This window comes from Pseudooceanicola aestuariicola (assembly GCF_045763785.1).
Classification (GTDB): Bacteria; Pseudomonadota; Alphaproteobacteria; order Rhodobacterales; family Rhodobacteraceae; genus Pseudooceanicola.
On record NZ_JBJGSF010000001.1, the window covers coordinates 343944 to 570441 of the forward strand.

Here is a 226498-nt window from a genome sequence, read left to right on the forward strand (position 1 = left end):
TGACACAGCGACGGATCAGCGCGACTGGCCTTCCCACGTGGATTTGTCTGATAGGCGTCATGGCGTTGCCCGTGCCGGGGATGGCGCAGGGGTTGTTCAACGCAACCCCGGACCCCGAGGTAACGCCATCAGACGACCAGCCCCTCTTTCAGCAGTTCCGCCTAAGCCCGCCCGAAGACGCCGCACCTGATGCGGCTGACAGCGATGATCCGCAGGGCAGCGCGGGCACAGGCACGATCCCATCTGCCGCGACGGCGGACGGCGACGGCGTGATCGCAGAGGTGGTCGATCCCGTCACAAGCGATCCGGAAACCGCGCCCGAAGGGGAACCGGAAGACGCCGCATCGACAGAGAGCGGCGCGGCAGAAGAGACGCCCGAGGCACCTGCCAGTTCGCCGCCCCTTCGCCCACAATCGCGACCCGAGCAGGCCGAGGCGGTGACGGAGGATGCCGCCCCCGCTCCGGCCCCGACGGGGCCGATCTGCGGTGATGCTGTGACTGACGCGGACATCACCCGCAATGCCACCACGCTGCGGGCGAACCCGACGCTGTGTGTGGCGCAAGAGGTGTTCACCGAGCATGGCCGCCGCTGGTCGCTGTTGACCATCACCGATATCTCTCGTCGCCGCGGCCCGCGTTGGGCGGTGCTGCATGACAATGAAGATGCGGCCTTTGACGCGGCCATTTACGCCCTGACCAAATACGGTGGCGCGATGATTGCCATCGACGGGGACGAGGGCCGCAATGTTCAAGGCCAAGACCCGAACCGAAACTTTGGTCTGACCCGCCAGATCGCCGCCCCCTGCGGCGGGATGCAGACGAAACCCGCCCCAACGTTCACCCGCGCGCTGAACCGCATGTTTCTGCGCAGGCCATTGGTCCTGTCGCTGCACTCCAATCACGACGGACACGCCGAAGATGGTATGGATGGGGCGGGCGACATCTCGGCCGCGCGCAGCACCGACACGCGACGCGGGTTCTTGGCGACCAAGCCGGTTGAAGGGCTGTCGGACGCCGACAATGCCATCCTGATCGCCGGGCTGACCCCTTATGAGAACACGCCCGCCGCCCAAGACCTCGTGGCGCACATGGGGCCCTTGGGAATCAACGTGATATACGAACAGGTCACGCCCGAGACCAACGATTGTTCGCTGTCGGCGCATGCGGTCCTGAACAAGATGGGTGACTATTACAACATCGAGGTCGAGCATGGCCGTCTGGACGACCAGAAGATCATGCTGGACGTTTTGATGGAATATCTTGGGGTCGAGGCCACCGAGTAACATTTCCCACGGCGACGTGTTTCCGGTTGATTGGCGAAATCCCGACATCTCTGACATCAGGCGGAACCGACCGCGGCTATGTGCGTTATGCCGTGGACAAGGGAGATGTTTGTAGATGAACAAAGTGAAGCTTATGCCCGTGGCACGCGTCAGCCTGATGATCCGTCGCCCCCGCCGCGAATGTTTCCTTGCCTTCACCGACCCCGAAATGCTGGCGCGCTTCTGGATGCATGAAGCCGGCGACCAGATGGTCGAAGAGGGCGCGATCCTGCACTGGCAGACCCGCCCCGATGCAGACCCGATCACCGTCGAATGCCGTGAATGCCGCCCCGACACGCTGCTGCGTCTGCAGATGTCTAACGGCGTGCGCATCATGGTCACGCTGGACCGCCACGAAGACGGCGGCACGCTGGTGCATTATTGCGAATGCGGCTTTGGGCCTGATGCCCGGGCCGAGGATGTGGCCGAAGCCACCCAAGCCGCCGCGCACATGCTGATGTCTTTGAAAACGCTGCTGGAAACCGGTAAGGATCAGGACACCACTGACCGTCCGGTCATGCCGCACGCGGCGTAAATCAGACCCTGTCGCTTGCGGTCTAAAGGCCGTCGAACACCGCGCCGATGTCATTGGCGCGGTACCGCAGTGGCGCTGATCCCACCAACTGCCAGACCTCGCGGGGCTCCCCGGCCAGTAGCGCGCAGGCCGTTTCCGCATCGCACACCGCTCCGCCGTACAGCCGGTTCGCCAAGTTGATCAAGCCCGTCTGCGCCATCTCAACCGTGCCCGATCCGATGGCGTCTTTGACCAGCAAAACCCTGATCCCCCGCGCAACGGCGTCACGGACGGTGGCGGCCACGCAGGCTTCGGCCCAGACGCCAAAGATCACGACCCATTCCGGGCGTCCCAACAGGTCGTCAAAGCCATCTTCGGCAAAGCAGCTTAGATCGTTCTTCCACAGGATTGTTTCACCCGGCGCAGGCGCGACCTCGGGGCAGAAGGCGATGTCGGGAGTGTCGGGGTCCGAAAATGCGGGCGTGCCTTCGGACTCGGTCGGCTCGAACGGGCGGGGCGGCACCTTGTCGAAATCGCGCCGGAAGCCCGCGTGCAACACGCGCACGCCGCCATGCCGCGCCGCGCCGATGACCTGCGCGGCATTGGCCAGAACATGATCATACCCATCCACCAGATACCGGGGATCGCGGCGGTGTTCTTCCTGCATGTCGATGGGCAACACGGTGGTGCGGGTCAATGGCAGGGTCAGGGGGCTATGCATTGGCGTCTCTGATATCGGCGGGTTGCCTTATCAATGCGCGGAACGGGGGGCGGCGTCGCCTCGTTTTCCGAATCGCATTTCGCTGTTTGCGACGGAATTGCGGTTTTGCCGCGGTGTCCTAACCAAAAGGGCAGCTATCCCATGGAATAGGGTCGGCGGGTGTCAGATCAACGACGATCTGCCCGCTCCGTCGATAACCACGATTTTAGAAACAATGCCCTGTCGGTGGCGGGTCGCTGCCCAAGTTCTGCCCGGATTGGCCACGATTTTCAAAGTCCCAAACACAGCCACCGAAAAAACAGAAAAAGAGAGACGGTTATGGACGCGCTTGAACAACTCACCAACCTGATTGCCGACGAAATCGCAGCGTCTGACGAAGACCTGCGGACTGACCGTGCCCTGCAAGTTGCATCCAGTTTGGTAGAGTTGTGTGGCTACGAAATGGCGCGCACCGGCACCGTGAAATCCTCGACCCGGTTGTTCCTGTTGGCGAACGAAATCGAACGCCTGCGTCGCGCTGAACAGCAGGCCAAAGGGACCGACACGAACGTGGTGCAATTCGCACAGCGCCCCGATCTGCAGTGGGCGACCGCCTAAGTCGTTTCTGCCCGTAAAACCGCCGCATCGCGGCGGTCTTTCCCATAGGTCAGGCTTAGATGCGCCTTTTTGCTGCCCATTTTGCGGGCACATGCTGAAATTTTAGCCCAATAATTACGCAAACTCCGCGCAATGCCGACATTGCACCGGTGTTTCGTTCCCCTGCCGTCCGAAAGTGGATTTGGTGAAGCCGCGTCTGGTTGCAGACGCAGCAAACGCGTGCGGCAGCCCACCTTTCGCCAGTCCGGTAGCCACCGCACGCCAGCAACACTAACGTCGCTGGTCAGTCACGTAAGGTCTGTGGAGAGAGTTTCAATCCGGATCTGCCCTGACGCAGCGTTCCAACAAAGGGACGTACCTATGTCGAAATTTCTCAAAACCATGCTGGGGGCTGCTGCCGGCTCTCTCATGATCGGCTCGGCTGCCATCGCGCAGGACGATACGATCAAGGTCGGTGTGCTGCACTCGTTGTCCGGTACCATGGCCATTTCCGAAACCACGCTGAAGGACACGGTCCTGATGCTGATCGAAGAGCAGAACAAAAAAGGCGGCGTGAACGGCAAGATGCTGGAAGCCGTGGTCGTGGACCCCGCGTCCGACTGGCCGCTGTTTGCTGAAAAAGCCCGCGAACTGCTGACCGTGTCCGAAGTCGACGTGATCTTTGGCTGCTGGACCTCCGTGTCCCGGAAATCCGTGCTGCCCGTCATCGAAGAACTGAACGGCCTGCTCTTCTACCCTGTCCAGTACGAAGGTGAAGAATCGTCTAAGAACGTCTTCTACACCGGTGCCGCACCGAACCAGCAGGCGATCCCGGCCACAGATTACTATCTGGAAGAACTGGGCGTCGAAAAATTCGCGCTGCTGGGCACCGACTATGTCTACCCGCGTACGACCAACAACATTCTTGAGTCCTACCTGAAAGACAAAGGCATCCCCGAAGAAGACATCTTCGTGAACTACACGCCCTTCGGCCACTCTGACTGGTCCAAGATCGTGTCTGACGTTGTCGCACTGGGTGCGGACGGTAAAAAAGTTGGCGTGATCTCCACCATTAACGGTGACGCGAACATCGGCTTCTATAAGGAACTGGCCGCACAGGGCATTTCCGCGGAAGACATCCCCGTCGTGGCCTTCTCGGTCGGTGAAGAAGAACTGTCCGGTCTGGACACCTCGAACCTTGTCGGCCACCTGGCAGCGTGGAACTACTTCCAGTCCGCGGATGCTGACGTGAACGAAGAGTTCATCACCGCATGGAAAGCCTTCGCTGGCGAAGAGCGTGTGACCAATGACCCGATGGAAGCCACCTACATCGGCTTCAACATGTGGGTGAACGCGGTTGAAGAAGCCGGCACCACCGAAGTTGACGCCGTGCGCGAAGCCATGTGGGGCCAGGAATTCCCGAACCTGACGGGCGGCACCGCTGTCATGGGCACCAACCACCACCTGTCCAAGCCGGTTCTGATCGGTGAAATCCTCGAAGACGGTCAGTTCGACATTATCTCCTCGACCGATCCGGTTCCGGGCGATGCATGGACCGACTACCTGCCGGAATCCGCAGTGCTGAAGTCCGATTGGAAAGAGCTGGAGTGCGGCATGTACAACACCGACACCTCCACCTGCGTTCAGCTGGAATCCAACTACTGATCTGAGGGTCCTTGTGACCAAGGGGGCAGGCCGCCTGCCCCCTGATAATGATCCCGGTCGGGGCCCGCATGGCCCCGACCAAGCACCCCAAACTGCCGGTCTTCCCCTATGATCACCCGCCTTCTCATGGCTCTGGCCGTGTCTGTGTCGTTGTCCGCCCTGACGGCCCTTCCCGGTAACGCACAGGACGCTGACGCGCCGATCCAGCAGGTCTTGCAAGACCACGCAGAGATCATCATCAAATCCTCGCGCCGCACCATTCAGCCCGCCATCGACGCTGTCCGCGACAGCGATCTGGACGCAGCGCAGCTGGTGTTGGAAAAATGGGCCGCCCGAGAGATGTACGTGAACGAGGCGACGGGCCTGTTCGTCTATGCCGAAGAAGCGGACGACGACATGTTGCGCATCTTCGATTTCGCCACCGCCGCTGAGGTGGGGGAGGCGCCCGAGGACGATTATGACCAGATCAAACCGAATTCTGGCATCCGCGGTCTGATCAATTCGGCGCTGGTCAAATTCCAGCTGTCCGACCCCGATCCCGCAAACCGCATCGCCGCGCTGACGTCGCTGTCGCGCAACGGCAATGAAAGCCATCTGCCAGTTCTGCGCGCCTCGATCGAGGATGAGCCGGATGCAGACATCAAGGCCCGCAAAGAACGGCTGGAACGACTGCTGACCATTTCTTTCGGTTCCGATACGGAAAACCGCGTCGCCGCCATCGAATATTTTGCCGGTGATCTGGGCGTAGATGCCCGTGCTGCCCTGAACCCGCTGGTCGCAACCACCCGCCGGGCCGCCACCGATGTGCCCGACGACATGAACATCGCGCGCGAACTGCGCGTCGGTCGCGACCTGACCGAGGATGAGGCCTATGCCCTGCTGGTGTCGTCTGACCTTGCGCCCGCACGATTGACCAAGGACGCCCAACGGCAGGCGCTGCAGGCGAACATTCAGGACGCTACCGTCGGCGGCGTACCCGTGGCCGAACTGTCTGACCCCGCCGCCCGCGACCGTGCCTATACCGCGCTGGTCGACGCGGGCCTCGCCCCCGCCGCCGCGACGGATGTCCAAGCGACCGAGGCCGTCGCCGCGCATGTGTTCTATGAGACCTATTCCGAACGCGACGCCGCCATCACCACCGCCGCCGCGGATGCGTTGAAGGCGATCGAACTAAAGGTCGGCGTGAACCAGTTCCTTGATCTGTCGCTGGACGCCTTGTCCTTGGCGTCGATCTACTTCCTCGCCGCCATCGGTCTGGCCATCACCTTTGGTGTGATGGGCGTGATCAACATGGCTCATGGCGAATTTATCATGATGGGCGCCTATACTGGCTACGTCATCCAGCAGATCGTGCCGAACTACACCCTGTCGATCATCCTTGCGATCCCGCTGGCCTTTGCCGTCACCTTCGCCGCCGGCGTCGCGATGGAGCGGCTGGTGATCCGCTGGCTCTACTCCCGCCCGCTGGAAACGCTTTTGGCAACCTTCGGCATTTCCATCGCGCTGCAGCAGTTGGCCAAGAACATCTTCGGCACGCAGGCGCGCCCGTTGACGTCACCCGATTGGCTGAACGGCCAATGGGCCATCAACGATATCGTGGCGATTTCCAACATCCGCGTGGCGATCTTCGTGCTGGCGCTGATCTTCCTCGGCTTCTTCCTGTTCCTGATGAAGAAAACCCGGCTTGGTCTGGAAACCCGCGCGGTGACCCAGAACCCCAAGATGGCCGCGTCGATGGGCATCAACCCCGACCGCGTGAACATGCTGACCTTCGGCCTCGGCTCTGGCATCGCGGGTATCGCGGGCGTGGCGATCGGACTTTACGCGCAGGTGACCTCTGAGCTTGGTCAGCAGTACATCGTGCAGTCTTTCATGACCGTGGTCGTCGGCGGCGTCGGCAACATCTGGGGTACGCTACTTGGCGCGACCATGATCGGCTTCCTGCAAAAGGGGATCGAATGGTTCAACCCGTCCAACACGCTGGCGGCCCAGACCTACATGATCGTCTTCATCATCATCTTCATCCAGTTCCGTCCCCGGGGCATTATCGCCCTCAAGGGTCGCGCGGCAGGAGACTAAACATGATCACCACACCGCCCCCCGCAAACGTGAATGCCGCCCCTCCTTCTGCGCTGGATTGCCTGTGGCCCGAGTTGCGCCGCCTCCGGCAGGAGTATTTGGGGAAAGATGAATTCGAGGACACGCCCATATCTTCTTTGGTCCAGAAATATCCCGGGGGAGGCACGGCAAGTGCCGGGGGCAGCGCCCCCACCACCGAAGGAGGCCGCCCATGAACCGCTCTTTCGTGATGCGCAACCCGTCGATCCTGATCTTCCTCGCCGCGCTCGCTGTCTTTACCGTGGTTGTCACGCTGATGTCCGAAGCCTTCGGGATCGGCGCGATCTCGACCTCGTTCATCAAGACCCTCGGCAAAACGCTGTGCCTCTGCCTTGTGGCCCTCGCGATGGATTTGGTCTGGGGCTATTGCGGGATCCTGTCCTTGGGCCACTTCGCGTTCTTCGGCCTGGGGGGCTACATGATCGGCATGTGGCTGATGTACGCCCGGACCGAGCTGATCGTGGCAGAATCATTGTCGAACGCGGCCATTCCACCGACGGATCAAGAGGTCGTCGATGCTATCGGCACGCAGATCTTCGGCGTCGTCGGGTCGTCCGATTTTCCGACGATCTGGACCTTCGCCTCGTCTCTGCCCATGCAGCTCTTGTTGGTCGTTCTGGTGCCCGGCCTTCTGGCGCTGGTCTTTGGCTGGCTGGCCTTCCGGTCGCGCGTGACGGGCGTTTACCTGTCGATCCTGACGCAGGCGATGACGCTGGCCCTATCGCTGTACCTATTCCAGAACGAAAGCGGGCTGCGCGGCAACAACGGCCTGTCGGGTCTGCAGAACCTGCCTGGGGTCACCGCACCTCAGGCGGTGGTGTCGGTCTGGTTCCTCTGGGCCTCGGCTCTTGCACTGGCATTGGGCTATATCCTGTGCGCCTGGGTCGTGTCGGGTAAGTTCGGATCCGTCGTGCGCGGCATCCGCGATGACGAGGCGCGGGTGCGGTTCCTTGGCTATTCGGTCGAGGGCTACAAGCTGTTCATCTTTACCCTGACGGCGATCATCGCCGCCATCGCAGGCGCGCTTTATTACCCGCAGGCGGGCATCATTAATCCCGGTGAAGTCGCGCCGATCGCGTCGATCTATCTGGCCGTTTGGGTCGCCATTGGCGGACGCGGGCGGCTGTACGGCGCGGTCATTGGCGCGGCTTTCGTGTCGCTGGTCTCGACTTGGTTCACGGGCGGTCAGGTGCCGTCGATCCCGCTGGGGTTCTACACCATCGACTGGGTCGATTGGTGGCTGGTGCTGCTGGGCCTGTCTTTCGTGTTGGTCACGCTGCTGGCGCCCAAGGGGATCGGCGGGCTGTTCGACCTGCTCTCGGGCCGTTTGGCGCCCAACCGTCATGGCGCCGATTACGGGCCTGACAAAGGCAGCCTGCAGGAAGAGGAGGGCCGGGGATGAGCACGCTTTTGGAAGTTTCAGGCGTATCGGTCACCTTCGACGGCTATAAGGCGATCCGCAATCTGTCGTTCCAGATTGGCGAGGCCGAGATGCGCGCCATCATCGGCCCCAACGGCGCGGGCAAGACGACCTTCATGGACATCGTCACCGGCAAGACCCGGCCAGATGAGGGGCGGGTGATCTGGGGCGAGAAATCGGTCAACCTGCTGAAAATGAACGAAGCCAAGATCGCGCAGGCCGGGATCGGGCGTAAATTTCAGCGGCCCACGGTTTTTGAGGACCAGACGGTGCATGCGAACCTGTTGATGTCTTTGCAGAACCCACGGGGATCCTTCCCCTGCCTCTTCTACCGTCCGACGTTCAAGGATCGCGGCAAGGTCGAAGAACTGGCCAGTGAAATCGGCCTGTCGGATGAGCTGCACCGTAAGTCCGGAGAGCTGTCGCATGGTCAAAAGCAATGGCTTGAGATCGGGATGCTACTGGCGCAGGAACCGCGCTTGCTGCTGGTCGACGAACCTGCCGCTGGCATGACGCTGGCCGAGCGGGAGCACACCACCGACCTGCTGAAAGAAGCCGCCAAGACGCGCGCCGTCGTCGTCGTTGAACACGATATGGAGTTTGTGCGGCGGCTGGAATGCAAGGTGACGGTGCTGCACGAAGGATCGGTTCTGGCCGAAGGGTCACTGGACCACGTGACCGCCAATCCGCAGGTCATCGAAGTTTATCTGGGGCGTTAAGAGATGTTGGAAACCAAGGACCTTACGCTGCACTACGGGCAAAGCCAGATCCTGCATGGCATCGACCTGACCGCTCAACAGGGCAAGGTGACCTGTATCATGGGCACCAACGGCGTGGGCAAAACGTCGCTGTTGAAGGCGATTTCGGGCACGCATCCCCGGTCGGGCGGGACGATGATGCTGGACGGCGAAGATTTGGGCCGCATGCCCGCGCATCAGCTGGCGCATAAAGGGATCGGCTATGTCCCGCAGGGGCGGATGATCTTTCCGCTTCTGACGGTCGAGGAGAATATGGAGACGGCTTATGCCTGTCTGCCCAAGTCCGAGCATTACATCCCGGATGAGATTTACGAGCTGTTTCCGATCCTGAAGGACTTCCTGCACCGACGCGGTGGGGACCTGTCGGGCGGTCAGCAACAACAACTCGCCATCGCGCGGGCGATGATCACCAAGCCCAAGTTGCTGCTGTTGGACGAGCCGACGGAAGGCATTCAGCCCAACATCATTCAGCAGATCGGGCGGGTGATCGAATACCTGCGCGACAAGGGTGACATGGCGATCATCCTTGTGGAACAGTATTTTGAGTTCGCCTACGGGTTGGCCGACGCGTTTTACGTTATGCGGCGCGGAGAGGTCACGGCATCCGGGACGAAGGCGGATCTGACCAAGGATCAGTTGATGGCCGAAGTGTCGGTTTGATCGTGGCTGGTGGGTTGAAAATCCACCCTACGATTTCGCGCCGGACCTGTAGGGTGGGTTTTTAACCCACCATTTTAACGAACGCACGACGGCGGGGTGACCCCCGGCCTACGGGGCGCGATGTAGGGCGGGGGACACCCCGCCTCACCCCTTCTGGATCAGAACTCCATCCAGATCGTGATCGGCCCGTCGTTCACTAGCGATACTTTCATGTCCGCCCCGAACTCTCCGGTCTCGACCGGCACGCCATACCCGGCGAGCGCTTTGGCGAAATGCTCGTAAAGTCTCCGTCCGTCTTCCGGTGCGGCGGCTGCCGAAAACCCGGGCCGGTTCCCGCGCGACGTATCGGCCGACAGGGTGAACTGACTGACCACCAGAGCCGAGCCGCCGATGTCCACCACGGACCGGTTCATCTTGCCCGCGTCGTCCTGAAAAATCCGGCACTTCGACACCTTGGCGGCAAGCTGTTCGGCGTTTGCCTCTGTATCGCCCTGCATGGCGCAGACAAGGACCATCAGACCCGCGCCGCACTGGCCGATCACCTCACCATCAACGCGCACCTGCGCTTCGGTCACACGTTGAAGAAGGGCTCTCATCAGCTTCGAATTTCCATAATTTCAGAGAGGTCTGCACGTTCTGTGCGGAAGGAATTGGCGGGGTGTTCCGGGTCTGCGTAACCGAATGTAATTGCGCAAAGGATCAGCCGGTCTTCGGGGATATCCAGCACCTCGCGCACCACGTCCGAGTGGAACGCCACCGCAGCCTGGGGCACTGTGGCCACGCCCAATGCTTGGGCGGCCAAACAGAAGGCCATCAGGAACCCACCGCTGTCCAAGGCCCCGTAAGTGCCCAGTTCCCGACCCGAGGTCAGGATGGCGGTATGCGGCGCGCCGAACAGGTTGAAGTTCTGTAGCGCCTGCCGGGCCGATCCCTGACGGTCGCCTTTTTCGACGCCGACCGCCTCGTACAATTGCCAGCCACAGGTGCGGCGGCGGTCCTTATGGGCGCCGCTGTAGCCCTCGGGGCCGGGAATGTCTGGCGCTTCGGGGCGTACGCCGGCGGCTTTCATCAACGCACTGCGCAATCCTTCGGTCTGTTCGCCCTTGGTCACGATCACCTGCCACGGCTGGGCATTGCACCAAGAGGGCGCGCGGCCCGCGGCGGTGACGATCCGGGCGATCATGTCGTCCGATACCGGCTTGTCCAGAAAGCCACGGCAGGAATGACGCGCGGTCAGCAGCCCCATCAACGTATCGTAATTGCTCATCAATTTATCCGTTCATCGCGTAAAGATAGCCGACGACCCCAGCCACGATCAGGCCAGCCAGCACGGCGAAAGTGATCTTCCAGACCGACCATGGGCGTTCGCCCTGCACCCGGCCCGTGCGGCCGTTGACGACAAACCGATAGGTCTTGCCTCGGAACTTGTAGGCGGCCATCCAGACCGGCAACAGGATGTGTTTGAAGGTCACGTCGCTGACCTGCGTGTTGATCTGATGCACCCGCTGGCGATCACCGCCGATGTCAAAACGCACGTCGCGATCAATGGTGCGGTCCATGATGGCGCGGGCTTCTTCATAACCCTCGGCCAATTCGACCTGATAGCCCTCGGCCAGAAACCCGGCAAGGAATTCGGGGGTATAGGGCTTCAGCTCGGACAGGTCCCACGGCTCCAAAGCGTCGGTGTATTTCTTGGGCAAAGACTTAGAGGCCAGCACCAGCACATCGTCAAAGAACCGCGCCACCCGGCCCGAGGCAGGGCGCCAGCGGATTTTCTGCACTTGCACCTGCGTTGGCTTGCCGTCCCGCATCACCGTTTCGGTGACGTAGTATATCGTGCCGCGTTCGCCGGTGTATGTGGATTTCGTGTCGGCGTCATAGGTCCAATAGGGGACGTAGATGCCATCCAACTTGCGCCCCTTGCGCGCATATTCCTGCAAGCCGTTCGGTGCGAACCAAAGCCGACCCAGCCAATCCGCCATGGCTTTTTGCGCGTCGCGTTCGGTCAGGCCAAAGGGCAGCACCCCCTTGGGTTTGATGTGCCGATGGGTGCCGGTTCCGGTAACCACAGGGGTCGCACAGAACGGACACTCGGCTGCGTGCTGATCCCCGTCGAATTCAACCTGAGCACCGCAGTTCGGACATTGAGAGACCCGGGTCTCCTCGATCTCGGCTTCGGGAAGGCGGGCTTCGATCGCGGCGCGGAAGTCCAACTCTTGGATCGCGCCAGCCCAGGGGCCGGGGTCTGCCAGCGCCTCGGAATGGCCGCAGTGATCGCAGATCAGTTTGCCTTCGTTGGGGGCAAACCGATAATCCGCGCCGCAGTTGGGGCAGGGGAAACGATGATCTTCGCTCATGCTTGGGCTCCGCGCTGTCAGGGTGACCCTAGACGCCTTGCCCGTCGGGAAAAACCCCGATCTGCCTTTGATCAGAGGAAACGGTGCAGCCGCTTCGGCGCCATGATCCGCAGCGCGTTGTCGCGCAGTTTGACATGCCGCCAGATGTGGAACGCCGCATGGCCCGCCACCACCCCCGCCAGCGCGTAGAACTGGTAGATGTGGACGATGCCGATAACCTTATTCGCGGGCGGCAGGCCCAAGGGCGGAGCGAAGGGCAGGAACCCGCCCGCCCGCAATTGCACGGTCGAGGTCAGGCCCAGCAGGAACCCGGTGAAGGCCACGAAGAACAGCCCCCATATCAACGTCAGGTGCATCCCACGATGCACCCGCCGCGCCCATGGCGGCAGTTTAGGCCCCGGTCGGCTGGCCAGCCCGCGGCGTAGCATGTCAGCGGTCCAAAGCAACGAAAGCGTTACGAAGAATAGCGCAAGGTTCGAATGGATCAGAAAAGCCGTTTGCCCGCCCATGGCCAGCGCGACCTCGGGCGTGACGATGACGAACCAGATGATCAGGGGCACCATGGTCCAATGCACCCATTTCAACGCCGTCCGCCGCCGCGGCAGGCGCGCGGACAACCGATCCCTTAGCGAAGGGCGGTTGTCTAATGGCGTGTTCGTGGTGCTGTCCATATCTCAGATACGGGCGAATCCCTTGAATGGTTGCGTTTTAGTGCCGGGGCCGATGTTCGAAGCTGACGATCTGCGCCAAGCTGCGCATCGCCGCACTGGTAAATTGCAGCACATGACAAAACAACCGTACCTCATCCGCCGTCCAATAGCGGCCCGAGACAGAGCCGCTTTTGCCATGGGTCACGACCTGATCCACCTCGATCCGGTCGGGAGCTTTGGTACGGCGCAGCGCGGTCAGGATCGGCTTGCGGCCCGTCAGCGCGCCACTGGGCCGCTGCCAAACCGCGCTGTCGGCCAGAACCTCTGGCGGCAATGCACCGGCCCCCATCAGGGCCAGCGCGATATCCTGAGCGGCTGCATTCTTGGGCGAGTTGCCGCAATCGCCCGAGGTGACGACCTCGGGGCCATCATCGTTCATGCCGGGGGCGGCGGGGGCGGGGGCATCACGGTGAAAAGCTGCGCCAGTTCCATGACGTCCTCGGCCCGCTTCCAACCGTCCTGACCGGCGGTCCAGACCATCGTGTCACGGGTCATGCCGCCTTCGGTCACCATCCGGCCCAGCCGCGCCTTGGAATAGGGGCCGTGCGTCTGCCCGTTCTCGGCAATGTGCCAGACGTGTTCGACCGGCGGGGGCGGTGGTGCGGGCGGGGCAGCCGCGGCAGATGCCGCCTGCGGACGCGCACCCCAAGGCCCGGATTGCGCCATCTGGTTGGCCATCGCCATGCCCATCCCCATACCAAGGCCCGCGCCCATGCCGCCATCGCCGCCGGGGTTGCTGGCGGCCTTGGTCATCGCCTCGGCGGCCGAGAATTGGGTGAACTTGCCCAGATCACCAACGATCCCCATCGAGGTCCGCTTGTCCAAAACCTCTTCCACCGCGGGGGGGAGTGAGATGTTTTCGATGTAAAGCTCGGGCAGGGTCATGCCGTATTCGGCAATCGTCGCGCTGATCTCGGACGCGACCATCTTGCCCAGATCGGCGGTATTCGCGGCCATATCCAGAACCGGGATGCCCGACCCAGCGATCACGCGGGAAAACTCCTGCACGATGATATTACGGACCTGATAGCTGATCTCGTCCATTGTGAATTCGCCATCCGTACCGACGATTTCCGTCAGGAAGCGGCCCGGATCGGTGACGCGGATCGAATAGGTGCCGAAGGCACGAATGCGGACAGGGCCGAATTCGGGATCGCGCGCCATGATCGGGTTCTTCGTCCCCCACTTCAGATCGGTAAAGCGGTTGGTCGAAACGAAGTAGACCTCGGACTTGAACGGAGACTTGAATCCGTGATCCCAGTGCTGGAGCGAGGTCATGATGGGCATGTTGTTGGTTTCCAACATGTAGAGCCCCGGCGTGAAGACATCCGCCAGCTGACCTTCGTGCACGAAAACAGCCGCTTGACCTTCGCGGACCGTCAGCTTGGCGCCGTACTTGATTTCATGGCCCTCACGTTCGAACCGCCAGACCAGCGTATCGCGGGTGTCGTCGGTCCAATGGATGACGTCGATGAATTGTCCGCTCAGGAAATCGAGTATGCCCATGTCAGCACTCCTTCTTTAACTTTCGCCGCCCAGCAACTCGGTCGCCATCTTGGTAAAGATCGGCCGGGCCGTATCGGCGCTCATCCCCGGGCGCAGCCGCGGATCGTAAAGCATTTTCAACAACAGCTCGTCATGGCTGGTCAGCAATGCGAATTCATCGTCGTCGTTAAAGATCGACGGGCGCGCGCGGGGGCTGTCGTTGGCCAGCCCAAGGCCCTGCGCCATTTCTTCATGATAGCAGCTTTTGCGCACCAGATCGGGATGTTCGGCCCGCACCAGCGCAATCGCCTGCCCATAGCCAGAGGCCCCGTCATCGCGCGAAAACGCCACCACAAGACAGTGGATCGCACGCGGCAGGCGCTGGAAAATCCCCAATGAGGTGGCCGAGATATCGGGCATGATTTCCCGCACCCGGCGCACGATCTGATCGTGATCGTCTTCGCCCATCACCAGCACGTTGAAATTGGCGTTGGTGGCTTCGCCGACCCCGACAAAGCTGATGGAATGGCCGGTCAACCGGGCCAGCCGGGCGGTATAGCCGCGGACGGTCGCCGTGTCTGATGTGCGCAGCGATGCGGGAACGGAGTCCCCGAACTCCACCCCAATACGCACCGGGCCGGGCCAGCGTCGCAGCGACGCCTTGGCGCCATTGCTGTTCCGCAACCCTCCGCCGCGCGCGTATTCGTCGTAGAACACGATGCGTTCAAAGTTGTTCGCCAGATCACGGGCAGAATAGGGCGTATCGACCCCGCCGCCATCGACTCGCAGCAGGCCCTGAGCAAGCAGGTCCGACTGAATTTTCGCGTAGTACCGGCGCAAACTGTCGCTCGCTGCCGATGGGGCAGAGGCCGCGGGCTTCGCCGCCGTAACCTCGGCCGGGCGGGACTGCGGTTTCAGCGATGTCTCAGGCTCTGTCATCTGACACGAGGCCAGCGCCGCGCACAGCGCCAGACCCGCGACACCCCGGGCCCACGGCCCCGTCTTTGCCCTGAACCATGCCACCTGAGCTCAGCCCTTCGGAACCGAGGTGGCCATGTTGTCGCCAGACCCGGTTTCGCGGGCCTTGGCGGCGGCCAGCGTATCGCGCAGGTCGGCCTCCATCTTCTTCAGATCTTCTTCGGCGGCGGCGCGCTTGGCCTTGCCTTCGTCGGCGATCTGCAGGCTTTCCTGAATCGTGCCGATCAGGTCGGCGTTGGCCTGTTTGACGGCCTCGATGTCGAATACACCACGCTCCATTTCCTGCCGGATCTTCTTGTTGCTGTCGCGCAGGTTCTTCGCGTTCGAAGTCAGCAATTCGTTCGTTAGATCATTTGCATCGCGCACCGCCGCTGCCGCCTCGGCCGAGCGTTGGATGGTCACCGCCTGCGCCAGCTGGGTTTCCCACAGCGGCACGGTGTTCACGAGAGTCGAGTTGATCTTTGTCACCAGCGACTTGTCATTTTCCTGAACCAACCGGATCGAGGGCAGCGATTGCATCGTCACCTGACGGGTCAGTTTCAGATCGTGCACCCGGCGTTCCAGATCGTCGCGCGCGGCGCGCAGGTCCCGCAGTTCCTGCGCCTTCATCACCTGTTCGCCTTCAGGCGCGGCGTTCACGTCCGCCTCTTTCGCGGGGATGTCGGTATTGTCCAGACGCGCCAGTTTTTCTTCGCCCGCGGCGATGTAGATCGCCAGTTCGTCATAAAACGCCAGCGTCTTTTCATACAGCATGTCGAGAGATTTGATATCTTTCAGCAGCGTATGTTCGTGCGCCAGCAGGTCTTCGGTGATCTTGTCGATCTGGTCCTGCACTTCTTCGAACTTGGCGGTGAACTTGGCAAACGGCGCGGCACGCCCGAGCAGCTTTTCCCAGAAAGAGCGTTCGCGGCGCACGTCCAATTCGCTGACCGAAAAGCCCCGGATCGTCGTGACGATGTTGCGCAGGCTGTCGCCCGCCGGGCCGACATCCTTGTTGCGCACGTCCTGCAGCATGGCCTGCGAAATCGTCTGCAATTCCGCCTGCGCACCGGACCCGAACCGCACGATCGACCCGGTGTCGGTCATGTCGAGCTCGGCAATACGTTTTTCGATCTCTGCGCTCGTCGGCTCATCCGCCTGCGCCATGGGCACCAGCGCATCTGCAGGCGCGGGTTCCGGCAGGATTACGGCAGTGACTTCTTCAACCTCTTTCAGCGTTTCCGCTGCTTTGGTGCGCACAGTTTCAGACATCGATACTCTCCATAACCTGTCGGGGCTTTTCAGGACTATTCCGGGCGAACGCCCTCACGCTGCAATCTTTCGCGCAGCACGTCTATCTCTACATTCATGTCACCTGCGTCATCGGCTAAAAGCTTCTGGGTGCGGGCGGCGAAATTGTCTTCCAGATCGACCAGCAGCGCTTCGTAATCGGCGCGGGCCTGCGGGTTCTGGTTGCGGGCGTAGATGTCGGCGAACTTGATCGTCGCGTCACGGGCACCCTGTAGGTAAATCCCAAGGTATTTGCGCGCGGCGGTCAGGTCGCGGGGGTCGTTTTCGACGGTGCGGAACAGGTCGCGGGCGACGGTCTGGAACCGGTCCACCCGGGCCTCTAACTGACGATCCTGCGCGCGTTTGATCGCATCGGACATGGCGGCCAGATGCGCCTCGGCCGTGTCGACGGCGCGGGCGACGCGGTCGGTCTGGTGCAGATCGACACCTTCCAGCCCTTTGTTTTTCAGCGGATCAAAGCCGAAGGCCATGGAATGCAGTACGGTCCCGAGGGCGGCGAAAATCGCGGCTTCCAGCGGTCCGTGGCCTGCAAAGCCGACCAAGGCCAGACCGACCCCGGCAAGGACCGATCCAAAGATCTTGCGCGGCAGGGCAGGGCGGCGCGCAACCTTGCGGGCCTCGTAAGCCTCTTGTGCCTTGATGCCTTCGCGGGTCAGCCACGCCGACAGGATCAGCGCGCCAAAGGCCACCAGATAGGTCGCCATGACCACGGGTTCCGATCCAAAGGCCTGCCAGATCAAAGGGAATGGGGCAAGAAACAAAAGATTGACGCGGCCCCCGGCACGGGTACGACGCGCGCCACGGAACGAATTACCAGCAGGCGACGCAGCCGACGACCGCGGGTCGTCAGAGGGTGCCTTGCCTTTCGGGCTGAACTCTCCGCCGTATCGCTGTGCCATTCAGACCCCCGACGCCGTCAAAGTTGCGTAAAGGATCAGGGCCACGAACAAGAAAAAGGCCGTCTTCTGTAAACCGTTGCCGGTCATGCCACCCCCGTCACATTGGCGTCCCGGTACATATGGGTTCGGGGATACACCAATGCTATCCCCCTGCCTAGTCTCAGTTCTTTTTCGGGCGACGTCGGGTCAGGCGTGGGCGTGCATCTGTCTCCCACGGGGCATCTTTGGCCTTCGTCGGCTTGGCCCCGGGTTTTCCTGCGGGTTTCCCCCCAGATTTCTGGCCCGGCTTGGCCGCAGTCTTAGTCGAAGTCTTGGGCCCCGGCTTGCCCGGTCCCTTGGGGCGGCGGTCAGGCCGGTCACCGCGCACGGCGCGCGGCCGTTTCGGGGCATCGGCGTCATCTTCCGCCTCCAGCCCCAACTGGTCGCGCAGCACGCGGCGACGCACCTCTTCGACCTCACCGGGTTTCAGCGGGCCCAATTGGAACGGGCCATAAGATACGCGGATCAGGCGGTTCACACTCAGCCCGATGTTTTCCATCGCGCGTCGGATTTCCCGGTTCTTGCCTTCCCGCAGCCCAACGGTCAGCCATGCGTTGGCCCCCTGCTGCCGGTCTAGCGTCACCTGCATGGGCTGAAAGGTTTCGCGGTCCACCACGATCCCGTCCCGCAAAGGCGCAAGGTCGGTATCCGTCGGATTGCCCTTCACCCGCACACGGTAGCGCCGCAACCAGCCGGTCGAGGGAAGTTCCAACTGCCGCTTCAGCCCGCCATCGTTGGTCAGCAGCAGCAACCCTTCAGAGTTCAGATCAAGCCGCCCTACAGACATCACTCGCGGCATATCCTCGAGTAGATCGTCATAGATCGTTGGCCGCCCCTGTTCATCCTTATGGGTCGTCACCAGCCCTGTGGGCTTGTGGTACAGCCACAGCCGTGCAGGTTCCGGCCCGTCCAGCGGCCGGCCATCCACGGCGATCTTGTCCTTGGCGGTCACATTCAGGGCAGGGCTTTCGATGACCTTGCCGTTGACGCTGACACGCCCCTCACCGATCATCTTTTCGGCCTCGCGCCGGGACGCGATGCCCGCACGTGACAGCACTTTGGCGATCCGATCACCGGCCGGCGTTTTGGACGATGAAGAGGCGGGGTTGGTGGGCTTCTGGCTCATAGCTTTCGCCATACAGGCTTTCGCGCGCTTGCGGAAGCGGGGATGGTCGGGCAAAGCAAAGGCATGACCTTTACCTCGCATATGTCCGCGGCCCTAGAAGAGGCCCGCGCCGCCGTCGCCCGGGGCGAAGTGCCGGTGGGCGCGGTGCTGGTCGATGCAGGCGGTCAGGTCGTCGCCCGTGCGGGGAACCGAACGCGCGAATTATCCGATCCCTCTGCCCATGCCGAGATGCTGGTGATTCGCGACGCCTGCGCCGCGGTAGGGTCAGAACGGCTGCCCGGTTACAGCCTGTACGTGACGCTAGAGCCGTGCCCGATGTGCGCTGCCGTCATCGCCAATGCCCGGATCGCGCGGCTGTACTACGGCGCGGCCGATCCGAAATCCGGCGGCGTTGCGCAAGGCCCACGGGTCTTTGCCCATCCGCAATGCCATCACGTTCCCGAAGTTTATGATGGCATAAGCGCGACCGAGGCTGAGGCGCTTTTGAAAGATTTTTTCGCGCAGCGGAGGTAGCTGGGGGCTCTGCCCCCCGTCCTTCGGACGTCCCCCGAGGGTATTTATCAACCAGAAGAAGAAAGGCGTGTCCTATGCTTCTTCTGGTCATCAAATACCTTGGGGGAGGCCGAAGGCCGGGGGCAAAGCCCCCATACGCGGTCGTCGTTTAGAACGTCTGGTCGTAGTCGCCTACGGCAGGTTCCGTGCGGATCACATCGTCAATCTCTTTAAAGATCGCCCGCAACTCGTCTTCGGAGTCGGAGCTTTCGCAGACCACCACAAGGTTCGGCGTGTTGGAGGAGGCGCGGACCAAACCCCAGGACCCATTGTCGAGGATCACGCGGGCGCCGTTGACGGTCACCACCTCTTTGATTGCGCGACCTGCAAAGCTGTCGCCCGCGTCTGCTTTGGCGACCAGCTTTTGCACCAGCCGTTCAAGGATATCGTATTTCTCGGTATCTGCCGCGTAGGGCGACATCGTGGGGGTGGACCACGTTTTGGGCAGGGCTTTGCGCAGGTCCGACATCTTCATGTCGGGGTTACGGTCCATCAGCTTACAGATCTCGACCGCCACGCGCATGCCGTCGTCGTAGCCTCGGCCCACGGGCTCAGCCATGAAGTAGTGGCCGGATTTTTCGAACCCTGCCAGCGCGCCTAGTTCGTGCACGCGACGCTTCATATGGCTGTGCCCGGTCTTCCAGTAATCCGCCTTGACGTCATTGGCCTGAAGCTCTGGGTCCGACGCAAACAAGCCGGTCGATTTTACATCGGCCACGAAGGTTGACCCGGGATACAGCTTGGACAGGTCGCGCGCCATGATGACACCAACCTTGTCGGCAAAGATTTCCTCGCCCTCGTCATCCACCACGCCGCAACGGTCGCCGTCGCCATCAAAGCCAAGCGCCATATCCGCGCCCGAGGCCTTCACGCTGGCCGACATATCGTGCAGCATCTCCATTGCTTCGGGGTTCGGGTTGTAGTTCGGGAAGGTGTAGTCGAGCGTATTGTGGCTATCCACGATCTCGACCCCGATGCGCTTGAAGACCTCGGGCGCAAAGGCCGCCGCGGTGCCGTTGCCACTGGCGCAGACGACCTTGAGCTTGCGGGTCATTTTGAAATCGCCCACCAGATCGTCGATATAGGCGTCCCACACCCCGTCGACGAATTCATACGACCCGCCATCGCGCGCCTGTCCTTCGCCGTTCAGGACGATGTCTCGCAGTTCTGCCATCTCGTCCGGGCCGTGGGTCAGGGGCATGTCGAACCCCATCTTCACCCCGGTCCAGCCGTTGGGATTGTGCGATGCGGTGACCATCGCCACGGCGCAGCCACCCAGATGGAAGGACGAAAAATAAGCCATCGGCGTGATGCACGGTCCGATGTCGCGCACCTTGATGCCCGCCTGCATCAACCCAAGGATCAGCGCGTTTTTGATCGACAGGGAATAGTCGCGATAATCGTTGCCTACTGCGATTTCCGGTTTCAGCCCATGCCGATGCATCTGCGTGCCAAGACCAAGACCAAGCGCCGTCATCCCGGGCAGGTTGATCTGATCGGGATATTGCCAGCGGGCGTCATATTCGCGGAACCCCGTGGGAGTGATCATCGGGTCGCGCAGGAATTCCCAGGTGTTCGGGGTGACGTCGGCAATGGGTTTGGTCAATGTCTTCTCACTTCTTCAAAGGCGGGTCAGACGCGACCCTTCTGAACACTACATAGATCGTTTAGCGCCTTGATCCGCCTTCGTCAGCCGCTGGGTGCAAAAATGATAAAACCCGCGCCGGATTGGCGCGGGTTTTCGGTGGCTGTGCTGAAATCTTGGCGACTGGGCCAAGGTCGCGTCGCTTAGCTCGACACCTGTTCGCGCAGAATCGACGCCGTCAGCGACACCATCAGATAGACGCCCGCAAGGATCAGGAACGCAAGGATCGTGTTTTCGAACTTGCGGGGGTAGGACGGATCTTCGGCCGCGACCGGATTTACCGACGTCGTCAGATAGCGGACCTGCCGGTTCGCCTCCAATTCAGTCTGCTTTTCGTTCTGCAGCGCGGATTGCAGGAACAGGTCCGCCGTCGCCAGATCGGCCTGGGCCATCTGGATGCGTGCGGCTTTTTCGGCCAGCGATGTTTCGCCTGAGGTGGCGTCGGTCATCCGGGCGTTCAGATCGCTCAACACGGTGGTCAGACGGCGGATATCGCCCCGGACGCCGTCAACACGCGCCTCATTGGGGCGGCGGTTGTCCAAAAGCGCCTGCAACTGCAGTTCCTTTTCCTGCAATTGCACCTCGTAGTTCGAGATCTGGGTGCGCAGCGATGCGATATAGCCTTCGGGGTCAAGGAAGTTGTCTTCCTGCAACCGGACCAGTGCCTCTTGGGCGGCGCGGCGTTCTTCCTTGGCGCGCTCAAGGCTTTCTCGGGCGGTGGTCATGCCGTCTTCGCGTTTGCGGCGCGACAGCTCGTCCACACGTTCTTCGGCGTAGTCGATCAGGTGATCGGCGAATTGTGCGGCGATCACCGGGTCCGCGGCGGACACTTCCATCTTGATCACGCCTTCGGTCGGGTCGTAGGCGATTTTGACGAACTTTTTATAGACCTTATAGGCGTCTTCGTTGGACGGATTGTCGGTCATCCGCTGAATCGGGTCGATCCAGTCTTGGGTGAAATGCGCCTTGAACCCCATGTCGTCGTCCAGCCGCAACATGGCGTCCTTGGATTGCAGATAACTCTGCACCGCGATCGCGTCTTGGTTGGTGGCAAACTGTGTGCCCTGCAACAGGCCTCCGATGCCAGAGCCACCGGCGTTGTCGGCCTGAAGGATCAGGAATTCGGCCTTGGACGAATACATCGGCGTCGCGATGACATAGAAATAATAGCCCGCAAGGATCGCCGGGGCGAAAACGAAAAACGACAGCCGCGTGAACAACAGCAACAACCGGCGACGCCGACGGCGCGCGATGTCGCGCTGGATGTTCATGATCTCGCGACCGCGCTGTTCGGCCGGGTTCACCTCGGTCGAGGGGAGGTTGGCCTGATCCAGCGGCACGGTCTTGGGCAAGCTTTCGCCGCGCGGGGCGGGCAATTTGGCATCCCCGGTCGCGCCACCACCCGCGCCGGGAACCACCAATTCCAGCATATTCGTAGGCTTAAAGGGGTCGATCCCCTTGGCACGCAGCTGGCGCACCGCGTCAAAATCGCTGGTCGGGGCCAGCCCGTGTTTCTGGGCGACGCGCCGCGCCATACGTAGCTGACGGCCTGTCAGGCCTTCTTTGCGAATGGCGTCGATGTCGTTCTCGGCGCTTACTTCATCAGACGACGCGATCTGACCTTCACGCGGTGCATCCTCGGGCGCGGCTTCTGGCGGCGTCTGGGGCGCTGCGGGGCGGGCCGCCTGCGCGGCGGCAGGCCGATCCGATTGGGAGTCTTTCAGCGCGGCCAGCGCGGCGGCGCGTCGTTTCGCAACATCCGCCATGGATTTTTCCGCCGGGTTCGGTTGTGGCTGCGCGGGACGCGCGGGCGCCTCGCCTTCTGCCGATGCCTCTGGTGCGGCAGGGCGGGGCACGGGGCGCGGCGTGGGCTTCGCGGCCTGTTCCGGTGCCGCGTCTGGCTGACCAGTTTGCGGCGTCATCTCTTCGTCGGCGCGACGAATGCGGAATTTCCTAGCCTTGGGTTTCGTAGTCATAAAGCTGCTTCGCCTCTTCCAAGGTATCGAACATATGCAATTGGCCACCCATCAATACGGCGGCTTCAGTTGCGAATTTCTGTAGCGTGTCGGCTTGGTGCGACACGATCACCACGGTCGTCGTTGCAAGCCGTTCCCGCAGGATGTCGCCCGCTTTGCGGTTGAACTCCACATCTGTCGAGGTCGGCATCCCTTCGTCGATCAGGTACATGTCAAAGTCCAGCGCCAACATCAGCGAAAACGAAAACCGCGCCCGCATCCCCGACGAATAGGTGCCGATGGGCTGGTCGAAGTATTCGCCCAGACCGCACAGCCAACGGCAGTAGGCTTCGACGTAATCCGGGTCCAGCCCGTAGATCCGCGCGATATAACGCGAGTTTTCCATGGCCGAGTGCTTGTTGGTCACGCCGCCCATGAACCCAAGTGGGAAGGATATGCGGCAGCCCCGGCGGATTTCGCCTTCGTCCGGTTTTTCAAGCCCCGCCATCATGTTGATCAGGGTCGTTTTCCCGGTGCCGTTGGGGGCCAGAATACCCAAAGACCGGCCAAGCTCTACCCGGAAGGAGACCTTTTCAAGGATCACCTTGCGTTGAGAGCCTGTCCAAAAGGACTTGCTGACATTCTCGAACTCGAGCATCGGCTCGCTCCGGATCTGCTCACCCGCAACCTTACAGGATGGTTGCTTAACGGCACTTTGGTTTTTTGGCCAATATGGCGGATTTTCCCCGCTGATGCCAAGTAAAGTCGTCCAAACCAAGGCATTATCACCGCAAACCGAGTCTTTTTAGTCCCGATTGTCGCCTGTCACGCCCTATTGATACGGGCGGAGGGGGCGGTGCCCGCGCCGAAACGACACAGCCCGGGGCATGTCACCCCGGGCTGTGCTGCTGCATCGTGATGGATCAGGCGATCAGACTGGCCGCCACGGACCACGCCAGTCCGGCACAGAGCGCGCCGACCATCGCCAGCCCTACATAGGCCGCAAAGACCCGCGGTTTCACCAGCGCCCAGACAGCGATCGCGGCGGGAATGCAGGTGACACCGCCCGCCACAACAAAGGACATCGCGGCACCGGGGGCCATGCCTTGGGCCAGCAGGCCGTCGACCAGTTGCACGGCGGCATAGCCGTTCAGGTAGGCCGGGGCCCCGACCAGTGCGCCCATCAGGATCGGCATGAAGCCTTCGCCGCCCAGCACGCCTGCAATCCATTCCGCCGGGACATAGGCCAGCATCAGGGATTCAATCAGGTACGCCAGCAACAGCCATTTCAGCAGGAACACCGCGTTGTCCAAGCTCGCACGGCGGAAGGTCTCGCGCCGCTCAGGCTCTGCCCAGAATTTCCAGACCGGCTTGCCCGCAAAGGGTTTCTTGACGCCACAGCAGTCCCCCACCTGAGGTTTCTCGCGCAGCGGATCGGCAAACACGGCAGAGCGTTTCGCGGCCATCGCAACGAACCCGCCCAGCAGGCCGACGGCCACGGCGGCGACCGTTTTGCCGACCGCGAAAGGCAGTCCTAGCGCACCGGCGGTCACGACGAACATCGCCGGGTCCATCAGCGGCGACGCCAGCCAGAAGGCCATGACCGCCGACAGTGGCGTGCCCACCGCCAGAAGCGCGGCGATGAAGGGGATGACCTCGCACGAACAAAAGGGTGACAGCCCGCCAAGCAGCGCGGCCATGAAGATCATGTGCACTTCGTTGCCCTCGAACGCCTTGGCGATCGTCGTCTCCGCGCCCGAGGCTTTCAGGTATCCAATCGCCAGCACCGCGATCAGGATGATGGGGGCGGTATTGGCCAGCGCCCGTGCGGCAAACGTCAACGTCGGGCCGAACTGGTCCATATCGACCAATGCCAGCACGGCTAAGATTACCGCTGAGGCCAGCCAAGCCTTATCGATCTTTTTCCAGATCGAGCCGAACCCGCCCGGCGTTGCCTGTGCCGGAGTGTGGCTTTGCGTGTCAGCCATGGTCGTGTCCTTCCACGTTGTCCCCAGTGGTGTTTTGGCACGCGTCCGCACAGCATTCCTTCAACAGGAAGTCTGCCAGATCGCGCAGCTCGTCATAGGCGACAGCGGCGCAGATGATGCTGCGCCCCTGTTTTTCCTGCCGAACCAGCCCCGCCTGTGCGAGGATTTTCATATGATGTGTCAGGGTCGACCCGGTGACGCCGGTCCGGTTGCCCAAGTCTCCGATGCTCAGCCCCTGCGGGCCGGCTCGAACCAAGGTGCGCAATACCGAAAGACGTTGTTCACTGCCCAAGGCAGCAAAGGTCGAGGCGGCGGTTTCTAGGCGAAGGTCATTGGTTTGAATCGTTTTCATGATTCTAGAAATATCGAAGGGTTTTGGAGCTGGCAAGATATTTCGAAAATTATCGAAGCAATCCGGCTGGTGGCAATCTTGCCCCACCAGCCCTAACTCCCTGAAGATGACCGAACTGCCCGATCAGATACGCGCCTGCCGCCTCTGCGCCGACCGCTTTGCCGCCACGGCGACGCGCCATCCGCCGCGGCCGATCGTCTGGTTCAAACCTGGCGCGCGTATCCTGATCGCCAGTCAGGCCCCGGGCTGGCAGGCCCACGACAAGCGTAAACCGTTCGAGGACCGGTCCGGCGACCGGCTGCGCGATTGGATGGGGTTGGATCGTGACACCTTTTACGACACCGACCGCATTGCCATCATTCCTATGGCCTTTTGTTTTCCGGGCTACGACGCCAAGGGGTCGGACCTGCCGCCGCCGAAAATCTGCGCTGCCACATGGCATGACCGGGTGTTCGACTGGATGCCCGATATGCGTCTGAAACTGGTGATCGGGGCCTATTCGCAACGCTATCACCTAGGCGCCAAGGGTCCGCTGACCGACACGGTGGCGGGGTTTCGCGATCATCTGCCGGACACGATCCCCTTGCCTCATCCGTCGTGGCGCAATACCGCATGGCTGAAACGAAACCCTTGGTTCGAAACCGATCTGTTGCCTGTGCTACGGGCCAAAGTGAAAGAGGCGCTCAGATGACCGAGACCACGCCAATCGACACAGCCCATGCCGCGATGGAGGCCGCCCCGCAGGATGACGCGGCGCGCCTGCGGTTTTATGAACGTCTGGCAGATAGCGAATTGTACCTGATGCTGACCGAAGAGGCGAAGGGCGACAGCGTCAGCCCCGATCTTTTTGAACTGCCCGAAGCAACCTTTGCGCTGGTCTTTGACCGCGAAGACCGCCTGTCGCAATTCGCAGGCCGCCCCGTGCCATATGCCGCAATCTCGGGCCGTGCGATTGCGGCGATGCTTTCGGGGCAGGGGGTTGGTCTGGGCCTGAACCTTGATGTCGCGCCTTCGGCCATCCTGATCCCGCCGCAGGCCGTCGACTGGCTGGCGCAAACCCTTCTGGCCGCCCCGGACGAGGTCGAAGAGCGGATCGCCGAATTCACCCGCCCCGGACAACTGCCCGAGGCGCTTTTGACCGCGCTGGATACGAAACTCGCCATGACCGCCGGTCTGGCCCGACAGGCCTACCTGATCGGCACCACGTCAGATAGCGGCACTAAGGGGCACCTGCTGGCCTTTGTCGATGCCAAGGACGACGCCCGCGCGCCCTTGGCCAAAGCGGTGGGCGAGGCGCTGACCTTCTCGGGCCTCGACGCTGGCGTTCTGGATGTGGGATTTTTCGATGCGCATGATCCGGCGGCAGCGGCACTTGCGCGGCATGGCCTGCGGTTCGACCTGCCAGAGCCGCCGCAGCCGCGAAAGGTCGAACATATCGCACCGGGGTCGGACCCGGACAAGCCGCCGAAATTGCGATAGGATTGGTGGGTCACAGACCCACCCTACGTAGGGTGGGTTTTCAACCCACCTGTTCCGCCACGATCACAGCGCCCAAAACAACGGGATACAGGCCGACACCAGCAACCCCATGCTCAGGTTCAACGGTATCCCGATCTTCATGAAATCGGTAAACCTGTACCCGCCCGGCCCGTAGACCATCATGTTCGTCTGATATCCGATCGGCGTTGCGAAACTGGCCGAGGCCGCAACCATTACCGCAACCACCAAGGGCCGGGGATCGATGCCGACGACCTGCGCCAAGCCGATGGCAATCGGCGTTACCACGACGGCGACTGCGTTGTTCGACACCAGCTCGGTCAGGACGGATGTCAGCAGGTAGATCGACCAGATCACGAAGAACGGCGGCAGCCCCTGCAGGAAGGGCGCGACGGCGTTCACGATCAGCTCTACCGCGCCCGATTGTTCCAACGCGGCGCCGACGGCGAGCATCGCAAAGATCATGGTCAGCAACCGGCCTTCGACAAAGGAAAATGCCTCTTCCGCGTCGATGCAGCGGGTCAGTAGCACCACCGCCACGGCCAGCACCGTCAGCATAAAGATCGGCGCTACGCCAAGCGCGGCCAGCCCGACGATGGATAGCAGCGCCAAGATCGCGATGGGGGCCTGTTCGCGGCGATAGGCCCGGCCCGTAGGGTGCGATACGTCCACCATTTCCATGTCCGACGACAGGCGGCGGATATCCTCGGGTGCGCCCTCCAGCAAAAGCGTATCGCCCACCCGCACAACGGTTTCGTCCAGCTGACGCCCGATGTTCTGGTTCCGGCGGTGCACGGCCAGCACGTAAACACCATACCGACGACGCAGGCGCATCGATCCCAACTGCCGCCCCACCAGACGACAGCCGGGGGTAATCAGCGCCTCGACCGTCGTGGTTTCGACCGCTGAAATCTGGTCGACCCGCTTCAATTCCTTGTTCCGCTGCAAAGACAGGAGTTCGCTGATCTGAGACCGCAGAACCACGATGTCGCCGACCTGCAGCACCACGTCCTTCAGGTTGCGTCGCAGCGAGATATCGCCGCGCACCACGTCGATCAGCCGCACGCCTTCGCGTTTAAAAAGCTGCACGTCCAGAACCTCGCGGCCGATTAGGTTGGAGTCGGGTGGGATGACAGCTTCGGTGAAGAACTTCATCCGCGACCGGTCCGACAGCATATCGGCCATGGAATCCCGGTCCGGCAGCAACCAGCGGCCCACGATGTAAAGGTAGGTCATACCGAACCCAACGACGATCAGGCCGATGGGCGTGACCTCGAAAATCGTGAACGGGGCCAATCCCTGCGCGCGGGCCACACCATCGACCAGCAGGTTGGTCGAGGTGCCGATCAGGGTCAGCGTGCCGCCCATGATCGCTGCATAGGACAACGGGATCAGTAACCGCGAGGCGTTCAACCCTATCTTGCGGGCCAATTGGACAAAGACCGGGATCATCACGACCACCACCGGCGTATTCGCCACGATGGCCGAGGCGATGATGACAAAGACCATCAAGGCCGCAATCGCCAGTTTCGGCCTGCTGGCATAGCGTTCCGCCAAGGACGTGAAGGCATCCAGCGCGCCCGTGCGCACCAAGGCCCCCATCACCAGAAACATCGCACCGATGGTCCAAGGTGCCGGGTTCGACAGAACCGGCAACGCGGCCTCATAGGGCAAAAGGCCCAACACCAGCAAAAGCGCGACACCGCCGATTGCCACGACTTCGGTCGGGTAGGCTTCGCGCAGGAAAAGCACGAACATCAGGCCCACGACGGACAGCGTCAAAATCGCTTCGGTCGTCTGGGACAGGTTCAGGACATCTAACAAGATCAGGCCTCGCGCGGATCATGACGTGCCGGGGCGCACGCCGGGGACTATCTAGGCAGCCGAGGGCGGCTCGGGCAAGCGGTCACTTTGTCCTCGGGGCGCGCGGGGCTGCACCAGTGTCATGCCTGCCAGAAGAACGACCAAAGCGATCCAGATCAGCGGTGCGGGCCGTTCACCCAGCATCACCATCGACCAGATCACGCCAGAGGTCGTGACAAGGTAACTGACCTGCACGGAAAAGAGCGGCCCCGCACGGCCTACCAGCCAGACATATCCCGCATAGACAAAGGCATGGATCGTGGCCGACAGGATCAGTGCCAGTTCCGGCGCGCCAAACCGGGCAGGCCAGATGAACGCGCCCTCAGCCACCGCCAAGGGGCCGGTCAACGCGGTCGCGATCAGGGAGGCAAGGCAGAGCGTCTGCACCGCATCCATCCCCATCGTGCCGAACCGCGCAACGATATTGCCTTCCAGGGCGTAACAGGCAGGCGCCACCAACGCGACGACCACCCAGATCGCCAGCGCCGGGTCGGGCAAGGAAGCGTCGGGGCCGACGATTAGCAGAACTGCGAAAAGGCCCAGTCCAAGCCCCGCCAGCTTGCGCCATGAAAAGACGTCATTGGCCAGCGCGATGGCCATGGGAAAGCTGAGGATCGGCACCAGCGAAAGCAGGATCGCCAGAATTCCGCCCGGCAGATGCACCGCCGCGCGATAGCTGAAGAGGTCCGGCAGAATGGTCCCGGTCATCGCGATAACGACGGCGATGACCCATTGCGCGGGTCGCGGGCGAAATCTGCGGCGGGCCAAGGTGAGGATAGCGCCCAGCACCACGGCACCAATCGCCGCTTGCCAGAAGATCAGGCCCAGAGGCTGGTAGCCGGTCGACACCGCAATTTTGGTCAATGGTACCGTCAGGCCCCAGCCCAGACCGATCACGATCAGCGCAAAGACCTGTGGCGCAAGGCTCATTCGGCGGGGACGGGAGAGGGCCCGGCCTGAGCCAGACGGCCCCCTTGGCGCACCATTTCCACCCGCGTGGCCAGCCCGGTGCGGTCGTCGGTTTCAACATAGACGCCGGACAGCGTGGCCTCTCCGTTCGCGGGTTGGAAACGGCCCTTGGACATGCCGGTGACAAAGCGGCGCAAAGGCTCTGCCTTGTCCATCCCGATGACGGAATTGTAGTCTCCGCACATGCCCGCATCCGACATATGTGCCGTGCCGCCGGGCAGAATCTGAGCGTCCGCCGTGGCCACATGGGTATGCGTCCCGACAACGAGAGACGCCTTGCCGTCGCACCAGTGCCCCATCGCCATCTTTTCCGACGTCGCTTCGCAATGCACGTCGATGATCGAGGCCTGCACCAGCCCGCCGGGGGGATGCGATTTCAAGACCTGTTCGATGGCCGAAAACGGATCGTCATAGGGACGCGACATGAAAACCTGTCCCAGCACCTGCGCCACCAGCACCTTCCGGCCATTGGTCGCTTCGAAAACCCGGTAGCCTTTTCCGGGGGCAGAGCGGGCAAAATTGATCGGGCGGACGATACGGTTTTCCTGCTCGATAAAGGTCAGCATGTCCTTCTGGTCGAAGGCATGATCGCCAAGGGTCAGGCAATCCACACCGGCCGCCAGCAGCGCCTTGGCGTGATCGGCCGACAGGCCCGCGCCATTGGTTGCGTTTTCGCCGTTCACCACGACGAAATCCAGTTTCCACGCAGCGCGCAGTTTCGGCAGGGTCTCGATCACCGCGCTCCGGCCCGAGCGTCCGACGATATCACCAAGAAATAGTAGCTTCATACCAACTGGGTATGCGGCAGGGACGAAAAGGGCAAGGGGACGGTTGAGAGACCGGCGGTGGTGCCAGACGGGCGTTCGACCTGCGGCGCAAACTTGCCACAGGCGTGGAAAAGTCAGAATGGTGCAAGGGGGCTCTGCCCCCGGCGCGTTCCGCGCCGCCCCCGAGGGTATTTGTCGACCAGAAGAAGATCAGGGCGTGGCGCCGCACGCCTGCGACACGGCGACATGGGCGTAGGGTGGGTTTTCAACCCACCGGTCCTACAGTGGCCAGAAAACGAGGATTGCCGGGATCGATACGGCCACCACGAGGATTTCCAACGGCAGGCCCATGCGCCAGTAGTCCCCAAACCGATATCCGCCAGGGCCAAGGATCAGCGTGTTGTTCTTATGCCCGATCGGGGTCAGGAACGCCGAGGAGGCCGCAACAGCCACCGCCATCAGGAACGGATCTGGCGACACGCCAAGCCCGTTCGCCATCTGGATACCGATTGGCGCGGCGACAATGGCCGTGGCAGTGTTGTTCAGCACGTCGGACAGGGACATGGTCACCACCATCAGCGCCGTCAGGATCGCCCATGCCGGCCAGCCTTCGGTCAGCCAGATCAGCGACTCGGCAATCAGGGTGGTGCCGCCAGAGGATTCCAGTGCCTGACCAAGGGGGATCATCGACCCCAGCAGGACCACAACTGGCCATTCCACATGATCGTAAAGTTCCTGCAGCGGCATGACGCGGATCAGCACATAGGCGATCACAACAAGGCCAAGCGCAATGGCCAGATCGACGATCCCGAGGCTTGCCAGCAGCACCGCGCCGCCGAACAGACCGATGGCGGCCCAGGTCTTTCTATCCTGCGTCACGGCCAGCCCCCGGTCGGCGAGGATCAGGCTGTCCAGCCACTCTGCGACATCAGCGCCCGTATCTTTCTGCACCAACAGCAGAAGAATATCGCCCGGCTGTACCACGGTCTTGCGCACTTGGCTGGTGATGCGGCGACCGTTACGCGAAATGCCCATCAGCACGGCGCGCTGACGCCATGACAGGCCAATGCCCTGCGCGGATTTGCCGTTCAGGCGGCTTTCAGGCTTCACCACCAATTCGATGATATCCAGGCCGTCGCTGTCGGCTTGCAGCAATTCTTCGCGTCGTTCGTCAGAAAACGCCAAGCTGAGGGTCGATCGGAATTCATCCAAGGCCTCCGGCGAGGCCTCTAATACCAGCGCGTCGCCCGGTTGGATGACGTTGTTGCGGGCGTTGCCATAAAGACGTTTGCCGTTGCGGATCAGGCCGATGATGGCGACATCCGCCTTCTCTGCCGTCTCATGCAGTTCGCCAACGCGGCGGCCGATCTGCTTGTTGCCCTCGGGCACGGTCAGTTCGGCGACATAAGGCGCAAGGTCCTTGCCGGGCACCGCCGCATCCTCGCGCGTCGGGATCAGCCGCCAACCGATCAGCGCGACAAAGGCCAGCCCCGCCAGCGCCGCGATCCCCCCGACAGGGGCGAAATCGAACATCTGGAAGCTTTCGCCCAGACTGTCGCGGCGGATCGTGGCGATGATGATGTTGGGGGGCGTGCCGATCAGCGTGGCCATGCCGCCAAGGATCGTGGCAAAAGACAGGGGCATCAACGACAATCCCGGCACGCGGCCAGCCTTGCGCGCGGTCTGAATGTCGACCGGCATCAGAAGAGCCAAAGCCGCGACATTGTTCATGAAGGCCGATAGCACGCCGCCTATGCCGCCCATGATCGCGATATGGGTGCCCAGCCGACGCGAGCTGTCCACCAGCGTCCGCGTGATCAGATAGACCGCGCCCGAGCGGACAAGCCCGGCCGAAACGATCAGCACCAGCGCGACGATCAGGGTCGCCTCGTGACCGAACCCCGTGAAGGCGTCTTCGGGTTCAACCGCACCGAGGACGACGGCTGTCATCAGCGCGCCAAAAGCCACGATGTCATAACGCCAGCGCCCCCACAAAAGCAGGGCAAACACGCCGCCGAAGATGGTGAATAATATTATCTGCTCGATCGTCATGAGCGGAGGATAGTCTTGCCGCGCCAAAGGTCACGCGGAATCGCGCGGCAAGCCTACGGCTTAGCAGTTGAAGCCAATCCAATAGTCTTCGGCAAGCGTGTGCTTTTTGAACCCATAGGGCTGGTCATCGATTTCGAACTCGGCATCGCTGCCGCCCCAGCCTTGTATATTGCCGCCCTCCGTGGCTTTGATGCGCGCGAAGGTGTAGATGATCGAATTCCACGTAAGCGGCAGACCAGTGGCCAGTTTGCGGCCTTCAATCTTGCGCCATGCGAATGTCTTCCACTCCCCATCAAGGGTCTTGTAGCGGATCGACAAATAGACCGGCCCTTTGCCTTCGCAGGCATTGTAGATGCGAGGCTTGATCTTCGCGTCATCCCCGTAGCTGTCCGCACAGGTGATGGCCCGCGTCTGCGTTTCAGCGGTGATGCTGACCTCTCGGAACGGCAGGGGGATCGGCGCGCGGCGGTTTGGGATATATACGTCGCGGTAGGTATCGCCGAACCAATCGCGATGCCGGTCGAATGCAACGTATGAGAAGCTGTCTTCGCGGGTTTTCACCGCTTCGATCGTTTCGCCGGGCTAGATCGTCTTCAGCCGTGATGTTGCATCGATATTGAAAGGCGTGATGAAATTTGCGCTGAACTTGATGGGCAAAGAGCATTCGTTGCGGAAATAGACCGTCTTGACCGATTGGGCCGCGGCGGGAGCTGAAAAAGTCGCCAGCAGTAAGATGGCCGCAAGGATTTTTCGGGCAGATATCAATGTCATAGGTCTTTAGCTTTCCGGTCTCATTTTTCCCAGCGAAAATCTCAGGCCGCCGGAGGTCAACCGCCTGAGGGCATGTTTTGCTATGATGCCCTGCAAAGTTACCCTTGCGTGATCAACAACCGCGCAGCTTCGATGACGTTGTCGACCGCGACAGCGGCCAGAACCATGCCCATGACCCGGCTGACAATCGCCGCCCCGCTTAACCGAATGACCTTCAGGATCGGCGCGGCCAGCAGCATCAGTAACAATGCGACCCCGAGCACCGCCAACATGACCAAGGCTGTGACCGCCTGTTCGGGGATCGAAAAGCGGTTGTTGTCGGTCAACAAAACGATGGCCAGCATCGCGCCGGGCGACGCAATCGATGGCACTGCCAAAGGGAAGATGGCGGGCATACCGTCGCCCCGTTCCTGCACCGCGCCGGACCCGTTCATCGGCTGACCAAAGATCATGGTGAAAGCGAAGGCAAAAAGGATCAGGCCGCCTGCGATCTGAAACGCGGGCAAAGAGATGCCGAGCGCGTCGATCAGAAACTGGCCGAGCACAAGGAAAAACCCTAGCACGAGAGCCGCCACGCCTGCCGCCTGAAAGGCGGTGCGACGCAGCCTGTTTGGCGCCATACCTGCGGTGACAGCGACAAAAACCGGGATGGTGCCAATCGGGTCGATGACGACCCACAGGATCACGAATTGTTCGAAGATGGACATGAGGATCCGAGAAGGCAGAAGGGAACGGGGGATGGGCGGCAGGTCTTATCGCACCCGATACAGGGTCCGCACACTGACGTCCAATGCCTATCCGCTTGCCTGATCCCTGCGCCTTGACTTATAGAGGCGCGGATCAATTCAGCCGTTACTCAAGAGGTCCTCATGGCCGGCCACTCAAAATGGGCGAACATCCAGCACCGCAAGGGGCGTCAGGACGCCGCGCGGTCGAAACTGTTTTCAAAGTTGTCGAAGGAAATCACCGTCGCCGCGAAGATGGGCGACCCTGATCCCGAGAAGAACCCCCGCCTGCGCCTGGCGGTGAAAGAAGCCAAGTCTCAGTCCGTGCCGAAGGACGTGATCGACCGCGCGATCAAGAAATCGCAGGCGGGCGACGGCGAGGATTACGAAGAAATCCGCTATGAGGGCTACGGCCCGAATGGCGTCGCCGTCATCGTCGAGGCGATGACCGACAACCGCAACCGGACTGCGTCGACCGTGCGGTCGACCTTTTCCAAGAACGGCGGCAACCTTGGCGAAACCGGTTCTGTCGGCTTCATGTTCGATCGCAAAGGCGAGGTGACCTACCCGGTCGAGGCCGGCGATGCGGATACGATCATGATGGCCGCGATCGAAGCCGGGGCCGAGGACGTCGAAAGCACCGAGGACGGCCATTACATCTATTGCGCCGATACCGACCTGAACGAAGTGTCCACCGCACTCGAAGCCGAGTTGGGGGAATCCGAATCCACCAAGCTGATCTGGAAGCCGACCACCACGACCGAGATGGATCTGGAAGGCATGCAGAAGCTGATGAAGCTGATCGAGGCGCTGGAAGATGACGACGACATCCAGCGCGTCACGGCGAATTTCGAAGCCTCTGACGAGGTGATGGAGCAGCTTTAATCGGCGGTCTTCATTGGTGAAGTTGAAAAGGGGGCTGTCTGCCCCCTTTTGTCCCTTCGGGCCAATTCACCGCCGAGGAATATTTATCTGACCAAAGAAGCCTTCAGATGGGATCAGCCGTGCAGTTCCGCGTGGAAAAAGTCGGTCAGGGCTTTCCACGATCTGGCGTCGGCCTTGGCAGAATAGCCTGACCCTTTGGAGGGCGTGGCGTCGGGGTTGGTGAACGCATGGCCGGTGCCCCCGAAGGCGAGCATCTGCCAATCGTCGCAATAGTCCGTCAATTCCTGTGCAAGCGCGACCTTCGCGTCCGGCGGGCAAAGGCCATCGTCCCAACCGTCGCAGACCAGCAGGTTGGCTTTCATCTTTTGGATCGGGAAGGACGGCGCGTCATAGACGCCGTGCAGGATAACGCCAGCCGCGAAATCTGCACCGACGCGCGCCAGATCAAGGATCGATTTGCCCCCGAAGCAATAGCCCATCGCACCAAGCTTTTGTCCCTGCGTCTGCGGCAGGCCCCGCAATTCGGTCAGCGCGGCGACCAATCGGCTGGCCAGCAGCGGACGGTCGGATTGCAGGGTTGCCATCAGGGCCGCGGCCTCTTCGCGGTCTTTGGCCAAAGTCCCGTTGGCGTAATAATCGACGCCCAAGGCGACATAGCCCTGCGCGGCCAGCCGATCACAGGTGGCGCGTTCCTTATCCGACAGTCCCGCAAAAGCCGGAGAGACGAGCACGCCGGGAAAGGGGCCATGGCCGTCGGGCAGGGCAAGGTATCCGATGCAGGTCGTGCCATCGGCGTCATAATGGTGATCTTTGCCCTTGGTCATCTTGTCTCTCCCGTGAATTGAGGCGACCTTGGCCGCCAAGTCGGCAGGCGTCAACATCCGCCAGTGCAGCGGGATCAAGGGCAGAGGGCCATCATGCAGGACGGATTCTTCGTCGCTTTCGTCGCGGCCTTCGGGCTGGGGTTGTCGCTGATTCTGGCCATCGGGGCGCAGAACGCCTTTGTGTTGCGGCAGGGGCTGCGGCGCGAACATGTGTTCGCCGTGGTCCTGACCTGCGCGCTGTCGGACGCGATCCTGATCGTTGCGGGCGTGGCGGGGTTTTCCGAATTGTCGGGCCGCTTGCCATGGCTTGGCCCGGCGATGCGCTATGGCGGGGCGGCATTTTTGATTGCTTATGGCGCGCTGGCGCTGCGTAACGCCTGGCGCGGCGGACAGGCCCTGACACGCGAGGGCGGAGAGGGGCGGGGCCTGGCCAAAACCATCGCTATCTGCCTTGCGCTGACTTGGGGCAATCCGCATGTCTACCTGGACACTCTGGCGCTAATGGGCGCTGTTTCATCCGGTTATTCCGACAAGCTGGGGTTCGCGATGGGCGGGGCGATCGCGTCTTTGACGTTCTTCTTCGCGCTGGGCTACGGCGCGCGACTTCTGGCGCCGATTTTTGCACGTCCCGTGGCGTGGCGGTGGTTGGACCTGATCATCGGTCTGGTTATGTGGATGATTGCTGCAAGCCTGCTTTGGTAACGTTTCCACTTGTCGTCGGTCGCGGGACGTGGCAACCAGAATACATGTTACCAGCAGCTAATTCCCGCCCGGTCGAGGGCATCCTCTGGACCTTTGGCGCGGGCGTTCTTTTCGTCGGGGTGAACGTGCTGGTAAAGTACCTCGGACCCGTCGTGCCTGCGGCTGAAATGGCGTTCTTGCGCTATGCCCTTGGCCTGATCCTGCTGGTCCCGGCCATCCGTCAGATCATGCGACTGCGATTGTCACGCCGCCAGTGGTGGCTGTTCGGACTGCGCGGCGCGCTGCATTCCATTGGCGTGTCCCTATGGTTCTTCGCCATGGCAACGATCCCCTTGGCCGATGTGACTGCAATGAATTACCTGTCGCCCATCTACGTGACCATCGGGGCTGCAATTTTCATGGGGGAAAAGCTGGCCGCGCGGCGGATCATCGCCGTGGTCGTCGCCTTGCTGGGTGCGCTGGTGATCCTACGCCCGGGCTTTCGGGAAATCGGCCCCGGTCATATCGCCATGCTTGTGGCGGCGGTTGTCTTTGCCGGGTCGTATCTGCTGGCCAAGCAATTGACCGACGAAACTGATCCGGTCGCCGTGGTGACCATGCTGTCGTTGCTGGTCACGGTGGGTCTGATCCCGCTGGCCGCGCCTGTCTGGGTGACGCCCACGTGGTTTCAGGTCGCGATCCTTTTCGCCACCGCGATTTTCGCGACCGTCGGACATTACCTGATGACGCTTGGGTTCCGCGCCGCGCCTATCACCGTGACCCAGCCGGTCACCTTCCTGCAATTGGTCTGGGCCGTGGCACTAGGAGCGATCCTGTTCCATGAACCGGTCGATCCCTACGTTGTGCTGGGTGGGTTGATGATCATCGGTGCGATCAGTTTTATCACGTGGCGCGAAGCCGTGGCCAAGCGCAAGCAGATCACACCGCCGTTCCCGACGCAGAAAATGCACTGATGCACAAAGCGGGGGTGGCGCTGGCCGTCTGCGCGCCCTAGCTATCGGGCATGAGCGATGATCTTTCCCCCGACCTGTCCTTGGACGCCCGCAAAGGCCTGCCAGAGCATCTGCGCGTGCTGGCCGATCTGTACCCCCGGACCGAATGGCGCGGGCACGGCAACTTCAACGAACTTACCGCGTTCTGGCTGGAACGGCACGGCATGTTCCGGCAGCTGAACGATCTGTTGGTCGAGGGCACGGAAAAGCGGCTGGATGGCGCGAACCCGCGCTATGGCCGCGAGTTGCAGCATTACACCTCGATGTATCTGAACCAGCTGCATGGTCATCACCAGATCGAAGACCACCATTATTTCCCGCAGTTCATCCCGCTGGACAAACGGCTTGAGCAGGGGTTCGAGATCCTCGATCGCGATCATCACGCGCTGGACGGACATATCCATGCCTTGGCCGACAGCACCAACGCCGTGCTGCATAAGATCGCGGCAGGTGAGGATGATGAGGCCGAGGCGCGCGCCCTGCTGGAGGCGCAGAAAGCCTTTCGCAAGTTTCTGCACCGCCATCTTGAAGACGAAGAAGACCTCGTCGTTCCGGTCATCTTGGAATACGGCGCGGCGTTGGAGTGATCCTGCCGCGCCGCTAAGACTACGCGCTCATCGCGGTGGCATCACGCTGCGTCGCGTATTGCATGCCCGGTCGCGCCCCACAGCGCTGCACCCAGTCGGTCAGATTGGGATAGCCCTCGGTCAGCCCGTCGAACCAGAAGAAGGGCGAAGAACATAAGATATCCGCGGCCGAAAATGTATCGCCCAGCAGCCATGGCCTCTTTTGCAGCGCCGCCTCTAGCGTTGCCATCATCGTGTCCACATCCCGGACGCTTTCCGCGATCGCGCCCGCGTCGAGGCCCGAGAATTTGACGATCAGCACCGTCTCGATCACGCCCTGATAATAGGCCAGCCAAGACAGATAGGCCCCGCGCCCCGGCTGGCCGGGCAGGGGTGCCAAGCCCGCATCGGGATATTTGTCCGTCAAATAGGCAAAGATCGCCGCCCTTTCGCGCAGGTGTTCGTCACCATCTACAAGATAAGGCACCTTCTTTTCGGGATGCGGGTTCTGTGGGTCCGGTCCGCCAATGCCATTGGGGCGGGCGATGGTGACATCCTGAATTGTGATCTCATCGACTCCCAACTCGTGAACCAAGGCAACCGCCCCGGTCGAGCGGGTCATCGGGGCGTGATATAGAATGGGCATAAGCCGTCCTTTCGTTTGTGTCCCGGGCAGACTAGCCTGACTCTACTGACAGTTTACGGCAGGATGTTGCATGGCCCGGACCGATCGATTGATGCGCCTGATGGACGTGCTGCGCCGCTTGCCGGCGCCCGTGACAGCAACCCGTCTGGCCGAGGAAACGGGCGTGTCGCCCCGCCAATTGTACAGGGACATCGCAACCCTGCGCGCAGGCGGGGCGCTGATCGACGGTGCGCCGGGTGTGGGCTACACTCTGACCGAAGATCCTGCGCTGCCGCCGCAAAGCTTTGACCGGCTAGAGATCGAGGCGCTGATGCTGGCCATGACCGCCTTGGAAACCATTGCCGATGGTGATTTGACCCGCGCCGGGCGCACCGCCATGGCCCGCATCATCGCCACACTGCCCGACCGACAGGCGCGTCAGGCGATGCATACGGCCCTGCACGCATGGCGACCGCAAAAGGATCGCCCCGAGGTTCGCATCGATATGGAAGTGGTGCGCAACGCCTGTTGGGACGAACACAGCCTGCATATCCGGTACCGCGACCTGTCCGATCAGGTCACGACCCGCGAAATCTGGCCTCTGGCCATTTCTTACGCCGAACATTCGCTGATGTTGCTGGCCCATTGCCGCCTGCGGATGGATTTCCGCGTCTTCAATCTGACGCGGATCGAGTCGCTGGAGCCCGGAGACACATGTTTTCGTCCGCATCGGGTATCGCTGATCCGCGACTATCAGGCGACGTGGACAGGCTAACGCCTAGATCCCTTCGCTCATCCTAGCTTTGCGGGACGACGACAGCTTCATCCCCGGCGAGGTCAGCTTGTCCGACGGCCCGGCCCATGCATAGGCCAGCAGGCAGGGCGTCAGGTCGGCGGTTGTGATGCGGTGTTCGTGATCCGGGCGGTTTAGGATCAGCGACCCCGGCGCATAGACCGCCGCATCATTTTCAGACCACGACCCGGCGACCGAGATATAGCTTTCCTCGATCTCTTTATGGCTATGCTGCGGATATGTCGTGCGCGGCGCAAACAGCACAAACCCAAGGATCAACTGATCCGATACGATAGGCCCGCGCGGCCCCAAGACTTCGCAATAGGCATATTTCTGCGCCAGCGCCCTCGGGATCTTCTCGTAGCCATATTCCCATGTCAGCTGTCCGGCCACGCGGGCCAAAGCCTGCGACAAGCCCAGCATCACGCCACGCTGGCCGATATCCAACGCGCGCCCGAAATGGGCGACCACGGGTTTGGTGTCAGGCTGACGGGGATGGACCTCGGGGTTGTCGGCAAAGGTCCGGCTTAGCAGGTCGCGCACCCGTTTGCGGTGCGACCGGATCGCCTTGGACCCGCCGTCTGATCCGTCGCGATAGACCAGATCGAATTCGCGCAGCAAATATCCCCAATCGGGGCAGTCGCGCAGCCGCAGAGTAGTATCCATCCCATGCCCTTCTCTTGGTCCAAAATACCTTGGGAGGAGCAGGCGGAGCCCCTCGGGGCTCCGCTGGCGGAGGGCGAAGCCCTCAAAACCATAATCGCGCGCGCGGCGGTCGCGCAATTGGATTACGCGTCGATTGAAGACCCGATTGTGGCCCAGACCAGGCCGCCGTCCACGGCAATCGTCTGACCAACGACGTAGTTGCCAGACCGCGCCGCCAGATAGATCGCCGCAGCGCTGATATCTTCGCCATTCCCAATGCGTTTCAGCGGAATGCGCTTGGCCACTTCATCCCCGTGATCGCGCGCGGCGCGGTTCATGTCGGATGCGAAGGCCCCCGGCGCGATGCAGTTCACCAGAATGTTGTCTTCCAGCACCTTCGCGGCGACGCGACGCGTCAGATAGATCAGCCCGGATTTCGATGCGTGATAGGCGTAGGTCTCCCACGGGTTCAGTCGCAGGCCATCAATGGACGCGATATTGATTACCTTGGACGGCTCTTCCGCCGTCGCGTTCTTCTTCAGCATGTCGTGCATTTTCTGCGTCAGGAAGAACGGGGATTTAAGGTTCAAATCCATCGTCTTGTCCCAGCCGGATTCGGAGAATTGAAGGTATTCTTCCCCCCAGGCGGCTCCTGCGTTGTTGATCAGGATGTCGACGTGATCTTCGTGCTGTTTCAGGTCTGCGATAAAGGCGTCGATCCCGTCCAGCGTGGACAGATCGTGGGGCAGGGGAATACACTTGGGCCCCAGCTCCTCGGCCGTGTCGACACAGGCCTGCGCCTTACGCGCAGTGATGTAGACCTTGGCGCAACCGGCCTGAATGAAGGCCTTGGCGAAATGTTTGCCGATGCCGCGCGATCCGCCCGTGACCACGGCGATCTTCCCCTCAAGGGAAAAGAGCGTGCTGATATCCATGATGTTCCTCCCGTTATGCGGAAGCATATTCCGCACGTAGCCCGCGCAGGGTCAAGGCGAAATCCTTGGGCGCAACGATAGCTGCCTTAAAACGCCTGCGCCGCCGCGACGGCCCGTTTCCACGCGGCGTATTTCTGATCGCGCAGGGCCGGGTCCATCTGCGGCTCGAATGTGCGTTCCTTGGCCCATGCGGATGCAAATTCTTCGGGTCCGGGCATGATCCCAGCCTGCCAGCCCGCCAGCCACGCGACGCCTTTTGCTGTCGTTTCCAGCACTTCGGGCCGGTCCACGGGCGCCCCCAGAATATCCGCCAAAAACTGCATCGCCCAGTCGGACGCCGTCATGCCCCCGTCAACACGCAATACCGTCTGGGCCCCTTCGGCCCCCCAGTCGTCGCGCATCGCGTCCAGCAGGTCGCGGGTCTGAAATCCGACCGACTCCAAGGCCGCGCGCGCCAGTTCCGCAGGCCCTGTGCCACGTGTCAGCCCAAAGATCGCGCCGCGGCAGTCGGCGTTCCAATAGGGCGCGCCGAGGCCGGTGAAGGCGGGCACCATGACCACGCCCTGCGCCTCATCCGCCCGATCGGCCAGCGCCTGAGTTTCTCCGGCCTCGCGGATCATTTTCAAACCGTCACGCAGCCATTGCACGACTGCACCCGCGACAAAGATAGACCCTTCCAGCGCATAGGTCGTCTTGCCATCGAACTGATAGGCAATTGTCCCCAGCATCCGGTTGCGGCTGGCGACCAGCCGGTCACCGGTGTTCATCAGCGCGAAACATCCCGTGCCATAGGTCGATTTCATCATACCCGGCGACAGGCAGGCCTGCCCGATTGTCGCCGCCTGCTGATCCCCGGCCACGCCTAGGATGGGGATTTCACGTCCAAACAGATCCGCGCGCGTCATCCCGAAATCTGCATTGCAGTCGCGCACCTCTGGCAGCATCTGCATCGGTACGTCGAACAGATCGCACAGCTCTTGCGACCATGCGCCCTTGGTAATGTCATACAGCATCGTGCGCGCGGCGTTCGTGGCATCGGTTGCATGGACGCGTCCGCCCGTCAGCTTCCAGATCAGGTAACAATCGACCGTGCCGAACAGCAGATCACCCGCCTTCGCCGCATCGCGCGCGCCATCATGCTGGTCCAGCAGCCATTTGACCTTGGTGGCCGAGAAATAGGGATCCAGCAAAAGGCCGGTCTGCGCGGTCACCGTCGGCTCGTGCCCCTGATCTTTCAGCGTGTGACAGATGTCCGAGGTCCGCCGATCCTGCCAGACGATCGCATTGCCCAAGGGCTTGCCTGTGGACCGGTCCCAGATCAGCGTGGTTTCCCGCTGGTTGGTGATCCCGATCCCAGCAATATCTTCAACCCCGATCCCGGCACGTTCCAACACGGCACGCGATGTGCTGGCGACGCTGCCCCAGATATCCAGCGGATCGTGTTCGACCCAGCCCGAGCGGGGGTAATGCTGCGCGAACTCTTCCTGCGCGCTGGCCACGGGTGACAGCTTGTCGTCGAACAGGATCGCCCGGCTGGAAGTGGTGCCCTGATCGATGGCAAGAATATAGCGCATGGTGGTCCTCCCTCCGGCGCAGGAAAGGCAGAGCGGAAGGCAATGTCAATGTGGGCGCCGCACGCAAATGGTGGCCCAATTTGATCCGAGTCAAAGCGCAACCCGCGGCGAATCTATTGACTGGTCCCAGCAACAGGAGGGACCCGCGATGTCTAACACACCCCACGAACTACACGAAGAATTCCCCGAACACGCCGAAGCGATCAGCGTGCTGAAACAGGTCGACAATCACTTTGCCCGCATGGCGGACAAGTATCACGACCTGAACCGCCGCATTCACCGCGCCGAAACGAATGTCGAGCCGATGGAAGACCTTGCGATGATTGAACTGCGCAAGGAACGCGGAGCGCTGAAGGATCAGCTGTATAGCCTATTGAAGACGTCTCAGCCGACCTCGTAAGGCAGGGTCGCCCGTTCATTTACGTCAATGGTCAGCCGCCGCTCTAGCGGCGGCACGGACCGCTGATGGCAATGCTCACGTTCGCAGATCCGGCACGAGATCCCGATGGGTTCAAACGTGTCGGGCCGCGACAAGTCCAGATCGTCGGCATAGACGATGTCGGCGGCGTGGTTGACCTCGCACCCAAGCGCGATCGCAAACCGCCGATCCGGCGCGCCCCATGACCCGCCGGGTTTGCTGACATCCCGGGCGATGGAAATATAACGCACCCCGTCCGGCGTTTCCGCCAACTGGCGCAGGAACCGCCCCGGCGTTTCAAACGCACGATGCACGTTCCACAAGGGGCAGGCCCCGCCAAACCGGGCGAACTGCAACCGCGTCGCGGAATGGCGTTTGGTAATCGTGCCGGCCTGATCCACCCGAACAAAGAAGAACGGGATGCCCTTGGCCCCCGGTCGCTGCAGCGTCGACAGGCGGTGCGCGACCTGTTCGATCGACGCGCCGAACCGCAGGGCCAAAACTTCGACGTCGTGCCGCACTTCGTGCGCGGCCTGCAGAAACGGGCCGTAGGGCATCATGGCTGCCCCGGCAAAGTAATTGGCCAGCCCGATCTTGGCGATGGCGCGGGCGGCATCGGATTGGAATCGCGCCAGATCCAGTGTCGCCTCCAGCAGCTGGTCCTGCCGCAGCAGCGCGACCTGCAACAACAGTTGGAACGTCTGGGTTTCCGCCGCCGCGCGCCGCGACAGGGTCAGCAGGCGCGCATCGGGGTCGTAGCGGCGTAGGATGGCGGTATCGGCGAATTCCACCCGGATGCCCTGATTGCCAAGGGCCGACACAGCGCGCACACGAATGTTCTTTTCGCCCGCATCGGGGGCCGCGAATTTTTCCGCCGCACGGTCCACGGCGTCGATGTAGTTGTCGCAGTAATGGAAGAAATCCCGCACCTCGTCCCAAGGTGACGGCAGAGTGCGCGCGTCTTCACGGCCCAAGGCTTCATCCAGCGACGCCAGCCGTTCATGCGTCTGACGGTAGGCGCGGTGCAGATGCAGGAAGGCGCGGGCCAGCGCGGGGGCGTTCGATGCAGTCAGGCGCAGATCGGCCAGCGGCGGGGCCACGTCTGCCAGGATCGGGTCGGCCATCGCTTCACGCATGTCAGACACCAGCCGTTCGCTGTCGCCCGTGCTCAGCTCGGTCACGTCAAAGCCGAATTCCTGCGCAAGGCTCAGCACCACCGTGGTCGACACCGGGCGGTTGTTGTTCTCCATCTGGTTTAAGTAGGGCAGGGACACGCCCAGCTTGGAGGCGAAGTCCTTTTGCGTCAGGCCAAGACGCTGCCGCGTTTCACGCAGTTTCGCGCCGGCATAGAGTTTCTTGGTGGCCATCACGCGCCTCGGCTTTGCAAGTTTTCAATACCTCACGGGTAACTTTGCAAAGCCTCTGGCGCAAGATTTTACTGACGCAGCTGACGTTCCCGCAGCATCACCAGAAGGATGGCGATCAATCCGGCGATGGTCGTACCCAGCATCACGCCGATCAGGGGCAGTTCATTGCTGTCTTGCGTCAGCACCAAGCCGCCCACCGCCGACAGGGCCGCGCCGCCAAGGATTTGGATCGACCCACCCAGCCCGGCTGCGGTGCCTGCAATATGCGGGCGTACGGACAGCATGCCCGAAGTACCCGACGGAATCGTCAGACCGTTGCCAAGGCCGACCAGGGTCATAAAGCCGAAGAACACGTAAGGTCCGCTGATGCCGTTGGCGGTCAGAAGGAACGACAGGCTTAGCCCGGACACTGTGATCAGGCTGCCGACCAGCACCATCCGGTTCACGCCGATCCGGGTGGCGTAAAGGCCGGTCAGCCAGTTGCCCATGAAATACCCGATCGCAGGCGCGCCGGTGAAATACCCGAACTGTGCTGGCGTCATCTCAAAAACGTTGCTGGCGACGAAAGGCGCGCCGCCCAGAAAGGCGAAGAACGCGCCAGAGGAAAGGGCGGTCGCCATGCAATAGCCCCAGAAGCGGGGCGATTTGAACAGTTCGGGGTATTCGCCGAACTGCCGCGCGATGGACATCTGGCTGGGCGTTCCGGTTTCGCCCAGGTCCAGCCACACGACGATGAAAACGACCAGACCAAAGCCGAACAGAACCCAGAAGGTCGATTGCCAGCCGAAGGTTTGGTCCAGCACCCCACCGATGGCCGGGGCGACCATCGGCACCACGGACATGCCCATGACGACGTATCCAAGCATCGACGCCGCCCGGTCCGCGGTGTGCATGTCGCGCACCACGGCGCGGGACAGCACCATCGCCACCGCTGATGTGGCCTGGAGCGATCTGAACAACAGGAAGGCCACGATGTCGGTCGAATAGATGCAGCCAAGCGTCGCGACGCAAAAGACGCCCATGCCCCACAGGATCACAGGCCGCCGCCCGTATTTGTCAGCTAGAGGTCCGACAAACAGTTGCAGGATGCCATTGGTCGCCAGAAAGACCGCGACCGACAACTGGACGTAGCGATAGGGCGCCTCGAAGTAGGCGGCCATGCTGGGCAGCGACGGCAGGAAGATGTTCATCGCAAGCGCCGTCATCGACGACAGCAAAATCAGCGTCGACAGATGCGGCGGACTGTCGTGTCGCAGGTAGCGGGGGGCTTGATCTATCATGGCCATCGAAATGCGTTACGCGGGCGTGAAGTCAAAGTCCATGCTCGCGTCATGTATTTCACGCAATAATGTCGTTGCGTCAATTTAGTTAGCTGATTTGCAATTAGCTGCGGCATTGCTGCCAACAATTTGCAAATTTGCCAAATCGGGCTTTGGTCCGATCGGCAATGGCCCTATGGTCCGCTCAGATTGGACGGGGCCATTGCGGCCCGTCAAGAGGAGACAGCCCCATGAAGGATATCCTGCAAGAGCTTCAGGACCGCCGCGACGCCGCCCGTATGGGGGGTGGCCAGAAACGGATCGACGCACAGCACGCCAAGGGCAAATTGACCGCCCGCGAACGGATCGAGCTGTTGCTGGATGCCGACAGCTTTGAAGAGTTCGACATGTTCGTTGCGCACCGCTGCACCGACTTCGGCATGGAAGAGCAGCGCCCTTACGGTGATGGCGTGGTCACCGGCTGGGGCACGATCAACGGCCGCATGGTCTATGTCTTCTCGCAGGATTTCACGGTCTTCGGCGGGTCGCTGTCGGAAACCCACGCCCAGAAGATCTGCAAGATCATGGATATGGCGATCCAGAACGGCGCGCCGGTCATCGGTCTGAACGACTCGGGCGGTGCGCGTATTCAGGAAGGCGTCGCGTCGCTGGCGGGTTACGCCGACGTGTTCCAGCGCAACATCATGGCCTCGGGCGTGGTGCCGCAAATCTCCGTCATCATGGGCCCCTGTGCCGGTGGTGCGGTGTACTCGCCCGCGATGACCGACTTCATCTTCATGGTGAAGGACTCCAGCTACATGTTCGTGACCGGCCCCGACGTGGTGAAAACCGTGACGAACGAGGTCGTGACCGCCGAAGAACTGGGCGGCGCATCGACCCACACGAAGAAATCGTCCGTCGCGGATGGCGCGTTTGAAAACGATGTCGAAGCGCTCGCCGAAGTTCGCCGCCTTGTCGACTTCCTGCCGCTGAACAACCGTGAAAAGCCGCCCGTCCGCCCGTTCTTTGACGAACCCGGCCGGATCGAGACGTCGCTGGACACGCTGATCCCCGACAACGCCAACACGCCCTACGACATGAAGGAGCTGATCCTGAAAATCGCGGACGAAGGCGATTTCTACGAGATTCAGGAAGATTACGCCAAAAACATCATCACCGGGTTCGTCCGTCTGGAAGGGCAGACCGTGGGTGTCGTCGCGAACCAGCCGATGGTTCTGGCGGGCTGTCTGGACATTGATTCCAGCCGCAAGGCTGCGCGTTTCGTCCGCTTCTGTGACGCGTTTGAAATTCCGATCCTGACGCTGGTCGACGTGCCCGGCTTCCTGCCCGGTACCGGTCAGGAATACGGCGGCGTGATCAAGCACGGCGCGAAGCTGCTGTTCGCCTATGGCGAAGCAACGGTGCCCAAAGTCACCGTGATCACTCGTAAGGCCTATGGTGGTGCCTATGACGTGATGGCGTCGAAACACCTGCGCGGTGACTTCAACTATGCTTGGCCCACCGCGGAAATCGCCGTGATGGGCGCCAAGGGCGCGGTTGAGATCCTTTATCGTTCTGAACTGGGCGATAAAGACAAGATCGCTGAGCGGACGCAGAACTATGAGGACCGCTTCGCAAACCCCTTCGTGGCTGCGGAGAAGGGCTTTATCGACGAGGTGATCCAGCCCCGGTCGACCCGCAAGCGGGTGGCGCGGGCCTTTGCATCCCTGCGCAACAAGAAGCTGCAGAACCCGTGGAAAAAGCACGACAATATTCCGCTGTAACGGATCAGGCGTACCCTCATGGCTCGTAATTCCTGGCATATGCTGCGTGAAAACGGCGCGGTCGTGCTGACGCGGCAGGTGCCGCCTCAGTTCGATCTGTCGGCCGAGGCGCGGATCAACGTCAGTGGCGGTCTGTCACTGTCTGCGCTGGCGCAGCAGGTGCGTCAGGACACGTGGCGCGCCCTGCGGGCCGTGCGGGGCTTCGCGCCTGCGGTCCGTGTCGAGAGGGATGCCGATACGGTCACGATCACCTCGGGTGGGCGTGTGCCGCGGACGGGAAATATGGCGTGGATCGAACGCAAGGTGCAGGACGTTCTGGACGATCCCGCAAATCGCCGCCGCTGGCTGGCGCATGCAGGACGGCGGTCATGATCGGTGCACGGAATATAGTCGTGGCAATGGGGGCGCTCTGCGCCGCCACGACCGCGGTCTGGGGGCAGGAGGAGCCCCCGGCCGTGCCCTCTGGTTTGGCGTTGTCTTTGTTCGAGGTGCTGGAGGAGACCCAGCCCAACGGATCACTATGGCTGCGCCTGCGGTTCGTCGCGCCTGAATTGGCGGCAACCCCGCGCGAGGCGATCCAGACCGACTTTGACGTGCTGTGCAGCGATTACGCCCTGACCTATCAGCCGTCGGCGCAAACGCCTGCGGAACAGGCGGTCATCTCGATCTCGTCCGAACCGATCGCATTTGGCACCGCGGCCCCCGATGTGCCGCAGTATTTCGAGGCCTATCGTCTGGAAGATGGCGCCTGTATCTGGGAGGCATTCTGATGCCCCTACAATATCTAGCGCCATCGGCACCTTGCCGCCGTCAGGCTGCGTCTTTCCCGTCACAGCGGTCCCGCCCCGAAAGCTGCCAGTATAAAAACGGTAAATTTTGGGTTAAGGTGACTCAAGGCGGTTCCCAAGACCTGCCCTTAAACAGCCGGCGGGCCCCGAAATCCTTTGGGGTGCGCTCGGCCTGCGTAAATAACAGGAGACTTAGATGTCCAAGAGCATCAAACTTACCTTCGCATTTGGCCTCGTCGCTTTCGCAGCAGCCTGTGCTCAGCCCGAGCCGGAATACGTTGAAGTGCAGCCTGCACCCATCTCGTCCGAGCCGGTCTACACCGGTAAGTACAAGTAATACCTCTCGGGGTTGGGCCTTCGGGCCCGCCCCGACCCACATGCTTCACGGCGCAACTCAAGAGGTGCGGCCATGATGAAGCATCGCGGTTTCCCCGGCCGTCTTCGGGGCACTGATTTCCAATTCACCATCCGCCGCGCCAATCCCAAGGGCGCCACGCCGCTGATCCGGCGCGAACGCTATGCCGACCGCAGGGCGCCTGACCGCCGTGCCGACGAAGGGTTTCTGGCAGCGCTTTGGGATCATTTCGGCGATCAGCCGTTCGAGAGGGGCAATCTGGACGCGGGCCGCCTGTCGTGGCTGTTCGGTCGCGAAGTCGTCGCGGTTGAAGACCCCTTTGACCCCGAAAGCTACGACGCGCTGCTACAGATCGATGAAGACGTCGCGCGCCAGAACTTCCCCCAAGTCTTCGAAGGGGGTGTCGAATGGTAAGCGCAACGGCACAACCATCGCGGATGATGGGCAAATTTCTGCCCGCGTGCGCCATGCATGGGCAAAATCCGGCCCAAAAAATCCTGTTTGGCAAAATGACCTTTGACGGCCGTAATTTCGCAGGCAGCATCACCCGTGTTGCCAGACGGACTTATACCCGTCGGGTGATGGGTCACTACCGTTACCCTTCCCTAAATGGGCGGTCTGATGTCCCCAAGGTCAGACCGCCCGCCCTTTTTCCCAAAATGGCGCAGGCCCTTGAGACTCGGCGATTTTTCGCCTGCATCCGAAAATCCTTGGAACAATCCGTGCGCCCGGATGTTAATGTCGCAACACGCATTACAACAGGAGATACGGAACGATGCGCAGAGCAAAGATTATCGCCGTGGCATTCGCTGGCTTTGCAGGCCTTGCAGCTTGTGGTGACACGGTTGGCGAACAGGCACTCGTGGGTGGTGCCGCTGGCATCGGTACCGCAGCAGTCACCAATGGCAACGTCGGCACGGGCGCAGTCATCGGCGCAGCAGCCAACGTCGCGTACTGTCAGTCGAACCCCGGCGCCTGCCGGAGCGTCAACTGATCTGACGAATTCCACCCGTCGGGCATTGCCCGCGGGTCACACAACTTTTGAACCCCGTAGCAGCCATTCTGCCGCGGGGTTTTTGCATGCAAACGCGCCCCGGCATACGCGGGCCAAAGACCGAGGGAAGGACTGAAATGTTCGACAAGATCCTGATCGCCAACCGGGGCGAAATCGCCTGCCGTGTGATCAAAAGCGCGCGCAAGATGGGCATCAAGACGGTGGCCATCTATTCTGACGCCGACAAGAACGCGTTGCATGTGTCCATGGCGGACGAAGCGGTGCACATCGGCCCGCCGCCCGCGAACCAGTCCTACATCGTGATCGACAAGGTCATGGAAGCGATCAAATCCTCGGGCGCGCATGCCGTGCACCCGGGCTATGGCTTCCTGTCGGAAAACGCCAAATTCGCCGAAGCGCTGGAGGCAGCCGGTGTTGCCTTCGTCGGTCCCCCGGTCGGTGCGATCGAGAAGATGGGCGACAAGATCACCTCGAAGAAGATCGCGCAGGACGCTGGCGTATCGACCGTTCCCGGTTACATGGGCTTGATCGAAGACGCGGACGAAGCCGTCAAGATTTCCAAGGAAATCGGCTATCCCGTGATGATCAAAGCCTCCGCCGGTGGTGGTGGTAAAGGTATGCGGATCGCTTGGAACGACGAAGAAGCCCGCGAAGGTTTCCAGTCGTCCAAGAACGAAGCGGCCAACAGCTTTGGCGACGACCGTATCTTCATCGAAAAGTTCGTGACCCAGCCGCGCCACATCGAAATTCAGGTGCTTTGTGACAGTCATGGCAACGGCATCTATCTGGGCGAACGCGAATGTTCGATCCAGCGCCGCAACCAGAAGGTCGTCGAAGAAGCGCCCAGCCCCTTCCTGGATGAAGCCACCCGTAAGGCGATGGGCGAACAGGCCGTCGCGCTGGCACAGGCCGTGGGCTATGCCAGCGCCGGGACGGTCGAATTCATCGTCGATGGCGACAAAAACTTCTACTTCCTTGAGATGAACACCCGTCTTCAGGTGGAACACCCGGTGACCGAACTGATCACTGGCGTCGATCTGGTCGAACAGATGATCCGCGTCGCCAATGGCGAAAAGCTGACCATCACGCAGGATGATGTGACCCTGACCGGTTGGGCCATCGAAAACCGTCTGTACGCCGAAGACCCGTACCGCAACTTTCTGCCGTCGATCGGTCGCCTGACCCGTTACCGCCCCCCGGCGGAAACCGCCGCCTACCAGCCCGGCACCAAGCCCGGTGATGCAGGCGACGTGGTCGTGCGGAACGACACCGGCGTCTACGAGGGCGGCGAGATCTCGATGTACTACGACCCGATGATCGCCAAACTCTGTACTTGGGCCCCGACCCGCGAAGCCGCGATCGAGGCGATGCGCGTCGCGCTCGACAGCTTTGAGGTCGAAGGCATCGGTCACAACCTGCCGTTCCTTGCGGCCGTGATGGACCATCCTAAGTTCGTCAGCGGTGACATGACCACCGCATTCATCGCCGAAGAATACCCCGACGGCTTCGACGGCGTCGAACTGGGCGATGACGACCTGCGCCGCGTCGCGGCCGCCGCCGCCGCCATGAACCGTGTCGCTGAAATCCGTCGCACCCGCGTGTCGGGCCGGATGGACAACCACGAACGCCACGTGGGCGAAGATTGGGTTGTGACCCTACAGGGCCGCGATTTCGACTGCACCATCGACGCCTATCAGGGCGGATCGACGGTCACCTTCTCGGACGGCACGGCAGTGAAGGTCGAAGGTCAGTGGACCCCCGGCGATCAATTGGCCGATATGACGGTCGACGGTGCGCCGTTGGTTCTGAAGGTTGGCAAGATCTCGGGCGGGTTCCGCATCCGCAGCCGTGGTGCCGACATGAAAGTTCACGTGCGCAGCCCGCGCCACGCCGAACTGGCCCGCCTGATGCCCGAGAAAGAGGCGCCCGATACCTCCAAGATGCTGCTGTGCCCGATGCCCGGTCTGGTCGTAAAGATCGACGTGGAAGAAGGGCAGGAAGTGCAGGAAGGTCAGGCGCTGTGCACGATCGAGGCGATGAAGATGGAAAACATCCTGCGTGCCGAGAAGAAGGCCATCGTGTCCAAGATCAACGCAGGCCCTGGCGACAGCCTGGCCGTCGACGAAGTGATCATGGAGTTCGAGTGATCCATGCCGGCCTGCGCCACATCGTCAGATCATCTCCTCGCACGGCACAGGCCGTGCGGGGAGGATCAGGCTGTGGCGCGTGCCGATCAGTTCGGCGCGGTTCCCGGCGACAGGTTGCCCTGCTGGTCGCGGATTTCCTGTTGCCGCAGTTCCGTCTTGTCGATGGAACGTGAGATTTCGCGTACATCCCATGGGAAGGGTTTTCGCAGCTTGATCTGCCCGTCCTTGCCCACCAGCACCAGCATGAAGCCACGGGGCCGGAAGGTTTCGCGCAGCGGGCTGGGATCGTCTGGTTCGGTGTCCAGAAATACGACCACGTCGCGGTCCAGCATTGGTCCCGGCACTTCGCGCAGTGCTTCGACCTGGCGGCGGAAATTGGGATCGTTGGGGCTGTCCGCAAAGACGATCAGCACGCGTTTTTCCCATTTCAGCGCGGTCAGCGTGTCGGGGCGTTCATTGGGGAACAGCCCGTCCGTGGCCTGCGCCGCGGGTTCTGTCTGCTGGGTTTCGGGCGTCGTCCCTGCCGCAGCATCCACCGCGGCCACATCCTGCGCGGCTAATGGGCCGCAGGCCAGAACAATAAGACTTGCCAATAGTTTGCGCATGGATCGGGAACCCTCCGTTCCTACCGATATAGGCACGAACGCGCCGTTCGTCATCTTTTCCCGCCCGAATAAAACACTTGTGACCTTACGCCGCGATTGGCTGGTCACACGCCAACAGCCTGCCAGATGCGCCAATGCCGCATCCCGAGCCGCATGAAAGGACCCCTGACATGACTTCGAAAAAAGACGCCTGGACCGAACTTGCCAGCAAGGAAATGAAAGGTCGCTCTCCGGATGAGCTGAACTGGGACACGCTGGAAGGCATCACGGTCAAGCCGCTTTATACCGAAGAAGACACCGAAGGGCTGGACCACATGGGATCGCTGCCCGGTATGGCGCCTTTCACCCGCGGCCCCAAAGCGACGATGTATGCAGGCCGTCCCTGGACGATCCGTCAGTACGCCGGTTTCTCGACTGCCGAAGAATCCAACGCCTTCTATCGCCGCAACCTGGCCGCTGGTCAGCAGGGCGTGTCGGTCGCTTTCGATCTGGCCACACACCGTGGATACGACAGTGACCACCCCCGTGTGGTCGGTGACGTCGGTAAGGCCGGTGTGGCCATCGATAGTGTCGAGGATATGAAGATCCTGTTTGACGGCATTCCGCTGGATCAGGTCTCGGTCTCCATGACGATGAACGGTGCGGTGATCCCAATCCTCGCCAGCTTTATCGTGACGGGCGAAGAGCAGGGGCACGACAAATCGCTGCTGTCGGGGACGATTCAGAACGACATCCTGAAGGAATTCATGGTGCGGAACACCTATATCTATCCGCCCCAGCCTTCGATGAAGATCATTTCCGACATCATCGAATACACCTCGAACGAGATGCCCAAGTTCAACTCGATCTCGATCTCCGGCTACCACATGCAAGAAGCCGGCGCGAACCTTGTGCAGGAGTTGGCCTACACGCTGGCAGACGGTCGGGAATACGTGAAAGCGGCGATCGAGGCGGGCATGGACGTCGATAAATTCGCGGGCCGCCTGTCGTTCTTCTTTGCCATCGGCATGAATTTCTTCATGGAGATCGCCAAGCTGCGCGCCGCGCGGACCCTGTGGCACCGCGTGATGACCGAGTTCGGGGCGAAAAACGAACGCTCCAAGATGCTGCGGACCCACTGCCAGACCTCGGGCGTGTCGCTTCAAGAGCAGGACCCCTATAACAACGTGATCCGCACGGCCTATGAAGCGATGAGCGCGGTTCTGGGCGGCACCCAGTCGCTGCACACCAACGCGCTGGACGAAGCGATTGCCCTGCCGACCGACTTCTCTGCGCGGATCGCGCGGAACACCCAGCTGATCCTGCAGGAAGAAACGCAGGTGACCAAGGTCGTCGATCCGCTGGCGGGCTCTTACTACATCGAAAGCCTGACGGATGAGCTGATCAACAAAGCTTGGGAGCTGATGCAGGAAGTCGAAGAGATGGGCGGTATGACCAAGGCTGTTGCGTCCGGCATGCCCAAGCTGCGGATCGAAGAATCCGCCGCCCGTCGTCAGGCCATGATCGACCGCGGCGAAGAAGTCATCGTTGGCGTCAACAAGTACCGCAAGGACAAGGAAGACCCGATCGACATTCTGGACGTGGACAACGTCAAGGTCCGCGAATCTCAGGTCGCCCGGCTTGAGAAGATCCGCGCCGAGCGGGATGAAGACGCCTGCACCAAGGCATTGGACGAACTGACCCGTCGCGCGAAAGAGGGCGGCAATCTTCTGGAAGCAGCGGTCGAAGCCGCACGCGCACGCGCCACCGTGGGGGAAATCAGCATGGCTATGGAAAAGGAATTCGGCCGCCACCGCGCCGAAGTGAAAACCCTGGCGGGCGTCTACGGCGCAGCCTACGAGGGCGACGAAGGCTTTGCCGCCATTCAGAAAGACATCGAAGCCTTTGCCGAGGAAGAAGGTCGCCGCCCGCGCCTGCTGGTCGTCAAAATGGGCCAGGACGGCCACGATCGCGGCGCCAAGGTCATCGCCACCGCCTTTGCCGACATCGGGTTCGACGTGGATGTTGGCCCGCTGTTCCAGACGCCGGATGAGGCCGCGCAGGACGCCATCGACAACGACGTGCACGTCGTCGGGATCTCGTCTCAGGCCGCAGGTCACAAGACGCTGGCGCCGCAGCTGATCGAGGCGCTGAAGGAAAAGGACGCGGGCGATATCATCGTGATCTGTGGCGGCGTGATCCCGCAGCAGGATTACGATTTCCTGAAAAAGGCGGGCGTGAAGGCGATCTTTGGGCCGGGGACCAATATCCCGTCGGCGGCGCAGGATATCCTGAAGCTGATCCGCGAAGCCCGCAGTTAAGCGGCGGGTCAGGCCGGGCAGGGGGCTGTCTGCCCCCTCTTGGCCTTTGGCCAATTCACCCCCGAAGGGTATTTATCGACCAGAAGAAGCAGGGGCGCGGCATTGGCTGCGCCTCTTGCCTTTTGCGGACGGGTGCAGAATGTGAAGCTCTAACCGGAGAGCCCCCATGACCACCATCCGCCCAGCCACGCCCCAAGACGCCGCCGCCATCCAAGCGATCTGGCTGCCAATCATCCGCGACACCACCGTCACCTTTTCGTCGCTGGAACGGAGCGTCGAGGATATCGCCGCCTTTATTGCAGACCGACAGGAACGCGGGCGCGAGGTTTTCGTGGCAGAGCAGGGAGGGACGGTCGCGGGGTTCGCCACCTACGACCAGTTTCGCGGCGGCAACGGGTATGTCCATGCGATGGAGCATTCGATCGTGTTGGGCCCCGACGCCCGGGGGCAGGGGATGGGGCGTGCGCTGATGCAGTCGGTGTGTGATCACGCGGCAGCGGCAGGGGCGCATACGATGATGGCAGGCATCAGCGGCGAAAATCCAAGCGCCATGGCTTTCCACGCAGCGATCGGGTTCACCCAGGTCGGACGGATCCCAGAGTCTGGCCGAAAGTTCGGTCGCTGGATTGATTTGGTTCTGATGCAGAAAATCCTCTGACATTGCCGCAGTGCCGCGATAAACTGATCCTATGTCCGTCTGGAGCCGCATATCCGAAGCCGTGTCCGCCCTGCGCCGGGGCGAGGGCCTGTCAGAGGTCTTTGACCGACTGCGCGCGCCGCCCGAACGGTCGGTCGCGTTCACCATCGCGGTGATCGCGCTTGGCGCCAAGATGGCCAAGGCCGATGGGCAAGTCACACGCGACGAGGTGACAGCCTTTCGAGAGGTGTTCCAGATCGCCGAAAAGGACGCGGGCGAGGCGGCGAAGGTCTTTAACCTCGCGCGTCAGGATGTGGCGGGATACGACCTCTATGCCCGCCGGATTGCTGAAATGTTCGGACCAAAGTCCGAGGTGCTATGCGATCTGATGGAAGGCCTGTTCCACATCGCGATGGCCGACGGCGGCTATCACCCGTCAGAGGATGCGTTCCTGAACGACGTCGCCCATATCTTCGGTATGGAGGAGGCGCGGTTCCGCAACCTGCGCGCCCGCTTTGTACCGGATGCAGAGCCGGACCCCTACGCCGTTCTGGGCCTGACGCCTGATGCGGACATGGACGAGGCGCGCGCCGCATGGCGCAGGGCGGTGAAAGAATGCCACCCCGACCGGCTGGCGGCACGCGGCCTGCCGGAAGAGGCGCAGGGCATGGCGGAAAAACGTCTGATAGCCATTAACCGTGCCTGGGAAGAAATTAGTGCCAAGAAGCCAAGCGGCGCGATCGCGCTGTGATGCCTTCGGGCTGGTGCGATAGGGCTGCGTGAAACCCAATGCGGATCGTCAGCTACAATATCGAGTGGTTTGACGCCCTGTTTGACGATGCGGGCAACCTGCTGACCGACGGCGCGTGGTCGGCGCGGCGTGATGTGACGCGGGATCAGCAGGCAACGGCCATCGCAACGATCCTGCATGCGATCGACGCCGATGCTGTGATGGTGATCGAAGCCCCCGACACCAACAGCCGCCGCAACACGGTGCGCGCTTTGCAGACCTTTGCCGAGGAGGCGGGGTTGCGCACGCGGCAGGCGATCATCGGGTTTCCCAACCAGACCCAGCAGGAAATCGCCCTGTTGTACGACCCGGACGTGATCACGGCCGAGCATAAGCCCATGGGCCTTCCCGACGCGCCACATGCGCCGCGCTTTGATACACGGTTCCGCATCGATCTGGATGTGGACGCCACGCAGGACGAGGTCCAGTTTTCGAAACCGCCGTTGGAACTGGCGGTCACGACCGCCTCTGGCACGGTCTTGCGGATGATCGGTGTCCACCTGAAGTCCAAGGCCCCGCATGGCGCAAGCTCGCGCGATGAGGTGATGCGTCTGTCGATTGCCAATCGCCGCAAACAGCTGGCGCAGGCGATCTGGCTGCGGCAACGCGTGATGCAGCACCTGACAGACGGGGAAAGCCTGATCCTGATGGGCGATCTGAACGATGGTCCGGGACTGGACGAATACGAAGACCTTTTTGGCCGATCTTCGGTCGAAATCGTCGCCGGAGAGCCGCCCCACCACCTGTTCGATCCCCACGCCAGAGAGGCGCTGTCGGCGAAACTGGCGGCGGCACCAACGTCGGCCCGGTTCTACATCGCGCCGGAAAAGCGGTACCTGCAGGCGCTCTTAGACTACATCATGATTTCGCCTGACCTGATGACACGCAGCCCCCGCTGGCGCATCTGGCATCCCTTCGACGATCCCGATTGCTGGGCGCAGCCAGAGCTTCGTGATGCGCTGATCACGGCCTCGGACCACTTTCCCGTGGTGCTGGATATCGACCTGTGATCTTCCTATCGGCGCGGCACACCCTATATCATGGCCATGAAACGCATCGCCCTGATCCTTGCCCTGACACTTCCCGCGCCTGCCCTTGCGCAGGATGAAGGACCGTCGCTGATGGAGCGGGGGATCCGCATGTTCTTTGAAGGGCTCGCGCAAGAGATGGAGCCCGCCATGCAGGAGCTGCGGTCACTGGTTGATGAGGCCGGTCCCGCCATGGAGTCGTTCCTGCGGGAAATGGGGCCCGCGCTGAAGGACGTCTTCGAAGAAGTGAAGGATTTCTCGGTCTACGAGCCGCCAGAGGTTCTGCCCAACGGCGATATCATCATGCGCCGGAAAGAACCGCTGGACCCGACCGAGCCAGAGACCAGCGAAGAGCTTGCACCCGGCGAAGAGATCGAGCTGTAGCCTTTACCCGACCATCTTCAGGTCAACGGTCGCGTTCAGCGAACTGGCCAAGGACTTCAGGCGCGACATGGCGACCTCTCCCAACAGGGGCCAGGCGGCTTGGGTCAGGCGCAGTTCCAGAACTTTTTTCTTGGGGTACCAGCGGAATTCGCCTGGGATGGAATCCTGTTCCAGCCAGAGCATCGCGCCGAACCGCATGGCTTTGCCAACGATTTCGGCCTGTAGCTTTTCTTCGTCAGTCAGATAGTCGTACAGGTTCTCAAAGGACGTGCCTTCGCGCTTGTTGCGATAGCGGTGCAGCAAGGCCAGCCCAAGGAATATCCGTTCCTTATGCTTCAACCCGCCAAGGTTCGCGCGGGTGGCGTTGTCGAAGCAGACCTCGGCCCGATAGTCGGGGTGCGCCCGCCACGTCACGTCGTGCAGCAGGCAGGCGGCTTTGATGATGCGTACCCGTTCAGGCTTGGCCGATTTGAAGATCGGCTTGATGAAATTGTACAGCGTGCGCCCGAAACCGGGCAGGCGGGCGTCCTTGGCTTCGGCAAAGCGGCAGGCTTCGATCAGGGGATCGCGGTCGCGCAGCGCCTGAGGCATCTGCTGGTATAGCATGCCTTCGCGGATCCCATAGCTCGACACCGCGATGTCGCGCGGACGGAAACTTCCAACGATGGCGCTAAGAACTTCGGAGGCGAAGGGCACCAGCTCCATCCGTGCGGATGAGATACCGCAACGGCCGCGCAATTCGTCCAGATCGCTTTCACGGATATATTCGGCGGTCGCGCGGATGGACTTGGTCGACATGCGGTATTCGTGCAACACGTGCAGCGGATAATTCTGCCGGTCCATATCGATCCGGGCGATGGCGCGCCATGACCCGCCCACAAGGAACAGGCGGTCCCGCTGATCGCCCATCTGCTCCAGCAAACCTCCGACGACCTCTTTGATATAGGCTTTGCGCCCTTTGCGCCCGCCCTTGATTTCACGTAGCTTCAGCGGCCCGAGGGCCGAGGTCACACGCCGCCCGACCTGACCGCCCTTGATCTCGGCCAGCTCCATCGACGAACCGCCGATATCGCAGACCAGACCGTAGCTGCCGGGCCACCCCAGCAAGACACCTTGCGCTGAGAGGCGGGCCTCTTCGGCGCCGGGGATCACATTGATCTTAAGGCCCGTTTCCCGGAACACTTCGTCCACGAAGGCCTGTCCATCTTCGGCGTCGCGCACGGCAGCGGTGGCGACGGCGGTCAGGGGTGTTGCCTCCATCCCATGCGCCAACAGTTGGAACCGTTTGATCGCCGCCAAGGCACGTGCGCGGCCTTCCGGGTTCAGGTGCCCGGTTTCCGACAGGCCAGCCCCCAAGGCGCACATGATCTTTTCGTTATAGAAATAGGCAGGGCTGCGGGCCGCGCCGTCAAACACCACCATCCGGACCGAGTTCGATCCGACATCCACCACGCCCACGCGGTTCAGATGACGGACAGATGGGTCTGCGAACAACGGGCGCTGAAAAGGCCCCCAATCGTTCACGTCTCCGACGTCGGAGTTTGGTTCCATGATCCACGGCCTGCAACTGCTAGTCCCCCTCTTATTTGCAGCCACGTCGCCCGCCGTCAACCAACAGCACTCAAGCCCCGCAATTGCACCTAAGAAACAACGCCGCGGGCCGAATGTGCTGAGATATCAAAGCGATCAACGATCCGGCGCACACGCGGGGCGCGCCAGATCGTTGCCTGATCGCCACCTGATTGGCGTAGGAAAAATGCGAATATGACTGCATCTAGCGCTTTTTGCCTCGGTCGGTTCTGCTAGTTTGCCCGCCATGACAAAGCAAAGAATCGACAGCCGCGCGATCGGCCTGGAAGTTGGAAACGAAATCGCGAAATGGCTGACCGGTGCGGAAAACCTGCACTATGGGCTGTGGGACGAGTTAGAGGTCAACGCTGGCAACCTTGGCCGCGCGCAATCGGCCTATACGGACAAGCTGTTCGGTTACCTGCCCGAGGGCCAGCTAAGCATTCTCGACATCGGTGGCGGCGCCGGGGAAACCGCGCGCAAACTGCTGGCACTGGGGCATCAAGTACAGATTGTCGTGCCGTCTGCCTATTTGGCTGACCGCTGCCGCGCCAATGCGCCGGGTGCCACGGTGCACCTGTCGACGTTTGAGGAATTCGAGACGCAGGAGACATTTGACCTGTGCCTGTTTTCCGAAAGCTTTCAGTATATCCCCATGGACACTGCGCTGCTCAAGGCACTGGGCATGACCAAGCCCGGCGGGCATGTCCTGATCGCGGATTGCTTCCGGTCGGACGGGATGGTCGTGGCGGACGATATCCGCCCTGCGGGTGGCGGACATAACTTCACGGCGTTTCAGGCTTACGTCGAAACCCTACCGGTCGAGCGTGTGGCCTTCGAAGAGATCACCACCTCTGTCGCGCCTTCCATCGATCTGGAACAGTCGTTTTTCCATGTCTTCGGCAATGCCATAGGGCGCATCGACGACGAACTGTCGACCAAGCGCCCCAAGACCCGTGGCGGCCTGATGATGTTGCTGCGCACTTTCATGGGCAAACGAAAGATGCACCGGCTGAACGAACGTCTGCGTGCCTCGCACCGGACGAGCGAGAATTTCATCCGGGACAACCACTACGTCATCACGAAGCTGAAGAAATCCGCCTGAGCCCCAGGCGCTTAGTCGGCGTCGTGGGTCAGGACGGGCACATCTTTGGCCCCCGCAGACCCGCGGCCCGATAGCGACGGGTTTTCCATGAAGAACCGATGGCAGTTAAAGGCGAATTCGCCTTCTTCGATCTGCGCGCGGTCGAAATGACCATCGGGCTTCATCACCCAGCTTTGCGCCTGATCGGCAAGGTTCGCCGCCATGATCTGGCTGACGATCTGCGCCTTGACCGTGGGGTTCGTGATCTCGACCAGCGTTTCGACCCGGCGGCTTAGGTTGCGGCCCATCCAGTCGGCAGACGACATGAAGACGCGCGCCTTTTTCGACGGCAGACCATGGCCATTGCCGAAACAGACGATCCGGCTGTGCTCCAGATAGCGGCCAACGATCGATTTCACCCGGATGTTTTCCGACAGGCCCTTCACGCCGGGCCGGATGCCGCAGATGCCGCGAATGACCAGATCGATCTTCACACCCGCTTGCGACGCCTTGTAAAGCCCGTCGATGATCTCGGGATCGATCAGGGAATTCATCTTGGCCCAGATTTGTGCCGGACGGCCTGCGCGGGCGTGCTCTGCCTCGGCCTCGAACTGCTCTAGCAGGAAATCCTTCATCCAGTGGGGCGAGATTTTCAGATTCTCAAGGCTTTCCGGCAGGGCATAGCCCGAAAGATAGTTGAACACCTTCGTCGCATCGCGCCCCAGCGACGGGTCACAGGTGAAAAAGCTGAGGTCGGTGTAAATCTTGGCCGTGATCGGGTGGTAGTTGCCGGTTCCATAATGCGTGTAGGTGACCAGCTGATCCCCTTCGCGCCGCACTACGGTGCTGATCTTGGCGTGGGTTTTCCAGTCGACGAAACCATAAACCACATGCGCGCCCGACCGTTCCAGCCGGCGCGACTGACGGATGTTCGCCGCCTCATCGAACCGGGCTTTCAACTCCACCAGTGCCGTCACGGATTTTCCGTCTTCGGCCGCGTCACACAAGGCGGCGACGATGGGGCTGTCCTTAGAGGTCCGATAAAGCGTCTGTTTGATCGCCACCACGTCCGGATCATGCGCCGCCTGTTCCAGAAAGCGCACGACCATGTCGAAGGTTTCATACGGGTGGTGCAGCAGCATGTCCTTCTGCCGGATCGCTGCGAACATGTCGCCGTCATGGTCCTGCACTCGTTCGGGCACGCGCGGCGAAAAGGACGGCCACAGCAGGTCGGGGCGGTCGTCGATCACCAGTTCCTTAAGATCGGAAATCCCGATCAGCCCTTCGACTTCGACAACCTCGTCGCCGGTGACATGCAGCTCTCTCATGATGACCGACCGCAGCAGGGCGGGCGCATTGGCCGAGATTTTCATCCGCACCACTTCGCCACGGCGGCGACGCTTCAGCGCGGTTTCAAATTCGCGCACAAGGTCTTCGGCCTCTTCTTCGACTTCAAGGTCGCTGTCGCGCAACACGCGGAAAGAGCATGATCCTTTCAGCCGATAGCCGGGGAAAAGCCGGTCGATGTTCAGCAGCAGCAGGTCTTCCAACGGCAGGAACCGCACGGTGCCATCGGGGCTGGGCAGGCGCAGGAACCGGTCGATCTGTTGTGGGATCGGCAGGAGCGCCATCAGGCTATGCTTGTCGCGCTTCCGCTCCAGCGTCAGGGCCAGCGAAAAGCCCATGTTCGGGATGAACGGGAAGGGATGCGCGGGGTCGACGGCCAGCGGGGACAGGACCGGAAAGACCTTATGCAGGAAGACGTCCGCCAGATAGGCGATGTCATCCTCGCTCAGTTCGTCCCGCTGCAGCACGATCAGGCCTTCGTCGCGCATGTCTTTTTGCAGCTGGTCAAGGATCGCCTGCTGACGGCCCATCAGTTTGCGCGCGTCTTCATCGATCAGGCTTAGCTGTTCCGAAGGTGTCAACCCATCAGCGGCGGCACCGGTATGCCCTTCGCGTGTCAATTCGCGCAGGCCTGCGACGCGCACGGTGTAGAATTCGTCAAGGTTCGTCGCGCTGATCGACAGAAACCGCAGCCGTTCCAGCAGCGGCACCCTTGGGTTTTCCGCCTCTTCCAACACCCGCCAGTTGAACCCGAGCCAGCTAAGTTCCCGGTTCACGAACCGCCCCGGACCGTTCAGGTCAAGATCGGGCAGGTCAACGGGGGCTGGTATGTCGGATTTCAGGAAATCTGCGCGTGTCATCAAAAACCTATCGGGGGGTGTTCACGGCCTTACTGGGCTAGAACTGAAACAGATTTATGACGCATCGGGCGGTAGATTGTCCAGAACCTCACGAGCCATGCGCACGGTGATCGCGCGGCGTTCCAACAGCGACTGGCGATCCAGATCGTCAACGACACGGCGCGCTGTTTCAAAGGATCGATCCATGTGACGCACAAGGTAGCTCAGGACATTGGGCGGCACGTTCAATTGCCGTTCGCCAAAAGATTTCGCCAGCAGGGCGGTCAGCAGACCATCGTCAGGCAGATCCAGCGTGGCCGACTGCGCGCCTTGAATTCGGCTTCGCAGGTCAGGCAGGGTCAGCGCCCAACCCGCCACGCCGGGCGCCCCCGTCATCAGCAGGGGGTGGCCGTTTTCTCGCATCAGGTTGTGAAGGTGGAACAGGCCTTCTTCGGCGCTGCGGTCGCCGATCCGGTCAACGTCTTCCACGACGACGGGACTATGCGCCAACTCTGGCGCGATCTGATCGGTCAGGTCCCGCGCCGCGATCATCCGTGCACCGGCAGCCTGTGCCCAGATATGCGCCAGATGCGTTTTGCCTGAACCCCGCGGCCCGGTCAGCAGCAGCTTGCCTGACGGCCAGTTCTGCCATCCGTCGATCATCGCCAAGGCGACGGCATTGCCGGGCGAGACGACGAAATCGGAACGGCCCAGCCCCGGAAGGCGGGGATGTTGCAAAGGAAGCGGTTCTGTCATGGCTCAGCCTCGTCCGGCGTCCTCATCCAGACCGCGATACAGCCGCGAATCTCGATACCGCGAGATGATGAACCGCATCAGCACGCCAATGGCCGCGGCCACAGGCACGGCGACCAGCATCCCCACGAACCCGAACAGCGACCCGAACACCGATAGCGCAAAGATCAGCCAGACCGGATGCAGACCCACACTGTCTCCTACCAGCTTGGGCGTCAGCACGTTGCCTTCGATCACCTGACCGATGACAAAGATGCCCGCGACCAGACCGATGGACACCCAGTCGCCCCAGAACTGAAACAGCGCTAGCCCGATAGCCAGCGCGCCGCCAACCAGCGCCCCGACGTAGGGAATAAAGGTGATCAGCCCGGCAAAGGCCCCGACCACCAGCCCGAATTGCAGGCCGACCAGCATCAGGGCAACGGCGTAATAGGTACCAAGGATCAGGCAGACGGTGCCCATGCCACGAATGAAGGAAGCCAGCGTCTTGTCGATGTCGCTGGCCAGTTTGCGGATCGTCGGCGCATGGTCGCGCGGCAGCAGGCTGTCGACTTCGCCGACCATGCGGTCCCAATCGTAAAGCAAGTAAAAGGCCACGACCGGCACGATTACGAACAGCATGATCACGTTCAAAAGCGACCCGACCGAGGTCAGCGCCGTTTCCAGCAATTGGCCGCCCTTGGATTGAATCGTTTCGGCCACCGCAGTCAGGGATTGCCGCAGGGTCGAGTCCTCGTTCAGCAGATCAGGGAAGCGCGCGGTCAGGAATGCCTGAAAATCTTGCACAACCTTGGGGATCGTGTCGAACAGCTGGACCGCCTGATTGATCAGCGTCGGGATCACCAGAAGCGCCAGCAGGACGAACACCAATATCCCCACCAGCGTGATTGTCGCGGTCGCGGCGGCCCTGCTAAATCCTGCGCGTTCCAGACGGTCAGCCACAGGATCAAGGAAATAGGCGACCGCACCGCCCAGCACAAAGGGCAAGATCACATCGCCCAGCCACCACAGCATGACCAGAAAGACCGCCGCCGCGATCCCCCAGTATTTCAGCTGATCTCTGACTGGTAATGCCATAGGGCCTCCGTTCGCGGTGAAAATGGCCTTTAGCGCAGGGATGCGCAAGGGCTGGCTGCACCTATGCGACCTATACTTTTCGGTAGTATTTCAGTATCATTAAAGTGACGTGTCGATTCCCTCGGCATCTGGTCAACTGGCCGCGCTCCGGCAAATAGTGGGTTACCCGAAGTCAGAGGCTTAGCCTCGTGGGGCGCGGCTGCTTCCGACCTAAAGTTTACGACCAAAGTCGGAAAGCATCAGATCGTACGGGCTATTCCCCAGTGCCTTTGCGATTGCCTGCGCCTCCATCATCCCCAAGTCATGGTGGCGCAGGCTCAACCTATCCGCCCCAATGACGCGTATTGTTTCTATTTCCAGGACAATCCGCCGACAATCACCTCATTATCTCGAAGGTGCGCGCTAGGAGGTCCCCTCGACGCCGCTTGTTCGGCGCAGCGAAATCGCCTAATCCACACGGGCCAATAACCAAAGGTCCGACCGCATGCGCCTAAGCCGCTATTTCCTGCCCGTTCTCAAGGAAACCCCCGCCGACGCCCAGATCGTCAGCCACCGCTACATGCTGCGCGCGGGCATGATCAAACAGGCCAGCGCCGGGATCTACTCTTGGCTGCCGCTTGGCTACAAAGTGCTGAAGCGGATCGAACAGATCGTGCACGAGGAGCAGCAGAAGGCCGGGCATATCCCGATGCTGATGCCGACGCTGCAGTCGGCAGACCTGTGGCGTGAATCCGGTCGCTACGACGACTACGGTCAGGAAATGCTGCGCATCACCGACCGCCATGATCGCGATATGCTATACGGCCCGACCAACGAAGAGCTGATCACCGACATCTTCCGCAGCTACGTCCGGTCTTACAAAGATCTGCCCCTGACGCTGTACCATATCCAGTGGAAGTTCCGGGACGAGATCCGCCCCCGGTTCGGCGTGATGCGCGGCCGCGAATTCCTGATGAAGGATGGCTATAACTTTGACCTGACCAAGGAAGACGCGCTGCACGCCTACAATCGTCACCTTGTCAGCTATCTGCGGACCTACGAACGCATGGGGCTTCAGGCGATCCCGATGCGCGCCGATGGTGGCCCGATTGGCGGCGACTACACCCACGAATTCCTTGTGCTGGCGGAAACCGGTGAATCCGAGGTTTTCTACGACAGCGAAATCACCGACCTGACCTTTGGCGACCGCGAGGTCGACTTTGACAATGTCGAACAATGTCAGGCCGTGCTGGAGGAATTCACTTCTCGGTACGCCCGCACGGATGAAACCCATGACGAGGCGCTGTTCAACGAAATCCCCGAAGACCGCCGCCGTGTCGCGCGCGGTATCGAGGTGGGCCAGATCTTCTATTTCGGTACCAAGTACTCCGAAGCCATGGGTGCAAACGTCCAGACCGCCGAGGGCACGCAAGTTCCCGTGCACATGGGGTCGCACGGGATCGGTGTCAGCCGTCTGCTGGGCGCGATCATCGAAGCGAGCCATGACGACAAAGGCATTATCTGGCCGGAGGGCGTCACGCCCTTCCATGTCGGCATCGTGAACCTGCGTCAGGGCGATGACGAAACCGATGCGGCATGTGAGGCGCTTTATGCCTCGTTCAAGGCGCTTGGCCTTGATCCGCTTTATGATGACCGGGACGAACGCGCCGGCGGCAAATTCGCGACGATGGACCTGATCGGCCTGCCATGGCGCATTACCGTTGGCCCCCGTGGGTTGAAAAATGGCGTGGTCGAACTGACCTCGCGCCGCACCGGCGAAAGCGAAGAGATGCCGCCGGAAGAGGCGGTCAAACGGATCGCCGCGATCTACGAAGGCGTCTGATCCCATGTGGCGGTTGGTCCTGATCCTGACGGTGGCTGCAACGGTCACGCAGGCTCAGGCCCCCGCCGACCGGGTCGCCGACTTTCGCACCGCGCTAGAGCTTTGGGTGAATGATGCGGGCGTGACCCGCGCAGCACTTGCCCTGCGGTACGACAACGAACCTGTCGAAACCGTGACCATCGGCATGGAGGCGGATCAGCCCGTCGATCTGGCGTCTCTCTCCAAGGCGATCACCGGGGTCTGTATCTCGGCTCTCGTCGATCAGAACCGCATCACCTACGACACAGAGGCGCGGCAGGTGCTGAACCTTCCACAAGCCGCGCGGGTGACGATCGGCGCCTTGCTAAGCCATGCGACGGGTCTGGAAAAAGACCACACTCAAGGGCCTATGCTGGCGTGGAAGGGCGATCCCACACCGCGCTGGCCGCAGATAACCGAGGCCGCGCTGGACCCCGACCGCCTGACCGACGGCACGCCCAAATATCACTACAGCAACGAAAACTACGCCGTTCTTGGATCGGTGATCGAAGCCGTCACAGGTCAACCCTACGACGCTGCCTGCCGGGAACGGGTGCTGGCCCGCGCAGGAGTGAAGGGCGACCCGTCCGACCTGTTTGCGGGCTATCTGCCGTGGGGCGGTTGGGCGATGAGCGTCGGCGACTACGCGCAGTTCGTCGATTACGCTTTCGGGGCAGGGGGCATCCTGACCGACCGCTTGGCGCAGCTGCCCCGCCAGCAGATCGACGGCCCGGTCTACTACGGCATGGGCATGACGCAGCGCGATTTCCGCGATGGCCAGAACGTCTGGCACTTTGGCGCGCTGTGTTTCAACGACGGCCCGAACCTTGGCAGCTATGCCGTGCGTTTCGTCAACGGATGGACGCTGACCGCGTGGTACGACGCCTGCGTGACATGGCCCCAAATGATCGAATTGGACGGCGCCTTGGCGGGGATTGCTTTTGCGGGGGAATGACCGCGCCGGAAATCTCGCCTATAGTTAGGGGATGGGTGGGCAAGCTTCATGATCGCACGGGCGCTGACACTGGCCATCGGGATCACCGGGGCGGCGGGGATGTCGCAATTCCCCGAATATTCGCAGCAATACCTGCAAAGGTTGGCTGGCTCGGTCGAGGAACTGGGACGTATCGTCGAGGATTTCGACCGCTCGGCGAAGGCCGAGGGGCTGACCAGGGACGAAGCGTTGGCGTCTATGACCGGGTCATCCTTTGTGGAACGCCGACGCACCGACATGTCGCGCGCCATCGCCCGTCACGAACGGCTAAGCGCGGATTTGCAGGCGCTGCGGGGGGCCGGGCCTTTCACACGCGCCTACCAAGTCGCAAGGTTCGACGATGCGGACCTGATGCGGGGCACGGCCGAAGATTTCCGTCCCGCGCTGCCCCTGACCTTCGAAGGGGCGGTCTTTGCCGGGGCAGGGCTGGTCATCGGTTTGCTGGTCGCAGGGCTTTTGGGCGACCTTCTCAGGCTGCTGAGCGCACCCTTCCGTCGCCGCCCTGCCTGACCGCCTCCGCCTCGCGTCGCAGCGCGGCGTCCAGCTTGGCCGACAGGGACTGGCGGGCGCGGCGGCTGCGGATCTGACGGGTCTGGCTGTCCTTGGGCAGGAAGCGACGCCGGTCCTGGCCGTGATAGACGCCATAGCTTTGCGATGCGGCGACCAGCAGGTGATCGTAGGTGCCATCGGCCGTGATGGTCACTTTGACGTCTTCTAGGTCCTTTGCGTGCGCATCGATCCCTGCGGCGGCCATGGCCCGGTCGATCAGGTCACCAAGCGCGCCGATGTCCCGCGTCTCGGCGCTTTTCAGCGGACCTTGGTTCGACAGGCTGCGCGCACTGGGGTCTTCTTCGGCATTATCTTCGTCAAACAGGTCTTCGGTCACCACGGCCGTGTGCTGTTCGCCAGCCACTGTGACATCCACGATCACAGCCGACACGTAAATCGGCTCTGCTCCCATGTTGCCCACAAGGATATGAGCCCGGTCGTGGTTGCCCGCGATCCGGTTGATCAGAATGTTCGACCGCTTTTGCCGCCGAAAACTGACGATGAAGATATGCAGGTAGACGACCCAGACAGCCGCCGTCACCAGCTGCACACTGGCGGTGATCAAGGTCGAGTTATTCTGTATCCAGTCCAGCATCAGGCCTCCTGCATCCTTAACACGCGACCCCCGCCGTCGGGTCCATGGCCGAAATGGTTTGTCCCTTGACGTGCGGGGCTGCGCACCGCACATCTGCCCCACCCCAAATGAAGCGGAGCCATCATGGCCACCTCGACCAAGTCCAACGGCCCCAAGCCCTTTGCCCCATTCGAATGGATGATCGCGTGGCGGTATCTGCGGGCGCGGCGGGCCGAAGGTGGCGTCAGCGTCATGACGTGGATCAGCCTGATTGGAATTTCGCTGGCCGTAGCCGCGTTGATCATCACGCTGTCCGTCCGGGCCGGGTTCCGGGCCGAGTTTGTGGATACCATCCTTGGTGCCAACGCCCATGTCACCATCTACAACGCCGGAGAGGTGAACGACGTGGGGCGGTTGGACCGCACCATCCCGGATTACACCGACATGGCCGCCCGCATCGCCGCCGTCCCGGGCGTCACCCGCGCAGCACCCTTGGTCAAAGGGCAGGTCATGGCCAGCGCGCAGGGCGAAACCACGGGCGTTCAGGTCTTTGGCATCAACGGCGCTGATCTGGCGACGATCCCACGCGTCGCGAACCCCGAGACGTCGCAGGGCGATCTGACCCGGTTCGACGACGGCATCGCGCTTGGTTCTGGCATCGCGCGGTCGCTGAACGTGACGATCGGGGACAGGGTCAAACTGATCTCTCCCGATGGGGTGAAAACGGCCTTTGGCACCTCGCCCCGCGTCAAAACCTACGAAGTCACGTTCATCTTTAGCGCTGGGCGCTACGACATCGACCAGACCCGCGTCTACATGCCCTTTGCCGAGGCGCAGAGCTATTTCAACCGCGAAGGCGTCGCGGATGAAATCGAGGTGATGGTCGAACATCCCGAAGAGGTCGACCAACTGGCCATTCCACTGCTGAACGCGGCAGGCGATCGCGCCCTGATCTGGACGTGGCGTGACAGTGCCGGGTCGTTCCTGCGCGCGCTGGATATCGAAGACAACGTGATGTTCATCATCCTCAGCGTGCTGGTGCTGATCGCGTCGATGAACATCGTTTCTGGCCTGATCATGCTGGTCAAGAACAAGGGCCGCGACATTGGCATTCTGCGGACCATGGGGCTGACCGAAGGGTCGGTCTTGCGGGTCTTTTTCCTGTGCGGTGCATCAACCGGGCTGATCGGGACCGCCATTGGATTGATCCTTGGATGTCTGTTCGCGATCTACATTGACCCGATCTTTGCGCTGGTGGACCGCCTGTCTGGTGGCGGCGTCTGGGATCCGTCAATTCGCGGCATCTATGCCCTGCCGGCCAAGCTGCAATTGGGCGACGTATTGTCGGCCATCGCCTTGTCCTTGGGCCTGTCCTTTATCGTCACGATTTTCCCGGCCCGCCGTGCCGCCCGTATGAACCCGGTAGAGGCGCTGCGTTATGAGTGATCTGTCCTTAGAACTGCGCGGCATCGAAAAGGTCTATAACCAAGGCCAAACCGGCGAAATCCGCGTGTTGCGCGGCGTCGACTTGTCGCTAAGCAAAGGCGAGGCGGTCGCGCTGGTCGCCCCTTCCGGCGCTGGCAAATCCACGCTGCTGCATATCGCGGGCCTGCTGGATCAGCCGGACTCGGGCGAAGTCCTTATCGCGGGTGAGGCGGCGCAGGACCTAAGCGACGCGCGCCGCACGGCGATCCGCCGCGCCGACGTGGGCTTTGTCTATCAGTTCCACCACCTGCTGCCCGAGTTCACGGCAGAAGAGAACATCATCTTGCCGCAGCTGGCCAACGGTACATCGCGCGCCGAAGCGCGGGACCGGGCGAAACACCTGCTGTCCTTGGTTGGGATCGAAGCGCGCGCCAGCCACCGTCCGGCTGCCCTGTCAGGCGGTGAACAGCAGCGCGTCGCTTTTTGCCGCGCGCTGGCGAACCAGCCGCGGATCCTGCTGGCGGATGAACCAACCGGCAACCTTGACCCCGAAACCTCGGACCGGGTTTTTGCCGCGCTGATGGAGTTGGTGCGCCAGACCGGACTGACCGCCCTGATCGCCACCCATAACATGGAATTGGCCGCGCGGATGGACCGTGTCCTGCGCTTGGACGCAGGACAACTGGTCCCGGCTTAGAATGCCAAGCGGAAGTACGGAACGGTAAAGTTGTCGTCCATGCCGGTGCCGCAGTAGCCCATCGTCATGTTCGACGTGCCGGAAATCGTCCCGCCCGCGATGACCGACGCGCCTTCAATCCCGCCCGCATCGGCCGAGAAGCTGACATTGCCCTTGGCGATCACCTGACCGCCGAAGAATTTCAACGCCGCCGGGACTTCCAGTCCGCCGTACGTGATGATCTGCGCCCCGCCGCCATCCGCGCAGGCATCGTCGCGGCCGATCTGCAAATCAGAAGCAGAGTTGATGCTTTTGGCATCCGTCGACTGGGTGATGATCACCGCTTCGTCCAGAATAACCCCTGCGCCAAAACGGATCGCGCAATCCGTGACCACCACGACGCGATGCAACAGGGTCCCCGCCTCGATCTGAAGGGCCTGCCCGCCGCAATTCACGCGGTGCACGCGTTCCGGGATCAGGTCGGCATTCGTCAGCTTTTTCTGGGATACCGTGATCGGCACGGCGCTGGCGATATAATCCGGCAGGAAATCCCCGCTGGCCCAGTACAGGTCTTCGTAAATGCGATCCATCTGGTTCAGGATCCGCAGGCGGTAATACCCGTTGCGCAGGGCCGCTTGCAGACCGGCGTTGGATTCAAAGCCCGAGCGCGGCAGCTCAATCTCGTCGCTGTCGGGCATGGACACCACGGTTCCCGCCTCGAACGTGTTGTTGGAATTGACCGACACATATTGGTTCGAATGGACGCAAAATCCCTTTTCGTAGCCGTTGTTCGACTGGATATCGACGACCTTGTCGCCCACGAACCCTTCGCGCAGGCAATGCGGGTCGAACACCACGAAGACCGCCTGTGCCGTCATGTCCCACATCGGTTTGTTCAGGATGGCGAACAGATGCGCCGCGACCGGGTTGCCGCGTGTTTCGGTCCGGCCCGGACGCACGCGCACCGCGTCTTTTGAGAAATCATCGACCGTAAAGGTCTGGCTGTCGTAATCCCAATGACCGAATTCGATATCCTCAGCCCGCAGAACTGCGCCATAGCTGTCTTCAGGCATCGAATGATTGGCGATCGCGACGGCCTTGACCTTGGCGTCCTCTGCATCGTGCTGTTCACGGTAATACAACGCCGCATGCGCCGCCGCATCCGCCGCGACTTGCAACTGGTTCCGCGCAGACAGAAGGTAGGCGAAATCAACGGCCAGAGCACTGACCGCCAAGACGCCAGCCAGAAAATACATCGACAACAGCGTCATGCTGCCATCCTCGCGGCGCAGGCACCGGACAATCCGCACCGTCATCAATTAATACTCCATGAAGTGCTGGGCCGAGATCGACACCTGCGTGTTCACCATCCCCGCCACGATGTTTGGCATGAACACTTGTGACACCTGATAGGACACGTTCGACGTAACGATGCCATCGTTGATCGATGTCGCCACCACCGCGTCCGGGGCGATGTCAGCCAACCGAGAGGCGATATAGGCCTCGGTTTCCGCGGTCGTCAGCATATAACCCGTCGACAGGACGCGGTTGGCATCCTGAACGATACGGAACGCCTGATTCTTCTCGAACAGGATGAACGAGACGTTGATGATCATCACCAGCACCCAGATGAACACGGGCAGCCAGATAAGGGTTTCGATGGTTGCCGACCCTTCTTCTGAGGTGCGGAACCTGTGCAGCAGTCTTTTCATTTGTCACCTTCTTGGTGGAATCTGCACCCCCATGCAGATTGCCCCTCAAGGTGCTGCTGAATCGCGGCGGGATCGTGACCGAAACTGGGAAGAGTCCGGGCCTTGGCAACATTTTGACAAGGAATTGGACCGAACGGTGGCGGACCGCATTGGGATCAGCGCGAGTCAGTACCTGTAGATCAGAGGTCCAGATCCTCGGCAAACCGCGCGTTTTCCTGAATGAACTGGAATCGAAGCTCGGGCTTTTTGCCCATCAGGCGTTCGACCAGATCGCCGGTTTCGCCCGGGGCATCTTCGTCCACCGTGACGCGGATCAGCTTGCGCGTCTTCACGTCCATCGTGGTTTCCTTCAGGTCCTTTGCGTCCATTTCGCCCAGACCCTTAAAGCGGCTGACCTCGATCTTGCCTTTGCCGCCCAAGCCTTTTTCCAGCCACATGTCCCGCTCTGCCTCGTCCTGCGCATAGATACGATGCGCGCCTTGGGTCAGACGGAACAGGGGCGGGCAGGCCAGATACAGATGGCCTTTGTCGATCAGAGGCCGCATTTGCGTGAAGAAAAACGTCATCAACAGCGACGCGATATGCGCGCCGTCGACGTCTGCGTCGGTCATGATGATGATCTTGTCGTACCGCAGGTCGTTGATGTCGAACTTTGTGCCGATGCCGACGCCCATGGCCTGACACAGGTCGTTAATTTCTTGGTTGGTGCCAATCTTGTTTGATGCAGCGCCCAATACGTTCAGGATTTTACCTTTCAGTGGCAGCAGCGCTTGTGTCTTGCGATCGCGCCCCATCTTGGCAGAGCCACCGGCGCTGTCGCCCTCGACGATGAACAGCTCAGTCCCGTCGCGGTTGGTGGCCGAACAATCGGTCAGCTTTCCGGGCAGGCGCAGTTTCTTGGTCGCGGTCTTCCGCTGTGTTTCTTTTTCCTGACGCCGACGCAGCCGTTCTTCGGACCGCAGCACAAGATAATCAAGGATCGCGCCAGCAGACTTGGTGTCCGCTGCCAGCCAGTTGTCAAAGTGGTCACGCACCGCGTTCTCGACCAGCCGCTGCGCTTCGACCGTGGCCAGACGATCCTTGGTCTGGCCAACGAATTCTGGTTCACGGATGAAACACGACACCAGCGCACAGCCGCCATAGATCAGGTCATCGCGCGTGATCTGCGTGGCCTTACGGTTGTTCACCAGCTCACCATAGGCTTTGATCCCCTTGAGGATCGCAGCCCAGAACCCTGCGACATGGGTCCCGCCCTCGGGCGTCGGCACCGTGTTACAGTAGGACTGGATGAAGCCGTCGCGCACGGGCGTCCAGTTGATCGCCCATTCCACGCGGCCCGGAACGCCAAAGCGACCTTGGAAGTCGACCCGCCCGGCAAAGGGGGCCTCCGCATAGACCATCGCGCCGGTCATCGTTTCCTGAAGATAGTCAGCCAGACCACCGGGGAAATGGAACGTCGCTTCGGTCGGGGTTTCCCCATCATCGATGGCGGATTTCCAGCGGATCTCGACGCCCGAGAACAGATAGGCCTTGGACCGGATGGATTTGAACAGCCGCGCGGGTTTGAATTTGTGCGATCCGAAAATTTCGGCGTCGGGATGGAACGTGGTGGTTGTGCCGCGCCGATTGGGGGCAGCACCGATTTCCTCCAACGGACCAAGAGGGATGCCGCGTGAAAACCGCTGTTCGACAAGCTTGCGGTCCCGCGCGACCTGAACCACCATCGAATCCGACAGCGCGTTCACGACAGATGCACCCACGCCGTGCAGACCGCCCGACGTCTCATACGCCTTACCACCGAACTTACCGCCTGCGTGCAGGGTGCACAGGATCACCTCTAGCGCGGATTTGCCGGGAAACTTGGGGTGCGGGTCAAAGGGCATGCCGCGGCCATTGTCGCGGATCGTGATGGAATAATCGTCATGCAGCTCAACTTCGATCCGGTTGGCATGGCCTGCCACCGCTTCGTCCATCGAGTTGTCGAGCACTTCGGCCACAAGGTGATGCAGTGCGCGTTCGTCGGTGCCGCCGATATACATGCCGGGGCGTTTGCGAACCGGCTCCAGCCCCTCCAGCACCTCGATGGAGGAGGCGTCATAGGTCTCGGGCTTGCTGTCACTCAGAAGGTCACTGGCCATTGGTCTGCTCTTTCGACGGGTTGGACCGTACTATGGCAGGCCTGACGCGGTTGGAAAAGCGCGCAGGTTGTTGAATCGGCCCTTCGACCCGCAAATTCCTACCGCATCTTGCTATTTTTTCGGCGCGGGGGGGTACATCTGCGATTTCACAAGATGTTGAGGCCCCTGCGCCTGTGGATAAGTCGCACGACTGTCAGTGGTGATTCAGGGCGGCGTCGATGGGGCGGAACACGGGCCAGAGATCGCAGAATTCCGTCAGGATCGCGCCGGGCAGGTCGGTGTCGGGCACGGCCATGTCATGAAACAGGACCATGGATTTGCGCCGCAGCAGGTCGCCGTGCGGATGATCCTTGGGGTAGGGCGCTGGCACGCGTTTCAAGGCCGGGTCCCATGTCGTGTCGCCACGGGCCAGCCGGTCCGCGATCCCGCGGGCGATCTGATCGCCCGTCGGTCCGGCGACTGCCTCTCTCCACGCGGTCAGCGCGTCGCCGTCCAGCCCCATGTAGCCCGCCCCGATCCGCAGGCGGTCGGTCTCGATCCCGAAGAACCAGCCCAATGGCGCGACGCCGCCCGTGGGGGAATACCACAGCATGTGAAGGTAATCCTTGTAGGGCGGCTTTCCCTTGGCAAATCTCAGGTCACGATTGATGCGGAACAGCTTGGTCGAAGCTGGGGTGCCAGTGATCGCCTCTAACCCCGGACGGACCTGTTCCAACAGCAACTCGGCCGGGCGTTTCAGCTTGGTCAGGTATTCGTCCTTGTGGTCGAGGTACCAGTCACGGGTGTTGTTCGCGCCAAGCCTGCGGCAGAAATCCTGCGCCTCTGGGATCAAGTGGTCAAAGGCGTCGGTCATCAGTTACTCCAGCCAGTCGCGGATAAGCTGTGCGACCTGATCGGGTTTCTGGTGCACGATCCAATGGTCGGCATCCGGCACCTCAACGCGGGTCAGGTCATCGCAATAGGCTTCCAGCCCCTCGGTCGCCTCGGGCAAAAGGGCCGTGTCGCCCATGCCCCAGATCAGCAGATGCGGCATCCGCACGCGCAATTTGTCGGTGGGCAGGTCCGGGATGTCCGCGGTTTCGCCCGGTTTGGGGATGATCAGCGGCGTTGCACGGTACCAGTTGACCATGCCGCGCAGGCGACCGGGCTTGGACCATTCCGCGATATACTCGACCTGCCGATCGGGCGTCATCCACGACATATCCATATTTTCGGCAAACAGGCCCATCAGCTTGGCATAATTGTCGGCTGACAATCTGTCCTCGGCATCGTCACGGCGCAGGAACGTCATGTATTGCGACGCTGCCGTTTGATCCCCGCCCGTGGCCAGCGCCTTTTGGAAGGGGCCGGGATGCACACCGTTCAGGATCACCAGCTTGGTTACCAAGTCGGGCCGGGCCATCGCGATGCCATAGGCCGCTGCCGCGCCCCAATCGTGGCCAATCACGATGACCGGGCCGCCGATCTGATCGATTAGCGCGGTCAGGTCGTGCATCATCTGGCTGATGCGATAGGCCTCGACCTCGGCCGGGGCGTAGGACCCGCCATAGCCGCGCTGGTCCGGCGCAACGCAGTGGTAGGAATCGGCCAACCGTTCCGCCAGATCGGCCCAGGCGCCACCGTATTCGGGAAAGCCGTGCAGCATCAAAAGCGTCGGGTTAGACGGGTCACCCCATTCGCGGATGTGGAAGGTTTCGCCGTTCAGGATCGTATCGCGTGTTTTCATATTTCTACCGTGGCCTGTGTTTTGATGCGTATCAAGGCGGCAGTTGTTCAGGCGCGCTATGAACGGGCACCCATTCGAAAGAGGTGACACCATGGCTGCCAGCCCCGAAACGACCCCACAGACCGCATCTACTGATCCAGCACCCGCCGTGGCGGCCAGTGACACCACCGATGCCTTGCGCCGCGCGTTCGAGGCCGGGGCCTATCCCTACGACAAACGCATTTCCCGCCGCACCTACGAGGCGCAGAAAGCCAAGCTGCAGGCCGAGCTTTTGAAGGTGCAGCTTTGGGCGCAGGAAACGGGGCAGAAGTTCGTCCTGTTGTTCGAAGGCCGGGATGCGGCGGGCAAGGGTGGCACGATCAAACGGTTCACCGAACACCTCAACCCGCGCCACGCCCGTGTTGTTGCCCTGAACAAACCGACCGATGTGGAAAAGGGTCAATGGTTCTTTCAACGCTATATCGAACACCTGCCGACCAACGGCGAAATCGTGCTGTACGACCGGTCTTGGTATAATCGCGCCGGGGTCGAGCGTGTGATGGGGTTTTGCGAACCCAACGAATATCTGGAATTCATGCGCCAGACGCCCGAGTTGGAGAGGATGCTGACCCGGTCCGGGATCCGGCTTTACAAGTTCTGGTTCTCGGTCACGCAGGAAGAACAGCGCAACCGTTTCAAGGCGCGCGCCACCGATCCCCTGAAACGCTGGAAACTGTCACCCATCGACAAGGCAAGCTTGGACAAATGGGACGATTATACCGAGGCGAAAGAGGCGATGTTCTTCTACACCGACACCGCCGACGCGCCTTGGACCATCGTGAAATCGGATGACAAGAAACGGGCACGGCTGAACTGCATGCTGCACTTCCTGAATTCGCTGGATTATCCGGGCAAAGATCTAAAGATCGCCCATGCGCCGGACCCAAAGATCGTGTCGACCGCGCATCACGTGATCCACGCCAGCGATCATATCCTTGGCGCGTCTATGCACCCGGAACAGCGGCGATCTGTCTAAGGGGAAACGCTAACGGGCGGCCCCGAAGGACCGCCCGCCAGACCTGTCGCGCTCCGTAGCCTCCTACCGGATCGCGACCGGATTGATGATCATCTGAACCGCGCCGCGCACTTTGGCTTGGCCCAAGACGAACATGAACTCTGTCACACCATCGGCGGCCATTTCTTCGGTCACCATGTTCTCAAGAATGTAGATGCCGTTGTGGGCCAGCAGGATCTGGTGCACCTCGAAGACGCCGACGCCTTCTTCGAACGGGACGGCCTCAAGCCCCCAGGTGTCGGCACCCACGGCGACCACGCCAATCTCAGCCAGATATTCAGCCCCGGTCTTGCCCAGCCCCGGCTCGACCGAGCCATAGCGGGCGGCGTCGCGGGTTTCTTCCTTCAGCAGGTCCAGCCAGCCGGAATGGAACAGAACCACGTCGCCTTCGCGGATCTCGACACCCTGCTGATCGGCTGCGGCCATGATGTCTTCGCGGGTGTAGGCGGTGCCTTCGTCCAGCATCTCTTTGCCATAGAACTTGGCCATGTTGAGCAGCACGCCACGCGTCACGATCGGCGGCACCTTTTCGATACCCAGTTTGGTCATGCCGTCGGCCTGAACAAATTCAGACCCTTGAAAGCCGTTATAATAGACGTGGTCGTCACCGATATGGCCCAGCCCGTCGATCTGAGACCCGATCCCCAGCCAGCCCATAAAGATATCGTCGTTATAGGTTGTTTTGGTCGGACCAAGGCCCGAATTGTTGACCTGACCCGGCTGCAGGACCGCGATGGACATAGACCGCGGTGCGAAGGCCGGAACCGTACTGTCCAGCGTCAGACCCAGAGAGTAGGTCTTGCCTTCTGTCACCAGCTCTGCCGCCATCTTGGCGCGTTCGGGCGTCAACAGGTTGGCCGCGCCGATTTCGTCATCGGGACCGTACTTCGACTCGGTCCAGCTCATATCGCCATGGTTTTCCGCCATGGCCGTGCCGGCCATGAACGCGCCCGCTGCGGCGGTGGAAATGGCTAGTTTGATCAGTGAATTAAGCAATCTGTCCTCCCATGAACTTTCCCGCAACTGGCCCCTCCTGACCGTGCGGTAAGTTCGAGGCTAGGCAAGCCTGCTTGCGTTGTCACGCCGCGGCGCAGCAGCACTGGCAAGCAGCCGCCACTGGACCGCCCGCAGGCTTGTCGTGGATCGGCGGGCCAAGTATTCATGCGCCATGCTTCGACGGTTGACCCTTTCCGCCCTGATCTTGCTTGCGACTCACACGGTTCCCGCGGTCGCACATCCACATGTCTTTATCGACACCGCCTTGATCGTAGACGTGTCCGAGGATGGCCAGATGACCTCGGTCGAGGTGGTCTGGGCCTATGACGAGTTTTATTCGTTGCTGATCCTGCAGGACATGGGGCTGGACGAGGACGCAGATGGGGAACTGACCGAAGAAGAATTGGCCCAGCTTCAAGGCTGGGACATGAAATGGATGGAAGGGTACAAGGGCGACCTTTATCTGACCGACGCAGCGGGGCAGGACATCGCACTGTCCGAACCGACCCCGGTCACCACCAAGGTGCTGGAAGGACGCATCATGTCCGTTCATCGGCGCGATCTGCTTGCCCCGACGAATATCGCTGACATTTCGATACGCGCGTATGATCCAGAGTTTTACACGGCCTACGATCTAACCGGCGGCGTCAAGCTGCGCGGGCAGGACACGACGTGCGAGCCGAACATCACCCGCCCGTCCGAGGGCGAGGCCTATGCCGAAGCCAAGGCGCTGATGTCGGAATTCCCCGAAGACGCACAGGATGTCCCTTTGCTGGGGCATCTCTTCGCCGAAACGGTCACCTTTGAATGTCAGTAGGACGCCTGACCCTGTTTGTGCCGCTGCTAATTATCGCTGCGGCGGTGCTGTGGCTTTGGCCCGGTGGCGGGATGGACGCGATTGCGGTCTGGGCGCGCGATGGTCAGCGGGACGCGCAGAACGCGCTGGCCCGCAGCCTTCGCGCCCTTAGGCAGGGAGAGGCGGGCGCTTTGGCCACGCTTCTTGGCTTGTGTTTCCTCTACGGCGTGTTCCATGCAGCGGGACCCGGCCATGGCAAGGTGCTGATCGGCGGGTATGGCCTTGGCCGTCCGGTGGCGGCGCTGCGACTGGCAGGGCTGGCACTGGCGTCCAGCTTGGCGCAATCCGCGACGGCGGTTCTGCTGGTTCTGGCGGGGATCGGTGTGCTGCAGTTCACCCGGACGCAGGTCACCGGGATAGCCGATACGACGCTGAACGCGCTGTCCTATGCTGCAATCGGGTTGGTTGGCCTGTGGCTGGCGTCGCGCGGGCTGCGCGCGCTGTGGGCGTCGCGCGGACAGGCGCATCATCATCACCATGGGGACCACCATGACGATGGCGATGTCTGCGCCCATTGCGGCCATGCCCATGCCCCGACGGCTGAACAGGCGGCGCAGGTCACATCGCTGCGGGACGCGCTGATCCTGATCGGTGCGATTGCCATCCGTCCCTGCACCGGCGCGCTGTTTCTGTTGATCATCGCATGGCGGATGGACCTTTTGGCCGCCGGGATCGCCGGGGCCTTTGCCATCGGGATCGGCACCGCCGCCATCACGATCGGTACTGCGCTGGCGTCCGTCTGGATCCGGCGGTCGTCGGTCGAGCGTTTGCAGGCGGCCCTGCCGGACCGGTCGCGCGCGGCACAGATCGCGGCACTGACCGAACTGACCGTCGGCGCATTGATCGCGCTGATCGCGCTGTCACTGGTCCTAAGGCTGACCTGATCCGCAAACCCGCGATTGCCACAGCCGCAGTCTTGCCGCGCCGCGCCACCCGGCCTAAGCAGCGTTATGAGTACGCTTAAAAAATACGCACCTCACGTGACGGCCCTGCTAAGCCTTGGTCTGCCGTTGGTCGGCAGCCATGTCGCGCAGTTTGCCATCACGTTGACCGATGCGGTCATGCTGGGCTGGTACGATGTCACCGCCCTTGCGGCGCAGGTGCTGGCGGGCGGGTTCTTTTTCGTGGTCTTCATCACCGGGTCCGGCTTTGCCTGGGCTGTCACCCCCCTGGTGGCCGAGGCAGAGGCGCGCGGCGACACCACTCAGGCCCGTCGCGCAACGCGCATGGCGCTGTGGCTGGTGGCGCTTTACACCGCGATCACGCTACCGCTGATGTACTTCAGCGAAGGTATCTTCAGCGCCATAGGCCAGACGCCGGAGGTTGCGGAACAGGCGGGGCTTTACCTTGCCATTGCGGGTCTGGGCCTGTTGCCCGCCAACGTGGTGATGGTGTTCAAAAGCTTTCTTTCAGCCCTTGAACGCACGCGGATCATCCTTTGGGTCACGCTTGCCGCCGTCGCAGTGAATGCTGGCCTGAACGCGCTGTTGATCTTTGGTCATCTGGGCTTTCCCGAACTGGGGATCCGGGGGGCTGCCATCGCGTCGGTCGGCACGCAACTGGTGTCAGCCTTGTTGATGATCCTCTACATCCAGCGCAAACTGCCCGAACACACGATGTTCCAACGCATGTGGCGCGCCGACTGGGAAGCCTTCTATCAGGTCTTCGCCCTTGGGATTCCGATCGGCCTGACGACGCTGGCCGAGGTCGGGCTATTCTCCGCCTCCTCGGTCATGATGGGCTGGTTGGGAGAGATCCCCTTGGCCGCCCACGGGATCGCCCTGCAGATCACATCGCTGACCTTCATGATCCACATCGGCCTGTCCAATGCCGCCACTGTCCGTGCCGGACGGGCGCTGGGCACGCGGAACTGGGACAGCCTGCGGGATGGGGCCATCGCGGCCTTTGCCATCAGCATGGTGGCGGTGATCGTCACGGTGATCCTGTTCCTGACCATCCCCGACCGTCTGATCGGCCTGTTCCTTGATCCCAGCGATCCGCAGCGCGGCGCGGTGATCGGATTGGGGATCGGAATGCTGGCCGCGGCCGCACTGTTCCAAGTGGTAGATGCAGCGCAGGTCATGGCGATCGGCCTTCTGCGCGGCGTGCAGGAAACCCGCGTGCCGATGTATATCGCCACAATCAGCTATTGGCTGATCGGCCTGCCGGTGGCCTATGGTCTGGGTTTTGCTGTCGGGCTGAACGGCGTGGGTGTCTGGCTGGGTCTGGCGACGGGGCTGGCCTGCGCGGCGGTGCTGCTGAACCTGCTGTTCTGGCGACGCACCTTCCCCCGGCTGACATCCGGCATCGTACCCGAGGTGGACGAGCCGCCGACCGTGCCGAATATCTGACGGGTGCTTAGCTTTTCGGCCCGCGCGATTTCAGCACGCGTTCGGCCTTTTTGCGCACCAGAACCGTGCGCAGATCGTGCATGGCCAGCAAAAGATGATCGGTCACAAGGTCCAGATCTTCTTCGTTGGCCTTTGACTGCGCCCAATGGGTGGTCTGGTTCAACGTATCGACAGCCCGCAGGATATCGTCGACCTCTCGGGCGGCCTGAACCTCGACCCGGTCGGCCATCCAGTTCTGGATCACCGTCAGTTCTTCGGACGACAATTCGCGATCGCCGTGCGGCTTGATATCGCCGTTGCGCGTGTTGGCGACGGCGATCTGTTCCAGCTCGATCCGGCGGGCCCGGTCGGCGGCCAGCACTTTGAACACGAACGCCCCGTTATCGCGGACGCGGAAGTAATACGGGGGCAGTTCGTTAGACATGCTGGGCCTTACCAATGTGGGAAAGGCGGACCTTAGCCCGCCCTATCCAATGGTTGTTGTCGATTAGCTGAGCGACGCGCAGAAATCCTGAATACGCGTACAGGCTTCTTTCAGCGCCTCGTCCGAGGTCGCATAGGACACGCGGAAGTTCGGCGACAACCCGAACGCTTCACCAAAGACAACGGCGACGCCTTTGTCTTCCAGCAGCTCGGTCGCGAAGATTTCGTCGTTTTCGATTTTGACGCCGCCGGGGGTCGTTTTGCCGATCAGGCCTGCAATCGACGGATAGACGTAGAATGCGCCTTCGGGAACCGGGCAGGTGATCCCGTCGATGGCATTCAGCATCTCGCAGACCATGTCGCGGCGACGCTTGAAGATTTCGTTGTTCGCGGGGATGAAATCCTGAGTACCGTTCAGCGCCTCAACCGCAGCGGCCTGAGAGATCGAACAGGGGTTCGACGTCGACTGGGACTGCACCTTGCGGATCGCGTTGATCACTCCTTTCGGACCAGCGGCATAGCCGATCCGCCAGCCCGTCATCGCATAGGCTTTGGACACGCCGTTGACCGTCAGGGTGCGGTCATAAAGCTCCGGCTCGATCTGCGCCGGGGTGCAGAATTCGAACCCGTCGTAGGCCAGATGTTCGTACATGTCGTCAGTCATGATCCAGACATGCGGGTGCTTTTTCAGCACGTCGGTCAGCGCTTTCAGCTCTTCCGCAGAATAGCCAGCCCCGGTCGGGTTGGACGGAGAGTTGAAGATCAGCCATTTCGTCTTGGGCGTGATCGCGGCCTCAAGCTGTTCGGGCGTGATCTTGAATTTCGTCTCCAACTGGCCTTCGACGAAGGTCGGAGTGCCACCGGCCAGCAGCACCATGTCGGGGTAGGACACCCAGTAGGGCGCAGGGATCAGAACTTCGTCGCCAGGGTTCAGCGTGGCCATCAGCGCGTTGTACAGCACCTGCTTGCCGCCGGTGCCGACGGTGACCTGCTCGGGCGTATACTCCAGCCCGTTGTCACGCTTGAACTTGGCGCAGATCGCCTCTTTCAGTTCGGGCGTGCCGTCAACGGCGGTGTATTTCGTTTTCCCCTCGTTGATTGCCGCAATTGCGGCATCTTTGATGTTCTGAGGCGTGTCAAAGTCAGGCTCACCGGCCCCAAGGCCGATCACGTCCTTGCCAGCAGCCTTAAGCTCTCGGGCTTTGTTGGTCACGGCGATGGTCGGCGACGGTTTGACGCGAGACAGGGTGTCGGAAAGGAATGGCATCGGAGCCCCCGATTATTTGAGTTTCGGACGGCTCTGTCATAGAAGCAAAGCACACAACCCTCAAGCGGCTTCGCCGGGGGCGAAAGGGATCAAATGAACGACAACAGCACTGGCGGCTGGTACGCGGCCGAAAACGCCACCTTCGGAGATCGTCTTGCAGCCGCGCGCGAAGCGGCAGGAATGACCCAACAACAGCTGGCCAAGCGCCTTGGCGTCAAAGCCGGCACCCTGCGCGGCTGGGAAGACGACCTGTCCGAACCGCGCGCCAACCGCCTGCAGATGCTATCTGGCCTTCTGGGCGTATCGCTGCCATGGCTTCTGATGGGCCAGGGTGACGATGTCAGCGCACCGGACGAGTCGGGCGAACTGCCGCGCGATCTGACCGACATGCTGACGGAACTGCGCAACTTGCGGTCCGATCTGGTGGCCAAGGCGGACCGTCTGGCCGTATTGGAAAAACGCCTGCGGGCCAAACTGAAAGAGGACAGCTGATCCATGACGATCGAGCCGCGCGAAACACGTTTGAAACGCCTGACTATGCGATCCATGCGGCGCGGCATGAAAGAAATGGACATCCTGATGATGCGCTTTGCCGATGCGCATCTGGCAGGGCTGAGCGAGTCCGAACTCGACGTCTATGACCAGATCCTGTCCGAGAACGATCAGGATCTGTACCAATGGGTCACGGGCCAGACACCGGCCCCTGACCCCTATGGTCCGCTGGTGGCACAGATCGCTGCCGCTGCGGCCGACGATCCGGTGTCAAAAAGACCGATCTAACTTAACGGTTTTTTGGGATTTTCCGGTCACAGTGTTCCCGAGCAGTAGTGACGGAACGGAAACACCCATGTCGATTCATGATCCTACGCCCCTTCCAGCGGGCGAACAGGCCTTTCTGGCCTCCTACCTCGATGCACTGGCGTTGATTGAACGCCTGCATCGATTGTTGCTGGACGTGATCAAGGACGAATTCGAACGCACCGGCATGCTTGAGGTGAACGCGGTTCAGGCCTTGCTGCTGTTCAACATCGGCGAAAACGAGGTGACGGCGGGCGAACTGAAAACCCGTGGTTACTATCAGGGGTCCAACGTCAGCTATAACCTGAAAAAGCTGGTCGAAATGGGCTACATGCACCATCAGCGCTGCGAGATTGACCGCCGGTCCGTCCGCGTGCGCCTGACACCCAAGGGACGCGAAGTCCGTGACACGGTGTCAGAGCTATTCAAACGTCAGTCCAGTGAACTGGGCTCTCGCGATATTCTTGACGTCAGCGGGATCGATCTGATCACCGCATCATTGCGTCGTATCGAACGCTACTGGTCTGATCAAATCCGCTACATCTATTGATTGGCGACGATTTTCGGTCTTTGGCCGAACCAGTACGACGACTCACCCTCGGTAGGTGTCTGTCCAGAAGGGACTTGGGAATGGTTGTGCAGGCACATCCAAACGGGATCGCCGCAGGGTGCGGCGATTATGTGAGTGTAAGGTGACGGGCCGGGATCAGAGGATCTCGGCTCGTTTCCTTTTGGCGGCTATCTGATCTCGGGTCGGGCGTCAGAGACGGCGACAACCTGCAATTCCCGCAACAGCTTGCGGATCATCGCGGCCTCGAAATCTTCGAACCCATAGGCGGTTTCCAGAAACGCCTCTTCACCATGAAGGACATAGGCGCGGTAATAGGCGCTTAATTCCGCCAGTCCGGGGTTGCGCCCTTCACCGGCGGTGGGGACGGCCTCTCCGATCACCAGACCGTTCACGATGATATCGCCCATGGATGGGGCTATGGTCTGGGGCAGGGGGCCGGTGTTTGTCTTGCCGTCACCTGACACGTCGATCACCTGCCGCCAGCAGTCTGTCTGCTTGGCCATCTCGCCCGCCCCGCGCAGCAGGGTCGCGCCAATGGCGGTGGATAAATCAGCCTCCACCCGCTGGGTTGCGCGCAGTGTCGCAGCAATCTGGGACACTGTGCTTGCATCACGCACCTCGCGCCACGGCAGAATGACGCGCTGAAATTCGGGGCCCGACCACTCCATCACCGCCAGACGCACGGGCGCAGATGGCATCAGCAACAGCGCCTCTTGCACCGCAGGGTCCGTCAGTGCGGCGGCCAGACCGTCCAATTGCAACCGATATTCCCGGGAATCCACCGATCCTGACACGTCCAGCGCCAGCAACAGGGCCTGTCGACACTGCGCCTGCGCCGCGCCGGTGATCAGCGATACCACGGCGGCCAGCGCCAGCATCATCCGGGCGACCATTGCGCCCCCTCAACCGACCCAAGGATCATTCCATTGATTTCACGAAATAACTTGCGCCCCATGGCGGTTTCGAAATCCCGAAACCCTTCAGCGTATTCCACGAAGGCGCCGGGGCCATAGACGACATCGCGCTGATAATATTCCAGCACCTTTTCTTCGCGGCCTTGGATCACCAGCCCGTTCACCGTGACCCCGTCGAACGGAAAATGCATATACGCGGTTTCGGGTGGAAAGCCTTCGTTATTGGACCCGTCGCCCGAAATATCGATGACCTTCCGGTCGCAATGGGGCCCTTGATCGAACTGCCCTGCCGCATAGCCAAGGGCATAGCCCATCGCGGTGGGAAATTCCTTATAGATGCGGCGATGCCCCGCCACCTGATCGATCACGTCGTCGATCGCGCCATTGCTGTCCAACACCGTCCAATCGACGATCACGTCCTGCTGGTAACGCCCGCTCCATTCAAACACGTACAATGCCACGGTGCCCGGTGCGCCGTTCAGAATCGCATTGCGGATCACATCGAGGTTCAACGCATTCGCCAAACCGTCGCGCTGCAGCACATAGTCGTTATCCCCGACCGACGCCGACACATCCATCGCCAGCACCAGCGCCAGCCGGCAATTCGCCGTGACCTGCCCAGCCCAAAGGGCGGCGCCAAGCGCCAATGCGCAGGTCGCGGCGGTCCGCTTTACCAATGGCCCGTATTTTCCATGCTGGCCCAGGGCTCTGCTGGTTCCAGCGACGGCCCATCCTGCAGCAATTCGATCGAGATATTGTCGGGCGACCGCACAAAGGCCATCCGTCCGTCACGGGGCGGACGATTGATCGTCACGCCGTTGTCCATCAGGTGCTGGCACATGTCGTAGATATTCTCGACCGAATAGGCGAGGTGACCGAAATGGCGGCTGTCCGACGGCAATTCGTCGTCGCCGTCCCAGTTATAGGTCAGCTCGACCGGGCAGTCCTCATGGCCTTCGGGTGCCATGAAGATCAGGGAAAACCGGCCCTCTTCGCTGTCGTAGCGGCGGGTTTCCTTCATCCCCAGCAGTTCAAAGAATGCCATGGTGCGTTCCAGATCTTTGACCCGGACCATCGTGTGCAGATATCGGACTTTCATGGCTGCTCCTTACTTCAGTGTGTGGCTCAGGATAGGCCTGTCACCGCGCCTGTCGAGGGGGCTTTGACGAAATCTCAGAAGGTTGACCGGATCCCGAAGGTCATCCCGTATTCTTCATAGTCAAAGATCGTCACGTTCGAGGTGTTGCGCGAGTAGACCGCGCCAACGGTCGGGGCAAAGCCGTAGAAGTCGATGTTCTTGAAAAACAATTCGCCCGATAGGACGACGGCCCGGTCCCGACGAGCATCCGCACCATAGACGACCCGATCGTAGTTTCGACCGGAATGCGCGATCTCAAGCGTCGGGACCGCGCCGAAAACCTTTTGGTCAGGCACATAACGCATGGCCAAGGAATAGGTCTGCGCCGCAATCTCGGCCGAGGCGGATTGGATGTCACCGACCGAGGCGCTGAAGCTTAGGTGCCCATTGCCAACCGGGGCCGACCAGTAGGCCTTGGCCGTCACCGCGTCCGACGACCGGTCGCCCCGGTCCAGACGCGTACGATGTTCCAGCTCAAGCGCATAGCCCATGCGCGCCTGACCACGGCGGTGGTCGCGCCCGACCTCGATCGCCGCATTGTTGGCCAGCGCGTCGCCGCCCCTGTAATCGCGGAACAGATCCAGCGTCACCCGTGTGGCAGAGGCTTCGGCCCCGTCAAACCGCAGACCGCCCGAGAGGCGCATGTTCGTAATCGTGAAATCCGATGCCCGCGCCGTCGGAGAGGCCGCCTTGGCCGCATCCGACAGGCTGTAGCGCGTGTCGTCGATGGAAAACGCCAGATGTGCAGCAGGTCCCCCAGAGGCAGCGGCGAAATCCCTGCGGATCATTGCGTGGGTGCCGTATTCGATACCCGACAAGGGCACGGCCGTCGGGTCAACAAAGACGAAGTTGCCGATGGTAAAAGTGTTGGTTGTCGGTCCGCCGTTGATGTTGGACGACGGCCTGACCGAAAAGCTCAGCTTGCTGGACCATGGGTTCATCGCCTGAACTTTGCGAAACTCGCGCCGCGCTGCCTGTTCGAACTGCACCTTGTCCGACGCCTGACCCGCCCGGCGCAGCCACCATTGGGCGTGGCCATACCGGCCCATAGCCGACAGGGATTTCGACACCATGTAAGCCGCTGCAAATTCTTGATCTTCGCTTGCCGATGCTTCCCACGCGCGTCGTCCGGCGCGGGCGCCATGGGCGTGGCGGCCCAATTCGGTTTCGGCCCGGGCAAGGATCATCAGTGCGGCGTAGTCTTCGGCATCCGCCTGCAACAACCCAAGCGCCAGACGCCGCGCATGGCTGGGCTGGTTCTGCCGCAAAAGGGTGAACGCAAGGGTGCGCGCCTCGTCCCGCGACAGGCTGACCTCGGTCGATGGGGCTGCCCGCAGGGGCAGGGCGACGGTCAGGCATAGCGCGATCAGGCAAAGCACATGCAAAAGGCTTCGCCCTTTGATGCGGAGGGCCTGGGTCAATTGTCGGGCTGCCTGTCCGTCACGATCACACCGATTTCGCGGGCGTTGCCGTCGCCGGTGATCACCGCACTTTCGGTGGTCGAGGTCACAGTGGCCCCAAGCGGAATGCCCGACCGGTCAGCCGTCAGGTAAGAGACCGTTTCACCATTGTCGACACGGTTGGTGATCGTTTCGCGGTTGTCGTCGTTCAAACCCGAAACCGAACCCGTGGTCGTCACGGTCGTCGTGACCTCAATTCCGTTGACGAGGTTGGTGACCTCTTCCTCGTTCGTCCATTCGACGATTTCATACAGCACGCGCTGCATTTCCGAGGGGCCGGTCATGACCACATGCGCGCCGATGGATTCGCCGCTCGCCCCTGCGATGATGCCCTCATACGCGCCCGAGTCGCGAGGCTCGCCATCGGGGTCGCGGGTCGAGGCCTGCCCTTCAGAGAAGGTCGCGTCGGAATTGTCGAAAGACACCCGCGCCAGATAGATATTGGGCAGCGGGTCGCGCGTCGTGCCGGTTTCGGTCGTCCGGACACGGTTGCTGATTTCACCACGGACCGAACCGACGATGTTGCCGTCAGGCTCAAGGTCCAGAACGTCGAGCCACAGTTCCGCATCGCCTGTAACGATGTGCAGACCGCCCCGGTCGTTCTTTTGGCGCACACCGGCGTAGGTGCCGACATAGACGTATTCGCCAATGCCTCCGGGAACGCCTGCCGCCGTCCGCTGTACATTCGCGCCGCCGAAGCCATAGCCGTCGCTATCCCAGATGGCGTCAGCGGCTGCCGCGCCCTCTACGTCATCGGTTTTGATGTAGACCGCGTAATAGGGGACTTGACCGGTCGTCCCAGTCGTGCGGCTGCGGTAAATCGGTGTTCCGTTCTGCATCCGGACAAAATCATAGACTTCATCCGGCCCGTCGAAAGGAAGGTTGGCAATGCGCAACTGATCGTTGTCGGCGTCGTAGGTCACGCCGTTCAACGTCAGACCGGCATCGGCATCGAAGGCAAACTTGGAATTGGTCGTCGACGGATCGTCGGTGGCCGCGGTGGTGGTGGTCGTCGTGTCGTCGTCCGCGAACGGATTGGACGGACCGCATGCGGTCAACAAAACGCAAAACGACAGGGGAAGCGCAACACGCCACTGCATCGGAAACTGCCTCGTACTAGGTCGGGTCTTTTGCCCGTTTGATCCGTAGGTTGCCGCCGAATTCGCAAAAAGTCAACGATTCAAGGGGGTTTTACCAAGCACAAAGAGGCGACGTGGCAGCATTGCCTCTACTTCATATAGTGGTTCAAATCGCCCGCCCCTCAATATAAGCTGGGCGGTGACTCATCTTGTGGCCCGCGCCCTGACAAAAGGACCTGCCCATGCGCCAATATCTTGACGCCCTGCAAACCGTACTGGACCACGGCACACCGTCCAGTGACCGCACCGGCACGGGCACGATTTCTTATTTCGGGATGCAGCAGCGCTATCCTCTGGCCGATGGATTTCCGCTGGTCACCACCAAAAAGCTGCACTTGAAATCCATCGTGCATGAGCTGCTTTGGTTCCTCGCCGGGGACACCAACATCAAGTACCTGAAGGACAATGGCGTTTCGATCTGGGACGAATGGGCGGACGAAAACGGCGATCTGGGGCCGGTCTATGGTCATCAGTGGCGACATTGGCCGACACCGGTGGGAGAGGTCGACCAGATCGCTAAACTGGTCGAGATGATCCGCAAATCCCCTGACTCGCGCCGGTTGATCGTGTCAGCTTGGAACCCGGCAGAGGTTGATCAGATGGCCCTGCCGCCGTGCCACACGCTGTGGCAGGTGCGGATCACCGGCGGCAAGCTGCACCTACAGCTTTACCAACGCTCGGCCGATATGTTTCTGGGCGTGCCGTTCAACATCGCCTCTTACGCGCTGCTGCAGGTGATGCTGGCGCATGTCACCGGGTACGAGCCCGGCGATTTCGTCCATTCGATTGGCGATGCGCATATCTATTCCAACCATATGGATCAGGTGCAGCTTCAGCTGACCCGGACGCCCCATTCTCTGCCGACACTGCGTCTGACTCGGGACGTAGAGTCGATCTTCGACTTCCGGTTCGAGGACTTCGAATTCCAGAACTACGCGCCCGACCCGGCGATCAAGGCGCCGGTGGCGGTATGATCACGCTGATTGTCGCCCGGGATCGAAACGGCGCCATCGGCAAGGACGGCGATATCCCTTGGCATCTGCCGGGGGACCTGAAGATGTTCCAGCGCGAAACCACCGGCGGCGCGGTCATCATGGGCCGCGCGACTTGGGAAAGCCTGCCAGTTAAGCCATTGAAGAGCCGTCTGAACATCGTGGTGTCGCGGGATGCGTCTTTGGCCGAGCATGTGGTGGGGTCTGTCGAGGACGCCATCGCGCTGGCCCGGAGCGAGGGGTATTTCCGTATCTATGGGATCGGCGGCGCAGGGATTTATAAAGAGATGCTGCCGCTGGCCGACCGGCTGCTGCTGACCGAGGTCGATTGCGCGGTCGAAGGCGCGGATACGTGGTTCCCGGAGGTGGCTGAGGCGGACTGGCGGGAGATAGCGCGGTCTAAGGGGGCCGGGGATGTGGGGTATTTGGTGAGGGAATTGGTGGGGTGAGATTGTGAGTTGTTCGTGTTTGTGCGATGAGCCAGTCTACATTTATCGGGTTTCGATTGAGAAGAAGGCATGAGTATTCGAATATTTCTTCGCGACCTCACCGACCTCTTAGACGTGGTTGTTCGTAAAAGGTCAGATGAACAAGCCAGATTTGGCAACATCGATATTGAAGGCGAAGAAAGGCGTTTGAACGAGTTGATCGAAGATGCATCAGATTTTGCGTATTCTGAAAACCTTAACGCGTTGGGAAACAAGCTTCGTTCGTTGCTTGATTCCAGTGATGATGGCTATGGTTATCGACCAAAAATGAAGCCTTCCGAATTCGAGGCAAGAATTTTGCGGGTGAAAAGAGTGATTGAAACTTTGGCACCCGATAGCGACGTTGGTAGTCTAGATGAGGTTCCCGCAGAGACGAAAGTTCCATATGTGGAGGGCGCGGAACCCCGATATGGGATTTCTGGGAAGTCTAAGCGTGTGTTCGTGGTTCATGGACACAACGATGGGGTTTTGCATGAAGTTTCAAGGGTCTTGGAACGGATTGGGCTAAAGCCAATAGTTTTGAGAGAGCAAACTAGCCAAGGGCGAACCATAATTGAAAAATTTGAACACTACTCAGATGTTGGTTTTGCTGTCGTTTTGATGACGGCGGATGACATGGGGGCATCGATCAAAGATGCAGAAGCCGATGGATATCGACCCAGAGCTCGCCAGAATGTTTTGTTAGAACTTGGGTTTTTCCTTTCCAGGCTGTCACGTTCGAATGTAAGCGTGCTTAAGGCCAAAGGGGTTGAGGAGCCGTCGGACATTTTCGGTGTGATTTATACTGAAATCGACACGAATGGAGCTTGGAAGTTGACCTTGGGAAAGGAGCTTAAGGCGTCGGGATACTCTGTGGATTTGAATTCCCTGTAATATCATTCCCACCCTGTGCGGACATCGGTTCTATTGCAGATCGGGCAATGAACTGGTGATGTTGGTCGATCCTGCCGCTCATACTCCTGCTTTTCGCTGCGTTCCAAGATTTCTGTTTCAAAACGATGGCCGCAGTTATTGCAGCGGAATTGTGCGAGTATTGTCATTAATTTCCCCTTTGATTTCTTATTTATTTGGGTATGTCGAATAACATTTACAATACTTGTTCTGTTCAGCGTTTTGGCCGCGTTTCGTAAGGTCGCGAAAAGCTGATCAGAGCGGTTCTATCTCTAGGTTGACCCGCGCCCGCCTGGGTTTCGCCCGTTCGTGCCTTGGTCCGTCCACTGGACGGCCGAACGACTCCGAAGGGACCAAACGTAGGGCGGGGTTCACCCCGCCTTACCACAACATCCGAACGGGGCGGCGGAGTGAACCCCGCCCTACGGGGTGCTCAATCGCCCCACACCGTAGGGTGGGTTTCCAACCCACCGCACCCCCCCCAACCCACAAACGAAACCATTGATCCACCCCGCGCCGCCCTACGTATACTTTTCGAACCACTCCGGACGGACCCAATGCAAACTCTGACACTATACCTCGCGACTGCCGTGATCTTTCTCGGCCTCGATGCGATCATGTTGAAAAACGTGATGCGCCCCCTGTTCGAGACGCGGATTTCCCATCTTTTGCTGGATGACCTGCGCCTTGCGCCTGCCGCGCTGTTCTACATGGCCTATGTCGCCGGGGTCATCTGGTTCGTCTCTGCCCCTGCGATGGCGGAAAATGCACCGCTGAAGGCGCTGTTCAATGGCGCACTGATCGGCGCGATGGCCTATGGCACCTATGAGTTTACGAACTATGCCACGCTGAAAGACTGGGCGCCCAAGATGGTGGCCGTGGATGTGATCTGGGGGACCGTGCTGACCGGCGGCTCGGCCTTCTTGGGCGTGCTTATCACCCGCATGATATTTCCGAACCCGGGCTGACCATTTGGTTTTGCGTTTCTCCCTCAGGATGTTAAGCTGAGATGACGATGCCAGAAGGCGTGTTCCAGACGAGGGCAGAACCGATGAAGACACTTATCCTAAGCGCGGGCCTCGGCCTGATGGCCATGGCGGCCCCGGCTGCAGCGGATGCCAAGCTTTTCCCCTATCCGGCCTCGGCCAACTACTGCCCCGCAGGTCTTCAGCCGATCGTGCTGGGGGGCGTGATCTGTTGCGGTGTGCCAAACCAGGCTGGCACCTATTCCGATTACCAGCGCCATCCGGTGCGCCGGGTCGTGAAACAGCATTATGCGCCGCGGGTTGATTACGGATCGAAATCGCCGCAGGGCTGGGACGGATCGAAATCCCCGCAGAACTGAGTTTTCCCATCAGATTTTTCGAAAAGGCGCGCCACATCAGGTGCGCCTTTTTCATTTGGCCACCAGTCGCGCATTTTGCGCCTGCTGAATTGTCATAAAGCTGTTACACTTGTGTCGATCCACGACACAGGACCGACATCTTGATCCGACTGACGCTTTTCCTCATCGCCCTTGCGCTGCCCGCCGCAGCAACCAATCCGATCGCGGATGTGATCTGTGAACCCAAGGCAAGGATGACGGAAAAGCTGACGCGCAACCTGCGCAGCGAACGAAAAAGCATGGGGTTGCGCGGCCCCGAACAGGTCGTCGAGGTCTGGACCGACAGCCAAGGCGATTGGACGATGGTCATCACCTATGCCAGCGGTCAAAGCTGTATCGTCGCCATGGGTGAGGCGTGGACAGACACAGCGAAAAAGGATCCGGCCTGAAGCGCCCGGATCACTAAGTCATGTCAGAGTAGTTTGAGATCGGCTGCCATCTGACGGCCATCACGACCATCCTGAAGCTCGTAAGAAACCTTCTGATTGTCGGCCAATCCGGTCAGTCCGGATCTCTCGACTGCGGAGATATGGACGAACACGTCCTTCCCGCCTTCTTCAGGTTCGATAAAACCGAAGCCTTTGGTTGTATTGAACCACTTTACGGTGCCAGTTGGCATGCCGCGTCTCCTTCTTTCCTTCGTAACGTTATCCAAGTCACCTTGGATACAGGGTGTTATCCGCCACGAGGTATGCCGAAACGGACCGGTCCCTATACATAAGGAGGATGGGGTTCCGTTGTAAAAATCAAGCAAAACTGGGGTGCATCTGAGCGAAATGTTACCTATCTCCACTCAAACGCCTAGCAAGAGGATCAGAATGCAGCTGATTGGCCTGAAAACCTGCGACACCTGCCGCGCCGCGCGCAAAGCCCTACCCGACGCCCAGTTTGTCGATGCGCGCGATGACGGCGTGGACGATGCGATTCTGTCCGCCGCGCTGGATCGGTTCGGCGACGATCTGGTGAACAAACGCTCGACCACTTGGCGGGGCCTGGACGACGATCAACGCGCACGCCCGGCGATGGATTTGCTGAAAGACCACCCGACGCTGATGAAACGCCCTTTGATCGTGGACGGCGACCGCATGGTTCTGGGCTGGTCCAAGGCCTCTCAGGCCGAGCTTGGGGTGTGACCGATGCGTAATGCGGCGCTGATCCTTGGCATTATCGGTGGCTTGATGGGGCTAATGATCGGCTTTGCCAGCTATGGCTACACCACCGCCATCGAAAATTTCGGTGAGGTCGAGGGCCTGTTCGAACAGGTCGTCAACATCAACGCGATCCGGGTCGCGTCGGTCCTGTCCCCGATCCTCGCACTGGCCGGGGCGGGTATGGTGAAGGTTCGCGCGCTTTGGGGCGGGTTGCTGCTGCTGGCCTCGGTCCTTGGCATGTACCTTGGCTTTGGCTTTGGGTTCTTCACGCTGTTTCCGATGGCCTTCTGCGGGATCGCGGGCCTTATGGCGCTGGCTGCGGGGCAGCCGGACGAACCAAAGGCGCATTTCTGAACACCATCCGGTCGGCGGACAACAGCCCGCCGCCCAGCACTACCAGCGTTGCCAGCAGGTACACCCAGAACGCCCGTTGATCGAGGATCAGCGCATCCGGCGCCTTGTCGAACCATGCGCCAAGCGTGCCGTCATGTTCGATCGCACCATGGCCGAATAGGTCGGTCAGGCTTTGCACCACGATAAACCCGATCATGCCAAGCGCGGCCAGACGCGTCAGCAGGCCGACGACGATCAGCGCGGGCAGGATGAATTCGGCCCATGTCCCTGCCACGACAACCGCCCAGTGGAACACGCCAAGTTGCGACGGATCATAGCCTGCCGCCTCCATCGCTTTGGGGAAAATCTGCGCGTAGGCCCCGAAAGACGGCTGAAGGAAACCAAAGATCCCGCTGCCCAGTTTCGTGATGCCGGACGCCCAGAAATAAGGCAGCAAGACAGCAGCGAAGGTGAACCGAGCCAGTAGTGGCAAAACGGGGGTCAAACGGGCCAGAGGGGCGGTCGGATCAATCATGTGTCACCTTCAAATGTGGTCAGCGACCCGGTTTGCATCAGCAGGGTCAGGATTGCGGTGGGGTCGTGATCAGGATGTGCCGCGCTGGCGACCTCGGCTGCGGACCCAAGCGGTTCACCCGCCTTTAGCGCGGCGAGAAATCCGGTATCGCCGGGGGACAGCAGATGAGGGTGAGGATCGAAATCCACCCGTGTGATCAGCACGTCCTGTGAATCGCCTTGGCGCAGATCATCGGCCAACTCCTCGGACGACCAGAACGTCAGCACGGGCCATTCGGACCGTAGGATACGCAACGCCGGGGCAAGGGCGAACCGCCGGTCCGGAAGCTCTTCGGACGGGATGGCCGCAAGGTCTGCCACGCCAAGCGCCACGCAATCCGCCGCGTGATAGCTGCTGCGCAGTGCCAGTTCCAACCGCGCCACATCCGCGATCCAGCGCATCGATTGCAGCGGGGCCGAGGCCTCCATGAACTTTGGCAGTTTTTGCCCAAACTGCATCATCAATGGCGACTCTGGCGGGTGCGCGCGCAGGTATGCCCCGGCCATGGCGCGGAAAATATCGTCGCCCATCAGGCGATGGCATACGGGAAATCCGGTAATCAGCGCTTCGGTTAGGCTGACCGCGACGTTGTTGCGATAGACGGCGAACCGTCGTCCTGCGGGTCCGCCCGCGCCATCTGTCAGGCTGGAGGGTGTCGCCGCTGTGGGGTTCAGCAAGGCGCGTCTGAATGTCGTCTGGTCCGTCAGCATCACGCCGCAGCCCGTGCATGCGCCCGACAAAGGGCGTCTGTTGCCCGCTGCGCCTCGGCCTGCAGGTCGGCCCAGTCGGGGACGTCCGTGTCCCATTCGATCAGCAACGGTAGGGGACCGGACCGCGCCAGCACGTCATCCAGCAGCGCCCAGACCGGATCGGCCACCTCGCGCCCATGGCTGTCGATCAACAGGGGCGCGCCGTGGTCATCTTCATCCTCGTCATGGCCGCCCAGATGCAGCTCTTTGACCCGGTCGATGGGGAAATCGGCGATGTAGTCGCGGGCGTTCAGGCGAAGGTTGGTGGCCGAGACGAAGACGTTGTTCACATCCAGCAACAGCCCACAGCCTGTCCGGTCCGAGACTTGGCGCAGAAATTCGGTCTCGCTCATCTCGCTTTCAGCGAAGGCAAGGTAAGAGGAGGGGTTTTCCAGCAGCATCTGCCGGCCCAGCAGGGTCTGAACCTGATCGATGTGATCGGCAACGCGGGCCACCGTGGCCTTGGTATAAGGCAGCGGCAGCAGGTCGTTCAGAAAAGCGCCGTCATGCGTGGACCATGCCAGATGTTCAGAAAAGCTGGCGGGGTTAAGCCAGTCGCACAGGTGTTTCAGTCGGGCCAGATGGTCGGTGTCCAGCGGCCCTTCGCCGCCGATCGACAGGCCGACGCCATGCACGGAAATGGGAAAGCGTTCAGACAGGTGACGCAGCTGCGCGATAGGTCGGCCGCCGTCGCCCATGTAATTCTCGGCATGGATTTCCAGCCATTGGACGGGATCGGGGTTGGCGATGATGTCACTGTAGTGCTGCGGTTTGTAACCGACGCCTGCGCCTGCGGGTAATGCCTGATGGTTCATCCTGTCCTCCTGTCGCGAAAATAATTCGGGGGCGGCTTGTGCCGCCCCCGGATTGGATGGCCTTAGCCTTCCATCGGCAGATCACGCTCCAGCGCTTCAAGGCTGCCCATCTTGCCCTCGGGCAGCATCACCTTGGTGCCGTCGGCCAGCACGGGTTCCGCGGATTCACAGGTGCCGTCCTGAACCAGGGTCCAGGCGTTGCCCTGGTAGTCGACTTTGGACGAACCGGCGCAGGTCGTGCCGGGGCCAGCGGCGCAGTCGTTCTTACCGGCCATGGACACGCCAAAGCATTTGACGTTGTCAGCGGCCTGCGCGGGCAGCGACGCGGCGGTGGTGGACAGGGCGGCGGCAAATGCACCAAGAACGATGGCTTTGTTGGACTTCATGAGTGTTCTCCTAAAATCGCCGGTTTGGCGGTTATGGTTGCGGCCCCTGAATTGGCGGCCGTGCCATACCTTTCGCGGCGGGGGGCAAAGGTGTTACATCGCTCACGAACTGGTGATGTTATTGCCAAAAATTCGCGACCCGCTGTAACGTTTGCCGGGTCTCACGCGAAGGGAGAGGGGAATGCCGGATCGCAATGATCGTTGGAGCGATCTGCTGCGCCGGGCGATGACGGGCGACAACGCGGCCTATGCCACGTTCCTTTCCGAAATTGCCCCCGTAATCCGTGGTATCGTCCGCGCCCGCACCGGCGGCGCCGAGGATGCCGAGGATGTCGTGCAGGAGGTTCTGCTGGCGGTTCATGCAAAGCGGCACACATGGCGCGACAGCGAACCTGTGACCCCGTGGCTTTATGCCATCGCCCGCTACAAGGCCGCCGATGCGGGCCGCAGACGCGGGCGGGGTGGTCCGCAGGTGCCGCTGGACGACATCGAAGACATCCTGCCCGAAGAGGCAGGAGAGGCGACAGCCGCCCGCGATCTGGCGGTGCTGCTGGACAGGATAGACGACAGATCGGCCCGCATCGTGCGGGCGGTCGGGATCGAAGGGCAAAGCGCGGCCGAGGTCAGCGCCGCCCTGAACATGAGCGAAGGCGCGGTCCGGGTGGCCTACCACCGCGCAATGGTTCGGCTGAAAGAGCTGGCCGAAACAGAAGGCTGAAACAATAGGCCGACGGGGCGCGTGGCTTGACTTTGACCGCCCCCGGCCCGACCTGAAAGACGACGATTAGAAGACGACGATGAAAACAGACGACCTGATAACCCTGCTGGCCCAAGACGCCGCCCCGCCGCCCCGCGCTGGTCTGACCAAGCGCGCCGGGCTGGGCATTGCCGTAGGTCTCGTCGTGGCCTTTGGGCTGTACCTGCTGGCGCTTGGTCCGCGGTTCAATTTGGGCATGTACCTGCAAGATCCGGTGGTTCTGGCGAAAACGGTTTTGCCTCTGGCGCTGTTCGCTCTTGCCTTGCCGTTGGGTCTGCGCTCGGTCCGTCCTGGCGCGTCGCCCGGTTTGGCGAAACAGGCGATCTGGGCGGTGCCTGCGTTGACGCTGGGGCTGTTCGTCTGGGCATTTGCGGTCACTCCGGCATCCGAACGGATGGTCGATTTTCTGGGGCACTCCATCCCCGTCTGCCTGCCCGCGATCAACCTTTTGTCCTTGCCGATCCTTGCTGGCTTGATCACCGCCCTGCGCCGCGGCGCGCCGGTTGATCCGCAGAAGGCTGGGGCCTTGGCCGGGCTGACCTCGGCCGCGCTGGCGACGGCGCTGTATTCGACATTCTGTACCGAAGACTCGCCGTTATTTTACGCGGTCTGGTACACATCGGGCATCCTGATCACGACCGCCCTAGGCGCGGTTGCAGGGGCAAAGTGGCTGCGCTGGTGACGCGGCATTCAAATATGTGACCCAAGGTAAGAATTGTGTCGCAGGCTTGGGGCCTTATCAATCCGGTATTCAATTCCAAGACCCCCGGAGGAGCCCCCATGACCCAAGCCGACGCCCTGTTCACCCCCGCCGATCTAGGCAAGCTTCAGGTCAAAAACCGCATCGCCATGGCCCCCATGACCCGGACCTTTTCGCCGGGTAACGTGCCCAACCAGAAGGTTGTCGACTATTACCGCCGCCGCGCCGAAGGCGGCGTGGGCCTGATCATCACCGAAGGCACCTGCGTCGATCACGTCGCCGCCAGCGGATACCCCAACGTTCCGTCGTTCTTTGGCGAAGAGGCGCTGGCCGGTTGGAAGAAAGTCGTCGACGCAGTGCACGAGGCAGGGGGCAAGATCGCCCCGCAGCTGTGGCACGTGGGCGCGATCCGGCGTCCGGGGGTGAACCCCGGAGGGGACGAGCCGGGGCATAGCCCGTCTGGCATGGCGGTGCCGGGTAAAGTCGTGGGACATGCAATGACACAATCCGACATCGACGACGTGGTCACGGCGTTCGCCAAAGCCGCAGCGGATGCCAAGCGTATCGGCATGGACGCGATCGAGATCCACGGCGCGCATGGCTATCTGGTCGATCAGTTCTTCTGGGACGGCACCAACCAGCGTGACGATCAATATGGCGGCGATCTGGCGGCGCGGTCCAAGTTCGCCTTGGAAATCGTGCGGGCGGTGCGCGAGGCAGTGGGCCCGGACTTCCCGATCATCTTCCGCTATTCCCAGTGGAAGCAGCAGAATTACGAGGCGCGGCTGTGCGAAACGCCAGAGGCTCTGGGCGACTTCCTCAAGCCGCTGGCCGAGGCTGGCGTGGACATTTTCCATTGCTCCACCCGTCGGTTCTGGCAGCCGGAATTCGAAGGCAGCGATCTGAACCTTGCGGGCTGGACCAAGAAGCTAACCGGCAAACCCGTGATCACGGTGGGTAGCGTCGGTCTGAATGCTGATTTCCTGCCTAACGATGGCACCGCGAACTTCCGTGAGGCCGAGCCCGCGTCTTTGGACAACCTGATCGAACGTTTGGAAAAGGACGAGTTTGATCTGGTCGCCGTGGGCCGCGCGCTGATCGCGAACCCGGATTGGGCGAACGAGGTGCAGGCGGGTCGGTTCGATGACCTGAAGGCCTATGAGAAAGACATGCTGAAAGCGCTGGTCTGATTTGGTGCGGATGGTGGGTTGAAAACCCACCCTACGCTGACCTCGGCCGCCGGGGGTTTTGCACCCCGTCGCCATCCGGGCTTGAACCGGTGGCGCACGAATGGCGACCCCCGCAGAGTATTTCTGGAAAGTGAAGGTATTAAAAAGGGGCCGGACAGTGCATTGTCCGGCCCCTTGTCGCGTAGAGCGGGGTCACCCCCTGTGTTTTTCGCTTACCGCAAATCCGGCGGGGTCGCTTCTGCCTTCAGCTGCGCGACGATCTCGTCCAGCGACTGCAGCTTGGTCTGTTTTTCACCCAGACGACGGGTCGACACGGTGCGGTCTTCGACCTCTTTCATCCCGCAGGCGAGGATATAGGGCACCTTGCCAAGCGAATGTTCGCGGACCTTGTAGTTGATCTTTTCGTTGCGCAGATCGGCCTCGGCCCGGACACCCGCGGCTTTGAGCGCCTCGACAACTTCAAGACAGTAGTCATCTGCGTCCGACACGATCGCGGCGACGACCACCTGACGCGGGGCCAGCCAGACGGGCATACGGCCCGCGTGCTCTTCGATCAGGATGCCGATGAACCTCTCGAACGATCCGAGCGTTGCGCGGTGCAGCATGAACGGACGATGCTTTTCGCCGTCCTGCCCGATGAAGTTTGCGCCCAGACGTTCCGGCAGGTTCGGGTCCACCTGGAAGGTGCCGCACTGCCAGACCCGGCCAATCGCGTCGGTCAGGTAGAAATCGAGCTTGGGGCCATAGAACGCACCATCGCCGGGTTCCAGCGTGTAGTCGCGCCCGACCGCCTTGATCGCGTTTTCCAGCGCGGCTTCGACGTAATCCCAGCTTTCTTCCGTGCCGACCCGCTTTTCGGGACGCGTGGCGAACTTGATCTCGAACTTTTCAAAGCCAAGCTCGGCATAGATATTCGCAAGGAAGTCGATGAAGCGGGCGCATTCCGACTGGATCTGATCCTCGGTACAGAAGATGTGGCCATCGTCCTGCGTGAAACCGCGAACCCGCATGATGCCATGCAGCGCGCCCGAAGGTTCGAACCGTGCGCAGGACCCGAACTCGGCCAGACGCAACGGCAGATCGCGATAGGATTTGAGACCCTGATTGAACACCTGCACGTGGCAGGGGCAGTTCATCGGCTTTAGCGCGTTGATCCGGGTGTGTTCCTTGCTGGTCGCTTTGGCGTCGTCGTTTTCACCATCACGGCTTTCGTCGACTTCGACGATGAACATGTGGTGCTGATACTTCTCCCAGTGGCCCGAAGCTTCCCACAGCTTCCGGTCCACGACCTGAGGCGTGTTCACCTCACGGTAGCCGCCCTGCCGTTGCTTGCGGCGCATGTAGTCCTGAAGCTCGGTGTAGATCGTCCAGCCGTTCGGGTGCCAGAAAACCTGCCCCGGCGCCTCTTCCTGCATGTGGAACAGGTCCATTTCGCGACCCAGCTTGCGGTGGTCGCGCTTTTCGGCCTCTTCCAGCATCATCATGTGCTGTTTCAGCGCCTTGCGGTCCTTGAAGGCGACGCCGTAGATCCGCTGCAGCATGGGCCGCGTGTTGTCGCCCAGCCAGTAGGCGCCCGCCACGTGGGTCAGCTTGAACGCGTCCGCCGGAACCTGTCCGGTGTGCTGCAGGTGCGGGCCGCGGCACAGGTCCTGCCAGTCGCCATGCCAGTACATGCGGATCGGCTCATCGCCGGGAATGCGGTTGATCAACTCGACCTTGTAGGGCTCGCCGGTCTTTTCGTAATGCGCGATGGCGTCGGCGCGCGACCAGACTTCGGTTTTCACCGCGTCACGGGCGTTGATGATGTCTTTCATCTTCGCTTCGATCTGGCCGAGGTCTTCGGGCGTGAACGGTTCTTTGCGGTCGAAATCGTAGAACCAGCCGTAGTCGCGGACGGGGCCGATGGTGACCTTCACGTCGGGCCAGATTTCCTGAACCGCGCGGGCCATGATGTGGGCAAGGTCGTGACGGATCAGTTCCAGCGCCTGATCATCGTCCTGCATGGTGTGGATCGCGATCGAGGCATCGGCGTCGATCGGCCACTGCAGATCGTAATGCGCACCGTTCACGGTCGCGCTGATCGCCTTTTTGCCAAGCGAGGTGGAGATGTCGGAGGCGACCTGCGCGGGCGTGATGCCTGCATCTACTTGTCGCGTATTGCCATCGGGAAAGGTGAGGGTGATCTGGGACATCTTATGTCCTCCTCGTCGGTTTGGCGCCCACGGAACGCCCGGTTGCGGGTATAAGTCGTGTCCCCTGATGAATCGCACGCCACGACAAGTCAAGCGTCTAGGCGCGCGACCAAGCATGACTGAGTCCCCGGCACCACAGGCCAAGCCCTCAGGCCAAACCACGTCAAATGTTGGAAAAAAGTCGGGAACCAAAGCGGCGGCTGGCGGGTTCGGTATCCGAAGGCAGGATGCCGCAGGTAAGGGAAACGCGCGCACGCGTCGCACCGCAGCATATTTGGATATCGACCTTTCGGGACACTCGGGCGCCAGAGTGGTTCCTTTTTTGCGTCACTACACCATGCCAGGCCCTGGGCTTGCCCATCCTGTCTTCACGAAATTCAACCGGGACGAGGCAGCCTTAGATGAGCACAACCGAAACAGACCCGCAGACCACAGATCATGATGGGATGGCCGCAAGGCTGTTCACCAAGATTGCAGGTGCGGGCGACGGCGGTGCGGGTGAGGATCGTCCCGATGCACAGGAAGGCCGCAACGGCCTGCGCTTTATCGGCTCTTTGTCGCTTAGCAAAATCTCGGACGGGCTGATCGATCCCAAGCTGGTGCTGAGCTGGCTGATGACGGCGCTTGGTGCGCCGGGGTACCTTGCCTCTGCCCTTGTGCCGATCCGCGAAGCCGGAGCGCTTCTGCCGCAGGTCGGCTATGCCGCCATTCTGAACCGGATGAGCCACCGTAAATGGATGTGGGCAACGGGGGCGGCAGGGCAGGGCGTATCGGCGCTTGGAATCGCGGCGACGGCGCTGTTTCTGGAAGGTTTCTGGGCTGGTCTGATCATCTGTGCGCTGTTGGCAATCCTTGCCGTGTCGCGCGCCGCATGTTCCGTCAGCACCAAGGACGTCTTGGGCCGCACGGTCGAACAGACCCGGCGCGGGGCCGTGACCGGGCTGGCGGGCTCGGCCGCCTCTGCCGTGGTCATAATTTTCGCGCTGCTTCTGATGTCCGGGATGCTGCAAGAACGCACGCCCGTCATCATCGCCATAGCGATTGCGGGGATATTGTGGCTTCTGGCATCGCTGAACTTTACCACGCTGGAAGAGCCGGAGGCTGAAGGCGACGAAGACGCCGGCCTGCCGCCGATCCGCCAATACCTGACCGAAGACAAGGCGTTGCGCCGGTTCATTCTGGTCCGCGGGCTGCTGGTGTCGACCGCGCTGGCCCCGCCATGGCTTGTTGTTCTGGCGCAGGACAACGGCGACGCCGTGCTGCAACAACTGGGTATCTTGGTGCTGGCTTCCGCTGCCGCATCCTTCCTGTCGTCTTTTGTCTGGGGCCGCATGTCCGACGTGTCGTCGCGCCGGGTGCTGGCGCTGGCGGGGGGGCTGGCGGCACTGTGTCTGGTGGCCATGGTCGTCTTTGCGCTGATGGGCATGGCCGGACAGGGCTGGGTCGCTCCCGGTGTCCTGTTCGTGCTGATGCTGGCCTATCATGGCGTGCGTCAGGGGCGGTCGACCTATCTGGTGGACATGTCGCCCGAAGACCACCGCGCGGGATATGCCGCGACGGCCAACCTGTCCATCGGCCTGATCCTTTTGGCGACCGGCATCTTCGGCGGCGGCCTTGGGTCCATCGCTGCTGAATGGGCCATCGCAGGCTTTGCCGTCATGGCCGCCGCGGGTGGTGCGCTGGCGCTAACCCTGCGCGATGAAAAGGACGACGCCGAGGGCTAAGATTGCGCCTTTGACCGGAACGTGGCAGACCCTTGGCCGACACGCACAAGGGACGCCCACCATGTCTGAAGCCCAGTATCTGACCACCCCGCAAGGCCGCCGGATCGCCTATCACAAGACTGATGGCGCCGGTCCGGGCGTCGTGTTTCTGGGCGGCTTCAAATCCGACATGGAAGGATCAAAGGCGGTCTATCTGGAGGACTGGGCCAAGCGCGAAGGCCGTGCCTACCTGCGGCTCGATTACTCTGGCCACGGCATCAGCGATGGCGCGTTTACCGACGGCTGCATCGGGGATTGGGCCGAAGATGCCGCCGCTGCGATTGATCAATTGACGGATGGCCCGCAGATCCTCGTCGGGTCCTCCATGGGGGGATGGATTTCCCTACTGATGACCAAGCGGATGCCAGATCGTATCGCGGGGCTGGTCACCATCGCCGCGGCGCCTGATTTCACCGAAGACAGCATGTGGGCAGGTTTCGATAATGCGCAACGCGCGGCACTGGAGGCGGACGGTCAGATCGCGCTGCCCTCGGACTATGATGAGCCCTACATCATCACCAAGCGCCTGATCGAAGACGGTCGCAACCAGCTGGTTCTGCGGGAACCGGTCAACCTGCCGTTCCCAACCCGTTTCCTGATCGGCACGGCGGACGAGGCGGTGGACCTGTCGGTCGCGTATCGTCTGCTGGATCGCGCTGAAGGGCCCGACATCCGGCTGACGCTGGTCAAAAACAAGGATCACCGCTTTTCGGACCCGGAATGCCTGACCCTGATCAAAGAGGCAATTTTGCAGGTTTCCGCCGCTATCTAAGGTCCGCACTGCAGAAAACCTTGACCTGCGCCCCTGATATGAGACGATTCCCAAAAAGCCGAGGCAGAGCAGGCTCCAGATGACCGATCCGATCGTATTCCTTCCGGGATACCTATGTGACCAGCGCATGTATTTCGCGCAGGCCCACGACCTGTCGCGCGATCACGTGGTCATTCAGGCCCCGCTGATCGGTGAGCGCTGTGAAGAAATGGCGTCGAACATCCTGCCGAACCTGCCGCGTCGCTTTGCGCTGGTGGGTGCAAGTCTAGGCGGCATCGTCGCGCTGGAGTTGTTGCGCAAAGCCCCTGACCGCGTGTCGCGTGTTTGCCTGATATCAACCGACGCGCTGCCTGAGGCGCCCAATACCGCCGCCGCGCGCGAACCGCAGATCGTGCAATGCCGGTCTGGCCAGATCGATCAGGCAATCAGCGCCGCGCTGCCACCCGACACGCTGGCCCCCGGCCCCGACCGGGCCGAGGTTGCGGCGCTTTTCGCCGATATGGCCCGCGCCCACGGCGCCCGAGGGTTCGAAGTGCACACCCGTGCTCTGCAACGCCGCAGGGATCATCAATCGTCGCTGTACCGCGCGCAATGCCCTGTCCAGATCATCGCGGGCGCACATGACACGGTTATTACGGCGAAACGTCAGGAATTCATGGCGGGGCTGATCCCCAACGGAGCGTTCACGCAACTAGATACCGCGGGCCACCTGCCCACGCTGGAAGCCCCGCGCGCCGTCACCACGATCCTGCGCAACTGGCTGAACCCCAAGGCGAAAGCCGCCTGATCAGCGCTTGGCTTTGGCGCGGGGATGGGCGGCGTCGTAGACCTCCATCAACCGGGCCGTGTCCACTGCCGTATAGACTTGCGTGGTCGCCAAAGAGGCGTGGCCCAGCAAATCCTGGATCGACCGCAAATCCCCGCCCGCGCTTAGCAGATGGGTCGCAAAGCTGTGGCGCATCGCATGGGGCGTCGCGGTGGCGGGCAGGCCAAGGGCCATGCGCGCCTGTGCCATGGATTTTTGCACCGTTCGCGCCGACAATGGCCCGCCCCGGATCGCCTTGAACAGCGGATCGCCCGGCATCATCGGGTGCGGTTGCACGGCCAGATAGGCATCCACCGCGTGACGAGCGGGCGCGATCACGGGCACCACGCGTTCCTTGCCGCCCTTGCCGGTGATCCGCAGGGATTCCGCCAATGGAGTTTGATCGACGGTCAATGACAGCGCTTCGGATATCCGCAGGCCGCAGCCGTAGAGCACCGTCAGGACGGCCGCATCGCGGGCCTGAATCCAAGGTCGCCGGTCTGACGCGCCCACTTCGGAGATCATCGCGCGGGCGGCGTCTTCGGCCAAGGGGCGGGGCAGGCTGCGCTGATATTTCGGGGCGCGAGCGGATAGCACGGGGGTCACGTCCAGCCGTTCGCGTTCCGCCAGCCAACGATAGAAGGTCTTTACCGCCGACAGTTTGCGCGCCAGTGACCGTGCGCCAAGCCCAGAAGCCCGTTCCCGCGCCATCCACGCCCGCATATCGCGCGTGCCGACACCGGCCAAAGCCGCCAGCCCCTGCGGGCCCCCAAGGTGTTCGCCCATGAACAACAGGTAATCCACGACGTCGCGCCGGTAGGCATCAATCGTGGCGTCCGACGCCCCGCGCAAAGATTTGAGGCCCGAGAGCCATTGCTCCAAAGCGTCGCGCGCGGCCTCGGAAATAATCAGGCTCATCAGTCGAGGTAACGGCGCATCGTCCGTTCGAAGACGCCTGCGAAAAAGCCCAGCAAATCGGTGCCGTGCTGCGGCGTGAACTGATGCGGATCTTCGGCGCCCATGACCAGCATTCCCGGCAGTCGACCGGGGCCAAAGTTCAGGCGCAGGCAGGCTTCTGACCGGACATAGGTGCCCGCGTCGCCGTAAATCCCCGGCTCACCCGATTGGACCTGACGCAGGGTGACTTGACGCGGCGGCGCGCCGCGGCCCCCGTCGGCATATTCGTTGCAATACCCCGGCGGCACGATCCGCAATACGTCGCCCAGTCGCCCAACGGCCGGATCATCATCCGTTTGCACCGTTTCCAACACCAGCCGCATGTGATCGACGCCAAGCGTGTCGGCAACTTCGCCGCCCAGATCGCGCAGGAACGCCTCAAAATCCAAGGGGTCCAACATGCGCAGCGTTGCGCGATGCACTTGGTTGGTGCCAGCAAGGTTTTCATACGCCGCCGCGATCACCGACCGATGCGTGTCTTCCAGACGGTCCAGCCGCGCCTCTAGCCGTTCCATGGCGATGCCGCGCAGATCCACGACATTGGCACCGATTTCGCGGTCGTTCGCGGCGATCAGTGCGTTCATCAGGTCACGGTCGTCCAGAATGGCCGCCGGTTCCTCCATGATTTTCGCACGCAGGGATTCGTCGATACTGGGATTGCTCATTGTCACTTGGGCCTGCTCGGGTTCGTTTTTTGATTGCCCGCGACACTAGCAGAAAGGCCGGGAAAAAACCCGGCCTTTTTTAGCGCGCTGCAGAAGTTTGCGATGGGGTGAGTCCTGATTGCGACAGGCCTTATGCGCGCAAAGGAAAACGGGCGGCCCGGGGTGACGCCCGCACCAGTGATGGTGCAAAGCATCGTCCGAACCGCCCGCGAGAGGGAGCTACTCCTCAACCATTACTCTTGGTAACGCGGCATATTCTTCAGCTCGTCCTTGGTGTAGGCGGTGCTGATGCGGTAGTCGTCGCCTTCCTGCGAAACGTCCAGTTCCGAATAGGGAAGGGCCACGGTGGTTTCACCAAGGCCAAGGAAGCCACCGATATCAAGCAGCGCTTCGACGATTTCGCCGTCGGCGTTGGTGTTGACCGAATGGATGTCACCGACGCGTTCGTCGTTCACACCCCAGATGGTCATGCCTTCCATCTGCTCAGCCGTCAGCATCACCTGCTCTTGGTTCGGGTCGGCGTTCATATCGGTCGAAGCATCGGCCATCTGTTCGTCAGCCATTTCGCCGTTGGATTCAGCGTCCATCGCGGTGTCCGTGCGGGCCGCATCCATCTCTGCTTCGGTGGTCAGTGTCGGATCGGCAGCAGCCATAGCGGTGTCACCATCGGTCTGCTCTGCGTCCGTCTGGGGCGCAGCATCGGCCTGACGGGTGTCATCCATCTGCTGGTCCGAAGACGCATCGGCCTGACGGGTGTCGTCCATCGACTGGTCCGAAGACGCGTTAGCCTGCTGGAACGTCACTTTCGGCTCACCGGTCTGAACGACCTCGACGGTCGGCTCTCCGGACTGCTCGAACCGGATCGACGGCTCGGACGATTCAAAGTTGACCGAGGGGGCTTCGGCACGCGCGATGTTCACCTGCGGCTCACCACCATCTTGGTAGTTCACGACGGCTTCGGCCACGTTGGTGTTCACCTTCGGCTCGGCTTCGGCATCGGCGGATTGCGTCGTGGTGCGGATGTCGTTCGCATCACCATCGCTGTCGGCTGCCATCTGCTCGGCCTCTTCCGGGGACACGATACGTGCCTGCAGGTTCATCGCGACCTCAGGATCAGCCTGCGTGACGCGGATCTGCGGGTCGGCCATGACGACGTCGACCTTGGGTTCCATCTGGCCCACGTTCACCGACGGATCGGGCATGGTGATGATGATTTCCGGCGCGGCCTGTTCGATGGTGATCGTCGGGGCCTGCATCTGCATGGTGATCACCTGCTCCGGCTGGCGGATGGTGATTTCGGGGCGGGCCTGCTGCACGTCGACCGACGGCGCGTTCGAGGTCACCGAGATTTCGGGCGATGCCTGTTCCACGTCCACTTCGGGCTGCGGCACGGCGACGGCGACTTCACCTTCGACGATGGCCTTACGCTCGATCTCGACCGTTTCGGTGACGGTCGCGGTTTCGCGGACGTCCTTGGTCACGTCGATTTCCGCCGTCAGTTCGGCCCATTCGTCATCGCTTGAAAACTGGTCAAGGCCACCCGCATCGCTGACGCGCTGCAGCACGACGACGCAATTTTCTTCGGTGCCTTGGTTGGCAACCTCGGTCAGACGCTCGGGCGCGACGGCGTCGTTCTGTTCGATCAACTGCGCCAGATCGGCACAGGCGTCACCGTCGTTGGTGCCAAGCGATTGCGCGTGCGCGGCCGTGGCGGACACCAGAACAAGGGCGGATGTGCCCAGCAGGTGGCGGAACGTTAAGGTCTTCATAGGGGTCTCCCATTCGTTGGACATAAGCAGCCCGTGCGGTCCCCGGCGGGGTCCGTTGCTCACGTTCAAGCTGCTGTGAGTTGCCGAGAGCCAACGTGACGCACCCGCGACTGTTCCAAGTCGATTTCATCTTTGCCGACCGTTAGCGCCCGAAATGTGGGTGCTCTGGTTTATCCCAGCGGCGAAAAATTCAGCCTATGCCTGCGGTTGCATCGCGCGAAAATTTTTTAAGAAAAAAGTGATCCGGGGCTATATTTTTTTAAGATTTCTCCGCGCTATCGATGTGGGCAGTAAACCACTATACCAAAACGACAAAGCCGACGCCCAATGGACGTCGGCTTTAAGGTTAATGCAGTATATTCAGATCAGAGGATCGAGATGCCGGCAGCTTTGATGTCGGCCAAGAAGGCATCCAGACCTTTGTCCGTCAGCACGTGGTTCGCCATCGCCTTGATCACGTTCGGCGGCGCGGTCATCACGTCGGCACCGATCTTTGCGCACTCGGACACATGGTTCACGGTGCGGATCGACGCGGCAAGGATTTCGGTGTCGTAGCCGTAGTTGTCATAGATCGTGCGGATGTCCGCGATCAGGTCCAGACCGTCGAGGTTGATGTCGTCCAGACGCCCGATGAAAGGAGAGATGAACGTCGCCCCCGCCTTGGCCGCCAGCAGCGCCTGATTGGCCGAGAAGCACAGCGTGACGTTGACCATGTTGCCTTCGCTCGACAAAACCTTGCAGGCCTTCAACCCGTCCCAGGTCAGCGGCACTTTGACCGCGATGTTGTCGGCAATCTCGGCCAGCTTGCGGCCCTCGGCGATCATCGTGTCGGCGTCTGTCGCGGTCACCTCGGCAGAGACGGGACCATCGACCAGATCACAGATCTCTTTGGTGACTTCCAGAATGTCACGGCCGGATTTCTTGATCAGCGACGGGTTGGTGGTCACGCCATCGACCATGCCCAGATCGTTCAGCTCGGCAATCGCGGGGACGTCTGCGGTATCTACGAAGAATTTCATGTCTGGCCTCTTTGGCACGGGCGGGGTCAAATGTGACCTCACCGGGGTTGGAAAGTCGTCGCCCGCGATTTACCCGATAGAAACGGGGTCCGAAACCCCTATCCCTAGTCATTCGTCCCAAGCCGGAGCCGCCCTTGGACCTGCCTTCCCATTATGCCCCCGGTGAACTGGTATCGGTGCTGACGGCGCAGCCGATTGACCGGTTCCTCGACTATCGCGCCCCCGCAAATGGCTGTGCGCAGGGGGCGTTTGTGCAGGTGCCCCTTGGTCCGCGGCAGGTGCTGGGGGTGGTCTGGGGGCCGGGGCAGGGGAACTATGACCTGTCAAAAATCCGCCCCGTGACCCGCGTTCTGGACGTGGCCCCCATGCGGGACGAGATGCGAGAGTTCCTAATCCGCGCCGGTGATTACACGCTGACACCCATGTCCGCGATGCTGCGGTTAGCGACCCGCGCGCCGGGTTTGTCCGATCCGCCGTCGATGCAAAAGGTCTATCGGCTGGGCGACAAGGACATGGACCGCATGACCGACGCCCGCCGCCGCGTGTTGGCGGTGCTAGAGGAATACGGCGGGCTGTCTTTCACGCTGAAAGAACTGTCGGACATGGCGGGCGTGTCGTCGAGCGTGGTCAAGGGGATGGTGGCGGCGGGGGCGGTGCGCGAAGAACAGGCCCCCCGCGATCTGCCCTATCCGCGCATGGACACGGATCGTCGCGGCAAGCCCCTGACCGACAGCCAGGCCGCCGCCGCCGCCCGTCTGGCCGAAGGGATGCGCGAAGGGACCTATGGCACCACCCTGCTGCGCGGCGTCACTGGGTCCGGAAAGACCGAGGTTTATCTGGAAGCCGTCGCCGCTTGTCTGGCGCAGGGCCGACAGGCGCTGGTGCTGTTGCCAGAAATCGCCCTGTCCGAACAATTCCTGATCCGCGTCGAACAAAGGTTCGGGGCGAAGCCCGTCGAATGGCACTCTGGCGTCACCATGACCGAGCGTCGCCGCGCATGGAAGATGGTCGGGCAGGGAGAGGCGCAGCTGGTCATCGGCGCGCGGTCGGCCCTGTTTCTGCCGTTCCGCGACCTTGGCCTGATCGTCGTCGATGAAGAACACGACACGTCTTACAAACAAGAAGACGGCGCGCTGTATTCCGCACGGGATATGTCGGTCTTGCGCGCGTCGATCGCGGGGGCGCGGGTGGTTCTGGCCTCGGCCACGCCCAGTTTGGAATCCTGGGCGAATGCAGAGGCCGGGAAATACGAACGCCTTGATCTTGACGCCCGGTTTGGCACCGCCGTCCTGCCCACCATGAAGGCCATCGATCTGCGGGCGGAAAGGATGGAGCCGGGGCGCTGGATTTCCCCGACGCTCGCCAGCGCGGTGCAGACCCGCATCGCCAAGGGCGAACAATCGCTGCTGTTCCTGAATCGTCGCGGCTATGCCCCGGTCACCGTCTGCCGCGCCTGCGGGCAGAACATCGGCTGCGATCATTGCGACGCGTGGATGGTCGAGCATCGGTTTCAAAAGCGCCTGATGTGCCACCAGTGTGGAGAGACGAAACCCATTCCCGAAGCCTGTCCCAGCTGCGGGGTGGAGGGCAAACTGGCCCCCATCGGCCCCGGCGTGGAACGGTTGGGCGAAGAGGTGGCGGCAGTTTTCCCCGAGGCGCGCATGGCAGTGCTGTCGTCAGACCTGTTCGGGTCGGCCCGCGCGTTGAAAGAGGCAATTGCCGAGATCGCCGAGGGCGACATCGACATCATCATCGGCACGCAGTTGGTGGCCAAAGGGCACAACTTTCCCAAGCTGACCTTGGTCGGTGTGATCGACGCCGACCTTGGCCTGCAGGGCGCGGACCTTCGGGCCGCCGAACGCACCTTTCAACTGATGCGGCAGGTGGCTGGCCGGGCTGGACGGGCGGATATCCCGGGCGAGGCGCTCTTGCAGACCCATCAACCCGACCACCCCGTGATCCGGGCCATCCTAGACGGTGACGAAGAAGCCTTCTGGCAGGCCGAGGCCGAGGCGCGCCGCGCGGCAGGCATGCCGCCCTATGGCCGTTTGGCGGCCGTGATCCTGTCGGCGACCGATCCACAGACAGCCTTCCGCGCCGGGCAGGATTTGGCGCGCAACGCAATGCCGCTGACCAAGGTATCCGCACAGGTTTTCGGCCCAGCTGCGGCCCCCATTGCCCGGGTGCGTGGACGCCACCGGGTGCGCATGCTGGTCAAGGCGGGTAAAGGCGTCGCGCTGCAGGCGGCGATGGCGCAATGGGTGGGCCAATTGCGACCTGATAAGGATTTGCGTGTTTCAGTCGACATTGATCCCCAGTCGTTTTTCTAACTGGCGTTAAGGGGGGCGCTGCCCCCTCAAACTCCCCGAAGATATTTGCGGCAAAAGGATTGGGGGCGTTACGCGGTGGCGGTGTGGCGCTGATCGACCAGCAGGTCCGTGACCATCGCGCCGATCCACATGCAGAAGAGCGCAAGCCACGCGGTGCCGACGAAGATCGATCCGCCTGTGACACCCGCACCGATCGCACAGCCGCCGGCCAGCATCCCGCCAAAGCCCATGAATGCGGCACCCACCATCGCGCGGCGCATAGTTGCGGCATTGTCAAAGCCTTGGAACTGGAACTCTCGGGTCAGGACCGAGGCGGCGAAAGAGCCTAGGACAACACCGGGAACCAGCCCGATGTCGAACTCCAGCACCGAACCGCGATCCAGAAAGAACATCAGCGTGTTGGCCGAGGGGCCAGTGAACGTCGCGCTTTCGATCTGAACCGGATCGAAGGCGACCGTAGACAGCGCGTATGTCAGCACCCAGCCAAGTGCCACGGCAAAGCCGACGCCCGCGCCAAAGACCAGCCGACGTGCCCCGATCCGGTTGCGACGCGCAAGGATCAGAGCGAGCGCTGCAAATGCCAGACCGATGATCAGACCAGACGCGTCCGGCAGGTGCAGCGCTGCCAGCAGGTCCATGTTTCGCCCGCCGGAGGTGATCCAGAGCGATGCGATCCGGTCGCGCAGGGGCGACAGCACACCCGACAGCGACATCTGCGCCACCACGGCAAAGATCAAGCCCGACACCACGGACCGCAGGTTGCCCGTAGCGGCCAGCACCAGCAGCCGCCCGGAACAGCCGCGCGCCAGAACCATGCCGACGCCAAACAGCAGGCCGCCGATGATTGCGCCCGACCAACTGCCCGGAACGGCCATCATCCGCGCGTCTTCGGCCCGCATCAGACCCAGCATCTGCGCCGCCTGAACCCAGACCACGGCGGTCGAGAAGGTGAGAAACCAGACCGCCACCTTGTCGCCCATCTGTCCACGCGCGAATTCGACCGTTGCGGCCCGCAGGCAAAACCGCGATCGCTGGGCCGCAACCCCGAAGGTTATGCCCGTAATCAGGCCGAACAGGGCCGCCGTTGGGGATTCTCCGATCCCATCGACAAGGGGTAGCAGGTCCATCGTTGCGCCTCCGACTGCGTTGGGCTGCGGATCGCATAGACATATTTCAATGTCATTGATTCAGATCAGATCACTCGCCAAGGCCAAAAAAGGGGCGTAAGGGAAATACATGACGAGAACACTTAATCTTGCCGACGCTCCCGCGCTGCCAATTTGGCGGCGGCCCAAGGCGTTGTTGTTCCTGATGGCCGCGGCGATGCCGATTGCCTTTGCCACATGGTCCGCGCTGCTGAACAACTTTGTCATCGAGGTCGCGAATTTCGACGGCTCTGACATCGGCTGGCTGCACACGGTTCGAGAGATCCCGGGCTTTCTGGCCATCGGCGTGATCGCGATCATAATCTTCATGCGCGAACAGGTGCTGGGTCTTGTGTCCCTGCTGATGCTCGGGGCGGCCACTGCGGTGACCGCATGGTTTCCGACGATGGGCGGCATCCTGACGATCACCATGCTCAGCTCGATCGGGTTTCACTATTACGAGACGGTCAACCAGTCGCTGCAGTTGCAATGGCTGACAAAAGCCGAGGCACCGCGCGTTCTGGGCCTGTTGCTGGCGGTCGGATCGGCGGCAACCCTTTGTTCTTACGGCTTGATCGTCCTGTTGTGGGAACCACTGGGCCTGACCTACAACCTTGTCTACCTGCTGGCGGGCGGGGTAACGGCGGCGATGGCGATCTTTGCCATGATCGCCTATCCGCAATTCGAAGCGCCCAATCCGCAGGTCAAGAAGATGGTCCTGCGCCGCCGCTATTGGCTGTATTATTTGCTGCAATTCATGGCCGGTGCGCGCCGTCAGATCTTTATCGTCTTCGCTGGCTTCATGATGGTCGAGCGGTTCGGGTTCGACGTGCACGAAGTCACCGGCCTGTTCCTGATCAACCTTGTCGCCAACATGATCATCGCCCCGCTGATGGGCCGCGCCGTCGGCCGGTTCGGAGAGGCGCGGGTCCTGCGCTTTGAATACATCGGTCTGGTCACCGTCTTCGCGCTGTACGGCGGGATTTACTATTTCGGCTGGGGTGTTCTGCTGGCGTCGATCCTTTATGTCATCGACAACTTGCTGTTCGGGCTGGCGCTGGCCCTCAAGACCTATTTCCAGAAGATCGCCGATCCGGGGGATATTGCGCCGACTGCTGCCGTGGCCTTCACGATCAACCATATCGCAGCCGTCTTCCTGCCGGCCGGGCTGGGCTACTTGTGGCTGGTGTCGCCCGGTGCGGTGTTCTTTGCCGCCGCTGGCATGGCCGCGATATCCTTTGCGCTGGCGCTGTTGATTCCGCGCCATCCTGAACCCGGAAACGAAACGGTGTTTGCCCGTGCCCTCCCAGCAGCCGCCGCGGAGTAAAGCGCCGCTTCAGGCGAAATTCGTCACGGGCAGCACGATGCGCCACGTGGTGATCATGACAGCCAGCGGGTCAATCGGCCTGTCGTTCATGTTCCTTGTGGATTTCTTGGCGCTGTTCTGGGTCGGGCAGTTGGACGATACGATCCTGCTGGCGGGCATGGGCTATGCCGCGATGATCACCTTCCTGATGATCTCGGTCGCGTTGGGGATGATGATTGCAGGCGTGGCACTGGTGTCGCGCAGCCTAGGCGCGGGGCAAGAAGAGCAGGCGCAGAATTTCGCCACCGCATCGTTGATCTACACCTTCGCCGTGCAACTGGTGCTATCCATCGTCAGCGTCAATTTCCGGCACGACTTGCTAAGGCTGGCCGGGGCCGAAGGGCAGGCGGCAGAGGTCGCGGCCCACGTGCTGTCCATCACCCTGCTGTCCTTGCCGATCATCGCGTTTGGTGTGAACTGCGCGGGCCTGTTGCGGGCCGCAGGGGATGCCTGGCGGTCGATGATGGTGACGTTGCTGGCGGGGCTGGTGGTTCTGGTGCTGGACCCGTTCCTGATTATCTACGCGGGCTGGGGCGTGACGGGGGCGGCGGCGTCGCTGGTTATCTCGCGCGTGGTAATGGCTGTGCTTGGGCTGTACTGGCTGGTGCGCTTTCACGGTCTGCTGACGCGCCCCAGCCTGACCATGCTGCGACAGACCGCGCGGCCCTATTTTGCCATCGCATTGCCGGGGATCGCGACACAGTCCTCTCCGCCCGCGGGGCAATGGATGTTGACGCTGGCCATGGCCCCCTTTGGGCCTGAAGCCGTGGCCGCCATGGCGGTATCGATGCGCTTGATGATGCTGGTGTTCGGCGGGGTCTATGGGCTGTCGGGCGCAATCGGCGGCATCATCGGCCAGAACTTCGGCGCCAGACGGATGGATCGGGTGCGCCGCGCCTATTTGGACAGCCTGATCTTCGCGACCGTCTATACTCTGGCCGCGTGGATCTTGCTGATCCTACTGACCGAGCCGCTGATCCGGGCCTTCAATCTGACGGGCGAAGGCGTGGCAGTGATGCGCAGCTTTACCTACTGGGTCTCTCTCAGCTTTTTGTTGAACGGGGTGCTATTTGTTGCGGGTGCGGCCTTTAACAACCTTGGAAAACCGATCTGGGCAGCCATTGCAGGATGGGTGCGCGATCTGGTGCTGGTCTATCCCTTCGCCTGGGTGATGGGCATGTACCTTGGCGGTGCGGGGGCGATGCTGGGATATGGGCTGGCCGCCGTTGTTGCCGGCACCGCCGCGGGCGTCGTGGCGTGGCGATTGATCGGGCGTTTGCAGGCCGATATGGGCGGCGGGGCGGTCCCCGCACAAGCAGAGTGACGCGCAAACAAAAAAGCGCCGCCCAAAAGGGCGGCGCAATCACTGCTTCAGATCAAGCAATTAGTTCCAGGCGGCTTCGTCAACGCCTTCCATCTCTTCCAGCTGCTCTTCGCTCAGACGGGTGACGAAGGAGTAGGTTTTGTCATCGACAGCCACCAGACGTGCGTCGTCCAGTTCGATCATGACGTGCTTGTCACCGATGTCGAGGAAACCACCAACTTCGGCCACGATACCGATCAGCTGACCGTCTTCCGACAGGACCAGATCTTCGATTTCGCCGATTTCGTTCCAGTCAGCGCCGACTTGGTCGTAGCGGGTGTTCACATCCCACGCGCTACCTTCATCGTTGGCTTCGTTCATGGTGTAGATCGAACCACCAGTGATGTCGCGCGAACGGATCAGCTTGGCGCTGCTGTTCATGTCCGTATCCGTCGAAGCGGAGTCCATGGACGCGGACATTTCACCGTCTTTTTTCATCTTCGCTTCGCCGTCGGCGTTGCTGTGTGCTTCGGCGAATGCGCCCGTAGCGGCGATAAGGGCGGCGGCGGCAGTAGCGGTAAACGTCGTGAATTTCATAATAAGACCCTCCTTATGTCTTGGTCGGGGTATCAACGGGGGACATGGCCAAGTGTTCCCGGACATATTTTTGCGTTTTGATGGAACAAAAGTGCTGGGCGCGCATTGGCGCGCGCCCGCGGACCACGCGGCTCTGGTCACAGGGGGGGCTTCGGTATAAAGCCTGCGCAAACCCAGACGGAGGCCCCCATGCCCACCTTTACCGCCTTTACGACCCTGCCGGGCAAAGCCCCCGCCGAAGCCCTTGGTGAGGCGATGGAAGCGCTGACGCCAGAACCCTACGGCATTGGCGTGTTCGAGATCGAAGACGACTCCGGGCTGTGGGAAGTGGGGGGCTACTTCACCGAACACCCTGATGAGGCCGGTCTGGCCTTGCTGGCAACCCTGCATGACGCAAAACCCTTTGCCGTCTCGGAACTGCCGGACACTGATTGGGTGGCAAAGGTAAAACGTGAACTGGCACCCGTGCGCGCGGGCCGCTTTTATCTGTATGGCAGCCACGACGCCGACACGGTCCCCGACGATAGCGTGCCCCTGTTGATCGAAGCCGCGATGGCCTTTGGCACAGGTCACCATGGCACGACCCGCGGCTGTCTTGAGGCGCTGGATCGTCTTGCCACCCGCGGCATCGAGGCCAAAACCGTCGCCGACATCGGCTGTGGCACCGCTGTTCTGGCCATGGCTGCCGCGCGTATCTGGCCAGTGACGCCCATTGCCGGCGATATTGACCCCGTGGCCGTTGAGGTGTCCGAGGCGAACCTTGCCGCTAACGACATGGCGGGTCGGGTGACCTGTCTTGAGGCGACGGGCTTTGATCATCCTCAGATTGCGGATGGCGCCCCTTACGAATTGATCTTTGCCAATATCCTCAAGGGTCCGCTGATTGATCTGGCCCCGGATCTGGCTAAGCATCTGGCCCCCAATGGGTATACGATCCTGTCTGGGCTGTTGAACGATCAGGCCGACGATGTGGCCGCCGCCTATGCCAAGCAGGGCCTGACGGATGTTGAGGCGACCCAGATCGGCGACTGGACGACGCTGTTGCTGTCCCGACCCAGCTAAAACCGGTCTGTTTCGCCTGTATGCAGCATGGCCAAGCAGGCGGAACGTTTCCAATTTCAGTCAAAATATGGCCCGATTTTCGCGTTAACACCTATCCTGAGAAACACCGCAGGACTGGGAAAACCAATGAAAGACGGGTTTGCACATTTTGACAGACGGCTGGAGCGTCTGGATGAGCGTAAGGCCGCACTCGAGGCCGGTCACCGCACCGAGCTGGACGAAAACGGCCTGATGAAGCTGATCCCCACAGGGGAGCGTCGGCGCCAGATCAATCGTATGATCCCGCTGCGCGCTGCGATGATCATCGCGGGCGTGCTGCTAAGTTTCAAAGGCTTTTTGCTGTTCAAGCTTGGGTTCGGCGTCTACACCGCCAAGGTCAACGCGATGGCGCAGGGCGACACGATGGATCAGGTCGGCGCATGGATCATGCAGATCGAACCTGTGACCCTGATGGTCTATAATTTCCTGACCTTCGTCGTAGGCTAAGACCTGCTGGCCGATCAGGCTACGCGCTGACGAAGGCACGGATCAAATACAAAAAGGCCGCCCAAAGCAGGGCGGCCTTTTGCTATTGTTCGGTCTTAGTCTGACTTGGCGGCCCCGGGGGGCCGAAGACCTTAGGACAGGCCTTCGATTTCTGCGCGGGTCAGGCCGATGTCGTACAGTTCGCGGTCGGACAGGGCGTTCAGCAGGCGGCGCGTCTGGCGACGGTCGTTCCAGTCACGGACCGACAGGTGCAGGTTCGACACGAAGCGGCCGATGTGGCCAATGCTGACGGCAAAGCCGGTCTGTGCGCGGGGGGTCATCACGTAGATGCTCATAGGACGGCTCCTTTCAAAAGGGGGCGGGGTGAAGTTTTCAAACCGCCCAATAATCGTGCATTCCAAATTGAGGAAGCCCGATTTTTGCAACGCTCTCATGCATTTTATGCATGTCGCTAAATCGCTCTCAAAGTGTTGAAATAGCGTAAAAGTAAAGGCCTCGGCGCGTGTCGTTTTTGGCGTGCAGCGCGTCGGTTTCCCGATGCGTCTGTCGCCTTTGGTGGGGCGCGTGTCGGAAACGTCTGATGACGATGTCGTGCGCAACGCGCTTGGCGAATGTTCACCATTCGTGCTATCTGTTGCAAAAAGGACAAATCGCGGTAGGGCGAGGGGGCAGTATGAAGGTCATCGGCATCGATCCGGGGCTGCGCAGCATGGGCTGGGGCGTGATTTCCGTTGAGGGAAGCCGAATCAGCCATATCGCGAACGGCCAATGTCAGGGGCAGGGGGCGGACATGGCCGAACGGCTGATGGCGCTGTTCACCGGTCTGACCCAAGTCATCGCAGACCACGCACCCGATGCCGCCGCCGTGGAACAGGTGTTCGTCAACACTAACGCCAGCGCCACGCTTAAACTGGGACAGGCGCGGGGGATTGCCCTGCTTGTGCCTGCTCAGGCCGGGCTGACCGTTGGTGAATACGCCCCCAATACGATCAAGAAATCCGTTGTGGGCGTCGGCCACGCGGCCAAGGAACAGGTCCAGCATATGGTCAAATTGCAATTGCCGGGGGTTCAGTTCACCGGCCCCGACGCCGCCGACGCGCTGGCCATCGCGATTTGCCACGCACATCACCTTGGCTCTGCCGCCAGCCTGTCGCGGGTGCGCGCATGATCGGGCGCATCGCTGGGCGCATCGACATGCGCGGGCCGGATTACGTGCTGATCGATGTGCGGGGGGTCGGATACATGGTCTATGTATCTGACCGAACACTGATGGCGATGCCCGGACCCGGCGAGGCTGCAGCGCTTTATACCGAACTGATCGTTCGCGAAGACCTGCTGCAGCTCTATGGCTTTCCGACGCTGGTGGAAAAGGAATGGTTCCGTCTGTTGACCAGCGTGCAGGGTGTTGGCGCAAAGGGCGCGCTGGCGATCCTTGGCGCACTCGGGGCCGACGGGTTGTCGCGCGCCATCGCTTTGGGGGATCAGGCCAGCGTCAAGGCAGCCAAGGGTATTGGCCCCAAGACGGCACAGCGCATCGTGCTGGAACTGAAAGACAAAGCCCCCGCCGTCATGGCCATGGGTACCAGCGCGCCGACCAAGGCAGATGACAGCGATATCGAGGTCATCGAACCCGCCACCGCCGCACCCAAACCTAAACCAGCGTCCGCCGCGCCCGCCAACGCCAATGCACAGGCCGAGGCGTTGTCGGCCCTGAGCAACCTAGGCTATGCCCCGTCTGAAGCCGCCGCCGCCGTGGCCGAGGCCGCGGGCGAAACCCCTGACGCCGAAACCCCCGCGCTGATCCGGTCTGCGCTGAAGAAACTCGCGCCGAAAGGGTAAGCCATGTCATCCGACCCGACCCTGCGCCCCGATCCGCTGCCCGAGGATGCCGACGACACCCGCGCGTTGCGCCCCCAGACGCTGGACGATTTCATCGGCCAAAAAGAGGCGCGCGCCAACCTGCGCGTCTTTATCCTTTCCGCCCGCCAGCGGGGTGAGGCGATGGACCACACCCTGTTTCACGGTCCTCCGGGGCTGGGGAAAACCACGCTGGCGCAGATCATGGCGCGCGAGTTGGGGGTCAACTTCCGCATGACCTCTGGCCCCGTGCTGGCCAAGGCGGGCGATCTGGCCGCGATCCTGACGAACCTAGAAGCGCGGGACGTGCTGTTCATCGACGAAATCCACCGGCTCAACCCGGCGGTGGAAGAGGTGCTTTATCCCGCGCTTGAAGATTTCGAACTGGACCTTGTGATCGGCGAAGGCCCCGCCGCGCGGACGGTCCGGATCGAACTGCAACCCTTCACGTTGGTCGGTGCCACGACCCGCCTTGGCCTGCTGACAACGCCCCTGCGCGATCGTTTTGGCATCCCGACCCGCCTGCAGTTTTATACCGAGGATGAGTTACACGACATCGTCACCCGCAATGCCCGCAAGATGGGCGCGCCTGCGGACGACGCTGGGGCCCGCGAAATCGCCCGCCGTGCCCGTGGCACCCCGCGGATCGCCGGGCGTCTGCTGCGCCGCGTGGTCGATTTCGCGGTGGTCGAAGGCGATGGGACGATCACCCGTGACCTTGCTGACGGCGCGTTGACGCGGCTTGGGGTGGATAACCTTGGCCTCGACATGGCGGACCGGAAGTACCTCAAGATGATCGGCGAAGACTATCAGGGCGGTCCCGTGGGCATCGAAACCCTTTGCGCCGCGCTGTCGGAAAGCCGCGATGCGGTCGAAGAGGTGATCGAGCCCTACCTGCTGCAACAGGCGCTGATTCAACGCACCCCGCGGGGCCGGATGCTGGCCGCCAAGGGCTGGCGGCACATCGGATTGCAGCCGCCCAAAGCCACCGGGCAGGGGACCCTGTTCGAATGACCTGCGATCGGTCAGCCTGACGCCTTCCCCTGACCTTTTCGGTTTTCTCTTGCTCTTTGCCCATTGGCAGGGCATCGACCTATGCCAAGCTTTTGAGCGTAAGTGGGGCCGATACCTTGAGCGTGACGCTGGAACCGGAACAGATTGAGCGGCTGTTCACCCGTGAGGACGGGACGTATCAGTTTGCCCGCTGGGGCCGCCCCATCGTGCCGGTCATTTTCGGTGTCGAAGAGCAAAGCCTGCCGCCCCTGAAAGGCGCGATCGAGGCAATCGTCGCGATGGTCGGCCACACCATGGCCGAGACCGACCCCGAACTGGGCACCAACCTTATGATCTTCCTGCTGAAAGACTGGGAAGAACTGACAGAGCTGGACGGTCTGGACATGATGATCCCCGGCCTTGGCGCATTGGTGCCCCGCCTTCAGGCCGCCAAAGCGTCGCAATACCGCGCCTTCCGGTTTGATGAATATGGGGCGATCCGCGCGGCCTTCGTGTTTCTGCGGATGACGGGGCAGATGGCCCTGCGTCCGGCAGAAGAAATCGGGTTGGATCTGGCGCTGAAATCTATCGCGGATTGGGGGCCAAACGCCTTTGCGACGCGGTCATCTTTGGTGCGTGGTGCGGATGGCGTCGGACGGCTTCATCCCGACTTCGCGGCGGTCGCGCAGGCGGCCTATGATCCGGTGCTGCCCGCCTCTGCCACGGACCCGAGCCACGCCTTGCGAATTTTTGCAAGATTGCAGCGAAATTGAGGCAAAATCTGGGCAGACGCGAAGCGCCCGAGGTGACGCCATCGGGCGTCGCTATCCGTGAATTGCTTGTATCACACTGATATATTGAGTTAATATAGGTTATTCCGCTTTCGATATTCGCCAGCGGCAGCCAGTCATACAACTCAAAGATGATGCGCATGCGCGTCCCTCGGGGCGCAACTGCGCATCATTTCCCCTTAACCTGCATAAGAAAGCCTTATTCTTCGGCCAGTATACAGGCTGAGGAGAACCGGCGCTCAGGCGCGTCGGGCGTTGTGCAGTGAACAGGTAGGCCAATGGCCACGTACGAAGTCGCAGGTTATGACTCAAGCGATATCGTCATCCACTCGGGTGCCGATCCGTTTTCGAACGACCTGTCGGCAAACGGGGCCGCAGACGGTACGATCTTTTCGGTCACCGCAGAACCTGACAAGTTCAACATTACCGACAACGACACCGTCTTTAATGACGGGGATGGCAGTCAGGATCTGGCGGAACCCATCAGTCAGGGTGGCGGTACGGCCAATACCGGTCAGCAGATTACTCCGGAATATATGTACCGTGTCCGCCCCGTCGGCGGCACGGCAGCAGATGATTTCTACATCTACGCCTACGACGCCGATACCGGATCGCGCGCCAGTGGTTTTGTCACCGAACATCGCCTTGTCCCCGGTCAGCAATACCAAATCATCGAAGAGGGGCCGACCAACGACCCCTCGATCGCCTATTCATCGCTTTACGTTTGTTTCACCCCCGGCACGCGCATCGCGACCCCGTCGGGCGATCGCGCCATCGAGACACTGGAACCCGGCGATGTGGTTCGCACCGTTGAGGGCAGCTATGTCCCTGTCCGCTGGATCGGCGGAAGAGAGCTGCGGTTGGACGACCTGATGGCCCAGCCGGAAAACCGCCCCATCCGGATCGCGCAGGGTGCGCTTGTTCCGAACCTGCCCGATCAACCGCTAGAGGTGTCGCCGCATCACCGCATCATGCTGCGGTCCAAGATTGCCGAGCGTATGTTCGGAGAGGCAGAGGTGCTTGTTCCAGCACATTACTTCATCGGTCTGCCGGGCGTGGACCGTGTGCGCGGGCTGAACCCGACAAAGTACATTCACCTGCTGGTCGAAGGGCATCAGGTTCTGATTGCCAACGGCACACCGGCAGAAAGCCTCTATGTCGGGAAAGAGGCGCGCAAGATGTTGGGCAAAGCCAACTGGCGCGCGGTCAAATCCGCCTTGAACTATGCCCCATTCCAGCAGGGCAAGCCGACGACCCCGCCCGCGCGGCTGATGGTCGATGGCAAAGACGCACGTCGGCTGGTCAATCGCCACGTGCGCAACCACGGCCGTTGCCTAGTGGAGCGCGCGACAGCCCCCAGACTGCGCGTGGTCAAGTAAACCCCGCGCCCCCCTTGTGATCGTGATCTGATCCGTGTTTCTTCGGCCCCGGGTAACCGGGGGCACCAATGGCACATCATTTCCAACTGCGCGTGTATTACGAAGACACGGATTTGGCGGGCATCGTCTATTACGCCAACTACCTGCGCTTTATCGAACGTGCGCGCAGCGAATGGATCCGCACCCTTGGGATCGACCAGAAAGCGATGAAAGCGGACGACGGCATCGTGTTTGCCGTCCGGCGGCTAGAGGCCGATTACCTTAGCCCCGCGCATTTCGACGACCAGCTGGATGTCATCACCACGACCGAAGCGGTTACCGGCGCGCGGGTCATGCTAAAGCAGGATGTGGTAAGGGACGGAGAGGTCCTGTTCACCGCCCACGTCACCATCGTCGCGATCAGCGATACCGGTCATCCTGCGCGACTTCCGGCGAATATCCGCCTGTTGATGCACTGAATCCCCTTCATTTGGGTTAACGAACCGCGCGCTCTCGCCAATGTGTTGGCGAAATGCGTTGAGATCCGCTACATTCCCTGCAAATGGCCGCAGGAAGACGGCCCAATTGTAATTTCTGACGAGCAGGCAGAATGGAAACCGAGACTTTAGCCCTGGCGCAACAGGTGGATTTTTCCATGTGGGCGCTTTTCGCACGTGCGACCATAACCGTGAAGCTGGTGATGCTGATGCTGATCGCCGCCTCTTTCTGGTCGTGGTCCATCATTATCCAGAAAATCATCAGCTACCGCGCCGCGCGGTCCGAAGCCGCGAAATTCGATCGCAGCTTCTGGTCCGGTGAACCGCTGGATGAATTTTACGAACAGATCGGACCAGAGCCGGCGGGCCGGGCCCACCGTGTCTTTGCCGCTGGCATGACGGAATGGCGCCGGTCGCACCGTGAAGATGGTCAGATGATCGCAGGCGCGCAGGCCCGCATCGACCGATCGATGGACGTCGCCATCGCCAAGGAATCCGAAAGCCTTCAATCCGGGTTGAACGTTCTGGCCACCATCGGGTCTGCCGGGCCGTTCATCGGGCTTTTCGGCACGGTCTGGGGCATCATGCACGCCTTCATCGGCATCGCGGAAAGCCAGAACACATCGCTGGCCGTCGTCGCCCCCGGTATCGCCGAGGCGCTTCTGGCAACGGCCCTTGGCCTTGTCGCGGCTATCCCTGCGGTGATCTTCTACAACAAGCTTAACGCAGACATGGATCGCATCGTTGGCGGCTATGAGGCTTTCGCCGACGAATTCTCGACCATTCTGTCGCGCCAGTTGGACGCCTGATCCATGGGCGCAGGCGTCATCGGAAAAGACAGCGGTCGCCGCCGGGGCAGACGCCACGGTGGACGCGCACGGCCTATGTCGGAAATCAACGTCACGCCCTTTGTGGACGTGATGCTGGTGCTTTTGATCATCTTCATGGTCGCCGCCCCGCTGATGGTCGTGGGCGTGCCGGTCAAGCTGCCGGAAACGGCCGCGAATTCGCTGCCGACCGAACAGGAAGAACCGCTGACCGTTACGGTCACCTCGGGCGGTCAGATCATGATCCAGACCACGGAAACCGGCGCGGACGAATTGATCCCTCGGTTGCGGTCCATTTCGGCTGAACGGGATAGCGACCGCATCTACCTGCGCGCCGATGGCGCGGTGCCTTACGAACAGGTCATGCAGGTCATGGGAGCGCTGAACAAGGGCGGGTTCAAGAACATCGGTCTGGTGACCGATCCAGGCGGCCCGACCATGGGCGGGAACTGACGGTCGTTAAATGCACACCGGTCACATCATATCCGGGGCGGGCCATCTGGCCTTCTTCGCGTGGGCGCTGATTGGCAGCTGGTCCCTTCCCCCCGATGACGCCATCGAGGTGACGGATGTCGCCCTGATCTCGCCCGAGGAATTCGCTGCGCTGACGCCGGCCCAACAGCCGCCTGGTGCCGATACCGACGTGACCGAACTGCCCGTTCCGGCACCCGCGGAACAGACCCCTGTGACCCCGCAGGCCGACACGGCCCCCGCGCAGGACCAGCCCACAGTGGCCGAAGCCCCGCAGGCCGAGGTCGCGCCCGAACAGCCCGACCTGACCACGCCGCAAGCCGAGGTGCAGGACACCACGCCCGACATTACACCGCCGACCGAAGACACCGCCGTTCTGATGCCAGAGCCAAGCGATGAGGCCCCGCGCGACATCAAACGCGTGGCCCCGCGTCCTGTGCTGCGTCCCAACCCTGATGCGGCCATCGGTGAAAGCCCGCAGGCCCCCACAGCGCCGTCAGAGACAGCGGAAGAGGTCCAGCCTGCCGAGGAAGAACAAGCGCCAGAAGAGGCGACGACCGAGATCCTGACCGAAGCCGACGAAACCGGCGACGGCCCGCCCAAGGTGTCCAAGCGTCCGCCATCGGCGCGTCCGGTACAGACCGCTGTGGCAGAACCCCGGCCCGAACCGACGCCTACACCCACACCTCAGCCAGAGCCTGAGCAGAACGACGCCATCAACGACGCGCTGGCCAAGGCGCTTGGCGGCTCGACCGCTGCTGCCGACAGCGACAACGCGCCCGCAGGTCCCGCCGGTCCCCCCATGACCGCTGGCGAAAAAGAGGCGCTGCGCGTCGCCGTTTCGGCTTGTTGGAATACTGGTTCACTGTCCACCGACGCTCTGCGCACTACAGTTGTGGTCGCGGTCGAGATGTCTCAGGACGGTCGCCCGCGTACGGACACCATCCGGATGCTGACCTCTCAGGGCGGATCGGGCGATGCGGTGCGGCAGGCATTCGAGGCCGCGCGCCGGGCAATCATCCGCTGTGGGGCGAACGGCTTTGGCCTTCCGGTGGACAAGTACGAAACCTGGCGTGACATTGAAATGACATTCAACCCGGAGAAGATGCGGATCAAATGAGACACCATCTGACCAAGCTTCTGGGCCTTCTGGCCGCGATCATCACCCTTGCTGCGCCGCTTCAGGCGCAGAACGGCCCGCTGCGGATCGAAATCACCGAAGGTGTGATCGAACCCTTGCCCTTTGCCATCCCCACGTTCGAGGCCGAAACCAGCGGCTCGGCGGATCTGGCCGCGCGCATCACGCAGGTGGTGTCGGACGACCTGACCGGTACCGGGCTGTTCCGCCAAATCCCACAGGACGCGCATATCGCCCGCGTATCCAGCTTTTCGTCCCCGATCCAATATGCGGATTGGAAGGCGATCAACGCTCAGGCGCTGATTACCGGCGCGGTGGCTGTCACGGGCGACCGGGTGAACGTGAAATTCCGCCTCTACGACGTCTTTTCGGGGGCCGAGATGGGCAATGGCCTGCAATTTTCGGGCACCACGGCAGGCTGGCGGCGCATGGCGCACAAGGTGGCCGATGCCGTCTATTCCCGCATCACCGGCGAAGGTCCGTATTTCGACAGCCGTGTTGTGCATGTTGCTGAAACCGGGCCTAAGAATGACCGCAAGAAACGTCTGGCGATCATGGATTACGACGGCGCCAACGTGCAGTACCTGACCGACAGTTCGTCCATCGTGCTGGCCCCGCGCTTTTCGCCCACCGGCGACCGTGTGCTTTACACCAGCTATGAAACCGGCTTCCCCAAGATCTACGTGCTGGACGTTGCCTCCGTAAACCGTCGCACCCTGAACACGCCCGAGGGCACGATGTCCTTCGCCCCCCGGTTTGCGCCGAATGGTCAGACCGTGGTCTATTCGCTGACCCAAGGCGGGAATACGGACATCTATTCGATGGACATCAATTCTGGCCAGTCCACCCGACTGACCAGCGCGCCGTCGATCGAAACGGCCCCCAGCTTTTCGCCTGATGGATCGAAAATCGTGTTCGAATCCGACCGCTCCGGCAGCCAGCAGCTGTATGTCATGCCTGTCACCGGCGGCGAACCGACCCGCATCAGCTTTGGCCAAGGGCGCTATGGCACCCCCGTCTGGTCGCCGCGCGGAGATTTGATCGCTTTCACCAAGCAGTCCAAGGGCCGCTTCCACATCGGCGTCATGCGTACCGATGGGTCCGAAGAACGCCTGCTGACTGCATCCTTCCTAGACGAAGGCCCGACATGGGCCCCTAATGGCCGCGTCATCATGTTCACCCGCGAAACGCAGGGCGCACAGGGGGCGGCGTCGCTCTATTCCGTCGATATCTCGGGCCGGAACCTGAAACAGGTGCGGACCGAAGGCGCGGCCTCTGACCCCAGCTGGTCGCCGCTGCAGAATTAACCCATCGGGCTCGTCAAAGGGCTCCGTTCACCCCCCGCCCGGAACATGATAAACCAAATTACAAAACGGGCACACGAGAGACACAAAGGCTAAGAAAATGAAACATCTGACACGCGCAATGCTGGTCGTATCCGCCCTGGCGCTGGCGGCCTGTTCGCAGCAGGAAAAGTTCGACAACGACGTCGCATTGGGCGCTGGCAACGGGGCCAACGGGGCAGTTGTTCCCGGATCGGCCAATGATCCGACCTCGCCGCTGTATTTCCAAAGCGCCGTGGGCGACCGTGTTCTGTTTGCTGTCGATCAGCACACCCTGTCGGATGAGGCACGCCTGACCCTGAACGCACAGGCCAACTGGCTGATGGCGAACCCCGATTACACCGCCGTGATCGAAGGCCATGCCGACGAACAGGGCACCCGTGAATACAACCTTGCCCTTGGTGGCCGCCGCGCCAACGCTGCGCGCGAATACCTGATCACCCAAGGCGTCCCGGCCTCGCGTCTGCGCACCGTGACCTACGGCAAGGAACGCCCGATCGAGATCTGCTCGACCGAGGCTTGCTATACCAAGAACCGTCGCGCCGTTACCGTTCTGGCTGCGGGCGCGATCAGCTAAAGGAAGACCATGCGGAACCTCATTGCCATCGCGGTGATCGCCCTGCTGCCCTTCGGGGCGGCGGCGCAATCGCAGGACGAAACCCTTGCCGACATCCGGCAGGAACTGACTGTCCTGAACGTCGAAATCCAGAAGTTGAAGCGTGAACTGTCGACCAGCGGCAGTGCCAATGGCGTGGCCGTGGGCGGATCGGTTCTGGAACGCGTCGACGCGCTAGAAGCCGAGGCATCGCGCCTAACCTCGAAAACCGAAGAGCTGGAGTTCCGCATCAATTCCATTGTCCGTGACGGCACCAACCGGATCGGCGATCTGGAGTTTCGTCTGGTCGAGTTGGAAGGCGGCGACGTCTCTCAACTGGGCCAGACCTCGACCCTTGGGGGTGAAATGCCCGAAGGGGCCGCCGCCGCGCCGATTACGCCTGTCGATCAGGGCAACAGCGAACCGGTGGCCGAACTTGCGATGGCTGAGCGCGCGGATTTCGAAGCGGCCCAAGCCGCGCTGGCAGATGGAAAATTCCCCGACGCCGCCAACCGTTTTGAGGCGTTCCTGATGACCTATCCCGGCAGCCCGATGCAGGCGCAGGCCGAACTGGGCAAGGGCAAAGCCTACGAGGGCAGCGGTGAGATCACCAAGGCCGCGCGCGCCTACCTTGCGTCCTTTTCTGCGGCACCAGATGGGCCTGTCGCAGCCGAGGCGTTGCTGAACCTTGGCAAAGGGCTGGGCCGTCTGGGGCAGGGGCCAGAAGCCTGCACCACGCTGGCCGAGGTCGCCGCCCGCTTTCCCGGCGCGCCCGAAGTGGCCGAAGCACAGACCGCGCGGGCTGATCTGGGCTGCCAGTGACAACGTGGGAACAGGCGGTCGATGTCGTTTCGGGCTTTCTAAGCGATAACGCCGCCTCTGATCCTATGGGGATCGCCGTTTCTGGCGGCTCTGACAGCCTTGCGCTGCTACTGATCCTGAAAGACTGGGCTGATGGGGCGGGCCGCTCGCTGCATGCCGTCACGGTCGATCACGGTTTGCGCCCCGAAGCTGCGGAAGAGGCCGCGTTTGTCGCCGGCCTTTGCGCTGATCTGACCATCGACCACACGATCCTGCGGTGGGATGGGCCCGCGCCGACCGGCAACATATCCGACCAAGCCCGCCAAGCGCGCTATGCGTTGATGGATGCTTGGGCGCAGGACCGCGGGATCGACCAGATCGCCGTGGGCCATACGGCGGATGATCAGGCGGAAACGCTGCTTATGCGTTTGGGACGTGGGGCAGGGGTGGACGGTCTGGCCACAATGGCGACGCGGCGGCGCATCGGACAAACCGACTTCTTGCGCCCCATGCTGACCCTGCGCCGCGATGCGCTGCAAGATTTGTTGAAGCAGCGAGGCCAGACGTGGATCAATGATCCCACCAACGACAATCCAGACTACGACCGCGTCCGCATCCGGCAGGCCATGCCAACGCTCTCCGATATCGGCCTGAGCGTTGACGCACTGACGACGACCGCCGCCAATCTGGCCCAAGCCCGCGACGCACTGGCCCACTACGCTGTGCAAGAGGCCGCGAAGATCGTCACACAGGACGCGGCGGGCGACATCCTGATTGACCACGACGCGTGGACCCATCTATCGGCAGAGATCGCGCGACGACTGATCCAGGCGGGATTGCACCACGTTGCCGGCCCGGGCTATCCGCCGCGCAGCAAAGCTTTGCAGCAGTTGATCAACCACATCCACGCCCGGACGCCGATGACCTTGGCGGGGTGCATCGTACAGACGGACAAAACTCAAATCCGCATCACACGCGAACCCGCAGCCGTTCCAGGCCCCGTGCCTGCCGATCACATTTGGGATACCCGTTGGCAGATGACCGGCCCTGTGCCGGACGGCGCGGAGATCGCCGCGCTGACAGAGGGCGGGTTGAAAGCCTGTCCCGACTGGCGCGACACGGGGCTGAAACGCACCAGTTTGCTGTCGACCCCGGCGATCTGGCTGGGTGATCGGCTGATCTCCGCTCCGATTGCAGGAAATCTTAATGGTTTTCAGGCAAAACTGCTGAGAACCCGCAAAGATTTCGATGCGGCATTGCGTACGCATTGAACCTTGCCGCCCAAATCTTATTTTAGTTCCTAACCGGGTGTGCTAGGCCCCCGCTTATCCCAATCAGGAGGAGCTTTCCTTGGGCAACGCGAGACAATTCGCCTTCTGGGTCGTTCTGTTGCTGCTGATCGTGGCGCTGTTCAACCTGTTCAGTGGTTCCGGCAATACGCTGCAAAGCCGTGAGATTCCCTATTCCGACTTTGTGACGGCTGTTGAGGCCGGCAATGTCAGTTCCGTAACGCTTGATGGCGAACAGGTTCGCTATCGCGGATCGGACGGTCAGGATTACGTGACGATCAAACCGGAAGACGCCGATCTGACGAACAAGCTGATCGAAAACAAAATCCCCGTGACTGCGAAAAGCCAGGAAGAATCTGGGTTCCAGACCTTCTTTGTTTCGCTGTTGCCGATCCTTCTGCTGATCGGTGTCTGGATCTATTTCATGAACCGGATGCAGGGCGGCGGCAAAGGCGGCGCGATGGGCTTTGGTAAATCCAAGGCCAAGCTGCTGACCGAAAAGAACGGTCGCGTGACCTTTGATGACGTCGCTGGCATCGACGAAGCCAAGGAAGAGCTGGAAGAAATCGTCGAATTCCTGCGTAACCCGCAGAAGTTCTCTCGCCTTGGTGGCAAGATCCCCAAGGGTGCGTTGCTGGTGGGCCCTCCGGGGACCGGTAAAACGCTTCTGGCCCGCGCCATCGCCGGTGAGGCGGGTGTGCCCTTCTTCACCATCTCCGGTTCCGACTTCGTGGAAATGTTCGTCGGTGTGGGTGCATCCCGTGTCCGCGACATGTTCGAACAGGCCAAGAAGAATGCGCCCTGTATCGTCTTCATCGACGAAATCGACGCCGTGGGGCGCCACCGTGGCGCAGGCTATGGCGGTGGTAACGACGAACGCGAACAGACGCTGAACCAGCTGCTGGTCGAAATGGACGGCTTCGAAGCGAACGAGGGTGTCATCATCCTTGCCGCCACCAACCGTCGCGATGTTCTGGACCCCGCGCTGCTGCGCCCCGGTCGTTTCGACCGTCAGGTGACGGTGCCGAACCCCGACATCAAAGGCCGCGAAAAGATCCTGTCGGTTCACGCCCGCAAGACCCCTCTTGGTCCGGACGTCGACCTGCGCATCATCGCGCGCGGTACGCCGGGCTTCTCGGGTGCTGACCTTGCGAACCTCGTGAACGAGGCCGCGCTGATGGCCGCCCGCGTGGGTCGCCGCTTTGTCACCATGGTCGATTTCGAGAACGCCAAGGACAAGGTGATGATGGGGGCCGAACGCCGCTCGATGGTCCTGACGCCCGATCAGAAGGAAAAGACCGCCTATCACGAAGCAGGCCACGCCGTCGTCGGCCTGACCCTGCCGAAGTGTGACCCGGTCTATAAAGCGACGATCATCCCGCGCGGTGGTGCATTGGGTATGGTGGTGTCGCTGCCGGAAATCGACCGCCTGAACTGGCACAAGTCGGAATGTGAACAGAAACTCGCCATGACCATGGCCGGCAAAGCTGCCGAGATCATGAAATATGGTGAGAATGAAGTGTCCAACGGCCCCGCTGGGGATATCCAGCAGGCCTCTGCTCTGGCCCGTGCGATGGTTCTGCGGTGGGGCATGTCCGACAAGGTCGGCAACGTCGACTACGAACAGGCGCACGAAGGCTATAACGGCAACGGCGCTGGCGGTTTCTCAATCTCGGCTCACACCAAAGAGCTGATCGAGGAAGAGGTCAAACGCATGATCGACGACGCCTACCAGCACGCCTACAAAATCCTGACCGAAAAGCAGGAAGAGTGGGAGCGTCTGGCGCAAGGCTTGCTAGAGTACGAAACCCTCACGGGTGACGAAATCAAACGCGTCATGAACGGCGAACCGCCGCAGTCCGAGGATGAGGACAAAGGCTCTGACGAAGGCAGCGCGCCTTCGGTCACCGCCATCCCGAAGACCAAGCCGCGGTCGAAACCCGGCGGCTCTGGCGGGATGGAGCCGGAACCCACCGCATAAAAGCCAAGGGCCAGAGGGAAACCTCTGGCCCTTATTCATTGCGGTCTTTTCAACTGCGATCTGGCATGATTCATTAACCAGTGGATGCCCTTATTGCTGGGCCATAGACCCGGAGCCGTGATGTCCGACTGGAACCCAGAAACCTATTCGAAATTCGCCACCGTTCGCCTGCGCCCTGCCGTTGACCTTGCCATGCGCCTTGCCCCGCGCGACGGCATAAAGATCGTCGATCTGGGCTGCGGCACCGGCAGCGTCGCCGCCGTTCTGCGCGCCCGCTTTGCAGATAGCCACCTGACGGGCGTCGATACCTCTCCGGCCATGCTGCAAGAGGCGTGGAACACCGGCCACTACGACGCGCTGGAAGAACGCGATATCGCCCAGTGGAAAACCAAGGCCGCGCCTGACCTGATCTTTTCCAACGCCGCGCTGCATTGGGTGCCGGACCATGACACCCTTTTGCCGCGACTGGTCGACATGCTGGCCCCCGGCGGCACGCTGGCCGTTCAGGTGCCACATCAGAACAACGCGCCCTCGCACCGGCTGTGGTACGATCTGGCGGAACAGCATTTCCCGGGCAAGGTCGATCCTGACAAATCACCCGGTATCCCCGACGCGCCCGCAACCTGGGACATCCTTGAACCGCTTGGCGCGCTGGCAGTCTGGCAGACGGAATATTTCCAGCACCTCGGCGCGGGCGACGATACCCACCCGGTACGGCAATTCACCTCGGCCACCTACGCGCGCCCGGTGTTGGACGCGCTGAGCGTTGATGAGCAGAAAACCCTCTGCGCGGCCTATGATGAGGCGATGGAGGCTGTGTACCCCCGTCGCGACGATGGCAGCGTGTTGTTCCCGTTCCGCCGCCTCTTTTACACCCTGACCCGCAGCTGATCGGATACGCCTATGCCCGCCCTGAACCTTACCGATTTCTCTTGTCGCATCATGTGGCTGGGCCGCGTCGCTGACCGGGACGCCGCGCTGGAGTCCTCTGGCCTCACCAGCCTAGCAGCCAATTTCGATGGCCCCGAAGGCGAAGCGCATGGCGGCATCAACCGCCCCTCCTGCAGCCGGGTGTTGAACCTGCACCCCCGGAATACCCCCATCCGCAACGTCCGCCAATTCTCGATCCTGTCGGTCGAGGATTTGGCCGAAATCGCCAGAAAGATGGAGGTGGACGCGATCCCACCCGAATGGGTCGGCGCCACCATGCTGGTCGAAGGTCTGCCGAATTTCACCCACCTGCCGCCGTCATCGCGCCTGCAAGGTCCCGACGGTGTGACCTTGGTCGTGGATATGGAAAACCGACCCTGCCAATTGCCCGCCAAGGTGATCGAAACCCACATGCCGGGCTTTGGCAAACGGTTCAAATCTGCGGCAAACGGCCTGCGGGGCGTGACGGCTTGGGTCGAACGCGAAGGCATGCTGACGGTTGGGGATACCCTTCGGTTGGCGATTCCGGATCAACCCGCATGGTCGCACATAGAAAAAGCCCGAAGCTGAGGGAACAGCTCCGGGCCTGACTTACGAAATCGGGGGTAACGTCGCCTTAGATAAGGGCGATTAGACCTGCGCCTAGGGTCAGCGTCAGGGCAAAACTGGCATGAAATACGATGGCAGCGGCTTTCATTTTAGGTTCTCCTTATCGGTCGCGGCCTGTCAGCATCCCGGCTTGGCCGCTTTCTTATCGTATCAACGTCAGGGCGGCCCATTTAGTTCCCGTCAGCCCGCCCTGAACGCTCACGACACGACGGAAATGTCCGCCAAATGTCGGAACAAATCGTTAAACGCTGCCTGAAATCCACTAAGCCCAAGGCAGAGCCACAGCCCGAAGGTCAACCCCGTGAAAACCTTGATTGTCTTTGTCGTTCACGCCGTGGGCGCCCCATGCTAAAGGCTCCGGCGAAAGGGCTGGCGGGTGTGTTTCCCGTATGTGCCAAACCAAACTGCCGCGCGACCCGTGACGCGCTGATTGCCCTCGACCAACAGGGTCTGGGCCTCGAAGGAGACAACGCATGACCGCCAATATTCTAGATGGCAAAGCCTTCGCCGCCACGATCCGTGCCAAGGTCGCCGACCATGTCACGCGTCTGATCGCGGACCATGACCTGCAGCCCGGACTGGCCGTTGTGCTGGTCGGCGAAGACCCCGCCTCCGAGGTTTATGTGCGCAACAAGGGCATATCGACCCGTGAATGCGGCATGAAGTCGGTTGAACACAAGCTGCCCGCCGACGTAGCGGAGGCTGATCTTTATGCCCTGATTGATGAGCTGAACGCAGACCCGTCGATCCATGGCATTCTGGTCCAATTCCCCGTGCCCGATCACCTGTCCGAACGCGACATCGTCGCCCGCATCGACCCGGCCAAGGATGTCGACGGGTTGTCGGTGGTCAACGCTGGCCTGCTCGCCAGCGGTCAGCAGACGATGGCGTCCTGCACGCCTTTGGGCTGCCTGATGCTTCTGCGCGATACGTTGGGTAATCTCAGCGGGATGGACGCGGTGATCATCGGCCGGTCGAACCTTGTGGGCAAACCGATGGCGCAACTGCTGCTGCGCGACAGCTGCACTGTGACCATCGCCCATTCCCGCACCAAGGATCTGGCCGAAACCGTGCGCCGCGCCGATATCGTCGTCGCCGCCGTGGGCCGTCCGCAGATGGTGCCGGGCGACTGGATCAAGCCGGGCGCAACGGTCATTGACGTGGGCATCAACCGTATCCCCGCGCCGGAAAAGGGCGAAGGCAAGACCCGCCTTGTGGGCGACGTGGATTTTGACAGCGCCAAGGCAGTGGCGGGCAACATCACGCCCGTTCCCGGTGGCGTCGGCCCGCTGACCATCGCCTGCCTGCTGGCGAACACCGTGACAGCCGCCTGCCGGATCAACGGTCTGGAAGAACCTGAAGGCCTGACCGCCTAAAGCGCCATCATCGATCCCTGCAACACCGCCACGTCCCTTTGACCATCCCCGTCAAAGGCCGTGACGGTCGCGCCCACCACGACCAGCCGCCGACCGGGTTTGATCACATGCCCACGGGCAATCAGGTACTCGCCTGCCGCCGGAGCCAACAGGTTGATCTTGATCTCGGCGGTCACGACCTCGACCCCTTCGGGCATGACAGTCAGCGCAGAAAACCCCGCTGCCGTATCGCCAAGCGCAAAGCTAAGCGCCGCATGCCCGTGGCCGGTATGTTGAAGCGCCAGCGGCAGGATCGGCGATTTCAAAACCACCTCGCCCGACGCTACGCTGACGACCTCGGCGCCTAAGGTTTTCATCAGGCTCTGTTTGGCAAAGCTGTCTTTGATCCGGGCTTCGATCGCGTCCATGCGTATCTCCTTAGCGCGGCATAGGAATGGCCCGCGCCACTCGCCCGGTCAAGATCGCCAGCGCCCGCGCGCCCATCATGCCCGACAGTGCCGCATCATGGCACCACAACCCGCCGGTGTAGGTCCCGAACGCCGGAAGGATCAGCCGCGCCTGATCCACCAGGAAACACCGACACGATCGCCCGGCAATCCGTGCCTTAGGGTGATAGTGGCCCGATACTTCGCCCACACCCCCGTCTTCGGCGATATGGCGGAAAACCAGTGGCCCAAGGACCAGCTCCGCTCGGTGCTGCCCACCCAAAGCCACCGGCCCCGGATCATGGTTCCCTTCGATCCACGTCCACCGCCGACCAGCCTGCAACCGCATCAGCCAATCGACGATCTGCCCCGGCAATCCCGCAATCGCCGCCGCATCATCGAAACTGTCACCTAAGCAGATCACATGAGCGGCCCCGGTGGCACTCAGATCGCGCTCCAACCGCTCAAGCGTGTCCAGCGCCTCGTAAGGTGGCAGGGAGGTTCCCCCCAGTCGCGCCATCCGCTCGGACTTCCCAAGATGCAGATCCGAAACGACCAGCAGTGCTTGATCCGGCCACCACAGCGCGCCCGAAGGTAGCGCCACCAGCGCCGCGCCCCGCAGATCAAAGCCATACCCGCCCAAGTCCTTAATCTTCATCTTTCCCAAAATACTCCGGGATGAATTGAGCCAACGGCTCAAGAGGGGCAGCGCCCCGAACACCCCCTACGCCAGCCCGGCGTCCGCCATCAACCGCTCTGCCTCTTCCTCAAGCAAACGTTCACGGCCCATACCATCGACTGGCACCTTGCCGACCTCCAGAAACAGTGGTGCGGCCAAGGGCGTCACCCGATCCAGCCGAACCACGTCGATCCGGCCCTCCACCCGGGCCAGCATGTCTTCAATCCGGCCAAAATCGACCAGCCCGCTCATCGCCTCTTCGCGCGTGATATCCAGCAACAGGTGGTCCGGGTCGTACTTCATCAGGGTGTCGTACAGGATGTCCGACGAAAACGTCGCCTGCCGCCCGGATTTGCGCGCCTGCGGGGCGTTGCGTTGCATCAGTTGGGCAATGTGCGCGGCGGTCCGGAACGTCCGTTTCATCACGGCGTTATCGGCCAGCCAGCGTTCCAATCCGTCGTGCAGCGCCGTTGGGTTCAGAAGGGGCACAGGGTCCAGAACGGCCTCCAGCCCCCAGATCAGCAAGGCATAGTCAGTGGCCACGAACCCAAGCGGGTCCAGTCCCATCTCCTCCATCCGCTTGGTCAGGATCAGGCCAAGGGTCTGCATGGCGTTGCGACCAGCGAAGCCATAGACGCACAGCTGTTCGCGCCCCTCGAACGGGAAGCTTTCGACCAATAGGCGGCCCGGCTGCGGCAGGGTCGAGATCTCGCGCTGCAGCGCCAGCCATTCGGCGGTATGGGCTGGCAGTTCCGGCCAGCTATCCTGCTGGAACATCCTCAGGATGCGTTGCGACAATTGGGTCGAGGTCGCGAATTTGGTGCCCGAGAATGTCGCGATCTTGGGCTTCTTGGTTGATGACCGCGTCACCTCGACCACCATTTCCTTCAGCCCCTCGTACCGTACGATCCGCCCGCCGATCAGAAAGGTGTCGCCGGGGGCGAGCTGAGAGGCAAAGCTTTCCTCGACCTCGCCCAAGGGCCTGCCACCGCCGAACCGCATCCGCACCTTCAGCTTGTCGGTGTCATGGATCGTGCCAAGGTTCATCCGGATCAGTTGTGCCGCGCGCGGATCGCGCAGGTGCCACAACCCGTCGGCGTTCTGCATCAGGCGCTGCCACCGATCATAGGCCTTCAGCGCGTAGCCACCTGTGGCGCAATAGTCCAAACATTGATCAAACTGGGCGCGGCTTAGCGTGGAATAGGCGCCTGCGGTCTTCACCTCGTCAAACAGCTCACGCTCATCAAATGGGCCGGCGCAAGCGGTAATCAGAATGTGCTGGCACAGCACGTCGCGCGGGCCGGGGCCGCGCGGGTCACCGTCCAATTCATGTGCTTTCACGGCCTCCAATGCCGCGACGCATTCCACCACTTCGAACCGATTGGCAGGCACCAACAGCGCCTTGGATGGCGCGTTGTAGCGGTGGTTGGCCCGCCCGATCCGTTGCACCAAACGTTTGACGTTTTTCGGCGCACCCACCTGGATCACCAAGTCCACATCGCCCCAGTCGATCCCCAGATCCAGCGACCCCGTGCAGACCACCGCCCGAAGCCGGCCCTGTACCATCGCCTTTTCAACACGTTCCCGCTGTTCGCGGTCCAGCGACCCGTGGTGGATGCCGATGGGCAGGCTGTCCGTATTGGCCATCCACAGGTTATGGAAAAAGATCTCGGCCTGTGCGCGGGTGTTGTGAAAGATCAGCGTCGTGTTGTGCTGGCGGACCTGCTCCAGAATGGCGGGGATCGCATAGGCCCCGCCGCCGCCCATCCACGGGGGCTGTTCGTCCGTCTGCAGCATCTGGATGTCGGGGTCCGGCCCGGGATCGGCATGCAGGATAGGGCAGGGATCGGGATGGCGCGCCAGCAGATGGGCGATGGCATCTGGGTCTTCGACCGTGGCCGACAATCCGACGCGGCGGAGATCGGAGCACATACGCTGCAGCCGAGCCATGGCCAGCCACAGCTGATCGCCGCGCTTGCTGTCGGCAAGTGCGTGGATTTCATCGACAACGATCCGCTTCAGCCCTTTGAAGGTCCGCTCCGCATCCTCGTACGACGTCATCAACGCAAGGCTTTCCGGCGTGGTCAGCAGGATATGCGGGGGATCGGCCCGTTGCCGTCGTTTGCGCGATGACGGCGTATCGCCTGTCCGATCCTCGACCCGGATGGGCAGGCCGATCTCTTCAATCGGGGTCGAAAGGTTACGCTTGATGTCCGACGCCAGGGCCTTGAGCGGCGAGACATAGAGCGTGTGCAGCCCCTCATGCCCGCCATCCGCCAGTTCCGCCAGCGTCGGCAGGAACCCGGCCAAGGTCTTGCCGCCGCCCGTCGGCGCGATCAGCAACAGCGACGGATCGCCGGACCGTTCCAGCATCTCTAGCTGGTGGGGATGGGGCGACCAACCGCGTGACGCGAACCAATCTTGGATCTGTTGGGGGAGGGCGGGGGTGAACATAACGTGAATATAGAGGCCACGGCCCCCGCGCCAAGATCAATCTGTCCCGAAAAAGGACCTAGTCCAGATGTTTGGCCAGATCGTCCCGCAGCGCGGCGATTTCCTTGCCGTATCGAGAGGTCGCGGTTGCGCCGATTTCGTCCTGCCAGTGCGACAGGCGATGCAACAGCGGCGTCAGGGTGGCCAGTTCCTCTTCGGTCCAGTCCGACAGGAACGACCCGAGGATCAGGAATTTGATCGTCCGGACCGCATTGACCACGGCGCTGCCCTTTTCGGTCAGCGTCACGATGGTGCGGCGGGCGTCCTGCTGGCTAACAGCGCGTTCGGCGAACCCTTCGGCGATCAGTTCCGTCACCAGACGCGAGGCCCGCGACGGGTCGATCCCCAGCCGTGCCGCGATAGTGGCAACCATGGTTTCGCCCGCGCGATCATCGCTGAATTCGTTCGACGGTGCCCAGATCGCGATCAAGACATCCAGCTTGGGCAGGTCGATCGGCACGCCAAGCTCTTGCAGCGCCATTTGCCCCAACTCACGCTTTTGCACGCGGCGGCGCCACGCCTGTAGGATCGCGTCCAGTTCCAGCGCGTGGTCGGTTGTGCCGCGGTCCAGGCCGAAGCCCACCAGCACATCTTTCATCAGGTCGTCACGCGATGCTATGGCCTTATCCTCCACCGTCAATTTACGTGCTATTGACATGTATATGCCACCGGCACATATAAGGGACAAGCGTCAAAGACGCATACCGACAAATTTTCCCGTGGTCGCGCGCAGAAACGACGCACCGACGGTCACCGAAAGGTTTGCAGAGCGATATGCAACAGCAGACAGGCACCCTGATCGATATGCCAAGTCCGGAGCCCGCGACCCTGCGTGTGATCCTGATCACTGTGGCGACGACCCTGTTCTTGGCCTCGACCGGGAATACGATCGTCACGACCGCGCTGCCGATGATCGTCAGCGATCTGGGCGGTCTGGCCTATATCTCTTGGGTCGTGACGGCGTTTCTGCTGGCCTCGACCGTCGGCGCGCCGATTGCGGGTAAGCTGGGCGATATGTACGGGCGCAAGATCGTTTTGCAGATCGCCATCGGGGTGTTCCTGTTTGGCGGCCTGATCTGCGGCATTGCCCCAAGCCTTGAGGTTCTGATCGCCGGTCGGTTTGTCCAAGGCCTTGGCGGCGGCGCGCTGATCGTGGTGTCGATGGCCGTGGTGGCGGACGTGTTGCCACCGCGCGAGCGTGGGCGGGCGCAGGGCGCGCTGTCCAGCGTGTTTGGCTTTTCCACCGTGGTCGGCCCGTTGATCGGGGGCTTTCTGGTACAGGCCGTCAGCTGGCATTGGATTTTCTTCGTCAATTTCCCCATCGGTCTGGCCGCCTTTATCATCCTGACAAAGACGCTGAAGCCGCAGGTCGAACCCAAGCCGCACAAAATGGATTTCGTCGGCTCTGCCCTGTTGTTGATCCTGCTGTCGACCTTCGTGCTGATCGCGAACCTTGCCGGCACGGTCTACGACTGGTCCTCCATGCCGATCCTGTTCCTGCTGGCTCTCGCCCCGATGGCCCTTGTCGGGTTTATCTCGGCCGAGCGGCGGGCAGCTGAACCTGTAATGCCGCTGGACCTGTTCCGCATCCGCAATTTTCAGGCGGCGAACTCGGTGAACTTTCTTGTCGGCATGGCCATGTTCGGCACCATCGCCTTCATGCCGATGTTCCTGCAGATCGTGAAACATATCGATCCTGTTAGCAGCGGCCTGTACCTCGTTGCCATGATGGCCGGTCTGATCGGCACCTCTTTCGTGGCGGGGCGGGTCATTTCTTCGACCGGGCGGTACAAGTTCATGCCGACTGCATCGACCGCAGTGCTGTTCGTCGCGATGTTACTGCTGACGACCATCGGGCCGGACACGCCCATGCCGCTGATCACGCTGTATCTGTTCCTTGTGGGGATCGGCATCGGGCCGACGATGAGCGTTGGGATCGTGTCGATCCAGACCGCTGTCCCGCGGGAACATCTGGGCGTGGGTACGGCCAGCGCGAACATGTTCCGCCTGATCGGTGGGTCGATCGGCACGTCAGTTTTTGGCGCGATCTTCTCTATGGGGTTGGTGCGGCACGTTCAGTCGCTGATGCCGCAGGTCGAAGAGATCCGCGAAGTCACCGCTGCCATGGTCGACAACCTTGACCCCACAACTCAAGCTGCTGTTCTGCAGGGCTTTTCCGATGCTCTGTCGCCGATCTTCATGGTGGGGGCCGGGGTCGCGCTGGTGGCATGCGTTGCCTCCACCCGGCTGGTGGAATTGCCTTTGGGGCCAGAGCCGGGGAACGCGCAGAACGCCCCGGCAGAGTGACCCTAACGACGAAGGTTACTTCGTAATCTCTTCGTGTTTGACGAACATGTTGCCCCAGGCGCGATCGATCAGCTCGGGCGTCATCTGGTAGGGGATGCCTTCGAATTCGCAGATCGAAATCATCTGATCGATCAGGAACACCGGCTGATAATTCGCAAAGGTGTTGTTGATCGTCGGGTATTTCTTCTTCAGCAGATGGACCAGCGCACCTTCGTTCAACGGCATCTTTTTCTTGCGCGCGACGAGGGCGAAAATCTTCAGGAAGTTTTCCTGCGTCGGGCCGTCGATCTTGATCTTAAAGAAGATACGGCGCAGCGCGGCCTGATCGAAAATCTCGTTCGGGTGATAGTTGGTGGAAAAGATCACCAGCGTGTCGAAGGGAACTTCGAACTTTTCGCCGGATTGCAGCGACAGGATATCCTTGCCTTCTTCCAGCGGCACGATCCAGCGGTTGATCAGCGACTGCGGGCTTTCCGCCTGACGACCAAGGTCATCGACAATGAACACACCGCCAGTGGCCTTCATCTGCAGCGGGGCCTGATAGGTCCGCGCCACGGCGTTGAAGTTCAGATCCAGCATCGACAGGGTCAATTCACCACCGGTGATCACCGTAGGGCGTTCACAGCGGATATAGCGGCTGTCGAACCGGTTGCCCGACCGGCGCAGGGCAGTGGGGTCATCTACCTGTTCGTCCACGCTGGTGTGCACGATCGGATCATAGACCGTGATAACCTGACCCGAATATTCCACCGCACGAGGGACATAGATCTTGTCACCCAAGGCGTCGCGGATCCCGTTGGAGATCGAGGATTTACCGTTACCCGGCGGGCCATACATCAGGATGAACCGGCCAGACGACACGGCGGGGCCGAGGTTCGAAATCAGATCGTCCGGCAGCACCAGATGACCCATGGACGACGTTAGCTGTGCCCGCGAAATCTGGATGTCACGGATGGATTGGCGTTTTATCTGCTGGTGATAGATGTGCAGCGGCACGGGCATCGCGCCGAAATATTCCGACTGCGCCAAGGCATCCAGCGCCCGCGCCTTGCCGTTATCGGTAAGCTGATAGCCCATTTCCTTGTTGGCAGTGGCCTTCAGTGTGCCGGTCGCCTCAAGAAGCATCTGTTCGCGCGCCAGATCGACCAATTCCTGCGCAACGTTCGGCGGCAGGCAGATCGCATCGGCGATTTTCGAAATCTTGTCGACGCTTTTACGGAACATCGTTTTGATCAGGATGTCCCGCGCCATGACAATAGGCAGCTCCAGCTCGTCCAAGGAACGAGGCGGAGGTGGCGCAACCACGGCCGTGGAGACCTGCATATTCATCAAAGACTGCTCATTTTGTTATTTTGATCAACCATACCGCGTTTCGAATCGACGATCTATTTATTTCATCGGTGTCCCAAAACTTCGTTCACATCCTGTCATAAATCCAAATTAAGGCAAAATTTTTGCATCTATACAGTGTGTTGGCCGTTGCGACTGATAACTGTGCGGGCCAAAGCGGCCTTGATGGCAGCACGCGGGCAAGGAGAGTCGGATGGGGGCGCTCAACGCTTTGAAAAAAAATGGAAATATCGCTGGATTGGAAATAAAGCCATATTTCCGGTGTGATTTACCCAAACGTCAGGGTTTATTAACGTTTGTTAACTTTCGGCGCGGATCTGGTGAATAAATGTTCGGCTGAAATCAGTTTGCCGCTGATGCGCGTCAACTTTTATTGGCGACTACGCAACAATTGAACCAAGGCGCTGTTGCGCTCAGGACTCAGATTGCAGCGAATTTCTTTTTGTACCTGTGTACGGCAACGCGAATACGTCAGGAAAATGCCGCCAAGGCCAGATACATTGTCAGGGTAGTCGATAGTGCCGTTCCCATCGGGAAATCCTTGTCCCGTGTCCAGCTTTCCCAATCCGGGGCCAGGCGCCGCAAGGGGGTGCGACGGGCGACGCGGTGGGTGGCAAAGGCTGCCAGCATCGTTGCCGCCAACAGCATGAAGACCAGCCGCAGGTCCGCCAGCGCCACGAAAGGGGCGGCCGCGGCCAAGAACTTGGCGTCCCCGGCGCCCATCACGCCGACGACACTTAGTGCGAACCCCAGAACCAAGACGACCACCAGGTGCAACAGGCGGAACCCGTAGACATCGATCGGCAGGACAAAGGGGCCAAGCACCACAAAAACCAGCGCCAGCACCATGACGCTGGCGTTGGGGATCCGCATGCCTTTGAGGTCGGTCCAAGACACATACAGCCCGATCACCAGCGCAAATGGCAGGAACAGGCGGGCTGCGTCGGGCGCAAGCCCCAGCATCTTAGCTTTCCAACGCGCGCAGAGACCGCACCGCGTCTTCGAAATGCTGAGGATGTGTATCGATAGCTTCGCGCAGCAGCGCCTTGCCTGTCTCGACATCGCCTTGCTTCACGGCGCTAAGCCCCAAGGTGTGCAGCAATTGCGCACGTTCGGTCTGTTGCATCGGAATGACGGGAAGGGAGTAGTTGCGCTGTGCGCCTCGGGCCAGAACGATGTTGTTCTTGGCGGTGAAAAGCTCTGGATCCTGCGTGATCGCCTGACCAAAGAGTTTCTCGGCCTCGGCATAATCGCCACGGGTCAGCTTGGAATAGCCCCAGTTGTTCAGCACGCCGCCGGGGCGGGTGGTCAGGCCGACGGCGGTTTCATAGAAACTGTCCGCCTTCTGCCATTCCTGATTGCTGTCGGCGATCATCGCCTCAAGACGGTAGCGTTTGTAGGTCTCATGCGTGGGGGGCACGCTGTCCAATAGCGTGTCGGCCCGATCCCATTTGCCATCGCGGATCAGCGCATCGGCCAGATCAACGCGGTCTTCGTCGGTCGCATCAGGGTGTTTCGTCACGCGCGTCCATGCAGTCACAGCTTCGGTCGGGCGCTTGGCCTTGATCAGGCTTTGCGCCAAACCACGTTGCACGTCGATGCGGTCGGGATTGTCCTGAAGGGTGCGTTGGAAATAAACCACAGCTTCGTTCGGGTCACCGACCGTAAGCATGATGTCGTTCAGATTGCTTTCATCCACGACGTTCACATCCCGAAAGGCCCGATTGACCTCGGAATTGTTTTTCGTGCCGGAACAAGCGGATAGGGCTAATGCCCCCGCCAGAACGGAGATCAGAAAACCAGGGTGGCGCATATGCCTGCGTCCTTTACTGCCGTCGCCCCAATCATGGTTCCTGTGGCTTCAAGCGATAGACGCTTCCGCCGCTGCGAACCAAGTCGAGTTCTTCTTGTAGCTCTGGATCATAAACTGTTTCGCCTTGCATTGCGAGTGCCAAGCGCAAATTGTCACGAATTTCGTCACTTTCTCCGTTGGATAGGGCGAATGCGCGACGCAGGATTTCGACAGCTTCAGGGGTTCTGCCCGTGTCCATCAGCACCAGACCAAGGTTATTCCAGGTTTCGGGCGCGGCGTCTTCGTATTCGATCGCCTTGCGCAACTGCTGTTCGGCCTGTCCCAAACGGCCTAGCCCAAAGTTGGCGGCGCCAATCCCGGCATAGATCTCTCCGGTCATGCCCTGCTGTGCAGCGGCGCGGGTGTAGGCGTCCAACGCCAGTTCGTATTGCTTGGCCGCCAACAGACGGTTGCCGACCACCGTGCCATCCACGGCGTCTTTCTTCAGGTCGACACCAGGCGCATAGGGGCTGTCTTTGTCAGGCGCAGAAAGCCCGTCGGCGCAGCCTGACAGAAGGACAAAGCAGGCAAGGGCGGCAAGTGCCGCCCGGATCACTCGGAACTCTCCTGCATGGGCGTTCCGGTCATGTCGCCCATCTTGGTGATGCCAAGGATCGACGGCCCGATCAGGATGATCAAAAGCGGCGGCACCGTCAGCATCATGGTGGCCAGCGTCATCTTGGTGGGCAGCTTGTTGGCCTTTTCTTCGGCCCGCATCACCCGCTTGTCCCGCATTTCCGAGGCATAGACCCGCAGCGCATCAGCGACCGAGGTACCAAACTGCGCCGATTGCACCAGCACGGTCACAAAGCTGGCGATATCGGACACGCCGCAGCGTTCGGCCATGTCGCCCAGAACCGCGCCCTTGTCTTTACCGGCCTTGATTTCATGGCTGACCAGTTCGAATTCGTCCGCCAGCGACGCGTAAGAGATACGAAGCTCGTGCGCCACACGCAGGATGGCCTGATCGATGGATTGACCCGCTTCGACACAGACCAGAAGCATGTCCAGCGCATCGGGAAAACCATTGGTGATTTCTTCCTTACGCTGCGCCTGACGCTTGTTGATCCAGTATTTCGGGATCATGTAGCCCACGCCGCCGGGGCCAAGGATCCACATCACCGTCTGCTGCGTGGTCGGTTCCTGATGTGCCACGACGGCAAGGTAATAGATCACCCCGCCCAGCAGGCCAAAGATGCCAAGCGCGAACTGCGCAAAGTGGAAATACCGCACGGCGTCCTTGTTACGATAGCCCGCCTGCAGCATCTTGATCCGCATCGCGGACATTTCTTTTTCGTTCTGCGGCTCAAGGAACGACGAATAGCGATCCAGACGGTTGCTGCGTTGCTTTTGACGCAGACGGTCTTTGCCGCCCTTGGCCGGGGACACGCGGTCGCCCGATTGCTTCAGCTTCTCAAGCGGGTCTTCCTTTTTTTGCATCAGGAAGGGCAGGGTGCCGACAATCATCAGGAACCCAAGGCCACCCACGGCAATCAAGGGCCCCATCGGCCCCATCATGTCGGTCAGAATTTTGGTAAAGGCTTCCACGAAATCCCCCCTCGCATCACACCTTGATGTCGACCAGCTTGCGCATGACGATCAGGTTCACACCCAGAAATGTCGCCACGGCAAAGCACGCCGGAATGAACAGACGGTGATCCATCACGTCGTCATAGTAATTCGGGTCCATGACGTTGATCGCGATCAGCGCAAGGATCGGGAAGGCCGACAGGAACATGCCGGACCACTGCGCCTCGGCGGTGATGGCTTTCACGCGGCGAAACAGGCGGAAACGGGCGCGGATCACACCGGCCAGACCGGCCAGAATCTCGGCCAGGTTACCACCCGACTGCTGCTGGATGGTCACTGCCACGGCCAGGAAGCGAAGATCCTGCAGGCCGATGCGCTCGGCTAGATCTTTCAGCGCCTCGCCCATGTCACGGCCATAGGCGTTTTCATCCGCGATCACCCCGAATTCCGACCCCAAGGGATCAGCTACTTCGCGGCTAACAATCTGAATGGCCGAAGAAAAAGGGTGACCCACGCGCAGCGACCGGACCATCAGTTCAACCGCGTCGGGCAGTTGTTCTTCGATCAGCGACATGCGCTTTTTGGCTTTGTTGTTCACCCAGAAATAGATCGCGCCAACGCCGATCCCGACCGCCAGCATCACCCGCAGCGGCAAAGAGGTCTGGGTCATGATCGTCATGACGAAGAAGGCGACCATCGACAGGCCAGCCATCAGCATCACCAGCTGCTTCGGCGAAAAGGCAATCGCGGCTTTCTGCGCCTTGTCGGCCAGCAGGGAATACAGCGGCACGCGCTGTGCCGACATATGCTGCTGCATTTCCTTGCGCAGCTTTTCCAGCACCTCTTCGCGGTTGCCGCCGGTCTTGTCCAACATCTCCAGACGACGGTTCACCCGCTTGTTCGAGCTGATGGATTTGCCAAAGGCGACAAGGTAGATGCCTTCGACCAGCGCCAGAACGCCGACGAAGATCACGACATAGATGATGGTATCTGGATTGACGGTCATCGACTTACTCGGTCACGCGGGTGGGTTCGAAAATATGCGCGGGCAGGTCATAGCCCCACATTTTGAAACGGTCGGCAAAGTTGGACCGCACACCAGTGGCGGTGAAATGGCCAACGATCTTGTTGTCGGGCGTCAGGCCGGTGCGCTGAAAGCGGAAGATTTCCTGCATGGAAATCACGTCACCTTCCATCCCCGTCACCTCGGTGATGGATGTCATGCGGCGGGTACCATCCTGCAGACGAGAAGCCTGAACGATCAGATGCACAGCCGAGGCGATCTGCGACCGCATGGCTTTCAGCGGCATTTCGATTCCGGACATCGAAATCATGTTTTCCAGACGGCTGATACCATCGCGCGCGCTGTTGGCGTGGATTGTGGTCATCGATCCATCGTGGCCGGTGTTCATGGCCTGCAACATGTCGATGACTTCTTCGCCACGCGTTTCCCCGACGATGATCCGGTCGGGGCGCATACGAAGGGCGTTCTTCAGACAGTCGCGCGGGGACACCGCGCCCTTGCCTTCAACGTTGGGCGGACGGCTTTCCATCCGGCCCACGTGGGTCTGTTGCAGCTGAAGTTCTGCCGTATCCTCGATCGTCAGGATGCGTTCGCTGTCGTCGATGAAAGACGACAGGGCATTCAGCGTGGTCGTTTTACCCGAGCCCGTACCGCCCGAGACGATGACGTTCAGGCGGGTGGCCACGGCGGCCTGCAGATATGCGGCCATTTCTTCAGTAAAGGCGCCGAAGTTGACCAGATCGTCGATCCCCAGCTTGTCCTTTTTGAACTTACGAATGGAAACAAGCGAGCCATCAACCGCAATCGGCGGGACCATCGCGTTGAAACGCGACCCATCCGCCAGACGGGCGTCGACGTAAGGGTTCATCTCGTCCACGCGGCGACCCACAGCCGACACGATCTTGTCGATGATCCGCAGCAGGTGCTTTTCGTCCTTGAAGGTAATGTCCGACATCTGAAGCTTGCCGTTGCGTTCGACAAAGATCTGATGCGGGCCGTTCACCAGAATATCGGAAACGGTTTCGTCCTTCAGTAGGCTCTCCAGCGGGCCAAGGCCTTTGACTTCGTCATAAAGCTCTTGGTTCAGGGTGGTGCGTTCTTCGCGGTTCAGAACAACGCCTTTTTCCTGCAGCACCTCGGTGGCGATCGCGTTGATCTCCATCCGCAGTTCCTGTTCGGACGCGTTGTCCAGCGCGGCAAGGTTCAGGTTGTCCAGCAGGGCGCGGTGCAGTTCCAGCTTGATCTCGCCCAGACGTTCCTTGCGCTTACGGTTCTTGTCCGCTGCCACAGGCGTTGCCGCCGTCTTGGGCATGGGCTTGCGCATGCTGGCGGCTTTGGCTGGCTGCGGGCGCGGGGCCTCGGCCGAAACGGGTCCTTTGGCGGCACCTTCGCGCATCGCCGGGCCACCAACAGGGCGAGGGGCCGCAGCAGGCTTGGGCCGCGGTGCGGCCGCGCTGGCGGCGTCGTCTTTTTTGTAGCGTGAAAACATTGTCTACCCCCGTAGCCTCACTAAGCCGCTTCGGCATCGACGTCTGTGACGCCGACCTCGAACAGCGACCGCGCAAGTTTCTGAATTTCCTTACGCACAGGATTTTTCGCCGCAGCCATCGCCATGGGTTGCCCGTGATCGCAGCACTGAACGATCTGGCGGCCCCCATCGGGAAGCTGCAATTCAATCGAAATATCAAGGCTTTCCGCCAAACGCTTCACCCGGCTCTTGCCATTCAGGTCCAGCGACTTGGGCGCGCGGTTCAGCACATAGCGCAGTTTTTCCACCGGCAGGTCTTCGGCCTGCAACGCGCGCTTCAGGCGCTGCGCATTCTGGGCGGACCGCATGTCCAGCTCCATCAGCGCGAAATACACATGCGCGGCGTTCAACACGGTCTCGGACCACTGAACAAGGGTCGAGGGCATGTCGATAATCACGAAATCGAAATGCGACCGGGCCATGTCGATCAGACGGGTGACGTCTTCGGAGGTGATCAGGTCCAGCGGCAACATCTCGGTCGGAGAGGTCAGGACATGGACCTTTTCTTCGAAATCCAGAAGCGCCTGATTAAAGGCGTCGTCGTCCATCGACTCAGTATCCGACAGCAGTTCATAGATCGCTTCGCGGCGGGGCAGGTCCAGATAGGTGCCAACCGCGCCAAACTGCAGATCGAAGTCAAGAATGCAGACCTTGGGGGCGTCTTCGCCTTTCTTGGCGGCATTGGCCAATTCCCAGGCCAGGTTCACGGCAAAGGTCGTGGTCCCGACACCGCCGGCCAGACCATGCGCGACGAAAACCGCGCCTTCCTTGTTGCCCTTCGACACCGCACGGCGCGGCGCGTCTTCGACATATACGGGTTCGGGTGCCTGCAGACGCTCAATGGCTGCGGCCAGTTCGCCTTCGGGCAGGGGGTAGGGGACAAATTCGTCGGCGCCCTGACGCAGCAACTGGTGCAGGGCAGAGGGGCTGACGTCTTCGGCGATCAGGATCACCTTGATCGAATTGTTGCGGGCCTGCGTGATGACCTCGCCCACCATGGCGATGTTGTCTTCGTCCTGCTGGTCCATGGCAATGGCGATGAATTCAAGCGACCGGGCGTCCGGCTGGTTGAAGAACATCAGCGCCTCGGCAAACCCAAGGTCACCCCACTTGTCGCCAAGTGCAGCCTCCATGTCCTCGATCAGGAGTTCGAAGCCGTCAGGCTCGCGCCGGATCGTGCATGCGACGATCGGCTCCTCATCCAGATGGGTTGCGTCTTCGGTTGTCATTGCCTCAATTCCAATTTCAGTACGTTCGGCCCTATTTTCTTTGGGTTGCCCGGATTTTTTCCGGTTCCGTAACGCCTGCCCGACTCAGCCGGACATTAATCTCCTTGGTGAAAGGTGCCCTCCAATCTTGGCAATAGTGGGGCCAAATCGAAATTATTGTGCGACGAACGTAAACGATCGCCCGTCGCGAAAATCATTATTCACCGCTCGCGCTAAGTTCCACGCCACCCAGACCGGAGGGCGCAGCAGCGCTTTCGACATAGCCGCGATAAATCACCTGCGCGTATTTCCCATCAAGGATCAGCGGGTTGGTCGCCACGAAGCCCGTCACCTCGGTCACAGTACGGCGGTTCGCGCGTTCGCGGCCCTGCGTGACGATCAGCGGCTGGCTTTCGCCTTTGGACACGACGGCCTCAAGACGGGTGCGGCTGATGCCGTGTGTGACAAGGAAGGCGACCACAGCCTGCGCGCGGCGCAGACCAAGGCGTTGGTTATAGCTGGACGACCCGACGAGGTCGGTATGCCCGTATACGCGGAACCGAACTTCGGGGAACTGGCGGATCCAATGTGCCTGCCGCGCCAGGGTGGCCCGGGCGGCCGCATCCAGTGCGGTCGAGTTGAAGGCAAAGTTCACCGTGCTGTCCACCTCGGACGCAAAGCGGTTGGCCAGATCCAGCACGTAGCCCTGTTCGCCCGACATGACGAGCGTGTTGTTCATCGTCGCGTTGCCAAAGCCCACGTCGTTTAATCCGCCGGCTTCGGTGTGGAAGGAACGGCTGCCCTCTTCGGTGCAGCTGGCCACGGCGGTCAGGGCGACGGCCGCGGCAAGGATCAGTTTCGTCATCCGAACCATGTCCATCACTCCATCACGTAGCCGTAAGACCCGTTAAAGTCTTGTTTCGCCACCTCTTTCGCCGCACCGCGCAGTTTAGAGGTATCCTTGGACGTGCGCCCGAACAGGAACAGGTCCTTTTCCGATGGCGGCTTCAGGCGATCCGTCGGCAGCGCCAGCGCCTCACCCCGGGTTGGGGACACAAGGTGCGCCGTGACGATGATCACAAGCTCTGACTGGTCGCGCTGGTAATCGGCGCTGCGGAACAGCGCGCCCAGCACGGGGATGTCGCCCAGCCATGGCACCTGGCTGTTGGTGTCGCGGAAATCGTCCTGCAGCAGACCGGCAATGGCAAAGCTTTCACCGTCACGCATTTCCACGGTGGTAGAGGTTTCGCGGCGCGAAAACGCATCGATGCGGAAGGCGTTCAGTTCGAAACCGTTGTTGGGGTCCAGCGCCGACACGGCAGCCTGCAGTTCAAGGTTGATGATGTCGTCGTCCACCACGCGGGGGATAAAGTTCAGCTCAACCCCGAACGGTTTGAATTCGACGGATACGGTGCCGCCGTCCTGCGCGACCGGAACGGGATATTCGCCGCCCGCAAGGAACTTGGCTTCCTGCCCCGACAGGGCGGTCAGGTTCGGTTCGGCCAAGGTGCGAACAACGCCTTTGGATTCAAGCGCTTCAAGCAGGACACCAACCTGCACGGCCCCGGCGTTAAAGCCCAGCATGGTCGCGCCCGAGTTGGTGTTCGTGGCGGGCAGGGTGCCTGACAGACCGTTCGCCTGACCGGTCGAGTTGGAATAGCGCCCGTTGCCGCCCGACAGCCCGACGCTGCCACCAAAGATCGACCCGTCCGCCGCCAGAGAGGCCGACAGCGATTTAGAGACAGAGCGCTGCATTTCAGCAAAGCGCACTTTCAACATGACCTGCTGCACACCGCCGACGGACATCAGGTTCGACACCCGTTCCGGCGCATAACGCTCGGCCAGATCCAGCGCGCGCTGCAATTTCTGCGAAGACGACACGACGCCCGACAGGACGATCCCGTCGTTTGCGGTGCGAATTTCGATCTTCTCGTTCGGAAGGATTTGCCGGATGCGTTCTTTGAACTCGGAAATGTCTGCCGACACGACCACGTCCACGTTGGAAATCAGCCGTCCTTCGGCGTCCAGCAGGGTCAGCGTCGTAGTGCCCGGCTGTTTCCCAAGGACATAGATCGTCCGGTCTGACAGCGATGAAATGTCGGCGATCTGCGGGTTGGCGATCGACAGTTCGGCAAAGACGATGTCGCTTTCCACAACCACGGCGCGGTTGATCGCGACCTTTAGCTGACTGTCGGAATTCCGGTTCACAATTGTCAGACGCTCCGCCATGGCGGAGGGGACAAAACTACCAGTGGACAGGGTCAGCCCCAGCAGGGCAGCCCCAAAAAATCTGCTCATTTTCATGTGACCTGCCTCTCGGATCACGCCTCGGATCGGGTCTTTTTGCCCGTAATTATCACGATACTGCGCTATTTTTCGTTTATTTGCAACAATCAATGCCCTGTCGCATTCCCGCTGATGCAATGAAGCCGCAGGGGGTTCCCCGCGGCTTCGTCGTTGTTCTGTGCGGGTCTCTTATTTGCAGGCGATCCGCGTTTCCACCACTTCGGACCCACGGCGGGTGCGGATGGTGCAGATTTCTTCCTTGGGCTTTTCGCGCACTTCCTGGATTTGCGGCGCTTCGGCCAGACCAAGGAGCGACCGTTGGTCAACCTCGATCGCCTCGGCAACCGTGTCGTCAAAGTTACCCACCAGCGACAGCGACAGGCGACCTGTCGATTGGGCCTGCGCCAGCGCGCCCACCTGCTGCGGGTTCACGGCCACGGTCACGGTCCGGGCGATCATCGCTTCGGAATGGTCACCGTTGGCCATCTGGTCAACTGCGATCAGGGAAATCCCGGTTTCGATCAATTTCGTCACCTCGCCAGAGGAGTTGCGGTCCATCCCGTCAACACGGCCCGTCCAGTAGACGTCGACCTTGTCACCCGGACGCAGGAAGCCCGACACGCCCGAGGCCACGTCGACCTTGATCGCGAAGGCGCGCATACCTTTTTCAAGGCGCGAGGTCAGGCCAGCGTCTTCGCCGGGGTTGGTGACCTTGATATCCATAACCGCTTCGTTTCGCTCCATCGCGCGCAGGACAAACCGCGGGCGGGGGTCGTTTTCGGGGAACAACGCGTTCTCTTCAGAGAAAAAGCCTTCGGGCAGCGCCGCGGCGGGCCATTCGATCTGGCGCACGTCTTCGCGGTTCAGCTGTTCGCCGTATTTCAACGGCTTGTTCATTACGTAAACCATCTTGGTCGGAACCGTTTCGGGTTCCTTGACCGAGGCCTCTGCCAGCATGGCCTGCTGGGCCAGGAAGTCCTTGACCATGATCACCGCGAACCCGGCAAGGCCAAGGCCGACGGCAAGTACCAATCCAAATACTGCTCTCATTTCGTTACCCTCATTCGGTGGCCTGTCTGCGCCACGTGCTCTGCCCCGGTCATTCTGCGGGGGTTCAGGTTAATATTTGGCCAATGAATGTGGCAAAAGCGGGGACCGCCTTGGGTTCTTGTGTGACCTGCGTACGTTTCGCATGAAAAAGGCCGCGTCCCGAAAGACGCGGCCCATTGTTCAGGTCGGTGCGACCGTCGGCTTAGGTGCCGCCAGTGCCGCCCGTGCCGCCGGTGCCGCCAGTGCCACCTGCGGGCTCGATGCCGCCCATGTAGGTGTTGACCTTGCCGGTCAGCGTGGTGGTACCCGTGTTGATGGAGCCATAAGCAGCAACGCCCAGGCCAACAACAGCGGCGGTCAGGACAACCCAGTCAACCGTAACGGCGCCGGCTTCGTCCTTGCGGAAGTTCTTGATAAACTTGATCATATTTCGTCCCTCCAGAGGATCATACACGTATTCACGTCCGCTCTAGTTACAGGCGCCGGGCTCTCTCTTCCGACACCACCTTTGCGGCACGGTGCTATATAGCCTGTTGAATTGGGCAGGATTTGGGCACGATTGCAGCGAAACGAAAGAAAATCGCAATCGACCCTAAGAAAAGGTTAACGACTTGTAATCAATTGAAAATACCTCACTTTGAGTGGCCTCAGACAGGTATCTGAGTGACAAATACGCCACGAAAAACGGATCAGACTGGCCTGACTCCTGCGTTTCTGCGACACTGTCCTCAAAACAAAAGCAGTTAAATAGCAGTGAAGACAGGCACCTTCATGCGACAGGCACCCATATTTCCCGCCCTCAGGGCGATTTTGGCCGTAGTCACGCTCGGTCTGACACCCGTGGCAACGATGGCTGAGCCGCCGGATTTCCCCGAATTCACGTTCAAACGGGTCAAACCCCCCAGCACCTCTTCGGGCAAACGGATCACGGTACAGATCACCGATCCGCTGCCACCGCCCGGCAAAGCCGCGGCCCCCAAGGCCGAAGTGCAGGAGGTTGTCGCCGCAGCCCCCGCAATAACCGCCTATGACTGGTTCTGGGACGAGGTGTCGCCCGATCTGACCGCCGCAGGCCCCGACCGTCTGGAACCTGCGTTGAACAAGCTGGCCAATCCCCCGGGCGGCAAATCCGTTCCCGCGCCGCGGCTGGAAACCTTGTTGAACATCACCCAAACCCACGGCGCAGACATTCTGATTTCGACCATTGGAACCAAGGTATCGCCCGCGCTGGCCTTGGCGGTGATCGCCGTCGAGTCGGGCGGTCGGGCCGATGCCGTCAGCCATGCGGGTGCCGAAGGGCTGATGCAGCTGATGCCTGCCGCAGCCGAACGGTTCGGCGTTACGGATCGCAAGAATGCCAAGGAAAGCATTCAGGGCGGGGTCAGATATCTTGATCGGTTGATGAAGGATTTCGACGGCGATCCGGTGATGGTGCTGGCGGGGTATAACGCGGGCGAAAATGCTGTGCGCAAACACGGCGGCGTGCCACCCTATGCGGAAACGCGGGATTACGTGCCCAGGGTGCTGGCAGCCTTTGCCGTGGCGCGGGGGCTTTGTTTGACGCCGCCGATGCTAATTTCGGACGCCTGTGCGTTCCGGCAGCCGTAAGGCGATTTTGCCTTCGGCATGGATATTTTCATCAAGCTGAAAGACAAAGAGGCGCCCGAATGGACGCCTCTGAATGTGATGTAAGTAAGCTTAGACGATCGTCGCTTCGGTCGCGGCGCGCATCTCTTCTTCGGTGACGCCGTCGGCCAGTTCGACGATCTTCAGACCGCCTTCGACCACGTCCAGCACACCGAGATTGGTGATGATCCGGTCGACCACGCCCGTACCCGTCAGCGGTAGGGTGCATTCCTTCAGGACCTTGGATTCCCCGGCTTTGTTCTGGTGATCCATGACGACGATGACGCGCTGCACACCGGCAACCAAGTCCATCGCGCCGCCCATGCCTTTGACCAGCTTGCCCGGGATCATCCAGTTCGCCAGATCGCCGTTTTCGGCCACTTCCATCGCGCCAAGGATTGCCGCAGCGATCTTGCCGCCACGGATCATGCCGAAGGAGGTCGCACTGTCGAAATAGGCGGTGCGGGGTAGTTCGGTAATCGTCTGTTTGCCAGCGTTGATCAGGTCAGGGTCTTCGTCGCCTTCGAACGGGAAGGGACCCATGCCCAGCATGCCGTTTTCGGACTGAAGCGTGATGTCCTTGTCGCCAACGTAGTTCGACACCAGCGTCGGGATCCCGATGCCGAGGTTCACATAGGTGCCGTCTTCAAGTTCCTGGGCCGCGCGTTCGGCCATCTGGTTACGATCCCAAGGCATTATGCATCCTCCCGCGTGCGCACCGTGCGCTGTTCGATACGTTTTTCATGCTCGCCCTGAATAATCCGGTGCACGTAGACGCCCGGCAGGTGGATGTGATCGGGATCAAGCGACCCGGTCGGCACGATTTCTTCGACCTCGACCACGCAGACCTTACCGCAGGTGGCGGCGGGCGGGTTGAAGTTACGGGCGGCCTTGCGGAACACCAGGTTACCGGTCTCGTCCGCTTTCCACGCTTTCACGATGGACAGGTCGGCGAACATGCCGGTTTCAAGGATGTAGGTTTCGCCGTTGAAATCCTTGTGTTCCTTGCCCTCGGCAATCTGGGTGCCGACGCCGGTTTTGGTGTAGAAGCCGGGGATACCCGCGCCACCGGCGCGCATACGTTCGGCCAGCGTGCCCTGCGGGTTGAATTCCAGCTCCAGCTCTCCGGACAAGTACTGGCGCATGAATTCCTTGTTCTCACCCACGTAGGACGAGATCATTTTCTTCACCTGCTTGGTCTGCAGCAGGATACCGATGCCGAAATCATCAACGCCCGCATTGTTGGATGCAAAGGTCAGGTCCTTGGTTCCTGCGTCCTTGATCGCCTGCAGCAGCAATTCGGGGATACCGCACAGACCAAAGCCGCCGGATGCGATGAACATGCCGTCGAACAGCAGGCCATCCAAAGCCTCTGCCGCCGAGCCATACACTTTTTTCATGAAGCCCTCCTGAAAAATCGCCTTTCTGATGGCCCCCAGCCGGTCAGAAGTCAACAACTTGCCGCACTGCGGAAAAGGAGAACCCACGATGCGGGTCAAAGTCGGGCGATCAGGGGAAATATGCCCCCAATCGCCCAAAGTCGCATCAGATGACGCGGACCTGAGTCCCAATTGGCGTGATCGCGAAAAGCTCTTCGATCGACGGATTGAACAGGCCAATGCAGCCGTCCGAGCTTTGGCGACCGATCTTGCGCGTGTCATGCGTGCCGTGGATCAGATAGGCGGGCCAGCTAAGATACATGGCGTGGCTCCCAAGCGGATTGTCCGGTGCGCCGCCCTCAACCGGTTTCCAATCGGGAAAGCGTTCCATCTGGCTGGCGGTCGGGGTCCATGTGGGGCCGACCTTCTTTCGCACGATTTCCGTGTAGCCACGCTTGGTCAGCTCATCCGTGCGGGGCACGGAGGTCGGGTAAATCCGGTAATCGCCCTCTGCTGACCAATAATGCAGCGCGCGGCTGCTGGTGTCGCAGACGATGGCCGCCTTGCCCAGATCGTCGAAATGGTCCTGCCAGTCCTGACGGATAAAGCTCGACGAATTGCGGCGAACGCCGTCCTCTGGCTCGGCTTCGGGCAACGATTGCGACAGCGCAAGGCGCGGGGCGGCAAGCATGGCGGCGCCTGTCAGGATCAGGCCGCGGCGGCTAAGGGGAAAACGGGTCATATTGGCTCCTGCTCGGGACATGGCGCATATCTGGCGCAAGGGCCTGCAGGACGCCAATCACATACAGTTTATAAGATGTATTCTGCGCGCAATTCCGCCGTTGCGGGAAACGGAAGAAGGCAAAAGCCCCGGCGCAGGGCCGGGGCTTTGGGTTAATCTTCTTTCTTGGCCGCCTTCTTGGCGGGCGCTTTTTTCGCCGCTGGCTTTTTGGTGGCGGCTTTCTTTTTCGGCGCGGCCTTTTTCTTGGGTGCTTTCTTCCCGGACTTCGCGGCCTTTTCGGCAATCAATTCGACCGCCTGTTCCATGGTCAGAGTGTCCGGATCGGTATCCTTGGGCAGGGTCGCGTTGATCTTGTCCCATTTCACGTAAGGCCCGTACTTGCCCTCCATGATCGACATCATGCCGCCTGCATCGGGATGTTCGCCCAAGTCTTTCAACGTCTTGGCCTTGGCCCCACGGCCCCCACGGCTGGCCACCTTTTCGGCGATCAGCTGCACGGCGCGGTTCATGCCGACGGTCCAGACCTCGTCGATACCGTCAAGGTTGGCGTTCGTGCCACCCCGGTCCGAGGTCGACTCGGCGTGTTTGATGTACGGCCCATAGCGCCCGATATTGGCCCAGACGTTCACCCCATCTTCGGGATGCTGGCCGATCAGGCGCGGCAGTTGCAGCAGCATCAGGCCCTGTTCCAGCGTCAGATCCTCTGGCACCCAATCCTTGGGCACCGACTGACGCGGCGGTTTCTTGTTCTCTTCGGTCACTGCGCCACGCTGCACGTAGGGGCCAAAGCGCCCCTTGAACACGCGGATTTCGTCACCGTCATCGACGCCCAGCAGCTTGCCGTCGGGCGGGATCGCGCTGGCCTCGGCCTCGGGATCGGGCGGGCCGAAGGGGCGGGTGTAGCGGCATTCGGGGTAGTTAGAGCAGCCGATAAACGCACCACCCGACCGTGCGGTGCGCATCGACAACCGGCCAGCACCGCAGTTCGGGCACAGGCGGGGATCGCTGCCATCCTCGGTCGGCGGGAAAAGGTGCGGCTCCAGCACCTCGTTGATCTTTTCCAGCACTTCGGTGATGCGCAGTTCGGACGTCTCGGCAATCGCAGCCGAGAAATCGCGCCAGAAGCGGCCCAGCACATCCTTGTAATCCCGGTCGCCGGCCGACACATCGTCCAGCTCGGCCTCAAGATCGGCGGTGAAATCGTATTCGACGTAGCGGCGGAAGTAATTCTCGAGGAAGACCGTGACCAGACGGCCCTTATCTTCTGGAATCAGGCGGTTTTTGTCCTTCACCACGTAGCCGCGATCCTGAATCGTCGTGACGATCGAGGCATAGGTGGACGGGCGACCGATCCCCAATTCTTCCATACGTTTGACCAGCGTCGCTTCGGTATAACGCGGTGGGGGCTGGGTGAAATGCTGTTCGGGCGTGACGGCGCGCTTGTCCATCTTGTCGCCTTCGGAAATCTGCGGAAGGCGCTTGTCGTCGTCATCGACCACGTCGTCGCGGCCTTCTTCGTAGACCCGCAGGAACCCGTCGAACAACACGACCTGACCGGTCGCGCGCAGGCCGACCTGACCATCGCGGCTGCCGATCTCGACCGTGGTGCGTTCCAGCCGCGCACTTTCCATCTGGCACGACAGGGTGCGTTTCCAGATCAGATCATAAAGCTTTTTCTGATCCGCATCCGTCAGACGCAGGCTGTCCGCATCGGCCGTCATTTCGGTGGGCCGTATACATTCGTGCGCTTCCTGCGCGTTCTTGGCCTTGTTTTTATAAACCCGCGCCTGAGAAGGCACGTATTCCTTGCCGAACCGATCGCCGATGGCGGCGCGGCAGGCGTCGATCGCCTCGGGCGCCATGTCGATGCCGTCGGTCCGCATGTAGGTGATGTGTCCGGCTTCATACAGTCGCTGCGCGGCCTGCATGGTCTGGCGGGCGCCCATGCCGAATTTCCGGCTGGCTTCCTGCTGCAGGGTCGAGGTCATGAAGGGCGGCGACGGGTTCCGGGTGCCGGGCTTCGCCTCGACCGACTGAACCGTCAGATCGCGCGATGTCACGGCCTGCACCGCCAGCTCCGCCGCGGTTTGATCCGCGATGTCGTAGCGGTCCAGCTTCTTCCCACCCAAAACGGTCAGGCGGGCGTCAAATTCTTGCCCACGCGGCGTGGCAAGGGTCGAGGTCACGGACCAGTATTCCCGGGCGCGGAACGCCTCGATCTCCATCTCACGCTCAACAATCAGGCGCAGGCAGACGGACTGCACGCGGCCCGCGGACTTGGACCCGGGCAGCTTACGCCACAGAACAGGGGACAGGTTGAAGCCCACCAGATAGTCCAGCGCGCGGCGGGCCAGATACGCCTCGACCAGCGGGGCGTCGACCTGACGAGGGTTTTCCATCGCCTGAGTGACAGCGGCCTTTGTGATGGCGTTGAACACGACGCGGCTCACTGGGGTATCTTTCTTGATCGCCTTGCGGGCGCGCAGCGCTTCTTCAAGGTGCCAGGAAATCGCTTCGCCTTCGCGATCGGGGTCGGTGGCGAGGATCAGCGCATTGTCGTCTTTCAGCGCGTCGGCGATGGCTTTGACATGCTTTTTGCTGTCGCTGGCCACCTCCCATTTCATGTCGAACTCATGCTCGGGATCGACGGAACCATCTTTGGGGGGCAGGTCGCGAACGTGTCCGTAAGAGGCCAGAACAGTGTAGTCCGGCCCCAAATACTTGTTGATTGTCTTTGCCTTAGCTGGGGATTCGACAACAACAACGGGCATGCTCATTCCTCTCGACTCTGGGTCGGCTATATGGCGGCGGACCATGTGGGCGACAAGGGGGGAATGTCAATCGCGCCAGTCAGGGCGCGTCAAATTAGCTTGATCCGGCGGGCATTAGGCCAGTGACAGCATCCCACCGGCCTGCCGTCTGACGCGGCCCTCAAGCTCAAGCCGCGTAATCTCTGGGGATACGATCTGTGCCTTGCTGGCCAGATCGCGGATCAACTGGTCTTCGGCGACCGGTGCGGTGCTAAGCTTGTTGAGGATCTGGCTGTGCAATTCGGCCGTTTCCTGAAGGCTGCGCGTCTCTGGTGGCGCGGATGGCAAGTCCATTTCCGCCTGCGGGTCTGCCTTGGGCAGCGCATCGATCACATCGGCGGCAGATCGTACCAGCGTCGCCCCATCGCGGATCAACAGGTTGCATCCCGTCGCGCGTCCGTCGAAGGGGTGGCCCGGCACGGCCATCACGTCGCGCCCCTGATCCAGCGCGGACCGCGCGGTCAGCAGGCTACCGGATTTCGCCGCAGCCTCCACCACGATCAAGGCCTGAGCGAGGCCAGATATTATGCGATTGCGCCGGGGGAAATGCCGCGCCTGTGGCTGCGTGCCCATCGGCATTTCCGACACACGCGCGCCATGGGTAAGCATTTCAACAGCCAGTTTCGCGTTTTCCGATGGGTAAAGCACATCGACCCCACCCCCCATCACCGCCACGGTTCCCGTCGTCAAAGCCGCCTCATGCGCCGCGCCGTCGATCCCACGCGCCAGGCCCGACACGATGACAAACCCGGCCTCTGCCAGATCGGCGGCCAGTGCGCGCGCCATCCGTAGCCCAAGCGACGATGCATTCCGCGACCCGACGATACCAATCATGGGACGAGTCATGGCCTGATCGTCACTCTGCACCCAAAGCATCGGCGGCGGATCGGCGATATCCAGAAGTTGTTGGGGGTAGTCAGGCGTGCCTACGAACACCAGTCGCGCGCCAGCCTTGCGGCCTGCCTTCACTTCGGCCCGCGCGACACCTTCGGGGCAGGGGGCATAGTCGTCGACCCCGGCGGATGCGGCGACATGCGGCAGCGCATCCAACGCGTCAGCGGCTGATCCATGTTCATGAAGTAATCGGTAGAACGTCGATATTCCGACCCGGTAAGAGCGCAAGAGACGAAGCCACGCCAGCCGTTCATCTTCCGTGGTGGGTGGGAGTGGGGGGTGAGTGGAAGGATGTATTTCCACGACCGTCATGCCTCCGCCTGCTTGCGGAATCAGGTATAAGCAAGCGGGGTTAATTAAGAGTGAACAGCTTGGTTAATCGTTGCTTACCCGGAAACGACAGGGCCGGACGCGCCGGCCCTGATCACGTCTTCTTAGGCCGAGCCGCCGACCGTCAGCCCGCCGATCAGCACCGACGGTTGGCCAACGCCCACGGGCACCCATTGCCCCTGTTTGCCGCAGTTGCCCATCCCCGGGTCCAGCGCCATGTCATTGCCAAGCGCCCGGATGCGCGTCAGCGCCTGAGGTCCGTCCCCGATCAGCGTCGCCCCTTTGACTGGCGCACCGCGTTTGCCGTCTTTGACCAGATAGGCTTCGGTACAGGAAAACACGAACTTGCCAGAGGTGATGTCGACCTGACCGCCGCCAAAGCCCACCGCATGAATCCCGTCCTTCATCTCGGCCACGATCTCGTCCGGCGTTGCATCGCCGCCCAGCATGTAGGTGTTCGTCATCCGCGGCATTGGCGCATGAGCATAGCTTTCGCGGCGGCCGTTGCCTGTAGGCTCCACCCCCATCAGACGCGCGTTCTGGCGGTCCTGCATGTAGCCGACCAGCACGCCGTCTTCGATCAACACGTTCTTGCCGCTGGGGGTGCCTTCGTCGTCCACCGTGATCGATCCGCGACGATCCGGGATCGTACCGTCATCCAGCACCGTCACGCCCTTGGCCGCGACCTGCTGACCCATCAGACCCGCAAAGGCCGATGATCCTTTACGGTTGAAATCGCCCTCCAGCCCATGGCCGATCGCTTCGTGCAGCAGGATGCCGGGCCAGCCGGGGCCCAACACGATGTCCATGACACCCGCAGGCGCAGGCACAGCGTCCAGATTGACCAGCGCGATCCGCAACGCCTCGCGCGCCTTGGCCTGCCAGTCCGCCGCATCCAGCAAACCGTTCAGCCCGACGCGCCCGCCGCCGCCCGCCGTGCCGGATTCGCGCCGCCCGTTCTGTTCCACGATGACCGAGACATTGACCCGCACCATCGGGCGCGCGTCGCGGACGATGCCGCCTTCGGGGCGCAGAATCTCGACCTCTTGCAGGGACGCCATGATCGTCGCGCTGACCTGAACAACCCGAGGGTCAAGATCGCGGGCGAAGGCGTCGATCTCTCGCAGGGTTTCGACCTTGACCGGGAACTCCGCACCGGCGATCGGATCCGCATCGGTATAAAGTCGTGAGTTCGTGGCACGCGGCGCAGGGGCCATCGCACCGCCACCATCCCCCACGGCCATACGAGCGGTTTCGGCAGCGCGCTTCAACGCGGCCTCGGAAATCTCGGTCCCGTGGGCATAGCCGGTGACTTCACCCGCCACGGCGCGCAGCCCGAACCCTTCAGAGGCGTCGTAGCTGGCCGTTTTGATCCGCCCGTCGTCAAAGTGCAGCATTTCCGAACGTTTGCGTTCCAGAAACAGCTCTCCGTCATCGCCACCGGCGACGGCGTCGCGCAGGATCTGAAGCGACTGACCTTCGTCGAGAAGAGAATCAAAGGGGCGAAACGGGGTGTCTGACATGATGCGGGCCTCCTGACCGGCGACTATTCGGGCCATGTTTTTTTGATTTAGATCAAAAAAGCGTCCGAATGCCGCAAGCGCGATTATTGTGGTGTTGGAAAGAATATGGTTTTAAACGACCCCAAACAACGACGGGTGTCCGAATTTTCGGTATCCTTTCGTGCACAGATCACAAGACTCAACCGATCAGGGTGTCACATGCGTAAAATTACCAGCCTTTCGGCCCTTCTGGCGACCTTCGCCACCTTCCCCGCGATGGCGCAGGACCTTGAAACCGTCGGTAAGCCTGAGCCGGGTGCCATTGGCTTCCAGCCGGCAGTGACCGAAGTGGCCCGCGACCTGCAGTGGCTGGATCACATGATCCTTTATATCATCACGGCCATCGTGATCCTGGTGTCGGCACTGCTGATCTACGCGATCTTCCGCTTCAACAAGAAATCCAACCCGACGCCCGGCACCTTCACCCACAACTCTCCTCTGGAAGTGGCCTGGACGATCGTTCCGATCCTGATCCTTGTGTTCATCGGCGCCTTCTCTCTGCCGATCCTGTTCAAACAGCAGACCTTCCCCGAAGGTGACATCAACATCAAGGTGACCGGCTACCAGTGGTACTGGGGCTACGAATACACCGACACCGAATCCGGTCTGGCCTTCGACAGCTACATGCTGGGTCAGCCCGCCACCATGGACAGCGAAGACGACGAAGCGGGTGCCGTGGCATACGTGAACTCTGAAGGTATGGCTGCCAAGCTGGCGAAATTCGGCTACGCCCCCGATGAATTTCTGCTGGCCACCGACACTGCGGTTGTCGTGCCCGTGGGCGCAACGGTTGTCATGACCGTGACTGGTGCCGACGTGATCCATTCGTGGACGATCCCCGCCTTCGGCGTGAAGCAGGACGCAGTGCCCGGTCGTCTGGCCCAGCTGTGGTTCGCCGCTGACCGTGAAGGCGTCTACTTTGGTCAGTGTTCGGAACTGTGTGGCAAAGACCACGCCTACATGCCGATCACCGTCAAAGTGGTCAGCCAGGAAGTCTACCAGGCATGGCTGGCCGCCTGTGAAGAAGCTGGCGAATACGTCGATCCGTCGCAGCTGAACGTCTGATCGATTGGCGCCCGGGTATCCCCCCGGGCGTGACCGACCCGCGTCCCGTAATCCGGGGCGCGCTTAGACACACGAGACCATTATGACTGACGCGAGCATTCAGACGCAGGCAGACACGGGCGAGGCGCAGTTCGGCGACTTTGTTGCCCTGCTCAAGCCGCGTGTGATGTCCCTTGTGGTGTTTACCGCCGCCGTCGGCCTGCTGGCCGCTCCCGGCTCTGTGCATCCCTTTGTCGCCTTCTTCGCCGTGCTCTGCATCGCCATCGGCGGCGGCGCGTCTGGCGCGCTGAACATGTGGTACGACGCGGATATCGACCGGGTGATGAAACGCACCTCTGGCCGTCCGATCCCGTCGGGCCGCGTGCAACCGGCTGAAGCGCTGGCCATCGGTCTGACCCTGTCGGGGTTCTCTGTCGTGATGCTGGGTCTGGCGACCAATTGGGTCGCTGCGGGCCTTCTGGCCTTCACCATCTTTTTCTACGCCGTTGTCTACACGATGTGGCTAAAGCGCTGGACGCCGCAGAACATCGTGATCGGTGGGGCGGCAGGTGCCTTCCCTCCGATGATCGGCTGGGCGGCTGTGACCGGCGACATCACGCTGGCATCCGTCCTGATGTTTGGCCTGACGTTCCTGTGGACCCCGCCGCACTTCTGGGCTCTGGCGCTCTTCATGAACTCTGACTACGAAAAAGCCGGTGTGCCGATGCTGACCGTGACCCACGGTCGCCGCACCACCCGCCGTCATATCTTTGCCTATACCTTCCCGCTGGCCGCGCTGGCCGTGGGGCTGGCCTTCACCTCTGTCGGTGGCCCGATCTACCTAGCCGTCGCCGTGGTGATGAACGCGCTGTTCGTCAAAGGCGCCTGGGACATCCTGCGCCGGGACGAGGCGCAATCCGAAGCCGACAAATACAAAGTCGAAAAGCGCTACTTCGCCTTCTCGCTCTTGTATCTCTTTGTCCACTTCGGCGCGATCCTCGCCGAAGCAGCCCTGCGACCCTGGGGTCTGGGAGGCTGGTGATGGCATTTCGTGAACCCCATGACCTTCACAAACGTCGGTGGAGCCGGAATATCGGCCTTGGCGTCGTTCTGGCCGTGTTCGTATCGCTCGTCTTTGGCCTGACCGTGGTGAAGGTGTCGCAAAACCCTGAACGCATCCACAACACGCTGAAGGAGGCATCCCAGTAATGGCATTGTCTGGCACCAAGCGTACCGTGGTTCAAACCGTTGGCGTTGTCGCCGTGATGGCGTCGCTCGGCTTTGCCTCGGTCCCGCTGTACGATCTGTTCTGCCGGGTCACCGGTTTTGGTGGCACCACGCAGACAGCCGACGGAACCGGCACCGATATTCTGGACGAAACGATCAAGGTGCGTTTTGACGCTTCGATCGACAAGGGCATGCCCTGGACGTTCAAACCCGTTCAGCGGGAAATGGAGCTTCGGATCGGTGAATCCGGGCTGGCGTTCTATGAAGCGCACAACCCTACCGATCGCCCCGTGGCTGGCACAGCCAGCTACAACGTCTTCCCCTATGAGGCGGGCGGGTATTTCACCAAGATCGAATGCTTCTGCTTCACCGAACAGGTGCTGCAACCGGGCGAGACCGTCCAAATGCCGGTCACCTTTTACGTGGATCCCGAAATCGTCGAAGACCGTGACGCCAAACACGTTCACACGATCACTCTGGGCTACACTTTTTATGAAACCGACCTTCCGACGCAGCAGGCACAGCTTGCGACGGACGAAGGCAAAGATGTAAACTAAAGACCGCAGGTCACCGAACGAGGGCACCAAGATGGCGCATGAGAAAAACCACGACTATCACATTCTGGCACCGTCGATTTACCCGTTCCTCGGGTCCGTCGCGGCTTTCATTATGCTCTTTGGCGGTGTCATGTGGATGCACGACAGCGGCCCATGGATCTTCCTGATCGGCTTTGCCGCCGTGCTTTACACCATGTTCGGCTGGTGGTCGGAAACGGTTAAGGAAAACAAAGCTGGCGATCACACCAAGGTGGTTCGCATCGGCCTGCGCTACGGCTTCATCCTGTTCATCATGTCCGAAGTTATGTTCTTCGCGGCATGGTTCTGGACCTTCTTCAAGCACGCGCTCTACCCGATGGGCGAAATGTCCCCGATCCGCGACGGCCAGTGGCCGCCCGCCGGGATCGAAACCTTTGACCCTTGGCACCTGCCGCTGATCAACACGCTGATCCTGTTGTGCTCGGGTGCGGCGGCAACTTGGGCGCACCACGCCCTTGTGCACGAAAACAACCGTAAGGACGTGAAAAGCGGTCTGATCATCGCCATCGCTCTGGGCGCGATCTTCACCGTCTTCCAAGCCTACGAATACAGCCACGCGGCCTTCGGCTTCTCGGGCAACATCTACGGCGCGACCTTCTTCATGGCGACCGGCTTCCACGGCTTCCACGTCATCGTCGGCACGATCTTCCTGTTCGTCTGCCTGATGCGCGTCTACGCCGGCCACTTCACCCCCGATAACCACGTCGGCTTTGAAGCGGCAGCTTGGTACTGGCACTTCGTTGACGTCGTCTGGCTGTTCCTCTTCGCAGCCGTCTACATCTGGGGCGGCTAAGCCCCGGTGGGCTTCGCCCCACCTGACGCAAATCACCAAGGCGCGGGGCACAGGCTTCGCGCCTTTGGCTTTCAAGGGCTCGACCCTTGGACACCTGAAATCGGAACGGGCAAAAGGCACCGAACATGCTGAAGAAACTGATCGGACCGATTGTGTTTGGGATCGGCGGCGTCGCCATCCTTCTGGCGCTTGGCTTTTGGCAGGTCCGGCGGCTGGAGTGGAAGGAAACCTATCTGGCCGAGATCAACAGCCAGATCGAAGCCGAAGCGCTGCCGCTGCCCGAAAATCCCACCGAGCGCTCCGATCAATACATGCCTGTCACCGTGACGGGCCATTTCGGCGAAACCGGGATGCGCGTGCTGGCCAGCCGTAAACAGGTGGGCCCCGGCCATCGCCTGATCCAGCGGTTTGAAACCGGCGAACGGTCGATCCTGATTGATCGCGGCTTCCTGCGCGACCGGGACACCGCCCCGCCACCCCCTAGCGGAGAGGTCACGATCCTCGGCAACCTGCTCTGGCCAGATGAGACGGACAATTTCACCCCCGCCCCGGATATCGCTGGTGGCCTGTGGTTCGCACGGGATGTGTCGGCCATGGCCTCGTCCCTTGGCACCGAACCCGTCCTGCTGGTCGCGCGCGAGGTGGATTACGACACCGGCGCGGTCGAACCTTTCCCCGTGACGACCGAAGGTATTCCCAACGATCACCGCGAATATGCGATGACGTGGTTTTCTTTGGCGGCAATCTGGCTGGCCATGACCGCCTATCTGTTTTATCGCATCCTCACCCCGAATACGGGCAGACCGAACAAGGGCAACGCGACGTGAAATATATCTCGACCCGGGGGGCAGCCCCCGATCTGACCTTCGAACAGGCCATGCTGACCGGGCTGGCGCGGGACGGTGGGCTATATGTGCCGGAAACCGTACCGACCCTGTCCCACGGTGATATCGCCGCGCTGGCTGGCCTGTCGTATGAAGAGGTCGCCTTCCGCATCATGCGTCCCTTCATCGGCGACACCTTCACCGACGAAGAATTCGGCGACATCATCGCCAAGGCCTACGCAGGGTTCGCCCACGCCGCCCGCGCGCCCTTGGTGCAGTTGGACAGCGGGCACTTCCTGCTAGAACTGTTCCACGGCCCCACGCTGGCCTTCAAAGACTTTGCCATGCAGTTGATCGGTCAGCTGTTTCAGGCGTCGCTGACCCGTTCGGGCGACCGCGTGACCATCGTCGGCGCGACCTCTGGCGACACCGGGTCCGCCGCGATCGAGGCGTTCAAAGGGCTGGATGCAGTCGATGTCTTTATCCTGTTCCCCCATGGCCGCGTGTCCGAGGTGCAGCGCCGCCAGATGACCACACCGTCCGAATCCAACGTGCATGCCCTGTCGCTGACCGGCCACTTCGACGATTGTCAGGCCCGCGTGAAGGACATGTTCAACGATTTCGACTTCCGCGATGGCGTTCGGCTGGCGGGCGTGAACTCGATCAACTGGGCACGCGTGCTGGCGCAGGTTGTCTATTACTTCACATCTGCCGTGGCCCTTGGCGCACCACACCGCAAGGTCAGCTTTACCGTGCCCACCGGCAACTTTGGCGATATTTTTGCGGGATACATCGCGCGCCAGATGGGCCTGCCGATCGACAAACTGGTGGTTGCGACCAACCAGAACGACATTCTGCACCGCTGCCTGACGACCGGCGAATACATCCCCGACGGTGTGATCCCGTCCATCAGCCCATCGATGGATATCCAAGTATCCTCGAACTTCGAACGTGTGTTGTTCGACGCCTATGGCCGCGATGGCAAAGCCGTGTCGCAACTGATGGACGAGTTGAAAAACGGTGGCTTCACCGTCAGCCAAGGGGCGCTGCAGCACCTGCAGGACCTGTTCCTGTCGGGCCGTGCGTCCGAAGACGAAACCACCGCCACGATCAAGGCGATGCGTGAAACGACGACTGAAATTCTCTGCCCGCACTCTGCTGTGGGCGTGAAGGTCGCAAGCGAACATCTGGACCCGTCGGTGCCGATGATCACGCTGGCCACCGCGCATCCGGCCAAATTCCCCGACGCGGTCGAAGCCGCCACCGGCATTCGCCCCGGCCTGCCGCCGCATATGGCGGACCTGTTTGACCGGGACGAAAAAGTCGCGCGTGTGGAAAATGATCTGGCCGAAATCGAACACTTTATCCGGGAAAATATCGCGAATTGACACCTGAGCTTCACACCCTTCCCAACGGTTTCCGCATCGTCACCGAACGCATGCCGGGTCTGCAATCGGCGTCCCTCGGCGTCTGGGTGGCCGCGGGCGGGCGGGATGAGCGTCCCGACCAGAACGGCATCGCGCATTTTCTGGAACACATGGCGTTCAAGGGCACGCACACCCGCAGCCCCATGCAGATTGCCGAGGCGATCGAGGATGTTGGCGGCTATATGAACGCCTATACCTCGCGCGAGGTGACGGCCTATTACGCCCGTGTGCTGGGGGCTGACGTGCCGCTGGCGCTGGACGTGATCGCGGATATCCTGCGTAACTCCACTTTGGACGAGCGTGAGATGGAAGTGGAGCGTGGGGTCATATTGTCCGAAATCGGACAGGCCTTGGACACGCCAGACGACATTATCTTCGACTGGTTGCAGGAAAAAGCCTACCCCGAGCAGCCCTTGGGCCGCACGATCCTTGGCCCTGCGGACCGTATTCAATCCATGCAGCGCGCCGATCTGGCGCAGTTCGTCGGTGAAAACTACGGCCCCGAACAGATGATCCTGTCTGCCGCGGGCGATGTGGATCACGCGCAGATCGTGGCCATGGCGGAAAAGCTGTTCGGCGACATGACTTCCGTCGCGCAAACCCCTGCACCTGCGGCGAAATTCGTCGGAGGTGAGGCGCGGGTGGTCAAAACGCTGGAACAGGCGCATCTGGCCATCGGGTTTGAAAGCCCGAACTACCGCAGCGACGAAGCCTACGTCGCGCAGGTCTACGCCGGTGCCTTGGGCGGCGGCATGGCGTCCCGGCTGTTTCAGGAAATCCGGGAAAAGCGCGGGCTTTGCTATACGATCTTCGCGCAGGCCGGGGCCTATACCGACACTGGCATGACGACAATCTACGCTGGCACCGCACAGGATCAGATCGGCGATCTGGCCCGCATCACGGTGGACGAAATGAAACGCGCCGCCAGCGATTTCACCGAAGAAGAAACCGCCCGCGCCAAGGCGCAGATGAAGGCCGGACTGCTGATGGGTCTGGAAGGTCCATCGTCGCGCGCGGAACGCATGGCGCGGATGATCCAGATCTGGGGCTTTGTGCCCAAGCTGGATGACGTGGTCGAAAAGATCGACGCGGTCACCCGGACTGACCTGCGCGCCTATGCCGAACGTATGGCCGTTCAGGCCCCGATGGCGCTGGCGCTCTACGGTCCCGTGGCCGAAGCGCCCGACCATTACGATCTGAGTCAGCAACGGGCGGCCTGATGATCCTCAAACGGCGGACGGTCAAGATCGAGACAGAGCGCATGACGCTCCGTCCGCCCGTACATGGCGACCATCGCCCCTGGTCCGACCTGCGTCGCGAAAGCGAAGCCTACCTGCGCACGTGGGAACCCTCTTGGGCCAATGACCACCTGTCGCGCCGGTCTTTCACCAACCGCGTCTACTGGGCGCAGCGGTCGATCACCAACGGATCGGCGGTGCCGCTGTTCCTGATCCGCCGCGAGGACGAGGCGCTGATCGGCGCGATTACCCTGGACAACATCCGCCGCGGCCCGTCGCAGGCCGGAACCATCGGCTATTGGACGGGCGAACGGTTTGCCCGGCAGGGGTACATGCAAGAGGCGATCGAGGCGGTCGTGCATCACGCCTTCCACCGCATGGATCTAAGCCGGGTCGAGGCCGCCTGCCTGCCGGAAAACACGCCGTCGCGCGGGGTGCTGGAAAAGTGTGGGTTCAAATACGAAGGCGTGGCGCAAAGCTATCTGCAGATCGACGGGCGCTGGCGCACCCATGTTCTGTATGCGGCCTTGCGGATGGACCGGCGCGGACGGACCGACGTCGGCTAGGCGGCTGGGGCAGTATGCCTCCGGCGGGAGTATTTCTGGAAAGATGAAGAATGAAGCGGTCCGCGACCAGAGGCTGGCGCTGACGGTTTTGTGAGGGCAGGGGGCGGCGCCCGTTATGCTAGGCTTCCGGAGTGGAGGCGCGCATGATCCGTATTTTACTGACCCTGACTTTGTCCCTGATGGCTGGCGGCGCTGCGGCGCAGGCAAGGATGAGCCACTGCATCGCCATCGCTGACGCCACCCCCGGCATCCAGTATCTGCACAAGGCGGCCTATACCGATCCTGTGCCGGATTATTCGGTCAGGCTGTCCTACATCGCGCATTCGTCCTACCTGATCCAAACCCCCGGCGGCATGTCAGCGGTCACGGACTACGCAGGCTTTATCGGATCGGCCCCGTTCATTCCCGACGTCGTCACCATGAACCACGCCCACACCAGCCATTTCACCGGCGCGCCGGACCCGGCGATCCCCCATGTGCTGCGTGGCTGGTCCGAGACCTTCGGCGAAGCGGCCGACCATTATATCGAGGTGAAGGATACTCTGATCCGCAACGTCTCGACCGATATCAGGTCGATGGGCGGGGTCGAGGAAAACGGCAATTCGATCTTTATCTTCGAAGTCGAGGGCCTCTGCATCGGGCATCTGGGCCACCTGCATCACGAACCGAACGACGAACAATACGCCGCTATCGGGCGGCTGGACGTTGTCATGGTGCCCGTCGATGGCGGCATGACGCTGGACACCGCCAGCATGGTCCGTGTGGTTGAGCGGCTGAAATCCTCGATCGTCTTGCCGATGCACTGGTTTTCGGGCGCGTCGCTGCAATGGTTTCTGGAAAGCGTGTCGGAAGAGTTTGACATCGACATCCGCCGGGAAAGTGAATTGACAGTATCGCTGCGGGACCTGCCGGAGCGGCGGAAAATCATCGTGCTGCAGCCTGATTGGCTACGGGCCGAACGGTCTGAGTGATGAATTTTCTGGGCGACGCGTTATCCCGGTGATAGCAAGTCGCGCATGACACTGACCTCTGTAGATGACGCTTTCATCGCTCGCCTGCGCGACCTTGTGGGGCCGCGCGGCATTCGCCCTGTTGAAGCACGCTATCTGGAAGAACCCCGCGGCACTTGGTCCGGGATCGGCGGTGTGGTGGTGGCCCCTGCGGACGTGGGCGAGGTCTCTGCTGTCATGGCCGCCGCGTTTGACGCGGGCGTGCCCGTGCTGCCCTACGGCGGGGGTACTGGATTGGTTGGCGCACAGATCATGCCCGACGGCCCCGCGCCACTGATCCTGTCGATGGAACGCATGACAGCCATCCGCAAGGTCGATCCCATTGAAAACGTCGCCGTGGTCGAAGCCGGGGTCATCCTTGAAGACCTGCACAAGGCGGCCGAGGCGCAGGGGCGTTTGTATCCCCTGTCCCTGGCGGCCAAGGGCACCGCGCGGATCGGCGGCGTGCTGGGCACCAACGCGGGCGGCGTGAACGTGCTGCGCTATGGCAATGCGCGCGATCTGTGTCTGGGGATCGAGGCGGTCATGCCGGACGGGCGTATCCTGAACGGTCTGACCCGGCTGCGCAAAGACAACACCGGCTATGACCTGCGGAATCTGATGATCGGATCCGAGGGCACCTTGGGCGTTATCACCGCCGCCGCGCTGAAACTGTCGCCGATCCCAGCGGGGCAGGGGGTGGCGATGGCCGTGGTCCCATCGCCCGCCGCCGCGCTGGACCTGCTAAGCCTTGCCCGCGAGCGGGTCGGAGAGGCCGTGTCGGCTTTTGAACTGATGGCCGGTGAAAGCCTGCGGTTCTTGGAAGAGAAGCTGCCGCAAATCCGTCGTCCCTTCGATCCCGCGCCCGACTGGATGGTGCTGATCGAACTGGGTCTGCCCGCGGGGCTGGACCCCGAAGAGACGCTGGGAACGATTTTCGAAGAGGCGTTCGAGCGAGAGCTGGTCAGCGACGCGCTGATGGCCCAATCGCTGTCTCAGGCGCATGAATTCTGGGAGGTTCGCGAACAGATCCCCGAGGCGAACCGCCTGATCGGATCAGTGTCGAGTCACGATATCAGCCTGCCCCTGTCGAACCTGCCCGGTTTTATCGATCAGGCCTCGGCCATGATCGCCGATATGGGGCCGTACCGGATCAATTGCTTTGGCCATCTGGGCGACGGGAACCTGCACTACAACGTCTTCCCGCCTCAGGGCGGCGATCTGGCAGAGTGGCGTGCCAAGGGGAAGGGCGTCAAACAGGCGATCCACGATCTGGTCCACCAGATGGCAGGATCAGTCAGTGCCGAACACGGGATCGGGCGGCTGAAGGTTGACGATCTGGAACGCTATGGCGACCCGGTCAAGCTGGAAGTCATGCGCAGCATCAAGGCCGCGATCGATCCCAAGGGCATCATGAACCCCGGCGCGGTGCTGCGGGCCTAGGACCTGCGGATCCGGGGTTTGGCCACGCGGGCCTGTAGATCGCTGACCAGCTCGGCATGGGGAATATCGGCCTCGATCGCCAGTTTGCGCAGGCCGAAATGCACATGGGCCATTTCCTGATAATAGCTGGTGTAGGCGTAATTCGTCAGCGCCCCGGCCACGGCGCCTAGAACAGGCACGGTCTGCGCCGCCAGCTTCTGGCCCAGCACCGTGGCCAGCCGGGGCGCGACCTTTGCGATCATCCCGTGCACAGCGGGGCCAGAGACCGCAACCCGCGTCGTCAGAAAGGCCAGATCAGTGCCGTCGTCCTGTGCCAGCGGACCCGCGGCGGCAAAGACGCGGATGCAGTCGAACTGAACCCCGTCGCTGTCGGGATCAAAACCGTACTCGGTCGCGACACCCTGAATGGTGCGCAGCAGGATCGTGGTGGTCACCGGAAGCTCTGCCATGGCAGAAGGCAACCCGCCAAAGCCACCCGCCGCCCCCATCGAGGTCGTGACCACGCGGTTCACCCAATCGGGTTGATCGGTCACGTAGCGGCGCGACCCATGGGCCGCACGCATGGCGCTGGTCAGGGCGGCCTCGGTCGTTTGATCCAACCGCGACCGGATGTTTTTGGGCAGACGCTTCAACAGCCCCTCGGCGCTGTCACCGACAAGGTTCAGAATTTGCAGGCCGACACCACCCGCCTGCCGATAGCGCTTGGCCAGCTTGTCCAGCTCTGCGTCGACATCGACGGGCGTATCCTGCGGGCCTTCGATCAAAGGCGGCGGGCCGGGTTGGCGATTTTGGGCTGTCACGATGCGTTCCCCTCTCGGGGATAAGATTTGGTCGGTCTCGCCCCAGATCAAGGGGCGGCGTCGTCAGCTTGGGGCAGATCCCGCTCCACCACTCCGGCGATTCCGTCCCATGCGCCGGGTGTCAGCTCCAACCCCAGCACCCGTTCGGGGTTCGTCGGTGGTGGCATTTCGACCGTGTCCAGCCGCGAAAAACCAAAGCGTCCGTAATACGGTGGATCGCCCACCAGCATCACACGGTCCCAGCCGATTTTCTGTGCTTTGTTCAGCGATTGCGCGATCAGCAACGCGCCCAAGCCTTCGCCCTGATGCGTCGGGTGCACCGCCACGGGGCCCAACAGCAACGCCCGCGCGCCGCCGATCCGCACGGGCCAATACCGGATCGCCCCGCCGACCGGCGCGACGCCCAAATCCATGGCGCTTGCATCACGCGCTACAAGGCACAGCTCGGCCACTTTGGGGACGTCATCGCGCAGACGATAGGACGACAGGGCCTCGCGACCCGGTGCGAAACACAGGTCGTAAAGCGCTTCGACCTCCCACCAGTCGTCTGCGGTTTCAGTCCTCAGGTCGAACACCCGCGCACAACTCCTGTCCGAATTTCGGGGTTTTGTCCGACCTAACATGGCGTTAGCACTAGGGCAAACGCACCGGAGCTGAAGGAGCGCCCCTTGTTCTACGAACCGAAAAACGGCCACGGCCTGCCGCACAACCCGTTCAACGCCATCGTCACCCCCCGGCCCATCGGCTGGATCTCGACCCGCGGCAAAGATGGTAAGGACAATCTGGCGCCCTACAGCTTTTTCAACGCGACCGCCTACGTGCCGCCGCAGGTTATGTTCGCCTCGACCTCGGCCAAAGACGACCGGGATTTCGGCAAGGACAGCACCTCCAACATCCGCGACACGGGGGTCTTCTGCGTGAACATCGTGGAATATTCGGCGCGCGACGTGATGAACGTGTCGTCCGGGACACTGCCTGCGGATGAGGATGAATTTATCAAGGCCGGGATCGAAAAGGCGCAATGCGATCTGATCGATTGCCCGCGCGTCGCCAATGCGCCCGCGTCGTTGGAATGCAAGATGACCCAGATCATCAAGCAGGAAGGCGACAACAACTACATTGTGCTGGGCGAAGTCATCGGCGTTCACATGCGCGACGATTGTATCGTCGACGGCATCTTCGACGTAACGACCTTCAACCCGCTGACGCGTCTTGGCTATCGCGACTATTCCGTCGTGCGCGAAGTCTTCTCCCTCGCCCGGCCTGACGATTGACCTTTAAACGCGGCTAAACCAGCCCCGCCTACCTTATTCTCAGTGGATAAGGGGATTTGGGCATGGACAGACATCTTTTGATCGCAGGGCAGGGCCGGTCTGGCAGCACGTTGTTCTATTCGATGCTGCAACACGCGCTGGACGGCTTCGCCATGCCACAGGTCGAAATGTCGGCGACCCGTGTCCTGCCCTACGCAGGCAACACCTGCTCCAAACGTCCCTTCGACATCTTTGACATGAAGGCGATCGTCGCCGCGGCCGAGGGTCGCAAGAAACTGGACCTGATCATCATGATGCGCGACCCGCGCGACATCCTGACCTCGGTCCATTCCAAGGTGCCTGACGATTACTTCTGTTCGGCGGATCATTGTTATTTCATCGGCGGCCCGGGCGCGCCCACTAAGACCGCGCCCGGCTTTCTGATGATGCACATGGCCACGGTCGAGGTGCTGAACTCTGGCCTGTTCCCGCAGGGCGTTTTCCTGCTGAAATACGAACACCTGATCGACGACCCGGCGCGCATCCAGACCATGCTGGCCGAAGCGCTGGACCTGCCGTTCAAGGCCGACTTTACCGATTTCCACAAAGGCCAGATCGGCGCGGCGCACCAAAGCGCGATGAACGGTGTCCGGCCCGTGTCGGCTGACCGCGTGCAGAAATGGCGCTCGCCGCAGCACCGGGATCGGATCATCGACCAATTCACTCGCTTCCCGGTCCTGCACGATATCCTGATTGATCTGGGGTATGAGGAAAGCACCGCGTGGTTCGACGATTATTGCGCGGACGATCAGCAGCTTAAGGCCAAAGCCTAAGGGCTGCGTCCGGTCCTTTAACGCCTCTTAAACCACGGGCGCCAATATTTGCCTCAAGACAATAATAATATCCTTGGGGTGAAGGAATGAGCAGACATCTGCTAGTGACCGGCCACGCTCGTGCCGGAAGTACCTTGCTGTATTCTATGTTGCAGCGCTGCCTGACGGGCTACAACATTCCCGGGCCGGAATTCCCGGCGCGTGCCGTTCTGCATATGCCGGGCAAGACCTGTTCCAGGCGCAGCTTCGACATCTTCGATTTTGAAAAGATCGTCGCCGCCGCTGACGGCAAAAAGCGTCTGGATATGATCGTCATGCTGCGCGACCCGCGCGACATCATCACCAGCTATGACCCGCGCATGCCCGACGATTACGCCTGTTCTGCCGACAAAAGCTATTTCGTCGCCTCGCAGGGCAAGCCCGAGCAAATCCTGCCCGGCGTGCTCAAGGTGCATTCCCGCATTCAGGAGGTCATCGATTCCGGCCTGCTGAACGAAAGCGTGGTGATGCTGAAGTACGAACATCTGGTCGAAAACCCTGGCCGCGTGCAAAGCCTGCTGGCCAAGACGCTGGAATTGGAGTTCGACGGTGATTTCGCTGATTTCCACAAGCGCGAGATCTCGACCCACGGCAGCGACCTGATGGGGTACCGCACGCTGGATCAGTCGCGCATCGAAAAATGGCGCGCACCGCATCACCGCGACCGGATCATCGACCAGTTTACCCAGTTCCCCGAACTGCACGACATGGTGATCTCGATGGGCTACGAGACCTCGACCGATTGGTTCGACGCCTTCCGCGACGGTCAGGGCCGTATCGCTGCAACGGCCTGATCGCCAACAAATCCAACGAAAAAGGGCGGCCACCGGGGCCGCCCTTTGTGCATCTGGTGCCGGGTTTTAATGCCCGCCAAGAATGCCGGTGCGCACGTCGTAGTTCACCGCCAGCGCGTAATCCGGGTCATCCTCGCTATCCACCATCAGGTGTCCCGCCTTGTTCAGCAGACGGTGGCAATCGCGGCTCAGGTGGCGCAGCTGGATACGCTTGCCTGCGGCTTCATACTTGCCCGCCACAGCTTCAATCGCCTGAAGGGCGGATTGGTCGACCACGCGGCTGTCCGCGAAATCCACGATCACGAGGCTGGGGTCGACCGAGACATCGAACATCTCGATAAAGCCGTCGGACGAGCCAAAGAACAGCGGGCCCTGCACCTGATAGACCTTCGCACCCTCGGGCGTCATGTAGGTCTTGGCATGGATGCGCCGTGCGTTGTTCCACGCATAGGCAAGGGCCGAGACGATGACCCCAACGACCACGGCAACCGCAAGGTCGGAATAGACCGTCACGACTGTCACCAGCACGATCACGAAGGCATCGGTCAGCGGCACCTTGGCAAGGATTTTCAGCGAATTCCAAGCGAAGGTCCCGATCACCACCATGAACATCACACCCACCAGCGCGGCCAGCGGGATCTGTTCGATCAGCGGCGCGGCGAACAGGATGAAGGACAGCAGGAACAGCGCCGCCGCCACAGCCGCCACGCGGGTCCGGCCACCGGATTTCACGTTGATCATCGACTGACCGATCATCGCGCAGCCGCCCATGCCGCCAAAGAAGCCCGTGACCACGTTGGCCGCGCCCTGCGCCACACACTCTTGGCTGGCGCCGCCGCGCTTGCCGGTCATTTCGCCAACAAGGTTCAGCGTCAGCAGCGACTCGATCAGGCCAATCGCGGCCAAGATTACCGCGTAGGGCAGGATGATTTCAAACGTCTCCCACGTCAGCGGCACCATGGGGATGTGGAAGGGCGGCAGGCCGCCCTCGATCGACGCCATGTCGCCCACGCGCGGCACGTCGAGGCCAAAGATGATCACGATGGCTGCAACGATCCCGATGCCCGCCAGCGGGGCAGGGATCGCCCGCGTGATGCGCGGCATGACCCAGATGATCGCCATCGTCGCGGCCACCAGCGCCAGCATCGTCAGCAGCGGACCGCCCGACAGCCAGTCTCCGCCCGTGGTGCCGTGGCCCGAGGCCTCGGCCGTGCCGGGCACCTTGAACTGCGTCAGCTGCGCTAGGAAAATCACAATGGCCAGACCATTCACAAAGCCCAGCATCACCGGGTGCGGCACCAGCCGGATGAATTTCCCCCACCGCATAACGCCCGCGATGATCTGTAGGATGCCCATCAGGACCACCGTGGCGAACAGGTATTCCACCCCATGCTCCGCCACCAGCGCCACCATAACCACGGCCAAAGCGCCCGTCGCGCCCGAGATCATGCCCGGACGCCCGCCGATCAGTGCGGTGATCAGGCCCACCAAGAACGCCGCATAGAGACCGACCAGAGGATGCACGCCCGCAACAAAGGCAAAGGCCACTGCTTCAGGCACCAGCGCCAGCGCGACCGTCAGGCCCGACAGCAACTCGATCCGCAGCCGGGACGGCGTCAGCTTTTCATCCGGCGACAGACGCAGGTCGGGCAAATCAAGGCGATTGGCAAAAGCTGCCAGAATGGATCGGGACATGGGGGGCCTATGGTGGGGATTGTGTGCGCCCCCGTTAACCCAGCCGTGCCCGCGCGGCAAGGGTGCCTGATGTCGCGGCGGGCTGAGGCGTGGGACCGAGGGGGCGCCGCCCCGTCGCTCCCCCCGGGATATTTCGGGCAAGAGGATGGGGCAGGGCGTGGCTGAGATTGGGCATAGGGGTTTCGGCTTGTCTCTGCTCCGGGGGGCGGTCAGAGTTCGGCGAAACAGCAAAGGGTGACAAGCATGACAGAGACGATGTTGGCCGTGATCGGCGGGTCTGGGTTGTACGAGATCGATGGGCTGGAGGACACCAGCTGGCACGAGATCGACACGCCGTGGGGCAAACCGTCCGACGCGATCCTGACCGGCGTGTTGTCGGGGTTGAAGCTAGCCTTTCTGCCGCGTCACGGTCGCGGGCACGTGCACAGCCCGACGGATGTGCCCTACCTTGCCAATATCGACGCGCTGAAACAGCTGGGCGCAACGCATGTCCTGTCGGTCAGCGCCTGCGGGTCCTTCCGGGAAGAGATGGCGCCGGGGCATTTCGTGATCCCCGACCAGTTTATCGACCGCACTGTCAACCGCGCGAAATCCTTCTTTGGCGCAGGCTGCGTGGCGCATGTGTCGATGGCGCATCCGACATGCACCAGCCTAGGGTCGGCAGCGGCGCAAGCGGCGCGAGATGTGGGCGTGACTGTGCACGAAGGCGGCACCTATCTGGCGATGGAGGGACCGCAGTTTTCGACCCTTGCCGAAAGCCGGATGTACCGCGAACACTGGGGCTGCGACGTGATCGGCATGACCAACATGCCCGAAGCCAAGCTGGCCCGGGAGGCAGAGCTTCACTATGCCACCGTCGCCATGGTCACCGACTACGACAGCTGGCACCCCGACCACGGAGAGGTCGACGTGACCGAGATCATCAAGACCCTTGGTGCCAATTCGGCCAATGCGCGCGGCATGATCGCGGGGATGCCGGGTGTGATGACGCCCGCCTGTGCGCAGGCCTGCGATACGGCGTTGGAGTTTGCGGTGATGACAGCGCCGGATCAGCGCGACGCAGGGCTGGTCGAAAAATTGCAGACCGTTGCGGGACGGGTGCTGAATTAAGCGCGTTTGATAACCTTTTGTTCAGCCCCTCTGGATAGACCTTGGGGGCCGAGTGGGATCGGCATAGCTTGCACAATGTTCCCGAAGGTATTCGGGGGCTTCCCGGTCGCCTCACATGCCCCGCGCTGTGAGGCGATACGGGGGCTGAATAGCGTCCGATCCCGACCTCAGGTCTGGGTGCGCAGGAACTCCATCACCGGTTCGCGCACCGATTGCAGACCTTCTTCGCGCGCCGCATCGATGACCAGCCGCAGGGCGGTCAGGTCCGTCCGCATCAACAGCGATTTTACCGGGCCAATGGACGCCGGACGCATCGACAGGGTGCGCAGACCCATGGCGGCCAGACAGATCGCTTCGATCGGGCGACCCGCGTCTTCGCCACAGAAACTTAGCTGCGTGCCGGTGTCCGCACAGCGGTCAACGATGCCTTGAAGGAACGTCAGGAACGACACGTTCAGCGTGTCATAGCGCCGCCGCACGCGTTCGTTTTCCCGGTCGGCCGCAAAGAAGAATTGCTTCAGGTCGTTGCCGCCGATCGACAGAAACTCGACCTCTTCGAAGAACTTGCGCGGGGCATAGGCCAGCGACGGGGTTTCCAGCATCGCGCCCAGTTCGACCTTTTCCGGCAGGGGATGGCCAAGGATGCGTTCGCGGTCCAGCGCCTTGTCCATTTCGGCCTTGGCGGCGGTGTATTCTTCGTATTGCGCGACAAAGGGGAACATGACCGTCAGCGGCCGCCCATTGGCCGCCCGCACCAGCGCCTGCAACTGCATCCGCATGACGCCCGGTTTATCCAGACCCACCCGGATCGCACGCCAGCCAAGCGCCGGGTTCGGTTCATCCGTGGGCTTCATGTAGGACAGCACCTTGTCCGACCCGATGTCGAGCGTGCGAAACACGACCTTCTTGCCCTCGGCACTGTCCATCACGCGGGCATACAGCGCCGACAGTTCCGACCGCTTGGGCATCTGGTTGCGAACAAGGAACTGAAGCTCGGTCCGGAACAGGCCCACGCCCTCGGCGCCAGAGTTTTCCAGCGACGGCAGGTCGGCCATTAGCCCTGCGTTCATCATCAGATGCACCCGTTCGCCGCATTTCGAATGCGCCGGCACATCGCGGATCGAGGCATAGCGCTCCTGCGCCTTGGCCTGCATCGCGATCTTGTCACGAAAGGCCGCGACGACCGTATCTTCGGCGCGCAGGTGGGCGATGCCGCCGTCACCGTCGACCAAGATGTGATCGCCGTTCAGCGCCTCGGTCGTGATGCGGCCCGCGTTGATGACCAGCGGGATCGCCAGCGCACGGGCAACGATGGCCGCATGCGACCCGACAGAGCCTTCTTGCAGCACGATGCCCTTCAGCGACCGACCGTAATCCAGCAATTCGGCGGGGCCGATGTTGCGCGCGACAAGGATCGGATCGGCAGGCATATCCGCGCCGGTTTCCTTGCCCTGACCCGACAGGATTCGCAGCAGCCGGTTCGACAGGTCGTCCAGATCGTGCAGCCGGCCGCGCAGGTACGGGTCAGAGATCGACTCCATCCGGGACCGGGCCGTGGATTGTTCCTTTTCCACCGCCGCCTCGGCCGACAGGCCGCGGGCGATGTCTTCCTCCATCCGGCGCATCCAGCCCTTGGAGTTGGCGAACATCCGGTAGGCTTCCAGAACTTCCAGCTGTTCCTTGTCGTCCTTGGCGATGGTCGACACCATCTTGTCCACGGAATCCCGCAGTTGTTCGACGGCATCGGTCAGGCGTTCGCGTTCCCTGTGCGGATCATCGGCAATCGGATTGGTGACGACAACGCGGGGTTCGTGCAGCCAGACGTGCCCTTCGGCGGCACCTTCCTGACCGGTCTGCCCGCGGAACAGCACGGGCTTAGTGTGCAGCGCGGTCAGCGCCGCGCCTTCACCGACAAAGGCCCCCAGTTCAGCCATTTCGGCCAGAACCATTGCAACGACTTCCAGCGCGTTGATCTCGTCTTCGGAATAACGGCGGGCGCGGCGGGACTGCACCACCAGAACGCCCAGCATTTCGCCCAGACGTTGGATCGGCACACCCGCGAAGGCCGAATAGATCTCTTCCCCCGTCTCCGCCATGTAGCGGAAGCCCGGTTCCGACGGTGCGTCGGGCGTGTTGACGATGCGGCCCGTGCGGCCAACGCGGCCCACCAGACCTTCGCCCAGCTTCATGCGGGTCTGGTGCACGGCCTCTGCCTTCAGGCCTTCGGTTGCGCACAACTCCAACGTGTTTGAATCGCGGAACAGGTAGACCGAGCACACCTCGGTCTGCATCGAGTCGGCGATCAGATGGGTGATCTTGTCCAGACGCGCCTGCCCAGCCGATTCCTCGGCCATGGCCGTGCGCAGCCGGGCCAGCATTTTCTGGCTATCGGTCTGGAACTGGTCACTCATTGTACCGGCAGCTGCCCCTTTGTCCTGTCCGAAGGGATAGACCAGACCGAACCGGAATGCCAAACGCTATTCTTGCGACGCAAAGGCACAGGCAGAACTTGCACGCTTAAGTATACCGGTTTGCCCATGGATCAGGCTGACGGGCCAACCGGCCCGTCCATCCCGTCCGGTCAGGCTTTTTCCAGCTCGAACGCGTCGTGCAGGGCCTGAACCGCCAGTTCCATGTACTTGCGATCGATCAGGACCGAGATCTTGATCTCGGACGTGGCGATAACCTTGATGTTGATGCCCTCATCCGACAGCGTCTTGAACATCTGCGCCGCGACGCCCGATTGCGACCGCATGCCGATGCCGACTGCCGACACTTTGGCCACATTGGTATCTGCCACCAGATCGTGGAAGTTGATGTCACCCTTGTCCTTGGCCGCGTTCAGCGCCTTTTCAGCGCGCGCCACCTGATCGACAGGGCACGAGAAGGTCATGTCGGTGCGACCCTCTTCGGAAATGTTCTGGACGATCATGTCGACGTTGATCCCCCCTTCGGCCAGCGGGCCAAAGATCGCGGCGGCGATGCCCGGACGGTCAGCGACCGAAATCAGGGTCATCTTGGCCTCGTCGCGGGAATAGGCGATGCCAGAAACGGGACGATTTTCCATGATATCCTCCTCGGCACAGACGATGGTGCCGGCTTCATCAGATTGTTCTTCGAACGACGACAGGACGCGCAGTTTGACGCCGAACCGCATGGCAAGTTCGACGGACCGGGTCTGCAGAACCTTCGCGCCAAGGGATGCCAGTTCCAGCATCTCTTCGAACGCGATTTTGTCCAGCTTGCGGGCCTTGTCGGTGATGCGCGGGTCAGTCGTGTAGACCCCGTCCACATCGGTGTAGATATCGCAGCGCTCGGCCTCGAAGGCGGCGGCAAAGGCAACGGCGGTGGTGTCGGACCCGCCGCGGCCCAGTGTGGTGATCCGCCCTTCGGGCGACACGCCCTGAAACCCCGCGACCACGGCCACACGCATACCTTCCCCGAACTTGGCGTTCAGATTGTCCGTGGGGATTTCTTCGATCCGCGCCTGAGAATGGGCCGAGTTCGTTTTCAACGGCACCTGCCAGCCCTGCCACGACCGCGCGGGAATATCCATTTCCTGCAGGGTCAGCGCCATCAGGCCCGCGGTGACGTTTTCGCCCGAGGACACGACCGCATCGTATTCACGTGCATCGTAGAATTTCGATGTCTCGTTGACCCAGCCGACCAATTCGTTCGTCTTGCCGGACATGGCCGACACGATGACGATGACGTCATAGCCTTTGGCGACTTCAACGCCGACGCGTTTTGCTGCGCGTTTGATACGATCCAGCGTGGCGACCGAGGTGCCGCCGAATTTCATGACGAGAACGGGCATGAGCTTTCCCAGACTTAGTTCCGCGGCGGTCTAAGCAGCTTTGTGGAAAAGCGCAATAGTCATGCGTTGCCTGCCCCATCAGGGGCCACAGGCGAATGCTTTAGAACGGGATGGGCTGACCGTCGTAGGTTTCAAACACGCCGGTGTGCTGCGGGCCAAGCGCATCGAACCGCGCGACCAACCCGGTCGAGGACGTGTCGACATCGATATCTGCGTTGTCGCCGCCCATATCGGTGCGCACCCAGCCAGGGTGATAGGCACCGATCGCGATGCCTTTTGGGCCAAGGTCCTGCGCCAGATTGCGCGTCAGGTTGACCGCCGCCGCTTTGGACGCGCGATAGACGTAGGATCCCCCGGGCGCACGGTCGTTGCTGCCCATCGCAGAAGAAATCACGGCGATCTTGCCCGCCTGCGATTTTTCCAGCGCGGGCAGCAGTGTCTGAATGGTCAGAAAAGGACCAGCGACATTGACGAACATTCCCTGCCGCCAAAGATCAGCGCCAAAGCCATCCGCCAGCGATTGCCCCTTGTCGGGATAGACGCCCGCGTTGCAGATCAGCAGATCGACCGGCCCGTCGCCAACCGCCTGATGCAGGGCCGAAAAATCCGGGTCCTGATCAAAGTTCAGCGCGATCAGCCCGCCGCCACCCTGCCGCGATGTCCCGATCACCTCATCGCCGCGGTCGCGGTATTTCTCGGCCATGGCCGCGCCGATTCCTCGGCTCGCCCCGGTAATCACAACGCGCATATCAGTTCGCCTTTCGAGAGTTCGAGAAGGGCAGGGGCATCACCGGAATGCCGTCTTCCACAAGTTTGCGGGCCTCATCCAACTTGGCCTCGCCATGAATGAACCGCGCATCCGCTTCGCCTTCATGGATGCGGCGGGCCTCTTCCACGAATTTGTCACCGACGTAATCCGACTCGGCCTCGATCTTGGCGCGCAGCTCTGCCACGGCCTTTTCCAGATCCGACCCCGGCTTGGACAGCGCGCCCGACACCTTAGCCTGATCCTCTTTTGACCGGCCCGTCGTGACGCGCGGGGCCATCACGGCCTTTTCGACCTTGGAGGACCCACAGACTGAACAGGCCACCATGCCGCGGTCTTTCAAGGTGTCGAAGGCCGCAGCCGATTGGAACCAGCTGTCAAACCGATGATCGTGGTCGCATTTCAGCGTGAACTGAATCATGGACATCCCATTCGCAAAACTGACGTATTACATAGACGTGGCGCGCCGTGTTGCAAGCGTGTTGCAGGCCAAAGCGCCTTACCGCGAGCCCAGTTTCGACGGGTCAAAATTGCGGATCAGCTCGGCCAACTCGGGTTCATCGACCCGCTTCGCCGCCTTTTTCCGGCTGAACCATTTGCGGTTCCGCTCGTTCGCTTCTTTGTATTCGGTCTTCAGGTATTTTGTCCGCACAGCAAAGAGATAGCCGATACAGGGCACTTCCGTGCCGTCATCCATCACCTTCATGTAGGTGTAGTGCCCCAAGGGGTCCTTGGTCGCGCGCCCGATCACCCCGGCCTCTTCCAGCGCCTCTTGCAGCGCGGCCTCATGCGGGGCCTTTTTTGCCATGGGCCAGCCCTTGGGCACGATCCAGCGTTTCGTCCCGCGACTGGTGATCAGCAACACCCGGACCTTGTCGTTGACCACGCGATAGCACAGCGCGGCATACTGCGTGCGCACATCATTTGGATTAAGGGCGTCAATTTCCTTTGGCATGGTGATTTACGACGAAGTGGTCACTTGCGGACCTGCACAATCACTCCGATCCGTGGGTTTGAAAAGCGTTTGTCGCGCCCGGCACGGCAGGGCACAGTCATGGTTATATCCCGATACGTGTTAGCGGCGAGGGCTGAACGGACAATTAAGCGCGGTGGCGGGACGTGCGACGGGGCGGCCGCTGTTGCCGCGGCAGCGTAGCGTCTTGTTCATCAGGCGACATACCAACGCCAGCTTGCGCGCCGCCTGCCACAGCGACTCGGCCCACAAACGACCGCACCACACGCCAAAGTCGCGTCCCGACTTCAAACCGCCTTTTGTCGCCCCTCCTGCTTCCCCACTCAAAACACAGGCAAAATTGACCTTGCGTCAGTACCGTACGGTGGGTCGACCCCCAATTTTTGCGTCAAAGCCGAAAATAAAATAGATTTATACAGGTAATTTCTCAGGTCTTTGCCGCTGCTGGCATCACAAATTTCCACAGGGGAGAAGCGTCATGCTGCACCGCTTCCGATTAAGCCTCATTCTGCTGATGCTGGCCACGTCGCCTGCCGTGGCGCAGACAGTGATCCCCGCCGGATCCGACCTTGGGCAAGCCACTGCGCCCGGCGACGGAAGCTACAGGCTGGACCCCGGACAATATACGACCGGACTGGCAGTCACCGGCGCACAGATGACCATCGACGCCCAAGGGGCCGAGATCGGCGGCGTGGACGGCCAGTCGATCATCTATATCGACGCGACCTCTGACCTGACCCTGTCCAGCGCGCGACTGACCACGACGAACCCTGAACAGGCGGCGATATTTCTGAACGGCGGCACGCTGCGCCTGTCGGACGTCTCCATCGATGGCCCGTTCAACTTTGGCGTCTACGCCACCGCCGGATCGACCCTGACCGTCAACGGCACCAGTTTCACCAGTACCGCCAACGGCATCTATATGCTGGATAAAGTCGCCTTCGAGGTCACCGGCGCAAGCTTCACCAACGCCACCAGTGTCGCCATCGCCGCCATTGGGGCCGAGGTGACGGGCAGCGTCGCAGACACGCAGGTCAGCGGCCCCAACGCGGAGATGGGCATCATGTCCCGCGACCGCGCCAGCGTTACGGTTAACAACACCACCTTCACCGGCCTGTCAGGTCGCGCGCTTTACGGCGACGGCGGTGGCTCTGTCACCGCGACGGATGTCACCATGACCGACGTGGCCGAAGGCGGCGGGTTTTTCAATGTCGGCACACTGTCCCTGACGAACGCCACAATCGACGGCACGTCTGTCACCGGGATCGCGGTGCAAGGCGGCGATATCGTGCGGCTAAGCAATGTCACCGCCAGCGTTCAGAACTCTGCCCTGTCCACCAGCGCCCAGATTAACGAGGTCGAGGTGACCTCCAGCACCTTCCAGACCGCAAACCCCGAACGTGCGACGATCTTCATGACCCACACAGGGGCCTATGGGCTGTTCGACGTGACCGGAACGGGCGGGTACGCGGGGCTATATATCCGAGGCCCGCAGGGCGACGTGCTGGACGTCACCGAAAGCCGCTTCACCTCCTCCGGGTTCGCGGCGGTGGTGGTACAGGACAGCCAGACAACCGGATGGGGCGCCCCTGTGTTTGACGAGGTCATCCTGCGAGGGGAAGGCGAGGCAACAGCGCTGGCCTTGGACAGCACCGCCGAGGTCGCCGTCGTCCGATCCGAGCTTTATGCGACCACCAAGCCGCCGCTGTCTTTCTACCAGTCCCAATCCATCAAGGTGACCGAAAGCATCATCGCCGGGGCAGGCGACGACTGGGGCCTTGGCACGATCGACAACCGGGTCGAAGACACCGCTAGCGCCAATGTCATCCGGACCGGCATCGACTTTGCCACCGTGGATTTCGCGGCACTGCAGGCAGAGCTTCGGGCCGAGAAACAGGCCGCTCAACAGGCCGCGATGGACCTCGGCCAGGTGGTCGCCGTGAATAATCAGGGCATGCCGATCACTGGGCCCGCGTCTTCGATCCTGCTGTTCGCCGATGGCTTTGACCATCCCCGCCCGCCCGCAACAGGAGAACCGATCGACGTGCCTGCCGGCACCTACACTCTGGTGATCGACGGTCAGGATCGCGGGCCATTCACCGTCACCCCCGACACCCTGCACGAAATCGAGGTGCCGGACCCCATCCATCCCTATTTCGTCAAATGGGACGGCGAACAGTACCTGCGCGCCCGCCCGCTGATCCTGCGCCCGCGCGACGAACTGGCCGCGAACTGGCAGGCGCGCAGCGTCAACGTGCTGGACCGCCGCATGTGGAGCGGCTGGGGGTATGGCATCCGGCGCCCGGACCTTAGCGACACTGAGGCCCAGGAAATCCTGACCGAAACGCGCAAGGCCTTTTACGCCAACACCGCCCGCGCGCATCAGGGTTATATCAACGGCAACAAGGACGTGGAGGACCGCCTGGCGCAGGCGATGAACTATGTCCTGATCCCGATCCTCGCAGAGCTTGGCACTGCCGAAGACATCCCGCGCCTGTTGGAGACCCTGCCGGATGAATTCACCTATCATCGCGATCTGGCCATCGATGCCGCCGCCATGATCGCCGCGCGCACAGGGGCGCTGGCTGACAGGCCGCTGTTCACGCTGGCGCAGGAGAGGCTGTCCGACAACCCTCGTCTTGCCTTGGAACTGGCCACGGTTTCCGGCGTGATGGGCAATGCCGATGCGATCCCGATGGTTCTGGACCTGCTGGCCGATCCGAAAGCAGACGAACGCACCTGGCGACCCAGCCCGCTGAGTTACGAACTGGTCTCGCGCAGCCGCGATCCTCGCGTGCTGAACCTGTTCCGCAACATTCTGGACGAAGCCGGGGCCGCGTGGGATCGCGCGATCGAAAAGAAGGAAGCCGTGGCATGGGCCACCGCATCGGGCTTTCGCATGTCCGCCATCCCCCTTGCGCTAGAATACGTCGGCGCCTTTGGCGATGACAGCGACGCCGATCGGCTGGTCATCCCGCTGACGGGGCGCAAATCGGTCGACAGTTCGGTCATGGGCATCCTCAAGGATCCGATGGTCGCCTATCTGGACGTGTTGGGTCTGCAGGACATTCCCTGGGCGGACTCCACCGCCGATGCCGTGATCCGTATGGGCAACCTAATCTGCCGCGCGGTGGAAAGGCGCGGTCAAAGCGAACGGGAAAGCTTTTTGTCGACCATCGAACTGCTGAGCGGTGAAAAGCTGAACGACCTGTACTTCAAGATCACGATGGAGCAGGGCGATAGTTATGCCGGGCGCACGGTGAACCGCATTACCTCGGCCTATTGCAATCCCAACACCAAGTTCGCCGAAGCGCGCCGGTCTGACCCGGCGGGGCTAGATATGTATGCCGACGACATCGTCGCGCATGCCTATGATGACCGGCCCAATCTGACCGAAGCCGAATTTGCGAAATACGACCCTGAAGCAGGCCTCTGGCCCAGGGTCGAGCTGTATTCGCACATGCCCAAAGACGAAATTCTGGCGAAGATCGACGCCGATCCGCGCTTTGACGCGCCCCTTGGGCAGGCGCTGCGGTTGAACATCCGCGCGCTGGACTATCGCTATCTGGAAAAAGTGCAGGACGTCTATTCCAACGGCGCGGATCGCCGCGTGTTTAACACTGCGCTGGCCAAGTCGAACAACGAAGCGGTGCTGTCAGGCCGGATCGACATGCGCCCGATCCTTAAGGACGGCACCCTGCGAATCGGGCTGCGCCCTCAGATCGCCTATTCAGAAAACGGCTTCCTGACCCCGCAGATGACGGGCCGCGACGTCGTTATGGCAGCCGCGCTGAAAGACGGCGCCTTTGGCATGATCAAAGAGGTCCGTCTGCACACGCCGGATGGCACGCAGGTCATGCCCCATGAACAAACCAGCGGCAGCGGCGTGCATATCTTCGCGCTGCCCTATGACAGCAACGACCCCTCCGGCCTGCGGGTCGAGGTCGAGCTGGACGTTTTCGAACAGAACTGGGTCTTTCCCTTTCCCCTGTCCTACGGCGAATTCGCCTTCCGTCAACGGAGCATGCTGCCATGACCGCCAGACACTTCACCCGCCCCCTTGCCGCGCTGCTGATCCTGACCTCTCAGGCCATCGCGCAGGATCAACCCTGCCGGTTGGCGGGCAACCTGATCCAGTTGGATGACATCGACCTGATCTATCACCTGAACCCCGAGGCGGTGAAGCGCGATGCGGCGCGGGACGCGGGCGACGATTTCTTTGACGATGGTGTTCAGGGCGGCGCGACCAAGGCCGACTGTGACGCCAGTAGCATCGTCGGGCGGCTGCGCTGTGACGTGATCAATCAGATGAACCCCGGCGACAGCAACGCCCCGCCCACACCGGGCGACACTGTCAGCGCCAATGGCAGCGCGGGGGGCGGCGCAGACGGCAAACCCGCCTTTGACCCGGCAGCGCGCGATCTGGAAAACTCCGACGCCGTGGTGACGATCCCGGCGCGGCGCTATCTGCAACCCGGCAACCCGGCCAAGATCTTCACCGTCCCCGCCGATCGCCCCCGGATCAAATCCTCGTCCCCGATCAAACCGGACGGCATGAAGCGCCTGCAGGATGCGGTCTATGATAACGTCGTGGGCCTTGGCAAAGCCGCCTTTGACGTCACCCCGGCGGCCATGGATCAGCTGATGAACGGTGGCAACGGCTACACCATCCCGCTGCCTCCTAACGGCAAGGACGACATCATGCTGATGGCGCCCATTTCGAACGGCGCCAAGATGCCCGCCGAATGTGTGTCCTACCTGAAGATGCAGCAGGACCTGATGGCGCTTGCCAAAAAGCTTCAGGACAAGGCCAAGGAATGCGACGCCATCAGCGGCCAGATCAAAGCGCACAAGGCCGCGACCGCCAAAAGCGACATCTTTGCCCGTGGGGCAGAGTTCTTCGGCGTCGACAGCACGCTGAACAAGCTAGAGGCCAGCCACGCCCAGTGTTCCAAACAGGCCAATGATATCCGCGCCCAGATGAAACCCATCAACGAGCGCGCCAAGAAACGCCGCGCCCGCATCGTCGAAGACCAGCACCGCGCCGATATCGCCGCCATCAAGGCAGACCCCAAACTGCTGGCCGCCGAAGAAAAATCCCGCGAGATGAAGGCCATCGCTGCCCGCGCCCGCTATGAAGGCCATCTGGCCAAGATGCAGGACGGCATGAACGCCTATAACGCCAACCTGCGCAGCTTTGACGACGCCATCGCCACGCTAGAGGCGTCTAACGATCCCGAGAAGGATCAGAAGATCGCTGACCTGAAACGCGAACGCGAACGGTACGAGGCCACCTATGCCTCGTGGTTGGAGCAGATGGAGGTGTCGCGCGTCAGCCGCGAGAAGGACTTTAACCGCGCCATGCGGGAAAATCAGGCCGACGGCATCGGCCCCAAGTCGAACCGAGAGCTGCGCCAGCGCCTGACCGATCAGGGCCTTAACCCGACCGAGGTGCTGTCGTCCCAGTTCGGCGAAGGCGTTCAATTTGCCACCCGACAGGCGGAACTGGACCGCGCCTCGCTTGGCGGGGACACGACCCTTGGGCAGAGCACGCAGGAATTGCTGACCGAAGTGGCCGTGGATTACTACACCATGTCGCCCGCCGAACGGCTGCGCCGCATGCGCGACTACGGCCCCGCCGCCCTGCAGGGCATCGGCGAAGGCGTCTATGACGGGGTCGAGGGGCTGGTCAAACTGGGCGCTGGCATCGGCAAGGCGGGCTACACCATCCAGAAAGGCGCGATGGATCTGGTGGCCGAGTCCGCGGGCTATGAGGGGTTCGAAGGCTCTACCGCAGACGCATTGGTCGGCGGCTACAACAAGGCCGAAGAACACTTCTCTCAGGATAAGCTGGCCGAGACCTACATGAACAAGGTCACGGACACCTGGAACAAGATCGACACCTCCTTCAACCGCGGGTTCGAGAAGCTGGCGGGCCAAGGCAAGAAGGGGGTCGAGGAAGGCGTGCGCATGTTCGCCAAAGGCGGCACGATGGCCGTCGGCGGTGAAGCGGCCCTGTTTCAAGGCGCATCGAAACTCAACGCGATGTACAAGGGCTGGCGCGGGTTGGACGCCGGGGCCGATGTGGCGCGCGGCGTGGATCTGGCCAGCGACATCAACCGCACAGCCGATCAGGGCAGCGATCTGGCCCGCGCGGCCGACGCGCCCTCTGACCTGACCCGGACAGGCGACGCGCTGAACGACGCCACCCGCACGGTCGATCCGGCCGCGGACGTCTCGCGGACCGAGGTGATGACCAACGCGCGCCAAGGCGCTGATGCCGCGGGCGACGCCAACCGCACCGTCACTACGCCGGGCGATGCCAGCCGCACCGTCACTACGCCGGGCGATGCGACCGCCCCCATGACGCCCACGGAAATCGCCAACGCGCAGATCCAGCCGCCCAACCCCGACATCGTCAACCGCGCCCGCCGCTTCAAAAAGAACACCGAGGCCGCGCGCGCTCAGGAAGCGCTGGAAGCCGCCGGGGTTGAACCCGCATTCGCCCGCGTCTTTGCCGCCAAAGCCGTAGAAGACAGCGCCGATTTGGCCATCGCCGGGGCCGCGCTGGAAAAAGGCCTGCCGCCGGGGCCTTTGTTGCGGTCTGGCAAAATTACCGAAGAGGGCCTGCGCAAGGGCATGCGCCAATACCTTGACGACATGGGCAAAACCCCGGCGGAACGCGACGCGATCATCAACCGCGCCATGTCGCGCCCCGACCCGACCGCCGCCGCCCCCCGCATGGCCGACCCGAACACGCCAGCAGGCAAGACGGCCCGGTTGGCTCCTGAGGGGGGGCCGACTTCAGCACCTACGCCCGAGACGGCCCCGACTGCGCGGTTGGACAGTCCGGAAACCGCGCCTACCGCCCGGATGGACAGCCCAGAGACGGCCCCCACGGCCCGGATGTCCCCGGAAACCGCCCCGACTGAGCGGCTCTCAAATGCAGACCGTGCCGCGCTGGCAGAGGACGCTCGCCCGACAGCTCGGCTGGACTCGCCCGAGACGGCACCGACCGTTCGGATGGACAGCCCGGAAACAGCGCCTACCGCCCGATTGGACAGCCCCGAAACGGCTCCCACCGCCCGGATGGACAACCCAGAGACGGCCCCCACGGCCCGGATGGACGCCCCGGAGCAGCCGCGGTCTGCGACGGACGGCTCTAAGTCGACTCAGCCAGCCAAGGACGCGCATCGAACATTAGACCAGATCAACGACATGCCGTTGGACTCGGCAGCCGCGACGCGGGCTGCGACGGATGGCTCCAAATCGGCGCAAAGCGCGCAGGACGCCCATAAAACGCTGGACCAGCTTAACGATGCGCTTTTGCCGCCGCCGGTCGATCCGAACGCGCGGGCAGTCGGCCGGTTCAGCCGTGCGGAGTTGCAACAGCGCCTCGCCTCCACGGTAGACGACGCCGCCACGAAGCTTCTGTCCCCAGCCGAGGCCGCAGGCCTGAAGGCCCCGACCACACGGATGCCCACGCCCGAGACCGCGCCGACCGCCCGTCTGGACCCTGCCGATGCCCCTACGGCACGACGTGATCCAGCGGATGCGCCTACGGCACGGTTGGACCCTGCTGATGCACCGACCGCGCGTTTGGACCCGGCTGATGCTCCTACGGCAAGGCTTGATCCGGCTGACGCGCCCACGGCAAGGTTGGACCCGGAGAATGCACCGACGATGCGCCTCGATCCGGCGGATGCACCGACTGCTCGCCTTGATCCCGCGAATACTCCAACCGAACGTCTCTCAAATTCCGATGTCGCGGCCTTGGCTGAGGACGCGCGCCCCACGGTTCGCCTTGATCCAGCGGACGCGCCAACAACTCGACTAGACCCGGCCGACGCACCAACCACCCGGTTGGACCCGGTCGACGCGCCCACGGCGCGTCTAGACCCGGTCGACGCTCCGACAACGCGCCTCGACCCGGCCGATGCGCCGACAGCGCGTTTGGACCCGGCGAATACGCCCACAGCGCGTCTCGACCCGACGGACACTCCGACCGCCCGCCTCGATCCCGGCGATAACCAGACAGCGCGGCTCTCGAATTCAGACGTCGCCGCCTTGGCCGAAGACGCGCGGCCCACGGCACGGCTGAACCCGGAGCAGGCCCCGACGGCGCGGATCTCGCCAGAGACCGCGCCAACCGCGCGTATTTCCCCGCCAGAGACCGCTCCGACCGCGCGCCTGCCCGCGCCCGATACCACCCCGACCGCGCGTCTGCCCGCACCCGATAACACGCCAACGGCGCGGCTTGACCCTCCGGCCACGCCTGATGGGCCGGAAACGGTGCGGTTGGCGCAGCCCGATCAGCCCTTCGGCCCGCCTGAGGGCAAAGTGCCGTTTGATCCCGATCCGGTTCAGGTCCGGACGAACGCGACTGGCGGCGTGGATTTGACCCACAATGGCCGCACGATCAGCATCGACCGCGCGAACGAAATCGGGCGCGGCAGTACCGCGGCGGTTTACGGCAGTGACGCCGGGCCGAACGTACTGAAGGTGTCGAAGAACGACCCCGTTTCCCAGAATCTTGATGTGCTGGGCCGCGAGGCGATGGAAGGCCGGATCGCCATTCCCGGCCTGAAGCGACAATACCGGATTGGCGAAGGCTCGACGCTCCCCGGCGACGTGCCCGCCGCGGGTGGGAAGGTGTCTGTGCTAGAGCGCGGACCCGAGCCGTTTTCCAAGATCGCCGACGGATTGAAAGAAACGGGCGAAGGCTTCGGCTCTGCCCGCCGCGCCGCGCTGAACGATGCGTTGGGCCGGATGAACCGTGACGGCTACGTGGTGCTGGACCTTAAGGGCGACAACTTCGGTTTCGTCAACTCGGCCAACCAGTCAACGGGCCGATCTTTGGATTTCGTCGCACTGGACGAAGGGATGGTGCTGAAGTTCAAGCCCGAGTTCGCGGAATACGCGGCCCAGGCTCAGAAAATCCTGTTGGATCCGGGCAATGCCATTCGCGCCCTTCCGGAACAGGCCGCCGTGATGGATCTGCGCGACCGGATGTCGATGTTTGACCGGTTTGTTGATTGGGGGGCCATGAACGGCGGACGGGCCGACGGGCCGCTGCAGACCCTTGGCAACGCGGGCGCAAATGCTGTGCCCTATACGCCGACACTGGGCCTGCGGTTCGACGATCTGACCGGGCCGCCTTTGCCCGGAAGCTAGGCGCCCGGACGCTAACTGTCTGACCCTGTCTTGGCCGGAAAGCCAGACAGGCCATATCCGGGATGAATGGGCGATACCGCACGGCAATACTGCCCCTCGGGCAGCGCCTGTTGCAGCATCAGCTCATTGCCAAACTCAAAGATCTCGCCGCGCGGCGGGATCAGCTGTTTCAGGCTGATCGCCTCGCCCGGCGTATGGATCGCCCGCAGCAGCACGAAATCGTCGATCACGGGCCGCACCCAGTATTCGACCACCTGACCTGTCGGCACCAGCACCCCGTCCCACAATGCCTTGGGATGCAGAGGGGCGGTGATCTGACACCAGCCTTTTTCCTTCAGCTGATCGGTCGAGGTGGGCGGCACATCCTCGGGCCAGTCGAGCGGTTCGATGATCTGGCGACCGCTGATCAGGTGCTGGACCATGACCAGCCCGCTTTCGCTGTCTTCCTGCGTCCAAAGCGTGACATCGTTGATGTCCTCTGGGTCCGGCCCCATCATGCCTGCAAGGTCCCGCAGATCCTCTAGCGGGTGCGGATCGGCGGGGTCTTTGCCCCAGCTCAGGTGGATCAGATAGTGCCGGGGCGTCAGGTCCGGTGCGTCCAGCAGCACGGTGTCCTCGGGCAGATATTCCGCCAGCACGGTAAATTCGGTCCCGGCCAAGGCGTGGCCTTTCGGCAGTTCGCGCTGGACCTGCGCGGCAAGCTTGCGTTCCCGGCCCGGGTCTGTCGGTTGCCAATCTGGGGGCAGGTCGTCAGGGATCAGGAACATTCAAACCCTCCAACAAGGTCGCCGTGATCGCGGGCCGTCGCGGGATCGGCGCGTCCGGGTCCGTCTGGCGATAGCGATAATATTCGCGGACCTGCATCAGCGTTGTGTCATCCAACACCCCATCCGGCGGGGTGTCGCGAAATTTCTGTTCCTGCAGGGCGGTTTGCAAAGCGGTCACCTGATCCGGGGTCAGAACCCGTTCGAAGACCGCATAAAGGGTATGGTTCTGCAGCACCGCCACCGCGACACGCGGCCCGGCGATATAGAGAGGGGCGACCAATTCTTCTTCGCACAGCAGGTCATAGCGCATCGGCGTATTCGGCTGCCCCTCCAGATCAGGCAGACGCAGATCGGACAGGAGCGGATCGGCGTCAAAAACGCTGTCCGTGGCGTCGCTGGCCGGTTGCAGGTCCCACCTTTCGCAAGACAGCCCGTCGAGCGATGGGCCCGTGTCCTCCACCGCGACGCGCTGGCCGATGTGGTCGCTGTAGGCGTCCAAAGGATTGATCGGCGCCGCCACGATCTGACTGTTGCGCACATCCACCAACTGCCAGTCGCCTGCGAAGGGCGCAAACGCGGTTTGGGCCATGGCGTCATTCGGCAGAGCCATGAAGGTCAGCGACGCAACGACGGATTGAACAGAGCGGATGGGGATGCGGGGGATAAACAAAGCCTTACGCCAGACAGTGCAGTTTGCGGGAACCTAAGCAATCCTAGGTGTCAGAGTTGCACCGGTCAAATTCATTGCGTCTGGGAGGGGGGGCTGACCCGCCAAACCCGCGGCAGGAGGGCGGCAAATAGCCAATGGCGTGAATGGCCAAAAAGATAAGGTGAATGTGGAAAAGCCGTTCTGCGAGGTGACGCCCCGACTGCCGCGACGCTTATTCAATGAAAAGATTGTGGAGGCGAGTACCGGAATCGAACCGGTGTACACGGATTTGCAATCCCCGAAAGGGCATTGTTTTTATTGGATATTTCTGTAGAACATCCGAAATCGCGCCGTAATGATATCAATGGGTTACGAGGGCGATGTAAACCGTGCTTTCGACCTTCTATTTGGGTCGGGGCATACGTCTCGAGATGGACGGTAGATAGGTCTGCTCTGTCGGAATGGCAAGGCATTGCCTGATCCATTCTGACCGCCAAAGATCATATCAGTCGATAACGCAGTAGCTGCGCGCAGAGGCGCGGCGTCAAACATGAGGAGCGGCCAGCTGGGGCATGCTCTTTGGCCAGACAGGGGTGAGGTGCTGTACGGTGCCCCGAGATGTCCTCAGCGCCCGAGGAACAACCGTTGCAGCCGAGTGCGCCATTCAGTCCCAAAAACAGCGAAGGGGCGCAGATTGCTCCGCGCCCCTCTCACATCGGTTGTGATGTTCAGATGCCGGTCATGCCGCCATCCAAGTCGGTTTCATGCCACGTTCTGAAACAGTACCGATTTACGCAGCAGGTTCAGCTCAGCTGGTTTCAGTTGATCCCGAATGCCGTCGAAGAAGGCTTGACGTTCCTGCAGGCTCGCGCCCAGGAGGTTCGAGGCGTTCACCTCGCCGATCAACGGGCGAACGCGGGACTCGATCTGCTCTCGTTTGAGAGCGATCTTTCCAAACGCCTTGACCTGCTGCGCAAATATGCGCTGGTTTTCCTTCGAGTTCGGATCATTGTAATCCGCCGGAGTCGCGCGTTTCCGCGGTTTGGTTTCGGGAGTGGGAACGGTCGGCTCAAAGCCTTCGTTCCGAGATGAATCTTCCATGGGAGTACTCCTGTGCTGGAAGTGGGTTGCAAGAGGGGCTACGGATCTGCCCCTGAAGATAAACTGGGTTCAAGACTCAGGGGGCGGAAACGGATCTTGGTCTTTTTTTGAAATTACGAAGGTTTTTTTATGATCGGTCGTCTGGACCGGTCTTGGGGGAGGTGCCGCGACGCGGTTTGGCGCGTTCCAGGATGACCTTTTCGCGCGCGGCGGTCCTCTGCGTTTTTGGCAACGCAACTTCAATGCGCTCCAGAGCCTCCGTGACCTTTTCTCGCGCACCCACTGGAAGGATGCGTTCAACGGTTCGGACAACGGCAACAACACGTCTTATCGCAATGAACGTACTCCGGAAAGCCTGTTCCATCCGCGATCGTTCCTCCTCGCGGACGGCGGCACGCATGCCCTCAGCGGTCTTCTGAACGGCGGCCTTGGCGGTTGCCACTGACGACGGCGCCTGATCCTCGACTGCCGCCAGGCGATCCAAGCTGGCGACCGCGTCTGGCTCCTCAGCACACTCTGGGTTGGGTGTCCCGTCAGGTTGCAGCGCTCCCGAGACGATCGCATCGTTCACGGCCTTGATCGCCTCAACGTCTTGGACCGCAGCCGCATTCTCCGCGGCCCGAGCGTCAACCCTCCGCTCTTTTTTCGCCATTCGGCGCTGTTTCTTCGCCAATTTTGCTGCGCGCCGTTCCTGCTTTGCTGCCTCTTTCGCCAACCGGACATCTTCTTCCTGTCGCCAGATGCGCGTCGGTTTGTGAAAGACCTTGGGCTTAGGCTTTTTCTTCTTTTTGATCGCGGCACGCCACTTCGACTTATGGCGTTGCCCTCGCTTCAGCCCGATCGGCTTAAACCACTCGCCAACACTGTCCTGCGCGGCTTCGTAGTTCTTGATCATCGGATGAATAGACGGCTGCAACATCTGCCGCGTCCCGTATGTCTTGCCTTCCCGCGTAATCTCGACGGTGGCGCGTGGCATGATGATCGCGTGTATGTGCAACGTCTTCTCATCGCGATCGAAATGCGCCTCAATGACGTCATCGCCAAAGTGTTCGAGCAGCCAGGCTTTGGCGAGGCGGACGAACTCCTTCTCGCGGCTATTGCCGGCCTCAGGGTCGATGAACGCGTCAATATCACCGGCGAAGTAGTCGTGATGCGCCGTCAGGATCAGCTCTCGCATCGGACCATGTTTTGTGGCCCGCCACGGGTCTCTTGGCCCTTCTGCAAGGCGGCGCATCCGCACTTTCTGCCTGTTCTGCTTCTCCAATGTCTCCAGCTCATCCGCAAAGTTCTTGGCCTTCATCCGTTCAATTTCGGCGAGCGCCTTTTCCATCCAGTCGGCGTCGCCGATAAAGCGTTGGTTCAGTTTCGATTTAGAACGATCGACCTGGTCGTAGTCGGCCCCCCTACGCTCAGTGTGCGCACGATATCGGGCCAGCATTGATGGGGTCATGCCTGCGTATCGCAGGACGACGCGGTAGGGTTTGTAATGAGGCGGTAGGTACATCGATGGTCTTCCAAAAAGTTTGATTTTTGGAAGATCGGATCGTTTGTGGTGGGTCGTGAATCTTAGGGAGGGTTTTTTGAGGGGGAGGGTGGTCCAAGTATCTGACAGCAGGTTGTGGACAACGTAGGTTTGTCGCCTTCCGTCCGAAGCAGACACCCTTGGTGACCCCCAGCGCCGCGGCGCAGCGTCGCAATAGCAGACTTTGCGGGTAGCGTATCGTTTGGCGGATGAATCACTCAAAATCCAAGAAAATTTGTTGTTCTTACATGCATATCTGCTGCATGCTGATGACGTCCCGAGAACGATGTTTAAGAGTATCTGCCGGCGAAATCGAAGAACTGCTCAGTTACAACGTCCGAATAGAAGTTTGATATCTTGACGCGATCGCCCAAACTCCGGAATGTATGTAACCAAATGAGATGAAGGGCAGGTCTCTGCCGCCTACGAGTGGCAAGGAACCATGACTAGACAAAGAGGATCACCAATAAAATGGGCAGGCAGCAAAACGTTGTCTGCTTCCCAGATCATGCCTCTGCTAGACTTTGAGCGACCTTACATCGAACCTTTCTGTGGATCGGCAACATTTTTCTTTAAGAAACGCCCGAAATACTCGCATCTAAACGATAGCAATCCGGCGCTAATCTCATTCTATCAAGAACTCTGCCGCGATCCGGCCGAAGTCTGGAGTGCCTACAATGACACTCCGATCGACGAGCACACCTACTATGAAAAGCGAAAAGAGTTCAATGAGCTCGAATCCGGGACCAGGAAAGCATCACTATTCCTATACCTCAATCACTACGGCTTCAACGGTATCTATCGAACGAATAAGAAAGGTGAATTGAACACTCCTTATGGAGCGCGAACCAAAGCTCGAAAGAAGATGTCCTTTGAAGAGGTTTTTGACTACTCCGAACTACTGAAATGCACCACGCTCTATTGCGGTGACTTTGAAGACTTTTTGAAAAACCTGTCCCCCGAAGGCTGCTGTATTTACATGGATCCTCCGTACTTTACAGACGACTCAAGGGTTTTTGGTGAGTATGGCGCACAGACCTTCAAAGGGCTTGATCTAAAAAGGCTATTTGATGTGACGACACAGTTGGTTGCCGCCCAAAATATGGTTGTGATCTCTTACAAAGATTGTACAGAGTTCCGAGATATTTTCGGTTCTTCGGTTCAGTCCGAAATCACAGTGCAGCGAAATGTCGGTGGGTTTGCTGGAAGGCGAAAAACTGATCAAGAATTGGTGGCGATTTTTAAATAATGCGATTTTTGATCCTAAGCGACATTCACGCTGTCTCTTCTGATTTGTCGCTGCTCGAGGCTTACGGCAAAAAGAAAGTGAGCAGCTGCGACATCGAAAGCAAAGATGTCCAAAGCAATCCCCTCCTAGGGATCCCAAGCGCCGCTGCCCAATACAATGGACAGATCGACGGCGTCCTTTGCTTGGGGGATTTGGCACATCATGCAAAGAAATTGCCGCTACAGGAAACCTGGCGCGTAGTTCACCAAGTGGCGAGCGAGCTCAACGTCAAACTCGTGCTGGGTGTGACCGGAAACCATGATATCGCATCTAGACCAGAAAACTTTGAAGAGCTTGAGAGAATTGGATATATTCGCGGCATACAGCCGCCGTTTCCATCAGAAAACAGTGCGTTTAACGATACATACTTTTTGAGGGGCGTCGCTTCGATAGATCTCGAAGACACCACGCTTGTATGTATCGATACCTGTAGACTTCATGGATACGGAGGCGACAAAAAGTCAGACGTATTTGCAATGGGCAACGTAACCGACGACATGATTTCCTTGGTGGTTGAGCAGGCTCAAAATACGGCTTCCAAGAAGGTCGTTGTGATGATGCACCATCATCCCGAACCGGTTGATGAAGTCTTCGACACTGATGCCGACGTTATGAAGCGAGGGAAACAGTTGTTGGTCGCGCTTGCCGCTGTCGACAAACCAGTATTTCTGCTTCACGGCCATAAACATATGGTCAAACTCAAATATGCTCCGGGAAAAACCCAACCAATCACACTGCTATCCGCAGCCAGCTTGAGCTGTTTGCCGTACAGTGTCGAACACCAACTGGCGGCAAACCAGTTTCATATCCTTGAAATAAATGACGGACCCGGCAAGTACGGCGAACGCGGGAAATTGCTTTCCTGGGAGTGGCGGGTCAATGCTTGGAAGCCTAGCCATCAACCTTACATGTCACATCAACTCACGATTGGTAAGCCGCCAGACTTGTCGGGCGTGCTAAGCTCCTTGCGAAAGATGTCTTTGGTTGGCTTCGTGCAGAGAGATGAATTATTGAAAGAGGTGCCGGATCTTGTCTTCGCCAGCGCGGCGGAGCTGGAGGAACTAAACACTGAATTGGCAGTCGACGGTCGTTCAATACTTCATACCAGCGGCCAGATTAAGGGAATGCTCTACGAGGTGGATCGATGAGTGACTTCCTATCAAGTTTTAATGCACGATATAGTTCTCCGGAAGAAATCGCAGCCACCTTTGTCCCACCCGAAAGGCTGCGGGACATAGCTAGCTTCTCAAACCTCATTTTGGTTGGGCCGCGGGGCATCGGAAAAACCACTGTGCTCAAGGTGCTGACCGCATCCGGGCTTCATTACCTACATGAGCGCGAGGACTTCTCCGAACTGTCGATTGATTACCTACCCGTCTACATCCCAGCCGAAAAAATGTGGAAGGGCAATTCGGAAGCAATCGCAAGAGCTGGATTCAGCGAAGAATTACAACACCGAATTCTCGATGGCTTGTTTGTGAACCATTGTTTATATCACCTTGTAGCCTCGATCCAAGATTGCGCCAAGATCGGAAGGCATTATCCCGATAGGCAAAATCCCCCATGGGCACTTCAAGTGCCAGCAGAGCAAGAAGAAGAAATCTGCCGACTGGCGTCGGATCTGTGGGAACTTGAAAAGATTCAGACTTCATTCATCGGTCTGAAGCTCAGTTTGATCAAAAGAACCAACAAGTTCTGCACGGCGGTAAATTCGCTCAATTCGAAGGAAAACGCCAAAAACCTTTCAGATGCTCCGACACTCAACATCCTCAAAATGCTCCAAGGCTTCTTCGATATTGTTGAAGAGATTTTGGGAGTCTCGAGGTGGAGCATCAACTTTGACGAGATGGAAATTGCCCCTCACCGTCTGGTGCATGAACTATTTGAAAACCTTCGATCTTTCGATCAGCGTGCAGTTCTCAAGTTTTCTCTGTTCCCTTACGTAGAATTCTATAACTGGTTGCACGGACCCGATGTGGTAAGCGACAGCCCAGGACCGGGCAATGATTTCATCTCAATCAACTTGGCAAACCGCTTCACACATTCGGACACCTCGTTTTCCAGTGCTTTAGTCGATGGGATATGCAAGTCGAGGAAAGTTAATAGGAATGATTTCCGCGACTACCTAAACGGTTCATCTGCCATACCGTCCGGAACGCGGATTTTTGACAAGAGCGGCCTCCACCGGAACCATCCAGGAATACTGAAGCGGGTAATTGAAGACCGTTCGGATCCAAGTTTTCTCAATTACGTCAAAGAAAAGGGTATAGCGACGCCAGATGATATTGACAGTTTGACGGAGAACAAGCGAGCAGCTTTTGTACGCAAACCTTTCCCGATTGCAGAGCTGCGAATGTACTATCTTAAGGAGAAGCCAAGCGTAGATAATGGTGTAATGAGGCGATCCATCAAAGGCTACGGATATTACCATGGTTTCGATCAGATCCTGACACTCACTGAAGGGAACCCCAGGGCAATCCATTTTTATATCAATGAGTTGATCGACGCGTTCCTGTCCGGGCAAACCTCCAGCACGGCTCAAAATGCCGCAATAGGAAGGAATGTGAACCGCTTTCGAGCTTTTGTTGCTACACAAGCCGTACCGCACACATCAGCCCAAGGAATGCTGCGCAACACACTAAACGTTGTGGACCGCCTTGGCGCAGATATATCGAATTATCTCTTCGACAATAAGTTTCGCCCCGAACCACCGCTGTCCTTCAGGTTTAAGGACCTCGATCAAACCACTAAAGAAATCATCGGCATTGCCATCAATGCGGGCGCCATTGTCCCTGAACAGCCGTCAGACGATAAGCATTTGATCTTTGATCTCATAGGCTATCGATTGAGGGTATCTCACCGCCTTTCGCCATACTATCCGCTTCCGACCATCACCGGACAATCGAAACCACTTCGACGAATACCAAGCTCTAAGAACGAGATAGACACCCAGCCTGATCTCTTATCGTACAGGTTTGATGATGTCTGAGATCATTCCAGTCTTAGACGTTGATGACAGAACGACAGTCTTTGTCGGTTGTATCGGCTATGAGGACCGATCAACCTACTTGCTGAGAGAACGGTTCAGCGACCCGGGCATCGTCCGTATTCTTTTCGATTACCGTGCAGTTGACGCTCTAGGCGTCGGACTATGCTCATATGACCGGAACGTTGAGATTGCTGAGCCGCTGAACCCCAAATGCGAATGCGATTTCACTAAATTCTTAGAATTGTTGGCTTCAGGTTTAGAAGCGCAACGAGATGCCAACTTGGTAATAGACATTACGTCCTTTGATAGAGCCAAGCTTGCAAAGCTAATCCTTGAAATATTCAACCTAAAGAATGCACTTTCGCAAGTTCGTTTGATGTACAGCCCAAGGGTCTTCGAACCCTTGGAGATGGTGAAGTTTGACGTCGTTCAATCGTTTGGGCCAGTACTCCCAGAGTTCTTCGGATCCGCCGATGGTTTCGAGAAGCCTTTGTCGCTTATTTTGGGGGCCGGATATGAATACGGGAAGGCAGTCGGCGCGGTAGATACGCTAGAACCGGATCATATCTACTGCTTTAGGCCAACTGGCACTGACCCAAGGTTCGACAGGCATATTGATTTGGCCAATGTTAATTTTGGCTTCATGGATAACCAAGAAAATCTATTTAGATACGATCTAAATGACGCCTATTCGCTATATTCTGATCTGCGTAGGCTGGTTCAATATGAAAGCGTTGAACATTCAGTTCTCCTGCTACCGCTGGGTCCAAAGCTCTTTGCAGCACTTTGTCTGTTGGTTGCTACGGTTCAGCACCCGATGGTCATGGTTTGGCGGCACTCAACGGTATCCGCAGCGCAACCTGAAACTATCGCCGACGCTAAGACAACTGGTTCGATCGTTGAGTTTGCATTTCATTTTTCTGATTAGTTCAGCAGTCAACACTTCCGCTCGTCCTCTCCAGAAATCCCTCGAACGACTGCTTTCCAAAAATTGGAGTGTGCTACAAAGATGGGCAGTGAAAGTCAGCTTTCCGCCCATACCTCTCAGTGGCGCCGTCTATGACAAAGTTGGGGCCGTGCTCGGACCAAAACTTAGAACTCATAGCCCACCTACGATAGGTTGGGATCAAAGCGTGAAATTCTTGGGCTTGGTGCGATTTGCGTTGATGCCTGCGCCGCAGGCAGGCCAACGGCATGCGCGAACCAAGCCAGGGCCGGTTTGTTTTCCTGAAACAAACCTACTCACTAAGTAGGATGCAGGCCGCCGGAAAACCGGCTTTCTGCATCCTACCGTTCGCCGGGGCTGCCGCCCCGGACCCCGCGCCGCTGCGCGGCGCTTGAGAGACGCTTGGCCCTCTCAAACTCTCCACAGGCTTCCTGCCGGGGCAGGGCGTCGTTCCGCACTCCCCTGCACCCCTGCTCGGAAGGAGTCGTTCGCCACTCTCCCTCCACCCGCAGGCAGCCGTCAGCTGGACGAAAGAGGCGCTCCGCCCTCTCTCGACACTCCCGGGCAGGGACACTCGCCGTCCCCTGCACCCGCAGGCCGCCTTCCGCGGGACCGAAGGGGCGCTGCCATCCCCTCCGGCCACCCCAAGCTGATTGGCCATTCGGGCTGCGCATGCGTCGTGACGCGCAGCCCGATTAGCCAATCCCGAACACGCCAAAGGGACGCGTCGAACCCGCAACTCAAACATGGAGCGTCCGATGTTCGACCATCCTTTGTCGACGCCGCATGCTTGGGCCGATCAGGCCCAAGTGGGCGACGTCTTGCTTTTCCACTTTCCATCCCCCGACGAACCCGGACCAGTCTTGGCGCGGCCCTGTCTCGTCATCGAGGAGTCGCGAAACCTTCGGAGACGATGCCTGACTCTCGCAAACAGCAGACCGCTATGGAGCATTTCGCTGGTCGAGACCTCGATCGACGTCATACGACCTGCCGAACTCGCAGCCGCAGGTCTCGATCAGTCGACGGCTTTCGACGCTTACCGAGCGCTGCTGATATCCGTCCATAATGCCTCTTTCGCGATCCACCCGGAGACGGGAACACCGATCATCGGTCGGCTGATTGGCGACAGCTACGAGCGCATGCAGAGTGTCCGCGCTTACCTTAGCACGCAGTCCCGTATCGCGGATCGGCATAGGCAGGAACTCGACAACGATCTCTCCGGTCGCGGCGTGACGCCGCGAAAGCCAACTCTGCCTGAATTCCCAGAAGAATGACGTTCAGCACCACGGCTCGTCCGGCCCCTCAAGTTGAGGGCCGGACGTTCCCGGTGCCTCCGTTCAAAGGAAAACAAAATGACACAACACCCTTCTTTCCCGACCATGTTCACCGGGATGAACACCCATCGCCATGTCGTGTTCCAGCCGGATGTTCGCAACGAGATGGATTGCTTGCCCAGCCTTCTGGCCGACTTTCTTCAAAATGTCCGCGAAGCCTGTCGGATCATGGAAACCGACTGGCGCGCTTATCCCCCCGAGGCGCACGACTACTTCGACGTTTTGCACAGCGCAGTAGTGGATCGCGACATCATCAACACGCCTATGGAACGCTTCATCGACGAGTTGATCGATCTGATGAAGAACTTCCCTGACGAGTACGAGTCGGACGTACCAAGCCAGTACAACAATTTCATGAGCCATCTGAATGACGCTCATGCGCAGATCGTTCGGGCACACGACCTGTTTTTTATGAAACTCACGACCTCGAGGCTGCTCAAGCTGACGGACGAGTAGGTCGATCAGCTTAAGCGTGTGCCAGGCGTGTGTCCCTGCGTCTGGCACATCATATTGCGCTCGTTCGCCTCTCTCTCCCCACCAAACCCCACCATCTTGTATGCACCAGGAGGGCTCGCAGATGTCCGTTTTCGCGGTTCCCATTGAGATATCGAACCTAAAATTCAGATCCCACCGATCTGCAGAAGACGTTCCGATCTCCTTTTCATGATCAACAACGCAAGTGAAAGCGCACGTCATGAAAACTGAAAAACAGCTCGGAAACTCCATCATCGAGATGATCAGCGAAAAGTACTCTCTGATCTTCATTCCGGTCGAAAATCTCGCCATACAATTTGGTTTCGAAACCGACGAAGCCGGCCTCGCAAAGTTCAAGCGGTGGACCTCCCGCGTCGGTATCCGACCGGCACCCATGCGTCCCGGATTCTACGATCCCAAAGCGGTTCGCGAACGCCTGGACGCATTCCACCAAACAACACCAGCAAACGACAATGTCCCGGAGCCGTCCCCAGACGCTCCGGTAGATCATGTCGCGAACCGGAGGCTACGAAATGCCAAAAAAGGTAAGTAAACCCGCCATGAGCCTCGCCGGCATCCACCGCGTGACGAAGAAACTGAAGAGCGGTCCGAAGACGTATCATTACGCCTGTCGTGGTGGCCCTCTCTTTTGGTCCTCCGACATGGAAATCGTCGAAGGCAGCGAAGCATATTTCCAGGCCCTCGCGGCGGCTACGGCAAAGATTCCGACTGCTGTGATACCGAACCGGGATCTGACCAAAGCCGTCGTGGATCGGTTCATCGTTTCGCCACACTTCAAAGCTCTTAAGCCTCGAACAAAGAAGGACTACCGCAAGTTCCTGGACTCGTTCGCGAAGGAATTTGGTGAAGACCCGATCCAGATGTTCGAGCAGAAGTCTTCAGTGGCTGAAATTCTGGAATGGAAGAACAAATGGTCCGACTCCTTGAAGCAGTTCGACTATGCTGGGACGGTTGTGACGCTTTTCCTCAACTGGGTTAAAGATGCTGAGTTGAGTATCGAAGTGCACCATCATGTTGGGCAGAAGAAGCTCTACAAGTGTAACCGTGCCGAGATCATCTGGAAGCCCGAAGAAATCCAGGCTCTCCTCGATGTTGCCGATGAAGTGGAGGCCCGCATTGTCGTCGCCGCGTCTGAAGGCGGGTTGACGCCTCAGGACATCGGCATCTTAACGATGAGCCATGTTCAGAGGACGCCCAAGGGTCGTCGTTTGTACTTTCAACGGACCAAAACGGAAGCATCGGTCGCGATCCCAGTGACGCCAGAGATGGCCCAATTGATCGACACGACGCCAGTTGGGCAGAAGTACCTCGTCGTGAATAAGACCGGAGGACGGCTGACGCCGGAACGTGCTTCTCAGATCGTACGTGACCTGAAGAAAAGGGCCAACAACGCCGCCTCTTCCGACAAGTCGAACATCCATATCAGTGATGATCTGCGTCTCTACGACATGCGCGGGACTGCTGCCACTGCATTGCTACGGGCTGGGTGCTCTCTCAACGAGATCGCCGTGACGATGGGATGGGGTCTGCGTCACGCTTCGAATATCATTGAAAAGTACGCCGCACTTGTCCCCGAGGTGTCCGACGAGGTGAACAAGAAACTCGCCAAAGCGAAGAAGAAAGAGCGGAAACGAGCAGCGAAAGCGGCGAAGAAAGCCTCGGCCGCCCTATGAAACCAGCCGGCGTAAGCGGCTGAGTTGGGCCCGAAGCAGAGTGCATTCTGGGCCCAACCCATGTTCATTTTCCGAAATTGCGGACGATCTTGCCGTGCTCCCGATAGGCTGCGGTCATTAACGTCGTGTATTCGGCCGCACTGGCAGCATACTTGCCTAAATCGGGCCAAGCGAATGGAGCTTTGAACATCATGACTTCGAAATCCAGTTCGAGGCTCAATGAGCGCGCAACCTCTTTTGCAATCACGGGGACCTTTTCTTCCGGCCAAAGATCCTCGTCCAGCCCGACGATAACACTGTCGTCGTCAAAGCATGTGATTTCCGCGCAGAGAGCACCAAGGCGCTCACTGGTGTTCGCCGCCTCTTCAAGAAGAGCGGTTCTTATCAGCAAGGCGACGCTGTCTTCATTGATTTCAAGCCTATGGGTTGTTTCAACAATTGAGACATCGGGCACTTTTCGAGGATTGCGAGGTCTGTCCGGAGGCAGGCGATCCGAACTTTCTACGGGAACCTCGGGCTTGAACGGTTCCTTGTGAATGTTCAATGGAGTGGTTCCACAGTCAGTGCAGTGCCAAAAGTTCTTCGCAACATCACGACCGGTCATTTGAGCATCACAGCTGTGGCAATACCAAGCTTTTGCTTCACCACCATTGAGTGGGTGTCGTACCGTGCCATCTTGTGCGGGATGGGTGCAACGACGATCCCAATCTACAGCGATGCGGGCGCGAACTTTCCTGGCGAGATCATTTGCTATCGCCAACGCTTCGGTTCGAAAGCCCCGGTCAAATACAGGGCTTCCATCGGCCCTATGCTCCTCGACTGTACAGATTGGCGGGCGCGAAGGCGCCTCCGGGATAATAATCTTCCAGCCATTTCCCGCTATGATCACGTCATCGGATGAGTTGAATAGGTGATAAGGGTGACCCCGCAGAGTTCCTTGTTTCACTTCTGCACTCAGAAAGTGGGCAAGGGCATCGTCTTCATGTCGGGGTTCATCTGAAGTTTTGTTTGGATGGAGTTTCTCGGCAAAATCGTGGGCGTTAGCCAGTATTTCTTGAGTCGGCTTCCAACCGGCCTTTTCCTGTTTGCAAAGGTCTTGCCAATGCTTGAAGCCGATGTTTCTTGCCACCTCATCCAGCGCCACACTTTGGGAAACCCGATGAGTGCGCGCATAGCGTTTTGCGAGTGTTTTGATCTTCTTGATTACGTTGTGTTTAGTCATGATCCAGTTCCGATAAGGAACTGACTATGTGCCCGCTGATAATCAGTCCCTGCCTATTTCAATGCATGGATGATGAACCGTGAATGTCAAACGCTGCTAAACTTCGCATGGCGGGCACACCGGCCTGCGCAGTGGCCGTTCAATCACCCTACTGCGAGAAACTGCCCGGTCAAGTTGTTTCGGTATTGGGAACCTTCTTGAGGTTCAGGCGACGCATGTGACGTGCAAAGCGTGCTTGAAATGCTTGCTCTGAAGCATCCATTTTTCACTGAAATGGGCGGTTACCTGTAAACCGCCATGTAAACCAGCTGTAAACCAACGGGATTCTTGTGCGCGGAGCGCCACAGAGTCATCGCTAAGTCATTGAAAACGTTTGGAGGCGAGTACCGGAATCGAACCGGTGTACACGGATTTGCAATCCGCTGCGTCACCACTCCGCCAACTCGCCTCGGAACGGTTTGGCTGAGGTAGCCGATCTCGGCGCGGCCTGCAAGCGTCTAGAAACCCGCGTGGGCGTCAATACCGCAACGTTTCGATAAATTGTTACCACCACCGGCGCGTTGCCCGGTCGCGCGGCGTTGCTGCGTCCGCGAAGTTGTGGCAAAGAACATGCAATCAGAATTCGAACGGACCGAAACTTCATGACCGATTTCGCCGCGCGTCGCACCATGATGGTCGACAACCAGATCCGCCCCTCTGACGTGACCAAGTTTCCCGTGATTGACGCGATGCTGTCGGTTCCGCGTGAAAATTTTGTCCCCGGGGACAAAAAAGAAGCGGCCTATCTGGGCGAGAATATCGAACTGGGGCAGGGCCGTGTGGTGCTGGAGCCGCGCACGCTGGCCAAGATGCTGGACGCCGCAGACATCCACCCTGATGAGTTGGTTTTGGACCTTGGCACCGGCACGGGCTATTCCGCTGCCGTGATGTCGCGGATGGCCGAAGCGGTCATCGCATTGGAAGAAGACGAGTCGCTGGCCGAGGATGCCACGACCGCTCTGGCCGCCAATTCTTTTGATAACGTGGTCGTCGTGACCGGCAGCCTGACGGATGGCGCGGCAGAACACGGGCCTTATGACGTGATTGTCGTGGGCGGCGCTGTTGAACATATGCCCGAGAACATCACCGACCTGCTGAAAGACGGCGGCCGGATCGTCGCGCTGTTTGCCGAAGGTCGGCTGGGCGTGGTGCGGATCGGCTATCGGATCGATGGCCAGATGACCTGGCGCTTTGCCTTCAACGCGGGTGCGCCGGTCTTGCCGGGATTTGAAAAACATCAGGCCTTCGCCCTGTAAGAGGGCCGGGCGCAGCGAATAAGCCGAAGAACGGCAAGGGGCGGCAGATGGGCAGAATGACCAACGGATTGAAACTGACGCTGGCCGCGCTGGCCGTCACGGCAGGCACGGCGCTGACGCCGGTGCGGGCCTCTGCTGAAACGCTCGCGGATGCCTTGGCCTCGGCCTATGAACACTCTGGCCTGCTGGATCAGAACCGTGCCTTGCTGCGCGCTGCCGACGAAGGTGTGGCACAAGCCATGGCTGCGCTGCGCCCGATCGTCACTTGGTCGGCAAACCTGAACAACCAATTGGCCACCAGCGCGTCGGCCGGGACCGGGTTTACCGAAGTGTCGTCGAATTCCTCGACCGCATCGCTGAATTTGACCGCCCAATTGGTCGTCTATGATGGCGGCCAGAACGCGCTGGGCGTCGAGATTGCCAAGGAAACGGTGCTCGCCACACGCGAAGCGCTGCTGGCGCTGGAACAGCAGGTGCTGCAGCGCGCAGCCATCGCCTATCTGAACGTTCGCCGCACATCGGAATTCGTGGCCCTGCGCCAAAGCAACATGCGCCTGTTGACCCAGGAGCTTCGCGCCGCCCGTGACCGGTTCGAAGTGGGGGAGGTGACCCGTACCGACGTATCGCTGGCCGAGGCGCGGCTGGCCGCTGCGAAATCCGGTCTGGCCGCCGCTCAGGGTGATCTGGCCCGCGCGCAGTTGGAATATCTGGCTGCAGTGGGGCGCAAGCCGGGCCGTTTGTCGCCTGCCGGTGGGCTGGGGCATCTGCCGAATTCGCTGGAAGCTGCGTCAAACAAGGCCCTGCGCCAGCATCCGTCGATGGATCGCGCGCGGCGTCTGGTGACGATTTCGGAACTGCGGGTGCGACTGGCCGATGCGGCGCTAAGCCCGACGGTGTCGATCACCGGCTCGATCGGGCTGAGCGACACGCTGGGCACGGGGGCGCACAGCCGCTCGGCCTCGGTGGGTCTTGGCGCGCAGCAGACGATTTATGCGGGCGGGCGGCTTAGCTCGCTTCAGCGGCAGGCGATGCAGAACCGTGACGCGGATCGCGCAAACCTGCACGTCGTGTCCCATGATATTCGCCAGAACGTCGGCAATGCGCTGGCCACGCTTCAGGTGGCCCGGTCGTCGATCGAAGCAAGCCAGCAACAGGTGCGTGCCGCACAGGTGGCCTTCCGCGGTGTCCGCGAAGAAGCGACGCTGGGTGCACGGACCACGTTGGACGTGCTGAACGCGGAACAGGAATTGCTCGACGCGCGGGCAAATTTGATCTCGGCACAGGTTGACGAGATCGCAGCAGGCTATACCCTGCTGGCAGCGATGGGAGAACTCACCGCTCAGAAACTCCGGCTCAAGGTCAGAATTTACGACCCCGCAGGCTATTACAACATGGTCAAGGATGCCCCGGCGGGGCGCAGTGAGCAGGGCCAGAAGCTGGACCGCGTGCTGCGCAAAATCGGTAATTAGTAAAATCCGCTGCATCCATTGAGTAAAAACGCGCTTCGCGTTACCCTTACGTGAGGCAAATCGGCGGGAATAACATGTCAGATCCTGTAACCAATGTGCAGATTGAGGATGTACTGTCCTCGATTCGGAAACTTGTTTCCGAAGAAATCCGCTCGCAAACCCGTGATGCTGGGACGAATTCACTGAATGCGGCAGAGCCGGAGGAACCGTCCAGCACGCCCGCATCCGCGCCAGCTCCTTCGAAGGCCGAGGCGAATGATCGCCTGATCCTGACGCCCGCGCTGCGCGTTGATTCCGCCGACAAACACGAGGCGGATTTCATCCACGCGGAACCCAGCGATCAGCCCGGCGACGGAGAGGCCGACCTGCTAAGCCTGATGGAGCGCGTCCGCGCCGCTGGCGAACAGGTGTCCCGCAAAGAACAGAAGCCGCTGAAGGGGATTAAAACGCTGAAGCCCGAGGTGGTCGAAGATCAGACCACGCCGGAAATGGCGATCGAATCCGCGCTGGCCGCATTGGTCGCTGGCGATGACGAAGACGACTCGGTGGAAGAGGACGACACCCTGTCCCTGACGCCGAATGCCGATGTGTCCGATGTGTTTGTTGATGCCGAAGAGGTCATCGACGCGGCGGAATACGACGAAGACGACATCGATCTGACCGGGGCCGAGGTGGAAGAGCCCGAGGCGATGGTCGCAGAGGTCGAAGCTGACGACGACATTACGCCCGCCGCAGCCAACACTGCAGCCGCTATGGCCGACATCACGACCGAGCCTGACGATAACCTCGACACGATCGTGCCGACGTTCCTGCGTCATCGCGGGGTCGAGTCGCTGCATCAGCGCGTGGCGGACGTGGCATCCGTGATCCGCGATCAGGGCGGCGACTGGGAACCCGAAGCCGACGAAGAAACAGACGCGGCCCCCGGGCCTCAGCCCTCGGCTCTGCCTTGGGCGGATGAGGTCGAGGACGAGGCCGGATCGGCCCAGACGCCCAATGATGAGGCCGCTGCCGATGAGGACTGGCAGGTCGATCCGGTTGAAAACGCAGACAAGGCCGCGATGCAGGACGCCGCGCGCGCGCATCTGCGCGTCGCCGCCAGCACGCCCGAGACCCGCGCGCCAGAAGTTGAGGCGCCGACTGAGGCGGCCAAGCAGCCCGATGTCGCGGATATTGCGCAGGCCTTTGCCGATGCGCAGGCCGCAGAGGATTGGGAAGACGCGGATTACGGTGATGATCTGGTATCCGCTGACGATCAGGACGCGCTGACCGCCGAAGACCCGACTGTCATCGACGAAGAAATGCTGCGCGACATGGTCGCCGAAATCGTCCGGCAAGAGCTACAGGGCGCCTTGGGCGAGCGTATCACGCGGAACGTGCGTAAACTGGTGCGGCGGGAAATCCACCGCGCGCTGTCCGCGCACGAGATCGACTAGACCTCTTCTGCCAACGCCAGCAGGCGATCCAGATCAATGTGTTGCGCGACATGCGCGGCGAGGTGATCAAGGGTCGCCTCGACCCCGGCTTCGTAGCTCAGGCCAGAGGCCGCGCCCATGCGTGCCAGATCGGCCGCGCGGAAGGTGTCAGAGGTATAAAGCCCATGCAGGTAGCACCCACGCACCCGGCCATCCGCTGATTGCGCGCCCTCGGCCACGTCACCAATCTGCAGCCATGAGCGGTCGCAATCGGGGCCGGTCGTCTTGCCCAGATGGATTTCATAACCGGACAATGCTGCGCCACTGTCTGGATGCACCGCATCGGTCAATTGCACCCGTTTCGCCGGGCTCATTACCGTTTCGATATCCAGATGGCCAAGGCCTGCATGACGGCCCGGTCGTCCTTCGATGCCGTCAGGGTCATCGATCCAACGCCCCAACATCTGGTAGCCCCCACAAAGCCCCAGCACATGACCCCCACGCCGGATATGGGCCGCAAGATCGATGTCCCAGCCTTGGGCGCGGAAATGGTCCAGATCGGCGATTGTCGCCTTAGAGCCGGGGATCAGCACAAGGTCCGCGTCGCCGGGCAGGGGGTGGCCTGCTTTGACGATCTCGACCGTTACGCCCGGTTCAGACGACAGCGGGTCCAGATCGTCGAAATTTGCGATCCTGTTCAGATGTGGCACCGCGACCTTGAAGCCGCGCTTCAATGGGCCGGAGGACAGATCCAGCGCATCCTCGGCCGGCAGACGCCATGCATCCTGAAACCACGGAACCAGACCAAGCGCGTCCCATCCTGTGCGGCGGGCGATCTCTTCCATCCCTTCGGTAAATAGCGTCGGATCACCGCGAAAGCGGTTCACGATGAACCCTTTGATATGGGCCGCGTCGCTGTCGGACAGCACAGCCTGTGTCCCGACCAGCTGGGCAATCACGCCGCCACGGTCGATGTCGCCCGCCAGTACCACGGGCACGCCCGCGGCCTCGGCAAAGCCCATGTTGGCCAGATCGCCCGCGCGCAGGTTGATTTCGGCGGGGCTGCCCGCGCCTTCGATGATGACCAGATCGACACCTTGGGCCAGACGGCGAAAGGATTGTAGGATGAACCCCATCAGCGCGGGTTTTTCCTTGGCATAGTCGCGCGCGGCCAGCGTGGCATAGCGTTTGCCCTGCACGATCACCTGTGCGCCGGTGTCCGTTTCGGGTTTTAACAGGATTGGGTTCATGTCCGTGTGCGGCGCCAGCCGGGCCGCACGGGCCTGTAGCGCCTGCGCGCGGCCAATTTCGCCCCCATCGGCGCTGACGGCGGCATTGTTGGACATGTTCTGGGGTTTGAACGGCGCGACCCGCAGCCCACGATCCGCAAAGGCGCGGGCCAATCCGGCCACCAGCATCGATTTACCGACGTTGGACCCGGTGCCCTGAATCATGATTGCGCGTGCCATGTCGCCCCCTGTTTCTGGCCCCGTATCAGGGCCATGCTTTCAGGGTGTCATACGCACACAACCCATCAACGGGCCACAAAAAAACGCGCCCCGGAAGGGCGCGTCTTTTTGCGCAATGTGCGTCAGGATCAGGCTGCGTCAGCCTGTTCTGCTGCATGACGGCGTTCGCTTTCTTCACGCGACAGCGCGACCGAGGTGCGGACACCACGGGAAACGAATTCCATCAGACCGGAGACAACACGTTCGTTCGGGTCGATACCGGCGCAGCTCAGCACCTCACGACCGTCACGGGAACGGGCCCAACGGGCGATTTGTTCCGGACCATTACCATACTTCTTGTCATCGGCGATGGCATCGTCCAGGGCAGCCAGGACGACGGCAGCGAACAGCTTCCGCGAGCGGTTGCCTTGTTCGTTGTTGAATGCCGTGCCGTCAACGAAATCTTTCATGTTTCGTCCTTTGTTATTGCTCTTGCAGATAGGGCGTGCCGCCGTTTATGGCGAAAATGTGTCGATTCGGGTGGGCAACTTTCTCAACCCTGCTATGCGTCAGGCGCATATCTGCGTTTTCCCCCGGCATGAGGCAAACCTTGCCACAAGCCACAGCTACAGATATAGGCACGCGTTGACAGCGATCAACCCGACAAGGCGGTATTTGACATGCCAAAGATTAACGGAAACGAAATTCGACCCGGAAATGTTCTGGAACATAACGGTGGCCTTTGGGCTGCTGTGAAGGTCGACCACGTCAAGCCCGGCAAGGGCGGGGCTTTCGCTCAGGTCGAGATGAAGAACCTGCGCAACGGGTCGAAGCTGAACGAACGTTTCCGCTCGGCGGATAAGGTGGAACGCGTGCGTCTGGAACAGCGCGACATGCAGTTCCTGTATGAAACCGACGGCATGCTGACGTTCATGGATACGGAAACCTATGATCAGGTGGAACTGCCCGCGGACCTGCTGGGCGATCGTCGCCCGTTCCTGCAGGACGGCATGACCATCGTCGTGGAATTCCACGAGGCCGAAGCGCTGAACGCCACCGTGCCGCAGAAAGTCACCTGTAAGATCGTCGAGACTGAGCCGGTCGTCAAAGGTCAGACCGCCGCGAACAGCTTTAAGCCTGCCGTGCTGGACAACGGTGTGAAGGTCATGGTGCCCCCCTTCGTCGGTCAGGACGAAGATATCATCGTGAACACCGAAACCATGGAATATTCCGAACGCGCGTAATCGCATCGGACCTGACGAAAAGGCCCCGGAGCGTTTTCCGGGGCCTTTTGCGTTGTAATGTGCCGCCCTAGGCCAGCGGCGTCACGGGCACATCGCCTGCGGTCATGCCGTTGCCGATCCGGTCGAACCGCAGGTAGGCCAGCGCGGTATCGCCTGCGACGGTCAGCAGGGTGCCTACGGGTTTGCCGTCGCGCGTAATCTCGGCCCCGGGTTCGGCGCCGTCGCCGACATGCACAAGGCGGAGCCCTTTGCGCAGTTCTGTCTTGTGCTTCATTCGCGCGGTGACTTCTTGGCCGACGTAACATCCCTTGCGGAAATCGACGCCGTTCAGCCGTTCGAACCCCATCTCAAGGATATAACTGTCGGGCCCCAGATCGACGCCGCTTTCCGGGATCATCTGCGCCACGCGGATCGCCACGAAATCCGACCCGTCATCGCCGTCCTCTGGGCCGTACAACCGCCAGCCCAACGCCGGAGAGCGCGGGTCCAGGACCGCGCCTTCGGGCGCATCGCCGGTTCCGCGACGCACTTTCAGGTCGGTATCTTCGATCTGCACATCCGCGCGCAGGCGGTACATCGACAGCCGCTGTTTCAGCATGTCGCCCCAGACCTCGGCCACATCCAGCAGCACGCCGTCGCCGTCCGAGATCAAAAAGAAATCCGCGATCAACTTGCCCTGAGGGGTCAGCAGGGCCGTGTAGACCGGGCCATCCGACAGTTTTTTCAGATCGTTCGTGACGAGGTTTTGCAGGAAATCATACCAGTCTGCCCCGCTGATGCGCAGGACCCGCCGGGGACCGTCTGCCTTTTCACTTGTCATTTTGCCGCTCGCTTTGCATGGGTTCGGGTCAGATATAACATTGATCCGTCCCGACAAAACCATGCGCGCCCCGATAACTGTCATCATCCCCACATTGAACGCTGCCCAAAGCCTCCCGGGATGCGCGGCGGCGCTGTTCGAAGGGTTGAACGCAGGGCTGATCCGGTCGCTGATCGTGACGGACGGGGGCTCGACCGACGATACCGCCGCTGTGGCCGAAGAACTGGGGGCCATTTATCTGAGTGGTGAGGCCTCACGCGGCGCGCAGATCGCGCGCGGTGTGGCAGAGGCGGGCAGCGACTGGTTGCTGATCCTGCACGCGGACACGCAGTTGCAGCAGGGCTGGACAGACGCGGTGGCCGGACATCTGGGCCAAGATGCGCCCGCCCATTTCACGCTAGGCTTTGATCAGACCGGGGCAGGGGCCAGATGGACGGCTGGCTGGGCCAACCTGCGCAGCCGCCTGTTCAACCTGCCCTACGGCGATCAGGGCCTGTTGATCCGGGCGGATATGCTGGAACAGGTCGGGGGCTACCCCGAGATACCGTTGATGGAAGACGTGGCGCTGGCCCGTCGGCTGCCGCGCATTACGCGGCTGCCGATCATTGCCCGAACAAGCGCCGAAAGATACGTCCGGGAAGGCTGGCTGCGCCGCGGGACGCGGAACCTGATCCTGCTTTCGCGGTATCTAGCAGGCGCCGACCCGCACGATCTTGCGCAATCTTATCGGCGGTCATCCCGTCCGTCCTGAACTGCAGATCGTGTAGACGGGCGTAAAGGCCACCGCGCTCCAGCAGCTCTTCGTGGGTGCCCTGATCGACGACCTGACCCTTGTCCATGACGACGATCTTGTCGGCCTCGCGCACGGTAGAGAGCCGGTGGGCGATCACCAGCACGGTGCGGCCATGGCTAAGCCGGTCCAGCGCGTCCTGCACCACCTTTTCCGATTCCGCATCAAGGGCCGAGGTCGCCTCGTCCAGCAGCAGGATGGGGGTGTCACGCAAAAGGGCGCGGGCGATGGCGACGCGCTGGCGCTGACCGCCAGACAGGTTCGACCCACGTGGGCCGACTGGGCTGTCGAGACCATCCGGCAACTTGGGCAGGAAGTCCGTGACATGGGCGTCGTCCAACACCTGCTGCAGCTTTTCGTCCGTCACATCTGTCCGGCCCAGCAGGATGTTTTCCCGCAGGCTTTCGTCGAACAGCGCAACATCCTGCGACACGACTGAAATCAGCCCGCGCAGATCCCCCAGCGAAAGATTGGACACCGAGGTGCCGCCAACGGTGACGCTGCCCTGTTGGGGTTCGACCAGCCGCGCCAGAAGGTTGAACACGGTGGATTTGCCCGCGCCCGAGGCCCCGACGAGCGCTGTGGTCTCTCCGGCCTTGGCGGTCAGCGTCAGACCGTGCAACACCTGTGCGTCGCCATAGCTAAGGTCCACGTCGCGCAGCACCACGTCAGGCACGCCGTCGGGCAGCGCTGCAGGTTTGGCGGGCGACTGGATCGTCGGCACCACGTCCAGCAGGTCGCGGATCCGTTCGATCCCGGCGGCGGCCACCTGCCAGACGCCCGTAACGGTGCCCAGACGGCGCAGCGGTTCAAAGGCAAAGCCAATGGCGGTGAAGAACGACATGAAATCGCCCACGGTCTTTTCGCCCGAAATGATCTCTCCGCCGCCAAAAACCAGCACGCCCAGAAATCCGACGCCCGCCATGATGTCGATCAGGCCAGGGATCGCGGCTGTGCCAAGGGTGGCGCGCACCTCGGCCCGGACGAAATCGTTCGTCAGCCCGGTGAACTTCTTCGACTGATAGTCTTCCAGTCGGTTCAGCTTGACCGGGATGATGCCGTGAAAAACCTCGTCCAGCCGGGTGGCCTGTTTCGCGCCCAGATCGCGCGCCTCGCGGGCGCGACGGCGCACGAACCGCTGCACAAGGATTGACGGCAGCACTAGAATAGGTGCTCCGACCAGCGCGATCAGGGTCCAGCGCCAGTCTACGGAAATCGCCACGCCCATCAGGATCACAAGGGCCACGGCGTCGCGACCCGCGCCCGTCAGGATCGAATTCCAAACGTCGTTGATCGACGACACGTCGCTTTGAACCCGCTGGATCAGGTAGCCCGGCGGATGAGACTGGTGAAACAGCCCGTCCTGCCGCATCAAATGCTTCAGCAGATCAATCCGGATCTCGGCCGAGGAATACTGCGATATCCGCGCCAGCAGCACCTTCTGCGCCATCGACGCGACGGCCCGCATGATAAATATCCCGAAGATCGCCGCGCCGACCCAGCCAATGGCACCGGCGTTGCCTTCGATGAAGACGGTGTCGAACATCGGTTTCATGATGTAGGACAGCGCGCCCAGCATCGAGCCTTCGAGCGACATGAAGAACAGCGCCGCCAGCATCCACCATTTGTATTTGTGCAGGTAATCGCGCCACAGCCATCCCAGCAGGCCACGTGCCTCGGGGCTAATGGGGGGCGGGGGCGTGTGTTGCGGCGTATCGGTCACGCGATCCCCCGGGCTTGATTGAATGACGACTGCATCGTCTGGTGATCGTATTCTGTCCGCACCCAGTCTTCAAAGCTGATTTCGCCCTGTGCCTGACGCGCGGCATAGGTGTCGAGGATATGGTCGAGGATCCCGGTCATCGTGCCTTTGAAGTGCAGATAGCGCGGGGCCAGCATCCGGCGGGCCTGTGCGACCGTCTCTCCCTGAAACTCCATAAGGTAGATCGCGGCGGCAAAGCCTGACCGGTCGGCGCCGGACTTGCAGTGAAGCACGAAGGGCTTTTCGGCATGGCGCATCGCGTCGATCAGGTCGAGGATGTGCTGCTTGGGCGTGGCCGAGCGCGCGACCAGATTGCAATCGATCAGCGTCAGGCCAAGGTGGTCGCAATCTTCGCGTTCGATCAGATAGGTGGCATTCGGGTCCGATCCCCGCAGGTTGATCACCGTTTTGATCCCAAGCGCTTGTATCCGCGTCAGATGTTTGCGGTCTGGGTGGTTCGACCGATAGACGCCCGGCGCGACCAGATGGAAATTGCGCCAGACCTTGCGCAGGTATCCGTGGTCGAAAAAGTCGATGTAGAACTGCGCGCGTTTCCGGGCCGCAGGCGTATCGGGGGCCACGTTGAAGGACGCACGCAGGTTTCTTTCCCACGCCTTCAGCGACGTTTTGATGTTGGCAATCAGGCCCATCTTGATCCGGAGGCTGCTCCGGGTTCCTCCCGGTCCGCCCCATTTAGGTTACCCGGCCATTGGGGGCAAGCAATCCCGCCCGCGCCGCCGCGTCAGTCCAGATCGGGCAGCGTCGGCGCAAGGAGTGAGGCGATAACCTGCGCCTCTTGCCCGCTGGCGCTAAGTTGACCGGACGACGACGCGCGGTAGGAACAGAAATACAGGCCCGGAACGCCCGACGGCCCGCCGCTGACCTTGGGCGCGCCTGCGTCGTCCAGCGCGGCGCAGTCGTCCCCCAGCAGGGCGCGCAGGTCGGCGGTATATCCCGTGGCCGCGATGATCGCGTCTGCCGCAACCCGGTCACCATTGGCAAAGGTGACCTCTGCCCCGTTCAGCCGGTCGATCCCCGGCATGACCTTGATCGCCCCGTCCTTAATAGCACCGAGCGCCCCGACATCGATCATCGGAACGCGCCCATCCTCGGCCACCATGGTGGCCGGGCCCTTGTGATAACGTTGCAGCCCGTAATCTTCGGGCCGCCCCACTTTGGCCCTCAGGACCGGCGCGGTCAGCTTGTCAGCCACGCGCGGGCCAAAAAGCTTCGCCATCAGCCCGAACGACGTGATGGGCACGCCGAACAATTCTTTCGGCAGGATCTGCACCGGCCCCCGGACAGACATCGTCACCTTGGCCCCGGACCGCGCCAGATCCAGCGCAATATCCCCGCCAGAGTTGCCAAAGCCCACGACGACCACGGATTGCCCCTTGAACGACGCGGCGTTCTTGTAGGCGGTCGAATGCAGGATCGGCCCGTCGAACTGGCCGGGCCAGTCAGGGATGCGGGGGGTGCCGTTCAGGCTGGTCGCCATGACGACAGCACTGGCCTCTTCCTGTCCTTGGCTGTGCGTCACATACCAGGTGGAGCCATGGCGGCGGATCGACGTGACCTCGCATCCGAACATGGGCCGCAGACCATGGTGTTCGGCATAATCCTCAAGATAGGCGATGACCGCGTCGCGGGACGGGTATTTGCCAGCACTTTCCGGAAAGGGCAGACCCGGCAGGCCAGATCGCCCCCGGATCGTGTGCAGATGAAGGCTGTCGTAATGGCCCCGCCAGCTAGAGCCTACTTGGTCCGCGCGCTCAAGAATGACCGGCTCGGCCCCCACCTGTTTCAGACAGGCACCAACGGCCAATCCGGTCGGCCCGGCGCCGATCACCAATACCTTCTTCATCTACCCGAACCCTTGTCCTGCCCGGACCAAGCACACCCCGCAGGGCACAAGTTGTCAACATTTGCGCGACGCGCAGAGCAGGCATCGCCAGATGTGCGCCGCAGCGGATTGACGCCGCCCACCGCGGGGTTAAACCTGTAGCGTCTTATCAGCCCAAAGGTGTCAGATGTCTCTTGCCGCAGGTCGCCCTTACCTTGCCATTCCCGGCCCGTCGGTCATGCCCGATGCGGTCCTTCAGGCAATGCACCAGCCTGCGCCCAACATCTATGAAGGCGATATCGTCGACATGGTCCGCGGCATGGTGCCCGACCTGCAACGCGTCGCCCGCACCAAGGGCAAGGTCGCGATCTACATCGCCAACGGCCATGGCGCGTGGGAAGCATCGCTGGCCAATATCGCCAACCCCGGTGATCGGGTGCTGGTCTGCGTGACGGGCCGCTTCGGCAATGGCTGGGCCGAAATGGCCGAAGGGCTGGGGCTGGAGGTGGACCGGCTGGACTTTGGCAAGAAGACCGGCATCGACGGCGCCCGTCTGGAAGAGGCGCTGCGTGCTGACAGCTCTCATAGCTACAAGGCGGTTCTGTTCAGCCATGTCGACACCGCCACATCGCTGCGCAACGATCCGCGTGTCCTGCGCGCGGCCCTAGATGCGGCGGGCCACCCGGCGCTGCTGATGGCGGATTGCATCGCGTCGATGGGCTGTGACGAATTCGAAATGGACGACTGGGGCGTGGATATTGCCATGACCGGCAGCCAGAAGGGCCTGATGGTCCCGCCCGGCCTGTCCTTCGTGTTCGTGGGCCCAAAGGCTGAAGAGGCACGCAAATCGGTGAAACGCGTGTCGCGCTATTGGGATTGGACCCCGCGCATCGACCCCGAGGCGTTCTATCAGTTCTTTGGCGGTACCGCGCCCACCCACCATCTGTTCGGCCTACGCGCGTCGCTGGACATCATCCACGCCGAAGGGATGGAGCAGATTTGGCACCGCCACGCCACGCTGGCCCGCGCCATCTGGGCTGCGTGCGAGGCTTGGGGGGCGGACAACGGGGCGCTGCGCATGAACGTGGCCGACCCCAAGCTGCGCAGCCACGCTGTCACGGCCTTGGGCCTTGGGGGCAAAAACGGGCAGGCACTGCGGCAATGGGTGGCCCAGAACGCGGGCGTAACCCTAGGTATCGGTCTGGGCATGGAATCCGAAGAAGACCCCCGTGGCGAAGGTTTCTTCCGTATTGGTCACATGGGTCACCTGAACGCGCATATGGTGCTGGGCATGCTTGGCACGCTTCAGGCCGGGATGACGGCGATCGGGGCGCATATCGGGCCGGGCGCGCTGGACGCGGCAGCCACCGTGATTGCCGAGGCTTAACGCTTGGCCAGCCAGTCGATGCCACGGTTCATCACCCAACTGACGGCCATCACGGCGACCAAACCAAAGAGCGCCCAGATCACGCCGAAGATCCACAAAAGGTTGAAGAACCCCATCACAAGCGTGGCGTTGGTGTAATCAGGGACAGAGCGTCTTTGGTCGTTCACGGGCGTAATCCATGCGCGGGGTGGGCCTATAGTTTAAAGCTTAGGCCGCATTTCCCCTGCGTCACGAAAAAATTGCCGCCGTCTGTGATGGCCGTCAGGCTCCGGCAGCTTCTTGCGCATCGGCAAGTGCGGGACCGAAGGCTGCGCGCAGCACCTCCATATCCTCGGGCTCGCCACAGCTGATCCGGATGCAGCGATCCTCGGGCGCGACAAAGGGCATCCGCACAAAGACATCGCGGTCGGCCAAAGCCTTGACCATCGCTCGCGCCAGATCGCCATCCCCGCCCAGATCGACGGCGACAAAGTTGGTGGCCGAAGGCAGAGGCGTCACCCCGTGATCCCGCGCGATTTCCGCAATCGTTTCGCGCGACGCAGCGACCTGATCCACGACCTGTGCCAGATACTGCTGATCTTCCAACGCGGCCAGCGCACCGATCTGCGCGCTGCGGTTCATGCCGAAGTGATTGCGGATCTTTTCGAACGCGCGGATCGTGTCGGCATTCCCGATGGCATAGCCCACCCGCGCGCCGGCCATACCGTAAGCCTTTGAAAAGGTGCGCATCCGGATGACGCGCTCATCCTCGACCGGCAGGGGCAGACGGGCATCGGACGGGGCGGTTTCGCCGTAGGCCTCGTCCAGCACCATCAGCGTGCCGTCGTTCAGATCGTCCAGTGCTGCCGCGATCTCTTCCCCTGTCCAATAGCCGCCCATCGGGTTGTCGGGGTTGGCCAGATAGACCAGCTTAGCGTTCGTTTCGTTCGCTTTGGCAATCAGGCGCGGCAGGTCTTCGCGGTCGGCGTTGTAGGGGCACATCTCTAGCACGCCGCCATAGCCCGTGACGTGATAGTTGAAGGTCGGATAGGCCCCGGCAGAGGTCACGACCACATCGCCCGGCGACACCACCAGCCGCACAAGATAGCCCAAGAGCCCGTCGATGCCTTCGCCGACCACGATATTTTCCGGCGCAACGCCATGGTGTGCGGCCAGCGCCTTTCGCAGCGGATGACTGGTGGAATCACCGTATTTCCAAATCTCGGCGTCCGCCCGTGCCATCGCATCCAGCACCTTGGGCGAAGGGCCAAAGACGCTTTCGTTCGCGCCCAGACGCGCGCGGAAGGCGGCACCGCGCTGACGCTCCAGCGTTTCGGGGCCGATGAACGGCACACTGGCGGGCAGGCTTTGGACGAGGTCTGTGAAACGCGGCGGCATCGATATCTCCCTGAATTGCGGGCCAGATAACCGCGCAGGCCGCCGCGGGGCAAGCCCATGCCGATCGACCCGGCTTTCGTGACGTGATGTCGGGCTGGCCATGGCGTGGGCAAGACGGCACAGTGGCCGCAAATCTGCGGGCTCGCCAAGGCCTGCGCAATGGGGAGGAACACCATGGCCCGAGTCACAACCGAAATCCGCGACCACATCGCCTATGTTACGCTGACGCGGGGCGACAAGATGAACGCCGTCGATCCCGACATGGCAGAAGCCATCGTCGAGGCGGGCGAGGCGCTGAAAACCAACGACGACATCCGCGCCGTTTTGCTATCTGCCGAAGGCCGCGCCTTTTGCGCAGGCCTTGATGTGGCGAGCTTTGGCAAACATGCCAGCGGCGGCGACCAGACAGACCGCATCGTCGCGCGGACGCACGGCCCGTCGAACCTGATGCAGCAGGTGGCGATGGTCTGGCGCGAAGTGCCGGTGCCCGTCATCGCCGTCGTTCAGGGCGTGGCCTTTGGTGCGGGCTTCCAGCTGGCCTTGGGCGCAGATGTCCGCATTGCCGCGCCCGACGCAAAGTTCGCGGTGATGGAGGCGAAATGGGGTCTGGTGCCGGACATGGGCGGCATGGTTCTGATGCCGACGCTGATGCGGTCCGACGTGATCCGCCTGATGACCTACACGGCAGACCCCGTGGGCGCGGACAAGGGGCTGGACTGGGGCTTCGTGACCGAGATTGCGGACGATCCCTACGCCCGGGCCGAAGAGATCGTGAAATCCATTGCGGACAAATCGCCGTCAGGCACGCGGTTGGCGAAGGCGCTGATTGCCGTGGCCGAAAGCGGCGCGTCCGAGGCCGATGTTCTGATGGCGGAATCTGTTGAACAGGCCAAGCTGATTGGCGGCAAGCACCAGCAGGAAATCGTCATGGCCAACATGCAAAAGCGCAAGCCGAACTTTTAAAGCCAGCTGGCCAGACCTTGCGTTCAGACTTTGGTCTGGCCCTTACCGTCCCAATCCTGTTCGGCGATCCACAGTAGGAACGCCGTGTCTGCGCCGCCCATGTCCACCACGCGGAGGCCATGCATCAGCACGCCCAGCCCGTGTTCCGGGTCCCATTCGCAGTGAAAACGGAACCCGATGTAGGGCGCGCCGCCTGTCTGAAGCTGGTGCACGAACACCTCTCGCAACGCGATGACAGATGACAATTCGTTGCGCGTTGCGATGTCGGGCAAGGTTTCCTCTGGGCCGTAGTCATCCTGAAAATGCTGCTGAAACTGCGGATAAGCAGCCAACACCGCGCCCAATAGGACAGGGACCTGCGTGGCATGGTCGTTGATGGCCGTTTGGATCAATCCGATCTCTGCATCGCTCAGCGGGCTATCGTTCCGGCCCTCGGGAGCGAAGGTGATTGGCACTGTGTCTGCAGATGTAAAACCTGACCAAGCTTGGAAGGCGGCATTCGTTTGCCACGTGCCGTGGTCAAGCGTGAAGTCCATTTCAATCCATCCACTTATCAACATGCCGCATCCAACGGGTCGGCCTATGCGAAACTTTATCCGCCGCGTGGCGAAAGTGCCATCCAACAAAGCAAAAAGGCCGACGCGAACGTCGGCCTTTTTCTTGAAATATCAATCGGATCAGCCTGCGATCCGTTCCTCGGGGCGGAAGTTGATCCGGTCCGAGACGGTGAACTGACCCGCCGCGATCTTGCGCAGTTTGCCTTCGCGCAGCAGGCGGCCAAAGTGGCGCAAACCATCTTCCCGAGAGAATTCGTCCATCATCGCCTGACGGGCTTTGCCCATCAGCTGCGGGCGGGTGAATTCTTCGCGGCCTTCGACGAAGGACAGGTAGGAGGCCGCCGCTTCGAGAATGTCGGGCAGCTCGTAGGCGCCGACGCGTTCCGCGAATTCGGTAAAGGAGGCGGCATTGGCGGCAGAGGCACGGGCGTGGGCCTGTGCATCGTGCTCCATGTCGCGGGCCGAAATCTCTTCTTCCTGCTTGGCCAGATCAGCGACGCGGACGCGGCGCGGGGTGACCGGACCATCGGATTTGGCCTGCGGAATGTCGACGCGCTGTGCGGCCACCAATTTCAGCGGGGCCGGGCGGTCATCTGCACGGCGGGCCGGGGCGTCACCGCGCGGGGCGGGGCGACGGGGGCGCACGACCTGAGCCAGATCATCGCGGTAGGCGTCGGCCTTTTCGTGGCTGTCATCCTCGGCTTCGACACCGGCCTGCTTTTCGGCCTTCGTTGCGGCGACGGCGGCCCGCAGGTGGGCAATCGCGCTGCGGCGACGGGTGCCATCGCTGTCGCCCAGCTGGTTATTGGTTTCCGCAAGGATGCGATCCATGTCGCCTTCGGACCGATCCATCAGACGGCTGCGCGGGTTCACCGGTGCGGCATCGTCTTCGGCTTCATACTCAGCCTCGTCCTCTTCCCACTGGGCGATGTCATCCTCGGCGGTGACGTCGTCGTCATCCTCGGCCACATCGGCCTCGGGTTCTTCGATTGCAGTGTGACCGGCGATTTCGTTTTCCAGCGCCTTCAGCTCATTCTGAAGCTCTGCCTCGTCCTCGGGGTCCAGCGTGCTGTCACCATAGGCGCGGGGCGGGGTCTGGGGCGCGGTGTCTTCTTCGATGTCACCGTCATCGACGGCGGCCTCGAAGTCGCGGCGCTTGACCTTCAGTACACGGGCAACCGGGCGGGCAGGTTTGACAGGCGTTTCGACCACGACCGGTGCGGCGGGCGCCTCGGCGGTGTCTTCGTCGTCAAAATCGTCCTCGTCCTCGGCAACCATGGGGGCGTCGGTTTCAGCGTCGTCCTGATCGTCGGCGTCATCCTCGTTGTCCGCGTCTGCGACCACGTCGTAGGCCTCCTCATCGGGGGCGTTCGCGATGGCGAGTGCGGCGCTAAGGTCGATATCGTCGTCTTCGTCGGCGTCATATTCGTCGTCTGTCGACATCCAGCTTTCGGACACGATCGGATCATCGTTGCCCATCAGCGCGTCGGCTTCGGTCACAACGTCGTCCATCGCGTCATCGGTATCGTCTTCGACTTCGGCCACATGTGCGGGGGCCGCTGCGACCGGGTCCATCGGCGTGTTGTCGACGTCGGACAGATTGGCCAGAGCCTTGTCTTTATCCTCGGCCGCATTCTCTTCGGCGTGCTGATCTTCGCTAAAGTCAGCCTCTGCCGCCTGCGTCTTGGACACGACGTCGCGGATGCGCTGCAGCTTGGCTGCGACGGAGGACATGTCGGACGTCGGGCGCGCTGCAGGGCGGGCAGGGCGGGCGGTGGTATGGGTGATCGACCGGGCCTTCGGGGCCGGGCGCGCCGGGGCGGTCGAGGTGCTGATTGCCCGTGCTTTGACAGTGCGTGCTTTGGGGGCGGCGGCCTCTGGCTTGGCTTCGGACTGTTCGGCGAATTCCTTGGCGATGGCTTCGGCGATGGCGTCCTGCGCGTTCACCTCTTCCTCTTCGGCCACGGGTTCTTCGGCCTTGGGTTCTTCGGCCACGGTCTCTTCGGCGGTGGCGTCTTCAGCCTCTACTTCGGCGGCGTCGTCTTCGACCTCAGCGGCCTCATCAGCCATCTCGACATCGTCTTCGTCGGCGACATATGCGGGTGCATCAGCAGCAACGTCGTCCTCGGCCTCATCATCGACGATATCCTCGGCGACGGTGTCATCGTCGGACATAATCGCGTCTTCGGCGTCGGGCGACGGAAGGGTGGAGTCCTGGCGCAGTACGATACCGGTGTCGCTTTGACGGGCTTCGACGCGGCGGGCGGCCGACTGGCTGGCCAGACGGGCCAGAAGCTCGGGATCGGGGGTCGGGGGTTCCGCCCCGAAGAACCGGTCATCCGCAGCCAAGTCGCGGAAATACTCTGCAATCGCTTTCATGGTCGTGAAAGCGTCATCGAACCCTTCGAGGGTGCATGAGAACGTGCCATAGGACACGGTAAGAATTTTGTTCGACTCAGCCACTGTACTTCTCGCCTCTTGTCACTTGCCTCAACTGGGTGGGAATGTTCTTTTTCCACCTCTGTCCGGCATAAGATGCGCCCCAACAGGTTCGAATCTAAGGAAGGGGTCGTCTCATTTTGTGACAATTTCATGGAAACTGTCCACTTTGACCCCTAATCAGAGACAATCCAATCCGACGGTAACCGGGTTTATGTCCTGTGAGTGATGAACATATAGTTTGCGCCGACCAATCGGCCATCCTTTTGGGCGGCGTCTATAATGACAGCGCTTTGGCGGATGTGCGGGCCTTGCAGGACATGCCGGAATTGGCGGGCGCGGCGTGGGTCGCGGTGGACGGGGGCGCACGTCTGGCCTTGGCGGCGGGCGTTCGGCCTGACGCGGTGATCGGGGATTTCGACAGCCTGAGGGCCGAGGATCGCGCGCAAATGGATCCACAGACGCTTCACCAGATCGATGAACAGGAAACGACCGATTTCGACAAGGCGCTGCGCAATACCAGCGCGCCGGTCATCCTTGCCGCCGGATTTCACGGCGCGCGGATTGACCACCATTTGGCGACATTGTCGGTTCTGACCCGCCACCCGGACCGTCACTGCATTTTGATCGGACCAGAGGACGTGACCTGCCTGTGCCCGCCGCAGATCGACCTGAGCCTGACGCCCGGCGACTGGTTGTCGCTGTTTCCCATGGCGCCGGTCACGGGGCGGTCGATGGGGGTGCAGTGGCCGATCGACGGTCTGGACTTTGCCCCGGACGGGCGGGTGGGGACGTCAAACCGGGTAACGGACGGTCAAGTCGGCCTGCAGATGGATGCGCCCGCGATGCTGCTTATACTGCCGCGCCGGGCCCTCCGCCCTCTGCTAACGGCTTTGTCGCACTCAGCCGCGCGATGGCCCGCTCTCTCAGGATGACGTAAAGACCAGCGACCATCGTGATGGCAATACCGATGGCGGCCAGCCCGTTGGGCAGGTCCGAAAACACGATCCAGCCGATCAGCGTGGCGAAGGGGATTTCCAGATATTGCATCGGCGCCAGCGTCGTGGATGGCGCGAAGCGCAGCGACCAAGTCATCAGCAAATGGCCGAACGATCCTAGCACGCCGAGCTGCAGGTAAAGCGAATAAGCGTCCGACGGGATGGCCGAGAGGCTTAGTGCGGGCACCGCGCCAGTCAGGCCGACCCCGACGAAGGGGATCAGCAGACCCGTCGCCATCAATCCGCTGACACCCTGCATGGCGATCGGAT

General features: G+C 61.2%; 220 protein-coding genes, 1 tRNA gene and 1 pseudogene (2 of these 222 only partly in view). 113 read left to right on the plus strand and 109 right to left on the minus strand.

What is annotated here, in order from left to right; translation table 11 throughout:
• Both ACI3GR_RS01530 and ACI3GR_RS01535 read left to right on the plus strand, forming a co-directional pair.
• On the plus strand, positions 1-1283 hold the 3' portion of the coding sequence (locus tag ACI3GR_RS01530; protein ID WP_407492085.1) for a hypothetical protein. Its footprint begins 1 nt before the window's first position; 1283 of the gene's 1284 nt are visible here — the last part of the coding sequence; the start codon is cut by the window's left edge — 2 of its three bases fall inside, at positions 1-2; it ends in the stop codon at positions 1281-1283.
• Between the two features lie 115 nt (positions 1284-1398).
• Complete coding sequence (locus ACI3GR_RS01535) at positions 1399-1857, plus strand: SRPBCC domain-containing protein (RefSeq protein WP_407492087.1); 459 nt, start codon at positions 1399-1401, stop codon at positions 1855-1857.
• A 22-nt stretch (positions 1858-1879) separates the two neighbouring features.
• On the opposite strand, the gene ACI3GR_RS01540 is transcribed toward ACI3GR_RS01535, so the two are convergent.
• Complete coding sequence (locus tag ACI3GR_RS01540) at positions 1880-2557, minus strand: isochorismatase family protein (RefSeq protein WP_407492089.1); 678 nt, start codon at positions 2555-2557, stop codon at positions 1880-1882.
• A gap of 318 nt (positions 2558-2875) precedes the next feature.
• On the opposite strand from ACI3GR_RS01540, the gene ACI3GR_RS01545 reads away from it, so the two are divergent.
• The 6 genes from ACI3GR_RS01545 (at position 2876) to urtE (ending at position 9754) form a co-directional block, all read left to right on the plus strand.
• Positions 2876-3154 carry a hypothetical protein gene (locus ACI3GR_RS01545; RefSeq protein ID WP_407492090.1) on the plus strand — a complete coding sequence of 93 codons (279 nt, stop codon included), beginning with the start codon at positions 2876-2878 and terminating at the stop codon, positions 3152-3154.
• A gap of 381 nt (positions 3155-3535) precedes the next feature.
• Complete coding sequence (urtA, locus tag ACI3GR_RS01550) at positions 3536-4798, plus strand: urea ABC transporter substrate-binding protein (RefSeq protein WP_407493581.1); 1263 nt, start codon at positions 3536-3538, stop codon at positions 4796-4798.
• Positions 4799-4906: 108 nt separating this feature from the next.
• Positions 4907-6877 (plus strand): urea ABC transporter permease subunit UrtB, encoded by a 1971-nt coding sequence (gene urtB, locus ACI3GR_RS01555; protein WP_407492091.1) that lies wholly within the window; start codon positions 4907-4909, stop codon positions 6875-6877.
• A 211-nt stretch (positions 6878-7088) separates the two neighbouring features.
• Positions 7089-8318, plus strand: a complete 1230-nt coding sequence (urtC, locus tag ACI3GR_RS01560; RefSeq protein ID WP_407492093.1) for an urea ABC transporter permease subunit UrtC — start codon at positions 7089-7091, stop codon at positions 8316-8318.
• Positions 8315-9055: an urea ABC transporter ATP-binding protein UrtD gene (gene urtD / locus ACI3GR_RS01565; RefSeq protein ID WP_407492095.1), complete on the plus strand. Its 741-nt coding sequence runs from the start codon at positions 8315-8317 to the stop codon at positions 9053-9055. The genes urtC and urtD overlap by 4 nt, the downstream gene beginning before the upstream one ends.
• Positions 9056-9058: 3 nt before the next feature.
• Positions 9059-9754 carry an urea ABC transporter ATP-binding subunit UrtE gene (gene urtE / locus ACI3GR_RS01570; RefSeq protein ID WP_407492096.1) on the plus strand — a complete coding sequence of 232 codons (696 nt, stop codon included), beginning with the start codon at positions 9059-9061 and terminating at the stop codon, positions 9752-9754.
• Positions 9755-9912: 158 nt separating this feature from the next.
• Here the strand turns inward: urtE and dtd are convergent, their stop codons facing one another.
• The 10 genes from dtd to ACI3GR_RS01620 all read right to left on the minus strand — a co-directional run bounded on the left by dtd (position 9913) and on the right by ACI3GR_RS01620 (position 18638).
• Positions 9913-10350 carry a D-aminoacyl-tRNA deacylase gene (gene dtd / locus ACI3GR_RS01575; RefSeq protein ID WP_407492097.1) on the minus strand — a complete coding sequence of 146 codons (438 nt, stop codon included), beginning with the start codon at positions 10348-10350 and terminating at the stop codon, positions 9913-9915.
• Complete coding sequence (locus ACI3GR_RS01580; protein WP_407492098.1) at positions 10350-11021, minus strand: nitroreductase; 672 nt, start codon at positions 11019-11021, stop codon at positions 10350-10352. The genes dtd and ACI3GR_RS01580 overlap by 1 nt, the downstream gene beginning before the upstream one ends.
• A gap of 4 nt (positions 11022-11025) precedes the next feature.
• On the minus strand, positions 11026-12111 hold the full coding sequence (locus ACI3GR_RS01585; protein WP_407492099.1) for a TFIIB-type zinc finger domain-containing protein: 1086 nt from the start codon (positions 12109-12111) through the stop codon (positions 11026-11028).
• A gap of 71 nt (positions 12112-12182) precedes the next feature.
• Entirely contained in the window at positions 12183-12782 is a 600-nt protein-coding gene (locus ACI3GR_RS01590; protein WP_407492101.1) for a cytochrome b/b6 domain-containing protein, read from the minus strand.
• A gap of 37 nt (positions 12783-12819) precedes the next feature.
• A complete protein-coding gene (locus ACI3GR_RS01595; RefSeq protein ID WP_407492103.1) occupies positions 12820-13200 on the minus strand; it encodes a hypothetical protein in 381 nt (126 codons plus the stop codon).
• Positions 13197-14327 carry an SPFH domain-containing protein gene (locus ACI3GR_RS01600; protein ID WP_407492104.1) on the minus strand — a complete coding sequence of 377 codons (1131 nt, stop codon included), beginning with the start codon at positions 14325-14327 and terminating at the stop codon, positions 13197-13199. Before ACI3GR_RS01600 ends, ACI3GR_RS01595 begins: the two co-directional genes overlap by 4 nt.
• A 15-nt stretch (positions 14328-14342) precedes the next feature.
• Positions 14343-15245 (minus strand): DUF2927 domain-containing protein, encoded by a 903-nt coding sequence (locus ACI3GR_RS01605; RefSeq protein WP_407492105.1) that lies wholly within the window; start codon positions 15243-15245, stop codon positions 14343-14345.
• Positions 15246-15335: 90 nt separating this feature from the next.
• Positions 15336-16535 carry a toxic anion resistance protein gene (locus ACI3GR_RS01610; RefSeq protein WP_407492107.1) on the minus strand — a complete coding sequence of 400 codons (1200 nt, stop codon included), beginning with the start codon at positions 16533-16535 and terminating at the stop codon, positions 15336-15338.
• A gap of 35 nt (positions 16536-16570) precedes the next feature.
• Positions 16571-17473, minus strand: coding sequence for a 5-bromo-4-chloroindolyl phosphate hydrolysis family protein (locus ACI3GR_RS01615; RefSeq protein WP_407492108.1), 903 nt, complete (start codon positions 17471-17473; stop codon positions 16571-16573).
• A gap of 160 nt (positions 17474-17633) precedes the next feature.
• Positions 17634-18638 (minus strand): pseudouridine synthase, encoded by a 1005-nt coding sequence (locus ACI3GR_RS01620; protein ID WP_407492110.1) that lies wholly within the window; start codon positions 18636-18638, stop codon positions 17634-17636.
• A 63-nt stretch (positions 18639-18701) separates the two neighbouring features.
• Here ACI3GR_RS01620 and ACI3GR_RS01625 point away from each other — a divergent pair, with 63 nt between their 5' ends.
• Positions 18702-19151 (plus strand): nucleoside deaminase, encoded by a 450-nt coding sequence (locus ACI3GR_RS01625; RefSeq protein WP_407493582.1) that lies wholly within the window; start codon positions 18702-18704, stop codon positions 19149-19151.
• Between the two features lie 148 nt (positions 19152-19299).
• On the opposite strand, the gene ACI3GR_RS01630 is transcribed toward ACI3GR_RS01625, so the two are convergent.
• The 5 genes from ACI3GR_RS01630 to ACI3GR_RS01650 form a co-directional block, all read right to left on the minus strand.
• Complete coding sequence (locus ACI3GR_RS01630; protein ID WP_407492112.1) at positions 19300-20796, minus strand: phosphomannomutase/phosphoglucomutase; 1497 nt, start codon at positions 20794-20796, stop codon at positions 19300-19302.
• A 182-nt stretch (positions 20797-20978) separates the two neighbouring features.
• Complete coding sequence (locus tag ACI3GR_RS01635) at positions 20979-22811, minus strand: KpsE/RkpR family capsule polysaccharide export protein (protein WP_407492114.1); 1833 nt, start codon at positions 22809-22811, stop codon at positions 20979-20981.
• Positions 22789-23448, minus strand: coding sequence for an ABC transporter ATP-binding protein (locus ACI3GR_RS01640; protein WP_407492115.1), 660 nt, complete (start codon positions 23446-23448; stop codon positions 22789-22791). Before ACI3GR_RS01640 ends, ACI3GR_RS01635 begins: the two co-directional genes overlap by 23 nt.
• Positions 23449-23713: 265 nt before the next feature.
• Positions 23714-24778 (minus strand): permease, encoded by a 1065-nt coding sequence (locus tag ACI3GR_RS01645; protein ID WP_407492117.1) that lies wholly within the window; start codon positions 24776-24778, stop codon positions 23714-23716.
• Entirely contained in the window at positions 24771-25130 is a 360-nt protein-coding gene (locus tag ACI3GR_RS01650) for an ArsR/SmtB family transcription factor (protein ID WP_407492118.1), read from the minus strand. The genes ACI3GR_RS01645 and ACI3GR_RS01650 overlap by 8 nt, the downstream gene beginning before the upstream one ends.
• 106 nt (positions 25131-25236) lie before the next feature.
• Between ACI3GR_RS01650 and ACI3GR_RS01655 the strand changes: the two genes are divergently transcribed.
• A complete protein-coding gene (locus tag ACI3GR_RS01655; protein ID WP_407492119.1) occupies positions 25237-25821 on the plus strand; it encodes a uracil-DNA glycosylase family protein in 585 nt (194 codons plus the stop codon).
• On the plus strand, positions 25818-26609 hold the full coding sequence (locus tag ACI3GR_RS01660; RefSeq protein WP_407492121.1) for an SseB family protein: 792 nt from the start codon (positions 25818-25820) through the stop codon (positions 26607-26609). The genes ACI3GR_RS01655 and ACI3GR_RS01660 overlap by 4 nt, the downstream gene beginning before the upstream one ends.
• Before the next feature lie 63 nt (positions 26610-26672).
• Here ACI3GR_RS01660 and ACI3GR_RS01665 read toward each other — a convergent pair whose 3' ends face one another.
• The 7 genes from ACI3GR_RS01665 to ACI3GR_RS01695 form a co-directional block, all read right to left on the minus strand.
• The gene (locus ACI3GR_RS01665; RefSeq protein WP_407492123.1) at positions 26673-28451 is read right to left on the minus strand and encodes an SLC13 family permease; all 1779 of its coding nucleotides are present in this window, start codon (positions 28449-28451) and stop codon (positions 26673-26675) included.
• Positions 28452-28502: 51 nt separating this feature from the next.
• Complete coding sequence (locus tag ACI3GR_RS01670) at positions 28503-29420, minus strand: DMT family transporter (protein ID WP_407492125.1); 918 nt, start codon at positions 29418-29420, stop codon at positions 28503-28505.
• Positions 29417-30247 carry a TIGR00282 family metallophosphoesterase gene (locus ACI3GR_RS01675; RefSeq protein WP_407492126.1) on the minus strand — a complete coding sequence of 277 codons (831 nt, stop codon included), beginning with the start codon at positions 30245-30247 and terminating at the stop codon, positions 29417-29419. The genes ACI3GR_RS01670 and ACI3GR_RS01675 overlap by 4 nt, the downstream gene beginning before the upstream one ends.
• Before the next feature lie 258 nt (positions 30248-30505).
• Complete coding sequence (locus tag ACI3GR_RS01680) at positions 30506-32278, minus strand: SLC13 family permease (RefSeq protein WP_407492127.1); 1773 nt, start codon at positions 32276-32278, stop codon at positions 30506-30508.
• Between the two features lie 60 nt (positions 32279-32338).
• Entirely contained in the window at positions 32339-32839 is a 501-nt protein-coding gene (locus ACI3GR_RS01685; RefSeq protein ID WP_407492128.1) for a hypothetical protein, read from the minus strand.
• Positions 32840-32860: 21 nt separating this feature from the next.
• Positions 32861-33049 (minus strand): hypothetical protein, encoded by a 189-nt coding sequence (locus ACI3GR_RS01690; protein ID WP_407492130.1) that lies wholly within the window; start codon positions 33047-33049, stop codon positions 32861-32863.
• A 98-nt stretch (positions 33050-33147) separates the two neighbouring features.
• Positions 33148-33756 (minus strand): MarC family protein, encoded by a 609-nt coding sequence (locus ACI3GR_RS01695; protein ID WP_407492131.1) that lies wholly within the window; start codon positions 33754-33756, stop codon positions 33148-33150.
• Between the two features lie 162 nt (positions 33757-33918).
• Here ACI3GR_RS01695 and ACI3GR_RS01700 point away from each other — a divergent pair, with 162 nt between their 5' ends.
• On the plus strand, positions 33919-34659 hold the full coding sequence (locus tag ACI3GR_RS01700) for a YebC/PmpR family DNA-binding transcriptional regulator (protein WP_407492132.1): 741 nt from the start codon (positions 33919-33921) through the stop codon (positions 34657-34659).
• A 113-nt stretch (positions 34660-34772) separates the two neighbouring features.
• On the opposite strand, the gene ACI3GR_RS01705 is transcribed toward ACI3GR_RS01700, so the two are convergent.
• Positions 34773-35483, minus strand: coding sequence for a dienelactone hydrolase family protein (locus ACI3GR_RS01705; protein WP_407492133.1), 711 nt, complete (start codon positions 35481-35483; stop codon positions 34773-34775).
• A gap of 93 nt (positions 35484-35576) precedes the next feature.
• On the opposite strand from ACI3GR_RS01705, the gene ACI3GR_RS01710 reads away from it, so the two are divergent.
• Genes ACI3GR_RS01710 through ACI3GR_RS01720 form a run of 3 tightly spaced genes read left to right on the plus strand, consistent with a single transcriptional unit; the run spans position 35577 to position 37764 of the window.
• Positions 35577-36185: a LysE/ArgO family amino acid transporter gene (locus tag ACI3GR_RS01710; protein ID WP_407492134.1), complete on the plus strand. Its 609-nt coding sequence runs from the start codon at positions 35577-35579 to the stop codon at positions 36183-36185.
• A gap of 44 nt (positions 36186-36229) precedes the next feature.
• Positions 36230-37138: a DMT family transporter gene (locus tag ACI3GR_RS01715; protein WP_407492135.1), complete on the plus strand. Its 909-nt coding sequence runs from the start codon at positions 36230-36232 to the stop codon at positions 37136-37138.
• A gap of 50 nt (positions 37139-37188) precedes the next feature.
• Positions 37189-37764: a hemerythrin domain-containing protein gene (locus tag ACI3GR_RS01720; protein ID WP_407492136.1), complete on the plus strand. Its 576-nt coding sequence runs from the start codon at positions 37189-37191 to the stop codon at positions 37762-37764.
• Between the two features lie 19 nt (positions 37765-37783).
• Here ACI3GR_RS01720 and ACI3GR_RS01725 read toward each other — a convergent pair whose 3' ends face one another.
• Positions 37784-38389 (minus strand): glutathione S-transferase family protein, encoded by a 606-nt coding sequence (locus ACI3GR_RS01725; RefSeq protein WP_407492137.1) that lies wholly within the window; start codon positions 38387-38389, stop codon positions 37784-37786.
• A 70-nt stretch (positions 38390-38459) separates the two neighbouring features.
• On the opposite strand from ACI3GR_RS01725, the gene ACI3GR_RS01730 reads away from it, so the two are divergent.
• Positions 38460-39143 (plus strand): helix-turn-helix transcriptional regulator, encoded by a 684-nt coding sequence (locus ACI3GR_RS01730; protein ID WP_407492139.1) that lies wholly within the window; start codon positions 38460-38462, stop codon positions 39141-39143.
• A 3-nt stretch (positions 39144-39146) separates the two neighbouring features.
• Here the strand turns inward: ACI3GR_RS01730 and ACI3GR_RS01735 are convergent, their stop codons facing one another.
• The 3 genes from ACI3GR_RS01735 to glpK form a co-directional block, all read right to left on the minus strand.
• On the minus strand, positions 39147-39827 hold the full coding sequence (locus ACI3GR_RS01735; protein WP_407492140.1) for a dimethylsulfonioproprionate lyase family protein: 681 nt from the start codon (positions 39825-39827) through the stop codon (positions 39147-39149).
• A 122-nt stretch (positions 39828-39949) separates the two neighbouring features.
• Entirely contained in the window at positions 39950-40741 is a 792-nt protein-coding gene (locus ACI3GR_RS01740; protein WP_407492141.1) for an SDR family oxidoreductase, read from the minus strand.
• 86 nt (positions 40742-40827) lie between these two features.
• Positions 40828-42315, minus strand: a complete 1488-nt coding sequence (glpK, locus tag ACI3GR_RS01745; protein ID WP_407492142.1) for a glycerol kinase GlpK — start codon at positions 42313-42315, stop codon at positions 40828-40830.
• 148 nt (positions 42316-42463) lie between these two features.
• Here glpK and ACI3GR_RS01750 point away from each other — a divergent pair, with 148 nt between their 5' ends.
• Positions 42464-42715, plus strand: a complete 252-nt coding sequence (locus ACI3GR_RS01750) for an HP1242/YdcH family protein (protein WP_407492143.1) — start codon at positions 42464-42466, stop codon at positions 42713-42715.
• Here the strand turns inward: ACI3GR_RS01750 and ACI3GR_RS01755 are convergent.
• Together ACI3GR_RS01755 and ACI3GR_RS01760 are read right to left on the minus strand one after the other, a co-directional pair.
• Complete coding sequence (locus tag ACI3GR_RS01755) at positions 42700-44100, minus strand: helix-turn-helix domain-containing protein (RefSeq protein ID WP_407492144.1); 1401 nt, start codon at positions 44098-44100, stop codon at positions 42700-42702. The genes ACI3GR_RS01750 and ACI3GR_RS01755 overlap by 16 nt on opposite strands.
• Before the next feature lie 68 nt (positions 44101-44168).
• Positions 44169-45386, minus strand: coding sequence for a multidrug effflux MFS transporter (locus ACI3GR_RS01760; RefSeq protein WP_407492145.1), 1218 nt, complete (start codon positions 45384-45386; stop codon positions 44169-44171).
• Positions 45387-45610: 224 nt separating this feature from the next.
• On the opposite strand from ACI3GR_RS01760, the gene ACI3GR_RS01765 reads away from it, so the two are divergent.
• The 7 genes from ACI3GR_RS01765 to ACI3GR_RS01795 all read left to right on the plus strand — a co-directional run bounded on the left by ACI3GR_RS01765 (position 45611) and on the right by ACI3GR_RS01795 (position 51448).
• Positions 45611-47143, plus strand: coding sequence for an acyl-CoA carboxylase subunit beta (locus tag ACI3GR_RS01765; RefSeq protein ID WP_407492146.1), 1533 nt, complete (start codon positions 45611-45613; stop codon positions 47141-47143).
• Positions 47144-47161: 18 nt separating this feature from the next.
• On the plus strand, positions 47162-47515 hold the full coding sequence (locus ACI3GR_RS01770; RefSeq protein ID WP_407492148.1) for a hypothetical protein: 354 nt from the start codon (positions 47162-47164) through the stop codon (positions 47513-47515).
• On the plus strand, positions 47512-47913 hold the full coding sequence (locus ACI3GR_RS01775) for a DUF6497 family protein (protein ID WP_407492150.1): 402 nt from the start codon (positions 47512-47514) through the stop codon (positions 47911-47913). Before ACI3GR_RS01770 ends, ACI3GR_RS01775 begins: the two co-directional genes overlap by 4 nt.
• Before the next feature lie 214 nt (positions 47914-48127).
• Complete coding sequence (locus ACI3GR_RS01780) at positions 48128-48268, plus strand: hypothetical protein (protein WP_407492151.1); 141 nt, start codon at positions 48128-48130, stop codon at positions 48266-48268.
• Positions 48269-48340: 72 nt separating this feature from the next.
• On the plus strand, positions 48341-48700 hold the full coding sequence (locus tag ACI3GR_RS01785) for a hypothetical protein (protein ID WP_407492153.1): 360 nt from the start codon (positions 48341-48343) through the stop codon (positions 48698-48700).
• A 361-nt stretch (positions 48701-49061) separates the two neighbouring features.
• Positions 49062-49280, plus strand: a complete 219-nt coding sequence (locus tag ACI3GR_RS01790) for a hypothetical protein (protein ID WP_407492155.1) — start codon at positions 49062-49064, stop codon at positions 49278-49280.
• Between the two features lie 137 nt (positions 49281-49417).
• A complete protein-coding gene (locus ACI3GR_RS01795; RefSeq protein ID WP_407492156.1) occupies positions 49418-51448 on the plus strand; it encodes an acetyl-CoA carboxylase biotin carboxylase subunit in 2031 nt (676 codons plus the stop codon).
• Positions 51449-51534: 86 nt separating this feature from the next.
• Here ACI3GR_RS01795 and ACI3GR_RS01800 read toward each other — a convergent pair whose 3' ends face one another.
• Positions 51535-52053 (minus strand): DUF4174 domain-containing protein, encoded by a 519-nt coding sequence (locus ACI3GR_RS01800; protein WP_407492157.1) that lies wholly within the window; start codon positions 52051-52053, stop codon positions 51535-51537.
• A gap of 170 nt (positions 52054-52223) precedes the next feature.
• Here ACI3GR_RS01800 and scpA point away from each other — a divergent pair, with 170 nt between their 5' ends.
• The 5 genes from scpA (at position 52224) to ACI3GR_RS01825 (ending at position 57192) form a co-directional block, all read left to right on the plus strand.
• The gene (gene scpA, locus ACI3GR_RS01805; protein WP_407492159.1) at positions 52224-54353 is read left to right on the plus strand and encodes a methylmalonyl-CoA mutase; all 2130 of its coding nucleotides are present in this window, start codon (positions 52224-52226) and stop codon (positions 54351-54353) included.
• A gap of 166 nt (positions 54354-54519) precedes the next feature.
• Complete coding sequence (locus tag ACI3GR_RS01810; protein ID WP_407492161.1) at positions 54520-55011, plus strand: GNAT family N-acetyltransferase; 492 nt, start codon at positions 54520-54522, stop codon at positions 55009-55011.
• A 31-nt stretch (positions 55012-55042) separates the two neighbouring features.
• Positions 55043-55741 (plus strand): TerB family tellurite resistance protein, encoded by a 699-nt coding sequence (locus ACI3GR_RS01815; RefSeq protein WP_407492163.1) that lies wholly within the window; start codon positions 55043-55045, stop codon positions 55739-55741.
• Between the two features lie 38 nt (positions 55742-55779).
• Positions 55780-56790 carry an endonuclease/exonuclease/phosphatase family protein gene (locus ACI3GR_RS01820; protein ID WP_407492165.1) on the plus strand — a complete coding sequence of 337 codons (1011 nt, stop codon included), beginning with the start codon at positions 55780-55782 and terminating at the stop codon, positions 56788-56790.
• Between the two features lie 30 nt (positions 56791-56820).
• Positions 56821-57192 (plus strand): hypothetical protein, encoded by a 372-nt coding sequence (locus tag ACI3GR_RS01825; protein ID WP_407492167.1) that lies wholly within the window; start codon positions 56821-56823, stop codon positions 57190-57192.
• Positions 57193-57195: 3 nt separating this feature from the next.
• On the opposite strand, the gene ACI3GR_RS01830 is transcribed toward ACI3GR_RS01825, so the two are convergent.
• Entirely contained in the window at positions 57196-58743 is a 1548-nt protein-coding gene (locus tag ACI3GR_RS01830) for a Ppx/GppA family phosphatase (protein WP_407492169.1), read from the minus strand.
• A 265-nt stretch (positions 58744-59008) separates the two neighbouring features.
• Between ACI3GR_RS01830 and ACI3GR_RS01835 the strand changes: the two genes are divergently transcribed.
• Positions 59009-59866, plus strand: a complete 858-nt coding sequence (locus ACI3GR_RS01835; RefSeq protein WP_407492170.1) for a class I SAM-dependent methyltransferase — start codon at positions 59009-59011, stop codon at positions 59864-59866.
• A gap of 11 nt (positions 59867-59877) precedes the next feature.
• Here the strand turns inward: ACI3GR_RS01835 and ACI3GR_RS01840 are convergent, their stop codons facing one another.
• The 3 genes from ACI3GR_RS01840 to ACI3GR_RS01850 are packed head-to-tail and all read right to left on the minus strand — an operon-like array spanning position 59878 to position 63861.
• Entirely contained in the window at positions 59878-62052 is a 2175-nt protein-coding gene (locus ACI3GR_RS01840; RefSeq protein WP_407492171.1) for an RNA degradosome polyphosphate kinase, read from the minus strand.
• A 54-nt stretch (positions 62053-62106) separates the two neighbouring features.
• Positions 62107-62787: an HdaA/DnaA family protein gene (locus tag ACI3GR_RS01845; protein WP_407492173.1), complete on the minus strand. Its 681-nt coding sequence runs from the start codon at positions 62785-62787 to the stop codon at positions 62107-62109.
• Between the two features lie 3 nt (positions 62788-62790).
• On the minus strand, positions 62791-63861 hold the full coding sequence (locus ACI3GR_RS01850) for an AI-2E family transporter (RefSeq protein WP_407492174.1): 1071 nt from the start codon (positions 63859-63861) through the stop codon (positions 62791-62793).
• 484 nt (positions 63862-64345) lie between these two features.
• Here ACI3GR_RS01850 and proS point away from each other — a divergent pair, with 484 nt between their 5' ends.
• Genes proS through ACI3GR_RS01865 form a run of 3 tightly spaced genes read left to right on the plus strand, consistent with a single transcriptional unit; the run spans position 64346 to position 67205 of the window.
• Positions 64346-65683, plus strand: coding sequence for a proline--tRNA ligase (proS, locus tag ACI3GR_RS01855; protein ID WP_407492176.1), 1338 nt, complete (start codon positions 64346-64348; stop codon positions 65681-65683).
• Between the two features lie 4 nt (positions 65684-65687).
• On the plus strand, positions 65688-66656 hold the full coding sequence (locus ACI3GR_RS01860; RefSeq protein WP_407492177.1) for a serine hydrolase domain-containing protein: 969 nt from the start codon (positions 65688-65690) through the stop codon (positions 66654-66656).
• A 48-nt stretch (positions 66657-66704) separates the two neighbouring features.
• Positions 66705-67205, plus strand: coding sequence for a DUF2937 family protein (locus ACI3GR_RS01865; RefSeq protein ID WP_407492178.1), 501 nt, complete (start codon positions 66705-66707; stop codon positions 67203-67205).
• On the opposite strand, the gene ACI3GR_RS01870 is transcribed toward ACI3GR_RS01865, so the two are convergent.
• A complete protein-coding gene (locus ACI3GR_RS01870) occupies positions 67165-67839 on the minus strand; it encodes a hypothetical protein (protein ID WP_407492179.1) in 675 nt (224 codons plus the stop codon). The genes ACI3GR_RS01865 and ACI3GR_RS01870 overlap by 41 nt on opposite strands.
• A 123-nt stretch (positions 67840-67962) precedes the next feature.
• Here ACI3GR_RS01870 and ACI3GR_RS01875 point away from each other — a divergent pair, with 123 nt between their 5' ends.
• Complete coding sequence (locus tag ACI3GR_RS01875; RefSeq protein WP_407492181.1) at positions 67963-69264, plus strand: lipoprotein-releasing ABC transporter permease subunit; 1302 nt, start codon at positions 67963-67965, stop codon at positions 69262-69264.
• Positions 69257-69940 carry an ABC transporter ATP-binding protein gene (locus ACI3GR_RS01880; RefSeq protein ID WP_407492183.1) on the plus strand — a complete coding sequence of 228 codons (684 nt, stop codon included), beginning with the start codon at positions 69257-69259 and terminating at the stop codon, positions 69938-69940. The genes ACI3GR_RS01875 and ACI3GR_RS01880 overlap by 8 nt, the downstream gene beginning before the upstream one ends.
• On the opposite strand, the gene ACI3GR_RS01885 is transcribed toward ACI3GR_RS01880, so the two are convergent.
• The 5 genes from ACI3GR_RS01885 to ACI3GR_RS01905 form a co-directional block, all read right to left on the minus strand.
• Complete coding sequence (locus ACI3GR_RS01885) at positions 69937-71190, minus strand: pilus assembly protein TadG-related protein (RefSeq protein WP_407492185.1); 1254 nt, start codon at positions 71188-71190, stop codon at positions 69937-69939. The two genes, ACI3GR_RS01880 and ACI3GR_RS01885, sit on opposite strands and share 4 nt — an antisense overlap.
• 48 nt (positions 71191-71238) lie before the next feature.
• Positions 71239-71631 carry a TadE/TadG family type IV pilus assembly protein gene (locus ACI3GR_RS01890; protein WP_407492187.1) on the minus strand — a complete coding sequence of 131 codons (393 nt, stop codon included), beginning with the start codon at positions 71629-71631 and terminating at the stop codon, positions 71239-71241.
• 179 nt (positions 71632-71810) lie between these two features.
• Positions 71811-73769, minus strand: coding sequence for a DNA topoisomerase IV subunit B (gene parE, locus ACI3GR_RS01895; RefSeq protein WP_407492188.1), 1959 nt, complete (start codon positions 73767-73769; stop codon positions 71811-71813).
• A 193-nt stretch (positions 73770-73962) separates the two neighbouring features.
• Complete coding sequence (locus ACI3GR_RS01900; RefSeq protein ID WP_407492189.1) at positions 73963-74622, minus strand: TIGR02453 family protein; 660 nt, start codon at positions 74620-74622, stop codon at positions 73963-73965.
• Positions 74623-74625: 3 nt separating this feature from the next.
• Positions 74626-75495, minus strand: a complete 870-nt coding sequence (locus ACI3GR_RS01905; protein ID WP_407492190.1) for an alpha/beta fold hydrolase — start codon at positions 75493-75495, stop codon at positions 74626-74628.
• 91 nt (positions 75496-75586) lie between these two features.
• Between ACI3GR_RS01905 and ppk2 the strand changes: the two genes are divergently transcribed.
• The gene (gene ppk2 / locus ACI3GR_RS01910; RefSeq protein ID WP_407492191.1) at positions 75587-76510 is read left to right on the plus strand and encodes a polyphosphate kinase 2; all 924 of its coding nucleotides are present in this window, start codon (positions 75587-75589) and stop codon (positions 76508-76510) included.
• Between the two features lie 63 nt (positions 76511-76573).
• Here ppk2 and ACI3GR_RS01915 read toward each other — a convergent pair whose 3' ends face one another.
• On the minus strand, positions 76574-77545 hold the full coding sequence (locus ACI3GR_RS01915; protein ID WP_407492192.1) for a cyclase family protein: 972 nt from the start codon (positions 77543-77545) through the stop codon (positions 76574-76576).
• Positions 77546-77717: 172 nt separating this feature from the next.
• Between ACI3GR_RS01915 and ACI3GR_RS01920 the strand changes: the two genes are divergently transcribed.
• The 3 genes from ACI3GR_RS01920 (at position 77718) to ACI3GR_RS01930 (ending at position 80752) form a co-directional block, all read left to right on the plus strand.
• Positions 77718-78362 carry a DUF1007 family protein gene (locus tag ACI3GR_RS01920; protein WP_407492194.1) on the plus strand — a complete coding sequence of 215 codons (645 nt, stop codon included), beginning with the start codon at positions 77718-77720 and terminating at the stop codon, positions 78360-78362.
• Positions 78353-79285, plus strand: a complete 933-nt coding sequence (locus tag ACI3GR_RS01925; RefSeq protein ID WP_407492196.1) for a nickel/cobalt transporter — start codon at positions 78353-78355, stop codon at positions 79283-79285. The genes ACI3GR_RS01920 and ACI3GR_RS01925 overlap by 10 nt, the downstream gene beginning before the upstream one ends.
• A 66-nt stretch (positions 79286-79351) precedes the next feature.
• Positions 79352-80752, plus strand: a complete 1401-nt coding sequence (locus ACI3GR_RS01930; RefSeq protein ID WP_407492198.1) for an MATE family efflux transporter — start codon at positions 79352-79354, stop codon at positions 80750-80752.
• 7 nt (positions 80753-80759) lie between these two features.
• Here ACI3GR_RS01930 and ACI3GR_RS01935 read toward each other — a convergent pair whose 3' ends face one another.
• Positions 80760-81176: a hypothetical protein gene (locus ACI3GR_RS01935; protein WP_407492199.1), complete on the minus strand. Its 417-nt coding sequence runs from the start codon at positions 81174-81176 to the stop codon at positions 80760-80762.
• 63 nt (positions 81177-81239) lie between these two features.
• The gene (locus tag ACI3GR_RS01940) at positions 81240-82442 is read right to left on the minus strand and encodes a pyridoxal phosphate-dependent aminotransferase (RefSeq protein WP_407492200.1); all 1203 of its coding nucleotides are present in this window, start codon (positions 82440-82442) and stop codon (positions 81240-81242) included.
• A gap of 93 nt (positions 82443-82535) precedes the next feature.
• Between ACI3GR_RS01940 and ACI3GR_RS01945 the strand changes: the two genes are divergently transcribed.
• The 3 genes from ACI3GR_RS01945 (at position 82536) to ACI3GR_RS01955 (ending at position 83790) form a co-directional block, all read left to right on the plus strand.
• Entirely contained in the window at positions 82536-82934 is a 399-nt protein-coding gene (locus ACI3GR_RS01945) for a helix-turn-helix domain-containing protein (RefSeq protein WP_407492201.1), read from the plus strand.
• Between the two features lie 3 nt (positions 82935-82937).
• On the plus strand, positions 82938-83222 hold the full coding sequence (locus ACI3GR_RS01950) for an FAD assembly factor SdhE (protein ID WP_407492202.1): 285 nt from the start codon (positions 82938-82940) through the stop codon (positions 83220-83222).
• 67 nt (positions 83223-83289) lie between these two features.
• Complete coding sequence (locus ACI3GR_RS01955) at positions 83290-83790, plus strand: MarR family winged helix-turn-helix transcriptional regulator (protein ID WP_407492203.1); 501 nt, start codon at positions 83290-83292, stop codon at positions 83788-83790.
• A gap of 188 nt (positions 83791-83978) precedes the next feature.
• Here the strand turns inward: ACI3GR_RS01955 and ACI3GR_RS01960 are convergent, their stop codons facing one another.
• The 5 genes from ACI3GR_RS01960 to ACI3GR_RS01980 form a co-directional block, all read right to left on the minus strand.
• Positions 83979-84704: a DUF1194 domain-containing protein gene (locus ACI3GR_RS01960; RefSeq protein WP_407492204.1), complete on the minus strand. Its 726-nt coding sequence runs from the start codon at positions 84702-84704 to the stop codon at positions 83979-83981.
• Complete coding sequence (locus ACI3GR_RS01965; protein WP_407492206.1) at positions 84689-85402, minus strand: DUF1194 domain-containing protein; 714 nt, start codon at positions 85400-85402, stop codon at positions 84689-84691. Before ACI3GR_RS01965 ends, ACI3GR_RS01960 begins: the two co-directional genes overlap by 16 nt.
• A complete protein-coding gene (locus ACI3GR_RS01970; protein WP_407492207.1) occupies positions 85396-85824 on the minus strand; it encodes a VOC family protein in 429 nt (142 codons plus the stop codon). Before ACI3GR_RS01970 ends, ACI3GR_RS01965 begins: the two co-directional genes overlap by 7 nt.
• Positions 85825-85898: 74 nt before the next feature.
• Positions 85899-87284 carry a tetratricopeptide repeat protein gene (locus ACI3GR_RS01975; RefSeq protein ID WP_407492209.1) on the minus strand — a complete coding sequence of 462 codons (1386 nt, stop codon included), beginning with the start codon at positions 87282-87284 and terminating at the stop codon, positions 85899-85901.
• The gene (locus ACI3GR_RS01980; protein WP_407492210.1) at positions 87281-88423 is read right to left on the minus strand and encodes a hypothetical protein; all 1143 of its coding nucleotides are present in this window, start codon (positions 88421-88423) and stop codon (positions 87281-87283) included. The genes ACI3GR_RS01975 and ACI3GR_RS01980 overlap by 4 nt, the downstream gene beginning before the upstream one ends.
• A 221-nt stretch (positions 88424-88644) precedes the next feature.
• On the opposite strand from ACI3GR_RS01980, the gene ACI3GR_RS01985 reads away from it, so the two are divergent.
• From ACI3GR_RS01985 to ACI3GR_RS02010, 6 genes are all read left to right on the plus strand, one after another.
• A complete protein-coding gene (locus tag ACI3GR_RS01985) occupies positions 88645-89436 on the plus strand; it encodes a thymidylate synthase (protein WP_407492212.1) in 792 nt (263 codons plus the stop codon).
• On the plus strand, positions 89433-89903 hold the full coding sequence (locus tag ACI3GR_RS01990) for a dihydrofolate reductase (RefSeq protein WP_407492213.1): 471 nt from the start codon (positions 89433-89435) through the stop codon (positions 89901-89903). Before ACI3GR_RS01985 ends, ACI3GR_RS01990 begins: the two co-directional genes overlap by 4 nt.
• Before the next feature lie 69 nt (positions 89904-89972).
• The gene (locus ACI3GR_RS01995) at positions 89973-90815 is read left to right on the plus strand and encodes a TIR domain-containing protein (protein WP_407492215.1); all 843 of its coding nucleotides are present in this window, start codon (positions 89973-89975) and stop codon (positions 90813-90815) included.
• A gap of 575 nt (positions 90816-91390) precedes the next feature.
• The gene (locus ACI3GR_RS02000; protein ID WP_407492217.1) at positions 91391-91801 is read left to right on the plus strand and encodes a DUF2177 family protein; all 411 of its coding nucleotides are present in this window, start codon (positions 91391-91393) and stop codon (positions 91799-91801) included.
• Positions 91802-91884: 83 nt separating this feature from the next.
• On the plus strand, positions 91885-92178 hold the full coding sequence (locus tag ACI3GR_RS02005; RefSeq protein WP_407492218.1) for a hypothetical protein: 294 nt from the start codon (positions 91885-91887) through the stop codon (positions 92176-92178).
• Positions 92179-92318: 140 nt separating this feature from the next.
• Positions 92319-92606, plus strand: a complete 288-nt coding sequence (locus tag ACI3GR_RS02010) for a hypothetical protein (RefSeq protein WP_407492220.1) — start codon at positions 92319-92321, stop codon at positions 92604-92606.
• A gap of 23 nt (positions 92607-92629) precedes the next feature.
• Here the strand turns inward: ACI3GR_RS02010 and ACI3GR_RS02015 are convergent, their stop codons facing one another.
• Positions 92630-92836 carry a cold-shock protein gene (locus ACI3GR_RS02015; protein ID WP_407492222.1) on the minus strand — a complete coding sequence of 69 codons (207 nt, stop codon included), beginning with the start codon at positions 92834-92836 and terminating at the stop codon, positions 92630-92632.
• A 199-nt stretch (positions 92837-93035) separates the two neighbouring features.
• Between ACI3GR_RS02015 and ACI3GR_RS02020 the strand changes: the two genes are divergently transcribed.
• Entirely contained in the window at positions 93036-93350 is a 315-nt protein-coding gene (locus tag ACI3GR_RS02020; protein ID WP_407492223.1) for an arsenate reductase family protein, read from the plus strand.
• Between the two features lie 3 nt (positions 93351-93353).
• Complete coding sequence (locus ACI3GR_RS02025; RefSeq protein WP_407492224.1) at positions 93354-93722, plus strand: hypothetical protein; 369 nt, start codon at positions 93354-93356, stop codon at positions 93720-93722.
• Here ACI3GR_RS02025 and ACI3GR_RS02030 read toward each other — a convergent pair.
• From ACI3GR_RS02030 to ACI3GR_RS02045, 4 genes are all read right to left on the minus strand, one after another.
• On the minus strand, positions 93673-94236 hold the full coding sequence (locus tag ACI3GR_RS02030; RefSeq protein WP_407492225.1) for a DoxX family protein: 564 nt from the start codon (positions 94234-94236) through the stop codon (positions 93673-93675). The two genes, ACI3GR_RS02025 and ACI3GR_RS02030, sit on opposite strands and share 50 nt — an antisense overlap.
• A complete protein-coding gene (locus ACI3GR_RS02035; protein ID WP_407492227.1) occupies positions 94233-94985 on the minus strand; it encodes an HvfC/BufC family peptide modification chaperone in 753 nt (250 codons plus the stop codon). Before ACI3GR_RS02035 ends, ACI3GR_RS02030 begins: the two co-directional genes overlap by 4 nt.
• The gene (gene bufB, locus ACI3GR_RS02040; RefSeq protein WP_407492228.1) at positions 94985-95839 is read right to left on the minus strand and encodes an MNIO family bufferin maturase; all 855 of its coding nucleotides are present in this window, start codon (positions 95837-95839) and stop codon (positions 94985-94987) included. Before bufB ends, ACI3GR_RS02035 begins: the two co-directional genes overlap by 1 nt.
• Before the next feature lie 62 nt (positions 95840-95901).
• Positions 95902-96225: a BufA1 family periplasmic bufferin-type metallophore gene (locus ACI3GR_RS02045; protein ID WP_407492230.1), complete on the minus strand. Its 324-nt coding sequence runs from the start codon at positions 96223-96225 to the stop codon at positions 95902-95904.
• 181 nt (positions 96226-96406) lie between these two features.
• Between ACI3GR_RS02045 and ACI3GR_RS02050 the strand changes: the two genes are divergently transcribed.
• From ACI3GR_RS02050 to ACI3GR_RS02060, 3 genes are all read left to right on the plus strand, one after another.
• Positions 96407-96943, plus strand: a complete 537-nt coding sequence (locus ACI3GR_RS02050) for a sigma-70 family RNA polymerase sigma factor (RefSeq protein WP_407492231.1) — start codon at positions 96407-96409, stop codon at positions 96941-96943.
• Between the two features lie 79 nt (positions 96944-97022).
• A complete protein-coding gene (locus ACI3GR_RS02055) occupies positions 97023-97664 on the plus strand; it encodes an NrsF family protein (protein ID WP_407492232.1) in 642 nt (213 codons plus the stop codon).
• 98 nt (positions 97665-97762) lie between these two features.
• Entirely contained in the window at positions 97763-98872 is a 1110-nt protein-coding gene (locus tag ACI3GR_RS02060; RefSeq protein WP_407492233.1) for an NADH:flavin oxidoreductase, read from the plus strand.
• Between the two features lie 212 nt (positions 98873-99084).
• Here the strand turns inward: ACI3GR_RS02060 and thrS are convergent, their stop codons facing one another.
• Positions 99085-101064 carry a threonine--tRNA ligase gene (gene thrS / locus ACI3GR_RS02065; RefSeq protein WP_407492234.1) on the minus strand — a complete coding sequence of 660 codons (1980 nt, stop codon included), beginning with the start codon at positions 101062-101064 and terminating at the stop codon, positions 99085-99087.
• Between the two features lie 401 nt (positions 101065-101465).
• Between thrS and ACI3GR_RS02070 the strand changes: the two genes are divergently transcribed.
• The 3 genes from ACI3GR_RS02070 (at position 101466) to ACI3GR_RS02080 (ending at position 104386) form a co-directional block, all read left to right on the plus strand.
• Complete coding sequence (locus ACI3GR_RS02070; RefSeq protein ID WP_407492235.1) at positions 101466-102788, plus strand: MFS transporter; 1323 nt, start codon at positions 101466-101468, stop codon at positions 102786-102788.
• A 61-nt stretch (positions 102789-102849) separates the two neighbouring features.
• Entirely contained in the window at positions 102850-103599 is a 750-nt protein-coding gene (locus ACI3GR_RS02075) for an alpha/beta fold hydrolase (RefSeq protein WP_407492236.1), read from the plus strand.
• 79 nt (positions 103600-103678) lie between these two features.
• Complete coding sequence (locus tag ACI3GR_RS02080) at positions 103679-104386, plus strand: alpha/beta fold hydrolase (protein ID WP_407492238.1); 708 nt, start codon at positions 103679-103681, stop codon at positions 104384-104386.
• Here the strand turns inward: ACI3GR_RS02080 and ACI3GR_RS02085 are convergent, their stop codons facing one another.
• From ACI3GR_RS02085 to fsa, 4 genes are all read right to left on the minus strand, one after another.
• Positions 104387-105322 carry a tyrosine recombinase XerC gene (locus ACI3GR_RS02085; RefSeq protein WP_407492240.1) on the minus strand — a complete coding sequence of 312 codons (936 nt, stop codon included), beginning with the start codon at positions 105320-105322 and terminating at the stop codon, positions 104387-104389.
• A complete protein-coding gene (locus tag ACI3GR_RS02090) occupies positions 105322-106026 on the minus strand; it encodes a DUF484 family protein (protein WP_407492242.1) in 705 nt (234 codons plus the stop codon). The genes ACI3GR_RS02085 and ACI3GR_RS02090 overlap by 1 nt, the downstream gene beginning before the upstream one ends.
• Before the next feature lie 233 nt (positions 106027-106259).
• On the minus strand, positions 106260-107795 hold the full coding sequence (locus ACI3GR_RS02095; RefSeq protein WP_407492243.1) for a PRC-barrel domain-containing protein: 1536 nt from the start codon (positions 107793-107795) through the stop codon (positions 106260-106262).
• A gap of 365 nt (positions 107796-108160) precedes the next feature.
• The gene (fsa, locus tag ACI3GR_RS02100) at positions 108161-108814 is read right to left on the minus strand and encodes a fructose-6-phosphate aldolase (RefSeq protein WP_407492244.1); all 654 of its coding nucleotides are present in this window, start codon (positions 108812-108814) and stop codon (positions 108161-108163) included.
• A 134-nt stretch (positions 108815-108948) separates the two neighbouring features.
• On the opposite strand from fsa, the gene ACI3GR_RS02105 reads away from it, so the two are divergent.
• Positions 108949-111144, plus strand: coding sequence for a primosomal protein N' (locus ACI3GR_RS02105; RefSeq protein WP_407492246.1), 2196 nt, complete (start codon positions 108949-108951; stop codon positions 111142-111144).
• Between the two features lie 68 nt (positions 111145-111212).
• Here ACI3GR_RS02105 and ACI3GR_RS02110 read toward each other — a convergent pair whose 3' ends face one another.
• Positions 111213-112271 carry a YeeE/YedE family protein gene (locus ACI3GR_RS02110; RefSeq protein WP_407492247.1) on the minus strand — a complete coding sequence of 353 codons (1059 nt, stop codon included), beginning with the start codon at positions 112269-112271 and terminating at the stop codon, positions 111213-111215.
• Between the two features lie 109 nt (positions 112272-112380).
• On the opposite strand from ACI3GR_RS02110, the gene ACI3GR_RS02115 reads away from it, so the two are divergent.
• Together ACI3GR_RS02115 and ACI3GR_RS02120 are read left to right on the plus strand one after the other, a co-directional pair.
• The gene (locus ACI3GR_RS02115) at positions 112381-113616 is read left to right on the plus strand and encodes an MFS transporter (protein WP_407492249.1); all 1236 of its coding nucleotides are present in this window, start codon (positions 112381-112383) and stop codon (positions 113614-113616) included.
• Complete coding sequence (locus tag ACI3GR_RS02120; protein ID WP_407492251.1) at positions 113588-114979, plus strand: MATE family efflux transporter; 1392 nt, start codon at positions 113588-113590, stop codon at positions 114977-114979. The genes ACI3GR_RS02115 and ACI3GR_RS02120 overlap by 29 nt, the downstream gene beginning before the upstream one ends.
• Before the next feature lie 60 nt (positions 114980-115039).
• On the opposite strand, the gene ACI3GR_RS02125 is transcribed toward ACI3GR_RS02120, so the two are convergent.
• On the minus strand, positions 115040-115555 hold the full coding sequence (locus ACI3GR_RS02125) for a PRC-barrel domain-containing protein (RefSeq protein WP_407492253.1): 516 nt from the start codon (positions 115553-115555) through the stop codon (positions 115040-115042).
• Positions 115556-115744: 189 nt separating this feature from the next.
• On the opposite strand from ACI3GR_RS02125, the gene ACI3GR_RS02130 reads away from it, so the two are divergent.
• Together ACI3GR_RS02130 and ACI3GR_RS02135 are read left to right on the plus strand one after the other, a co-directional pair.
• A complete protein-coding gene (locus ACI3GR_RS02130) occupies positions 115745-116617 on the plus strand; it encodes a 50S ribosomal protein L11 methyltransferase (protein WP_407492254.1) in 873 nt (290 codons plus the stop codon).
• Positions 116618-116743: 126 nt separating this feature from the next.
• Positions 116744-117103, plus strand: coding sequence for a hypothetical protein (locus ACI3GR_RS02135; protein ID WP_407492256.1), 360 nt, complete (start codon positions 116744-116746; stop codon positions 117101-117103).
• A 131-nt stretch (positions 117104-117234) separates the two neighbouring features.
• Here the strand turns inward: ACI3GR_RS02135 and ACI3GR_RS02140 are convergent, their stop codons facing one another.
• The gene (locus tag ACI3GR_RS02140) at positions 117235-117438 is read right to left on the minus strand and encodes a DUF1127 domain-containing protein (RefSeq protein WP_407492257.1); all 204 of its coding nucleotides are present in this window, start codon (positions 117436-117438) and stop codon (positions 117235-117237) included.
• 338 nt (positions 117439-117776) lie between these two features.
• Here ACI3GR_RS02140 and ruvC point away from each other — a divergent pair, with 338 nt between their 5' ends.
• From ruvC to folD, 17 genes are all read left to right on the plus strand, one after another.
• Complete coding sequence (gene ruvC / locus ACI3GR_RS02145) at positions 117777-118271, plus strand: crossover junction endodeoxyribonuclease RuvC (protein WP_407492258.1); 495 nt, start codon at positions 117777-117779, stop codon at positions 118269-118271.
• Positions 118268-118942 carry a Holliday junction branch migration protein RuvA gene (gene ruvA / locus ACI3GR_RS02150; RefSeq protein WP_407492259.1) on the plus strand — a complete coding sequence of 225 codons (675 nt, stop codon included), beginning with the start codon at positions 118268-118270 and terminating at the stop codon, positions 118940-118942. The genes ruvC and ruvA overlap by 4 nt, the downstream gene beginning before the upstream one ends.
• Positions 118943-118945: 3 nt before the next feature.
• On the plus strand, positions 118946-119974 hold the full coding sequence (gene ruvB / locus ACI3GR_RS02155) for a Holliday junction branch migration DNA helicase RuvB (protein ID WP_407492261.1): 1029 nt from the start codon (positions 118946-118948) through the stop codon (positions 119972-119974).
• Positions 119975-120090: 116 nt separating this feature from the next.
• On the plus strand, positions 120091-120726 hold the full coding sequence (locus tag ACI3GR_RS02160; protein WP_407492262.1) for a hypothetical protein: 636 nt from the start codon (positions 120091-120093) through the stop codon (positions 120724-120726).
• A gap of 296 nt (positions 120727-121022) precedes the next feature.
• On the plus strand, positions 121023-122123 hold the full coding sequence (locus ACI3GR_RS02165) for a Hint domain-containing protein (RefSeq protein WP_407492263.1): 1101 nt from the start codon (positions 121023-121025) through the stop codon (positions 122121-122123).
• A gap of 68 nt (positions 122124-122191) precedes the next feature.
• Entirely contained in the window at positions 122192-122581 is a 390-nt protein-coding gene (gene ybgC, locus ACI3GR_RS02170; RefSeq protein ID WP_407492264.1) for a tol-pal system-associated acyl-CoA thioesterase, read from the plus strand.
• A 131-nt stretch (positions 122582-122712) separates the two neighbouring features.
• Positions 122713-123408 carry a protein TolQ gene (gene tolQ / locus ACI3GR_RS02175; RefSeq protein WP_407492266.1) on the plus strand — a complete coding sequence of 232 codons (696 nt, stop codon included), beginning with the start codon at positions 122713-122715 and terminating at the stop codon, positions 123406-123408.
• Between the two features lie 3 nt (positions 123409-123411).
• Positions 123412-123879, plus strand: coding sequence for a protein TolR (tolR, locus tag ACI3GR_RS02180; protein ID WP_407492268.1), 468 nt, complete (start codon positions 123412-123414; stop codon positions 123877-123879).
• Positions 123880-123889: 10 nt separating this feature from the next.
• Positions 123890-125017 carry a cell envelope integrity protein TolA gene (tolA, locus tag ACI3GR_RS02185; protein WP_407492269.1) on the plus strand — a complete coding sequence of 376 codons (1128 nt, stop codon included), beginning with the start codon at positions 123890-123892 and terminating at the stop codon, positions 125015-125017.
• Positions 125014-126342, plus strand: coding sequence for a Tol-Pal system beta propeller repeat protein TolB (tolB, locus tag ACI3GR_RS02190; protein WP_407492271.1), 1329 nt, complete (start codon positions 125014-125016; stop codon positions 126340-126342). The genes tolA and tolB overlap by 4 nt, the downstream gene beginning before the upstream one ends.
• Before the next feature lie 97 nt (positions 126343-126439).
• On the plus strand, positions 126440-126955 hold the full coding sequence (gene pal / locus ACI3GR_RS02195) for a peptidoglycan-associated lipoprotein Pal (protein WP_407492272.1): 516 nt from the start codon (positions 126440-126442) through the stop codon (positions 126953-126955).
• A 9-nt stretch (positions 126956-126964) separates the two neighbouring features.
• A complete protein-coding gene (gene ybgF / locus ACI3GR_RS02200) occupies positions 126965-127795 on the plus strand; it encodes a tol-pal system protein YbgF (RefSeq protein WP_407492274.1) in 831 nt (276 codons plus the stop codon).
• On the plus strand, positions 127792-129045 hold the full coding sequence (gene tilS / locus ACI3GR_RS02205; RefSeq protein ID WP_407492275.1) for a tRNA lysidine(34) synthetase TilS: 1254 nt from the start codon (positions 127792-127794) through the stop codon (positions 129043-129045). The genes ybgF and tilS overlap by 4 nt, the downstream gene beginning before the upstream one ends.
• Positions 129046-129124: 79 nt before the next feature.
• Positions 129125-131044 (plus strand): ATP-dependent zinc metalloprotease FtsH, encoded by a 1920-nt coding sequence (gene ftsH / locus ACI3GR_RS02210; RefSeq protein WP_407492276.1) that lies wholly within the window; start codon positions 129125-129127, stop codon positions 131042-131044.
• 120 nt (positions 131045-131164) lie between these two features.
• Positions 131165-131935 (plus strand): methyltransferase domain-containing protein, encoded by a 771-nt coding sequence (locus ACI3GR_RS02215; protein WP_407492277.1) that lies wholly within the window; start codon positions 131165-131167, stop codon positions 131933-131935.
• Between the two features lie 12 nt (positions 131936-131947).
• Positions 131948-132544: an MOSC domain-containing protein gene (locus tag ACI3GR_RS02220; RefSeq protein WP_407492279.1), complete on the plus strand. Its 597-nt coding sequence runs from the start codon at positions 131948-131950 to the stop codon at positions 132542-132544.
• Positions 132545-133056: 512 nt separating this feature from the next.
• Complete coding sequence (folD, locus tag ACI3GR_RS02225; protein WP_407492280.1) at positions 133057-133959, plus strand: bifunctional methylenetetrahydrofolate dehydrogenase/methenyltetrahydrofolate cyclohydrolase FolD; 903 nt, start codon at positions 133057-133059, stop codon at positions 133957-133959.
• Here folD and ACI3GR_RS02230 read toward each other — a convergent pair.
• The 4 genes from ACI3GR_RS02230 to ACI3GR_RS02245 all read right to left on the minus strand — a co-directional run bounded on the left by ACI3GR_RS02230 (position 133956) and on the right by ACI3GR_RS02245 (position 138214).
• Positions 133956-134366, minus strand: a complete 411-nt coding sequence (locus tag ACI3GR_RS02230) for a PaaI family thioesterase (RefSeq protein WP_407492281.1) — start codon at positions 134364-134366, stop codon at positions 133956-133958. The genes folD and ACI3GR_RS02230 overlap by 4 nt on opposite strands.
• Positions 134367-134376: 10 nt before the next feature.
• Positions 134377-135042, minus strand: coding sequence for a ligase-associated DNA damage response endonuclease PdeM (pdeM, locus tag ACI3GR_RS02235; RefSeq protein WP_407492283.1), 666 nt, complete (start codon positions 135040-135042; stop codon positions 134377-134379).
• A 66-nt stretch (positions 135043-135108) separates the two neighbouring features.
• Positions 135109-137517: a ligase-associated DNA damage response DEXH box helicase gene (locus ACI3GR_RS02240; RefSeq protein ID WP_407492284.1), complete on the minus strand. Its 2409-nt coding sequence runs from the start codon at positions 137515-137517 to the stop codon at positions 135109-135111.
• 58 nt (positions 137518-137575) lie between these two features.
• A complete protein-coding gene (locus tag ACI3GR_RS02245; RefSeq protein WP_407492285.1) occupies positions 137576-138214 on the minus strand; it encodes a MarR family winged helix-turn-helix transcriptional regulator in 639 nt (212 codons plus the stop codon).
• 116 nt (positions 138215-138330) lie between these two features.
• On the opposite strand from ACI3GR_RS02245, the gene ACI3GR_RS02250 reads away from it, so the two are divergent.
• Positions 138331-139863 carry an MDR family MFS transporter gene (locus tag ACI3GR_RS02250; RefSeq protein ID WP_407492286.1) on the plus strand — a complete coding sequence of 511 codons (1533 nt, stop codon included), beginning with the start codon at positions 138331-138333 and terminating at the stop codon, positions 139861-139863.
• 15 nt (positions 139864-139878) lie between these two features.
• On the opposite strand, the gene ACI3GR_RS02255 is transcribed toward ACI3GR_RS02250, so the two are convergent.
• From ACI3GR_RS02255 to ACI3GR_RS02310, 12 genes are all read right to left on the minus strand, one after another.
• Positions 139879-141192 (minus strand): DUF8689 domain-containing protein, encoded by a 1314-nt coding sequence (locus tag ACI3GR_RS02255; RefSeq protein WP_407492287.1) that lies wholly within the window; start codon positions 141190-141192, stop codon positions 139879-139881.
• A gap of 492 nt (positions 141193-141684) precedes the next feature.
• Positions 141685-142176 carry a prepilin peptidase gene (locus ACI3GR_RS02260; RefSeq protein ID WP_407492289.1) on the minus strand — a complete coding sequence of 164 codons (492 nt, stop codon included), beginning with the start codon at positions 142174-142176 and terminating at the stop codon, positions 141685-141687.
• A 1-nt stretch (position 142177) separates the two neighbouring features.
• Positions 142178-143026 (minus strand): tetratricopeptide repeat protein, encoded by an 849-nt coding sequence (locus tag ACI3GR_RS02265; protein ID WP_407492291.1) that lies wholly within the window; start codon positions 143024-143026, stop codon positions 142178-142180.
• Positions 143027-143057: 31 nt separating this feature from the next.
• A complete protein-coding gene (locus tag ACI3GR_RS02270; RefSeq protein WP_407492293.1) occupies positions 143058-143621 on the minus strand; it encodes a tetratricopeptide repeat protein in 564 nt (187 codons plus the stop codon).
• Positions 143618-144613, minus strand: a complete 996-nt coding sequence (locus tag ACI3GR_RS02275; RefSeq protein WP_407492294.1) for a type II secretion system F family protein — start codon at positions 144611-144613, stop codon at positions 143618-143620. Before ACI3GR_RS02275 ends, ACI3GR_RS02270 begins: the two co-directional genes overlap by 4 nt.
• Positions 144614-144629: 16 nt before the next feature.
• Entirely contained in the window at positions 144630-145601 is a 972-nt protein-coding gene (locus tag ACI3GR_RS02280) for a type II secretion system F family protein (RefSeq protein ID WP_407492296.1), read from the minus strand.
• Positions 145602-145605: 4 nt separating this feature from the next.
• Positions 145606-147108, minus strand: coding sequence for a TadA family conjugal transfer-associated ATPase (locus ACI3GR_RS02285; protein WP_407492298.1), 1503 nt, complete (start codon positions 147106-147108; stop codon positions 145606-145608).
• A gap of 20 nt (positions 147109-147128) precedes the next feature.
• Positions 147129-148376 (minus strand): CpaE/TadZ family protein, encoded by a 1248-nt coding sequence (locus tag ACI3GR_RS02290; protein ID WP_407492299.1) that lies wholly within the window; start codon positions 148374-148376, stop codon positions 147129-147131.
• A 196-nt stretch (positions 148377-148572) separates the two neighbouring features.
• Complete coding sequence (locus tag ACI3GR_RS02295) at positions 148573-149229, minus strand: OmpA family protein (RefSeq protein WP_407492300.1); 657 nt, start codon at positions 149227-149229, stop codon at positions 148573-148575.
• 5 nt (positions 149230-149234) lie between these two features.
• Positions 149235-150584, minus strand: a complete 1350-nt coding sequence (locus ACI3GR_RS02300) for a type II and III secretion system protein family protein (RefSeq protein ID WP_407493584.1) — start codon at positions 150582-150584, stop codon at positions 149235-149237.
• A 246-nt stretch (positions 150585-150830) separates the two neighbouring features.
• Positions 150831-151691 carry a Flp pilus assembly protein CpaB gene (gene cpaB / locus ACI3GR_RS02305; RefSeq protein WP_407492301.1) on the minus strand — a complete coding sequence of 287 codons (861 nt, stop codon included), beginning with the start codon at positions 151689-151691 and terminating at the stop codon, positions 150831-150833.
• A gap of 202 nt (positions 151692-151893) precedes the next feature.
• On the minus strand, positions 151894-152118 hold the full coding sequence (locus ACI3GR_RS02310; protein WP_407492302.1) for a hypothetical protein: 225 nt from the start codon (positions 152116-152118) through the stop codon (positions 151894-151896).
• Positions 152119-152462: 344 nt separating this feature from the next.
• Here ACI3GR_RS02310 and ACI3GR_RS02315 point away from each other — a divergent pair, with 344 nt between their 5' ends.
• Positions 152463-153299: a lytic transglycosylase domain-containing protein gene (locus ACI3GR_RS02315; protein WP_407492303.1), complete on the plus strand. Its 837-nt coding sequence runs from the start codon at positions 152463-152465 to the stop codon at positions 153297-153299.
• Positions 153300-153389: 90 nt separating this feature from the next.
• Here the strand turns inward: ACI3GR_RS02315 and ACI3GR_RS02320 are convergent, their stop codons facing one another.
• The 6 genes from ACI3GR_RS02320 to tldD form a co-directional block, all read right to left on the minus strand.
• Positions 153390-154013: a CoA transferase subunit B gene (locus tag ACI3GR_RS02320; RefSeq protein WP_407492305.1), complete on the minus strand. Its 624-nt coding sequence runs from the start codon at positions 154011-154013 to the stop codon at positions 153390-153392.
• Entirely contained in the window at positions 154013-154717 is a 705-nt protein-coding gene (locus tag ACI3GR_RS02325; RefSeq protein ID WP_407492306.1) for a CoA transferase subunit A, read from the minus strand. Before ACI3GR_RS02325 ends, ACI3GR_RS02320 begins: the two co-directional genes overlap by 1 nt.
• Positions 154718-154862: 145 nt before the next feature.
• Entirely contained in the window at positions 154863-155438 is a 576-nt protein-coding gene (locus ACI3GR_RS02330) for a L,D-transpeptidase (RefSeq protein WP_407492308.1), read from the minus strand.
• 152 nt (positions 155439-155590) lie between these two features.
• On the minus strand, positions 155591-158209 hold the full coding sequence (topA, locus tag ACI3GR_RS02335; protein ID WP_407492309.1) for a type I DNA topoisomerase: 2619 nt from the start codon (positions 158207-158209) through the stop codon (positions 155591-155593).
• Between the two features lie 114 nt (positions 158210-158323).
• On the minus strand, positions 158324-159454 hold the full coding sequence (dprA, locus tag ACI3GR_RS02340) for a DNA-processing protein DprA (protein WP_407492311.1): 1131 nt from the start codon (positions 159452-159454) through the stop codon (positions 158324-158326).
• A gap of 122 nt (positions 159455-159576) precedes the next feature.
• Entirely contained in the window at positions 159577-160995 is a 1419-nt protein-coding gene (gene tldD, locus ACI3GR_RS02345) for a metalloprotease TldD (RefSeq protein WP_407492312.1), read from the minus strand.
• 198 nt (positions 160996-161193) lie between these two features.
• On the opposite strand from tldD, the gene coxB reads away from it, so the two are divergent.
• The 11 genes from coxB to ACI3GR_RS02400 all read left to right on the plus strand — a co-directional run bounded on the left by coxB (position 161194) and on the right by ACI3GR_RS02400 (position 171181).
• Entirely contained in the window at positions 161194-162099 is a 906-nt protein-coding gene (gene coxB / locus ACI3GR_RS02350; RefSeq protein WP_407492313.1) for a cytochrome c oxidase subunit II, read from the plus strand.
• A gap of 82 nt (positions 162100-162181) precedes the next feature.
• Positions 162182-163120 (plus strand): heme o synthase, encoded by a 939-nt coding sequence (gene cyoE / locus ACI3GR_RS02355; RefSeq protein WP_407492315.1) that lies wholly within the window; start codon positions 162182-162184, stop codon positions 163118-163120.
• On the plus strand, positions 163120-163287 hold the full coding sequence (locus tag ACI3GR_RS02360; protein WP_407492316.1) for a cytochrome c oxidase system small membrane protein: 168 nt from the start codon (positions 163120-163122) through the stop codon (positions 163285-163287). The genes cyoE and ACI3GR_RS02360 overlap by 1 nt, the downstream gene beginning before the upstream one ends.
• Positions 163287-163862, plus strand: coding sequence for a cytochrome c oxidase assembly protein (locus tag ACI3GR_RS02365; RefSeq protein WP_407492317.1), 576 nt, complete (start codon positions 163287-163289; stop codon positions 163860-163862). Before ACI3GR_RS02360 ends, ACI3GR_RS02365 begins: the two co-directional genes overlap by 1 nt.
• 31 nt (positions 163863-163893) lie before the next feature.
• Positions 163894-164694, plus strand: a complete 801-nt coding sequence (locus ACI3GR_RS02370; RefSeq protein WP_407492318.1) for a cytochrome c oxidase subunit 3 — start codon at positions 163894-163896, stop codon at positions 164692-164694.
• A gap of 125 nt (positions 164695-164819) precedes the next feature.
• Complete coding sequence (locus ACI3GR_RS02375) at positions 164820-165521, plus strand: SURF1 family protein (protein ID WP_407492319.1); 702 nt, start codon at positions 164820-164822, stop codon at positions 165519-165521.
• Entirely contained in the window at positions 165518-166906 is a 1389-nt protein-coding gene (thrC, locus tag ACI3GR_RS02380) for a threonine synthase (protein WP_407492321.1), read from the plus strand. The genes ACI3GR_RS02375 and thrC overlap by 4 nt, the downstream gene beginning before the upstream one ends.
• Positions 166903-168165 carry a M16 family metallopeptidase gene (locus tag ACI3GR_RS02385; RefSeq protein WP_407492323.1) on the plus strand — a complete coding sequence of 421 codons (1263 nt, stop codon included), beginning with the start codon at positions 166903-166905 and terminating at the stop codon, positions 168163-168165. The genes thrC and ACI3GR_RS02385 overlap by 4 nt, the downstream gene beginning before the upstream one ends.
• On the plus strand, positions 168165-168749 hold the full coding sequence (locus ACI3GR_RS02390) for a GNAT family N-acetyltransferase (protein WP_407492325.1): 585 nt from the start codon (positions 168165-168167) through the stop codon (positions 168747-168749). Before ACI3GR_RS02385 ends, ACI3GR_RS02390 begins: the two co-directional genes overlap by 1 nt.
• 143 nt (positions 168750-168892) lie before the next feature.
• Positions 168893-169720, plus strand: a complete 828-nt coding sequence (locus ACI3GR_RS02395) for an MBL fold metallo-hydrolase (RefSeq protein ID WP_407492326.1) — start codon at positions 168893-168895, stop codon at positions 169718-169720.
• 45 nt (positions 169721-169765) lie between these two features.
• Positions 169766-171181, plus strand: a complete 1416-nt coding sequence (locus ACI3GR_RS02400) for an FAD-binding oxidoreductase (RefSeq protein WP_407492327.1) — start codon at positions 169766-169768, stop codon at positions 171179-171181.
• Here ACI3GR_RS02400 and ACI3GR_RS02405 read toward each other — a convergent pair.
• Together ACI3GR_RS02405 and ACI3GR_RS02410 are read right to left on the minus strand one after the other, a co-directional pair.
• On the minus strand, positions 171178-171945 hold the full coding sequence (locus ACI3GR_RS02405) for an EcsC family protein (protein WP_407493586.1): 768 nt from the start codon (positions 171943-171945) through the stop codon (positions 171178-171180). The two genes, ACI3GR_RS02400 and ACI3GR_RS02405, sit on opposite strands and share 4 nt — an antisense overlap.
• Positions 171946-172028: 83 nt before the next feature.
• Entirely contained in the window at positions 172029-172556 is a 528-nt protein-coding gene (locus ACI3GR_RS02410) for a GNAT family N-acetyltransferase (RefSeq protein ID WP_407492328.1), read from the minus strand.
• Between the two features lie 93 nt (positions 172557-172649).
• Here ACI3GR_RS02410 and ACI3GR_RS02415 point away from each other — a divergent pair, with 93 nt between their 5' ends.
• The 3 genes from ACI3GR_RS02415 (at position 172650) to ACI3GR_RS02425 (ending at position 174900) form a co-directional block, all read left to right on the plus strand.
• Complete coding sequence (locus ACI3GR_RS02415; protein ID WP_407492329.1) at positions 172650-173255, plus strand: flavin reductase family protein; 606 nt, start codon at positions 172650-172652, stop codon at positions 173253-173255.
• 62 nt (positions 173256-173317) lie between these two features.
• Complete coding sequence (locus ACI3GR_RS02420; protein WP_407492330.1) at positions 173318-174067, plus strand: sulfotransferase family protein; 750 nt, start codon at positions 173318-173320, stop codon at positions 174065-174067.
• 86 nt (positions 174068-174153) lie between these two features.
• On the plus strand, positions 174154-174900 hold the full coding sequence (locus ACI3GR_RS02425; protein ID WP_407492332.1) for a hypothetical protein: 747 nt from the start codon (positions 174154-174156) through the stop codon (positions 174898-174900).
• Positions 174901-174966: 66 nt separating this feature from the next.
• Here the strand turns inward: ACI3GR_RS02425 and ACI3GR_RS02430 are convergent, their stop codons facing one another.
• A complete protein-coding gene (locus tag ACI3GR_RS02430; RefSeq protein WP_407492333.1) occupies positions 174967-176595 on the minus strand; it encodes a SulP family inorganic anion transporter in 1629 nt (542 codons plus the stop codon).
• A gap of 243 nt (positions 176596-176838) precedes the next feature.
• Here ACI3GR_RS02430 and ACI3GR_RS02435 point away from each other — a divergent pair, with 243 nt between their 5' ends.
• Positions 176839-177705: an S-methyl-5'-thioadenosine phosphorylase gene (locus tag ACI3GR_RS02435; protein WP_407492334.1), complete on the plus strand. Its 867-nt coding sequence runs from the start codon at positions 176839-176841 to the stop codon at positions 177703-177705.
• 167 nt (positions 177706-177872) lie between these two features.
• Here the strand turns inward: ACI3GR_RS02435 and ptsP are convergent, their stop codons facing one another.
• The 5 genes from ptsP to ACI3GR_RS02460 all read right to left on the minus strand — a co-directional run bounded on the left by ptsP (position 177873) and on the right by ACI3GR_RS02460 (position 183243).
• A complete protein-coding gene (ptsP, locus tag ACI3GR_RS02440; RefSeq protein WP_407492335.1) occupies positions 177873-180116 on the minus strand; it encodes a phosphoenolpyruvate--protein phosphotransferase in 2244 nt (747 codons plus the stop codon).
• A 170-nt stretch (positions 180117-180286) separates the two neighbouring features.
• Positions 180287-181522: an aspartate kinase gene (locus ACI3GR_RS02445; RefSeq protein WP_407492336.1), complete on the minus strand. Its 1236-nt coding sequence runs from the start codon at positions 181520-181522 to the stop codon at positions 180287-180289.
• A gap of 100 nt (positions 181523-181622) precedes the next feature.
• Positions 181623-182270, minus strand: coding sequence for an SDR family oxidoreductase (locus tag ACI3GR_RS02450; protein ID WP_407492337.1), 648 nt, complete (start codon positions 182268-182270; stop codon positions 181623-181625).
• A gap of 1 nt (position 182271) precedes the next feature.
• Positions 182272-182709, minus strand: coding sequence for a DUF1178 family protein (locus ACI3GR_RS02455; protein WP_407492339.1), 438 nt, complete (start codon positions 182707-182709; stop codon positions 182272-182274).
• Between the two features lie 78 nt (positions 182710-182787).
• Positions 182788-183243, minus strand: coding sequence for an NUDIX hydrolase (locus ACI3GR_RS02460; protein ID WP_407492340.1), 456 nt, complete (start codon positions 183241-183243; stop codon positions 182788-182790).
• 496 nt (positions 183244-183739) lie between these two features.
• Here ACI3GR_RS02460 and ACI3GR_RS02465 point away from each other — a divergent pair, with 496 nt between their 5' ends.
• Positions 183740-187297 carry a right-handed parallel beta-helix repeat-containing protein gene (locus ACI3GR_RS02465; RefSeq protein ID WP_407492341.1) on the plus strand — a complete coding sequence of 1186 codons (3558 nt, stop codon included), beginning with the start codon at positions 183740-183742 and terminating at the stop codon, positions 187295-187297.
• Positions 187294-192435: a hypothetical protein gene (locus tag ACI3GR_RS02470; RefSeq protein ID WP_407492343.1), complete on the plus strand. Its 5142-nt coding sequence runs from the start codon at positions 187294-187296 to the stop codon at positions 192433-192435. Before ACI3GR_RS02465 ends, ACI3GR_RS02470 begins: the two co-directional genes overlap by 4 nt.
• An 11-nt stretch (positions 192436-192446) precedes the next feature.
• On the opposite strand, the gene ACI3GR_RS02475 is transcribed toward ACI3GR_RS02470, so the two are convergent.
• The 4 genes from ACI3GR_RS02475 to ACI3GR_RS02490 all read right to left on the minus strand — a co-directional run bounded on the left by ACI3GR_RS02475 (position 192447) and on the right by ACI3GR_RS02490 (position 196390).
• A complete protein-coding gene (locus tag ACI3GR_RS02475) occupies positions 192447-193202 on the minus strand; it encodes a hypothetical protein (protein WP_407492344.1) in 756 nt (251 codons plus the stop codon).
• Positions 193186-193872: a hypothetical protein gene (locus ACI3GR_RS02480; protein WP_407492346.1), complete on the minus strand. Its 687-nt coding sequence runs from the start codon at positions 193870-193872 to the stop codon at positions 193186-193188. Before ACI3GR_RS02480 ends, ACI3GR_RS02475 begins: the two co-directional genes overlap by 17 nt.
• 741 nt (positions 193873-194613) lie before the next feature.
• The gene (locus ACI3GR_RS02485) at positions 194614-194952 is read right to left on the minus strand and encodes a hypothetical protein (protein WP_407492348.1); all 339 of its coding nucleotides are present in this window, start codon (positions 194950-194952) and stop codon (positions 194614-194616) included.
• Positions 194953-195079: 127 nt separating this feature from the next.
• Positions 195080-196390 carry a hypothetical protein gene (locus tag ACI3GR_RS02490; RefSeq protein ID WP_407492349.1) on the minus strand — a complete coding sequence of 437 codons (1311 nt, stop codon included), beginning with the start codon at positions 196388-196390 and terminating at the stop codon, positions 195080-195082.
• Positions 196391-196916: 526 nt separating this feature from the next.
• Between ACI3GR_RS02490 and ACI3GR_RS02495 the strand changes: the two genes are divergently transcribed.
• The 8 genes from ACI3GR_RS02495 (at position 196917) to ACI3GR_RS02530 (ending at position 205199) form a co-directional block, all read left to right on the plus strand.
• On the plus strand, positions 196917-197723 hold the full coding sequence (locus ACI3GR_RS02495; protein WP_407492350.1) for a DNA adenine methylase: 807 nt from the start codon (positions 196917-196919) through the stop codon (positions 197721-197723).
• Complete coding sequence (locus tag ACI3GR_RS02500) at positions 197723-198910, plus strand: metallophosphoesterase family protein (protein ID WP_407492351.1); 1188 nt, start codon at positions 197723-197725, stop codon at positions 198908-198910. The genes ACI3GR_RS02495 and ACI3GR_RS02500 overlap by 1 nt, the downstream gene beginning before the upstream one ends.
• Positions 198907-200751 carry an ORC-CDC6 family AAA ATPase gene (locus ACI3GR_RS02505; RefSeq protein ID WP_407492353.1) on the plus strand — a complete coding sequence of 615 codons (1845 nt, stop codon included), beginning with the start codon at positions 198907-198909 and terminating at the stop codon, positions 200749-200751. Before ACI3GR_RS02500 ends, ACI3GR_RS02505 begins: the two co-directional genes overlap by 4 nt.
• Positions 200744-201679, plus strand: coding sequence for a hypothetical protein (locus ACI3GR_RS02510; RefSeq protein ID WP_407492354.1), 936 nt, complete (start codon positions 200744-200746; stop codon positions 201677-201679). The genes ACI3GR_RS02505 and ACI3GR_RS02510 overlap by 8 nt, the downstream gene beginning before the upstream one ends.
• A 776-nt stretch (positions 201680-202455) precedes the next feature.
• Complete coding sequence (locus ACI3GR_RS02515; protein WP_407492355.1) at positions 202456-202971, plus strand: hypothetical protein; 516 nt, start codon at positions 202456-202458, stop codon at positions 202969-202971.
• A gap of 78 nt (positions 202972-203049) precedes the next feature.
• Entirely contained in the window at positions 203050-203487 is a 438-nt protein-coding gene (locus ACI3GR_RS02520) for a hypothetical protein (protein WP_407492357.1), read from the plus strand.
• Positions 203488-203725: 238 nt separating this feature from the next.
• Positions 203726-204058, plus strand: coding sequence for a hypothetical protein (locus tag ACI3GR_RS02525; protein ID WP_407492358.1), 333 nt, complete (start codon positions 203726-203728; stop codon positions 204056-204058).
• Positions 204039-205199 (plus strand): tyrosine-type recombinase/integrase, encoded by a 1161-nt coding sequence (locus tag ACI3GR_RS02530; protein ID WP_407492359.1) that lies wholly within the window; start codon positions 204039-204041, stop codon positions 205197-205199. The genes ACI3GR_RS02525 and ACI3GR_RS02530 overlap by 20 nt, the downstream gene beginning before the upstream one ends.
• 64 nt (positions 205200-205263) lie before the next feature.
• On the opposite strand, the gene ACI3GR_RS02535 is transcribed toward ACI3GR_RS02530, so the two are convergent.
• Both ACI3GR_RS02535 and ACI3GR_RS02540 read right to left on the minus strand, forming a co-directional pair.
• Complete coding sequence (locus ACI3GR_RS02535; RefSeq protein ID WP_407492360.1) at positions 205264-206421, minus strand: hypothetical protein; 1158 nt, start codon at positions 206419-206421, stop codon at positions 205264-205266.
• A 374-nt stretch (positions 206422-206795) separates the two neighbouring features.
• A tRNA-Cys gene (locus tag ACI3GR_RS02540) sits at positions 206796-206869 on the minus strand.
• A 193-nt stretch (positions 206870-207062) separates the two neighbouring features.
• Between ACI3GR_RS02540 and ACI3GR_RS02545 the strand changes: the two genes are divergently transcribed.
• The 3 genes from ACI3GR_RS02545 to ACI3GR_RS02555 all read left to right on the plus strand — a co-directional run bounded on the left by ACI3GR_RS02545 (position 207063) and on the right by ACI3GR_RS02555 (position 210621).
• Positions 207063-207716, plus strand: a complete 654-nt coding sequence (locus ACI3GR_RS02545; RefSeq protein WP_407492361.1) for a protein-L-isoaspartate O-methyltransferase family protein — start codon at positions 207063-207065, stop codon at positions 207714-207716.
• A 47-nt stretch (positions 207717-207763) separates the two neighbouring features.
• Complete coding sequence (locus ACI3GR_RS02550) at positions 207764-209185, plus strand: TolC family outer membrane protein (protein WP_407492362.1); 1422 nt, start codon at positions 207764-207766, stop codon at positions 209183-209185.
• A 74-nt stretch (positions 209186-209259) separates the two neighbouring features.
• A complete protein-coding gene (locus ACI3GR_RS02555) occupies positions 209260-210621 on the plus strand; it encodes a hypothetical protein (protein WP_407492364.1) in 1362 nt (453 codons plus the stop codon).
• Here ACI3GR_RS02555 and ACI3GR_RS02560 read toward each other — a convergent pair.
• Positions 210618-212069 carry a cobyric acid synthase gene (locus tag ACI3GR_RS02560; RefSeq protein WP_407492365.1) on the minus strand — a complete coding sequence of 484 codons (1452 nt, stop codon included), beginning with the start codon at positions 212067-212069 and terminating at the stop codon, positions 210618-210620. The genes ACI3GR_RS02555 and ACI3GR_RS02560 overlap by 4 nt on opposite strands.
• A 128-nt stretch (positions 212070-212197) precedes the next feature.
• The gene (locus ACI3GR_RS02565; protein ID WP_009805987.1) at positions 212198-212518 is read right to left on the minus strand and encodes a DUF6280 family protein; all 321 of its coding nucleotides are present in this window, start codon (positions 212516-212518) and stop codon (positions 212198-212200) included.
• 210 nt (positions 212519-212728) lie between these two features.
• On the opposite strand from ACI3GR_RS02565, the gene efp reads away from it, so the two are divergent.
• Entirely contained in the window at positions 212729-213292 is a 564-nt protein-coding gene (efp, locus tag ACI3GR_RS02570; RefSeq protein ID WP_407492366.1) for an elongation factor P, read from the plus strand.
• A 67-nt stretch (positions 213293-213359) separates the two neighbouring features.
• On the opposite strand, the gene ygfZ is transcribed toward efp, so the two are convergent.
• Positions 213360-214112 carry a CAF17-like 4Fe-4S cluster assembly/insertion protein YgfZ gene (ygfZ, locus tag ACI3GR_RS02575; RefSeq protein ID WP_407492368.1) on the minus strand — a complete coding sequence of 251 codons (753 nt, stop codon included), beginning with the start codon at positions 214110-214112 and terminating at the stop codon, positions 213360-213362.
• Positions 214113-214173: 61 nt separating this feature from the next.
• Here ygfZ and ACI3GR_RS02580 point away from each other — a divergent pair.
• Positions 214174-214779: pseudogene (locus ACI3GR_RS02580) on the plus strand (glycosyltransferase); the annotation flags it as partial.
• On the opposite strand, the gene ACI3GR_RS02585 reads toward ACI3GR_RS02580, so the two are convergent.
• From ACI3GR_RS02585 to ACI3GR_RS02595, 3 genes are all read right to left on the minus strand, one after another.
• Entirely contained in the window at positions 214715-216625 is a 1911-nt protein-coding gene (locus ACI3GR_RS02585; protein WP_407492370.1) for an ABC transporter ATP-binding protein, read from the minus strand. The pseudogene ACI3GR_RS02580 and the gene ACI3GR_RS02585 overlap by 65 nt on opposite strands.
• Positions 216622-217314, minus strand: coding sequence for a dual specificity protein phosphatase family protein (locus tag ACI3GR_RS02590; RefSeq protein WP_407492372.1), 693 nt, complete (start codon positions 217312-217314; stop codon positions 216622-216624). The genes ACI3GR_RS02585 and ACI3GR_RS02590 overlap by 4 nt, the downstream gene beginning before the upstream one ends.
• 92 nt (positions 217315-217406) lie before the next feature.
• A complete protein-coding gene (locus ACI3GR_RS02595; RefSeq protein ID WP_407492374.1) occupies positions 217407-218528 on the minus strand; it encodes a flavin-containing monooxygenase in 1122 nt (373 codons plus the stop codon).
• A 166-nt stretch (positions 218529-218694) separates the two neighbouring features.
• On the opposite strand from ACI3GR_RS02595, the gene ACI3GR_RS02600 reads away from it, so the two are divergent.
• On the plus strand, positions 218695-219894 hold the full coding sequence (locus ACI3GR_RS02600; RefSeq protein WP_407492375.1) for a pyridoxal-phosphate-dependent aminotransferase family protein: 1200 nt from the start codon (positions 218695-218697) through the stop codon (positions 219892-219894).
• On the opposite strand, the gene ACI3GR_RS02605 is transcribed toward ACI3GR_RS02600, so the two are convergent.
• Together ACI3GR_RS02605 and ACI3GR_RS02610 are read right to left on the minus strand one after the other, a co-directional pair.
• Positions 219891-220061 (minus strand): hypothetical protein, encoded by a 171-nt coding sequence (locus ACI3GR_RS02605; RefSeq protein WP_407492376.1) that lies wholly within the window; start codon positions 220059-220061, stop codon positions 219891-219893. The genes ACI3GR_RS02600 and ACI3GR_RS02605 overlap by 4 nt on opposite strands.
• 94 nt (positions 220062-220155) lie before the next feature.
• Positions 220156-221271: a pyridoxal phosphate-dependent aminotransferase gene (locus ACI3GR_RS02610; protein WP_407492377.1), complete on the minus strand. Its 1116-nt coding sequence runs from the start codon at positions 221269-221271 to the stop codon at positions 220156-220158.
• Between the two features lie 174 nt (positions 221272-221445).
• On the opposite strand from ACI3GR_RS02610, the gene ACI3GR_RS02615 reads away from it, so the two are divergent.
• Positions 221446-222234, plus strand: a complete 789-nt coding sequence (locus tag ACI3GR_RS02615; protein ID WP_407492379.1) for a crotonase/enoyl-CoA hydratase family protein — start codon at positions 221446-221448, stop codon at positions 222232-222234.
• A 23-nt stretch (positions 222235-222257) separates the two neighbouring features.
• Here the strand turns inward: ACI3GR_RS02615 and ACI3GR_RS02620 are convergent, their stop codons facing one another.
• Together ACI3GR_RS02620 and ACI3GR_RS02625 are read right to left on the minus strand one after the other, a co-directional pair.
• Complete coding sequence (locus ACI3GR_RS02620; protein ID WP_407492380.1) at positions 222258-222770, minus strand: DUF6985 domain-containing protein; 513 nt, start codon at positions 222768-222770, stop codon at positions 222258-222260.
• A 141-nt stretch (positions 222771-222911) separates the two neighbouring features.
• Positions 222912-225254 carry a hypothetical protein gene (locus ACI3GR_RS02625; protein WP_407492382.1) on the minus strand — a complete coding sequence of 781 codons (2343 nt, stop codon included), beginning with the start codon at positions 225252-225254 and terminating at the stop codon, positions 222912-222914.
• A 197-nt stretch (positions 225255-225451) separates the two neighbouring features.
• Here ACI3GR_RS02625 and ACI3GR_RS02630 point away from each other — a divergent pair, with 197 nt between their 5' ends.
• Positions 225452-226165, plus strand: a complete 714-nt coding sequence (locus ACI3GR_RS02630; RefSeq protein ID WP_407492384.1) for a thiamine diphosphokinase — start codon at positions 225452-225454, stop codon at positions 226163-226165.
• On the opposite strand, the gene ACI3GR_RS02635 is transcribed toward ACI3GR_RS02630, so the two are convergent.
• Positions 226083-226498 carry the end of a DMT family transporter gene (locus ACI3GR_RS02635; protein ID WP_407492385.1) on the minus strand. The gene runs 535 nt beyond the window's last position, so the window shows 416 of its 951 coding nt (coding positions 536-951); its start codon lies beyond the right edge, outside the window — the gene reads right to left on this strand; it ends in the stop codon at positions 226083-226085. The two genes, ACI3GR_RS02630 and ACI3GR_RS02635, sit on opposite strands and share 83 nt — an antisense overlap.

Coding starts and splice junctions, on each gene's coding strand:
- ACI3GR_RS02615 (WP_407492379.1), top strand. CDS start 221,446: ATGGCCCGAGTCACAACCGAAATCCGCGACCACATCGCCTATGTTACG.
- urtE (WP_407492096.1), top strand. CDS start 9,059: ATGTTGGAAACCAAGGACCTTACGCTGCACTACGGGCAAAGCCAGATC.
- ACI3GR_RS01780 (WP_407492151.1), top strand. CDS start 48,128: ATGTCCAAGAGCATCAAACTTACCTTCGCATTTGGCCTCGTCGCTTTC.
- efp (WP_407492366.1), top strand. CDS start 212,729: ATGCCAAAGATTAACGGAAACGAAATTCGACCCGGAAATGTTCTGGAA.
- ACI3GR_RS02475 (WP_407492344.1), bottom strand. CDS start 193,202: ATGTTCCTGATCCCTGACGACCTGCCCCCAGATTGGCAACCGACAGAC.
- ybgF (WP_407492274.1), top strand. CDS start 126,965: ATGCGGAACCTCATTGCCATCGCGGTGATCGCCCTGCTGCCCTTCGGG.
- ACI3GR_RS02435 (WP_407492334.1), top strand. CDS start 176,839: ATGACAGAGACGATGTTGGCCGTGATCGGCGGGTCTGGGTTGTACGAG.
- ACI3GR_RS02135 (WP_407492256.1), top strand. CDS start 116,744: ATGAAAGACGGGTTTGCACATTTTGACAGACGGCTGGAGCGTCTGGAT.
- ACI3GR_RS02450 (WP_407492337.1), bottom strand. CDS start 182,270: ATGCGCGTTGTGATTACCGGGGCGAGCCGAGGAATCGGCGCGGCCATG.
- ACI3GR_RS01670 (WP_407492125.1), bottom strand. CDS start 29,420: ATGAGCCTTGCGCCACAGGTCTTTGCGCTGATCGTGATCGGTCTGGGC.
- proS (WP_407492176.1), top strand. CDS start 64,346: ATGCGCCTAAGCCGCTATTTCCTGCCCGTTCTCAAGGAAACCCCCGCC.
- cyoE (WP_407492315.1), top strand. CDS start 162,182: ATGACTGACGCGAGCATTCAGACGCAGGCAGACACGGGCGAGGCGCAG.
- ybgC (WP_407492264.1), top strand. CDS start 122,192: ATGGCACATCATTTCCAACTGCGCGTGTATTACGAAGACACGGATTTG.
- ACI3GR_RS02035 (WP_407492227.1), bottom strand. CDS start 94,985: ATGCTGACGGACCAGACGACATTCAGACGCGCCTTGCTGAACCCCACA.
- ACI3GR_RS01655 (WP_407492119.1), top strand. CDS start 25,237: ATGACCGAACTGCCCGATCAGATACGCGCCTGCCGCCTCTGCGCCGAC.
- ACI3GR_RS01775 (WP_407492150.1), top strand. CDS start 47,512: ATGATCGGTGCACGGAATATAGTCGTGGCAATGGGGGCGCTCTGCGCC.
- ptsP (WP_407492335.1), bottom strand. CDS start 180,116: ATGAGTGACCAGTTCCAGACCGATAGCCAGAAAATGCTGGCCCGGCTG.
- ACI3GR_RS02510 (WP_407492354.1), top strand. CDS start 200,744: ATGTCTGAGATCATTCCAGTCTTAGACGTTGATGACAGAACGACAGTC.
- ACI3GR_RS02595 (WP_407492374.1), bottom strand. CDS start 218,528: ATGAAGAAGGTATTGGTGATCGGCGCCGGGCCGACCGGATTGGCCGTT.
- ACI3GR_RS01795 (WP_407492156.1), top strand. CDS start 49,418: ATGTTCGACAAGATCCTGATCGCCAACCGGGGCGAAATCGCCTGCCGT.
- bufB (WP_407492228.1), bottom strand. CDS start 95,839: ATGAACCATCAGGCATTACCCGCAGGCGCAGGCGTCGGTTACAAACCG.
- tolR (WP_407492268.1), top strand. CDS start 123,412: ATGGGCGCAGGCGTCATCGGAAAAGACAGCGGTCGCCGCCGGGGCAGA.
- ACI3GR_RS02550 (WP_407492362.1), top strand. CDS start 207,764: ATGGGCAGAATGACCAACGGATTGAAACTGACGCTGGCCGCGCTGGCC.
- ACI3GR_RS02565 (WP_009805987.1), bottom strand. CDS start 212,518: ATGAAAGATTTCGTTGACGGCACGGCATTCAACAACGAACAAGGCAAC.
- ACI3GR_RS01865 (WP_407492178.1), top strand. CDS start 66,705: ATGATCGCACGGGCGCTGACACTGGCCATCGGGATCACCGGGGCGGCG.
- ACI3GR_RS02610 (WP_407492377.1), bottom strand. CDS start 221,271: ATGCCGCCGCGTTTCACAGACCTCGTCCAAAGCCTGCCCGCCAGTGTG.
- ACI3GR_RS02115 (WP_407492249.1), top strand. CDS start 112,381: ATGACGAGAACACTTAATCTTGCCGACGCTCCCGCGCTGCCAATTTGG.
- ACI3GR_RS02330 (WP_407492308.1), bottom strand. CDS start 155,438: ATGACCCGTTTTCCCCTTAGCCGCCGCGGCCTGATCCTGACAGGCGCC.
- ACI3GR_RS01830 (WP_407492169.1), bottom strand. CDS start 58,743: ATGGAACCAAACTCCGACGTCGGAGACGTGAACGATTGGGGGCCTTTT.
- ACI3GR_RS01820 (WP_407492165.1), top strand. CDS start 55,780: ATGCGGATCGTCAGCTACAATATCGAGTGGTTTGACGCCCTGTTTGAC.
- ACI3GR_RS02265 (WP_407492291.1), bottom strand. CDS start 143,026: ATGCGCCACCCTGGTTTTCTGATCTCCGTTCTGGCGGGGGCATTAGCC.
- ACI3GR_RS02070 (WP_407492235.1), top strand. CDS start 101,466: ATGAGCACAACCGAAACAGACCCGCAGACCACAGATCATGATGGGATG.
- urtA (WP_407493581.1), top strand. CDS start 3,536: ATGCTGGGGGCTGCTGCCGGCTCTCTCATGATCGGCTCGGCTGCCATC.
- ACI3GR_RS01980 (WP_407492210.1), bottom strand. CDS start 88,423: ATGCAGTGGCGTGTTGCGCTTCCCCTGTCGTTTTGCGTTTTGTTGACC.
- ACI3GR_RS01945 (WP_407492201.1), top strand. CDS start 82,536: ATGAACGACAACAGCACTGGCGGCTGGTACGCGGCCGAAAACGCCACC.
- ACI3GR_RS02495 (WP_407492350.1), top strand. CDS start 196,917: ATGACTAGACAAAGAGGATCACCAATAAAATGGGCAGGCAGCAAAACG.
- ACI3GR_RS02375 (WP_407492319.1), top strand. CDS start 164,820: ATGCTGAAGAAACTGATCGGACCGATTGTGTTTGGGATCGGCGGCGTC.
- ACI3GR_RS01840 (WP_407492171.1), bottom strand. CDS start 62,052: ATGACACGCGCAGATTTCCTGAAATCCGACATACCAGCCCCCGTTGAC.
- ACI3GR_RS01585 (WP_407492099.1), bottom strand. CDS start 12,111: ATGAGCGAAGATCATCGTTTCCCCTGCCCCAACTGCGGCGCGGATTAT.
- ACI3GR_RS02090 (WP_407492242.1), bottom strand. CDS start 106,026: ATGAGCAATCCCAGTATCGACGAATCCCTGCGTGCGAAAATCATGGAG.
- cpaB (WP_407492301.1), bottom strand. CDS start 151,691: ATGAGAGCAGTATTTGGATTGGTACTTGCCGTCGGCCTTGGCCTTGCC.
- ACI3GR_RS02300 (WP_407493584.1), bottom strand. CDS start 150,584: ATGGCGGAGCGTCTGACAATTGTGAACCGGAATTCCGACAGTCAGCTA.
- ACI3GR_RS02430 (WP_407492333.1), bottom strand. CDS start 176,595: ATGTCCCGATCCATTCTGGCAGCTTTTGCCAATCGCCTTGATTTGCCC.
- ACI3GR_RS01760 (WP_407492145.1), bottom strand. CDS start 45,386: ATGGCCATGATAGATCAAGCCCCCCGCTACCTGCGACACGACAGTCCG.
- urtD (WP_407492095.1), top strand. CDS start 8,315: ATGAGCACGCTTTTGGAAGTTTCAGGCGTATCGGTCACCTTCGACGGC.
- tldD (WP_407492312.1), bottom strand. CDS start 160,995: ATGTCAGACACCCCGTTTCGCCCCTTTGATTCTCTTCTCGACGAAGGT.
- scpA (WP_407492159.1), top strand. CDS start 52,224: ATGACTTCGAAAAAAGACGCCTGGACCGAACTTGCCAGCAAGGAAATG.
- ACI3GR_RS01595 (WP_407492103.1), bottom strand. CDS start 13,200: ATGAACGATGATGGCCCCGAGGTCGTCACCTCGGGCGATTGCGGCAAC.
- tolA (WP_407492269.1), top strand. CDS start 123,890: ATGCACACCGGTCACATCATATCCGGGGCGGGCCATCTGGCCTTCTTC.
- ACI3GR_RS02015 (WP_407492222.1), bottom strand. CDS start 92,836: ATGCCAACTGGCACCGTAAAGTGGTTCAATACAACCAAAGGCTTCGGT.
- ACI3GR_RS01610 (WP_407492107.1), bottom strand. CDS start 16,535: ATGTCTGAAACTGTGCGCACCAAAGCAGCGGAAACGCTGAAAGAGGTT.
- ACI3GR_RS01740 (WP_407492141.1), bottom strand. CDS start 40,741: ATGGATATCAGCACGCTCTTTTCCCTTGAGGGGAAGATCGCCGTGGTC.
- ACI3GR_RS01770 (WP_407492148.1), top strand. CDS start 47,162: ATGGCTCGTAATTCCTGGCATATGCTGCGTGAAAACGGCGCGGTCGTG.
- ACI3GR_RS02215 (WP_407492277.1), top strand. CDS start 131,165: ATGTCCGACTGGAACCCAGAAACCTATTCGAAATTCGCCACCGTTCGC.
- ACI3GR_RS02520 (WP_407492357.1), top strand. CDS start 203,050: ATGACACAACACCCTTCTTTCCCGACCATGTTCACCGGGATGAACACC.
- thrS (WP_407492234.1), bottom strand. CDS start 101,064: ATGTCCCAGATCACCCTCACCTTTCCCGATGGCAATACGCGACAAGTA.
- ACI3GR_RS01695 (WP_407492131.1), bottom strand. CDS start 33,756: ATGTCCATCTTCGAACAATTCGTGATCCTGTGGGTCGTCATCGACCCG.
- ACI3GR_RS02490 (WP_407492349.1), bottom strand. CDS start 196,390: ATGCTGGCCCGATATCGTGCGCACACTGAGCGTAGGGGGGCCGACTAC.
- pal (WP_407492272.1), top strand. CDS start 126,440: ATGAAACATCTGACACGCGCAATGCTGGTCGTATCCGCCCTGGCGCTG.
- ACI3GR_RS01605 (WP_407492105.1), bottom strand. CDS start 15,245: ATGACAGAGCCTGAGACATCGCTGAAACCGCAGTCCCGCCCGGCCGAG.
- ACI3GR_RS01925 (WP_407492196.1), top strand. CDS start 78,353: ATGTCAGTAGGACGCCTGACCCTGTTTGTGCCGCTGCTAATTATCGCT.
- ACI3GR_RS02545 (WP_407492361.1), top strand. CDS start 207,063: ATGACCGATTTCGCCGCGCGTCGCACCATGATGGTCGACAACCAGATC.
- ACI3GR_RS01645 (WP_407492117.1), bottom strand. CDS start 24,778: ATGGCTGACACGCAAAGCCACACTCCGGCACAGGCAACGCCGGGCGGG.
- ACI3GR_RS01815 (WP_407492163.1), top strand. CDS start 55,043: ATGTCCGTCTGGAGCCGCATATCCGAAGCCGTGTCCGCCCTGCGCCGG.
- ACI3GR_RS02005 (WP_407492218.1), top strand. CDS start 91,885: ATGAAGACACTTATCCTAAGCGCGGGCCTCGGCCTGATGGCCATGGCG.
- ACI3GR_RS02140 (WP_407492257.1), bottom strand. CDS start 117,438: ATGAGCATCTACGTGATGACCCCCCGCGCACAGACCGGCTTTGCCGTC.
- ACI3GR_RS02500 (WP_407492351.1), top strand. CDS start 197,723: ATGCGATTTTTGATCCTAAGCGACATTCACGCTGTCTCTTCTGATTTG.
- ACI3GR_RS01710 (WP_407492134.1), top strand. CDS start 35,577: ATGCAGGACGGATTCTTCGTCGCTTTCGTCGCGGCCTTCGGGCTGGGG.
- ACI3GR_RS01880 (WP_407492183.1), top strand. CDS start 69,257: ATGAGTGATCTGTCCTTAGAACTGCGCGGCATCGAAAAGGTCTATAAC.
- ACI3GR_RS01705 (WP_407492133.1), bottom strand. CDS start 35,483: ATGACCAAGGGCAAAGATCACCATTATGACGCCGATGGCACGACCTGC.
- ACI3GR_RS02315 (WP_407492303.1), top strand. CDS start 152,463: ATGCGACAGGCACCCATATTTCCCGCCCTCAGGGCGATTTTGGCCGTA.
- pdeM (WP_407492283.1), bottom strand. CDS start 135,042: ATGAAGATTAAGGACTTGGGCGGGTATGGCTTTGATCTGCGGGGCGCG.
- ACI3GR_RS01970 (WP_407492207.1), bottom strand. CDS start 85,824: ATGAAAGTCCGATATCTGCACACGATGGTCCGGGTCAAAGATCTGGAA.
- ACI3GR_RS02000 (WP_407492217.1), top strand. CDS start 91,391: ATGCAAACTCTGACACTATACCTCGCGACTGCCGTGATCTTTCTCGGC.
- ACI3GR_RS01860 (WP_407492177.1), top strand. CDS start 65,688: ATGTGGCGGTTGGTCCTGATCCTGACGGTGGCTGCAACGGTCACGCAG.
- ACI3GR_RS02055 (WP_407492232.1), top strand. CDS start 97,023: ATGAAAACAGACGACCTGATAACCCTGCTGGCCCAAGACGCCGCCCCG.
- ACI3GR_RS01850 (WP_407492174.1), bottom strand. CDS start 63,861: ATGGCATTACCAGTCAGAGATCAGCTGAAATACTGGGGGATCGCGGCG.
- ACI3GR_RS01535 (WP_407492087.1), top strand. CDS start 1,399: ATGAACAAAGTGAAGCTTATGCCCGTGGCACGCGTCAGCCTGATGATC.
- ACI3GR_RS02420 (WP_407492330.1), top strand. CDS start 173,318: ATGGACAGACATCTTTTGATCGCAGGGCAGGGCCGGTCTGGCAGCACG.
- ACI3GR_RS02285 (WP_407492298.1), bottom strand. CDS start 147,108: ATGTTTTCACGCTACAAAAAAGACGACGCCGCCAGCGCGGCCGCACCG.
- ACI3GR_RS01900 (WP_407492189.1), bottom strand. CDS start 74,622: ATGACCGACGCCTTTGACCACTTGATCCCAGAGGCGCAGGATTTCTGC.
- ACI3GR_RS02360 (WP_407492316.1), top strand. CDS start 163,120: ATGGCATTTCGTGAACCCCATGACCTTCACAAACGTCGGTGGAGCCGG.
- ACI3GR_RS02245 (WP_407492285.1), bottom strand. CDS start 138,214: ATGTCAATAGCACGTAAATTGACGGTGGAGGATAAGGCCATAGCATCG.
- ACI3GR_RS01835 (WP_407492170.1), top strand. CDS start 59,009: ATGACAAAGCAAAGAATCGACAGCCGCGCGATCGGCCTGGAAGTTGGA.
- ACI3GR_RS01750 (WP_407492143.1), top strand. CDS start 42,464: ATGTCTAACACACCCCACGAACTACACGAAGAATTCCCCGAACACGCC.
- coxB (WP_407492313.1), top strand. CDS start 161,194: ATGCGTAAAATTACCAGCCTTTCGGCCCTTCTGGCGACCTTCGCCACC.
- ACI3GR_RS01950 (WP_407492202.1), top strand. CDS start 82,938: ATGACGATCGAGCCGCGCGAAACACGTTTGAAACGCCTGACTATGCGA.
- ACI3GR_RS02560 (WP_407492365.1), bottom strand. CDS start 212,069: ATGGCACGCGCAATCATGATTCAGGGCACCGGGTCCAACGTCGGTAAA.
- ACI3GR_RS01810 (WP_407492161.1), top strand. CDS start 54,520: ATGACCACCATCCGCCCAGCCACGCCCCAAGACGCCGCCGCCATCCAA.
- ACI3GR_RS01790 (WP_407492155.1), top strand. CDS start 49,062: ATGCGCAGAGCAAAGATTATCGCCGTGGCATTCGCTGGCTTTGCAGGC.
- ACI3GR_RS02260 (WP_407492289.1), bottom strand. CDS start 142,176: ATGCTGGGGCTTGCGCCCGACGCAGCCCGCCTGTTCCTGCCATTTGCG.
- ACI3GR_RS02485 (WP_407492348.1), bottom strand. CDS start 194,952: ATGGAAGATTCATCTCGGAACGAAGGCTTTGAGCCGACCGTTCCCACT.
- ACI3GR_RS02400 (WP_407492327.1), top strand. CDS start 169,766: ATGACACTGACCTCTGTAGATGACGCTTTCATCGCTCGCCTGCGCGAC.
- ACI3GR_RS01890 (WP_407492187.1), bottom strand. CDS start 71,631: ATGAAAAGACTGCTGCACAGGTTCCGCACCTCAGAAGAAGGGTCGGCA.
- folD (WP_407492280.1), top strand. CDS start 133,057: ATGACCGCCAATATTCTAGATGGCAAAGCCTTCGCCGCCACGATCCGT.
- ACI3GR_RS02030 (WP_407492225.1), bottom strand. CDS start 94,236: ATGATTGATCCGACCGCCCCTCTGGCCCGTTTGACCCCCGTTTTGCCA.
- ACI3GR_RS01845 (WP_407492173.1), bottom strand. CDS start 62,787: ATGACAGAACCGCTTCCTTTGCAACATCCCCGCCTTCCGGGGCTGGGC.
- ACI3GR_RS01600 (WP_407492104.1), bottom strand. CDS start 14,327: ATGGGCATACTCGATTTCCTGAGCGGACAATTCATCGACGTCATCCAT.
- ACI3GR_RS01765 (WP_407492146.1), top strand. CDS start 45,611: ATGAAGGATATCCTGCAAGAGCTTCAGGACCGCCGCGACGCCGCCCGT.
- ACI3GR_RS01825 (WP_407492167.1), top strand. CDS start 56,821: ATGGCCATGAAACGCATCGCCCTGATCCTTGCCCTGACACTTCCCGCG.
- ACI3GR_RS01720 (WP_407492136.1), top strand. CDS start 37,189: ATGAGCGATGATCTTTCCCCCGACCTGTCCTTGGACGCCCGCAAAGGC.
- ACI3GR_RS01940 (WP_407492200.1), bottom strand. CDS start 82,442: ATGCCATTCCTTTCCGACACCCTGTCTCGCGTCAAACCGTCGCCGACC.
- ACI3GR_RS01675 (WP_407492126.1), bottom strand. CDS start 30,247: ATGAAGCTACTATTTCTTGGTGATATCGTCGGACGCTCGGGCCGGAGC.
- ACI3GR_RS01935 (WP_407492199.1), bottom strand. CDS start 81,176: ATGTCTAACGAACTGCCCCCGTATTACTTCCGCGTCCGCGATAACGGG.
- ACI3GR_RS02095 (WP_407492243.1), bottom strand. CDS start 107,795: ATGAAGACCTTAACGTTCCGCCACCTGCTGGGCACATCCGCCCTTGTT.
- ACI3GR_RS02020 (WP_407492223.1), top strand. CDS start 93,036: ATGCAGCTGATTGGCCTGAAAACCTGCGACACCTGCCGCGCCGCGCGC.
- dprA (WP_407492311.1), bottom strand. CDS start 159,454: ATGACGGTCGTGGAAATACATCCTTCCACTCACCCCCCACTCCCACCC.
- ACI3GR_RS01580 (WP_407492098.1), bottom strand. CDS start 11,021: ATGAGCAATTACGATACGTTGATGGGGCTGCTGACCGCGCGTCATTCC.
- ACI3GR_RS01755 (WP_407492144.1), bottom strand. CDS start 44,100: ATGGCCACCAAGAAACTCTATGCCGGCGCGAAACTGCGTGAAACGCGG.
- ACI3GR_RS01715 (WP_407492135.1), top strand. CDS start 36,230: ATGTTACCAGCAGCTAATTCCCGCCCGGTCGAGGGCATCCTCTGGACC.
- ACI3GR_RS02325 (WP_407492306.1), bottom strand. CDS start 154,717: ATGAAAAAAGTGTATGGCTCGGCGGCAGAGGCTTTGGATGGCCTGCTG.
- ACI3GR_RS01680 (WP_407492127.1), bottom strand. CDS start 32,278: ATGACGATCGAGCAGATAATATTATTCACCATCTTCGGCGGCGTGTTT.
- ACI3GR_RS01635 (WP_407492114.1), bottom strand. CDS start 22,811: ATGACTACGAAACCCAAGGCTAGGAAATTCCGCATTCGTCGCGCCGAC.
- ACI3GR_RS02025 (WP_407492224.1), top strand. CDS start 93,354: ATGCGTAATGCGGCGCTGATCCTTGGCATTATCGGTGGCTTGATGGGG.
- ACI3GR_RS01540 (WP_407492089.1), bottom strand. CDS start 2,557: ATGCATAGCCCCCTGACCCTGCCATTGACCCGCACCACCGTGTTGCCC.
- ACI3GR_RS02535 (WP_407492360.1), bottom strand. CDS start 206,421: ATGACTAAACACAACGTAATCAAGAAGATCAAAACACTCGCAAAACGC.
- ACI3GR_RS02080 (WP_407492238.1), top strand. CDS start 103,679: ATGACCGATCCGATCGTATTCCTTCCGGGATACCTATGTGACCAGCGC.
- ACI3GR_RS02425 (WP_407492332.1), top strand. CDS start 174,154: ATGAGCAGACATCTGCTAGTGACCGGCCACGCTCGTGCCGGAAGTACC.
- ACI3GR_RS02310 (WP_407492302.1), bottom strand. CDS start 152,118: ATGATCAAGTTTATCAAGAACTTCCGCAAGGACGAAGCCGGCGCCGTT.
- ACI3GR_RS01920 (WP_407492194.1), top strand. CDS start 77,718: ATGCTTCGACGGTTGACCCTTTCCGCCCTGATCTTGCTTGCGACTCAC.
- ACI3GR_RS01625 (WP_407493582.1), top strand. CDS start 18,702: ATGACCTTTACCTCGCATATGTCCGCGGCCCTAGAAGAGGCCCGCGCC.
- ACI3GR_RS02165 (WP_407492263.1), top strand. CDS start 121,023: ATGGCCACGTACGAAGTCGCAGGTTATGACTCAAGCGATATCGTCATC.
- ygfZ (WP_407492368.1), bottom strand. CDS start 214,112: ATGACAAGTGAAAAGGCAGACGGTCCCCGGCGGGTCCTGCGCATCAGC.
- ACI3GR_RS01990 (WP_407492213.1), top strand. CDS start 89,433: ATGATCACGCTGATTGTCGCCCGGGATCGAAACGGCGCCATCGGCAAG.
- ACI3GR_RS01955 (WP_407492203.1), top strand. CDS start 83,290: ATGTCGATTCATGATCCTACGCCCCTTCCAGCGGGCGAACAGGCCTTT.
- ACI3GR_RS01905 (WP_407492190.1), bottom strand. CDS start 75,495: ATGAAAACACGCGATACGATCCTGAACGGCGAAACCTTCCACATCCGC.
- ACI3GR_RS01700 (WP_407492132.1), top strand. CDS start 33,919: ATGGCCGGCCACTCAAAATGGGCGAACATCCAGCACCGCAAGGGGCGT.
- tolB (WP_407492271.1), top strand. CDS start 125,014: ATGAGACACCATCTGACCAAGCTTCTGGGCCTTCTGGCCGCGATCATC.
- ACI3GR_RS01620 (WP_407492110.1), bottom strand. CDS start 18,638: ATGAGCCAGAAGCCCACCAACCCCGCCTCTTCATCGTCCAAAACGCCG.
- ACI3GR_RS02050 (WP_407492231.1), top strand. CDS start 96,407: ATGCCGGATCGCAATGATCGTTGGAGCGATCTGCTGCGCCGGGCGATG.
- ACI3GR_RS01800 (WP_407492157.1), bottom strand. CDS start 52,053: ATGCGCAAACTATTGGCAAGTCTTATTGTTCTGGCCTGCGGCCCATTA.
- ACI3GR_RS02530 (WP_407492359.1), top strand. CDS start 204,039: ATGCCAAAAAAGGTAAGTAAACCCGCCATGAGCCTCGCCGGCATCCAC.
- ACI3GR_RS02085 (WP_407492240.1), bottom strand. CDS start 105,322: ATGAGCCTGATTATTTCCGAGGCCGCGCGCGACGCTTTGGAGCAATGG.
- ACI3GR_RS02110 (WP_407492247.1), bottom strand. CDS start 112,271: ATGGACCTGCTACCCCTTGTCGATGGGATCGGAGAATCCCCAACGGCG.
- ACI3GR_RS02390 (WP_407492325.1), top strand. CDS start 168,165: ATGATCCTCAAACGGCGGACGGTCAAGATCGAGACAGAGCGCATGACG.
- ACI3GR_RS01640 (WP_407492115.1), bottom strand. CDS start 23,448: ATGCTCGAGTTCGAGAATGTCAGCAAGTCCTTTTGGACAGGCTCTCAA.
- ACI3GR_RS02230 (WP_407492281.1), bottom strand. CDS start 134,366: ATGGACGCGATCGAAGCCCGGATCAAAGACAGCTTTGCCAAACAGAGC.
- ACI3GR_RS01885 (WP_407492185.1), bottom strand. CDS start 71,190: ATGACGCTGTTGTCGATGTATTTTCTGGCTGGCGTCTTGGCGGTCAGT.
- ACI3GR_RS02620 (WP_407492380.1), bottom strand. CDS start 222,770: ATGGACTTCACGCTTGACCACGGCACGTGGCAAACGAATGCCGCCTTC.
- tolQ (WP_407492266.1), top strand. CDS start 122,713: ATGGAAACCGAGACTTTAGCCCTGGCGCAACAGGTGGATTTTTCCATG.
- ACI3GR_RS02250 (WP_407492286.1), top strand. CDS start 138,331: ATGCAACAGCAGACAGGCACCCTGATCGATATGCCAAGTCCGGAGCCC.
- ACI3GR_RS01995 (WP_407492215.1), top strand. CDS start 89,973: ATGAGTATTCGAATATTTCTTCGCGACCTCACCGACCTCTTAGACGTG.
- ACI3GR_RS01660 (WP_407492121.1), top strand. CDS start 25,818: ATGACCGAGACCACGCCAATCGACACAGCCCATGCCGCGATGGAGGCC.
- ACI3GR_RS01725 (WP_407492137.1), bottom strand. CDS start 38,389: ATGCCCATTCTATATCACGCCCCGATGACCCGCTCGACCGGGGCGGTT.
- ACI3GR_RS02590 (WP_407492372.1), bottom strand. CDS start 217,314: ATGGGCCTGATTGCCAACATCAAAACGTCGCTGAAGGCGTGGGAAAGA.
- ACI3GR_RS01730 (WP_407492139.1), top strand. CDS start 38,460: ATGGCCCGGACCGATCGATTGATGCGCCTGATGGACGTGCTGCGCCGC.
- ACI3GR_RS02295 (WP_407492300.1), bottom strand. CDS start 149,229: ATGGTTCGGATGACGAAACTGATCCTTGCCGCGGCCGTCGCCCTGACC.
- topA (WP_407492309.1), bottom strand. CDS start 158,209: ATGCCCGTTGTTGTTGTCGAATCCCCAGCTAAGGCAAAGACAATCAAC.
- ACI3GR_RS02455 (WP_407492339.1), bottom strand. CDS start 182,709: ATGATTCAGTTCACGCTGAAATGCGACCACGATCATCGGTTTGACAGC.
- ACI3GR_RS02470 (WP_407492343.1), top strand. CDS start 187,294: ATGACCGCCAGACACTTCACCCGCCCCCTTGCCGCGCTGCTGATCCTG.
- ACI3GR_RS01930 (WP_407492198.1), top strand. CDS start 79,352: ATGAGTACGCTTAAAAAATACGCACCTCACGTGACGGCCCTGCTAAGC.
- ACI3GR_RS02460 (WP_407492340.1), bottom strand. CDS start 183,243: ATGCCAAAGGAAATTGACGCCCTTAATCCAAATGATGTGCGCACGCAG.
- ACI3GR_RS02465 (WP_407492341.1), top strand. CDS start 183,740: ATGCTGCACCGCTTCCGATTAAGCCTCATTCTGCTGATGCTGGCCACG.
- ACI3GR_RS02365 (WP_407492317.1), top strand. CDS start 163,287: ATGGCATTGTCTGGCACCAAGCGTACCGTGGTTCAAACCGTTGGCGTT.
- ACI3GR_RS02555 (WP_407492364.1), top strand. CDS start 209,260: ATGTCAGATCCTGTAACCAATGTGCAGATTGAGGATGTACTGTCCTCG.
- ACI3GR_RS02525 (WP_407492358.1), top strand. CDS start 203,726: ATGAAAACTGAAAAACAGCTCGGAAACTCCATCATCGAGATGATCAGC.
- ACI3GR_RS02075 (WP_407492236.1), top strand. CDS start 102,850: ATGTCTGAAGCCCAGTATCTGACCACCCCGCAAGGCCGCCGGATCGCC.
- ACI3GR_RS02045 (WP_407492230.1), bottom strand. CDS start 96,225: ATGAAGTCCAACAAAGCCATCGTTCTTGGTGCATTTGCCGCCGCCCTG.
- ACI3GR_RS02255 (WP_407492287.1), bottom strand. CDS start 141,192: ATGAATATGCAGGTCTCCACGGCCGTGGTTGCGCCACCTCCGCCTCGT.
- ACI3GR_RS01875 (WP_407492181.1), top strand. CDS start 67,963: ATGGCCACCTCGACCAAGTCCAACGGCCCCAAGCCCTTTGCCCCATTC.
- ACI3GR_RS02370 (WP_407492318.1), top strand. CDS start 163,894: ATGGCGCATGAGAAAAACCACGACTATCACATTCTGGCACCGTCGATT.
- ACI3GR_RS02060 (WP_407492233.1), top strand. CDS start 97,763: ATGACCCAAGCCGACGCCCTGTTCACCCCCGCCGATCTAGGCAAGCTT.
- fsa (WP_407492244.1), bottom strand. CDS start 108,814: ATGAAATTCTTCGTAGATACCGCAGACGTCCCCGCGATTGCCGAGCTG.
- ACI3GR_RS01545 (WP_407492090.1), top strand. CDS start 2,876: ATGGACGCGCTTGAACAACTCACCAACCTGATTGCCGACGAAATCGCA.
- ACI3GR_RS02220 (WP_407492279.1), top strand. CDS start 131,948: ATGCCCGCCCTGAACCTTACCGATTTCTCTTGTCGCATCATGTGGCTG.
- ACI3GR_RS02240 (WP_407492284.1), bottom strand. CDS start 137,517: ATGTTCACCCCCGCCCTCCCCCAACAGATCCAAGATTGGTTCGCGTCA.
- ACI3GR_RS01735 (WP_407492140.1), bottom strand. CDS start 39,827: ATGGATACTACTCTGCGGCTGCGCGACTGCCCCGATTGGGGATATTTG.
- ppk2 (WP_407492191.1), top strand. CDS start 75,587: ATGGCTGCCAGCCCCGAAACGACCCCACAGACCGCATCTACTGATCCA.
- dtd (WP_407492097.1), bottom strand. CDS start 10,350: ATGAGAGCCCTTCTTCAACGTGTGACCGAAGCGCAGGTGCGCGTTGAT.
- ACI3GR_RS01870 (WP_407492179.1), bottom strand. CDS start 67,839: ATGCTGGACTGGATACAGAATAACTCGACCTTGATCACCGCCAGTGTG.
- ACI3GR_RS02290 (WP_407492299.1), bottom strand. CDS start 148,376: ATGACAACCGAAGACGCAACCCATCTGGATGAGGAGCCGATCGTCGCA.
- ACI3GR_RS01960 (WP_407492204.1), bottom strand. CDS start 84,704: ATGGTCGCCCGGATGATGCTGGCGCTGGCCGCCGTGGTATCGCTGATC.
- ACI3GR_RS02515 (WP_407492355.1), top strand. CDS start 202,456: ATGTTCGACCATCCTTTGTCGACGCCGCATGCTTGGGCCGATCAGGCC.
- ACI3GR_RS01590 (WP_407492101.1), bottom strand. CDS start 12,782: ATGGACAGCACCACGAACACGCCATTAGACAACCGCCCTTCGCTAAGG.
- ACI3GR_RS02600 (WP_407492375.1), top strand. CDS start 218,695: ATGTCTCTTGCCGCAGGTCGCCCTTACCTTGCCATTCCCGGCCCGTCG.
- ruvB (WP_407492261.1), top strand. CDS start 118,946: ATGTCATCCGACCCGACCCTGCGCCCCGATCCGCTGCCCGAGGATGCC.
- glpK (WP_407492142.1), bottom strand. CDS start 42,315: ATGCGCTATATTCTTGCCATCGATCAGGGCACCACTTCCAGCCGGGCG.
- ACI3GR_RS02395 (WP_407492326.1), top strand. CDS start 168,893: ATGATCCGTATTTTACTGACCCTGACTTTGTCCCTGATGGCTGGCGGC.
- urtB (WP_407492091.1), top strand. CDS start 4,907: ATGATCACCCGCCTTCTCATGGCTCTGGCCGTGTCTGTGTCGTTGTCC.
- ACI3GR_RS02320 (WP_407492305.1), bottom strand. CDS start 154,013: ATGCCTTGGGATCGTAACCAGATGGCCGAACGCGCGGCCCAGGAACTT.
- ACI3GR_RS01985 (WP_407492212.1), top strand. CDS start 88,645: ATGCGCCAATATCTTGACGCCCTGCAAACCGTACTGGACCACGGCACA.
- ACI3GR_RS01785 (WP_407492153.1), top strand. CDS start 48,341: ATGATGAAGCATCGCGGTTTCCCCGGCCGTCTTCGGGGCACTGATTTC.
- ACI3GR_RS02130 (WP_407492254.1), top strand. CDS start 115,745: ATGCCCACCTTTACCGCCTTTACGACCCTGCCGGGCAAAGCCCCCGCC.
- ACI3GR_RS01690 (WP_407492130.1), bottom strand. CDS start 33,049: ATGACATTGATATCTGCCCGAAAAATCCTTGCGGCCATCTTACTGCTG.
- ACI3GR_RS02125 (WP_407492253.1), bottom strand. CDS start 115,555: ATGAAATTCACGACGTTTACCGCTACTGCCGCCGCCGCCCTTATCGCC.
- ACI3GR_RS02505 (WP_407492353.1), top strand. CDS start 198,907: ATGAGTGACTTCCTATCAAGTTTTAATGCACGATATAGTTCTCCGGAA.
- ACI3GR_RS01650 (WP_407492118.1), bottom strand. CDS start 25,130: ATGAAAACGATTCAAACCAATGACCTTCGCCTAGAAACCGCCGCCTCG.
- ACI3GR_RS01615 (WP_407492108.1), bottom strand. CDS start 17,473: ATGGCACAGCGATACGGCGGAGAGTTCAGCCCGAAAGGCAAGGCACCC.
- ruvA (WP_407492259.1), top strand. CDS start 118,268: ATGATCGGGCGCATCGCTGGGCGCATCGACATGCGCGGGCCGGATTAC.
- urtC (WP_407492093.1), top strand. CDS start 7,089: ATGAACCGCTCTTTCGTGATGCGCAACCCGTCGATCCTGATCTTCCTC.
- ruvC (WP_407492258.1), top strand. CDS start 117,777: ATGAAGGTCATCGGCATCGATCCGGGGCTGCGCAGCATGGGCTGGGGC.
- ACI3GR_RS02280 (WP_407492296.1), bottom strand. CDS start 145,601: ATGACCGTCAATCCAGATACCATCATCTATGTCGTGATCTTCGTCGGC.
- parE (WP_407492188.1), bottom strand. CDS start 73,769: ATGGCCAGTGACCTTCTGAGTGACAGCAAGCCCGAGACCTATGACGCC.
- ACI3GR_RS02445 (WP_407492336.1), bottom strand. CDS start 181,522: ATGCCCGTTCTCGTCATGAAATTCGGCGGCACCTCGGTCGCCACGCTG.